This window comes from Chryseobacterium rhizosphaerae (genome assembly GCF_003385455.1).
Classification (GTDB): domain Bacteria; phylum Bacteroidota; class Bacteroidia; order Flavobacteriales; family Weeksellaceae; genus Chryseobacterium; species Chryseobacterium rhizosphaerae.
The window spans coordinates 1-230,686 of sequence record NZ_QNUF01000003.1; the positions used below are offsets into that span (position 1 = coordinate 1).

Here is a 230,686-nt window from a genome sequence, read left to right on the forward strand (position 1 = left end):
CCAATACTGTAATCTCTTTGAGTACGCTTTTCCTTTTTTAATTCTTGATCTTTCATAATATAAGTTGAGTAATTGTCAACTTATTTCAGGACGGGACAATTCAAACAAAAAAAGCAGAGATTAAGTCTCTGCTTTTTGCTGTCTTCTGTCTAAAATTTAAATTCTACTCTCGCAAACACAAAGCGTCCTCCGATACCATACTGAGAAACCTGTCTGGAATAGACAAACTGATTATCTGCCGTTAATGAGCTTATATTAGGGCTTTTGGAAGGAAGTATATTGAAGAGATTATTACTTCCAACGGTTGCTGAAATATTCTTATTAAAATCATACCCCACCGAAAGATCCGTTACAAAGCGGCTATTTAGTACAAAATGCTCCCCGCTTTCTGTGATGCCATCAAAATTGGCATCCACAACATCTGCATCTGTCACTTTACCGAAAAAAGAATTTCGAAGTACAAGGCTAAAGTCTGATAATTTCAGGGTGTTGGATAATGTTGCTTTTATCCGGGGTACAGCCTCTTCAAAATAGACTCTGTTCGGCTCAGAAAAATAATTATCTATCTGGCTTACTAATTTCGGGGATGCGTGGATATCTCCAATTCTTTTGGTTTGGTTCAGGTTAATGCCCAAATTATTTTCCAGGGAAACACCTGATGAAATTTTCGAAGTCTGAGAAACTGTAATATCTAGTCCTTTTGTCTGAGAATCCACAGCATTGGCAAAAAAATTAGCAGCGCTTGCTCTTGCCACGTCGAAAGCATCCTGAAGAACTGCCTGATCTGAACCTGGGGTAAAGCTACCATTAGGACGGAAGAAAAGGTCTGTAAGGACCACCCTGTTTTTTATTTTTATATAATATACATCCGCTGTGAATGCCAGGCTTAATGCCGGAATTCTCCATGTAATTCCCGTACTGTAGGATTGTGATGTTTCCTGCTTTAATTTTGGAATACCAAGAGCCTGTGCTGCCTCAGAATTATTCCTGAAAGTACCTACCTGTGTTGTTTTTCCTTGCTGAATCAATGTGGAAGTAGAACTATAATAAATCTGAGCTAAAGAAGGTTCTCTAAATCCTGTAGATACGGCACCTCTCCAATTGAAATTGGGTGCCAGTTTTACATTTGTTGCCAGCTTATAATTAAATGTAGATCCAAAGTCTGAATAGTTTTCATAGCGCAGAGCACCTTCCAGTAACCATCTGTCTGTTACTTCAAGCTCCACATCAGCGTAGGCCGCAACACTATTCCGACTTCCGGAAACAGCATTTTCAGGACTGAAACCAGGAAAAACCTGAGCTCCTGCCGGTCTTATATTTCCAAAAAAGTCTGTTACTTTTTCATTTTCAGGTGTATTGGCAGTAACCACATTCCCAAAAATATCATAAGAAGCATAAGAGTTTTCCTTTCCGGCGTTTACTTTGTAGTTTTCATATCTGTATTCTCCTCCAAACGCGAGGTTAAGGCCATGCAATACATTATATTTCTTCGAAAAATCAAGATTGACCGTATTCTGTGAAAACTCAGATCCTCCAGCTTCAAAACTTCTTGGAGAATGGTCTGTCAGAGAGGCATTAAAGGTATTCACAACACCAAAGCTAAAGGCATTTTTCCCAAATGTATTACTGAAATCTACGTTCCAGCCATTCCATTTTCCTTTAATTCCTGCTGCAAGGGAATAATCATTTACTGTCGCTTCAATCTGAGGCAGATATCCATTAGGAGTAACCGCATTGATGTTTCTTTCGTTATTTGGAAGACGATAAAAACCACCAGCATTTCCAATACGGTAGCTGTATCCCCCAAAAGAATAGACTTTCCAATCGTCATTAACCGGTATTTCAGAATTAAAGAAAAGCTGTACCGACTGTAATTTAGACTGCCCGGCTCTAAGACTGAAGTCTTTTCTTTCCAGTCCCCTGTAAGCAAGCTCCTGACTGGTAAAATCACCACCTAATAGCCCCTGAAGGTCAGAAATACTGTTTGCATTGGAAATCTGAGACTGAAAACCGGAGGAGAAATAATCTACTTTTGTTGCATATTGTTTAATGGTACTGATGATCTGCTGGGTATTGGACGTGTTTTTGATATTCTTATACAGCCCATCAATATTAACACCATCCTGCAAAGCTCTGTAATTGACAGCGTTGTAAGCATTGAAAATATCTCCTTCCCGAACACCTGCTCTGGAATAAGGATCGCGGTATTGTGCGGAGGTTGTAATATTAAAAAAACCGGCTTTTCCGATTTTTGCTCCGTAATTAAGATCCACAGAAATGGTCTGCCCGTCAACTCCTCCCGAAAAATTATTAGCAACAGGTGAAGCATATCCTCCTAAAAATACCTGTCCGGAAAGTCCCAATCTTTTTTTCAGCCCCAGGTTAACAACACCGGCAATGGCATCAGATCCATATTGAGCGGAAGCGCCATCCCTTAGCACCTCTATCTTATCTAAAGCAAAAGCAGGAATTGCATTAAGGTCGGTTCCTACAGAACCTCTTCCCGGAGTAAGTGTTACGTTAATCAAAGAAGACTGATATCGTCTTTTTCCGTTTAGCAACACCAAAACCTGATCCGGACCCAAACCTCTTAAAAGGGCAGGATCCACGAAATCAGTACCATCATTAACAGTATGTGAAGTAGATGAAAATGAGGGAACGATATAGTTTAAAGCCTGACTGATATTATTGACAGGACTTTGTTTTAGAATTTTTGAAATATTAATGATATCTACCGGAACCGGAGTATCAGTTAATGATCTTCCGGAACCTCGTGATCCCAGGATGACCACATCGTCTATTTTTTTGGACTGTACTGTATCAGACTGCGCGTAATAAAATGTTGTAATAAAGGCAGCTGAAGTGATAAGGATTTTTTTATTGAAATGATACATGTGTTTTATTTTTTTGTTGTGAGGATTTACTTTTAAGCACTACAAATCCTGTAACCTTAAATTTTAAGGTTAGCATAAATGTTTGAAATGTTAGTATTATTTTTTAGAAATGGAAAAGGCTAGCAACAACAACACATGCCCATATAGAAATGGCATGAGAAGATATCAGAGTAATGAAGCCCGTCTTCATGATCTGAGGAATAAAAATTGACATGTGTAATGAGATTTCCCGTGTCTTTAAACATTGATTTTAACTTTAAAACAAAAATTCAAGATGGGAGAAATGATAGAATGATAAACATTTTTTCCGGAAGATCCGGCTTATCGATTGCAGCACCTTGCTTGTTTTTGCAGGTTGCTATCCCATCTAGAGATTCTTGATAATTACCTGGCAAAGATATAATTATTTCAGAAATAAAAAAATATTTGACATAAAAAATTAATTTCCATCATTTTATCGTAACAAATTCTCCTTTTGAGCGTCTAACGGAATAGTAGTAAAAAACATTATGAAAAAAACTGTATTCGCTTTATCACTTGTAAGCTCGGTTTTAATTTTTTCTCAGGAAAAAAATAATAACCAGCCTAAAGAAAAACAAATTGACGGTGTAGTGATCACCAAAACTAAAAAAGCAGTTGAACAAAAAGCAGACCGTACTGTTTTTGATTTCTCTGAACAGCCTCAGCTCAACAACGGGAATGTATTGGAAGGGATTAAAAAACTTCCGGGACTTGTAGCCACAGACATCGCGGGAATGATGTATCAGGGAAAAATGCTGGATGTTTATCTTAACGGAAGACCTTTAAACATTACTTCTAATGAATTAAACTCATTTCTTGAAGGCATGCCTGCCAATTCTGTAGAGAAAATTGAGGTGATTACCCAACCAGGCGCAGAATTTCCGGCAACCTCCGGAGGAGCCATCATGAATATTGTTACGAATAAAAATGCCAATAAATACTTAACAGCTACTTATTCCGGGAATTATACGTTCACAAACTATGATAAGTATAGAAACAGGGTAACTAACTCAATTAACCTCAACGCCAGAAATAAACTCTTCGGATGGCAGCTTAATGTTGGCCAAAACTATCGTGAAAGTATGCTTAATACTCAGCAGGACAACCTTCTGTCTGGAAATACGGACCGATATGCACGTGGATATTTTGCAAAATCAGGGGTAACCTTTGAGCTTGGGCAGGACAGATTATTGCTTAACTACGACATTTACCACAATAATAATGATAACTATACTCTAAGTAATGGTCTTGCTGATCTCCTTGTCAGCCAGGATCCTGATGTTTATAAGGAAGCTAAATTTGATGCTTTTGATGCAGCACGTACCAACAGCCTGAGACAGGAAGCTGTGGTGACCTATCAAAAGCGTTTTGCAGACAAGTCCCAAAAGCTGGATTTTCAGTTTGGCTATACAAAGTCTGATACCAAGTTTTCTCAGGATAATTTCTTTCGGGAAGGTTTTTATACAGAAAATGGGAAACCTTTTACCTATGCAGGAGGCAATGATATTCTCAACAACAAATCGGATATGAGAATAGCCAACTTCAAAGTTGATTACTCACAACCCATTAAGCTTCTTGATGGTGGAAAGCTAAGTGCAGGAGGGTTATATGAAAGACAGGATTATGATACTAAAAGCTTTGGATTGACCAATTTAGAATATCAAAGACAAACCGCATCTACCTATTTAGAATTTCAGGCAAAACTGAAGAAGTTTGATTTTACATTAGGAGGACGTGCTGAAAACTATGATATTTCCGGAGTAACAAGATACATTAACAAAGATAAAAAACTTGTTCAGGATGATTTAATTCCTTTTAATAAGTTTAAGTTTTTCCCAAATGCCAGCATTCAGTATAGCATGATGAATCAGGTGTATGTTGCGGCAAACTATAACAGAAAAATCAGTTTACCGAGTATTTCTGCTCTTAACCCCAACAATACCACATTTGCAGGTCCCAATACCCAAATAACCGGTAACCCGAATCTTCAGCCGACCATTTTTGATAACTATGAGCTTAAGGTTTCTGCTTTTGATTATGCATTTATCGGCTATAGTGTAAGTTCGGCAAGCAACCAGGTTGCACAGATTATCAGAAAAGACGGTAAAAATCTGTACAATGAGCAGATTAATATTTCTAATATGAAAATCCACAATTTCAATGTAGGTCTTCCTATTCCTTTTATGATATTCAGCAAACCGATAAGTGAAATCATGAAGTTTAATTTTAATCCTGATAAAATCAACTTTATGTATCTGTATGCAGGATATCAGAAACATGACATTGAAAACCTCAACAATAAAGGGTTTTGGATTTTTAATGTGATGACTCAAATTATCCTTCCTAAGGAAATCAATATGAATGTTAATTACAGCTATTTAACACCCAAAGGAGGATATTTCTATTTTACAGCAGATAAACCGTTCAATAACTCCCTTAATATTACACTGACTAAAAAGTTTTTGGACAAGCGCCTTACGGTTTCCGTATTTGCTAATGATATTTTCAACAGCCAGGTGATGCAGGCTTATTCCAGCCCACCTGAGGGAGAAAGGGTTATGATACGATCTAAATATGATTCAAGAAACTTCGGTTTTTCAATCAATTATAAAATTCCTACCAGAAACAAACTGGCAAAAGAAGATCCCAATATCTTAAACCAAACTAAAAAAGAAGATACCGGTGTCATGCAGCAGGGACAATAAATAAATTTGTTAAAAATTAAAAGACAGTGATTATTTCACTGTCTTTTTTTTATCTACTTTTCGCTTTTTACGTGACACAACAGGTATCTGCAAGATTTGTGGAAATCTAAGTTTAGAATGAAGCCAATGGAAATGATATTTTATTGATCAATGAGCTAAGACCTATTCCTAAAAATCCAGTGTTTGAAACCTCCAATCCAATGTATCAATGAGTGTTAGCTGGTTCAGATTCACGGGAAGCCCGCTGATTATTTTCAGAACCTGAAGAGCCATCATACTTCCAACGATTCCCGGTAAAGCACCCAATACTCCAAGGCTGTCACAATCCGGCATATCTTCATCAAAAGGAGGTTCCGGAAACAGATCGCGCAGGTTTTTGCTTCCTTTATGATTGAATACCGCCAGCTGTCCTGAGAAGCCAAGAATACTTCCATAGACCAATGTTTTTTCCAGCTTTACACAGGTATCATTCACCAGATATCTTGTTGAGAAATTATCGGAACCATCTACTACTACATCATATTGAGACAGCACTTGTTCTGCATTTGAAGCATTAATTTTCTCGTTGATCCCCATAAACGCTACCTGATGATTGAGGTTTTTCACAAATATTTCTGCGCTTTTTACTTTAGGCATTCCCATATTATTTTCATTATGGATTACCTGCCGGTTTAGGTTATGAATCTCCAGATGATCAAAATCCATCACAGCTAAACTACCTACTCCAGCGGCAGCCAAGTATTGGATAATAGGACTTCCCAGACCTCCCGCTCCTATGACAAGAACTTTTGAAGCCATTATTTTCTTTTGTCCTTCCAGTCCTATTTCCTCAATAAAGATCTGACGGCTGTATCTCGCAAATGTATCTTCGTTTTTCATCGTTGGTCATTAACATATTTACCATTTAAACACCGCTATATATGGAATCCCAGTCTTTCATGACAGGATCATACCCTGATTTTCTAATCATATTCCTGATCTCCTCCATACTCCGTTCATCACTGGTTTCAAACTGTTCCAAAGATTCTTTGTCCACAGAATATCCTCCGGGATTGGTTTTGGATCCTGCACTCATCGCGGTAGCTCCCAGAGACACAATATTATTTCTGAAAACTTCATTTTCCCTGGTAGAGATTGAGATTTCAAGGTCTTCATTCCATATTCTGTAGGCACAGATCAGCTGAAGCAGATCTTTATCTTCCATTATAAAATTGGGTTCAATAATTCCCTCTGCGGGTCTCAGCCTGGGAAATGAAACTGAAAATTTACTTTTCCAGTACTGCTTCTGAAGATAATCTATGTGCAATGCATTGAAAAAACTGTCTACCCGCCAATCTTCCAGCCCTAGCAGAACTCCCAGTCCTATTTTATGAATACCTGACCTCCCTATTCTATCCGGGGTATCCAGACGAAAATCAAAATTGGATTTCTTTCCTTTCGGATGGTATTCTTTATATACTTCCTGATGATAAGTTTCCTGATATACCAATACCGAATGGACTCCCTCTTCATGCAAAAGTTTATATTCCTCTTCTGCTAAAGGCTGTACTTCGATGGAAATATTGGAAAAATGTGGTCTTAATAAACGGACCGCATTCTGAAAATAAGGAACCCCCACTATTTTATTAGCTTCTCCGCTTACCAGCAATATATGATTCACTTCCATAGACTTTAGTACCGAAGCCTCTACCATGAGTTCTGTATCGGATAGTGTTTTCCTCTTTAAGTTATTATCCAGACTGAAGCCGCAATAGGTACAGATATTCTGACATTCATTGCTGAGATACAGGGGTGCATATAACTGAATGGTTTTCCCAAAACGTTTTTGAGTTAGCGCCTGTGTCATTCTAGCCATCTGTTCCAATTCTGAAGCGGCAGCCGGAGAAAGCAGGTTCAGAAAGTCTTCAAGGGTTTTATTTTTTTTCTGAAGGCTGATTTGAACATCAGACAGACTTACTTTTTCAAGCTTATTCTTTACCTCATCCCATTGAAATTGTTCAAAAACATCTTTAAAGCTTTTCATATCATGATTTTATTCAAATAAAAAGGAAGTAAGAGGACTTGATGCTTCTGCATGATCGGCAATTGCTCCCAACCCGGATTCAAAGGCTCTTCTTCCGGCAATAACCCCTTCTTTAAATGCAACTGCCATATTAACCGGATTTCTTGCTACAGCAATAGCCGTGTTCACAAGAACGGCATCTGCCCCCATTTCCATTGCTTTTGCAGCATCAGAAGGTGCTCCTATTCCTGCATCTACAACAACGGGTACATTACTTTGGCTGATGATAATTTCTAAAAAATCTAATGTTCTTAACCCTTTATTGGTTCCGATAGGTGCTCCTAAGGGCATAACCACAGCTGTTCCGGCATCTTCAAGACGTTTACATAAAACGGGATCTGCATGGATATAAGGCATCACTATAAATCCCAGTTTTGCAAGCTCTTCCGTAGCGTACAAGGTTTCAATAGGATCAGGCAGCAAATATTTGGGATCAGGATGAATTTCCAGTTTCACCCAATTGGTCTCCAGTGCTTCTCTGGCTAATTGGGCTGCTAATACGGCCTCTTTTGCCGTTCTGGCCCCTGAAGTATTAGGAAGAAGATGAACATGGGTTTCTCTTAATGACTCAAGCAAATCGTCTTCTGCCGACTGCGCGTCAATTCTTTTCAATGCCATGGTCACCATATCTGTTCCTGAAGCGACAACAGATGATGTCATATCTCTAAGACGTCCGAATTTTCCTGTTCCTAAAAACAATCTTGATTCAAAGGTCCTGTCTGCTATTATCAATTTTTGATTATTCATATTCTCTATTTTTTTTCCCAAGAAGTACAGTCTTTATTTTAGACTTTTCTTTACTTGTCTAAAAGTTTCGTTACTGGCAATTGTATATCATTACCTTTTTTAATGTGTTAATAATAGATGGTTGTTTTGTAATCTCTCCTGAAACGGAAATCCCATAAATCCCGATTTGCTGTAGTGGTACAATATCTTCAAGGGTAACACTTCCAATGGCAAATATTTTAGGAATCTCTAAGGATCTTTCTTTCAGGTGATCAATGATCTTCTGATATCCTTCAAAGCCCAGAACGGGGCTCAGTTTTTCTTTGGTAGCTGTAAACCTTAATGGTCCTAAACCAATATAGTTACACGGCTCATGCATCCTTTGAAGAACATCAGCTATTGTATTTGCCGTCCCCCCGATTATTTTATGCTCTCCCAAAACCAGTCTTGCTTCTATAACAGATCCGTCATTCAATCCCAAATGAACACCATCTGCATCAATCTCCTTTGCTAGCTGCACATTATCATTAATAATAGAGACCGCCTCATATTCTGAACATAGCTGTTTTGCAATTTCACAAAGACCGGTCAATTCTCTTTCTGGAGCATTTTTCCATCGCACCTGTACCCATTTTACTCCATGGTCTAAAGCTTTCCTGATATTTAGCTCCTGCTCTTCTTTTGTATCTCCCTGTGATATGTATTGTAATTTTTCCATAGTTAGTAAGTATCCCGCTAAAGAGGGATCCGTTTTTTAATTATAAAAAGACTTTTTTCTGCATTTCATAAAAGCTTCTAATGGTTCTTCACGTTCCCAGATACCGCCAAGCAAAGCAGCTCCATCTGCACCGGCATCAAAAACTTTCTGAATATTCTCCACATCAATGCCTCCTAAAGCAATCAGTTTTACATGCTCATTATTCCGGGAGTTTATATCCTCCATAACAGTTGTATTTTCACCATATCCTTTTTTAGAAATACTTGGAAAGAATGGGCTTATGAAAGCATATTCCCATTCTTTTTCTAACCTGTTATATACTCTGATATCATGTACTGAGGTTGATATTGTATGCTCTTCCACCACAGGTTTGTATTTCTTTTCTTCCCGATCAGCTTCCCTATAATGAAACCGTGATATATTATGTTCTTTTCCAAGCTCATAATGCGTATGCAAAACCAATTGAGGATAAAAAGACTGATCAATATTGCTGATAAAAGCAGTCAATTCACTTTTGCTGATCCCAGGTTTTCTAATATGAAGTAAATCCAGACCTTCTTGAAACATCTGATTAATAATCTCAGCTTCATTGGGAAATTTCTGTTCAGGAGTAATCACAAGGATCATATATAAATTTCCTTCCCTTTTTCGATAAATTCCTGAGACTTGTCCAGCATTCCTTGTTCTGCGGATTCCCTGATTTCCTGAGTGATTTTCATAGAGCAGAATTTTGGTCCGCACATAGAACAGAAGTGGGCAATTTTTGCTCCTTCTGCAGGAAGAGTCTCATCATGATAAGCTCTTGCCGTATCCGGATCCAGCGAAAGATTAAACTGATCTTCCCATCTGAATTCAAACCTGGCTTTACTTAATGCATTATCCCTGTATTGTGATCCGGGATGTCCTTTTGCCAGATCTGCAGCATGCGCAGCCAGTTTATAAGTGATTACCCCATCTTTAACGTCTTTTTTATTCGGAAGACCTAAATGTTCTTTTGGAGTTACATAACAAAGCATGGCACATCCGAACCATCCAATCATTGCTGCTCCAATTCCTGAAGTAATATGATCATAACCCGGTGCGATATCTGTTGTCAAAGGGCCTAATGTATAAAATGGAGCTTCGTGGCATTCTTCCAGCTGTTTATCCATATTTTCTTTAATCATATGCATTGGAACGTGGCCGGGACCTTCAATCATTACCTGTACATTATGTTTCCATGCAATTTTTGTCAGCTCTCCCAAAGTTTCCAGTTCAGCAAATTGTGCGGCATCATTAGCATCCGCTATGGATCCGGGACGAAGACCATCCCCAAGAGAAAAAGCGACATCATACTTCTTCATGATCTCACAGATCTCTTCAAAATGGGTATATAAAAAGTTTTCTTTATGATGGAAAAGGCACCATTTAGCCATGATAGAACCTCCCCTGGACACAATTCCCGTTACTCTATTGACTGTCAAATGAATATACCTTAATAAAACTCCGGCATGAATGGTAAAATAAGAAACTCCCTGTTCTGCCTGCTCGATCAGAGTATCTTTAAAAACTTCCCATGTAAGATCTTCAGGCACTCCTTTTACTTTTTCCAATGCCTGATAAATAGGAACTGTACCGATAGGCACCGGGCTGTTTCTGATAATCCATTCTCTTGTTTCATGGATATTCTTTCCTGTGGAGAGGTCCATGATGGTATCAGCTCCCCATCGGCAGGCCCATACTGCTTTCTCTACCTCTTCATCGATGCTCGAAGAAACAGCACTGTTTCCTATATTCGCATTAATCTTTACCAAAAAATTCCTCCCAATGATCATGGGTTCGCTTTCCGGGTGATTGATATTATTGGGAATAATAGCTCTTCCTGCTGCAATTTCATCTCTTACAAATTCCGGAGTGATTTTACCTTTCGGAGTATTCGCGCCAAAACTGTTTCCCGTATGCTGAAAAGCCATCTCTTTTGAAACCGTTCCAAGCTGTTCAATACGTTGGTTCTCTCTAATCGCCACATACTCCATTTCAGCGGTGATGATTCCCTGTTTTGCATAATACAGCTGGGTAAGTTCCTTACCTTCCTGGGCAACTTTTGGTCTGTGATCATAAGAAAAACGCAATTCATCAAGACGTGGATCTGCTAAACGGGCTTTTCCATATTCAGATGATATTCCACTCAGGATGTTTACATCTTTTCTGTCTAAAATCCATTGTTCTCTTATTCTCGGAAGCCCTTTTTGAATATCAATTTCTGCATTGACATCCGTATAAGGACCTGAAGTATCGTAAACCGTTACAGGAGCATTGTCTTCAAAGCCTCCTTTCGTAAGCTTGGTAGGACTAAGTGCTATTTCACGCATTGCTACATTGATAGGATGTATTGTTCCTTCAACATAGATTTTCTTTGAGTTCGGAAATGGCGAACACGTAATTGAATGAGCCATAAATATTGGTATTAAATATGAAAATTAGCCGCCTTGAGTGGCAGTAATGATTAAAACTGAATCTTGATCTTTGAGAAATGTCTCTGCCCAGGCGGACAGTGGAATAATACGGTTGTTTACAGCTACAGCAATCCCTTTTTTCTTTCCGGGGAGTTCCATAGCCAGTAATGCTTCCAGATTATCGGGAAGTATATCAAATGTTTTTCGGGTGTGGTTGATTATAAGTTCCATTCCTAATAATTTAAATATACTTTAGGAATGGCCATTATTGTACAATAGAATGCACAGCAAAAGTCATCTGCTTTTCCCTACGCTGGTATAATCCAGATCAGGTTCAAAGGGTAAAGTCTCAGTCTGTTGGTCAACAGACACCCCTAAAGTCTGGGACGAAGGTAGGTATTTTTTCAGAACAGGCAAAATTGAATTTTCCTTAAACAAAAAACCACCTCAAAATTGAGATGGTCTATTTATCTGTACTAATTATTTTTAATAGTAAAGTTTTACATTTCCATTAGAGTCATACTGATTCACCCATTTTGATTCTCCAATTCCACTGTTATATAGTTTTACCTCTTTCTGAAAGTTATTTTTTGATAGTGAAAAATAAAAGTATTCTTCAAAAATCTGCAGCTTTTTAAAAGGATTGGGGGCTGTATCAAAATTACCGAACTCTACTGTATTTTCTATGTAAAAATCGACGTTATTATGCCTTTCTACTTCAACAGATTTTTTCAGATTTCCTATATTATCATAAGTAAATCTTTTAGCTATCGTCCAAATAAAGTCATCAGGGTCAGTCGGATCATAAGGCATGTTTGGAAAAGTTGTTAAAATTTCAATGAGTTTCCCAGATGAATCATAACTATAATTCAGATGTTTATCAAAATACGGATTATCTACTGAAGGAATAATAGATTTCATTATTCTTCCCTGATTGTCAACTTCAAATGTTCTTTTATTGATTGGGACAATATAGTCAGGACTACTGCTGAATGTAGAAATAGAAATTATATTCCCATTATAGGAAACACTGGTATAAATGTCTTTAGAAAAATGTGTAGGGTTATATCCTGTATTAGGATCAATAAATATAAAACCTCCCACTTTTTTAACAACCCTTCCCTGAGAATCATATTCAAAATAGATATTAGGGTCTGTCATATTTCCCACCCCATTAGGTGATAAAACCGGAAAGTTCCAGGATATTTTATTAGGGCGATCCACAGTTCTTTGCTGTGGATTTTCTGTCAATATTTCATCATTATTACTAGAACAAGATGCAAAAGCCATTAATATGGCAAAGCACAATAATTGAATTTTCATGTATTTTAGTTTTTTTTACTACTCACAAGCTCTCCAGATTGCATCATTTTGCGGAACAGGTGCTGTAATTTCGATCTTTTCTTTGGTTACCGGATGAATGAACTCCAATTTTCTTGCATGAAGATTAATTCCTCCGTCAGGATTGGAACGGGGTGCCCCATATTTAAGATCTCCTTTGATGGGAATTCCCGTTTTAGATAATTGGGCACGGATCTGATGATGTCTGCCTGTTTCCAGATCAATTTCAAGAAGTATATAATTATCAAGTGTTTTAATAACATGATAGGTTAAAATCGCTTCTTTAGCTCCTTCTGTCACTTTTGGAAAAACAATAGCTTTATTGTTTTTTTCATTTTTCTTTAAGTAATGAACCAGCCTCTGGCTTTGTGGAATCATTTCTTTTCCTACCACAGCCCAATACGTCTTTTTAACCTCACGGTTTTTGACCATTTGAGTCAGGCGGGAAAGTGCTTTGGAAGTTTTAGCATAGATTACCAAGCCTGAAGTAGGACGGTCTATACGATGAACCAAGCCGAGAAAAACATTCCCCGGCTTAGCATCTCTTATTTTTATAAAATTCTTTATAGATTCTAATAGTGATTCATCGCCGGTTTTATCTCCTTGTACAAGTTGACCGACTTTTTTGTTAACCACCAGAAGATGGTTATCTTCATATACAATCTGCTCCTTCATAATTCTTCAGTCTATCTTCTTCTATTGGACAGCGAAAGAATAATCCCCCCCAAAAGGCCAATGGTTTTAAGTGCTGAAAGTTTTGAATCTTCAGGTAGAAAGGCTCCGATAACACAAATTCCTGCCGCAGCATACATGGCATAGACAAAGTTTTTATTGGTAAGCAATGGAGCCTGGATAAAGAAACTGGCTCCTATCAGTACATAAAAAACTTTTCGGGAAAGCAGATGATTGATTTCCGGAGAAAAAAGATTAAACCAGCCTATAGCAAGACAAATAAGTGCTGCGATAGATAAGATTCCCTGGATAGATTGTTGTTGATTTTGCATAGATTAATAACTTTCGTTTTCGTTTGGAAATTCTACAGTCTTTACATCTTTCACGTATTGAGCAACAGCTCCCGTTATTTCAGTATAAAGATCAAGGTATCTTCTTAAGAATTTCGGGCTGAATCCTTTATTCATTCCCACCATATCATGATAGACCAAAACCTGTCCGTCACAGTCAGCTCCGGCACCAATTCCAATAGTAGGGATAGAAATACTTTCCGTTACTCTTTTGGCCAGATCAGCAGGAATTTTCTCTAAGACTACAGAAAAACATCCCAGTTCTTCCAAAAGCTGTGCATCAGCAATCAGTTTCTCTGCTTCTGCTTCATCTTTTGCTCTTACTTTATAGGTTCCGAATTTATAAATAGATTGTGGAGTTAATCCCAAATGTCCCATTACAGGAATTCCTGCGTTCACAATTTTCTTTATTGATTTAGAAATTTCTTTTCCCCCTTCAATTTTTACGGCATGGGCTCCTCCTTCCTTCATCATTCTTACTGCAGATTCCAATGCTTTTTCAGGGTTACTCTGATAAGTTCCGAAAGGCAGATCCGCAATGACCAACGCTCTATCAGTTCCTCTTACCACACTTTGAGCGTGATAAATCATCTGATCCAGAGTAATAGGTAATGTGGTTTCAAAACCAGCCATCACATTCGCTGCAGAATCTCCAATCAAAATAGCATCTACACCGCCAGCATCTACCATCTTTGCCGTGGTAAAGTCATAGGCTGTAAGCATTGTTATTTTTTCCTTGTCGAATTTCATTTTACGCAAGGTTTCAGTCGTAACTTTTTTAATTTCAGAGTGAACAGACATAATTTATCTATTTTTAAAAGTTAAAAAGTCGGCCTTCAGCCGACTTAAATTTTGTATGATTTTTATAAAACTACGTGACCGAGTTTCATGAGTTTGTCGTGATTTAAAATCTTGATATTTCTTCCGTCTACTTCAATCAGGCTATCCTGTTTGAATTCTGAGATCAGACGGATGGCACTTTCTGTAGCGGTACCAATAATATTGGCAATTTCTTCTCTTGTCAGGGAAATCTTAATAAAGCCTTCCGGATCTACTCCCAGCTTCTGCTCCAGAAGCAGCAGTATTTCAGCCAATCTTTCTCTTACGGTTTTCTGTGCAAGGAATGTAATGGTGTTAGAAGATTCTCCTAATTCGTATGAAATTTTTTGAAGCATGACAAAAGAAAGCTGTGGATCTACCTCTAAGAGATACATAAAGATATCTGCAGGTAGAAAAACACATTCAATATCTGTCATTGCTTCGGCTTTGGCTTGGAAGTTTTCTCCACAAAGCAAAGAACGATAGCCGATGATATCCCCTTCTTTGATAAATCTTAAAATCTGATCTTTTCCGAATGCTCCTGATTTTGATAATTTGGCCGCACCTTTTTCCAGAACGAATACTCCTTTTGGAGTTTCTCCATCCTCAAAAATAGTGTCATGTTTCTGAAAACTTAATTTCTTTTTGCCATTAATATATTTTTCAAAATCTGCGCTAGAAAGTCTTTCCTTAAATGATTTATCATTAAAAACTCTGGCGAACCTCTCTTCAATTGCTATCTGTTGTTCCTGCGGCATTTTATATGATATTTATCACAAAAATAGAACTTTTTAACACGATAAACAAAAAAAATTGTTATAATTTTGTAGTTCAATATTTTATGGTGGTGAGCGAGAACTGTTTTCATTGTGGTCAAGGTATAGAAAAAGAGAGAATTTTGTTTGATGAAAGGACTTTCTGTTGCAACGGATGTAAATCTGTTTACGAAATCCTGAATTCGAACAATTTAAGTAACTTTTACGAGCTTAATAAGGGTGCCGGAATTCGTCCCGGTGATGAAAACTCTACACAGTTCGATTACCTGGATACCCCTGAAATTTTCGATAAGGTCACCGACTTCTCTGAGGGAAACACCAGTCTTGTAACTTTCAAAATCCCTGTAATTCACTGTTCTTCATGTATATGGTTGCTGGAAAGCCTTCATACCTTAAATAAGTACATTAAGTATTCACAGGTTAATTTCACAAGAAAGACCCTACAGATCTCTTTTAATCATAAAGACTTACCATTAAGCGAGCTTGCCAATTTTTTAACTAATTTGGGATACAAGCCGGTCATCAGTCTTGAAACAGCCGAAAAAAATGTTGATCATCTCGACAAATCTCTTCTTGTAAAATTTGCTATCGCAGGTTTCGCATTTGGGAACGGAATGTTCCTTGCCTTTCCTGAATATGTAGGAGGTGAAGATTACTGGATGGAACATTATAAAGGTCTTTTCAGAGTACTGATGTTTTTACTCGCCTGCCCCGTTGTATTTTATTCCGCTTCGGATTACTATAAATCAGCATGGTATGGTTTAAAAAATAAAATCGTCAATATTGATGTTCCTATTGTATTGGGAATATTTGTTCTTTTCGGAAGGAGTATTTATGAGGTGGCTACCGACTACGGTCCGGGATATTTCGATACACTGTGCGGCCTTCTATTCTTTATGCTGATGGGTAAACTTTTCCAAAAAAGAACATACAGTGCCCTTTCGTACGACAGAGATTACAAATCTTTTTATCCTATTGCCGTAACGAAGGTTGACTTTGAAGGAAAACAGGACAACATTCTGCTTTCTGAAGTAAAAGTAGGAGACAGAATATTGGTTAGAAACCAGGAAATCATTCCGGTAGATGCCATTCTGATCAATGGTGAAGGAAATATAGACAACAGTTTTATTACCGGAGAAAGTGAAAGCATCAGCAAACAGCCGGGAGATAAGATTTTTGCCGGTGGAAAACAGGTAGGATCATCTCTGGAACTGGAAGTTATTAAAGATGTAGACCAGAGTTATCTGACACAGCTTTGGAATAAAGAAGCCTTTAAGAAGCATGAAACGGGGCTTGACACCCTGACCAACAATATCAGTAAATACTTCACATTCATTATTTTAGGTATCGCCGTCATTTCCGGAATTTATTGGTCATTTATTGATTTATCAAAAATGTTTCAGGTTATCTCAGCAATTCTGATTATCGCCTGCCCTTGTGCCCTCGCCCTGTCCGCACCGTTTACTTTCGGTCACATTATGAGGATTTTAGGTAGAAATAAATTCTATGTAAAAGATACATTAACAATTGAAAAAATTGCTAAACTGGATACCATTGTTTTTGACAAAACAGGAACAATTACCCATAGAAAAAAGTCTAATATCAAATATGACGGTTCTGAGATTGCTGAATTTGACTTACTAAATATCAAGACATTATTAAAGAACTCCAATCACCCTCTCTCAAAATCACTCTATGAATTCATAGAAGTCAATGATAATTATTTCCCTGTAGAAAACTTCAAAGAGATTTCAGGAAAAGGATATGAAGCAAGCATAAGAGGAAATCTTTATAAAATAGGTTCTGCACGTTATAATAACCAGGAACCAAAGAATCTTGAAACCGCTGTTTTCATTAGTAAAAATGATCAGTTTCTAGGAAAATTTATCTTCAAAAATGAATACCGCCCTAGGCTTAAAGATTTATTCAATAAATTAACCCACTACAAAATATTTATCCTTAGTGGCGATAACTCCTCAGAAGAAACTCAACTTCAGGAACTTATCCCCAACTACAAAGGAATGGCCTTTAATCAAAGTCCGGAAGATAAGCTGAATTATATTAAAAATCTTCAGGATCAGCATATGAAAGTAGCCATGCTGGGAGATGGATTAAATGATGCCGGTGCGCTGAAACAGAGCAATGTAGGTATTGCCATTGCAGATGATACCAACAGCTTTACCCCATCTTCAGATGTTATTATGAATGGTGAAAAAGTAGTCAGTCTTGACAATTACCTGAACGTATGTAAAGGCTCGATCACCATTGTGAAAATGACATTCATAATCAGTTTTCTGTACAATATAGTTGGTTTAAGTTACGCAGTTACAGGACATATGCACCCTCTTTTCGCTGCTATCATTATGCCGGCGAGCTCTATAACTGTGGTTACCTTCACTACACTTTCTACCTGGATTTTAGGTCGAAAATATTTTAAAAAACGCGCTTAAAAGCCCTTATTTAGACTGATTTTAAATTAGCTGAAATCGGCATTTCGTGATGAATGTCATTATTTTTCACTAAATTTGAACCCCGAAAATAGGTTAATTTTGTTGTCCAATGGATATTCTATATTTAATGATCGTTTGCAGTGTTTCCTTAGCTGCGATTTTCTTGGTCGTATTTATAGTGTATGCCCGGAAAGGACAGTTTGAAGATGATGAATCTCCGGCTGTCAGAATCCTTTTTGATGATGAAAGAATCGAAGAAAAAGATGAAACTGGCGACAAGAATAAAGACGAAAAAGAAATAGGAGAAAATAATAAAAATTGAGAAAAATAGTGAATAGTTGATATGGAAACACAAAAGTTTAGTTATGACAATAGTATTGTCCGTGCGTTCCTCTATGCGACCATCATCTTTGGTTTTATAGGGTTTACGTTTGGGCTTACGGCGGCATTAATGCTTTTCTACCCGGAATTACCTGAATTCTTATTCGGTACAGATGATACAACCATTAATAGTTTATCATCCGGTAATATCCAAGGGTTAATAAACACTCATGGGGCGTTTGGTTTTGGTAGAATCAGGATGTTGCACACCAATACCGTAATCTTCGCGTTCGTGTGTAATATTGTTTATGTTGGAGTATATTACTCTACGCAAAGATTATTAAAAACAAGAATGTATAGTGATACATTATCATGGTTACATTTCTGGACTTGGCAGTTTATGATCGTTGCTACGTTCATCACCTTCTTTATGGGGATCAATACTTCTAAAGAATATGCTGAACATGAATGGCCGATCGACATATTGATTGCTTTCTCATGGATCATTTTCGGGGTTAATATGATTCTTACTATTTCGAAAAGAAGAGTAAGACACTTGTATGTAGCAATTTGGTTCTATTTGGGTACCTGGGTTGCAGTAGCAATGCTTCATATTTTCAACAACCTTGAAGTTCCATTATCATTCACTGGCTGGAAGTCTTATTCTGCTTATGCAGGAGCAAAAGATGCCATCGTACAATGGTGGTATGGTCACAATGCGGTAGCATTCGTATTGACTACTCCGGTATTAGGTTTAATGTATTATTTCTTACCAAAAGCAGCAGACAGACCAGTTTTCTCATATAAACTGTCTATTATTCACTTCTGGTCATTAATTTTCGTATATATCTGGGCTGGTCCTCACCACCTTCAGTATACAGCACTTCCGGCATGGGCACAGGCAGTAGGAACAGGATTCTCTATCATGCTTATTGCACCGTCTTGGGGAGGAATGTTAAATGGTCTTCTTACCTTAAGAGGAGCTTGGGATAAAGTAAGAGAAAATCCTATCCTTAAGTTCTTCGTAGTAGCTGTTACTTGTTATGGTATGGCAACGTTTGAAGGACCGCTTTTAGCAACTAAAAACATCAACAAAATTGGTCACTTTACAGACTGGGTTATCGGTCACGTACACTTAGGAGCTCTTGGATGGAATGGTTTCATGGCATTCGGGGTTATCTATTATCTGGTACCAATTATGTGGAGAACAAAAATTTGGTCTGTAAAATTAGCTAACTGGCATTTCTGGTTAGGGACATTAGGAATTATTTTCTATGCAGTACCAATGTATATTTCTGGATTCACACAAGGATTAATGTGGAAACAGTTCAACCCGGACGGAACATTATTATGGAAAAACTGGTTGGATACTGTAACGGCTATTATCCCTTACTTTAAAATGAGATTCTTAGGAGGTCTATTCTATATTTCAGGAGCTATCCTAATGATCGTAAACGTAATTGCTACGGTAAGAAAAGGATCATTCCAGAAAGAAGTACCTGCAGAAGCTCCAGCTTTAGCAAATATTGGTAACAAACGTAAAGAAGGAGAAGGATTCCACCTTTGGTTGGAAAGAATGCCATTATTGTTAACCGTATTATCATTGTGTACAATTTCAATAGGAAGTATGGTGGAGATTATCCCTACCCTATCTCTTAAGAAAAGTGTTCCTACCATTTCAGCAGTAAAACCTTATTCTCCGCTTGAATTAGAGGGTAGAGATATTTATATTCGTGAAGGATGTAATGCATGTCACTCTCAGATGATCAGACCGTTCAGAGATGAGATTACCAGATTTAACGGTAAAAACGGACAGTACTCTAAAGCAGGGGAATTCATCTATGACAGACCATTCTTATGGGGTTCTAAGAGAACAGGACCGGATTTACATAGAGAAGGAGGTAAAAACCCAAGTTCTTGGCACTACAAACACATGTATAACCCAAGATCTACATCAGCAGGTTCTATCATGCCACGTTACCCTTGGTTGATCGCTACTAACCTAGACAGATCTAAAATGGTAGACAAAATGAAGCTAATGAAGAATACATTCGATGTACCTTATACAAAGGCTCAAATTGATTCTGCAGACCAGTGGGCGAATAACCAATCGGCAAAAATTGTAAAAGATATCTTCTCTGAAGCAAATGACTTGAAAGAGGCTTATGCTAAGAGACCTCAGGGAGAATTGGAGAAAAAAGAAATTGTTGCTCTTATTTCTTACCTACAGAGATTAGGAACTGATATCAAAACAACAGAAATCAAAACAGCAAGTAATAACTAAACATTAAAATGTTCATATGATTCCTCAGAACTTTAAAGATATATTATCCAATACAGAAAATGCTGGTTTCTACCAGACCCTGGCTCTAATTTTCTTTATGCTGTTCTTCGTTGCTTTGATAATCTATGTTTTTAGCAAGCCTAAAAAATATTACAAAGAAGAAGAAGAGGCACCACTTGGGGATGATGAAGATGACGATTTTAATTTAAAAAATTAAACTATTTTTTATGAAACAAAGAACACCTGTTGTCGTAAACATCTTGATAATAATTGGACTTTTAATAGTTTTTTATTATTTATTTGTACAGAGCTACGCATTCCTAGCTTCACCTTATTTCTGGGGAACTGTAGTGATCGCTGGTATCTTGGCATACATCCATAGTTCGATTGGAGATTTGATTGAAAACAACAAATTCAAAAAATTATCTCCGGAAGAAAAAGCAGCTTATTTAGCTGAAAAGAAAGTTCCTTTCTTAAGAAGAATGTATGATGCAGCTTTCAAAAAGCAATCTGAAACTGAAGAAAAGGATATCCTTATCGACCACGGTTTCGATGGAATTATGGAGTTGGACAACCAATTACCGAAATGGTGGGTAGGTTTATTCTATTTTGGGACTGCTTTTTGTATTGTATATATTGCCGCTTATTCATTTACAGATTTCGCTCACCCGTTAAGCGAATATGAAAAAGAATACAAAGAGCAATTGGCAAGCATTGAAGAATATCAAAAAACTCAGCCTCCTGTAACGATTGAAACAGCTAAATATTCAGCTGATAATATCGCAGAAGGTAAAGAATTATTCAAAACAAACTGTGCATCTTGTCATAAAGAAGACGGTAGTGGAGGTATCGGACCAAACCTTACTGATAACTACTGGATCAATCAACCAGAGAAGACTTTATTCAAGAACGTTTTCCATATGGACTGGAATGGTTCGCCTACTAACCCGGCGATGAGAGCATTCGGTAAAAACGGAGAAGTTTCAGGTGCCGAGATTGAGAAGATTGCAGCGTATGTATATCACATCAATCAAGAGCAACCACCAGTGACTCAGGCTCAGGGAGGAGCAGCTCCTCAAGGAACTGAAGCACATTGGGAAAAAGAATAATTTAAGAAATTAGAAACATATGAAAAAACATAATTTGTTATTAGCTAAAAAATAGTAACGAATTATGTTTTTTCTTTTTTAAACCTAGTACAATATGTCAGACATAGAAGAAATAGAAGCAAGAGGCGGACAGGGGCAAGTTCTGGACCCTGAAACTTACAGAGATTCTATCGGGACAATGGAGCAATCCGGGAAAAGGAGATGGGTGTTCCCAAGAAAACCTAAAGGGAAATACACCAACTATAGAAACCTTGTAAGCTACGCTTTACTCATTATTTATTTTTCACTGCCATTCATCAAGATCAATGGTAATCCATTGCTGTTATTTAATGTTATAGACAGAGAATTTTTCATCTTTGGACAACCTTTCTATCCACAGGACTTTTTTATCCTTACTTTAGGCGCCATCGCATCTTTAATCTTTATTATTGTTTTTACGATTGCATTCGGAAGAATTTTCTGCGGGTGGATATGCCCTCAGACAATTTTTATGGAATCTATCTTCCGTAAAATCGAATATCTGATTGAAGGAGACCGAAACAAGCAAATGAAACTGGACAGACAGGAGTGGAATAGTGAGAAAATCTGGAAAAGAAGCTTAAAATGGACGGTGTATATCATTATATCACTTATTATCACTCACTTTATGTTTATGTATATTGTGGGTTATGAAGAAGTACTTAGAATTGTCTCTGAAGGGCCGTTTGCCCATCCTACCAATTTCATAGTAATGATTCTCCTTACGGCTGCATTTTATTTTGTATTTGCATGGTTCAGAGAACAGGTTTGTACACTGGTTTGTCCTTATGGTAGACTTCAGGGGGTACTGATTGATAAAGATACGATCAACGTTTTCTACGATTTTAAAAGAGGGGAAAACAGATCAAAATGGAGAAAGGGTGAAGACAGAAAAGCTGCAGGTAAAGGAGATTGTATAGACTGTCACCAATGTGTAGTGGTATGTCCTACCGGAATTGACATCAGAGACGGGCAGCAGCTGGAATGTATCAACTGTACAGCGTGTATTGATGCCTGTGATGAAGTAATGGAAAAGGTAGGTCTTCCGAAAGGTCTTGTAAGATATGCTTCTGAAAATGAAATTGAGCAAGAGACTCAGTTTAAATTTACCGGAAGAATGAAAGGCTTCTCGATATTCCTATTCCTTTTGGTAGGATTCCTGGGATATCTTCTTTACAGCCGTGGCGAAATGGAAGCAAAATTCATTAAACCTGCAGGAAGTACATTCTTTGTAAGGGATGGAAAAATTACCAATACCTACAATTATACTTTCCTTAATAAAACAAACGATAAGAAAATTGTAACCATAAAGGTCATTAATCCTGCCCATGGTGAGATCATTTACAGTGCATCAAGTAAAATTCAGGTAGACAGAGATAAAATCTCTAAAGGAACCGTCAATATCAGCTTCCCTGAAGATGAGATGAAACTTTCTAAACAGAATATTACCATTGGTGTTTACGATATGAAAGGCAAGCTGATAGATTCCTATCAGACCTATTTTGAAGGACCTTTCAAACTACAATTTTAATTTTTACGAAACCTCAGGGATTCAAAGAGTATTAATCAGGGAGGTTTTTGAGTATCATAAAAGACAAATAAAAAAATCCGGAAAAAATGAAGAACTTTAGTTGGGGACATGGTGTTGTAATCGCATTATTTGCATTCATAGTTTTTATATTATCCATGTTATTTCTTTTCCCGAACGGGCAGAAGAATTCTGAAATGGTCACTGATAATTATTATGAAGAGGAACTACAGTACCAGGATGTAATTGATTCCAAGAAAAAGGCTGATAACCTGCAGGAAAAGCCTGTATACAGCCAGGATACCAATGGAATAAAAATCACTTTTCCAAAAGAATATGATAATTCTAATACAACGGCTAAATTTGTTTTAAACAGAACCGATGATCAGAATTTAGACATCAAAAAGTCTGTACAGCTTGATGCTGACCATACTTTCGTAATACCTGCACAGGTATTGAAAATGGGTAACTATACCTTAAGACTGAGCTGGACAAAAGATAAAACAGACTACAGAATGGATTATGATGTAATATGGAAATAGGACTTGTCATATCAGCTATTGCTTTAGGCTTTGCTTCCGGTTTTCACTGTATCGGAATGTGTGGCCCTATTGCCTTATCGATGGGACTCACAAAGAAGCAGGCCGCAAATTTCTATCTTCAAAATCTCACCTACCAATTCGGAAGGATATTTACCTATTCTTTATTAGGAGCTCTTCTTGGAATTATTGGACAGGGTTTTGAGATGGCGGGATTTCAGAAATACCTGACGATTACCGCAGGGGTTCTGCTCATTATTATGGCTGTATTTTCTTTTGGGGGAAAAGATTTTGCTTCAAAAATCCCTTTTCTTTCCAAATTTTTATATTCTGTAAAATCAAATTTAGGAAGACTGCTTCAAAAGGCAGATTACCGTTCCAGATTTACAACAGGTATTCTTAATGGCTTTCTTCCGTGTGGAATGGTCTATATGGCTTTAACAGCCAGCCTGGCAGGCGGAGGAATATGGCAGGGAGCCACATATATGGCTTTATTTGGTTTAGGAACCCTACCGTTCATGTTTGCTATTGTTTTAGCCGGAAATCTCATGAATCAAGCCTTTAGAATAAAAGTCTTAAAAGCTGTTCCTGTGATCATGATTATCCTGGGAGGATTATTCATTCTAAGAGGTCTGGAACTGGGAATACCTTACGTTTCCCCCAAAGCAGAAGCCATGACGATATCCAAAGATCCCAACGGAGCCGTAAACTGCCATTAAAAAGAAACTTAAAATAGAACCATGAAGAAAATGATTGTCTTATTTCTGATAAGCCTCTTTATGCTGGAATCCTGTAGTGTCAACTCTGAGATTATCTATCATCAGGATGCCTCCTCTACCTCTGCAACGGATATTGACACCAGAGAGTTTATGGCAGAAATGAAAGCAATGACTCCTGACTCCCTGAAACAGAATGAATTTGCAGAGATGGATAAGCTCCCCACTACCTGGACAAGCATCTATGAACTTGAGAAGCAGGAAGGGAAATTAAAAACAGCGAATCCGGACACCATCAGAATCATGAAAAAGATTTTCATGAAATCTAAAAAAGAAAACAATCAGCCTTCTGGCTTTGCCTTTAAAATGGAACATTTCACCCCTGAAGACTATCGGGCGCTGAAAAACTTTACCAAGGAGGAAAAGCTCCCTCTCGATCAGAATATTTTCAATAGCTGGGATGGAAAAACACTGACTATAGACACAGAAAATTTTAACCTTAAAAATATTGAAGAGGCCCTTCGTACCAAGACATCAAAAGAAGAATCCGAAAAAATGGAAGGCATGATGACGATGTTTTTTAAGAAAATAGGAACTTCTTTAAAATTTGAAAACAAAATAAAATCTATTACAGGAAAACATGAATGGCTGAAGCAGACCGATGATTATTCGGTAAGGATAGAATATGATCTGAAAACTTTATATGATACAGAAGCAAAGCTCAAAAATGCAGACCAAAAGATTGTTATCATAACAGAATAAATAGAGCCCACCAAATGAATTGGTGGGCTCTATTTTATTTAGTTTCTATATTGATTAGTTTATCACTTCAAATCTTGCGTATTCAGCAATTTTCTTAGGAAGTTTGATTCCTTCTGCAGTTTGATTGTTTTCAAGCAATGCAGCCATAATTCTTGGCAATGCCATTGCAGAGCCGTTTAAGGTGTGAACCAGCTGAGACTTACCATCTGCTTTGTAACGGCATTTCAGTCTGTTAGCCTGGAACGTTTCAAAGTTAGATACAGAACTTACTTCCAACCACATTTCCTGAGCGGCACTCCACACTTCAAAATCGTAGGTCATCGCAGAAGCAAAACCTGTATCACCACCGCAAAGTCTTAACACCCTGAAAGGAAGTTCAAGATCAGTAAGAATTTCTTTGATGTGTTCTACCATTTCTTCTAAAACAGCATAAGAATTTTCCGGTTTTTCAATTCTTACAATTTCTACTTTTTCGAATTGGTGAAGACGGTTCAGTCCTCTTACATGAGCTCCGTAGCTCCCCGCCTCTCTTCTGTAACACTGAGAAAAAGCCGTATTTTTAATAGGAAGATCTTTTTCATCAAGCAATACATCACGGTAAAGATTGGTTACCGGAACCTCTGCCGTTGGAATTAAATATAGTTTATCTTCATTGATATAGTACATTTGTCCTTCTTTATCAGGCAGCTGACCTGTTCCAAATCCGGATGCTTCATTTACTACGTGAGGGGGATTTACTTCTGTATATCCTTTATCAACATTTTTATCAAGGAAATACTGAACCAAAGCTCTCTGTAATCTGGCTCCTTTACCCAGATAAACAGGGAAACCGGCACCCGCAATTTTCACTCCCAATTCAAAATCAATCAGGTTATATTTTTTTGCCAGTTCCCAGTGAGGAATAGCTCCTTCGCCAAGGCCTTCCACTGTATGAGACTGGAAAATAATTTCGTTATCATCTGCAGAAGCTCCACTCTTTACCAATTCATTTGGTATATTGGGAAGTTGGTATAAAATCTCCAATAAAGCAGCTTCTTTTGCTTCTAACTGAATTTTCAATTCTGAACTCGACTCTTTGTACTGTGCTGTTTTAGATTTTGCCGATTCCGCCTCTTCTCTCTTTCCTTCCTTCATCAAAAGTCCGATTTCTTTGGAGATTTTGTTGATCTCGGAAAGCTGGGAATCTAATTCAAACTGGATTCTTTTTCTTTCTTCGTCAGCAGCGATAGCCTCGTCTACCAACTCAAGATTCTTGAATTGTCTTTTCTTAAGACCTTCTAAAACGCGCTCTTTATTGTCGCGTAAAAAATTGACTTGTAACATTTTATTGAGATGTTAAATATTAGAAAGTTAGCTTCAAATAAACTAACAATTGTACAAATTTAAAATTATTTTGTGATAGTAAAGGTATTTATCGAATTTGGTTGATCTGCTTCTTTGGAAAATTGCAGCACATCATTGTAATATACTTTAGATACCTGGAATAAAGTGGGTGTTTTACGATACTCGATTCTTAATCTGTCTGTGATAGTATCTGCGACATTATTCACAGTTCTTCTTAAGCCAAGCGTCATTACAGAATAGTAAGAATTGCCTGTTCCCGGATTATCCGGACTTACAGAATCCAGCCTTTTTCTTTTTGCCCCCGCAATATATTCCATATAAAATGTAGAATCAGCCCTCATTCTCAGCGGAATATTAACAGGAGAAATATCTCTGTCTCCTAAACTGTCGTTCACCGAATACCCGCTAAATGATCCTGGCTTTTTGCTATTCAACAAATCCTGCCCTGCACTATTAACCATATAAATATTCATGATCTGATCAATCCTTTGTAAAGATTCATCATCACTTTTACAACTTAAAAGTGCGAAAGCCATAACCAATATTCCAAAAACAAAATTTCTCATTCACAACAAAGATAAAATATTAATCTTTAGACTCCTTCTTTATTTCTCAAAATATTTCTGGTACCATAGTTCAAAAGTCACCAGCTGCCAGATTTTCACCCAGTCATATTCATTTTCCAAACGGTTCCACCATTCATCAATAACTTCTGTTTTGAAAAAATTTCTTTTTTTCAGGCTCTCAAGATTTTCAATAATAAAATTTCTGATTTTTTGTTCATTCTTAATAAAGTGGTTAAGAGGGAAAGAAAAACCTCTTTTTGACATATTCAAAACTTCGGAAGGAAGATATTTTTCTGCTGTTTTACGTAATAAAGGTTTATTTTGAATACCATTAAACCTGAAATGCTCCGGCAAAACCGCAACATAATCTATCAAGCGGTTACTGAGATAGGGATAACGAAATTCCACCCCATATTTCATGGCACTCAGATCGTCTCTGAAAACATGATGAGAAGAGAGAGAATATTTTATATCATACTCAAAATAACCTGAATAATTTTTTGATTCTGATAAATGATAACCTGCAAGGTCCGAATCAATATTTTTATAAATGTCTGATGTTATTATATTTTTCACCTCAAAAGGGGTCATACTGATCTGGCTCTGACGGAAAAAATCAAACATAAAATCCTGAGAAAAGTAGTTTTTAACCTTCCTGGAAAAAGGATCTTTCGTGAAAATAAAATGTCTGGTAAAATTAAAATTCCTCATCAAAAGCCATTTCTTAAGCTTCAATGTATGGGAATAACCTCCAAAAAGCTCATCTGCCCCATTTCCGCTCAACACTACTTTTATACCATTATCTTTCGCATATTTTGCAGCATTGATCAGCACTTCAAGGCTGCAGTAGGGTTCTTCAAAATGCTGTATATTTTCTTTCAACTGGTCTAAAACATCTTCATCGCTCACTTTTTCAACCTTATGCAGAACTCCAAAATGTTCGGCAGCCAGAGAAGCATTTTGTATCTCCTCTTCAGAAAAAGGATAGGAAATAGTGTACGTGTTGATCCTGGCATTAAAAGGTTTTGATTTAGCGGCAATTAGCGTAGAATCAATGCCACCACTCATCATGACCGCTACAGGAACATCCGCATACAGCTGTTCCGATATGCTTTCAGACAACAAATGATCTATTGTTTTTACAGCTTCTTCTTCAGAAATACCCTGCTCCGTCTTTAAAGGCAGCTTCCAAAATTTTTCAACGGTCAGTTTCTGATCTGTTAGACTAATGATCATCACAGAAGCAGGTTCTAAAGAAAAAATTCCTTTAAAACAGGTCTTGGGAGCTAATGTCGTCTGAAAAAGGAAGTTGGTATATACTCCATCCCAATTGATTTCAGGCGTTACCAGTTCATTCTTTAAAATGGCCTTTATTTCTGAAGCCCAAACTATACCCTGCTCACTTTGATGATAAAAAAGAGGTTTCATTCCTACTCTATCTCTAGCTACCATAAGTTTCTGTGTACTGAGATCCACAATGCAGAGAGCAAACATGCCATCCAGCTTTTCAAACATGCCCGTGCCCCATTCCTGATAAGACTTCAGCAGTACTTCAGTATCGGAAGATCCATCAAAGTGATACCCCAATATCTGAAGTTCTTCCCTGAGCTTTCTGAAGTTGTAAATCTCCCCATTGAAAGTAATTACAACCTGCTCATCTTCGGTAAGCATAGGCTGATGCCCTTTTTCAGAAAGATCAATAATAGAAAGTCTTCGAAATCCTAAAGCAATTTCTGACTTATCATCTTCCAGAATCGGAAACTGTTCTTTTATTTTCGGAGTGGAATCACTTCCGGAAAAAGAGGTTCCCTTTTTTTTGTCGGACAGCCAAAAGCCTTCATCATCCGGGCCCCGATGTTTAATGGCCTGATTCATCTCTAAAATATTTTTAGAGGAAATACTTTTATGAAATGAATAATAACCGCTGATTCCGCACATACTAAATCTTAATAGGGTTGTAAAAATAGGAAAATGACTTTATTTGCTGGCTACAAGGAGCTATTTCTTTATAAATTTTGCTTTTAAAAGATGGATATCTTCTTTTGAGATCATAAAATCACTCAGTTTAAATTCCGTAGAACGGTAAAACTTCCGGAATAACAGGAATGCAGAAGCTAAATAAGAAAATGTGGTCACAAAACATGCCCCCAAAATCCCCCATCTTGGGATGGCTATAAAAGAAAAAACAACTGTAATCACCAATCCCACAATTGCCTTTACATTCAGTATCTTAAGTTCCCTGATCCCTGAAAAATAATATCCGATCATATCACTTACCGCAATAGCAAAAATACCGGGAGATAAAAGAAGCATAATTTCTTTGGTATTCCTGAATTCTCTTCCGAAGATCATTTCGTAAACCTGAGCAGGAATAATAATGATTCCCAGAACAAAACCCAGCATAAGAATAAACGTCAGCTTAAGTGAAGATTTCGTCTTTTCTATAGATTCTTCCCTGCTTTTACTGTTAACAACATCGGAATATAAAACCACGGCAATACTTCTGGTAATCGTCCATATGGCTTCTGAAAAGGTAATCCCGATCGAAAAAATCCCTACACTTGCTATCCCCTCAAAATGTTCAAGGAAATAAAATGAAAGCCTGTAATTAAGAAACTGGACAAATGCACTCAATTGTGTTTTCCAGCCATATTCAAACATATTCCTTGAAACTTCTTTTGAAAAAGATATTTCCGAAATACTACATTTTCTGATAATTTGAAAAAAACTGGTGAAAAATAAAAGTCCCAGGCATCCAATCTGGGCAAGGAAATACACAGAAACATCTTTAATATTGAAAAGATAGATGAAAATTCCAATAAAGACAATATGCACCAGCTGTTGTAAGACTGTATAGATATTAAACTTTCTAATATTCTGGGTTCCAACAAATAAATTGATATTTGTGGATAGTAATGAAGAAAAAACGGAGATACCGATAAGGTAAGGGAGATAGCCACTCTGAATTGAGGCCAAACTAAAGGCAAGAGGAATTAATATACCTGTCACAAGAGACCATAGATAGGCATACAGCAAAACTTTTTCAATCTTAAACTTCGAAGCAAAATAAGAAGTACTGCTGCCTGAAAAGATACTGCTGAAAAAGCTTACTGCTGCAGCATTGGCAATGACAATAGAAATGGTTCCCTTTCCCTCACTTCCCCACATATTCGTGGAATAAATAACCAAACCGAAACTCAGGATCAGAATCAGAAAGCGCGAAATAAAGGTTTTAATAACAGTAAGCTTCATGATTATAATTTTTCGATAGCTCTTTTTACAAAATTAGCAAATGAATCACGAATAACTTCCCAATTGTATTTTTCCTTAAATTCTTTTCTGGCATTGAATGCATGGGCATCGTACAGCTCAGGATTCTTCACATACTTTATGATGATTTCTGCAATCTGCTCCGCATTCTGAGGGTCTACAAGGCTTCCAAACGAAAGACTTCGCATATGTTTCCGGATTCCCTTCAGATGGGAGTAAATAACGGGTTTTCCGGCTCCCATAAAATAAAACAACTTGATCGGTAGAGAGTGATCATTCTCAAAATTGATTTCCCTGAGATCAAAGCATATGTCAGCACCGGAAAATGCTTCCGTAAATTTCTCAAAAGAGGTTGGTTTTTTGATTTCAATCTCATCAAACGCATATTTTTTAAGCAGTGATGCAAAATACATCTCATCACTTTCCTGCCTTGTAGATCCTACAATAAGGATTTTAAGTCTAAGCCGGGGCTCCTTTTTTCTTACCCGATCAGCCGCTTTAAAGAAATTATCTATTCCCTTATCTTTTGAAATCATCCCTGTATAGCAAAGGGTAAGGGTACCAGGCTCAAGTTTTTTTATACTTTCCCGGATATACATTTCATCCGGATAATAAGGAAGAACCATCTGTTTTTTAAACCCAAACAAATAGCCCAAAGGAAATTTCTTTGTGGTTTCTCCAAAAATAAAATGGGTACTGAGGAAACCGGCATACAGCTGAATTAGAAAAAACTTTACCGCCTGAATGATCTTAACAGGAAACGGATAGACTTCAAGCATAGACATGGCAGGATACCATTCCGTGATATCATAAATACAGCTGATTTTATGGTCTTTTACAAACTTTCTGGAAGCAATTACTGCCAAAGGTTCTGAGCAGATAATACCATCCGGCTTAAAGGACTGACAAACATCCCGGAATATTTTTATTTTCGACTCTATGCTTTCTTCTAAAGCAGAATAAGACTCAATATCAATCCCATCAAGAAAGCCTCTATAATCTGCATATAAACTACATATTTTAACGGTATACCCTTCATCTCTGAGAGCTTTAGCCTGATGATAAAAAATCCTGTCATCATCGTAGCGGTGTGAGGTCGTTAAGAAAAGTACTTTTGGCATTAGCAATTACTGAGTCCCTGCAAAGATACATTAAAACAAAAAAGTGGAAATACATTCCACTTTCTGATTGATTACCGTGTTTCTTTAAACACTTATTTTATAGAAGCCGCCCAACTTTTTTCCAAAGGTAAAAGGAAGTGGCTTAAGAAGTCCAGATAGGTATTTTTAGAGAAATCAAAAACCTGGATATCCCCTGAAAGCTCTCCGCTTCTCAATTGGGATTTAAAATCCTGAAGTTTTAATGTCCTCACCTCTCCGTTGTCTACAAAACTGGCTTTCATTCTGTCGAAAAGTCCCAGTTGGTATTCTTCATCAATTTCTCTCATGATCTTGCCCAATGCATCAATACTGCATCCTGAAGCCATTTCTTTTTCTTCATCTACACAGATGATGATAAATTGATTTTTTTCAATTTTAAAAGAAGAAGAAAGTGCTTTTCCGTGAGCCGCCCATGTCGCAAGGAAGTCAAACAATTTTTCAGTAATTGCTTTTGCTTCTTTAGTTTCAAAAGGCCTTGAAGCCGGGTATATAATAACTCTGTAGTCGTTAGTTTCTACAATATTGGATTCTTCTATTTTCATATGTAAGTATTTATTTATTAATACCATATGCTATCTTCATCACCAGTTCTTCCTGTCAGAAAGTATCATGGAATGACGATTTCATATGTTATCAATTTAAAGTATCAAAATTAAGAAATATTCTTGAGTTGATCACAAATAAAAACTCAAGCTAAAGCCTGAGTTTTTATCTATATTGTATATAAAAGTCTTATAAATCCTCTGCTTCAGCAAGAAGTTCTACAATATCTTTTACGGCAACTTCTGTATTTTTATTAAAGTGTTTTACTCCATCAGTCATCATCGTATTACAGAAAGGGCATCCTGTAGCAATCACTTTAGGTTCAAAAGATAAGGCTTCTTCAGTTCTCTCGATATTGATATCTTTATTTCCTTTTTCAGGTTCCTTAAACATCTGTGCACCTCCGGCACCACAACAAAGACCATTCGTTTTGCAACGTTTCATTTCCACAAGTTCTGCATCCAGCTTTTCAAGCAATAATCTCGGTGCTTCATACTCGTCGTTGGCTCTTCCCAGGTAGCACGGATCATGAAAGGTAATTTTCTTTCCTTTAAATGCACCGCCTTCAATTTTTAATCTTCCCTCTTCCATTAATGTTTTAAGGAATTGGGTATGGTGAACCACATCAAAGTGTCCCCCAAGGCTTGGATATTCATTTTTAAGGGTATTGAAACAGTGCGGGCAAGCCGTTACTATTTTTTTTACCTCATATGCATTCAGTACTTCAATATTGGTAAGGGCCATCATCTGGAAAACAAATTCGTTTCCAGCTCTTTTTGCAGGATCTCCGGTACAGCTTTCTTCCTGTCCCAGCACCGCAAATTCAACTCCTATTTTATTTAATATTTTGCAAAATGCTTTTGTAATTTTTTTGGCGCGGTCATCGAAACTTCCAGCACATCCAACCCAAAATAAAACTTCCGGGGATCTTCCTTCGGCAGCAAATTCTGCCATTGTTTTAATTTGCATTTTCTTTTTGTTTAATTAATAAGTTAGCATAGTATTCCTTTGCCTTTTTCATAACCTCCACAGGGACTATAGAAACATATAAAGGATTGGCTTCGTCATAATTCAGATACTTCCAGGCATTTGATGTTGTTTTATCATTGAGGGCAAGGATCATACTTTGCTTACTCATTTCCAGGGTCGTATCATTGATAAATTGTGCCTTCATTCCTTGAGCTTCCATCATTCCCAGCACCATCTTCTTTTTATCTTCATCAAACTTTTCCTTTAAAAATGTCATTTTCATTTTCATCGGATAGCTGCTGAACGCATATTTTGTGTTATCTGTAGTGGTAAAAATATCAGAAACATTAAATCTGGTCTGATCCGTATCTACCATTTCTATTTCAAATTCATCATTCTTCTCAAACATTTTTTTGAAACCATCGATCATTGATTTTTTATCAATTTTTTCAAATATTGCCGGATGGGTCATATTCAGCATTCCATCATAATCTTTCTTTTGAAATAAAGATATGAAAGACCGTGAATCCTCAAGAATTTTCTTCTGATCCGCCGATTGAGCCAGTAGAAAACCTGAGCATAAGAACAGAAATATGAAGATTAGTTTTTTCATGATTTAATCATTTGCCCAGTTCAAACGGTCTGCCTGGTTATATTGCCAAGGAGCAGCATTATTTTCCACATTCGTCATCATCAGGTTTAGTTCCTGTGGTGCAGCAGACTGCTCCATTACCAGGAATCTTCTCATCTCAAAAATAATGGAAAGAGGATCTAATAATACAGGGCAGGCATCTGTACATGCATTACAGGTGGTACAAGCCCAAAGTTCTTCTTTTGTGATATAATCATTCAACAACTTTTTACCGTCGTCAACAAATTTTCCGTTTTTATCTATATTTTTTCCTACTTCTTCCAATCGGTCTCTTGTTTTCATCAGGATTAATCTTGGAGAAAGTTTTTTACCCGTAATATTAGCAGGGCAAACAGAAGTACAACGTCCACATTCTGTACAGGAATAGGCATTAAGCAATTGTACCTGATTGAGGTCAAATATATCTTCTGCACCAAATTTAGAAGGAGCAGCATCTGCCTCACCTTCAGCCGGAGCGGCATAAGGATCAGCGTTAGGGTCCATCATTAATTTGATTTCCTTAGTTACAGATTCAAGATTATTGAATTTTCCTTTTTTATCAAGATTGGCAAACCATGTGCTTGGGAACGCCAGAATAATGTGTAAATGTTTTGAATAGTAAAGATAGTTCATGAAGAAAAGAATTCCCACAAAATGGAACCACCATGCTGCTTTCTCTGTAAAGAAAAGAAAACCGTCACTAAAGCCACCTAAAACCGGTGCTAAAAAGGTAGAACTGATAGGGAAACTTCCATGCTCAGGAAGAAGGCCTCTCTGTTGCAAAACCCAATCTGCTCCGTTCATCTTAAAGAAAGCCATCATTAGGGCAAATTCTATAATAAGAATCCAGTTAGCATCTTGTTTTGGCCACCCGAAAAGCTCTTTCATAGTTAATCTTTTGACTCCATAAAAGTTTCTTCTGATAAAGAACACCACTACTCCGATCACTACAAGAAGTGCCAGAATCTCTAATGTCGCAGTAAAGAAATTATAAAATCCATGTCCGAAAACCGAAGCCAGGAAACGGTGGGTTCCGAATAATCCATCCACCACAATTTCTATAAGCTCGATATTAATAATAATAAAACCTACGTATACAAAAAGGTGCAATATCCCTGCAACAGGACGTTTTACCATCTTGCTCTGCCCCATAGCCACTCTTGCCATGGTAGTCCAGCGCTCAGATTTTCTGTCATTTCTGTTAATTTCATGCCCGAGCCTGATATTTCTGTAGATCTTCTGCAGGCTTTTAGCAAACAAGCCAAACCCAGCCACTAATAAAATCAGGAAAATAATGTTATCGATGTACTGCATAGGACGTATTAGTCTTTATTATTTTTACCGAAAACCGAGAAATTAATATATCTCTTAGGATTCGCTTTCATATCTTCAATCAATGAATTCAGATTCGAAGATGCTGAATTCAGATTATTATAAAGTTGTTCATCCTTCATTAGTTTGCCTAAACTTCCTTCTCCTTTATCTATACCGCCAATTACCTGATTCAGCTTACCTACAGTAGTATCCAAATTGGCAATGGTTGCATTTAATTGTTTGGTATCAATGCTTTGTGCTAAGTTTCCATATTTGTCTAAGGTTACTTTTCCACTCTGCATAGTAAGGCTTGCATCGTCCAATACTTTCTGAAGTTTAGGATCATTATGTCCTACCAGTGTATTGACACTTCCTGCTGTTGCCTGTAATGCTCCTACGGTTTTATTAAGATTGGTTAATAAAGCCTTGATTTCAGCTCTATTCTGAGCATCAAAGATCTGATTGGCATTGGTCATCAAAGAATCTACTCTATGTAATACCACCTGCAGCTGATCTTTAACCGGGCCTACCTGAGAAGAAAGACTTCCCATCATTCCCAATTTAAAAGCTCCTTTCAGGGTATCACCATCTTTTGCAGTAGCCCCTCCATACACAAGATTCACTCTCATTTCTTTACCGGACATTAATCCCGGTTCAAAAATTTCCAGCATTGAATTTTTTGAAAATTCGAACTTGTTATCAACCGTAATTTTGACAATAAAGCTGATTTTACCGTCTTTTGCTGTTTGAGGAATGATCTTATCTACCTGCCCTACTTTCAGACCGTTGATAGACACCGCTGAAGATTGCGCAAGGCCTTCCACATTGTCATATTTTGCGTAAAATATATTATCGGTAGTAAAAAGGCTTTTCCCTTTCATGAATTGAAACAACACCACAAAGCCTACGATAGCTAGAAGTGTGATCACACCAGCTTTTAATTCTTTACTGAACTTCACTTGCTAATTTTTTTCTAATAAGCAAATATAGTACATTTTAAATAAATCTTTTCGGTTATTGTTCTGCGTTAAATACAAAAAAAAGCGACAAAAAAATTTGTCGCTTTTATATTGTTGAAATTTAATTTCTTATTGTTGTTGATTTCCTACCTTATTCCAGATCTCAATTCTATAATCTTCGATTTCAGAATTATCCTGAAGACTCTTTAACCAAGCCTGTCCGAACATTCCTGCATTTCTCTGTGTAATAGATTCTGTGAACTGCTTAAGATCTCCAGGCTGTTTGTTTATTGTTTCTGATTTTTTGATCAGAACATATACTCCTGTTCCACCTTCAACCGGCTTAGAAAGCTGACCTTTCTTCACTCCAAATGCAGCACCTGCCACTTTAGGTTCCATAGCACCTGCTACTGAAGGGTTCAATAGATTCACCTGAGCTGATTGTTTTGAAGAAGCAAACAATGTAGCAATCTGATCTAAATTAGAAGCTTTAGCTCCTGCAATTTTATCAGAAATCTGTTTTGCAGCCAATTTATTTTTAACAATCACTTCAATCTGATCTCTTACAGATTCCGGATCAGCAAGACCAGCTTCCTGTTTTCCGTTCAGGTATACTACAATTTTGTCACCTGTTCCTTCTACAGTAAATAATTCTGTATCTCCTTTAGTTCTTTTCTTATCAAAAGCCCAAGTAAGGATCTCAGCGTCTTTATCAGTACCTAAGCCCTGAAGCTGACCTTCAAATCTTTTTGCTGCTTTTGGATTAGAGAACTGATAGTTATCTTTCTTAGCAATATTCACAAAATCGTTGAAAGATTTCCCTTGAATCTGCTGAATGAATTTTCTTGATTTCTTATCTGTTTCTGCTTCTGTAGTATCTGAAGCTTTAATTGCTTTCACTAAGTTAGCAACCTGATACCCCATTGATCCGGATTTTTTATCTTCAATATTGATGATATGATAACCGAACTGTGTTTCTACTACCCCTGTAGCTCCTTTAGGATTATTTGCAAGGTAAGTAAGGAATTCAGGAACGAAAGGAGTTTCTGGAGTTGTCCATCCTAAACTTCCTCCTTGTGCTGCAGAATTTGGATCGTTAGAAAGCTTAAGGAATTCTGTAAATTTAGCAGGAGTTGCTTTTACAATAGCTCCAATAGAGTCTGCCAATTTCTTAGCCTGCTCTTTAGATCTTGTTACTCCTTCTCCGGCAGGACTTCCTTTGAAAGCAATAAGGATATGTCTTGACAATGTAGAATCTGAAGTCTTTTTACCAACAAGTTTAGACACTACATAAAAATCCTGTTCTTTATACGGGCCAAAAGTTTGTCCTATTGCTGCCGTAGCAATCTGACTCTGTATTGTAGCCGGTAACTGAGCCGGTTTCATATACTGAGGATTGAAAGGCATATCAGAGTTTGCCATTACAAACATAGAATCGTTCTTTGTATTCTGGAAGTTTTCCGTACCTCCGCTGGCATCACTACCTGCTGAGTATAATTTTGTAATTTCTTTCAATGCTGCGGCATCATCTGCTGCACTAGGCTTAGATGGGAAATATACAATTCCAATATTTCTGCTAGGTTCAGCTTTGAACATTACAGGATGCTGCTTGATGTAATTAGCAAGATCTTCCGTCGTAACATTAATTTTAGTTTTCTGAAGATAAGCTGCATAGTCCACTTTCACAAAGTCGATATCTGCAAGCTGATCTCTCTGTTTCATCAATTCTTCAGCTTCTTTTTTACCTGTAGTAATACCTGCTGAAATATTGCTGAATACCTGTCTCGCCATCAGTCTGTATTCAATCGTCTTCTTTGTTTTCAACCATTGAGCATATCCCTGAGGGTTAGCACTTTGTAATGTTTCGATTTCTTTTTTAAGCTCTTGAGTCTTAAAGTTACCCTTCTCATCAAAAAACTGTTTATTCTGAGCAAACATCTGATCATACTGAATCTGGTTCCAGAAATAATCATCAGTCATTTCAAAGCCCAATTTCTCGAACTGCTGTTTGATAAGTTTAGATTGCACCAATAATTGCCAAGCCTGTTCTTCAAGACCGGTCTTTGGACCGCCTTGTTGTTCAGCTTGTTGCTGCAATACGAAAAGCTGATCGTTAAACTCTTCGCGGGTAATTTTTTCACCATTTACTTTTCCTAAAATGTCAGGATTTTTACCAAAAACCTTGTCAATACTGTCTGGGTTAACCAAAAACGCTAAAAGCGCTAAGGCTATTACTCCCATTAAAAGCCAAGGCTTACTCCTAATTTGTCCTAAAATTGCCATTTTATAAATTATAGTTTTTTATCAGTTTGCGAAAATACACATTTTTAAGAAATTACAGAAATAGAAGTGCTTTATTTTAATTTTTAATCATCAAGTTTATTCAAAAAAGGAAATTTTGACCATATTTTTTCGTAAAAAACAAATGGCATAAGTATTGTGCAACATAGAGTATTATAATATATCACCCGTTTTCAGGGCTTATTATAAAAAATCACTTTAACGATTAAAAACGAAAATGACAATTTGTCATTTGATTGAGTATGACAGAATTTGAAGATATTAGTTTAGAAGAAATGATCAGCGACGGATTTGATATCGTAACTGAGGAAATCAATCTTTCCGACTTTTCGGAAACTGATAAAAATTCCGAACAAAAAATATTCCCTATACTTCCTGTAAGAAATATGGTAATGTTCCCTAATGTGGTAATTCCTATTACTGCAGGGAGAAAAACCTCAATACAACTTCTTGAAGAAGCTCAGAAGAACGGAGATTTTATTGGAATCGTAAGCCAGAAGAATTCAGATCTGGAACAACCTACTGAAAAAGACATCTATCTTACCGGAACACTGGCCAAGATCATTAAGATTATAAAATTACCTGAAGGCAATATTACAGCTATTACTAAAGGTTTTCACAGATTTAAGATCAAAAAAATTGTTGATCTTAAGCCTTATTTTAAAGCTGAAATTTCAAAATTAAAAGATTCCAAGCCTAAAAATCAGGAGGAATATGAGGCATTGCTTGAAAACATTAAAGAGCTTGCTTTAAAAATCATTGAACTGGATCCTAACATTCCCAATGCAGCTAATTTTGCCATCAAAAACATCAATAATAATGATGATCTTTTGAATTTTATCTGCACCAACTCCAGTTTCCCTTCTGTGGAAAAGCAAAAGCTGCTGGAGGAAAAAAGCATGATGGAAAGAGCTAAGAAATGCTATGAAATGATGCACGAGGATTTCAGAAAGCTGGAATTAAGAAGCCAGATCCATCAGAAAACCTCCAAGGATCTTGACAAACAACAAAGAGAATATTTCCTGAACCAACAGATCAGAACGATCCAGGAAGAGTTGGGCGGCGGTCCTGAAAGTGATGTAGAAGATCTCATTGCTAAAGCCAAAACCAAAAAATGGAGCCAGGAAGTAGAAGACCATTTCCAGAAAGAGATTGGCAGACTACAGCGTCAGAATCCAAATTCTCCGGACTATAATGTTCAGAGAAATTATCTGGATTTCTTTACGGATCTTCCATGGGAAACTTACACCAAAGATATTTTTGATATTGCAAAAGCAGAGAAAGTATTGGATAAAGCTCATTTTGGATTGGAAGATATCAAGAAAAGAATCCTGGAGCATATGGCTGTTTTAAAATTAAAAAACAACATGAAATCTCCTATTCTCTTATTGGTAGGACCTCCGGGAGTAGGTAAGACCTCTTTAGGAAAATCTATTGCTGATGCTTTAGGAAGAAAATACGTAAGATTATCTTTAGGTGGCCTTCATGATGAAAGTGAAATCCGCGGACACAGAAAAACCTATATCGGAGCAATGGCAGGAAGAATTGTACAGTCTATTAAAAAGGCCGGTACTTCTAACCCTGTAATCGTTCTGGATGAGATTGATAAAATCGGACAGGGTCTTCATGGCGATCCCAGCTCAGCATTGCTGGAAGTTCTTGATCCCGAACAAAATAAATCTTTCTATGATAATTTTCTTGAAATGGGCTATGACCTATCCAAAGTCATGTTCATAGCAACAGCCAATTCATTGTCAACCATACAGAGTCCTCTTTTAGACAGAACAGAGATCATACAGATTGCAGGATATACACTGGAGGAGAAAATTGAAATTGCAAAGAGACACCTGATCAAGAAACAACAGGAGGAAAATGGATTGGACACCAAGTCATTTAAACTTGGAAACCCTGAGCTTAAGCACATTATAGAGGCACACACTTCAGAAAGCGGAGTAAGAAGTTTAGAGAAAAGAATTGCGTCCATCGCCAGATGGGTGGCATTACAGACAGCCCTGGTAAAAGATTATGACTCTAAAATTTCTGTTGAAAAAGTAGATGAAATCCTAGGCGTTCCAAGACCTAAAAGTCTATCTGAAATCACAGGAGTACCCGGTGTTGTTACAGGTTTAGCCTGGACGAGTGTAGGTGGAGATATTCTTTACATTGAAAGTATCCTGAGCAACGGAAAAGGAACGTTAACCATGACCGGAAATCTGGGAACCGTGATGAAAGAATCAGCAACCATTGCGCTGGAATATATTAAAGCAAGACATGACGAACTGGGAATACCACAGGAGGAACTGGATAAGAAAAACATCCACGTTCACGTTCCTGAAGGGGCAACTCCTAAGGATGGGCCATCAGCAGGTATTGCCATGCTGACTTCTATGGTTTCTTCTTTCAAAAATAAAAAGGTAAAACCTCACCTTGCGATGACAGGAGAAATTACACTAAGAGGAAAAGTTCTTCCTGTAGGGGGAATTAAAGAAAAACTTCTTGCTGCAACCAGAGCTGGAGTTAAAGATGTCATATTGTGTGATGCCAACAGAAAAGATGTAGAAGAGATCAAAAAGGACTATTTAAAAAACCTGAAAGTTCACTATGTCAGCAGAATGGAGGAGGTCATAGACATCGCTATTGAAAAATAATTCATTATAACATATCAACTTCTCAATAAAGAAACACGTTTCGGATATCCGGAACGTGTTTCTGTTTGATGTTAACCCGTATAAAATATGTTCAGTCTTCATTTTGATGGAATAAAATTTGCTGTGCTAAAAATAAAACTCAAGTTGATCCCTAAATAATTTCTCAATTCAGTGGGTTTTCTTATTTTTAATCCATACTGCATATTTTAAATTATGAATTTTCTTAGACTCCCTTTCCTTACCAAGCTTACATTGGTTGTAATTTCTATTATTGGCATTGGTTATCTGCTGGCATTAGGACAGAGTATTCTAGCTCCATTTTTCTTTGCATTCCTGATGGCTATGCTATTTTTGCCGGTAGCCACTTTCATGGAAAGAAAGCTCAGATTTCCAAGGTCTGTATCTACAATGACTTCCGTTTTTATGATGTTGGTCATTTTAAGTGGGGTGATATATTTTTTCAGCACCCAATTGTCTGACTTCAGTAAGGATCTTCCTCATCTCAGAGAACAGTTTACCACTTTATTTAATAATCTTCAGCATTGGGTTTCTAAAACATTCAATGTCAAAGTAGATGAACAGGTAGATTACATCAACCAAGGACTGAATAAACTTTTATCTTCTTCAGGGGCTATTTTAGGATTTACATTTGGAATATTTTCAACAGGATTCGGGTTTATTCTATTTTTCACATTGTTCTTCATCTTCATTTTAAATTACCGAAGACTTTTAAATAATTTTATTGTTACTGTTTTTAACGAAAGACATAAGAACAGTGTGCAGGAAGCGGTAACAGAGATTCGCGTGATGACCAAAAAATATATTTTCGGTCTTTTTCTTCAGGTTATTATTGTATCCACGCTTACCTCTATCGTTCTCACTATTTTAGGCGTGAAATATGCCATCCTTTTAGCGGTCCTAACAGGCCTGCTCAATGTTATTCCATATCTTGGAATTTTCATCTCTCTTGTCATATCCTGTTTTATTGCATTTGCTACCTCTACACCATCTACCTGTATTTATGTTATTATTGGCTATATTGGAGTACATGCTGTGGATGGAAATATTGTTCTGCCATTTGTAGTAGGTTCAAAAGTGAAAATCAACGCATTATTTTCTTTTATCGGAATTCTTTTAGGAGAACATCTTTGGGGAATAGCAGGAATGTTTCTGTGTATTCCAGCCATTGCAATCATTAAAATCATCTGTGAAAAAGTAGATGATTTAAAACCTTGGGGAAGACTGCTTGGGGAAGAACAAAAACCTAATAAAAAGAAGAAAAGCTATAAGATTTCCAAGAATATTACCCTCGAGGAAATGGATTAGGCATAGGTATCAAGCCACAAACAAAGAGCAGTACTTAAAACACACCAATATCAAAAAAGAAACACGAAAATTGTAATTTTTATTAAAAATGAATAAACAAATCTCATATTTGTTTTACATTTGATATAAAATTACCAATTATGAAAATCGTAAAATTCATTTTCTGTCTGTTGTTCGCACTTACTTTTATCAATGCGGGCTTAACCAAGTTTTTCCAGTATGCTCCCATGCCTAAAATGACGGATGAGCAGGTGAAAATATACGCTGCTTTCACTGAAATTGGCTGGCTAATGCCTTTGGTAGGCGTTGTAGAAATTGTTGGAGGGATATTATTTATTTTCCCAAAAACCAGAGCGTTGGGCGCAATTATCATATTACCTGTCATGGTAGGAATATTCCTTCAAAATGTATACAGAGATCCATCCCAAATGGGGATAGGCATGTCTATTGTTTTGCTTCTAATTAATCTTTGGGTAATTCTTGATAATAAAGAAAAGTACAGGAATTTAATCAGTTAAAATTAGATCGCAAGTGGCAGATAGCAAGCAGGAGATTACTATGTAGCGATACTCCAAAATTTATGTTGTTTAAAACAACAAATCATTAAAATTTTGCAGGCTGCAACCTGCTCCCTACTATCTGCCATTTATATTCTAAACAAATGCACTGAATCCCGTGATCGAACGTCCTACGATCAGAGAGTTTATTTCTTTTGTTCCTTCATAAGAATAAATAGCTTCTGCGTCGGCAACAAATCTTGCCACATCGTATTCCAGCAAGATTCCGTTTCCACCCATTACTTCTCTGGCCCTGGACACAATATCTCTTGTTCTAAGGGTACAGAAAACTTTAGCTAAAGAAGCATGTTCGTCTTTTAAAATCCCTTCATCCTGCATTTCAGACAATCTGAAAACCATTGTCTGCATCGCAGTAAGATTGGATAACATTTCCACTAAGTGCCCCTGAATCATCTGAAATGAAGCAATTGGTCTTCCAAACTGCTCCCTCTTTCGGGTATAATCCAAAGCACTTTCATAAGCACCCCTTGCACAGCCTGTAGCCATCCAGGCCACTCCTGCCCTGGTCATCCGAAGTACTTTTCCGGTATCTTTAAATGAGTTGGCATTCTGAAGTCTGTTTTCTTCAGTCACCACACAGTCTTTTAAAGTAATAAGGCCATTCTGAACAATTCTTAAGGCCATTTTCCCTTTGATTTTTTCTACGGAGAATCCGGGATTATCTTTTTCTACAATAAAGCCTTTTACTTCTCCGCTATCCAAATCTCTTGCCCAGATAATGATAATATCTGCAAAAGTTGCATTTCCAATCCATTTTTTCTGTCCGTTAAGAATCCAGCCCTCAGCTGTTTTTCTGCATGTCACGGTAAGACCTCCTGCAGCTCCAGATCCCACTTCGGGCTCTGTAAGTCCGAAAGCTCCTATCTTTTCAAATTTCTGCATTTGGGGAAGCCATTTCTGTTTTTGCTCTTCTGAACCGCAAATGTAAATAGAACCCATAGCCAGCCCGGACTGCACTCCAAAAAAGGTGGCAATTGATGCATCTACTCTAGCCATTTCCATAGCAATAACACCCTCCATCAAAAAAGGCATTCCCGGACAGCCGTATCCTTCATAGGTAACACCACAGATATTGAGTTTCTGAAATTTAGGAATCAGTTCAAAAGGAAATTCGTCTCTCAACCAATAATGGTTCACCAAAGGCTTCACTTCTTTTTCCATAAAAGCTCTTACTTTAAGCTGTATTTCTCGCTGCTCAGGAGTTAAGGTGTGGTAGATATCATAAAAATCACCGTCAATAGGTGGAAGCTCTTTCTTTTTCTTATCCGAATCCAGCATTTTCATAAGCCCTGTAAGCTGTTTATCATCCAGTTTTGAAAAATTTTGCATCAGTTTTGGTAAGTCCACTTTTTTAGAGATTGTACTCAATTGATCAAAATCTATAGACGTGAATAGCCCTATCGCGTTTCTTATTTTAGAAAAGGTATTTGACATAATGATTATTTGTGGGTTTGGTTTGTAAAAGATAAGCAAAAATTACTCCGAAAAAAAACAACACTCATTGGGTCAGTTTTACAAAACACTTAAATTCAACATATTACAACGGAATATTTTCTTTACAAGTCTTTTACTTCAGTTTTTCAAGCATTACAAAAGATCCTGCCCCAACTTTGACCTAAGCAAAACATTAAACCCCACACTATGAAAACTACTTACATTACACTATCGCTATCTGCAGTTCTTTTGTTAGGAATCTCTTCATGTAAAAAAGGAGAAGTAGCTTCTACAGAGCCTGAAGCCTATGCCAGTGCAGATTCAACAGCAACTATTGTATCAGACAGCATCTCATCAGTGGCTACGATGAAAGTAAAAGACAAGCAGTTCATCAAAACTGCGGATATTAATATGGAGGTAAAAGATGTTTATAATACAACCCTCTCTATCGAAAAATCAGTTCAGGATCTTGGTGGATTTGTAGTTAAGAGTAATCTTCAAAGTAATATCGTTTCGGAAAACACTTATAATACCTCTAATGAAGAAGCTATGCTGATTAAAAAATATCAGACAGAAAATACGATGCAGGTACGTGTTCCCACGGAAAAACTAGGCGAGCTTCTGACCTTGGTTAATAACAATAAACTATTCCTTAATTCCAGATCTGTTAACGCGGAAGATATCACTGCCAGCATTAAATATGCAGAAATGGAAGGTAAGAGAAACCAAAAAACATCTGAAAACATCGGCCAACTGAAAACAGATAAGGATAAAGTAAAGCTTGATGATGAAAACATGGCAGAGGGAAATATCCAAAAGCTGACCAGTATGGATACAACTGATAATCTGAAGTACAGTACCGTTGATATCTACATCAAAGAACCCAAATTACGCATTGCAGAAATCGCCATTACCAATACCAGCAGCATTGACAATAAATATAAATTCAATTTTATATACCAGGTGAAAGAAGGTTTTGTATATGGATTTTATCTGATTCAGAATATTATAGTAGCGCTTATCAATATTTGGCCTCTCTTACTCATTGCAGGTATAGGTATTTATTTTTTCAGAAAAAGAAAAACAGCAAAGCATGAGCAGTCAAAAATATCGGAATAAAAAAAACACCTAACCAATTGGTTATCATCATAATTTTAGATTTTACAACCTCCTTTTTTAAGGAGGTTTTTATTTTTTTCAAAAAAAACTGTAACGATTGCAGCACCACATTTACCTACTGTTTAAAGAATAAGAAATCAAAAAAAATTAATAATATGAAAAATTTAGTAAAACTTGGATTCGCAGCATTATTATCAATGAATACGATGACCGCAAAAGCACAGAAATCAACTCCCAGCAATGACAACAGCCTGCTATGGGAAGTATCCGGGAATGGTCTCTCCAAGCCTTCTTATATTACCGGAACTTTTCATATCTTATGCAGTAAAGATTTTGAAATAAAATCCAAGGTATTGAAAGCTCTTGAGAAATCTGACAATTTTGTCATGGAGATCAATTATACAGATCCTGCTGAAATAAAATCACTACAAAAAATGTATCAGACAGATAAAAAAATATCAGAACAGCTTTCTCCGAATGAAGCCAAAGAACTGAATACAATTCTGGCTGATTATGGGACGGATCTAAAAAGTATAGACTCCTCAAGTCCACAAGCACTTTATGCTCTACTTTCCACTAAAGCAATACCATGCCCCCAGACTGAAATAAAGCTCTATGAAATGGAACTTCTCCAGAAAGCAATAAAAGATAAAAAAACGATCAAAGGTCTTGAAAAGGTAGAGGATCAGTTGAAGAGCATTAATGAAGCTTATAATCTGAGAAGTACAATCACCCAACTAAAAATGGGTAAGGAATATGAAATCCTTTTTAAACAGATGATAAAAGCTTTTAAAAATGAAAATATACACTTACTTTATAGTCTTTTTAAGGATGAAAGATTTATGAATACCCAACAGGAAAATGCAATGCTCACCAACAGAAATCAAAACTGGGTAAAAGCAATGCCTGAAATAATGAAAAACCAAAGTTCTTTATTTGCCGTGGGTGGATCTCATCTTATGGGTGAAAATGGCATCATCCCTCTTCTGCAGTCAAAAGGTTATACTGTAAAGCCTGTATCAAGTTTATAATCATAACCAAACCATGAAACTATTGTGAGTAATCCAACTGAAACAGCTTTTTTAAAGCTTGTCAACCAGCACAAGGGTATTTTGTACAAAGCCTCACGGATCTACGCAGATTCCACTGAGGACCGGGAAGACCTGCAGCAGGAAATTCTTATCCAGCTATGGAAATCTTACCAAAACTTTAAAGGAAACAGTGAATTCTCAACATGGATGTACCGGGTCGCCATCAATACTTCCATTACTTATTTAAAAAAAGAAAAACAGAGAACCAATACCCATACAGACCCTTCTCATCATTTTGAAGTAGCGCAGGAAGACTACAACCCGGCAAAAGATAGGCAGCTGGAAATTTTTTACAGCGCCGTACAGGAACTCAATTCGTTGGAAAAAGCCGTCATATTTTATTTCATGGAGGGGATGTCTCATAAGGAAATCGGAAGCAATCTGGGACTCAGCGAAGGCAATGCCCGCGTAAAACTTAACAGAACAATGGAATAATGAAGACCATAACGTCCAAATTCCAGATACTATAGAAAAGCTAAAAGAAAGCAAACATCCTATTTCAAAAATCCAGAAAAACATGAAAAAGGAATTCCCAATGCAGGTGGTTGCCATCATCCTTATTGGTTTTTTCCCTCTTCAACTGGGATTCCCATCTTCGCAATACATCATCTACTATATATCTTATACGATGATGGTTGTTATATCCTCTTATTACCTTTATGGATTTTATAAGTTTTATAAACAAACTGAACTGTATACAGGCAATACTAAAAACAGCCTTTGGAAGATATACCATGAGCTGAGATTGAATATGGAAAGATACCAGTCTTTCGGGTTTTTGTTACTCCCTCATTTTCTTATCACCATTGGCCTGGAGATCTATAATCTTTTGGAAAAAAAGGGGAAAACCTTGTCTGAACTTACCAATTCCTATCAGCAAGCTTTGATAATAGCCGTATTATTGGGAACACTTTCTATTGTAGTAAGTATTGTTCTATGGACAAAATATATCTATGGACGCAATGCCAATCAGCTGGAAAATATCCTGAATGAAATGGATGAATAATATAAACCCAACCTTTTAATCAGTAAAAAAAACAAAGCCTCGGATCCTATCTGAGGCTTTGTTCTTTAAAAAAATGTTATTTATCATCTTCAAATTTATTTGAGGTTTTATTTTTCCTTAAATTTGCAGATCAGAAATAAAGTCTTATGAATTTTTAAAAATGTTTATTCTCTGAACTCTAATTCCCGAAAAATATGCTATCAAAAATAAATCCTATACAAACTAACAGCTGGAAAGCTCTTGACGAACATTTTGCAGGAAACGATTTTGACCTGAGAAGCCTTTTCCAGTATAATCCGAATCGTTTTTCAGAATTTTCTTTACAAAAGGACAATTATCTTTTTGATTATTCTAAAAACTTAATTGATTCGAGAACAAAAGAACTTCTGTTACAACTGGCCGAAGAATGCCAGTTGAAAGAAGCCATTTCAAAAATGTTCTCTGGTGATAAAATCAACGAGACAGAAGGAAGAGCAGTATTGCATACCGCGTTAAGAGATTTTTCTGACCGCGAAATTCTTGTAGACGGTGAAAATATCAAACCACAGATCAAAAGAGTTCTTGATCACATGAAAGCCTTCTCCGAAAAAATCATATCGGGAGAACACAAAGGTTTCAGTGGAAAAGAGATCACAGATGTCGTGAATATAGGTATTGGAGGTTCAGATTTAGGACCGGTCATGGTATGTTCTGCTTTAAAGCATTTTAAAACCAGACTGGATGTTCATTTTGTATCCAATGTAGATGGCAATCATATCGCAGAGGTAGTTAAGAAATTAAACCCTGAAACCACTTTATTCATCATTGCTTCCAAGACCTTTACGACCCAGGAAACAATGACGAATGCGAACTCAGCAAAAGACTGGTTCCTGAAAGCTGGAAAACAGGAAGATGTAGCAAAACACTTTGTAGCCTTATCTACCAACATTGAGGAAGTTAAAAAATTCGGAATTGCAGAAGAAAATATTTTTGAATTCTGGGATTGGGTAGGCGGAAGATATTCACTTTGGAGTGCTATCGGATTAAGCATTGTTCTTGCTGTAGGATATGAAAATTTCGAACAGCTGTTAAGAGGTGCTTTTGATACCGACCAACACTTCCAAACTGCAGACTTCTCCGAAAACGTTCCGGTTTTAATGGGACTTTTAGGAATCTGGTACCGTAATTTTTATGCGGCGACCAGCTACGCTATTCTGCCATACTCTCAGTATTTAGACAGGTTTGCAGCTTATCTTCAACAGGGAGACATGGAAAGCAATGGAAAATGCGTAGACAGAAACGGAGAATTTGTAGAATATGAAACCGGACCAATTATCTGGGGAGAACCGGGAACAAACGGACAGCATGCATTTTACCAACTGATCCACCAGGGTACCGAATTGATTCCGGCAGACTTTATAGCTTATGCAAAAAGCGCTAACGAGGTATCTGATCACCAGGAAAAATTGCTGGCTAACTTCTTCGCACAAACAGAAGCCCTTGCTTTTGGTAAAACTGAAGAAGAAGTAGAACAAGAGCTTATCAATGCCGGGAAATCCGATGAGGAAATAGACCGACTGTTGAACTTTAAGGTTTTCCATGGAAACACACCCACTAACTCAATGATATTCAAAGAGCTAACCCCATTTTCGCTAGGACAGCTTATTGCCATGTATGAGCATAAAATTTTTGTTCAGGGGGTGATCTGGAATATTTTCAGCTTCGATCAGTTTGGAGTGGAATTAGGTAAAGTGTTAGCTAATAAAATCCTTCCGGAACTGGAGAACAATGAGCCCATAGATTCACATGACAGCTCTACCAACGGATTGATTAATTATTATAAAGAAAATAAATAGTCTATAAAAAAGAAGATTCCAGAGAAATCATGTAGAGAAAGAAGAGGCTGGTGAATTTCAGGATATCATTGTATTCAATAAAATCTAAATAAAAGTAAAAAAAGTAAAAATGGCAGAAATTCTTGACGGACTTAAAGTATCCAAAGAAATAAAAGCAGAGATCAAGGTTGAAGTAGATAAGATCCTTGAAAGCAAAAGAAGAGCACCCCACTTAGTGGCAATTCTTGTTGGAAACAACGGGGCAAGCAAGGCTTATGTGAATGCTAAAGTAAAAGACTGTGAAGAAGTAGGATTTCAATCCAGCTTGGTTAAATTTCCAAGTACGGTTTCTGAATCTGAATTGCTGGAAAAAATTGACGAACTGAACAAATCTAAAGCAGTAGACGGATTTATCGTTCAGCTACCTTTACCAGATCAGGTGGATCAGGAAAAAATTATCAATGCAATCGACCCAAGAAAAGATGTGGATGGATTCCACCCTGAAAACTTTGGAAAGATGGCTTTGGAAATGGATACTTTCTTACCGGCTACCCCTTTTGGTATCTTAACTTTACTGGAGAGATACAACATTGAAACTAAAGGAAAAGACTGTGTAATTATCGGAAGAAGTAAAATTGTAGGAAGACCAATGAGTATTCTTATGGGAAGAAAAGATTTCCCTGGAAATTCTACGGTTACCCTTACCCACTCTTACACTAAAGATATTGAAGAATATACTAAAAAAGCAGACATTGTAATTACCGCTTTAGGAGATCCTCATTTCTTAAAAGGAGAAATGATCAAAGATGGTGCTGTGATTGTTGACGTAGGAATTACAAGAGTAGATGATGATTCTCCAAAAGGATATTATCTGGCAGGTGATGTAGATTTTGACAGCTGTGCAGCTAAAGCAAGCTGGATCACTCCGGTACCTGGAGGAGTAGGCCCTATGACAAGAGCAATGTTAATGAAAAACACCATCATTGCTTATAAAACTTCGGTCTATAACGACTAATTTTAAAAATGAACAAAGAAGAAGATATTTTATTAAAAGAAGGTAAAATGCTCCCTGTAATGGAGCATTTTTACACTTTACAGGGAGAAGGAGCCCATACGGGAAAAGCCGCCTATTTCATCAGATTGGGAGGTTGTGATGTAGGATGTCACTGGTGTGATGTAAAAGAAAGCTGGGATCCTGAGCTTCATCCTTTGATGAATGCTACAGAGATTGCTGAAACAGCAGCTAAACATTGTAAAACTGTTGTTCTGACAGGAGGAGAACCCCTTATGTGGAACTTAGAGATTCTTACCTCTAAATTAAAAGAATTAGGATGTACTATTCATATTGAAACTTCTGGAGCATATCCTATGAGTGGACATCTGGACTGGATCACTCTTTCCCCGAAGAAAACAGGATTACCAAAAGAAGAGATTTATCAAAAGGCTCATGAGCTTAAAGTCATCATTTTCAATAACAACGACTTTAAATTTGCTGAAGAACAGGCTGCAAAAGTTTCTGACAAGTGTAGGCTATACCTTCAAAGCGAATGGAGTAAGAGAAATGACATGTATCCAAAGATTACGGATTTCATTCTGGAACATCCGGAATGGCAGGCCTCTGTTCAGACCCATAAATACCTGAATATCCCATAAAAATACGTAAATTAGCTAGTCGTATTTTTTAAAAACTGATAGATGCAGAGAATTCGATACTCTAGATACCTGAAATCGATTATTATTTTGCTTGACCTAATGGTTATTGCATCTATCTTCATATTTTTTTTTATAAGCAGAAACGAAAGTTTAAAATACCATAAGGAAACCTGGTATCAAAATATTTTTTCTTTGATTTTGTTATTTTTGTTCTGGGTACTTTTAAGTGGTAGGACAAAAATTTACGATATTCCAAGAAATCTGACCTATACCCTTTTCCTTGAACGCCTTTTTATCCATTTCCTCTTTTTTATACTGGGAGTTCTGCTTATTGGAAAAGTAAGTAAAAATGTTTTTTTCAATTCTGATATTTACTGGCTTTCGTTTTACCTTTTGGCTTTTATTTTTCTGGCAAAATCTATCATTTATTTTACCATTAAGTATTTCCGTTCACTGGGGATCAATTATAGGAATGTAATGTTCCTGGGAAATAACGATTCTACGGGAATCCTTAAAAATATTTTTGAAGCCAGAAAAGATTATGGATACCGGATATTTGAATATGAATACTCAGATATAAATACGGATGAATTAGTTGGTTTTTGGAAAAAAAATGGGATACATACCCTATTTTTATCCACAGAAAACTCATTTAACGAAAATACGGAAACAAAAATTTTTAAGCTGGCAGAAGATCATAAGGTGCATATCTCGTTAATTCCGAGTATAACACAAAGTGATTTTTTCCTTTATGATCTCGGATATATTCAGACCCAACCCGTTCTTAACCAGGCAAGATATCCATTAGATTATTACTCTAATTTTCTGGTGAAAAGAACTTTTGATATTGTTTTTTCCATTATAATATTAGTTTTCATCTGCTCCTGGGCATTCCCTATTATTGCTGTTTTAATTAAAGCCAGCTCTAAAGGGCCGGTTTTCTTCCTGCAAAAGAGGTATGGCTTCCACGAAGAAGTCTTCAACTGTTTAAAGTTCAGAACCATGGTTCCCAATGATGAGTCTGCTACCAGTACGACCAGGGAAAATGATTCAAGAATTACGAAAGTCGGGAAGTTTCTGAGAAAAACCAGTATGGATGAACTTCCTCAGTTTATCAATGTACTGAAAGGAGAAATGTCTGTCGTAGGCCCACGCCCTCATATGCTGGCCGTAGATAATTATTATAAGCCGAAAATCGGAAGATATAGCTTAAGAAGTATGGTCAATCCTGGGATTACAGGTCTTGCACAGGTAAGCGGTTTGCGGGGTGATTTTGGAGATGTGGAAGTAGAAATGAAAAAGCGGGTTCTGGCAGATGCATTCTATGTAAGAAACTGGAGTTTCGTATTGGATATGGTTATTATTTTAAAAACAGTCTTATTGGTTATAGGTGGAGATAAAAACGCAAAATAAGGTGTAAAGCAATAGAAAAAAAATTCAATTTTAACACTTATCTGGGTTCCTGTCTTGGTATCAACCTTAGCCCAATTCAATAAAAAAGTCTAATTTAGCACTATGTTAAAAAAGTTTTTCACAGCAGTAGGGGAATACATGATTCTACTGGGAAAATCCCTACAGAAACCTCAGAAAATGAAGGTTTTCTGGAAGCTGTTCATGAGAGAAATTAATGATTTAGGGGTCAATTCTTTTGGCCTTGTTATCTTCACTTCTATATTCGTAGGGGCAGTAGTTGCCATTCAGATGTTCAACAATTTTGATGCATCTTCGTTTCCTATTCCTCCTTCATTTGTAGGATATGCCACAAAAGCAGTACTTGTTTTAGAGTTTGCTCCTACAATTATCAGTTTAATTCTGGCCGGTAAAGTAGGCTCTTATATTGCTTCCAGTATTGGAACAATGAGAGTTTCCGAGCAGATAGATGCATTAGACATTATGGGAGTTAACTCACCTAATTTTTTGATTTTTCCTAAAATTATTGCCTGTATGCTTTTTAACCCTCTTCTTATCGCCATCAGTATCGTATTTGGTATCGGCGGCGGATATATTGCAGGGATCTTAACAGGAAACTGGACAGAAAACGATTATATTGTAGGAATTCAAATGTATATGCCTAATCTCTTTATATATTATGCATTTAGCAAAACTATCGTTTTTGCTTTCATCATTGCTACCGTTCCTTCTTATTTCGGATATAATGTAAAAGGTGGGTCTCTGGAAGTTGGTAGAGCCAGCACACAGGCTGTGGTATGGACAATGGTATTCATTATCATTTCGGAATTAATTTTAACCCAATTAATATTAAGCTAATGATTGAGGTAAAAGATCTTAAGAAAAGTTTTGGAGATGTTGAAGTACTTAAGGGAATTTCAACTTCATTTGATAAAGGAAAGGTAAATCTGATCATTGGACAAAGTGGTTCCGGAAAAACGGTTTTTCTTAAAAGTCTATTGAATGTTTATATGCCGTCATCCGGAGAAATCTTATTCGACGGAAGGAATGTCAATACAATGACAAGAGACGAAAAACAACATCTTCGTTCAGAAATTGGAACGGTATTCCAGGGAAGTGCGCTATTTGATTCTTTAACTGTGGAAGAAAATATTATGTTCCCACTGGATATGTTTACCAATCTTACCTATAGAGAGAAAAAGAAAAGGGTTTTTGAGGTAATAGGCAGAGTTCACCTTGACAAAGCTGATAAAAAATATCCATCTGAAATCTCTGGGGGAATGCAGAAAAGGGTAGCCATTGCAAGAGCCATTGTAAACAATCCTAAATATTTATTCTGTGACGAACCCAATTCAGGGTTAGATCCATATACTTCCAAAATCATTGATGATCTTCTCTATGAAATCACCAAGGAATATAATACAACTACGATCATCAATACACACGATATGAACTCTGTAATGACGATTGGTGAGAAAATTGTATATCTGAGATTAGGAATCAAAGAGTGGGAAGGAAATAAAGATATCCTGATCACCGCGGGCAATAAAAATCTGATCGATTTCGTTTATTCTTCAGAACTGTTTAAAGAGCTGCGAGAATATTTGCTTGAAAATAATAAAACAATTGAAAATACAAATACAAAAATAGACAATAATGAAAAAGGCACTTAGTATAGCATTAATAGGGTTTTCAATGTGGGCTTCAGCACAGATCTCACTGGCAGGTAAAGCCAATTTAATATTTCCTACAGGTTCTCCTTCATGGTCAAACATCAAAGGAACTGTGAATGATGCTATTGAAGGAACAGGAAAAAATAATGTAGGTTTCAATGTAGGGCTTTCCCTAAAAGTAGGTCTTCCTACTTCATTATTTGTAATGCCTGAAATCTATTATACTCACTTCAAAAATGAGTTCACGACAGAGAATACAACTTTTGATGTAAAAAGCAACCGTATAGACGTTCCGGTTCTTTTAGGGTATAATCTTTTAGGAAATATGCTGGGCGTATTTGTAGGTCCGGTAGGGAGCTTCAATTTAAGCAAGGATAATACTTACAATGACTTCAAAGAAAATTCTAAAAACGATTTTACAGTAGGATACCAGTTTGGAGCACAGCTTGAAATTAAAAAGCTGATTGTCAATGCAAGATATGAAGGAGCATTCAGTAAGGATGAAAGAAACTTTATCAATAAGGTTTCAGGATCTGAGATCAGATATGACAACAGACCTAACTTATTTATGGTAGGTTTAGGGTATAAGTTTTAATCAACTATCGAAAATAACAACTTTAAATCCTCAAATTTTATATTTGAGGATTTTTATTTTGACTTTCTTCAAGCTCTGCCTGTCTTTTAGCAATCTCAGCAGCCTGTTTTTCAAGGTCTTCTTTATCCTTTTGTAACTGCTTGAATTCTTTTTTCTTTTGCTCTGCTTTTATAGCACTTCCTTTACTTACATAGCCTACCATTCCTCCAATAATTAATCCTATTCCTACTCCTGCCATCATCCCCATAATATGAGAAATTTTAATCTGCTCTACAGCAAAATCAGTAGTTAAATAAAAAAGTAAAGCGGAAACAGCTAACAGTATAAGTCCGGTAATTGATAAACTCTTCATAATATTGTGTTTGGGTGGTTAATTAAAAAAGCCTTATCAAATTTACTAAAAATTTAATAAGGCTTACTCAAGATTAAAATTCTATACGATTATATTTTCCCGCCAGCAGCCTTATAATATTCTAAAGCTTTAGGAAGGTCCTTATTAATATCTGAAATTCTGGTTTCCGGATTCGGGTGGGTAGACAGGAATTCCGGCTGTCTGTTTCCTGAAGATGCAGCTTCCATTCTATTCCAGAAAGGAATCGCAGCTCTAGGATCATATCCTGCCATAGACATCAGATAAAGTCCCATTTCATCGGCTTCAGACTCTTGTCCTCTTCCGTATTTCAATAAAGCAACCTGAGATCCGATAGGATATACCTTTTGAAAAACACCTGCCCATTGTGCATTTGAAATAGTTCCTCCTAAAATAGCTCCTCCGTATTGTGCTACCATTGCCTGAGAAATTCTTTCATTTCCGTGTCCTGCCAATGCATGGGAAACTTCATGTCCCATTACTACAGCAAGTCCGTTATCATCTTTCGTTACCGGCAAAATCCCTGTATAAACAGCTACTTTACCTCCTGGCATACACCATGCATTCAACTCACTACTCTGTAAAAGATTAAATTCCCAGTTGTAGCTGGAAAGATCTGCCGATCTTCCAATGCTCTGATAATATCTTTCTGCTGCGTTTTTAATTCTACTTCCAACATTTGCCACTCTCTTTGCATCTGCCGTACCGGTAATCACTTTACCTTTAGACAATGTCGTTCTGTATTCCTGCGCAGACATTGTTAAAATTTCCGAGTTGTTGGCCAACTGTAACGATGATCTCCCGGTAATCGGGTTCGTAGTACAGGCAACAGCCGACAGAGCAATAGCTCCTATTCCAAATAGATGTGTAACTTTCATAGTTTGAGTGTTAATAATTCAACCTTAACAATTTTTATTCCAAAACAGTATGAAAAAAATATATTTGCATACATTTTGCTATTTAAAATTAATAATTTAATTCGATCATGAAAAAGTTTATTTCTTTCTTATTTGCTTTTGGATTGTTGTTCTTTTTTCAGAACTGCGCTTCTCAAGGTTCAGTAGATCCAAAAACAGTAGAAACTTTAGTGGATTCACAGGAGTTTACATTCTATGCACAAAGGGCAAATCCTACAAACTATGATGTGATCAACGTGATGAATTCAATGCCGAATTCCACAGCTACAAGAGTACTGAATCTGAATGGGGATTACACGATTGATCTCAGTAAAAATAATATGGTTGTCGTTCTTCCTTATTTTGGAAGAGCATTTAGCCCTAATTACGGAAATCCCGATCAGAATAGCTACAGATTTACATCAAAAGATTTTACCGTAAATAAATCACAAACTAAAAAAGGAAAATGGATTCTCAAGATCAGGCCTAATGATGTAAGTAACGTTAGTGACATCAATATTGAGATCTTCAAAAATGGTAAAGCATTTGTTTCAATAGGAAGCAGTGACAGACAGCCTATTACCTATGATGGATATATTGGAAAAACTGAAATAAAAAAAGATAAGGAAAACTAATCCTTATTTTCTTTAGATTTAGATAGAAACATTTCAACAAATAATTTTGCTTCAGTGCTTGGGCTTGAAACCATCTCTGAAGCATTTTTTTTGTGCATCAAATAAGCTTCTTCCATGGATTCACTTTTTTTCATCAAGGCTAGAATATATTCCTGAACCCAATATTCAAACCTTTTTTCGGCCTGTAGAATTCGGATTTCTTCAAACCGACCACTTTTTTTCTTCAGCTCAATAAATTCAGTAATCGTATCATATATTTCTTTCAAGCCTTCATTATGTAAGGCAGATCCCAATAAAACCGGGATTTTCCATCCTTTTTCTTTAGGAGGAATAAAATCTAAAGCTCTTTTTAATTCTAATCTTGTGTTTTTGGCTTTCTGAAAATTATCCTGATCTACTTTATTGATAAAGATTAGATCTACCATTTCCATGATTCCACGTTTTATTCCCTGAAGTTCATCTCCGCCGCCGATAATTTTAAGAAATAAAAAAACATCTGTAATATCTGCAACCAATACTTCCGACTGTCCTACTCCAACAGTTTCAATGAGTATATAATCATAACCTGCAGCTTCGCAGATCATCATGGTTTCAAAAGTTGTATTGGCAACTCCTCCTAAGAACCCAGAACTTGGGGAGGGGCGAATGAAAGCATTTTCTTCCTTGGCAAGTTCTTCCATCCTGGTTTTATCTCCCAAAATACTTCCTTTATTGATAGAAGAGCTGGGATCAATGGCTAAAACAGCAACTTTTTGACCCTGGGCAATAGCCAGTCTTCCGAAATTTTCAATGAAAGTAGATTTCCCTGCACCGGGTACTCCTGTAACACCTACTCTGACAGATTTTCCTGTAAGGGGCATTATTTTTTTCAGAAGTTCTTCTGCCTGCATCCTGTGCTCTGCCTTTTTACTTTCAACCAATGTAATAGCTTTTGCAATCAGGCGCTTGTTTCCTGATTGTATTCCTTCTATTAAGTCTTCTGTAGAAAATTTCATTGGTTCAAAAATAATTAATTAAATGGGAATGACCAATAATTAATGGGGAATGATGAACCAGATATGGGTGACCATTTGAGCAAAATCTATTTCCTAATATGTTTTTAATTTTTATTTCTTCTAAATTAAAACTACAACGCCGTGTATCAATGGCTTAGAGAATTTGTTACATTTGTTATCTATCAAAATAAGAAACATGAAAAAACTCATCGCTGTAGCGTCATTTACTTTCATTTTATTGGTTTCCTGTACACCAAAAGCATCTACATCTGCTGTGGGATCTTCAACCTCAACGGCAGAACAAATTGCTCAGGGAAAAACAATTTTTGAAAATTCATGTGCAAAGTGTCATAAATTACCTGATCCTACCTCTCACAATCCTGTACAATGGGTAGGAATTATGAATTCTATGGCTCCAAAAGCAAAATTAAACGATGATCAGCACCAATGGGTTTATGATTATATCATTTCTATGAAAAAATAACACCAAATCCCAATAGCTTTATGAAAAAACTTATCTTAACCGGCATCGCAGCATCAGCATTTCTGGTATCCTGCGGACCAAAAAGTGTGGCTGTAACAGGGCCAAAGTATACCTCATCTGAGCAGTTGGCACAGGGAAAAACCATTTTTGAAAACTCCTGTGCAAAATGTCATAAGCTGCCAGAACCTACCAAGCATGACGACAAGGGATGGATCAACACTTTAAGCAGAATGGCTCCAAAGGCTAAACTGACTGATGACCAGCATCAAATGGTGTATGATTATCTGATTTCTGTAAATAAAAAATAAGCTTCCAATTGGAAGCTTATTTTTTTTATGAATTCTTTAAGCAAAGACTTATCTTACAATAAGCTTTTCAACCTGTACTTTATCTCCCTGTCGGATATGAACCATATAAACTCCTTTCTGCAAATCTTTTGTAGAAATTGCTTTTTTGGATGTCGATTCCCTGGAATCGAAGAACACTAATTTTCCGGACATATCAAACATTGTAATTTTAACTTGTTTGTTGGATTTATCTATGTTTCCTACAAAAAACTCATCATATGTAGGGTTAGGGAAAATAATGAATTTTTGGTCTGCTGTTTTAACATCCTGCGTCGATAAAGCAGAATTACACTCCTGAGGTACTGTTAAATCTTCCACCTGATCATTCGCTACAGATTTAACTCCTGCTGAAGCATTAACCCCTAAACCTCTTTTAGCAAATACATTCCAGATCATACATTTATCTGCACCGGCATTTTTAACAGCATCAGCCTGAAGAATAGCATCCCTTCCTTCAATAAAAGAAGGATTACAAGCCTGAAGTTTAATTGCGTCCATTACAATTTGTAATGCTCTGGCATTTCCTGAAGTCGGACTTGCCATCACATCACTATTATAGCCATATTTTTCAATATACTTCCATGTAAGATCCCATAGCATAGTTGTCCAGATAAATCCCATACCATGCGGAACAACTGCTGTATTTGTTTTTGCATAAGTATAGTTATTTACTGAAAAATCCGGAGAATATTTTGCAGGCCTGATACCTACTGCCGTTGTTGGTTGCCCATAAGGATATGTTCCCATTCCTCTAGCTAAAGAAAATGTATCTCCTGGTCTTGTTGTTATCATTAAAGCAAAATAATCTGACCATCCTTCACCCATTTGCTCTTTGGAAGCATCCTCATCAAGACATCCATATCCTTGCCCCGTTAATCTATTTGAAATCCCATGCCCGTATTCATGGGCAATAATACCGTTATCAAAACTGGAATGTTTAAAGCCATTAAAATCATATTTTAAAGTGACATTAATTGTTGTTCCGCCTGTAATCTGACTAGCAATATAGTCTCCTTCAGATTTCCCAATCATAATGGCTGGAATTGTAACTCCAGAGACAGTATTATCTCTCCCCATAGCCTGCATAGGATCACTATTAACGGGATCATAAATAATAGCTCCAATAGCTCCTGCATTCTGCATATTTTTGGTCTTAGTAGCGAAACTACAAGTCCCCCTTTTTGCAACGCCTATTTTTCCTATCATACTTCCTGCCGTTAATGTTGCGCACGCTTCATCCGGTGTAGCAAGAACTAAATTACCTGTTACAGGCTGTCCATTAAACAATTGTGTTCCAAAAGCTGCGCCTCCCGTCATTACTTTAGGTCTATTCACCATCGTCGCAGGTGAATTATATTTAAATCTATCGATCGGATCATCTACAGTTTGGGCTCTATTATAGAGATACATTTGCATTCTTGGAGCGAAAATATATGTCTGAGTGCCAATAACAGCTTCAGCGCCCGAATAAAAATTAGCATTGCTAAGTCCACTACCATCAAATGCTTCAGCATTAACAGCATCTCCTTGCAACCCTCCTTTACCAAAATTATTGGTCTGAAAATTTCTTGCAGTCTCTGTAAATCCGAATTTGTAGAAGATATCATGCATTTTGTTATTCATATAAAATAAATTCGTAATGGAGGCATCTCTATACGCAAACGGATTGTCATATCTTCCGTCTGCAAAAGGAAAATCAAAATTACGGGAGCTTCCTCCATCCGGTGAATAACCGGGAACATTAGCATTATCCTGATCCGAATAGGTATATACGTTATTTCCTCTTGTATTGGTGTAATTATTTGTTCCATCAGAATGCCATCCTTCAGGAGAAAGTGATAGATCCCAAGGATTGTTAACAATCGATCGGGAACCAAATGTAGGCGCTTCAATAGGTAGTGCAAAAATATTGTAAGATGCGTTCCCAGGTACAAGCAGATTAGTTGTTTTATTCTGATTATTCTCTTTGGAATTATCATCGATTATCTTTTCAGACTTATTGAATGTATGAGTATGGGAATCGCTTTCAAAATTGCAGCTTAATGTTGCATTACTTTTCTGGAAGATCTCACCATTGTTTGCATCAGCAATTACGTGCCACACATCAGGCGAGTTTTTATCTGCTACAAACATTTCTTTTGCAAGAATGCAAACTCCGTTTTTCTCAAAATATACATTGGGTAAATAGTCTACTCTAGAAATTTCACTTATTGCTAATTTCTGCCTAAGAAGGTCTTCCGGAAATTTCTCCTGAACTTTCTTCTGATTAGAAACTACAATATTTCTCTTAAATTCATTCTTTTCAGAGATAATTTTCCCTTCTTTAATAAGGACTTTTCCTAAGGCATTAAAGACCCTGAGCCCATCATAGGCTTGTTGTACATTGACAATATTTACACCAAGACTTTGAGATAAGTCTTCGTTTAAAATAATAACTCCCGTCTTATCATTGGCATTACTTCTTTGGGTAAGTGCTCCATTTTTTTTGTAATAATCCTGAATGATTGCCATAGAATTCTGTGCATTAATATGGCCAAAAGATAAGAAAGCTGCCATTGCAATCGGCATTAAAAATAGTTTTTTATTCATCTGATATGTTTTTTATAGAAGCAATTTATATATTATCCACATTAAAACACAGAAATAATTATTAAAATAAAAAAAGAAGACCTTTTTAGTCTTCTTTCCTCTTTTTTAGTTTTTTTATTTCACTTTTTTAGAGTATTCTATTTTGAATATCAACTTCAACTTTCTAAAGTCTAAATTCTTTAAATAAACTCATTTTTATAATTCTTCAATTCGTTTTTCAAGATACCTCTTTGTTTTTTGAAAGATTTATCCTGAAAATTCTTTTTAAAATCTGTTCCTGAAAATGTCCGAACCGGATTTCCACGTTCCACCTGCATCTGAAGAGACCAGGTTTCTTTCAGCTTTCTTTCCAGTTGTTGAATATAAACTTCCATTACCTTCTCTTTGAGTCTGATAACAGATCGTTTTTTATTCTCCAGCTGCGAACGCGAATCCTGTACAAACACGGTTTCTCTAGTAGGAATATGGGTGGCACGCACAGCAGTATTCACTTTGTTTACATTTTGTCCGCCGCTTCCCTGACTTCTCGCTGTTTGAAACCGGATATCTTTTTCATTGAAATCAATCATTTTTACATCTTCAAGTTCAAAGATTCCGATAAACCAATTGCTTCTTTTATTGAGTTTCCTGAATGTACTTTTTCCTATCCAGCAAACACTTCCCAGCCAGTTTTTTAAAAACAGGCTTAGGTCTTTTCCTTTTAAAAGCAGGGTCACAGACTTTAATGTCAGGTTTTCATCACCGTTTTCACGATGAATGATTTCGTATTCTATTGTATTTTGTTTTAATTCTTCAAGAAAGGTCTTTAGAACCTTGGCTACTACCCACTGGCACTCTAAAGGTCCTCTTCCTGAAGTTATTTGTATTAATTTTTCCATTGTTTACGTATTGAAAGCTGTTGGTTTACAGCTAACAGTCAAGCTCTCTCAACTGTTAACTACAAACCATAAGCTTAATTATCGGTCCATTCTCACGATTCTTGGTTGAAATGTCCCTAAAATATCTACCAGCCCGCTCTGTGCATTCATCACTTCATTGATATCTTTATAAGCCATTGGAGCTTCTTCAGCATTTCCCCCCATTAAAGTAACATTCTTCAGTTTCAGTTCCTTTTTAATATCATTTTGAGTGAAAAGACTTCTGCATGCCCCTCTGGAGTGCGCTCTTCCTGCCCCATGGGATGCAGAGTTCAGAGAATCCGGGTTTCCTTTTCCACGAACAATAAATCCTTTTGCCGTCATAGATCCGGGAATCATTCCCAGTTCATTTTCATTGGCTGGAGTAGCCCCTTTTCTGTGAACAATCACTTCTTTCCCATGATGAATTTCCTTCCAGGCAAAGTTGTGATGGTTCTCAATTCTGGCTTTTACTCTGCCCCCTACAGCTTTCACCAATCTTCGGTGGATATCATCATGACAGGCAGAGGCATAGTCTCCCGCAAGGTTCATAGCCGTCCAGTATTCCAATCCAAGATGGGTACTAAGGTCCAGCCATGCAAATTGCTGGGCTTCTTTTGGCAGTGGGCACTGTTCTACAGCCACTCTCGAATAATACTGGGCAATCTCTGCTCCCAGTCCTCTGGAGCCGCTATGAGAGAGAATTCCCAGATATCTTCCTTTCGGTAATCCGATCTGTTCATCCTCTTCAGTAATCTCTACTTCTCCAAATTCCACGAAATGATTTCCTCCACCTGAGGATCCCATTTGTTTAATGGCTTTGCCTTTTAATCTTCTAAGAATTGGAATATGATCAAAGGTATCTCTATCAAAGATTTCGTGATCTATATGGGATTTATGAGTTTCATACATCCCAAATTTCGTATGTTCCGCAAGAGCCTTTTCATATTTATCTCTTGCTCCGTTAAGATATGAAACCGGTGTATCCAAAATACTGAGGCTCATCCTACAGCCGATATCCATCCCAACTCCGTAAGGAATCACTGCATTTTCCACGGCAAGAACTCCCCCGATCGGAAGACCATAGCCACTGTGTGCATCGGGCATCAAAGCTCCCTGAACCGATACCGGTAGCTTTAAAGCAGTATACAGCTGATTTTTTGCTTCTTCCGAAATATTGCTCCCAAAGATCTGGAAAGAAGCACGCTGAGTATTCAGCATCCTTTTTTCTGTTTTTTTGGATGAAAGCAGGCTCTCTGCAATCTGCCCAAAAGTCAGATCCTTTTCAAAATTTTCCGGATGTACCAGTATTTCCTTTAAAAGAGATTTCACATGGTGGATATTTTTAGTTGCAAAATTTCTTTTCATGACTTCCAAAGCCACATTAACGCTTTGATTATTGGGGTAGCCCAGTTTTAATATATCTTTTCCTTTTAGTTTTAAATTTCCCATTGTTTTTGTTTTAAATAATAACAGGACCTATACGTCCATAAAGCTTTCTGCAATCTCTGTTGCAGACATTCTGCAGTTTATATATTTCCTGCTTTTGATAAGATGTAAGTCTTCTTTTTTCGTTCGCCATGAATTTGATTTACCATACATTGTTTTGTGAACAATTCCGGCAACGGTATGATCACTTAAATAAGATTCCAGTTCCGCGTATTCTTTTTCCAGTTCAAAGTCTACAGGTTTATAGTGGGTAATCATATTGACCTTTACACGTAAAATAAACCTCCATGGCTCAGTAAATTCGTAGTACACTTCATTGCATTTCCGATGGGGACAATATTCTTCGTATTTCAGAAAATATTGTCGCTCTTGAACAGTGAGTCCAAATTTTGGATCATTCCAAGACCAGGAAGAAATACGTTTCAGTTTTTGCTCTTTTTCTACATATATTCTTTTACCGAATTTTCTCTTTTTCTTAAGAAACTGACGGCTTTCGGAGTACATATAGGTATTGATTTTCTTTAGAATTCCTTCGAAAAACTCTCCGTCTTGGGATCTCATTACATCGTCCCTGACGACAAAAAACCTTACAAATCCCCTTTGATAAGGATTATCTAAAGGAATCCATGGGATATTTCTTTTTATATCCCTAAGCTCTTCACTACGTTTATACTTTTTTCTTATCTGCTTTATTACATCTTTTCTAATTGTTCTTTTCCTGCTTCTGACGCTTCTAAGGCGGGAAAGCAGAAGGTTATCATTTTCCATTTTAAGACACCAGATATCGATACAAGATCAATGATGATGAACTTGTAATACATCTGTTTTTTTTCAACTTAAATTTTAGTTGAATAATTTTACTATGATGAACAAGACGAAGTTTTAATCATAAAGATTCCTTCATTCTGTCCTTAATGACACTGAAAAGATTTCGGGGAAACGTGAGTTTGAAATATTGCGCAATAAAAAACCCGAAATCTCTACGACTTCGGGTTCTGATATTTCATTGTACTGTTATTCTATGAGTATACCAAACCACGAAGCCTTACCACCATAAGTGGCAATCCAACTGTAGAATTCTGTTTTGTTCTGAACATTGCTTCGTTGTTTTTTAATGGTTAGACTTGATTTTCAGCTGCAAATATAAAATTATTTTTTTAATCACCAATTCTTTTTAAATCTTATTTTTGTGAAAAAAAATTTATGTATAAACTTTTATTAGGCTTGCTTCCCTTGCTTTTTGTTGCATGTAAGAAGGAAAATCCTGTAAAAAAAGAAGAAGTAAAAACAACCGATACCGCCTGCAATTCGTCTCATTTTATGAAAAAGATTCTGGAGTTAGATGAAATGAAGACTCAGGCTAAATTTTTGGATTCAGTAACCCATGGAAAAAGCGGAATTGCTTTTTTGGTAGACAGTACAAGGGTGAAAAATGTCTGGGAATACTCTTTTTCTGCCGGTTATAATGGTCCTGACCGATTTGAAACCTATCATATTTTTTATGCTTCAAGTGACCAGTGTAATGCTCTAAAGATTGCAGAACCTGTGTCCGGTGAGACTCTTTCTATAGAGGAATGGAGAAAACGTAAAGATGAGCCTGTAGAAATGGAGTCCTCTTTAAAAAAAGGTCTCTACAGTTTACCTGTTGAGAGTCTTCCGCAAGTGGATATGAAGTTTTTGGAAACAGATTTTCTCATAGAAGGATCAGAGCAATACAGCTGCGGAAATCCCATGTTCAGATATTTTCCTTTAACTCGGTATAAAAATATTGAACTGGTTCTGGTTCCTATGGATTGTGGTGATTTTGACTACCGGTATTATCTTCTTACGGTATTGAATAACAAAATAATCGGAGAACTTTATGTGGAAGGACTTTGGTTTGATCCGGGAAAGGATGATAAAATCGAAGAATTCAGCAGCTATAAAATCAGTAAGGGTGGGAAGATTACTGTAACTACAGAACAAAAGCTTGACGGAAATCCTCAAAAAACAACGGATACTTATTATCAGATTATGGATGACGGTCATATCAATCCAATAAAAAAATAAAATAAAAAGGCTGTTTTCCATGTTGAGAAACAGCCTTTTGTTTATTCTTGATTTATCATTCAGATTTTTGCCAATAGTCTTTCTAAGATTTCCACGGCACATTTGGGAAGGTTTGTTCCCGGCCCAAAGATAAAGTCAGCTCCATTAGCATACAGGAACTCATAATCCTGTTGCGGAATTACTCCTCCTACCACAATGGTCACATCATCTGCTCCCAATTTTGACAACTCTTCTACAACCTGTGGTACCAATGTTTTGTGTCCTGCAGCCAGTGAAGATACTCCCAGGATATGGATATCGTTTTCAATGGCCTGTTTTGCCACTTCTTCCGGAGTCTGGAACAATGGCGCTACATCAACGTCAAATCCCATGTCTGCAAATGCCGTAGCCACCACTTTTGCTCCTCTGTCATGCCCGTCCTGCCCCATTTTGGCAACCATAATTCTCGGGCGGCGTCCTTCTTCTTCTTCAAACTTCTGAGTAAGATTAAGGGCTTTTTCAAAGTATTCATTTTTACCGGCGTTCATAGCATATACTCCAGAGATTGTTTTAATGTTTGCTTTATATCTTCCAAAGGTCTCTTCCATGGCATCACTCATTTCGCCAAGGGTAACTCTTCTTTTTGCGGCTTTGATACATAAAGCCAACAGGTTTCCTTTGCCTGTCTTAGCGCTTTCACGGATCTCATTTAAAACCTGTTCAACATCTTCAGCATTTCTTTCTGCTTTGATGGTATTCAATCTTTCGATCTGCTTTCTGCGAACTTCTGTATTATCAATATCCAGGATCTCTATTCCATCCTGTTTCAGTGAGGTTTTGAATGAGTTGACTCCAATAATAAATTCTTCCCCGCTATCAATCTTGGCTTGTTTTTTTGCGGCAGCTTCTTCAATTCTCATTTTAGGAATTCCGGCTTCAATAGCTTTGGTCATTCCTCCCTCCTGCTCTACCTCATCAATATACCTCATCGCTTCCTCTATCATCTGCTGAGTAAGGCTTTCTACAAGATTACTTCCTCCCATCGGATCTACCACATCACAAATTCCGCTTTCCTGCTGAAGGATGATCTGTGTATTTCTGGCAATTTTTGCGGAATAATCCGTAGGAAGAGCAATAGCCTCATCCAGTGCATTGGTATGCAGGGATTGCGTTCCGCCTAATGCTGAAGATAGTGCTTCAATAGCTGTTCTTGTAATATTGTTGAAGGGTTCCTGCTCCGTCAGAGACCATCCGGAAGTTTGCGAATGGGTTCTTAAGGCTAAAGATTTTGGATTCTGAGGATTAAACTGCTTTAAAAGAGTCGCCCAGATATATCTTGCAGCCCTCATTTTAGCAATTTCCATAAAATGATTCATCCCGATTGCCCAGAAAAATGACAGTCGTGGTGCAAAATCATCTACATTCATACCGGCCTTAATCCCTGTTCTTACATATTCTAGGCCATCTGCAAGCGTATAGGCCATCTCCAGAACCGGAGTAGCACCCGCTTCCTGCATATGGTATCCTGAGATGGATATCGAGTTAAATTTGGGTATATTTTGTGAGGTATATTCAAAGATATCTGCAATAATCTTCATAGAAGGTGCCGGTGGATAGATATAGGTATTTCTCACCATAAATTCTTTCAGGATATCATTCTGAATAGTTCCGGAAAGGAGTTCCTGTTTTACGCCCTGCTCTTCGGCAGCAACGATATAAAAAGACAGAATAGGGAGCACCGCTCCATTCATCGTCATGGAGACAGAGATCTGATCCAAAGGGATTTCATTGAAGAGTATTTTCATATCTTCCACAGAGTCTATGGCAACGCCTGCTTTTCCCACATCACCTACTACTCTTGCATGATCAGAATCATATCCCCTGTGGGTAGCAAGGTCAAAAGCAACCGATAGTCCTTTTTGCCCCGCTGCCAGGTTTCTTCTGTAAAATGCATTAGATTCTTCTGCTGTGGAAAATCCGGCATACTGTCGGACTGTCCATGGTTTCTGAACATACATCGTGGAATACGGGCCTCTCAGATAAGGTTCAATTCCCGGAGAAGTCTGTGTTAAAGATTCATCTTTTACATCTTTTTTTTCATAAGATGACTTAAGCTCTAATCCGTCTTTTTCAAAATTGTATATTTCTCTTTCCTGAGGTAATACATTAAAATCCGGCTTTTTCACAGAAATTGTCTTTCGCATTCCAATAATTTTTGTCTGCGTAAAGTTAATTTTTTTGAATGAAACACAAAACTTCTGTTAACATTCTATTTATCTAAAGCTTAGCCACAAAAAAGGCCGGGCAAATGCCCGGCCTTTATGATAGATATACGCTTTGCTTATTTTTTGATAAGCTTAGTATTGTACGTATTTTTCTCGTCTTTGATTGTTACTACATACATTCCTTTAACTAATGAAGCAACATTGATTCTACCTTCAATCTTACCTTCCTGAACCAATCTACCGTCTGCACTGTAGATTTTGTAATCTGCTTTACCTTTAAGGTTTTTCACTTCTACAAAAGTATCAGCAGGGTTAGGGTAGATAGACACTTCAGAAGTTTTTGTACTGTTTACTTCACCTACTGCCAGGTTCCCTGCAATTTTAACCGGGAAATCTTTAAATGAACCAACTGAATAGATTCCTCCACCTTCTAAATAAGATGGGCTACTACATGGTCCGCTAGCAGTAACAAAAGAGGTATTTGCCACTCTCATTCTTAAAGTTTTATCCCCTGAATAGGTGTCTCCAGGAACAGTAAATGTCATTGTTCCTGCGTGTAGTGAGTTAGCATCAGGAGTAGCACTATTAGATCCAATTTTCTCTGTACTTTCGAAAACACCATTCCTGTTGTAATCGATCCATACTTCTACGTTGTCAGGATAGTTATCATCTGCAATTTCGTTACCAATACCAATGTAAGACAATGTATATTGCGTTCCCTGAGTAAGGTTAATCATTTTGGTCGTATCTTCACTGAAATCTAAATAAGTTCTGAAGATACTCTTATAAGTTGCATCTAAGTAAGCCAAATTAGCTACGTTTAATTTAGCTAAACCACTGTTAAGTGCATAGTTGGCAAAACTATTTCCACCAGTACTCATTAAGCAATAATCTGCTCCTGTTCTTAATCCTTTAGTTTTGAAGGTATAATTATTTGAAAAAGCTCCAGGAACAGAGTTTACTACAGCAGCAACCTGTACTTCATAGTTAGTTTCATCTTCAAGAGCGCTTAACAATACTGAATTAGTAGGGCTCGTAGTATTGGTCCAGTTAGTAACTCCTGCTTTTCTATAATTAATAGAATAAGTAGCACCAGGAACACTATTCCAGCCTACAACAGCCGTGTTTTTCAATATATCCGCAGCAATCGCAGATACTCCTGTTGGCGCATCTGTAGTTGAAGTTGGTGCAGTACCAATAGCAACTTTTGGAGATACTGCATAGAATATATTTCCAATTGCAGAAATTTTTAATTTAATAGGACCTGTAACACCAGAAGGGATCTGGCCAGTATAACTTCCTGTATTAGGAGTAGAAGCTACAAGCTCTGTCCATGAAGATCCGTTTACAAGATCCGTTGTGTATTCTATTTTTACGTTAGCTACATTGTATGGTGCAGAGTTAGTATTCACTACATCCCATGAAATTGTATTAGCAGCATTATTGTATAGTACTGTAGCTTCAGTAAGACCTTTAAATTTGAAAGGGCCATCATCTTTAACATTAACCGTAGTTTCCGCCGATACTAACATTGGAGTAGCATTTTCGTCCCTAACAGTTACCGCATACTTAAGAGTTCTTGGAATATAAGAAACGGTTTCCCATTTTGTTTTATCTGTTAAATTTCCTGACATTACTATAGGAAGGCTTGGAAAATATCTTCTTCCACTGGCTGTTCCAAAATAAGATCTTGTCAATGCTCCCTGAGAATTATATCCCCAACCACTGTCACCGGATATTGAATGGTATGAATCAGCACTGTCATATTGTTCCCATGTATATTTAATAGGATCAGCATCTGTAGCTGCAGCATCCAGATAATACGCAGTACCTTTAGGAATATTATAAGCAGTAAGAGGTGAAATTACCGGAGCGGTATTGGTTGTTATATCCTGCCACACCCCGCATGTTGTCTTGCTATCCAGCTTGTTTAATACCTGGTTCACAGACGAATAATGAAAATAGGCATCAGTAAAGTTCTGTACATTATCTCCTGTAATTCCGGCATATCCCATTATGGTAGTACCACCACCTGGCTCTATGTTTACTCCCGATCCTTCTGAGTTGTGTGAAAATGTATGGTTTGCACCTAGCTGGTGTCCCATTTCATGAGCTGCATAATCTATATCAAAAGCATCTCCCGTTGGGTTTGCCATTTGAGTAAAAGCAGAACCTTTTGCTAAAGAGTTTGTATTTGCAGGATTAACACATGTAGATCCGATAGATCCAGCATTACCATTTCCCCCTGCTGCATTGAATACATGCCCCATATCATAGTTGGCATTTCCTACATCTAGAGTCAGCATCCTTTGTAATTGTAAATTCAATGAAGGATCATTTTGTGCTACTGGAGGTGTATAAAAATCTGTAGCAGGATTTGTGTAAATGATATTAGGAAGATCCTGAATAATTAACTTTATTCCAAAATCTTTCTGAAAAATACCATTTACGCGATTCATTGTAGCATTCATTTGCGCTACTGTATTAGCAGTTCCCCCATTTGGATCAAATTTTTGGGTGTATTCACCTGTAACTGCTAAAGCTAATCTGTAAGTTCTGAACTTTGTACTGGCTGGTCTGTTAGTATTTCCTGCATTAATATTAGACAGAGTATTTCTACCATAAGCTTCTAATGACTTTATATCTTTAAAATTCTTCTCATCTGTTGTACATTCGAAACCATGTTCTCCTTCCGTTCTCTTTGTTTTATAGAAAACACCATATACTTGCTTATCTGTAGTAATAGGCTCAATAAACTGGAATTTCCCATCTTTAATAATCATGGACTGCATTTCCCTTGGAGAAGTACTGAATCTTAAATATTTAGACGGATCGTCTACCCCAACTCCCATATAAGATCCTAGCTGATATCTGTCTGCCATAGATTTCTCCATTACAGGATCACTATATACAGCAAATCTTTCAATCTTCCCTTCTGCTGTAGGTAAAGAAACAATAACCGCCTGAGCTCCTTTTCCTGTTTCCACAGCATCCTTTAAAACGCTCCTAAGAGACTGTAAATCTAGTCTATAAGAATGTTGAACTTCTACTTCTTTTCTGATTTCGGACGTTCTTTGTGATGCAGGCGTCCACCTTTGTGCATTAAAGCTGGATAGCCCAGCCGCTAGTGCACAAACTAGTAAAATTCTTTTTTTCATAATTACTTAATTGAATAAAAATTAGTAAACTTTAAATATCCATGGTAAAAATACTAATTACAATCAAAGTAACCTCTAAAAAAATGGCTGATTTTTAATAAAATCAGCCATTTTTGTTATTTTTTTATTATTTATCTATTATTTCTTAATTCCCATCTCATACAAAGCAAACGATATGAGATCCGCATTTTCAGCAATCACTTGTTCTGTAGATCTTCCTGCGCCATGACCTGCATTTTTTTCTATTCTTAATAAAATAGGATTTTTACACGCCTGCTTATCCTGAAGTTCTGCTCCGAATTTGAATGAGTGAGCCGGAACTACCCTGTCATCGTGATCACTTGTAATAATCATTGTAGATGGGTAACACGTACCAGCTTTTACGTTGTGAACCGGAGAATATGATTTAAGATATTCAAACATCTCTTTATTATCTTCCGCTGTTCCATAGTCATAAGCCCAACCGGCACCGGCAGTAAATTTATTATATCTCAACATATCCAAAACGCCAACTCCCGGGAATGCTACTCTTGCTAAATCCGGACGGATAGTCATGGTAGCTCCTACCAATAATCCTCCGTTTGATCTTCCTGAAAGGGCCATGTATTCTTTTGAAGTATAGCCTTTACTTTGCAGGTATTCTCCGGCAGCAATAAAGTCTTCGAAAACGTTTCTTTTCTGCATTTTGGTTCCGGCATCATGCCATTTTTTTCCATATTCACCCCCACCACGGATATTTGGAACGGCATAAATACCACCATTTTCCATCCAGATGGCATTCACTACAGAGAAAGAGGGCTGTAAACTGATGTTGAAACCTCCATAAGAATATAAAATAGTAGGGTTTTTACCATCAAGCTTAGTTCCTTTTTTATAATTAATCATCATAGGAACCTTTGTACCATCCTTAGAAGTATAGAATACCTGTTCAGAGACATAATCTTCAGGATTAAATTTCACTTTCGGCTTCTGGTAAACTTCAGATTTACCCGAATCTACATTAAATTTATAGGTGGTTCCCGGTGTGATATAATTACTGAATGAATAATATACTTCTTTTTCCTTTTCTTTTCCTCCAAAACCGGAAATATTCCCTTTTCCAGGAAGTGTTATTTCTCTGATTAATTTTCCTGTCTTATCAAATTGTTTTACCTGATCAATGGCATCAATCATATACGTAGCAAAGAAATATCCTCCTCCCTGGGTAATCCCCAACACATTTTCAGTCTGAGGAATCACATCTTTCCAAGTTTCAGGAGCTGGATTTTTAATTGAGGTTTTCACAAGACGCATATTCGGAGCATCTTTATCTGTAGAAATAAAAAGATCATCTCCTTCTGTATCTACGATACTGGCATTAATATCAAATCCTTTTGTAATCTGTACAAAGTCTCCTCCATTCTTTAAATCTTTAATATACAATTCATTTCCATTGGTTGCATTGGCCGCAGAAATAATCAGAAATCGTTGATCTTCAGAAACATTTGCTCCCAGATATCTTCTTGGGGTTTTTTCGCCACCGAAAATCAGCTTATCTTCAGACTGCTTGGTTCCCAGTTTATGAAAATATACCTTATGCTTATCCGTCATTCCAGAAAGCACCGTTCCTTCTTTTGGTTTATCATAACTTGAATAATAGAAACCTTCGTCTCCCTGCCATGAAATACCGCTGAATTTCACATCTAATAAGGTTTCATCAATCTGCTTTTTTGTAATCGCGTCAATGATGATAATTTTGTTCCAGTCACTTCCTCCTTCCGAAATGGAATAAGCAGCTAAATTTCCTTTTTTATTAAATGAAAGCTGTGAAAGTGAAGTGGTACCTTTTTCTGAAAATTTATTAGGATCTAAAAATACTTCTGTTGCTTTGGTCTTATTGTCTGTTCTGTACAAAACAGACTGTGCCTGTAAACCATCGTTTTTAGAATAATATGTATAATCTCCTTCTTTGAAAGGGGCTGAAATTTTCTCATAATTCCAGATCTCTCTCAGCTGATCTTTAATTTTATCTCTGAATGGAATTTTTGAAAGATAATTCTGGCTGTAGGCTACTTCTTCATCCACCCATTTTTTAGTAGGCGCCGAATCATTTTCCAAATCTCTGAAAGGATCAGCTACAGCACTCCCAAAATAGGTATCAGTCTGGCTTCCTTTTAATGCTTTAGGATAATTCATTTTTTGAGAATAAAAAGATGCTGAAAACAGAACTCCAGCAGTTAATAATATAGGTTTAAAATTCATAGTGAACGGTTTTCTCAAAAATACGTAAAGTATGTGAAATAAAAAAAGCCCCGAAAACAGGGCTTTTAAATCTTTAATATATTAGTAATCACACTATTCTTTCGATCCGAAACTATCAAAATAGAAATCGGTCAGGTTGGTAACAATCTCATCCGGGCTACCGTTCCAGTAATATATTTTATTGTTTTCTTTAAGTTCATACAAACTGAACTCCTGATCAACACTCACCGTTTTATCTGCATTTTTAAAATCCTGAACAGACTGAGTAAGATATTTCTTCAAGTCTTCAGCTTTTACTTTCTGTGGATTTTCTGTAGGTTCCGGGGCTAATTTTGAAGGAACTTTAAAGCTTACGGCATAACTTACCTCTGCAATTTTTTGACCCTCCACATATTCATTCGGCACTACCTTCACACTTTTAACACTAAGTTTTCCTTTTCTGAAGTTTTCAAACATCACTCTGAAGTAATCTTCAGCTTCTTTTTTACAAGCTGAGGCTACTGTTTTTGGGAAAGCTGTCAGAAAGTTTTCGGCTGTCGTCTTAACTGTTTCTTCAGAAGTGTCTTTAAAGTTGACCTGATAAGCATCCTGACCTTCTACAGTAGGTCTTAGATAATCATTAAGCTTACCAATTGAAGCATCATCATTATTCACAAATGCTCCAAAAAACAATTCAAAAGCTTCTGCCGGTTTTTTTACTTCTGTCTGGGCCGTTGCATAATTACCCAGCATGGTAAGTACTAAAAATAAAATAATTTTGTAGTTTTTCATAGTTTATATTTTATGATATGTTGTTGATTTGGAAAAAATAAAGCCTCCAAAAAAATCGGAGGCTTTATTTTTATTTTTAAATATTTTAATAATTTTCTTCTTCTCCTTTCATCTTTTCTGCATTTTCTGCCATGATTACAGCATCTATCATTTCCGCGATATCTCCATTCATGTAGGCATCAAGATTATACATAGATTTATTGATTCTATGGTCTGTTACTCTTCCCTGAGGATAATTATATGTTTTGATTTTTGCAGAACGGTCTCCTGTAGAAACCATGGTTTTTCTCTGGGCAGCAATATCTCCCTGAACTTCCTGCAATTTGATATCATATAATTTGGCACGAAGCATTTCCATTGCCAATTCACGGTTAGCTAGCTGAGAACGGGCCTGCTGGCAAACCACTACAAGACCTGAAGGCTTGTGTGTAAGCTGAACTTTAGTTTCAACCTTGTTAACATTCTGACCTCCTGCTCCTCCTGAACGTGAAGTCTGCATTTCAATATCAGCCGGGTTAATCTCTACATCCACTTCTTCAGCTTCAGGTAAAACAGCAATGGTAATTGCAGAGGTATGAACCCTTCCCTGAGATTCTGTTTCCGGTACACGCTGCACACGGTGAACTCCTGATTCAAATTTCATAATCCCATAAACACCTTCACCTTCCACCTTCATAATCAATTCCTTGTATCCTTTCGCAGCTTCATTAGAATCTGTCACTTCATGTCTCCATCCTTTTGTTTTGAAGTACATGGAATACATTCTGTAGATATCTTCCACAAAAATAGCGGCTTCATCACCTCCGGTTCCGGCACGTAATTCCACAATAATGTTTTTGTCATCTGCAGGATCTTTAGGAATAAGCAATACTTTCAGCTCTTCTTCCAAACCTGGAATCTTAGCCTGAGCTTCTAATTTTTCTTCTTTTGCAAGATCTACCAAATCTCTATCCGAACCATCAGCAATGATCTCATCAGATTCTTCAATAGCGTCCAAAGCTCCTTTGTACTGATCATAAACCTTTACAATTTTGCCCAAATCACTATATTCTTTGTTTAAAGAAGAATATCTTTTTTGGTCTGAAATGACATCAGGCTGTATAATAAGGTCTGCAACCTCATTATATCTTTGTTTTATAGCTTCTAATTTTGGAATTAATGATTTAGACATTATAGAATTTTTGTGGGTGCAAAGATAAGGATTATTAATTCAAAATTAAAATTACAAATCAGCATAAATTTTTGAGCATTAGACTAAAAATCCAAAAGGTCAATTTATCAATTGTCTTATTCGCTTTTGGAATCATCCATTTCCGGCTTACTTCTTTTAGAAAGTTTTCTGTCTATTAAGTACAGTACAATTCCTACAGCTACAATTCCCAGCCCAATAAAACTTTCCTTAGGATTATGAATCAGGGTAAAATAAAGAATATAAATACTGAACAGTAAAAAAACCGTGGGAAAAATATAAAAAGCATTGGATTTAAATATTTTCCGGTCTTCTTTTTTAAGAAAAAAAACCGTAGAAATGGCCAGACTGGCAAATAACTGAAGAATGAATGCTGTATAGACGAAAATTTCCTTAAAACTTCCTGTTAAAATAATTACTGAAGCAATAACAGCATGGGCAAAAATAGCTCTTACCGGGATTCCTTTTTTGTTACCCGTGGAAAGAGGCTTCCACAGATAAGTATCCTTCGCAAAAGCCTGAGTAAGCCTCGAACCTACCCATAAATACCCACTAATGGTTGCAATCAGTTGTAAGGCAATAAAGATATTCACTATTTTTCCAAAGGTAGAGCCCAGCATATTAACTGCCGCTTCACCCATTACATCTTCTTTTCCTGCCAATTGATTCACTGAGGCATGTTTCAGCATAATGTAATTGACTAAAATATAGCTTACTGTCACAAAAACAGTCCCTATAATCAGAGATTTAGGAAGATTTTTCTGCACATCCTTTATTTCTCCCGCGATATAAGACGCTGAATTCCAGCCTGTATAAGAATAGGTAACAAATACCAGGGAAGTAGCAAAAGCAGGAAGCATGATTTCATTCTGCCAGCTGTCACTGAAATTAAGACTGTTTCCTATCTGGTCAGATTCCGAAAGTCCCACGCCCAAAATAACCAAAACGATAATAAAGGTGATCTTGATTAATGTAAAAAAATTATGAAACCTACTTGAAGCTTTTAAACTAAATGATAAGGCGGCAGCCACCAGAAAAATTGCAGCGATGGCAAAACCATTTCCAAATGTGTATTGAAATACTGAAAGATATTTTGACATGGCTAATGCCGCTAAAGCCACCGGAGAAGAGAAGCCGATAATCAAAGATATCCAACTGATAAGGTACCCAAATAACGGATGATAGGTTTCTTTGAGATAAATGAAATCTCCACCATTGCCTTTAAAATGGGATCCTAATTCAGCGTAGCAAAAAGCCCCGAATAATGCCAGAATCCCACCAATACCCCATAGCAGAAAGATGCTGTAGGTATTGGTAATATCAGATAACTGAAATCCCAGTGTTGTAAAAATTCCGGTTCCTATCATATTGGAAACCACAATGGCTGCAGCTGTTTTCCAGCCGATCTGATGTGAAGGAGTATTCATTAATGATTAAAAATTAAAATTAAGCCTTCCGAAGAAATAGCTACCTAATGTTCCCATTTGTACCGGAGCATATTTAAATACTCCATAATATGAATTTTCATAAATCTGACGATCCGGGAACACATCAAAGACATTATTAGCACCTACGGTAAAGTTGATGTTTTTTGTAATATCATACCCTACACTGACATCTGTAATCACTTTCGGTGAAAATTCCTGAACGCTTCCAAAAGGATATCCGTCTCTTATTACTTTACCAAAATAGGTATTTCTTACGAGAAAATTAAACTTTCCTATTCCATAATTCAATCCTAATGAGGCCTTTGTTTTGGGTGATAAAGTTTCTATAATATTGATCTGATCAGGCCCAAAAAACTCATTCTGAGGAGTTCCCAGGTTTTCAGGGAAATGAAAATCTGTAATTTTTGTTTCTGTATAATTTCCGGCAAGGTTCATATTCAGGTTTCCTCCACCCAATTTCCAGTCGTAGGAAATAACCAAATCCACGCCTTTGGTCTCCGTATCAATAGCATTGGCAAAAAACCTACCGCTTTCGACTTCTTTTCCCACCCCTACTACATCAGGATCTGATAATCTGGAATCTGTAATATTACTTGTAATGACAATTCTGTCTTTCACTTTAATGATATAACCATCTAAAGTAATGAATAGTCCTTTCGCCGGTTTTAAAGTAAATCCAAGGCTTCCGTTGACCGAGGTTTCCTGTTTTAACTTATCGAATCCAAGAACCTGTGCCGCTTTACTGTCGTTATTAAAAATTCCTTTAGTTACAATTGTGGACCCTGAAGTTGAAATATCTGCATAAGAATTGTTGAAATACTGCTGTTGCAGAGAAGGTGCTCTGAAACCCGTTCCTACAGCTGCTCTTACCGCATAATTTTTTAAAAACTCATATCGTACAGCGAGTTTTCCATTCAGGGTATTTCCAAAATCAGAATAGTTTTCAAATCTTGCCGCAGCATCAATATTCAGCTTTTTATCCAAATCATAAGATATATCAGCATATACCGCTGTAGAATGTCTGTCTTTTTTTAAGGTATTATCCGGTGAAAAGCCGATGAATGACTGCGATCCCCCTGCTCCTATCACTGTTGATCCCGTACCTGCTACATTTCCGTTGACATCATATTGGGTATAGGATGCAGGATCTCCGGATTTAATCTGATATTGTTCAAATCTGAATTCACCTCCAAATGCTATATTAAACCGGTTTATATTTTTAGAGACGTCAAGATTAAGGGTATTTTGCAGAAAACTGTGTGCCCCGGCATAAAATCGGGTCGGTGATTTTGCTCCTAAAGAAGCATTATTCGTATTGCTTACGTTATAATTGAAAGTATTGTTTCCAAACGTATTGCTTACATCAAAAAGCCAGTTGTTTACATTATATTTTGCTCCGACAGCATAAGAGATATCATATACCTGAGATCCCAGCTCCGCCTGAAATCCGTTGGGATAAAGTGATGAAACAACATTAAACGTTTCACTGGGAAGTCTTCTGAAGCCATATCCTTTTCCTTCTTTGATACTGAAACCACCAAATGAATAGAGTTTAAAATGATCATTAAAAGAATATTCTGAATTAAAAAACAGCTGCGCTTGTTTGATCTGTGCATCTCCGATCTGAAAGTTGAAATCGTCACGGGTTAAACCTCTTTTTCTAATTTCCTCATCATCTGCGGCTCTTGCCGCCTCCGGATCATCTGCGAAAGGATACGCAAAATTATTTCCGAAAATATCCAAATCATGATTTTGAGTCCTCGTTGTTTTCCCTCTGTGGCTTAGCTGTAATGAAAGATTGACATACCCTTCTTTTTTTCCTAATGAAGCCCCATAATTAACTCCTGCCTGGTAGGTGTCTCCATCATTCCTTCCGCTTAATCCGTAAGTAATACTTGCTGAAGCGCCTGCATTTTTTTTGAGTATAATATTGATTACTCCCGCAATGGCATCAGAACCATACTGAGCTGCCGCCCCATCTCTTAATACTTCAATTTTTTCAATAGCAATAACAGGAATTGTACTCAAATCTGTTCCCACAGAGCCATTTCCAACGGTATTCTGATAATTGACCAAAGAAGTGGTATGTCTTCTTTTTCCATTAACCAATACTAAGACCTGATCCGGGCCCATTCCTCTTAATGTTACAGGATCAATATGCTCGGTTCCGTCAGAAGCAGACTGTCTTACAGAATTAAATGAGGGAATAACATAGTTCAATAAATCCTGAACCGTTATTTGGGGGGATGCTTTCTGTATTTTTTCAATATTAATAACATCTACGGGAACCGGTGTTTCAAGTTTTGTCCTTTTAACATTACGATTTCCTACGATGATAATATCTTCAATTTGTTTTCCTTTTTCTTCCTGTTCCTGGGCAGCGATCCCAATGGTGCCAAGCAATAATACAGCTATGCTTATTTTTTTCATCTTTTGTTCCTGCAAAAATTATTATACATTCCGAGAATCAATCCTCAGACACACAAGACTTCAAGAAATGGAATTCATATAAGAATATTGACTTCAATTATCTCCCCCATCGGGTTGGAATTAGCACCTTTACACTTCTGGAATTGTGTAGGTTGCTAAGGTTTCTTTGGGCCAAATCCCTCCACCTTTCTTGATAAATCTACTGCAAAAGTAGACTATTTTTTTCAATATGCAAAAGCCGTTTTTATGATTTACAAACACAGCATAAAAAAGGCTTATGAAAAATTTCATAAGCCTCCCTAATAAAAGTAATTGTAATTGAAGTGAACTATTTTATGTAAAGGGAATACAGTGATTCTACATGAAGACTGCTTATCCTTTAATAATCTTTTTAGAAACGGTCTGTCCGTTTTTTAATTTTATTTCTACAATGTATAAACCGTCCGGAAGTCCTGTCATATTAACCTGATCATTTGAAAACCCGGCGTCCATCTTTTGTCCTACCGTATTCGTTATCATTATACTTTCAATCGAGGAATCTGCTTTAATGGTAAGAATTCCTTTTGTTGGATTGGGATACATCCCTATGCTGTTATGATTTAGTCTTACCTCCGAAGTAGCAAGTGCCGAGGTAGGTTTAATACATCTTACTGATGCTCCCTGCCCTCTGGGTGCCCCTGCTGAGGCATTAGCACTTATGGTCCCTACGTACAGATATTTCCCTCCAAGCCCGGATACATCCGAACTCCAGAAATACCCTCTCTTTCCTACAAAAGTAAAACCAGCGTCTGAAGAACTGCGATATCCTCCTGCAGGCAATTTCAGATGACTGCTGTAAGCGCTTGCGGGGGCCGTAACACTTTCAAGGCTAACAATACTTGCCCAGTCTGCCTGTGTTGGCATTCTCCAATTGGCACCTATTGCCTTGCATGGGTCTACACCCACTGTCTTTCCCAGCCCATCTATGTTCTTTGCGGTCCATTCATCATTAGCTTCAAGAGTAGACCACCACGCGGGTGTTCCTATGATGTACGAGCTCACCCCTGCTAAACCGTCCGGCCTGTTAGGAGTAGGAGCAGAAACTGTGGCGGAATTTCTTAGCTGATGGCCGTCATCCCATCTTCCCCACTGAAAGAGATCTCCATATGAAGCTTCATCATCCAGAGAAGAGGCTACTTTAGAGCTTCCCAGGTTCTGCTGCAGCCATATTTTTCCATCATTAGCTCTTACAGTCGTATAAGAAACTGTTTGGCCCTGGTAAGCAAATTTCACACATCCTACATCTCCAGGATTATTTCCAGGGTCTGCATTGGTACAATTTTGAGGATTTCCCTGCGCATATAAACCATTCAAAGCGATGAGTATCAGCATCATTCCCGCGCTTAGTTTTCTCATCACAAAATATAGATTTTCAAACATAATCAATATTATTTTTAATTATTCTAAATTTAATTTAATTTTGCGCAAAAGTAGCTTACCCGTTTAATTCAGAGTTATCATTTTCCAACTTTTAGTTATCCGATATAGGAGTTATATATGAACACCATCAAAAATAACACTGATTATGAGTAATTTAGAAGAAGAAAAGATATTATTTGCCTCAGATAATATTAGCATAGAATTTTGTTCCGAACGATATTCAAAAACGTCAATACTGGAAGCTGGATCGAGTTTTAACCTACTCTTTCTATTGGGTTCGGACATATATCTTGAAAAATCTGCCGGTCATCTTCCAATAGTATTCAGAAAAAATCAATACATTCTTTATTATTCATCAGAAGAAAACAGAGCAGAATTACGATCTGATAGTCAGGAAGCATTACAATATCTTCTGATCCGGATTGACTATCAGTATATTAATCACCTTATCAACCCCAAATCCAGTGAGGAAAGTGCTGATATATTGGAAAACATGATGAGAAACAGCTTCATCTATTTTCATAAAGAAACACCCCCCACCATGACTGTTGAAATGCATATGATCCTTAAAGAAATCATCGGCTCTTCAAAGAAAGGTATTATTCAGAAGTTATTTATTGAAGCCAAGCTCATCAAACTGCTTATTCTTGTATTCGAACAGTTCCACGAAAAAAACAGCGCACAATCAGCCCCAAAGGCCCCTGAAATGATCAAGAAATACATCGATGAAAATTACCACAGAAATATAAAGGCTGAGGAAATAGGAAAACTGATCGGGATTAATCAGAATATCATCCGGCAGGAATTTAAGAGTCAATATCATATGACCATTTCCCATTATATTTCTGAACTAAGAATGCTGAAGGCAAAAAAAATGATTACCAACAGTGATGTAATGATCAAAGAAATCGCTATTGAATGTGGGTATGAATATGTACAGAATTTCACCCGTGCTTTTAAAAAGAAATTTGGTGTTGCTCCTGAAAACCTGAGAAATAACAAATAGAAAAACCGCCTAAAAAATTAAGCGGTTTATATATGTTGTTTTGCTTTGATATTACTTTTTCAGAATTAAGGTGAAAAAGCAATGACAATCAATTAATGATGATGTCCGTGATCGTGAATGAAAGGTCCGTTACCTTTAGGTTGGTTGTAAAGAACCTCTACACCTTCCTGCTCATAAATATTCTTTCTTCTGATATCTTCAGGATCGAAAGCCTTTACTTTTCCAAAGTATTCTTTCAAACCTTCCGTAAGCCACATTGGAATGACTAATCCGAAGAACATAAAAATACACCAGAACCCTACTAAGAACATAGTAATGAAGAATACAGTCCATAGGAACTGGTAGAACGGCCAAAATGCTGATAAAATAGTTATCATTCTCTTTAGATTTTAGGCAAAAATAGAGCTTTTTTCTTTTTTACACAAAAGATATAGGCTCTATTTTATAATTTATTTTAATTTTAAACTAACTAGTGGGCAAGATTTGCGAAGAAATCGTTTCCCTTATCATCCGTAATAATGAATGCAGGGAAGTCTTTTACTTCAATTTTTCTTACGGCTTCCATTCCTAATTCCGGGAAATCCACAACATCTACAGATACAATATTATCCTTTGCAAGGATAGCTGCAGGCCCTCCGATAGATCCAAGATAGAATCCTCCGTATTTATTACATGCATCTGCAACATCTTTACTTCTGTTTCCTTTAGCCAGCATGATCATACTTCCGCCATGGCTTTGAAACTCGTCAACATATACATCCATTCTTCCTGCGGTAGTAGGTCCGAAACTTCCTGATGCCATTCCTTCCGGAGTCTTTGCAGGTCCTGCATAGTAAATCGGGTGGTTTTTGAAATACTCTGGCATGGGTTTACCACTATCTATCAGTTCTTTGATCTTAGCATGAGCAATATCTCTTGCTACGATAAGGGTACCATTTAATTTTAGTCTTGTTTTGATTGGATATTTTGAAAGATCAGCTAAAATATCCTGCATAGGCTTATTCAAATCAACTTCCACCGCTTCTTCCAAATGGGGAGGGGTAGCTGGTAAAAATCTCTTTGGATCCTGTTCCAATTGCTCAAGGAAAATTCCTTCTTTTGTAATTTTTCCTTTGATATTTCTATCTGCAGAACAAGAAACTCCCATTCCTACCGGACATGAAGCTGCGTGTCTTGGAAGCCTGATCACTCTTACATCATGGGTAAGATATTTTCCACCAAACTGTGCTCCAATAGCACTTTCCTGACATATTTTCTGAACTTTAGCCTCCCATTCAAGATCTCTGAACGCCTGTCCGGCTTCATTTCCTTCCGTCGGAAGATGATCATAATACTTAGCCGAAGCTTTCTTTACAGCAGCAAGGTTCGCTTCTGCAGAAGTTCCTCCAATGACTAAAGCAAGGTGATACGGAGGGCAGGCTGCCGTTCCAAGATCTGAAATTTTCTCTTTGATAAACTCTTCAAGAGATTTTTCGTTCAGTAAAGATTTTGTTTTTTGGTACAGGAATGTTTTATTGGCAGAACCTCCTCCTTTTGTTAAAAACAAGAACTCATAGTAATCTCCTTTTTTAGCATAAATATCAATCTGTGCCGGAAGGTTGGATCCTGAATTTTTCTCATCAAACATAGTTAATGGAACCACCTGAGAATATCTTAAGTTTCTTTTTTGGTAGGTATTGAAAATTCCTCGGCTTAAAAATTCACCGTCGTCTACTCCTGTGTATACATTTTCTCCTTTTTTACCCATTACAATTGCTGTTCCTGTATCCTGACAAGAAGGAAGAGCACCTTCTGCAGCTACTGCAGCGTTCTGTAGCAGGTTATAAGCAACAAATCGGTCATTGTCCGTAGCTTCAGGATCATCAATAATTCTTCTAAGACTCTCTAAGTGAGAAGAACGTAACATAAAAGAAACGTCAGCCATAGCTTCCTCAGCAAGTAATTCCAACCCTTTAGGATCTACAGTTAAGATTTCCCTGTCTCCTAATTTTTCAACTTTTACATAATCTGATGTAAGCTTTTTATACACCGTATCATCTTTCTGAATTGGATACGGATCCTGATATCTAAATTCCATTCAATTTTTTGTTTGCACAAAAATACGGCTACCGTAAAAAAATATGAGTAAAATCAGTCATTAAAATTGATATTTATAATGATTATAAATTGCGAAATTCTGGTGTTATCAGTAACTTTATAAAAATTTCAATCACAATGAATTACAGAATAGAAAAAGACACCATGGGCGAAGTGCAGGTACCTGCAGACAAATTTTGGGGAGCACAGACAGAGCGTTCCAGAAATAATTTTAAAATAGGTCCTGAGGGTTCAATGCCCCACGAAATCATTGAAGCATTTGCCTATTTGAAAAAAGCAGCAGCGTACGCCAACAGCGATTTGGGAGTTCTTGCTGCTGAAAAAAGGGATATGATTGCTAAGGTCTGTGATGAAATTCTGGAAGGAAAACTTAATGATCAATTCCCACTGGTTATTTGGCAAACCGGGTCGGGAACTCAGTCAAACATGAATGTCAACGAAGTTGTTTCCAACAGGGCGCATGTCAATAATGGAGGTACTTTAGGAGAGAAATCTGAAATCCACCCAAACGATGATGTCAATAAATCTCAATCATCCAATGATACCTATCCTACAGCGATGCATATTGCTGCTTATAAAAAAGTAGTAGAGGTAACGATACCTGCTGTAGAAAAATTAAAAAATACATTATCTGAAAAATCCAAAGCATTCAAGGATGTTGTAAAAATCGGAAGAACCCACCTGATGGATGCTACTCCACTTACCCTTGGACAGGAATTTTCAGGATATGTCGCTCAGTTGGAATTTGGCTTAAGAGCTTTAAAAAATACACTTCCTCACCTTTCTGAACTTGCACTTGGTGGAACAGCAGTAGGAACCGGGTTAAATACTCCAAACGGCTATGATGTAAAAGTAGCTGAACATATTGCAAAATTCACCAACCTACCTTTTATTACTGCAGAAAATAAATTTGAAGCTCTTGCTGCTCATGATGCTATTGTTGAAAGTCATGGTGCTTTAAAACAGCTTGCCGTATCGTTATTCAAAATTGCACAGGACATCAGGTTATTGGCCTCAGGACCAAGATCAGGAATTGGTGAAATTCACATTCCAGAAAATGAACCTGGATCATCTATCATGCCGGGGAAAGTAAACCCTACTCAAAATGAGGCGCTAACTATGGTTTGTGCTCAGGTTTTAGGAAATGATACCACCATTTCTTTTGCCGGAACTCAGGGAAATTATGAGCTTAATGTCTTTAAACCTGTTATGGCTTACAATTTCTTACAATCTGCCCAGTTGATTGCCGATGCATGTATTTCATTTAATGATCACTGTGCAGTTGGAATTGAGCCTAATCACGAGAGAATTAAAGAGCTTGTTGACAAGTCTTTAATGCTTGTAACAGCTCTTAATACTCATATTGGTTATGAAAATGCAGCTAAAATTGCAAAAACAGCCCATAAAAATGGGACCACGTTAAAAGAAGAAGCTGTAAATCTGGGGCTTTTAACTGCCGAACAGTTTGATGAATGGGTAAAACCTGAAGACATGGTAGGAAGCCTGAAATAGGATTACAAACATAATATATCAATAAAAGCCTTGGGATTCCCAGGGCTTTTTTAATGATGCAAAATACTGAATAACAATTTTTTATTAAATTCAGATTTGCGTATTATTTTTTCATAAATTAGTGATATAATTTCAAAACAAAAGCCATGAAAAACCTAAAGAAATTAAAGAGACAAAGCTTAAAGGAAGTATTAGGCGGAAATTCAGCATCAAACTGCCAGGGGAAATTTAAATATCCTGCTTATTATAATGGATATTCGGCATGTTGCGTTGCACAAACAGACTATCCATGTTCCCAGACTGTCATGTGCCAACTTCCTATCGGAATGTGTGATTGAGATTGTCATTTGATATCATCTCTGTAAGTAATTGATAAAAGGGCTGCCTCCGTAAAGAAGCAGCCTTTTTTCTTATATTATCCTGAAAATTCGTCAAGCATATTTCTGGTTGGAACAAAGAAGAGCGTACCCGTTACTGCTGTACTGAAGTCTAAAATCCGGTCATAATTTCCCGGAGGATCTCCAATAAACATATGGGTCAACATCTTTTTCGTAGTGGTAAAAGTACTTGCGTAAGAAATGAAATAGGTTCCAAATTCATTTTTAGAAGGGTTTCCGAAAGGCATATTATCTCTTACAATCTTAAGTTCTTCACCATTCTCTCCTTCTACATTCGCTAAAGCAATATGTGAGTTTGAAGGTTTTACTTCATCAGACATTTCAATATCATTTTCCTTTGATCTGCCGATTACCTTCTCCTGATCTTCTGTAGAAAGACTTTTCCAGGCATCCATATTATGAAGATATTTCTGAACAAAAAGATAGCTTCCTCCCTGATATTGAGAATCTTCATTTCCAATTTTCGCAAAATAATCACGGTCTTCTCCGTGTGGGTTTTCTGTTCCGTCTACAAAACCAAGAATAGACCTTGCATCCCAATATTTAAATCCATGAATTTCCAGAATACTTTCTGCTACGGAACTTAATAGTTTTGAGATTTCAATACCCATATCGAATATAACACTTTGATTGTCTGCTCTTAAATGAAAATGCAAATCTCCGGGAGTAGAAACAGCAGTATGCTTTATCCCTATTATCTCTTCGAAATTCGCAAGTTCCTTGGGCATAGGAGTAGGAAGACTTAGCTTTTTCCATGCTTCAAAACCAATTCCCATCACACAGCTTGCTCTGCTGCCCGGGAATCTGTTGAAAACAGAATTATTAAGATTTAAAACCAAAGCACATAGCTCCTGGAAAACATCTTTCAGCTGCGGAACATCATTAAGCTTCCACACCATGAATATGGTATTCGTGTTAGGGTAATCCGTAACATTTTGCGATTCTAAACTCATGTTTATTTTTTTGAATTAAGGTACGTAACAGAATGGTAATCTACAAGCCTGTTAGCATTTTTTAACCGATCAATTCTTTAGCCTGTGCTAAAGCAGCTTCTGTAATTTTACTTCCTGAAAGTAATTGTGCTATTTCGGTTAGCTTCTGATCATCAGTTAAAGGAATAATTGTAGATTGGGTTCTTCCTGAAATATCCTGTTTTACGACTTTATAATTATCGTTTCCTTTTGCAGCGACCTGTGCCAAATGAGAAATAACGATCAACTGCATATCTTTAGACATCTCTCTCATAAGGTTTCCGATTTCTTCAGCCACTTTCCCTGAAACTCCGGTATCTATTTCATCCAGAATAAGAGTGGGAAGATCATCACTTTCAGCAATAATTTTCTTTACGGCCAGCATAACCCTCGATCTTTCTCCACCGGAAATAGCCGTTTGAATAGGCCTTAACGGGAATCCCGAATTCGCCTGAAATAAAAGCTGAATATTTTCTTTTCCGAAAGCATTAAATTCAGGAATATCCAGAAGCTCTATATCTACTTTGGCTTTTTCAAGACCCAGTTTTTTAAGAAGCGTTTCTGCTTTTTTTACAAAAACAGGAACATTCTTTTTTCTGTTTTTTGAAAGTTTCTCGGAAAGAGTTTGAAGTATTTTTTCCTTATTAGAAATATTTTCTTCTGTTTCAATAATTTGTGCTTCCAATTCTGAAGCGCCTTTCTGATCTCCTGCCAGTTCATTCCTCACTTCTATCAGCTCATTTACATCTGAGACATTATGCTTTAGGAGTAAGGCATTGATTTTATTATTAAGCTCCGTGAGAAGTAATAAGTTCTCCGGGTTAATTTCTACTTTTTCAGATTCGTTTTCAAGCTCGGAAATAATATCTTTTATTTCTACAAAAGAAGTTTCCAGTCGCTGATCCAACTCAGCAAAGCTGGTTGAAATCTCGGAAATCCTGGAGAGTTTATTCTTCGCTTCATTAAAGAAAGATAAAATTCCGATTTCTTCCTGGTGGAATCTCGATAGGATCTGACCCAGGTTTTCAGAAATCATTCCTGCATTTTCCTGAATAGCAAGCTGATTCTGCATCTCTTCGTAATCTACTTCATCCAGCTTCAGTTCTTCCAGTTCATTAAGCAGAAAGTCTTTATAATCACTTTCTTTATTAGTCTCGGAAAGCTGTGTCTGAAGTTTTTTAAGCTGAAGTTTCAAGCTCTGGAAATCAGAAAATACCTGTTGGTATTCTTCAATGATCTGCTTATTTTCAGAAAGTCCATCAATTATTTTAAACTGATATTCTGAAGTAAAAAGATTGGAAGTTTCAAACTGGGAATGAATATCGATCAGCTGTGATGAAAATTCTTTAAGCACATCCAGGGTTACCGGAACATCATTAATGAATGCCCGTGATTTTCCCGAAGGCAGAATTTCCCTTCTGATAATAGTCTGAAGCTCATAATCAAGGTCGTTTTCTATAAAGAATTTTTTAAACTGATTATTCAGTGCAAATTCAGTTTCTACGACACTTTTTTCTTCTGCATTCGAAACCGATTTTATATCTGCCCTTTCTCCAAGAATAAGTCTCAGAGCTCCCAGAATAATAGATTTACCTGCTCCCGTTTCACCGGTGATTACCTGCAAACCGTTTTTCAATGACACTTCAAGGGTATCAATCAGGGCAAAGTTTTTAATATAAATTCTCGAAAGCATGGATGAAGGGCTGGTTACTTTAAGTAGTGCAAATATAGAATTTTAGAGTTCAGTATTCAATAGCTGAATGTTTGAATTCTTTTATTTCCACTTATTCCATTTATTATCAATATTTTTTGGAGAAAGAACAATCATGGTCTGTTTCAGATCATTAATATTGACAGGTCCATTATTCCCTGAATTAAAAATATTGAAGATCTCGTCACTTTTATTATCCATAAAGGTATTGAAGAAGTATGACTGCTGGAATGAATTTTCATACATTTTCAGCTGCATCAGGGCATCAAAAATCACTTTTTTGGCTCCTCCCTGGTCTTGGTTAAAGAGATTGTCCAATCCCGCTCTGTGATAGGTATAAATGACTGAACGCAATTGGCTCCAGTTAGGATTCAAAATTTCATTAACCAGTATTGTACGGCTTCTTGGTTCATTTACCGTATTCCATCCCTCATAATTTCTGTTCTGTGAATTCTGGGCAATCTGCTGGGCTTTTGAAAACCATTGCGAGCCACCCATAGACTGGAAGCTGTCGGCATCGTATCCTAAGATCAGATAGATATAAAAACTGATTACATCGGTAAGGTTCTTTCCGGAAAACTGTCTTTCATTAAATATAAGATTCTCATTTTCAATATATTCGAATGCAAATCTTTGATCCTGAAGGTTTAATAACGGAGATTCATAATTTGAGCTATAAACAGGGCGTACAGCCTGTACTACTATAGCACCTTTAAATCTGTTATCCGTTCTTTCAGAAATAACAATAGAGAAACCACATTTTATTTTTTCAAAATTCTGTAGTTTTTTCCCTGTCCAGCTGGTATTATTAATAAAGTCTTTGAGACTTTTTTCCAAAGCCTTATAAGCTTGCTGGTTACTTCCTCCCAATTGTTGGGAGTTTACCTGTACGGTTGCCAGCAATTCCTGAGAAAAGCTAATGCTGTATATAAAAAGCAGAAAAAATAAGCTTATAATTTTTTTCATTGTCTATTAAAAATTGAGAACGGAAATTTATTAAAATTATTTTAAAAGCTGAGCTTCCACAAAGTTGAGAATATCTTTGGCGACTTCATCTTTTGATTTAAGGTTAAATTCTGTCTTTTCCGTTTTGGTAAATATTTTAATTTTATTGGTATCGTTTTTAAAGCCTGCACCTTCATCGCGCAGAGAATTTAAAACAATCATATCAAGGTTTTTCTTTTCAAGCTTTCCTTTGGCATTCTCTTCTTCATTCTGTGTTTCGAGGGCAAATCCTACCAAGAACTGATGGGTTTTCTTTTCGCCCATCGTTTTTAAGATATCGGGATTCTTCACCAGCTCAATCGTTAGATTTTCATCATTCTTCTTGATCTTTTCTTTAGCCACTTCTTTTGGAGCATAATCTGCTACAGCAGCACTGGCAATTCCGATATCTATTGTATCATAAAACTCAAATACTTTGGCCAGCATTTCTTTAGCAGAAGTGACTTTGTGAAGTTCAACATTTTCATCATGAATCACCTGAGCACTAGGTCCTGAAATTAAAATTACTTTTGCTCCCCTTTTTGAAGCTTCTTCAGCTAAAGAGAAACCCATTTTTCCTGAAGAATGATTTCCTATAAATCTCACCGGGTCGATCGCCTCATATGTGGGACCAGCAGTAATCAATACTGTTTTTCCTTCAAGACTTTTTCCGTTAGTTTCAGTCTTAAAATAATTTTCAACTGCATTAAAAATGGTTTCAGGCTCCGCCATTCTTCCCTGTCCGATAAGTCCACTCGCCAATTCTCCGTTTTCTGCAGGAATTATTGTATGTCCGAAGCTTTCCGCAAGCTCTATATTTTTCTTTGTAGACGGATGGACATACATATCCAAATCCATCGCAGGAGCAATAAATACAGGGCATTTTGCAGACATATACGTGGCAATAACCAGATTATCGCACATCCCATGAATCATTTTAGATAGGGTATTGGCTGTACAGGGCGTTACAAGCATTACATCTGCCCAAAGTGCCAATTCTACATGACTGTTCCAGCTTCCGTTATCTCCATAAAAGTCTGAGTAAACAGGCTTTTTCGATAATGTAGACAAGCTTAATTTCGTTACAAAATGTTCAGCATCGGGAGTCATAATAACCTGTACTTCGGCACCTTTCTTTACAAAATCCCTTATCAGAAAATGAATTTTGTAAGCCGCAATCCCTCCGGAAACTGCGATAAGTATCTTTTTACCGGAAACACTCATTTAGTTCTAATTTTTTTTGAAACACTAAAATACTTATTTTTTCCCACAATCAGGGTTTAAAACAACAAAGGTCATAAAAGAACCGAGTTCCTTTATGACCTTTGTCTATAAAAATACAGATGATTATTTTCTTTCTTCTGTTTTTCTGAAATAAATATCTTCATTTAACCATTCTTCAATAGCGATTGAAGTTGGCTTCGGAAGTTTTTCGTAGTGTTTAGAGATTTCAATCTGCTCTCTGTTTTCGAAAACTTCTTCTAATGTAGAATTGTGAACAGCAAATTCATCTAATTTATTGTGAAGTTCCGTACGGATCTCCGCATTGATTTGCTCTGCTCTCTTTCCCATGATAACAATAGCTTCGTAGATTGAACCTACTTTATCTTCAATCTTATCTTTGTCGTAAGTAATAGTATTTACTTCGGCTTTTGTATCTTTTACACTCATTTTGAGAAAATTATTTTATTTATAAGGTGGCAAATTTACGAATTATCTTTTAATTTTGAAAGTCGCCGCTGGAGGAGGGGTATTAAGTGCCGCACTATCCCTCTGGATCTGCATTGCTTTCTTTTCATTACTGATCTGATCCTTGATTTGTTGATCTGTTTTATTCTTTTCAGCCAGTTTTGCTTCCTCTTTTTTCTGTTTTGCGTTCAAAGTGGCAATTCTAGCTTCCACCTGTTTTTTAACAACAACGAAATCTTTCTTTTCTTTTTCCAATTTCCCACGCAGATCTACTGCCGTTTTAGAATATTCCGTATTAGGCAATTCTTTTTCTACCACCTTCGTGTAGGCTAATGCACTTTCAATACGCTCATCTTTAAGTTCATAAACAGACTTTGCAGCTAATTCATAACGAGATTTCATGATATAATCATAAATTTTCGGACGAAGTTTTGTACTCGGAAAATCTTCCAACACATTTTCAAGTGCTACATACGCTGCTTTGTACTGGCCCATTTTGAAATACTGTCTTGCATTTTCATAGGCTTTAAACTCTAATTTATAAGTCAGCTCATCAATAAGCTGGCTGATATTTTTAGATCTTTCAGAATTTGGATAATTGGTAAGGAAATCCTGAAGTTCATTAATTGCTAATTCTGTACTGGACTGGTCAAGGTTATAATCCATTGATCCTTCATAGTAGCATAATGCAGACATATAAGCCGCTTCTTCTGCTCTGGGATCTTTTGGAAAGTTGACCGCAAAATTTTTAAATTGGTGCCCTGCCAGTTTATAACTTTTATCGTAATAATTTGCATAGGCTGTATTGAAACCTACGTTGGGAAAATCATCTGTTCCTGCTACCAGATTGGTAAGTCTGTCATAAAGAGCCAGTGCGTTTTTCCACTTTTTCTTAGCAAAGTTGTCATTCGCTGCTTTTAAGATAAAATCTTTATCAGCACTCTTCATTGCTTTTTCCTGACGGCTTGCACATGAAGCAACCACTGCTACAGCAAACAGCCCTAAAATATATTTTTTCATATAAAAAATTCAACAGTTTTCGGATTAGACAGCCGATTTACTAATTTGCAAAAATATAACTTTTTTGCCAATAGATTTTTTTTTATGAATATTTAACGTAATTTTAGTCTGCAGCGTATCCCAAAATTGCAAAAACACTCAATAAAAGATTCATTCTCACTTTCTTTTCAGCTTCTTTCGCATAGGTTTCCTCATTTTTACTTGGGACATACAGTTCATAGAAGTTTTTATTTCGGATCACAAATAATGTGGACCCTATAATCATGGTAAGAATATCTTCAGGTTTCGGGGTAAAAGTAAAAACTCCCGATGCTACTCCTTTTTTTATGACTTCATCCAGTTTTCTTACAAACAGCTGGTAGAAGTCTAGCAGCTCATCCTTCAGGTTTTCCGTATGACGAAGTTCCTGCGTAACAAAGCCATGAAAATAATTGTATTTGAAAAGCTGTGATACAATGTATTTGATCATTTCTCTCATCTGCATTTCCGGTTTTCCTTCTTTGATTGTATCTGCAAATTCTGAAAAATTCTCTCTGGTTTTCAGCACCCTATACTGGTAGAGATAAGACATCATCTTTTCTTTAGAACCAAAATAATAGGAAATCATTGCTACGTTGATATTTGCTTTTGAGCAGATATCTCTTACAGAAGTTCCCTCGTATCCTTTTTTTGCTATTAATTCTTCAGCAATGTCTAAAATGTGAATCTGTTTTTCTGTAAATTTTTTCTTCATGAAGTGCACTTTGAGTAAAGTTAAGAAATTTTTAACACATTTGTAAACGTTTGTTTAATAATTTTATATTAATTCTAAATAATAGTATTTTTGAGGATGGAATTTTTTGATTTTCATCATCATAAAAAAAACACCGGATATGGAATTTACAATGTAAATATTGGAGAAGTTCCATCAGATTCCCTTTATTCAACAGGAATTCACCCTAAAGACATTGACGTTAACAATATTGAAGAACAGCTCAGCTGGGTAAGAAATACAATATCGCAAAACGGCTTTGCTATTGGAGAGTGTGGTTTAGATTCTTTGGTGGCGATTCATCAGAAAATTCAGGAGGATGTCTTTTGGGAACAGATCAAAATAGCCAATGAGGTAAAAAAACCTGTCATTATTCACTGTGTCAGAAAATTTTATGAAGTCATTTCTTTTAAAAAAAAGGCTGAACAAGCTATGATTATCCATGGTTTTAACAAAAAACAAAAAATTGCAGACGATCTGCTGGCTCATAATTTTTACCTGAGTTTTGGAAAAGCTGTTTTGTATAATTTATCTTTGCAGAATGTTTTAAAGAACACACCATCAGACAAATTCTTTTTAGAAACGGACAATGAAGATTTTGGTATTGAAGAATTATATCTGAAAGTATCACAAATAAAGGGAATTTCTTTGGAACAGCTCAATGAACAAATTTTAGAAAATTTACACACTATAAAAAATGGATAAATACTGGCTCGAGAGAACTGAGCTTTTAGTTAAAGATGAAGGATTGGAAAAGCTGACTAAAGCAAATGTCCTGGTTGTAGGGCTGGGAGGAGTTGGCTCTTTTGCTGCGGAATTTCTTGCAAGAGCGGGAGTAGGAAGCATGACAATTGTAGACGGCGACACCGTAGACATCACAAACATCAACAGGCAGCTTCCGGCTTTGCATTCTACCATTGGAAAACATAAGGTAGAAGTAGTTGCAGAAAGACTTCTGGACATCAATCCCGAGATAAAATTAATTAAAATCAATGAGTTTCTGAATCCTGAAAGAATGGATGAAGTGCTTGATTCAGGTAAGTTTAATTATATCCTGGACTGTATTGACAGTGTGACCCCTAAATTATGCCTTATCCGGGCCGCTAAAAGAAAAAAAATAAAACTTGTAAGCTCTATGGGAGCCGGTGGAAAGACCGATCCCAGCAAGGTTATGGTAAGAGATATCAGTAAAACACAAAACTGTTTCCTGGCCAGACAAATAAGAAAGAGGCTTAAAAAAGAAAAAATTAATAAAGGATTTAGATGTGTTTTTTCCAACGAACTTCAAAATGAGGAAAGCCTTAAGATGACCGATGGAGCTAATTACAAAAGATCTTTCTATGGCACTATAAGCTATATTCCGGCAATTTTCGGCCTGTATGCAGCCTCTGAGGTCATCAATTATTTATTGAAACAAGATTAATGCAAAATTTTACCTACCCCAGAGCTGAAAAACTCAAAAAGAATATAGAGATCGCTTTACTTTTCGAAAAAGGTAAATGGAGAACCTGTGGAAATCTAAGAATAATCATCTTAAAAGATAAGCCTAATCTCCCGGTAGAAAGCGTCAAGTTCGGGGTTTCTGTTTCTAAAAGATATTTTAAAAAAGCGGTTCACAGAAACCGTTTGAAAAGACTTCTGAGAGAATGTTACCGTCTGAACAAAGGGTTATTTGAGACCGCATTCGGAGATAAAACCCTTGCTATGCTATTTTGGGTTTCCTCGGAAATGCCTCAAAAATATCAGGATGTAGAGGCCCAGTTTATCAAGCTCTGCGAAGCACAAAAAAAGCCATAACGGCAATATATACCATACCGATATCTGCTTATTCAATAAAATTTGTAAATGCTATTTTGGCATTCAGATTTATAGGGTAAGCAGATTTCTGTTTTTATCATCTTCTTTTTTGAAACCATACTTAAGGCATCTTCACCCACTTATCTTTATGAATTTAAGTTTTCATTAAGTGGGATACTTTTTGTAATTTTAAGGGAAACAATAAATCTGAAAATTAATATGTTAGACCATATTCCCTATTTTTCTTACATTCTCAGTGCTTTTATCGGCATTGGATTGGCTGCAGCTACAGGATTCCGAGTCTTTCTTCCCATGTTTTTTGTAAGCCTGGCTTCTTACTTCCATTGGATTCCTATGAGTGAAAATTTTGAATGGCTCTCCGGTCTGCCGGCACTCATTACCACCGGTATTGCTACTATAGCGGAGATTCTGGCCTATTATATTCCTTTTATAGATCATTTGCTGGATACGGTTTCTGTTCCAATGGCTGCCGTAGCCGGATCTGTATTATTTGCCAGTCAGTTTGCTGGCCTGGAAACATTTCCCCAGTGGGCGTTAGCTCTTATTGCAGGAGGGGGAACAGCCGCAACGATAAGTTCCGGTTTCGCAGGAATACGTGCTGCCTCTACAGCAACAACCGGAGGTCTGGGAAATCCCATCGTGGGAACTACTGAGACTGCAGGAGCAGGTGTGATGTCTATCCTGGCAATGGCCATGCCGGTCGTAGCAGCTATTTTAGCCGTCTTACTTATTATTCTGGTAATTGTCTTCGGACGGAAAGCCTGGAAGAAGTTACGGGGCCGTAAAGAGCCTCATGATACCTTATAAAAAATGTGCTGTCTCCCGGACAGCACATTTTTTTAGTTTTTACTTCTAAAATCTTTTATTTCCTTGATTTTAGATTCAAAATATCCTTTTTTATCCGGATTTTTCTTAATTAATATCTCGAATGCTTTTATCGCTTTAGTATATAGCTTTTGTTCAAAATAAAGGTTAGCCAATGTTTCTGTCATCAAATGGGAGATATCATCATTCTTCTCTTTAACGACATAAGAACTTTCTTCTTTTAACTGACTGATTTTAGGATTGTTTTCAATAAAGTTATCAATAACTTTTATCTTCTTTTCAGGTTTTTCTTTTTCAACCTCTTCCGGTCTGTCGATTTTCAGCCAGCTTTGCCATGTATTGATAAAACCGGGAACATTGCTGTCTACAACAGGCTGAACCGTTTTCTGTACCGGAACTTCCTGCACTGTTTCTTCTTTCATTGAATCTTCATTAGCTTCTCTCCTTCCTTCCGAAACCCTCAAACTTGAAATATCAGTCCCGAAGAATGACACATTCATCACCGGAGCTTCTTCTTTTGCCACCTGTGTATGAGCGCTATCTTCAGCATTTTCAGGGGCATCATCTTCCGGCAGTTCGGGAGCTTCTTCTATAGTCTGTACAACCTCTGTATCAGATACTTCCATTATATTTTCAGATTCTTCTACAGCTCTGACACTCTCACTTTTTCCCTCTGTCTCTGCCACCATTTCAGGAGTTTCATCCTGTAATGACGCTTCTATTTTAGGTTCGGAAATTTTTCCAGGTTTAGCAATTAAGGAATCCGGCATATTGGTTTCAAGGCTCATCGGCTTCCATCCAGACTGGATTTCCGGAACGGCTTCTTCTTCCTGTATAACTTCTATAGTATCTGGTACTTCTACAGGTTCAGAAATTTCCTCTTTTTCTTCTACCGGAGCTGTCTGTGAAGGCTCCTCTTTAGCAGGTTCTTCTTTTTCTGTGGACCAGAAATGGAAATTTTGAGTTTCTGCAAAACTTATTTCATGATCAGCAACGACTTCCGGTTCCTCTTTTTCTTCCAGAGGAACAACTTTAGCCTCTTTCATTTTTTTCTCAACCTCTTCAATCAGACGTCTCATTTCGTCTTCATGCTTGTTTACATTAGGTTGTGAAATTTCCGTGTTTTCTATTGTTTCGTCTTCATTTACCTGAATTTTGACATCCGGCATAAATGAATCTGTCCCATGGAAACTAATTTCGGCCTCAGGTTCATCAGCAATTTCTTCTTTATCAGAAACGGCATTGGCTTCTTCTACATTTTCCTCTACCTCCTCATGCTCCTGAACGGTTTTTTCCTCAATGGTAAGTTCCGGTGCTATGGCTTCTACTTCGTGGAAGCTTACTTCCTCTTCTTTCTCAACCTCCTCTTCTTCAGGTTCTGAAGAAATTTCATCTTCATTAATAATGGTTTCAGGCGTGAAAATTTCTCCTGTATTTTCTTCTTTTTCCTCCTCTTTTATATCTTCCGATACCGTTTGAAGTACGGGTTTCTGAGTAACCAACGTACCTGATTCTAGGGTAGATTCAAGATCAATCTTTTCCGTATGCTCTTCATCAAGAAAATTCTCTTCTCCTTCAAAAAGAATTCTGTTACGTTCACCGTTAACATAAATAGGCTCAATACTTTGTGAGGTTTCCAGGATACATGAAACACCTTCTTCCTGCTTCATTTCTTTTTCAGAAGACTCTTCTCTTTTGATAGGAAAGACTTTTTCTTTATTAAAAGAATATCGGGCAGATTTCTGAGCGTTTTCAGAAGCCTGTTTTTCTTCTGTAATTTCAGGTTTAGGACTTTGCTGAATCACTCCATTGATCAGCTGATAAAGAATTTTTTTATCTGTAGTGTACGCTGCTGTTAAGGAAAGCTCCTTCTGATAACTTTCTTTATCATAAAGATGTACCCCATATAAGTGGAGCGCCCTAATATTTTGAATATAGGGAAAAGCGTGAATCTCTTCTTTCAAAAGATGAAGATCTTCTGACTGAATATTTTTCGGATTTTTTATTAATTCTAAAACTCTTGGATTCATCTTACCAATTCGCTACAATGTCGTTAAATATCTTATTAATTATTCTTTCTGTAACAATTTTCACCTGAGATGCTTCGATCTCACTTTGTGATAAATTGCTATTAAAAGCAGCTTCATCTGTGTAGGTTCTGTCAAAACTGGAATCAGGATGTACTTTATTTTCATAATGTACTTTCACTGTGATTACAAGTCTGTTTTGAGCCTGTTGTATCACTCCACCAGAAGGATTTGTCTGGGTATTGGAACTAATGGTAGTAGGAGAAATACTGTAATCTGAAATTTCCCCTTCTATCAGAATATCAGGATTTTCTTTAGTCCCTTTCAATGTTGTTCTCTGCAGAAATCTATTTTGAATATCGGTAGAAAACTGTTGGGACAATGTAGGGTTTACAAGAGCCGCATTATTCGGAAACTCATTGATCTGAACGGTCTTTTCATCTGTCAGGGATGATCCTGTAAAGCTGTAGCATGAGTTTAGAACTCCCAGCAAAACGAAAAGTACCCCAACTAATATTGGTCTCTTCAGACTAATATTTTTAATCTTAATATTCATCTTTTATTTTATTTCATAGAATCCAATTCCTTTATACAGGATTAGTCTTCCAGATTATACTGTTTTATTTTTCTATACAAAGTTCTCTGTGAAATTCCCAATTCATCTGCCGCCCTGTTTCTACGTCCCTTATGCTTTTCCAACGCTTTAACAATCAGATCTTTTTCATTATTCTGAAGAGAAAGGGATTCCGGTTTATTTTCCTCCACTTCAATGTCTTCAATATCTTCATAGCTGTCATCCTGCGTTGAGATAATAGTTGGGTTCTGAACAGTCTGGGTATCATTATTATTCTCAAAATATAATAAAGATCCCTGGCTTACCTGCGGCTGGCTTTCCGGAGTATAGATTCTATTGATCAGGTTTTTCTCCTGATTACTCAAGTCACCTGCTCCTCTGTTCTTTATCAATTCCGAAGTTAGGGATTTTAAATCATTGATATCATTTCGCATATCAAAGAGAATTTTGTACATAATCTCCCTCTCACTTCCAAAATCATTTTGCTTGGGTGTATTTTGATTATTGACCACCATCGGAAGATGCGTTTCCATTGGAATATATTCTGCAAGCTTCTCGGCTGTGATATTTCTATTCCTCTCTACCACAGTCATCTGCTCCACAAGATTTCTTAACTGACGGATATTTCCCGGGAAAGAATAATTTTCAATATAATGAACGGCACTAGGTTCCAATTCAAGTTCCGGCATTCTGTACTTCTCGGCAAAATCTATTGCAAATTTTCTGAATAACAAATGAATATCTCCCTTTCGTTCTCTTAAAGGAGGCATATCTATCTGAACGGTATTCAAACGGTAATATAAGTCCTCACGGAATCTTCCGTCATGAATAGCCTTCATCATATTAACGTTGGTAGCGGCTACAATCCTTACGTTGGTCTTCTGAACCTGTGAAGAACCTACTTTCATAAATTCACCACTTTCCAGTACCCTTAAAAGACGAACCTGTGTTTGTAAGGGAAGCTCTCCCACCTCATCCAAAAATATAGTCCCGCCATCAGCTACTTCAAAATATCCTTTTCTTGTGGCGGTAGCCCCTGTAAAAGCTCCTTTTTCGTGTCCGAATAATTCAGAGTCTATAGTTCCTTCAGGAATAGCTCCACAGTTAACTACAATATAAGGTTGATGCTTTCGTCTCGATTCTGAATGGATGATTTTTGGAATAAATTCTTTTCCCACTCCACTTTCTCCAATCACCAAAACGGAAATATCCGTAGGTGCTACCTGGATAGACTTTTCTAAAGCCCGGTTAAGTGCCGGAAAATTTCCGATAATTCCAAAGCGGTTTTTTATGTTTTGTAACTCGTTGCTCATAAGTAAATGTTTGATTATTGATTTAATATAATCTACAGCTCTTCAATCTGCTTTCTGTAGATCTTGTTAAAATGATGAGTGTAGACATCTTTCATGGTCTTTCCTTCATCGTACGTTTGCAATGCCAACGTTTTTAAATCCAAATAATCTTTGTTTCTTATTTTCGAAACTTTACTTTTAAAGTATATATTCTCAGCAAAGTCGTATTCTTTGCTTTGTTGTTCAAAATTTTCCAGGGCTTTATCATACTTCCCCAGCTCAAAATAGGTTACGCCCAGCTGGTAATGATCAAACATTCCCTTTACATACCCTCTGGTGGCCAGCTGTCTTTCGATAATTCCGGCAGCCTTTTCTTTCTGTCCTAAAGCACTGTAAGACATAGCTTTTACTATGCTCAGGTTATAATCTCCGTTTTGAGATCTTCCCAAATCTTCAGGATAATATTTTTTTAGTGTTTCTAAATCCAGAATAGCACCACTATAGTCTCTTAAAAACTGAAATTTGCACCAGCCTCTGTATCCTAAATGCATTTTAGGGTCTAGGGCAACCGCCTTGTCAATTAACCCCTTCCATGTTACAAAATCTCCATTTTTAAGATATGGAACTGCCTTCTCCATATAGGCATTGGCAAAATCCGGGCACAACTCAATAGCTTTATCAAAGCCTTCCTGAGATGCTCTGTACCCTTGAAAATCGGAAGCCAGATTGTATAACTCACAAGCTTTTTTACAGTCCTCTCCCTCTATTGCGTTACAGTTAACCTGTGCAATAGTATTGGTATACACTATAAGTAACAAAAAGCTAAGGTAATACCTCTGAAACTTTTCCATTTTCAATTTTATAGGTTAAATACTGATAATAGTCTACTTTAGAACCATTGATTTCTTTTGGAATCCATCCATCTAATGATTGGGTAAACTGTAACAGCTTATTTTCCAATTCTACATCCAAGACTGTGTCTTTCAGATCCGGGCTCATATGCTGTAACCTGAACAATCCTGTCTTTCCTTCACAATTTACTAAAAATCTGACGGTAATAAAACCGTTACTCTTATTTTCAGAATAAATATTTTCTTTTTTCAGTTTTTCTACAATGGCAATCTTTTCTCCTTTGTAATCAAACCCTTTTGCACCGTGATAATACTGAAAGCTGAAGGGTTTATCTTTTCCGGCTCCGCATTTTTTTAAATCTGCGGCATCTAATTTCCTGTCAAATTCAATATCTCCAACCGTATTGGGATATTTACTCACCTTTTTCTCTGTCTGACACGATATCAGAATACAGGAAAACAAGGCTAGAAAACAGATTGCTTTTATCAAAACTTCAAATTATTCAACCATTCTCCCTAAAAGTGTGCCTTGCGTATTGCCATAAACAAAAACGTCCACAATGTCTCCTATTTTCTGCCCTTCAAGTTGGTCAAAAACACAAACGGCATTCTGGGAATTTCTACCCTTCCATTGGTTTTTGTTTTTCTTAGAGATTCCTTCAATCAGAATCTGATGTACTTTTCCTACATAAGATATCATTCTTTTTCTGGAAAGCTCTCCCTGTAGTGCAATAACCTCAGCTAAACGTCTTTGCTTCACATCAGCCGGAATATTGTCTTCCATCTTCTTGTGAGCTGGAGTTCCCGGTCTTTCTGAATAAGCAAACATATAGCCGTAGTCATATTCTACTTCTTTCATAAGACTTAAGGTATCCTGGTGATCTTCTTCCGTTTCATCACAGAAACCAACAATCATATCCTGTGAAAATGAAACATCAGGAACAATTTCTTTAGCCTTTCTGATCAGCTCTAAATACTCCTCACGGGTATGCTGTCTGTTCATGGCTTTAAGCATATTGTTACTTCCGCTTTGTACCGGAAGGTGTACATACCTGCAGATATTCTCGTGTTTAGCCATCATGTGGAATACATCCAAACTCATATCCTGAGGATTCGAAGTAGAGAATCTGATTCTCATTTCGGGCACCGCTTTCGCTACCAAATCAAGTAATTGCCCAAAGTTAATAGCTGTAGCTTTCTGCATCTCAGAAGCTTTAGCAAAATCTTTTTTAGGACCTCCTCCATACCATAAGTAAGAGTCTACATTTTGGCCGAGAAGGGTAATTTCTTTATAACCATTATTGCTAAGTTCTTTACATTCTTCGATAATAGAATGTGGATCACGGCTTCTTTCTCTTCCTCTTGTGAACGGAACCACGCAGAATGTACACATATTATCACAACCTCTGGTAATCGTTACATAAGCGGTTACACCGTTCCCACCCAAACGGACAGGATTAATATCGGCATAGGTTTCTTCTTTGGAGAGTATGACATTGATGGCATCTCTACCATCATCGGTTTCTTTTAAAAGGTTAGGGAGATCTCTATAAGCATCAGGTCCCACAACAAGATCAACCAGCTGCTCTTCTTCCAAAAATTTGGTTTTTAGCCTCTCAGCCATACATCCAAGAACTCCTACCGTCATATTCGGTCTTTCTTTCTTAAGATTTTTGAACTGAGAAAGACGCATTCTTACAGTCTGTTCTGCTTTTTCACGAATAGAACATGTATTAAGAAGAATAAGATCCGCTTCTTCCACCTTCATTGTTGTATTGTATCCCTGCTCATTAAGAATAGAAGCAACAATCTCAGAATCAGAAAAATTCATCTGACACCCGTAGCTTTCTAAAAATAATTTTTTAGAATTTTCAGGTTTTTCAGCCACTGCAAAAGCTTCCCCTTGCTTTGTTTCGTCTATATATTTTTCTTGCACAATAATCAATTTAAGGTTCGGAATTTAAATTTCAGGGCATAGATCCTGAAAACTTAAATCACAAACAGATAAGTTTGCAAAGATACAAAATATTGTGACAGAATGTCAGGAGATTCTGCTGAAGTATTATACCCTTTTTAAAACCTAGTTTTAAGAAATAAAAGTATAATCAAATCATTAAATTTCAAATATTTACACGGGTTCTTTTTAAAAACATACCAAGAACTTATTTTCTAATCTCCATGGTCAAAATGATCTGATGTAAAATTGATTTTAATTATTTTTTTAGAAACCACCGGTATTCCATCTTTAATCGCCGGCTTCCATTTCTTTTTTACTCTTTTGATGGCAAATTGCATATCATCAATAAACATTTCGCTATTTTTTACTTTGGGCAAGACATCAAGATTTTCAACTTTCCCATTCGTGTTCACATCAAAAACAAAAACGAACTGTCCGTTCACGGCATACTTCTTTAAATCGATATAAGCATGAATCATTTTTAAAAACTCCTGAGTAAAAGCAGCATCTCCGCCTGGAAATTCAGCATTCTGCGAACTGGTTACACTTCCATTCTGTGGTTTTGATTCTTGGGAATACCCCAAAAAGCTGAAAAGAAGGAAGAGGATTATAATATATTTTTTCATATTTATATATCTACAGATAAAGAAGTCAGGCTCATTCTCAATTTCATTTCAGATTTTACAGGCTGACCATTGCAGGTTGCAGGCATCCAGCTTTTCTTTATCCTCCTCACCACATACTGCATATCATCAAAGAAAACTTCACTATGAAGTACTTTAGGAGCTCCCGCAATATCAATCACTTTTCCTGTTTCATCAATTGTTAAGGTAAATGTAAAATCTCCTGTCAGGGTGTAGAAGTCAGAATTCAGATAGGTGTACATATACTTTCTCAGTATCTCTTTGTAGGCAGCTGCTCCTCCTTCATAAGCAGCAGGTTTAAAATCATTGCATTTAACAGCAACCTGCATAAAAGGCTCCTTAATATCTATTTTCAAAATATTTTTGTTGTTCTCTGTGATAAAAGAATCATCTCTGTCTTCAAGATCCTGGGCAAATGAAAAATTGGCAACACAAAGTGCAAGAAATAAAAATATCGTCTTCATTGTCTATATATAATAATAAACAAAGGTAAATATTTACATTCCTTATAAAAAAGAAAAACTTCACACAATCAGTATGAAGTTTTATGTTGATGTTAAGAAATCACAATGTAATTTCAGTTTACAGCAATCCTTTAATATGCTTATAATTGGATTTTACCGTTTCAAAAGCTTCTTCCATTTTTCCACCCAGCATCAACTGAGCCATTGATTTTGTCATGCCTATGACCTGATCAAATTCAATTTTAGGGGGCAGGGCCAGTGCATTAGGATTGGTGAATATATTCAGAAGGTAGGGACCGTTATACTCTAAACATTCCTTAATTGCATTTTCCACCTCTTCAGGATCATGAACATTTTTCCCCGGATATCCCATTGCCTGGGCCACCATAGCAAAATCAGGATTAATCATATCGGTCTCATTATCCGGCATTCCTCCCACTTCCATTTCCAGCTTTACCATTCCCAATGTTCTGTTATTAAAAACAATCAGCTTTATGGGAAGTTTATACTGAAAAATGGTTGCCATATCTCCTAAGAGCATTGATAATCCGCCATCTCCACACATGGCAATCACCTGTCTTTCCGGATGAGCTAAAGAAGCTCCAATAGCCATTGGCATTGCATTGGCCATCGATCCATGATTAAAAGAACCGAGCATTTTCCGTTCCCCAGTTCCTGTAATAAACCTTGCTCCCCAGACGCAACACATCCCGGTATCTACTGTGAAAATAGCATCCTTTTTAGCAAGCTGATCCAGGGTATATGCCACATATTCCGGCTGAATAGCATCTTTTTTCCCAAAATCTTTAACATACGTGAGCTGATTCTCTTTTACTTTTTCATAGAATGCCAGCTGTTCATTGAGAAAATGATCATCTGTTTTTTCCTTCAGCATGGGAAGAAGGGCTTTAATTGTTTCTTTCACATCTCCCGTCAGCCCCAATTCCAGCTTAGCTCTTCTTCCCAGTCTTTCTGGACTTTCATCAATCTGTATGATTTTATTTTTGACCGGCATAAACTTTTGGTACGGAAAATCTGTTCCCAGAAGTATAACGAGATCTGCTTCATGCATCGCATGGTAAGCCGACGGATATCCCAATAGTCCGGTAAGCCCTACTTCATTGGGATTATTTGGCTGAATGGCCATTTTCCCACGGAATGAATATCCCACCGGGGCTTTTAATAATTTTGATAATTCCACCACTTCTGCATTGGCTGCACCAGCTCCTATTCCACAGTATAGGACAACTTTTTTATTTTCATTCACCAGTTCTGCCAGGTGTTTCAGCTCATCATCTGAAGGCCTGATCACAGGGTGGGTTTTAAATAACTGAGCGGAAGTAGCCGCTTCCTCTGCATCCAGCTCAGAAACATCTCCCGGAAGGCCGATCACTGCTACTCCTTTTTTAGAAATAGCATGCTGAATAGCAGTCTGGAGTATTCTTTGCACCTGCTCGGGTCTCGTAATCATCTGATTATAATGACTGCAGTCATCAAACAGCTTTATCGTATTCGTTTCCTGGAAATAGTCCATGCCCATTTCCTCACTGGGGATAGTGGAAGCAATAACCAACATCGGAACATGGGAACGGTGTGCCTCATACACCCCATTGATCAGGTGAACATGTCCCGGACCACAGCTTCCTGCACATACAGCAAGGCCATCCAGCTCAGCCTCAGCAGCGGCGGCATAAGCTCCCACTTCTTCATGTCTCACATGAATCCATTGAATACTGCTTTTTTTTACGGCTACATTCAAATGGTTGAGACTGTCTCCGGTTACTGCATAAATTCTTTTCACATTGGCATTTTCGAGCATTTCTACAATCTGCTCTGCTATATTTTTAGCCATAATTGATTAGGTTTGGTGTTTATATGTAAGGAAAATACAGCCTTGAAAAATCTGTATCCCTATCAAATTTAACTAATTAAAATGAAACCTTCCCGGGATTTCAATGTTAAAAAAATGGTAATTTAATAATAAACCCATCCCTACAGAATGTAACTTCGCAACTAACCAAAAGATTTTTAAACCTGAATGACTACAGTCATGAAAATAAAAACGGCCATCCAAAGGACAGCCGTTGATGTATTATATGTTTGATTTAGATAACTACTTCAATCTGATTTCTCAATAAATCTTCGAATTCATCTCTTTTACGGATCAAATGCGCTTTTCCATCAAGGAATAAAACCTCAGCAGGCTTTAATCTTGAATTGAAGTTTGAACTCATTTCAAAACCGTACGCTCCGGCATTATGGAAAGCAAGGATATCACCTTCTCTCACCTCGTTCAGTTTTCTGTCCCATGCAAAAGTATCTGTTTCGCAGATGTTCCCTACTACGGTATAAATTCTTTCCGCTCCTTTTGGATTAGACAAGTTTTCAATTAAATGATAAGAATCGTAGAACATTGGACGGATCAAATGGTTAAAACCAGAGTTTACTCCTACAAAAACAGTAGCAGTCGTCTGCTTGATTACATTAGCTTTCACTAAAAGATAACCGCTTTTTCCAACTAAAAATTTTCCCGGTTCGAACCAAAGCTCAAATTTTCTTCCTGTTGTTTTAGCAAAGTCGGCTAACACTTTTTCTACTTTTTTACCTAATGTTTTAACGTCAGTTTCTTCTTCGCTATCCTGATAAGGAATTTTGAAACCACTACCCATATCAAGATACTTCAGGTTCGGGAAATGTTCTGAAAGCTCGAGCATAATATCTAAAGCCTGAAGGAAAACTTCCGGATCTTTAATCTCACTTCCCGTATGCATGTGAAGACCTTCCACATTAACGTTTGTACTCTTCATCACTCTTTCGATGTGGCGAAGCTGGTGAATTGAAATCCCGAATTTACTGTCGATATGACCTGTTGAAATTTTATAGTTTCCTCCGGCAAAAATATGCGGGTTAATTCTCACAAAAATAGGGTAAGAATTTCCATATTTATTCCCAAACTGCTCAAGAATAGAGATGTTATCAATGTTAATATGAACTCCAAAAGTCATTGCTTCTTCTATTTCCGCCAAGTCAACACAATTGGGAGTAAACAATATTTTTTCTTTCGTAAATCCTGCTTTTAATCCAAGTTTAACTTCATTAATAGATACACAATCCAAAGAAGCACCCAGCTTCTTGACATACTTAAGGATATTGATATTTGTCAATGCCTTCGCTGCATAGAAGAACTTAGTGTGTTTTAAAAAAGAAGATGTAAGTTTTTCGTATTGAATTTTGATGGATTCAGCATCGTAAACATACACTGGTGTACCAAACTCATTGGCAATCTTTAATAATTCTTTTGAATTCATAATTTCATTTTTAACATAAAAAAAGGCAGATTCTTCGAAAAAGAGTCCACCACATTAATTATTTTTTATGCAAGACAACTCTTTTAAATATTCCAAACCTTAGAGAACTTAATAGCTCCCTTTTTTCCAGTTTTTATTTGTTTAAAATTTTGCATTGCTTATTTTTATTTTTTGCAAAAATACTATTTATTTTTTACTTTTAAGAAAATTGATTTGAAAAGCACTTTCTTTCCGACGAAATCTGTAAAGTGCAAATTCTTCTATTATTTTGGTAATGGCAATGTTTCAAAATCGCCACGAAGCAGTGCCAGCTGTAACTCATTAATCAAATCACCCGCAGGTAAAGGAAGATCAATTTTCAGCTTAGCAAGCTTGCTTAAGGTTTGTATCTGCGTAAACAGTTCATAAAAACCAAATGATATCACCTTTCCGTTTTCAATGATTAAAAATAACTTTTCACCCAATTTTCTTCCGGACCCCAACCACAGTTCATTTCTTTTTCTGAAGTCTATTTTTTGTTTCAGAACGGCAGAGTCTTTATATTCAGGTAATGCTCCGAGAAACTGAACAGCCTTCGTTCCCTGGGTAAAAGATCTGAATTTTAAAATCGGTTTTTCAGTTTTATTAAGGTTGTTTTTTTCAACAACATATTTATTATTTCTGGAATAAAGCCCAAAAGGTAAGACTTCCTTCTTCTTAACATTCTTAGAATTCAGAATGAGCTTGGCAATAATATCCGTTCCTGTAAGTTCAAAATTGATCTGCCCTACGTTATTCTGAACCTGTTCCCATTTTTTAGATTTGGAATTGAAAACTTTTTTTGAAAATTTATTGATATCCTGAACATAATCTGAGAAAATAATCTTCCCGGCTTCATTCTGGAAATAAATAAATCCTTTTTCATTTGGCAGATCCTGGGTCAGCTCTTTGATCTTATTGATATAGGTTTTGGCATTGGACTCTTCATGTTGCTTTTGGATGATTTCGTTTTCGATATCTTTTGATACTAAAAGCCTGAAAAGTTCCAAGGTCGCTCTTGCATCGCCCTCAGCTCTGTGATGATTGGTCAAAGGAATCCCCAATGATTTCACTAATTTCCCTAACGAGTAACTTACCTCATCGGGAATGAGTTTTTTAGCCAGTGGAATGGTATCTAATGTATTGATTTTAAAATCATAGCCAAGCCTTTTAAAAGACTGGCGGAGCATCCGGTAATCGAAATCAATATTATGCCCAACCAGGGTGGTATTTTGAGTTATTTCTATAACTCTTTTGGCTATTTCATGAAATTTCGGTGCCGTTTTGACCATTTTGGGAGTAATACTGGTCAGTTTCTGTACAAAAGGTGTGATATCACTTTCGGGGTTTACAAGAGATATAAACTGGTCCGTAATTTTCTGACCATCATATCTGTAGATGGCAATATCTATAATGCATTCATTTCTATAACCTGCACCATTACTTTCTATATCTATAATCGAATACATTTATTTCCCGTTAACTGATATTTTAATTAAATTAATAATCCCGTGGTCCTGATATTTTCTTCGTCAATCAAGATAACCTGCTAAAGTAACGAAAAATATATCAAAAACATAACAGGCCATCTTTCTTTTCAACTATCTTCTTCGACCTCCGAGTCCAAACATTCCAAGAATAGCTTTTGCCCCTTCTCTCATTAAGGTTGTGGTAAAAGTTCTTCCTGCTTTGCTTTGCAGCACCTGTTCAAACATCCCCGGTTCTTCTTTTACAGGTTTTGTTCGTTGATTGGATGCAGGATTCTGGGCAGCCTGTTCCATTCTGTTCGTCAGCATTTCATAGGCGGACTCTCTGTCTACAGCCTCTTCATACTTGGCTACTAAAGCAGATTTCGATGTAAGCTCGGAAATTTCAGCGTCGCTCAGAACATCCATTCTTGATTCCGGAGAAATCAGGTAAGTATGTACCAATGGCGTAGGAATCCCTTTTTCGTCCAAAGCCGTTACAAATGCTTCTCCAATTCCTAAATTCTGAATCAGACTTGAAGCATTATAAAATTCCGTGGTCGGATAATTTTCAACTGCTTTTGTGATCTCTTTTTTATCTTTTGCGGTAAAACCTCTGAGTGCATGCTGTATTTTCAGTCCTAATTGTGACAATACATTTTCAGGAACATCACCAGGAATCTGTGTGATAAAATAAATTCCGACTCCTTTTGATCGGATCAGTTTCACCATGGTTTCAATCTGTGATAAAAGAGCTTTTGAGGCTTCATCAAAAATAAGGTGCGCTTCATCAATAAACAGCACTAATTTTGGTTTTCCACTATCCCCTTCTTCTGGGAATGTCATATATATTTCTGCAAAAAGCGAAAGCATGAACGTGGAGAACAACTGTGGTTTACTTTGTATTTCAGCCACTCTTAAAATATTCACGACCCCTTTTCCGTCTCTTGTTTCAAGTAAATCCTGAACATCAAAACTTAATTCCCCAAAAAAGCTGGAAGCTCCCTGCTGCTCCAACGCCACAATAGACCTGAGAATGGCACCTAAGGAAGCCGGGGCTATTGATCCGTAATTGGCGGCAAGCTCTGCCTTTCCCTGAGCATTATCCGTCACATACTGCAATACTTTCTTTAAGTCATTCAGATCAATTAACGGAAGACCTTTATCATCACAATATTTAAAAACAATAGACATAATACTCTGCTGAGTATCATTCAATTCTAATATTTTACTCAGAAGAACCGGTCCGAATTCTGTAACCGTAGCTCTCAGTTTCACTCCTTTACCTCCTGAAATGCTCATCAGCTCTACCGGAAACCCCTGAGGATTATAAGGCAGTTGTGTTTTAGCATATCTCTCTTCGATAATAGCATTCATCTGACCTGCTTCAGCTATTCCTGAAAAGTCACCTTTAATATCCAAAACAAGTGAGGGGATTCCTGCATGAGAAAGCTGTTCTGCAAAAACCTGCAGAGTTTTTGTTTTACCGGTTCCTGTGGCTCCGGCAATAAGACCATGACGGTTGATTGTTTTTAAGGGAATAGTCACATTAACTTCCGGAACAACTTCTCCGTCCAACATTCCCTTTCCCAGTATAATATGATCCCCTTTCGGAGTATATCTAGCATTTAATTCTTCTGTAAATTGTGTTTTGTCTGCCATCTGATCGCTTTTTAAACTTATAAATATAAAAGTTTTTGTAAAATATTTAATCATTAAGAAAATATTATACCATTAATTTTTGTTTTTACTTTCAGCAGATTAATGCTTATCTTACTTTTTAAAATGAACATCAGATGTATGTAAACAAAATCCTTTGCAGGAAGAACTTATTAATTCTCTTCTCTTTTTTATTCACAACCCTTTTTTCCCAACCTCGGAAACAACCTGTAGATCTATTGATAAAAGGTGATTTCACTCATCAAGCCTCTTCAGTGATTTTCCCTCCACTGTGGTCAGGGTTCCAAAGAGAGGCCATTTATTCTTATGATATGCAGAATAAGCATGTAGCCATAAGCTATATACAGCAAAGCACAAAAAAGAACAAGACTATACTCACGCTGTATATTTATCCCAGAAAATCAATTGACAACCAATCGCTTAGAGATGAGTTTTCTTCATATGAATATGCCCTTAATCAGAATTCCAATAAAGGTACAGATATAAAACCTTCATTTGGAAATGCTTCCAATGACCAGATAAAAGTAAATTATATTTATTCCATATTCAATCACTCAATGGGTGAACGCGATTTTTTCAAAGGGGTAAAGTATACTGATAAAATGTCTCTTCTTTCTATTTATGAATGTGGAGGATGGAATTTTAAGATCAGAATATCCAGTGATGATATGACCCAGGGTCAGCTGGCTGAATTAAAAGATAAAACTGAAGGATATTTTGGCCTCCTGGATATCGCTTCTAAAAAACCTCTGCCGATCGATCAGACACCGGACATCATTCTGTCTCCCGTTGTGAAGAGAGATTCTATGATGATGTACTCCACAATCGCTGCAGCTAAGGCTAAAATAGAATGGTTAGGGAACCACTCAGAAAAAAAAGAACTTCTGACAGGATTTAATGATATGAAAATTGATTCTGAGGTTTATGCCATTGAGAAAATGATAGCATTCTATAAAGCCCATGAAAAAGATTGGCCCCTGCACGAGGACACAAAAAAATATTTTACTCAAATGATCACCATAGCCGACAACCAAAAAATTAAAGATCATATTTATGATAAGTATAACAGATTGATTAATTATGAGGAAGGAGAGGCCAGAAAAGATGAGTATATCCAATTCAAAACGGATAAAAATATTTCAGAAAACACCAATGAAATTGTATACAAAATATATTATAAACTGGAATAGATAACAAGTCCGTTTAAACTTAACCATAAAAGCCATAAAAGATTTTTAAACACTTAAGCTATTTAAGTTATATACTTTGTGTATAAAAATTACGCAAAAGTTTTGTGGTTTTTGACTACGTCGAAATAATATTCATCGACTGAAAGGAGATAATCTTCGATTTGTGGTTGAGTAAAAAAGTTTAAATAGCTTTATATCTTAAGTTTTATTACAAGAACATGATAAAAAACAGCATTTAAAAATTAACATTCCCTAAGGCATTATTTTTGTTGAAAGGAAAGGGATCTAAGTATTTACCGTGTTATTGTATTGAAAGAAACTATTATTCAGATTTAACATTTCGTTTACAATTCATCTAATACTTTGTATCTTTAACTCATTAAAAAAATACCCAATGAAAATTGAACAAATATATACGGGCTGTCTGGCTCAGGGTGCCTATTATATTGTATCAGAAAATGAAGCTGCCATTATAGATCCGCTAAGAGAGGTAAAACCTTATCTGGATCGCTTGGAAAAAGACAATGTCACCTTAAAATATATTTTTGAAACCCACTTTCACGCTGATTTTGTTTCAGGTCATTTAGACTTAAGTGAAAAGACGGGTGCTCCAATTATTTACGGACCAACTGCTGCTCCTGAATTTGAAGCTATCATTGCGGAAGACAACCAAATTTTTGAAATTGGAAAAATAAAAATAAAAGTACTGCATACCCCAGGTCATACAATGGAAAGCAGCACCTACCTTTTGATTGACGAAAATGGTACTGAAACGGCAATTTTCACAGGAGACACTCTGTTTTTAGGTGATGTGGGAAGACCGGATCTTGCCCAAAAGGCAACCAGCCTCACTCAGGAAGATCTTGCCGGTATTTTATACGACAGCCTTCAAAGCAAAATTATGCCACTGGATGACAGCATCACTGTTTATCCTGCACACGGTGCCGGCTCTGCGTGTGGAAAAAACATGCAAAAGGAAACGGTAGATATTCTGGGAAATCAGAAAAGAACCAATTATGCACTGAACCAGCCCGATAAAGAATCTTTTATCAGGGAAGTTCTGGATGGGTTAACGGCTCCTCCAAAATATTTCGGGATGAATGTAGCCATGAACAAAGGCGGATATGAAAGTCTTGACGTTGTGATGGACAAAGGGTTAACGCCTGTTTCCGCAGAAGATTTTGAGGCTTTTGCAGAAGAAACCGGTGCTTTAATTCTAGATACCAGAAGTGCTGCAGAATTCCATAAAGGATTTATTCCAAACTCCATCAATATTGGAATAAAAGGTGACTTTGCTCCATGGGTAGGAACGCTTATCGTGGATGTAAAACATCCTCTGCTGTTGGTAACAGATACTGAAATGGAAGAAGAAGTGATTACCAGATTAAGCCGGGTAGGTTTTGATCATGTTGTAGGCTATTTAAAAGGAGGTTTTGAAGCCTGGAAAAAAGCAGGCAGAGAAATTGATGAAATCAAAAGAATTACTCCCACTGAATTTGCAGATCAGTTTACAGAAGAGGCTACCGTTATTGACGTCAGAAAACTGAGTGAATACTCAGCAGAGCATATTGACAATGCTTATAACAAACCATTAGACACCATCAGTGAATGGGCTCGTGGCATCGATGATTCAAAACATTTTTTCCTGCACTGTGCAGGTGGATACAGAAGCATGATTGCTGCCAGCATTCTTAATTCTCACGGGATCAGGAATTTCACAGAAATCGAAGGAGGTTTTAACGGAATCAAAAAGACAGAAAAATTTCCAACAACGGATTTTGTATGTCAGTCCAAAACATTATAAATTCATGAGAATTCAATTTTGGGGACTTATTTTCGCTTCAGCTTTTATCTTAGCTTCCTGCAAAACAACCAATCTTGCGGAGGCTCCAAAAGCCAATATTAAAGAAGTGGTAAACAGTTCGGAAGTAACATTGGTAGATGTAAGAATTCCTGAACAATATGCTGCAGGAACAGCTAAAGATGCCATCAATATTCCTCTGGCTGAAATTCAGAATAATATTGAAACATTAAAAGGCAAAAAAGTAGTGATATTCTGTAACAAAGGAATGCAGGCAGACCAGGCCATGGAAATTTTAAAGAAAAACGGCGTAGAAGCTTACGACGGAACATCCTGGAAAAATGTAAAAGCAATCCAGAACGAAACTGACAATAAATAATTTGAATAAGCTAAAAAACTATGTCACAAAAATTTCAGGAAATCATAAACTCCGAAAGACCGGTACTTATTGATTTTTTCGCAACCTGGTGTCAGCCTTGTAAGGTACAGTCTTCGGTGCTGAACACTGTAAAAGAGAATATCGGAGAAGGAGCCAGAATTATAAAAATAGATGTGGACCAATATCCGGCAATTGCATCACAATACGGAGTTCGGGGAGTCCCTACACTAGCCATTTTCAAAAATGGCGAGCTTTTATGGAAAGAAAGCGGAGTACATGATGTCAATACCCTGACGACTCTTCTTCAGCAATATATTTAACTAAGGCTAAGATTAAGGTTGAGCTTTTAATCATAAGGCTCAACCTCAATCTCAACTCTCTTACCATTGAATTGAGAAATCATCCCGGTCATTTAAAAACTGGAAGTGTTTTCTAAAATCGGCCAATTCATTCATATCCAATTCTGCAGATACCACATTCCCGTTTTTATGGGAAATTTCTTTGCCATCAGCAAAAAAGCAGTGCGAACTTTCCTGATAAAAGAGATTATTTCCGTCCGTTCCTATTCTGTTTAAACCAAAAACAAAAGACAGGTTTTCAATAGCTCTTGCTTTTAAAAGATGTTCCCAGGCCCCTACTCTTTTCTCCGGCCAATTAGCTACATATAAAATAGCGTCATAATCATCATTGTTTCTTGCAAAAACAGGAAAACGAAGATCATAACACACCTGAAGCAGAAATCTGATTCCTTTATAGCTGACAATAACCCGTTCTTTTCCGGGAGTATACACTTTATCTTCCCCTGAAAAGGAAAATAAATGTCTTTTATTATAAAACACAGTTTCTCCATCCGGCTGTACAAAATACATTCTATTATAAAAATGACCATTCTGCTCTACCGGAGCACTTCCGCAGAAAGCCGTATTCTTTTCTTTTGAAATAGTTTTTAAAAACTCCAGAGATTCTTCATTTCTATCCGAAACTTCAGAAGCATCCATACAAAAACCTGTTGAAAACATTTCGGGCAACATAAAAAGATCAGCTTCCTGATGCTGAAGCTCATGTTCTATAGCTTTAAAATTTCCGGTTTTATCTTTCCAGATGATATCTAAATTAAGTCCTACCACTTTCATCTTTAATGTACGTTTAAATTATTACAATCCGATTTATAAAAATACGGCTTTTATATTTACAAACGGATAAAGAGACCGTAGATCGTTTCTTCTTTACCCGCTACGGTCTCTTTCTTAAAACTTTTTATTAAAAGATTGAATTTCTTAATAATTCATAAAGTCTTCTGTTTTTACCAGATTGATGGTTTTCGGTTTCATTTTTGATGCTGATAATTTTTATTAATATCATTAAAAATTAGAAATTTATGAAGAAATTGGTTTTTATGGTGATGGTACTCTTTTTTGGAGTTGCTGCCAATGCTCAGGCTTGGACAGGAAAAGGAGACCAGAAAATTCAGTTGGGTTTAAGTGCCTGGGGATACGGAACAGGTATTACGGGGACTTATGATTATGGACTAAACAAAATGATATCAGTGGGAGCCGGTATCAATGGTTACTTCGACAATTACAAAGATAACGATAAAGACAACCGTGTTTTTGTTTTCGGAAGACTGAATTTTCACTTACAGGAAGCTTTGAATCTTCCTTCCAAATGGGATATCTACCCGGGAGTTGATCTGGGAGTGCTTGGAAAAGACTTCGGAATAGGAGCTCATATTGGGGCACGTTACTTTTTCACAGAAAAAATTGGCGTTTTTGCAGAGGTCGGTAATAATGGAAGTCTTGGAGTTTCGTTCAATTTATAACCAATCGTCTTTAAATATGACAAAGCTTCTCGTTTAGAGGGGCTTTTTTATTTGGCATAGTTTTGATAATTGTTACCTTTGCAAATTAAAATCTAAAATTTATTAATGGAAATAGCAATCAAACTCTTTCAGTTCATTCTGAGTATCTCTATACTGGTAGTTCTTCATGAGCTTGGGCACTTCTTACCGGCCATATGGTTTAAAACAAGAGCCGAAAAATTCTTCCTGTTTTTTGATCCTTACTTTTCAATTTTCTCAATGAAGAAAATCAATGGTCAATGGAAGTATAAATTCTTCTCAAAAAACCTGCCGGATACTGAAGTAACAGAGGTTAACGGAAAGAAGGAAGAAGTTCCTATCGATATATCAAAACTTCCAGACAGTGACTGGAGAAAACATCCTGAGCAGACCAAATACGGAATCGGATGGCTTCCTTTCGGAGGATATGTGAAAATTGCTGGAATGGTAGACGAAAGCATGGATACCGCACAGCTAAAAAAAGATCCGGAATCTTGGGAATTCAGAGCTAAACCAGCCTGGCAGAGACTGATCATTATGCTTGGTGGAGTTACTGTCAACTTTTTCCTTGCATGGATCATATTTTCAGCACTGGTTGGGAAAAATGGAGAAAATATTTTTGAAGCGGATAAAATTACAACCCCACTTCATTATACGGAAGCCGCAAAAAAAATGGGCTTTCAGGATGGGGATAAGATCTTAAAAGTAGACGGAAACGTTCAGAAAGATTTCAAAAAATTAGCACTTGATGTTTTATTGAGTGATGAAATAACTGTTTTAAGAGATGGAAAAGAGGTTACTTTCCCAACCAATGACGACGGAAAGGCTTTTGCATTCCAAGATCCTGAACCTAAAGCATTCTTAACTCCAAGAATGTCTCCTGTTGTGGATACTATTGTAACAAAATCTACTCTGGATGCAGGATTAAGAATCGGTGACAAAATACTTTCTATCAACGGAAAGCCACTTAATTATTATGATGAAGTAAAACCTTTGGTAGTTCCTAACGCCGGAAAAGTAGCAGATTTTCAAGTCTTGAGAAATAATCAGGTGGAAGATTTAAAAATCCCGGTATCGAAAGAAGGAACAATTGGAATCTTAGCATTCAAAGAAATTGAAAAATATTCTGTTCATAACGATTATAACTTCTTCGGATCAATCAAAAGGGGATTCACACTTACGATTGAGAGTTTAACGTACCAGATTAAGCAGTTCAAATTAATCTTCAATAAAAAGATCAAAGGATACAAGAAAGTAGGCGGACCCATCGCTATTGTAAAAAATATGCCTATAAATAAAGATGCTACAGGACATGTTTCCATTGACTGGTCAGCATTTTGGGGCTTTACAGCAATGTTCTCCGTATGGTTGGCATTCCTTAATCTTATTCCAATTCCGGGACTTGACGGAGGTCACGTTTTATTTACCTTATATGAGATCATTGTAGGAAAACCTGTTCCACAAAAAGTATTGGAAAATGCTCAAATGGTGGGGGTTATCTTCCTGTTAGGATTAATGGTACTGATATTCGGAAGCGACATTTTTAAAATGCTTACCGGAGGTTTATAATTTTTTTGAGAAAATTTATTAAAAATATTTGCAGGGTATAAATATTCGTCCTATATTTGCACCACTTAAAAACAAGGACATTCCTCCTTAGCTCAGTTGGTTAGAGCATCTGACTGTTAATCAGAGGGTCGCTGGTTCGAGCCCAGCAGGAGGAGCCAAAAAAAGACTTACATTTTGTAAGTCTTTTTTTATTTGCATATATTTTGCTTACTAGACATTGATATACTGTAATTATATAAACAATGCCTTACCTATCCCGGATCTATTTAAAAGATAACCACCCGCAAGACTTCCCTTTTAACCTTCCTTTTTTGAGTAAAGGCTTGGATCTAAGGCTTAAAAACAATGTTACTTTTTTCGTTGGAGAAAACGGAATCGGTAAATCAACACTGTTGGAAGCTATTGCGGAAAACTGCGATTTCAATGTGGCCGGAGGAAGCCGAAATCATCATTATAATTTCCATAAAACAGAATCCGGGTTATCAGAACACCTTGTGCTTTCCTGGAGTACCAAAACGACACAGGGATTCTTCATGAGAGCTGAGAGTTTTTTCAATTTTGCCACCTATATCGATGAAGTAGCTGAAGAAGACAGAAGGGTCTTGGAGGCCTATGGAGGCAAGTCTCTGCACCAGCAATCACATGGCGAGGCTTTCCTATCATTATTCCACAATCACTTTCAAAAAGGAATTTATATCCTTGACGAACCCGAGTCTGCTCTATCACCCCAGAGACAGCTTTCTTTGCTCTCCATCATCCACAAATTAGAAAAAGCAGGAAAAGCTCAGTTCATTATTTCAAGCCACTCACCTATCTTGATGAGCTACCCGAATGCTGAAATCTATTTATTAGATGACAAAATTCAACGTATCCCATACAAAGAAACGGAGCACTATCAGCTGACAAGGAATTTTTTGGAGCATCCGGAGCGGTATTTTAAACATTTATTCGAAGATATCTAAGATGAAATTAAAAATAAGTGAAATATTTCTTACTGAAATTCAACATATTTAGTTTAAAACCATCGATAATTGGGGATAAAACTTGACTGATATTAATATTCCTCTTATATTTGCATCACTTAAAAATAAGGAAAATTCCTCCTTAGCTCAGTTGGTTAGAGCATCTGACTGTTAATCAGAGGGTCGCTGGTTCGAGCCCAGCAGGAGGAGCAAAAAGACTTACAGAAATGTAAGTCTTTTTTGATTAATAAATCTTCTGTTTGCTGAAAACAGCAAACAATAAAGGTCTTCAGCTCATCATTTTCATCTTAGTATAAGTCGTAAATGTTGTGACTTTTCACATCAATTTAATCTCCTGATTCATTACATTTTAAGCGCTTAAAAATCATCTCTGAATCTTAATAATTGCTAGTATTATTTTCGTTACATTTGCAAACTTATAGGGAATAATAATTTTTTCTATTTTTTTCTATTTTTTTGAATAAACTGCATACTTTTTGTTTGTGATAATTGCTTGAAGAAACGAATGATGTTAAACAATAACCCTAAACACAATTTTTTATTTTTTTTCCTGCTTTTCACCAGCTTTTCGTTGGCTCAAAATAGAGTAAGCGGAAGAATTGTCGATGAAAAAAATAACAAAGAGCTTACTAAAGTTGATATCTTTATCAATAACAGTAAAATCCCGGCACTTACGACAACTTCCGGAAGCTTTGTTATTCAGTCTGACAGTTTAATCAGCACATTAAAATTCTCAAGAAAAAGCTATACGCCTGAAACCCTGGATGTAACTCCTGAAACCTCAGAAAATATCTTGGTACAGCTATCACAGGCACAGGTGAGTAACATCCAGGAGATTGTTATCAATACCGGAAAAACCAAATACAAAAGCAAAAAAGAAAATCCCGCCTATGCCATTATGCAGAAAGTCTGGGCACGCAAAAGAAATAATGGCTTAGAAAAGTTTGATACCTATTCATACAAGGAATATGAGAAAACTCAATTTGACCTTAATAATCTGGACAGCACGTTTATGAAGAAAAAAATCTTCAAAAAACTGGATTTCATTTTTGATTATGCTGATTCTACAGCAAGCGGCAGATTAGGTCTTCCCATCTTTATAAATGAAGCTGTTTATGAAAATTATGGTAAAAATAAGCCTGAAAAAGACAGCAAAAGAACACTTGTCGCCCAAAAGACTTCAGGGTTTCAAGATAATCAGGTAATCACCGTTTCGGCAAAAAACCTATATCGTGAAATCAACATCTATGACAATACCCTCAATTATTTCGATATAGGATTTCAAAGCCCGGTAGGATCAGATGGATTCAGCACCTATGACTACAGCCTGGTAGATACCATTGCCATTCATGGGGAAAAAGCTTTCCATATAAGATACCAGCCTAAAAGAAAGGATATACTGGCTTTCCAGGGAAATCTCTATATAGATACAGACACCTATGCTGTTATAGGAGCCACCTTAAAATCAACACAAAAAATAAACGTCAACTTTGTCAATAGTGTTTCTACCCAACTGGAATATGACAACCCTGACGAAACCACATTCCTCCCTAAAAAACTGGTTACAGAATTTGAGATAAGTCCTTTTTCCAAGAAAAAAGGATCTAAGAGTATTATCGCTAAAAGATCCGTAGATTATTCAAATTACGAATTCAATAAACCAATTGACCCAACCGTATTCAAGAGAAAAGAAGAGGAATACGAAGACGATTTTGTCAAAAAAGATGATGCTTATTGGACAAAAGCAAGACCTGACACATTATCCAAATCTGAACAGGGGGTGTACAACATGCTTGATCAGCTCCAGCAGACACCAAAATTTAACCATATGGTTAAATTATTTGAAACTCTCGGTTCCCGTCATTATAATGCCTTTAAGGGCGTAGATATTGGTCCTATTTTTTCAATCTACGGAAGAAATGAAGTGGAAGGAGACAGAATAAGACTGGGTGCAAGATCCTATTTCGGATTAAATGATACATGGAGAGTACAGTTTTATACAGCATATGGATTTAAAGATCAACAGATAAAATATGGTGTTGACGCCAGATATATGTTCAATAAGCTTAACAGGTTTATGATAGGAGCCGGAACCAGTAGAGATATTGCTCAGCTGGGAGGACAGCTGACCAGTGGAGACGGCATGACCGGTCCACAATCTACTTCTACATTCTTTGCAAGAGGTGAAAACAATTCCTTAAGCTCCGTCAATCAAACCAGAGTATTTGCAGCCATTGAACCTTGGAAAAACGTACAATTCAGAGTAGATGGGGTAATGCAAAGCATTAAATCTGCTAACCTGGAGCTGTTCAACCTTATGTACTATAAAGACGGAAACTTAAGAAAAACAGTAAATGACTCTCATGTTACCTTCAGCATAATAGCAAAACCGGGAGCAAAATTTTCCCAAACAGGGATTGACCGATATCAGGCCAAAAACCTTGCCCCAACCATTGTATTAAGATATACAAGGGGAATTGAAGGACTCTTCAATGCTGACTTTAATTATGACAAGCTTCAGTTCATGCTTTCCAAGCCATTCCTTATTGGAACCATCGGTAAAACAATTGTTAACTTTGAGGCCGGAAAAAACTTTAATACTGTTCCGCTGGCATTACAGAATATCATTCCCGCCAACCTTTCCTATGGGTTGGTACCTAATACCTTTTCACAGCTTAATTACTACGAATTCGTGGCCGATTCTTACGTCACCCTTAACCTTGAGCATCACTTCAACGGAAAAATACTTTCTTACATTCCATTGATCAAAAAATTAAAGCTTAGAGAGATTGCATTTATAAGAGGTGCCTATGGATCATTAAGCGACGAGTCTAAAGCAATTAACGTAGAAGGATTCAAATACTCAGCGCCCAATGAACATATTTACTTTGAATACGGATTTGGAATTGAGAATATTGGAATTGGAAATCTTAGAATTTTCAGAGTGGATTTCAACTGGCGAGGAAATTATCTTGACAGACCGGATATCTCAAAATTCGGTATTAAAGCAGGATTTCAGGTTGGATTTTAATATCATATAAATAATCCGCGGCTTCAGAGAAGCTGCGGATTATTTTTTCAATTTTACCTAACATTTATGATGCATTGGAAGGCATAAGGCAAAACACCCAAGGCATCTATTGATATTAACTAGTCAAAACATTCCGACAAGGTGCATGGCTCAGAAAGCATACAGTTGGCCTGCTGCCATGAGTTCCATCTGCACCAATCAAAACATGATTGAAATAAAGAAGGGCACGTTGCTGTCACTCCTCCGCTTATTTCCTTTAAACTTTTTTTAGTTAATTTTTTCAGATTTTTCATATCAATGCATATTAATGGTTATTAGTCATTTATATTGTCAACCTGTTAGCACTCACAAGGTTCTTCGTAAGTATTGGTTAAACAATGTACCTTCTGCCATGCGCTCCATCCACACCATACACTACAAGAACTTGTTATAGGCGGACATTTTTCTGCACCTCCCTGAATTAGTTTCAAATTCTTCTTTGTTAGTTTTTTTAGATTATTCATATCAATGTGATGGTTATCGCCATTAATTACATGAGCAAGATTGCTCTACATAGAATATACAACGAAATTTCTCTATCGGAGACAACCCACACCATACATCGCATGATCTGATTGGAGCCTGAGGACACGATCCCGCTCCACCATTAATTTCTTTAAGGTTCTTCTTTGTTAATTTTCTTAGATTTTTCATGTTAATTAGTTTTTAATTTTTGCCTACTCTATACGCTTTTCGGCTTCCGCAATTAACTTATTGTATGACACTTAACAAATATATAAATATTTCACAAGCAATAGAATATTAATGAAAATATTTTTATTTCTTCCGTAAACAAATGGCTCAGGCCTCTTTTTCAGGATAAAAAAGACAAAAAAAAGCCTCAGCAAATGAATGCTGAGGCTTAATTTTTTATAAAACGCTTAACTTATTATGCGTTTGCTTCTACAGATACGAAAGATCTGTTGTTTGCTTTCTTTCTGAAAACTACTTTACCATCTATTAATGCAAACAAAGTGTGATCTTTACCGATTCCCACGTTATCACCTGGGTGGTGCTGAGTACCTCTTTGTCTAACAATAATATTTCCGGCAATAGCTGCTTGTCCTCCGAAAATCTTCACACCTAATCTTTTAGAGTGAGACTCTCTACCGTTCTTGGAACTACCGACTCCTTTCTTGTGTGCCATTTTATTATTGGATTATTTATTAAGTGCTTTAAATTGATCGATATTCTTAATGATAGCAGCATCTACTTCTTCATGAGTAAGAATATTCTTTTCTAATTCAACTTTAACTGCTTTTCCTAAAGTAATTAAAGTTTCTCTGTTCTCTTTAGACTGAGACAAGTTGTTTTTCTTTAAGTGATAGTTCAACTCGTGATCTTCACCAAAGTTAACAGTTGCATGGTCAGAAAGAACCTCTGCTTTCACAGTTTCTTTTTTAGCAGCTTTTTTTGCTCCTCCTTCAAAACCAGTAATACCAGTGATTACGATTTGAGTTAAAGATTGTCTGTGACCATTTTTCACTTTGTAACCTTTTCTTCTTTTCTTTTTGAAAACGATTACTTTATCAGCTTTTACGTGATCTAGGATCTCTGCTTCTACAGTGATTCCGTTTACAGCTGGGGCGCCTACAGTGATTGCTCCGTTTACAGTAAGAAGAACTTTATCGAAAGAAACTTTTCCTCCTTTATCTCCTTTTAAACGGTTTACAAACAACTTCTGGTCTTGCTCAACTTTGTATTGAAGCCCTGCTATTTCTACAATTGCAAACATTGTTTATAAAATTTTTAGTTATTTCGAGGTGCAAATATACAAATAAAAATCTAAACCCCTTACAATCAAAGCAATGTTTTTTTTGTAAATAATCTATTCACTATGTTTTGAATAATTTTTTGTAATAAAGTATTCATATGTAAAAGATAATTTTATATCTTCGTTTTACCAAACTAATATTTTTATGAAAAAAAACCTTAATTTCTGCTTAATAGCAGGATTTATTGCTGCGTTTTCATTAACATCATGCAGCGATGACAAAATGGAAGAAACGGTTTCACCGGACCAAGCTTCAAGTGCAAAAATTGATCAGCCGGGCGATCTTGAAAAGATCTGTTATTATGTGGACAATAACTGGAACTCCACTGCAGTATTGAAAACATCTTTACAAAATTCTACTGACACCAACTTCATGAATGCCCAAATGACTAAGATTGCAAGTCTTTGGGGAAGAAGTAACCCCACTCTACGATTTGTAGACGATCCATCCAATTACAATTCTACGTACAATGCCATTTCCTATTCCACAGGAAAAATTTATTATGGCTATGCAATCTATTACGATGCAAAATCAAAAGGCGGAGATATCGTTAATGCCATGATTCTTGCACATGAATACGGACACCAGCTTCAGTACATCTTTGGACTCCCTTCTGTTAGTGAAAACACAGCAAGACCCAATGAATTGGAAGCTGACGGTTTTGCCGGGTATTATTTGAGAAGACCTAACGGTTACAACAAAACCAATTTTACAGAAATTGCATCAGCCTATGAGTTTGCACAAAGCATAGGTGATTATCAGACCAACAGTCCTGGACATCATGGAACACCTGCCCAGAGAAGATCTGCGGTACGTTTAGGTTTCCTTTTAGGACAATACGACCTTAATGCAGCTAATTTCGACTATAATTTCTTCTATTATTATCAGGGAGTTTTAAACGGCACTTACAAAATGGCTAAAAACACAGTTAATCCTGAAATTGACGCTTATATGAGTCAGTATATTGATGAGCTGAAAAAAATTCAGACAGGAGAAATTTCTGCTGAAGAGTTTAAAAATCTTAAATAACACAAACATTCATTTTTATCATATTTAAGAAAGGAGGCAGCATATTCTGCCTCTTTTTTATTGACTTGAAAAATAGCGTAAGTTTATTTACTTTTGACTCCACATCCTACAACAATGAACAGAGACCTTTATATTGATTTTGCCAAAGGACTGGCAACTCTTTCTATTATATTTATCCATACCGCTTTCTGGTCTGGCCAATTTTATATTCCGGCAGAAGTACGGGTATTTTCTCTTGTCTTTGATGTAGCGCTTTTTTACGCATTAAGCGGGATTACTTCAGGAGCGAATATTGAAAAAACATTGTACAGGCTGCTGAAACTACAGATCACCTATATGATTTTTGTAACATTCCTTTTCTTTATGGATTATTTCTTTAAAGTTTTTGGGCTCAGTTTCTTTTCTTTGGAATGGCTTCAGCATTTTTATTCAACATTTGGTTCAAAATATGCCACTACAAGCATTTCCGCAACACCCCAGTGGCAGAATCTCGGGAACTGGTATCTTCACCAATATACCAATGCCGATACCTTTCCGGTAGTAATGGGAAGTTTCTGGTATCTCAAGGTTTACTATATCCTGACTGTTTTTGGCGTTTTAATTTTAAGGTTTTTCCCAAAACATATCAATTGGTTTATAGGGATTTGTGTTGCTTTAACCATATTATTCCATATTTTCCCTGAATATTATCCTACGGGCCAGGTTGGCTATGTAGCCTTCTATCTGGCTGTATTTTTAGTAGGCAACAGAATGCGTGGAAAAAAAATTCCGGGAAAACTAATTCCCGTTTTATATCTTCTTGTTGCCGGTAGCTTATTGTGGATGTTCTGGTATTACGGAGGTGAGATTTTTTACAAAATAAATAAAAACAAATTCCCTCCCAAAATACCTTATATCATATGGACGCTGTTTTCCCTTGTCACCTTATTTGCTCTTTATAACAGATTAAAGATCACAAAAGAAAATTTCATTACCTACATTGGTAAAAATGCTATTTTCTTCTATTTCGCGCAGGGAATCAGCTCATCCCTGGTTTATTTCCTGGTAGTTCCTTTACAAGAAAACATGCCTTGGTGGGTACTGATGTTGCTTATCTATTTTATCAATATTATATTAGCCTTTATTATTTCTGCGGGATTAAAAAAGGTAGATACTTCAGGGTGGAATATTTTGGAATTCCTAAGGAGAAAGACCGCATCTTAGCATTTTAGAGGTTAATTTGAAATAAAATAATCATTCTTACCTCAATTTGTCTTAATTTTACAAAAATTTATAACATGTTTAAGTTGAAACTTCCTACCGATCCCAGGTGGGCAAATATTGCGGAAGGAAACATTGAAGAAATTTTGACCGATCATGCATGGTGTGAGCAAAAAGCAGCTACCAACGCCATTACACTGATCACAATGCTTCCGGAATATCCCGAAATGGTTACAGAGCTTCTGGCTATTGCCCAGGAAGAACTGGATCATTTTAATCAGGTTCATGAAATCATTAAAAAAAGAGGCTACACCTTCGGGAGAGCCAGAAAAGATGATTATGTCAACCAATTAGCAAAATTTATTGTTCAAGGATCCAGAGACGAGCTCATTATAGATAAATTGCTTTTTGCAGCAATGATTGAAGCCAGGAGTTGTGAAAGATTTAAAGTACTCACAGAAAACATTAAAGATGAAGAACTTAAAGTTTTCTATAGAGAGCTCATGATATCTGAAGCCAACCATTATACTTCATTTATTGGCTTTGCAAGACAGCTTGGAGATCCGGAAACAGTAAACAGACGCTGGGAAGAATGGCTGGAATATGAAGCCGACATCATTAAATCCTATGGAAATAAAGAAACCATCCACGGGTAAAATTTAAAAAATAATAGAGTAAAGACGATACATTGAAGAAACCTAGCTTTGAAAATATTGCTAACATTTTTCTGAAAAACTTTTTTCAGGGATTAGTTATTATTGGCCCTATTGGGCTTACTATTTTTGTGATCTGGTATGTGGTGAGTGCTATTGACAATCTTGTTCCGTCGCTCGCCAAACAAATCCCGGGGCTTGTTTTTGTTTCAATTATATTATTTACGGCTATTCTGGGCTATTTAGGAAATAAATTCGTGGTAGGAAGGTTCTTCTTTGACACCATGGACAGTTTACTGGAGAAAACTCCAGGTGTAAAACACATTTACACCCCCACAAAAGATGTCATGTCTTCATTTGTGGGCGACAAGAAAAAATTCAACGATCCTGTGTGGGTGAAAACCAACGAAAATCCTGAAATATGGAGAATTGGCTTTCTAACCCAAAAAGAAATGTCAGACGTTGATAAGCATAACTATGTTGCAGTATATCTTCCCCACTCGTATGCTATTTCGGGCTGGGTAATTGTGACTGAGGAAAAAAACATCAAACCTGTAGTAGGAATGAATGCAGCTTCAGCAATGAAGTTTGCAGTAAGTGGCGGTGTAGCCGGGTTTAATTCTGCAGATGACACCAATATATTTAAAGCAGCTGAATAGCATTTACTTACTAATCAAAACTTCTCGCTCTTTTTTTAAATCAAGTAAAAAAAGATCTATCATTTCTTTTTTAACATGTGCCATTACCACCACCTTTCTCCATTGTGGCTTTAAATAATTATCTGCCACAAGATAATATTTTTCTGCAATGCCTTCAGATATTTCATTAGCATCAATCGTAATAATATTCATGTCAGGATTTCTATAATATTTAATTCCCATCTCATTCAGAGCATTGCATAGATAATCTGCACGATCTATCAACTCCTGTATGATACGCGACCAACCTTCAGACCCATGGGTCATCAGTATCATCCACATGGAGATTGCATTAGCACCCGAACGGCTTCCACAAAGAGTAAAATCAGATCCATATACATAAGATGCTTCCGGCGTCTGTACATATTCAATTAATGATTTTCTACATAAAAAAACACCCGTCCCATAAGGAGACTGCAACATCTTATGTCCATCAATAGTAATCGAGCTGATCTCAGGATTTTCAAAACTCAAGTCTTTCTTTTGTGAAGAAAAGGGATAGATAAACCCTCCAAAGGCTGCATCAACATGCACAAAGTAATGTTTAAAATATTGCTTCACCAATTTCAGGACAGGTTCCGGAGAATCTACACTGCCAAATATAGTAGTCCCCATTGAAAGATGTATAATTAAGTATCGAATTCCTTTATTATAAGCTTCTTCCAGCTTCTTATTAAGATCATCTAACAAAATTTCTCTGGTATCATGCTCTACCTTCACAGTAATTGGATGAATACCCAACAAATTAGATCCTTTATAAACTGAATAATGGGCATCTTCCGAGAATATAACACCTATTTCTTTCGCTTTGGCATTCTCGTTTTGCATAAAATAGTTTCGATACATCCATTGTGCCTGAATATTTGCCTCTGTACCTCCAGGAGCCACATATCCATCATAACCAGATTCTTCAGCACCCAAAATCTCAACGGCACAAATCCTGAGAAGATCTATTTCAAGTTGCTGCGTACCGGAAAAATATTTTTCTCCTTCACTATAAGTATGACAACCAATATGATTGGGGTTATTTACTAAAACCGAAAGAAACGCAGCTTCTTTTAAGAATGGAAAATTATAAAATTGCCCCTGATCCAGATAAGTTCCCGGAAGACCAAGAATAAGTTCGGTATTATAGTTTAAATTTTTATTTAATGCATCAAAAACTCTTTCCCTAATAGTTGTTGCTTGAAGCTTTGCCCAATACATATTTCCTTGTTTTTAAAATTAAGTGAAACTACTCTATTCACTGGATTAGAATAATTTCTCCAAAACTACAATTTTTTTTAAATGAATGAAAATTGTTTACGAATTAGCTTATTTAGATAATAAATATCTAAATAATTCAACATATAATTGAAATTCAATTTAAATCAAAAACTAAAAAAATATTTCAGTTCACCTTGAAAAAGCATAAAAACAAAACCGGAATTTCTTCCGGTTTTTTTATTATCCGGATAATCGTCCATTTTTCACATAAACAAATGAAAATGTTCAACTTAAAAGAAACAAAGTACTATGCTTTTCGTTTTATTTTTCAGAAATTCAGAATTAAATTACTTTATTTTTTTCAAATCATGAATGTTTTTGATTTACATTTGCACCTATCTAAAAATAGATTGCGAAAAGTAATTAAACACCAACTGAAAAATCCGTTATTCCGAAATGAAGAAAATTGCTGTCGTGGGCGCTGGTATTTCCGGCTTAAGCATGGCGAATTACTTAGAAAAGCACAATATTGATTATCATATTTATGAAAGAAGGAAAAAAGAAGATTTAGCAGGTCACGGATTCCTACTCCCACAAGAGGGAATTGAATATCTTTCACAGATTATAGACCCCAAACTCCTTTTCAACCATGGAAATTTTCTAAAAAAATACATACAATACTCTCACAAAGGAAAAATTCTTGCCGAAAAAGATCTTAATGATGTTTTTGTGATTTCCAGACATGCATTAATCAATATTTTAACTCAAAATATTTCTCCTGACAAAATAACGTATGAAAAAACGTTAACTTATGACGAAAAAGGAAAACTCCAACTTCCTGACGGCACTGATATCGATTCAGACATTGCTATTATTAGTGATGGTTCCAGAAGTCGCATCAGAAGGGAGATTTTTAAGAATGAAAAATTGAGGCTTGTAAGAGAAAACGAAATTGTCAACATCATTCAAAACGAAAAAATAGCAGCCTGCATTGAAAACAACTTTATGAAATTCCACCTGGAAGAGGGCGGACTGACATTCGGAATCCTCAAACTTTCCGCAGATTCTATTCTATGGTATTCACAATTTGACAGTGAAAAATACAAGATCAGTGAAGAATGCTCCATAGGCAGTCTTAAAAAATACATGACTGAACTTTTTAAGGACTGGAGCCCTTTAGTCTCATCTATTATCAAAGAATCCAGTTATAAAAACGCCCATTTATGGCAAGTATATGAATTGGAGGAACTTAATCCTTTTTATCAGGATAATGTTGTCTTTATCGGAGATGCCGCACACCCACTCATCCCGTTTACAAGCCAAGGAGTTACCTCAGCACTAAAGGACTCGTTCACTTTGACTAAACACTTAATTGAGGAAGAAAACACAGGTGAGGCCTTCCAAAAATATGAAGCAGAAAGAAAGCCGGAAATTGAAGTCCATATTGCCAACGGAAGGGCTTTACTTAATCAGTTTTTACTTCCGCTAGACCAACATTCTAAAAACATTTTACCAATCTCTTATAAATAAAAATATGTTCACCAATAACGATATCAATTTTGAAGCTCTGAAAAGAAAAGCCTACAACGGAAGATGGGCAACCCTGGAAGATGGAATTATTCCTTTGACCGCAGCGGATCCGGATTTCAGAACAGCTCCTGAAATTGAACAGGGTATCATTGAATACATTAAAGATGGCTATCTGAGCTATGGCCCTTTTTCCGGCCTTCCGGAGTTTAAAAAGAATGTAGCAGAGCATTTCAATACAGAGAAATTTGGAAATTTCACGCCCGAAAACGTGCTTGCCGTCAACAGCGCAGCTCAGGGGATGTTTTTAATTGCCTCCTATGTTCTGAAACCGGGAGAAGAAGCTATTATCCTGGATCCTGTAGATTTTCTATTTAAAAAATCCGTGGAAGCAGTGGGTGGAAAGGCTGTATTGTGCCCTGTAGATACCGTAACCGGAGCTATTGATTTTGAAAAAATGACATCACTGATTACCCCAAAAACCAAACTTATCAGTATATGCAATCCCCATAACCCACTCGGAAAGGTATATTCCAAAGAGACGCTAAAAAAGATTTCTGAAATTGCTTCTGCTCATAACCTATGGGTGATGAGTGATGAGATATGGAGCGATATCGTCTATGACCACAAAGATTTTCACACCTATTCATCCGTCTCAGAAGAAGCAAAGAAAAAAAGTTTTACAGTATATGGATTTTCAAAATCATTTGGTATTGCAGGGCTCAGAATTGGGGCTGTTTTATGCAATGATCAGGATGTCTTTGAAGATTTTGTAGAAAAATCAAATTTCAACTCAACCATAGAAGGAGTTTCTACATTATCACAGATTGCAGCAAGTGTAGCGCTGGAAAAAGCCAAGCCCTGGTACAGGGAATTTTTGACACATTTACAGAATAACAGGGATCTTGCTTTCCAAATATTGAGCAGCTCTGAGGTTCTGCAACCTCATCTACCCGAAGCTACTTTTGTTTTATTTCCCCAAATTAAAAACGGAATGTCCAGCGATGAATTTGCCAAACATGTTCTCGATCAAGGTAAAGTAGCTATTGTACCGGGTTCAGAAAGATGGTTCGGAAAAGGAGCAGAAGGACATATCAGGATCTGTTTCTCTACTTCACAAGAAATCCTGGAAGAAGGACTGAATAGAATAATAAAAAGCTTTTAATATTAAAAATATTCATCAAAAATTAATAATAAGTTATTTTTTTTCTAAAACCAATACAGAATTCAATAAATTTAAAATATTCATAACGAATATTCAATTTTAATACTGATTTAAAAATAAAAATTAATAATTTTGAGACAATCACCAACCAAAGTCTCAAATATGAAAATAAAATACATCAGCGTCATTTTTCTTAGTGCTTCTTCATTATCTTATGCTCAGCAAGTACATGATACTATTGCCAAGGAGTCAAAAATAGAGGAAGTTGCCATTACCGGAAGTCGGAATAAAAAAAGAACGGTCATCAACACGCCTGTTCCCATAGACGTCATTGACATTAAGCAGGTAAGCCAGGCAACAGGTCAGGTAGAAGTCAACCAGCTGCTGCAGTTTGCCGCACCTTCTTTTAATTCCAATAAACAATCCGGATCGGATGGCGCTGATGCGGTAGACCCTGCTACTTTAAGAGGGTTGGGCCCTGATCAAACCCTGTTATTACTCAATGGAAAAAGATACCATCAGTCTTCGCTAATCAATCTTTTCGGAACCAAAGGAAGAGGAAATACAGGATATGATATGAACACCATTCCGATCGGGGCTATTAAAAGAGTAGAAGTTCTGCGTGACGGAGCTTCTGCACAATATGGTTCTGATGCTATAGCAGGGGTTATCAATGTAATTCTTAATGATCGCGATAAAGGTTTTGAAGGGAATGCTTTTTACGGAATGAACCTCTTTAAAAGCCCTGGAAATAATGATGTAGTCTCAGACCATAAAATTGATGGGACCACCTTCAATTTTAATGGAAACTTAGGAACAAAAATAGGCTCAAAAGGAGGCTTCGGAAATTTCACTGCAGAATTTATCAATAAAGATTATGCCATAAGAAATGCAAATCCGGATATTTACAACGACCCTCAGCCCGCTCCAAGACAACGCTTTGGAGATGCGAAAGCTCAAAATATATACTTTTTTGGAAATATCGAATTGCCATTATCTGATGGCTTGAAGTTCTATTCTCGTCAAGGGTTTTCTCATAGAAATACAAAAGCCTATGCATGGACAAGAACGGCGGACGATGACAAAAATATCCCTGCCATTTATCCAAATGGATTCAATCCTATTGAAGATACAAGCATCACGGATTTCACGTTTGATAATGGATTGAAATTCAACATCGAAAATTGGGACATAGACTTTTATAATGCATTTGGGAATAACAGATTTACTTATCAAATCGATCAAACTCTTAATGCAACTCTAGGTGCAAAATCTCCCACTAGCTTTAATGCAGGAGGACACTCTCTTTTGCAAAACACAACAGGTTTTAACGCCGTTAGACAATTTAAAGTTCTGAAGGGACTTAATATAGCGTTCGGATCTGAATTCAGATATGAAAAATTTGATATTATAAAAGGTGAAGAGGCTTCCTACGCAATGTATGATATCAACGGAAATGTAGTTACAGCAGATACCCCTCAAAATTTATGGGTAACAGTTCCTGGCTCCAGTCCTGTACGTTACCGGCCAGGAGGTTCACAAGGATTTCCCGGCTATTCTATTGATTTAGGTAAAAACAGAAACAATTTTGCTGCCTATCTTGATACCGAGCTTGATGTAACGGATAAATGGATGATCAGTGTAGCAGGAAGATTTGAGAATTACAGTGATTTTGGAAGTACATTAAATGGTAAATTTGCCACTCGTTATGCCATCACCCCACAATTTGCTTTTCGTGGATCCGTTTCTACAGGCTTTAGAGCTCCTTCTTTAGCACAGAAATACTACAGCCAACAGTTTACCAACTTTCAGGGTGGACAGTTGGTCACCATACAACTGGCTTCCAATGATAGTGATCTGGCCAATAAACTGGGAATTGATCAACTTAAGCAGGAAACTTCTGTAAATGGAAGCGCAGGATTTACATTCAATACCGGAAAATTTACGGCAACCGTGGATGGATACTATATCAGTGTAAAAAACAGAATCGTTTTGACCGGTTATTTTCCCAGAGCAGAACTTCCGACAGAACTTCAACAACAATATCCTTTTATAGACCAGGTTCAATTCTTTTCTAATGCTATAGATACCAGAACTAAAGGTATTGATGTCATATTAAGCTACAGTGAAAATCTGGGGCCAGGAAAACTGACAGCTACTTTAGCCGGAAATTATAATGATATGGAGATTACCCAGGTGAATACTTCTGAACAACTGAAAGGCAAAGAAGACACTTATTTAAGTCCCAGAGAAAGAGCTTTCATTCTTGCTTCTGCACCGAAAACAAAAGTTAATTTAAACCTCAACTATAAAATCAGCAAATTCAATGTTAATCTTCAGATGGTAAGATTTGATAAGGTAACCCTAATCGGCTATGATGATTCGGAACAGGTATACAACCCTAAAGTAACCACTGATTTATCGTTCGGTTATGAATTCTCTAACAGCATCAATCTGACTTTAGGAAGCAAAAATGTATTTAACAGATATCCTACATTACAATCTGCTCACGTAACAAGCGGAAATACTGAAGCCGGAGGAATTTTTGATCCTGTGCAAATGGGATTTGCCGGAAGACAGGTTTTTGCCCGACTTAATTTTAAGTTTTAACAGCGGTTAAAAGTAAGGAGATGGTAAGTTAGTGAATAGCGTATAGCCACATACTTGCAACAGCTCCTCACTCATAAGTTCACCTAAAACATTCAGAACTTTCTGCTTCCGACATACAAACAAACAAAACTCCTGAAACAGCTTCAGGAGTTTTTGTTTTATTTTTTTGAAATTTTATAGAGCTTTCCACTGTCTGTCACTCCGTACAGATTACCATCCATTCCATCCAAAACATCCCTGAACCGTTCTTTCTGATCTGCCAGAAGACGTTCTTCACCTACCACTTTATTATCTTTCATTACTATTCTGTTGATGTGTTCTCCACTCAGACATCCTATAAATAAATTTCCTTTCCATTCTTCAATATTTCCTGTATAAAAAGTGATACCACTGGGAGAAATCACAGGGTCCCAATAATAAACCGGCTGTTCCGTACCTTCTCTCTGTGTAATTCCTTCCCCAACTTTTTGCCCGGAATACTCAATCCCATAAGTTACATCTCCCCAGCCATAATTTTTACCGGGCTGTATAAGGTTTATTTCATCTCCACCACGCGGCCCCATTTCAACATCCCATAATGTTCCGTTCGGATCAATGGCCATTCCCTGTGGATTTCTGATACCATACGCGTAAATTTCAGGTTTGTAGCCCTGTTTACCTATAAACGGATTTCCGGGAGCCGGTTTTCCATCTTTGGTAATTTTTAATATTTTCCCCAAATAATTATCTGTTTTTTGAGCATAAACCCTTGTCTCCCTATCTGACCTTTCACCCGTACTTACAAATAAAAATCCATCTTTATCGAATGCCAGTCTGCTTCCATAATGCTTATCCCCATCATAAGAAGGCTCTGCTCTGAAAATCACCTTAACATCAGAAACCGTTTTTAGATCTCCGGACAGCCTGCCTTTTGCTACAGAGGTAAGATTTCCCTTTCCAAACGGTTCTGAAAAACTGAAATAAATGATATTATTGGTTTTAAAATCCGGATCAAGAGCAACATCCAGCATTCCTCCCTGCCCTTTTGAATCTACTTTCGGAAATCCTTCTACTTTAGAAACCTGCTTCCCGTCTCGTGAAACGACATTCATATAGCCTCTCTTATCTGTAATGAGAAATTTTCCGTCCGGCAGATTGATAATGCCCCATGGTCTTCCAAGGTCTTTATTTACCATTTCAACATGATAAGGAGTTGTTGTTTTTATGGCTTTAATCCTCGTCTGTCCTTTAAATGCAGGTTTATAGTCCGAATTAGGACTTTCCGTTTCTACACTGCCATCTGTTCCTACCTGCTGAGCATTCACATTAGCCTTCTTACACGAAGACAAAATAAAAAAAACACTAAGCAGTGGGATATAAAATTGATTGATTTTCATGATATTATGGATTAATTAATGAGAATGAATGGAAAAATAATGCCATAAAATTTGCACAGTAAAATTTTTATTCTACATTTGTAGAACAAATTACAACATTGTAGAATGAAAGAAATAAAACTAACTGATTCAGAAAAAGCTCTTATGGAAATTCTTTGGGAAAAAAAGAAGATTTTCATGAAAGATATTTTAGATTCTTATCCTGAACCCAAACCGGCTGCAACCACTGTTGCCACACTGCTGAAAAGAATGCAGAATAAAGATTTGGTAGGGTATACACTCTATGGAAATTCCCGTGAATACTATCCAAAAGTAGAGAAAGGGGAATATTTCAAGGAAGAAATGACTTCCATGATTGACCGTTTTTTCAACAGCTCGGTGACGCAGTTTGCCTCTTTTTTTACTTCTAATGCCAAACTTAGCCAAAAACAGCTGAAAGAACTTCGTGAAATAATAGATCAACAGATAAAAGACTAGAAAAATGATTGCTATAGTTCTAAAAATAATGATTTGCTCATCCCTATTGATCGCAATCTATTACTTGTTTTTGGAAAAAGAAAAAATGTACGGATTCAACAGGTTTTATTTACTGTTCTCCCTAGCGTTTTCTTATACAGTCCCTTTTATTTCAATTACAACAGCGCTTCCAAAACCAGAAAAAACAGCTTCGCTGACGTTTGAAGAAACGGCACAGCAGATCATTCTGACACCATCCGGGGAAAGCTCTTTTGACGGGATGACTATCGCATGGATCCTTTATGGAGTCATCACTGCTTTTCTACTGGTCAGAAGTATTCTGGCTATCCGGGCCATAAAAAAAATAAAAGGAAAAAGAATCACGTATTTGAATTATCATATTGTATCTACTGAAAAAAGGATTTCTCCATTCAGCTTCTGGAATACTATTTATTTAGGAGAAAACTATATCACCGGCAATATCATTGATTCAAGAATCTTTTTGCATGAAAAGAGTCATATCGATCAGAAACACAGTATTGACATTGCATGTATGGAAATAGTAAAAATATTCACCTGGTTTAATCCGGTTCTTTTCCTCTATAAAAAAGCAATGCTTACCAACCATGAATTTCTAGCAGATGAGGCTGTTTTAAAAAATAATTTCAACGTTAAAAGCTATCAGGCTTTAATTTTAGATGAAATTATCAGCAGTCAAAATCCAGCATTGACCCATTCTTTTAATTTTAACAACACCAAAAAACGTTTTATTATGATGACCACTAAAAAATCTAAACTGATTCTATTTAAAAAAGCTGCAAGTATACCTGTTTTTATGGCCGCTTTTATGGCATTCACATCAAAAACCTATGCCAATAATCCTAGCGGGGCAAATACAGAGACCCAACAGCTACACCCCTCAAAAAATGTCCTGCCACAGCATATAGATAAAGCCATATATTCTTCTGATGAAGGTGTTAAAAATGAGAAACCACTTCCAGTAACAGAACTTCAAAAGGAAAGTTTCAAAACCAAAGCAGACACCTTATCACCCAAAAAGAAAACTGTAGCAGAAAGCAACGAGGATAAAAACACACTAACCGAGAAAACTTCAAATTCCAATGATCATAATGTAGAGCCGCAATACCCTGGAGGACATCAGGCCCTTCGCGCAAAAGTAGTCAACACTATGGATATAAGTAAAATGGAAACGTTAAAAGGAGTCATTAAGTCAGTTGCTTATATTTACATTGATGAAAATGGAAAAACCACCAAAGTAACCACTTCAGGCGATAATGAAATGTTTAACAATGAGCTTTTTAAAGCTGTCACCACCATAGGTAATGAAGTAACCTGGACGCCCGGCACACAAAATGGAAAAGCCATAGCAGCAGTAGTGAAACTCCCTGCCACGCTCTCTTTTTCAAAACCATAACATACAAGCGCTATATATTTAGCGCTTTTTTTTGGGAAATACTTAAGGAGAGACAAGCTGGTCAGAAACTCAGAAAGCATCTTTTGTTCATAAGCATACTCTCAAATAAGAAAAGAAACGAAAGATCACCAATAAGTTAAAATTTTACAATCAAGACATTCGTCTTCAAAACTTTATCCTGTCTAATAATTTCTTTCGTATTTTTGTTGTATACATTCTTTTCTATGGATTTTAAGCTTCAATCAGAATATAAACCTACCGGAGATCAGCCACAGGCTATCGAAAAACTTACCGAGGGAATCAATATCGGTGAGAAATACCAAACTCTCCTTGGGGTAACGGGCTCAGGAAAAACCTTTACAGTAGCCAATCTGGTACAAAATGTACAAAGACCTACTTTAGTACTGGCTCACAATAAAACGCTGGCCGCCCAGCTTTTCATGGAATTTAAAGAATTCTTTCCCGAAAATGCTGTTGAATATTTTGTAAGTTACTATGATTATTATCAGCCGGAAGCATATATTGCTACTACGGGAACGTATATTGAAAAAGACCTGAGTATTAATGAGGAAGTTGAAAAATTACGTCTTTCTGCTACCGCCAGCCTGCTTTCCGGGAGAAGAGATGTTTTGATTGTAGCATCCGTTTCCTGTATTTACGGTATTGGAAATCCCACAGAATTTCACAAATCATTAATTTCCATAGCAATTGGTGAAAAAGTAACCCGAACTGCCCTTTTACATTCTTTGGTAAGTGCATTATATGCCAGAACCTTAAATGAATTCCAAAGAGGAACATTCCGCGTGAAAGGCGATGTCATAGATGTCTTTCCTGCTTATGCCGACAATGCACTTAGAATACAGTTCTTTGGTGATGAAATTGAAAAAATCCAGAGTTTTGATCCTGTAACCGGAAATGTAGATTCCAATTTTGAACAGATTCAGATCTATCCTGCCAACCTTTTTGTGACTTCTAAAGAAACATTAAACGGAGCGATCAAGGATATCCAGGATGATATGGTAAAACAGGTAGACTTTTTCAGTTCTATCGGAAAACCTTTGGAAGCTAAGAGACTACAGGAAAGAACCGAACTGGATCTTGAAATGATTAAAGAACTTGGCTATTGCTCAGGAATCGAAAATTACTCAAGATATCTGGACGGCAGGCTTCCGGGAACAAGACCTTTCTGCCTGATTGATTATTTTCCAAAAGACTTTTTAATGGTTATTGATGAAAGCCACGTTACTGTACCACAGGTTCATGCCATGTATGGAGGTGACCGCAGCAGAAAAGAATCATTAGTAGAATACGGCTTCAGATTACCTGCAGCAATGGATAACAGGCCGTTGAAGTTTGAGGAATTTGAAGCGATACAAAATCAGGTGGTTTATGTTTCTGCGACTCCTGCAGACTATGAATTAGAAAAAACCGGAGGAGCCTATATTGAACAGATCATCCGTCCCACAGGACTTCTTGACCCTATTATTGAAGTAAGACCCAGCCTCAATCAGATTGATGATTTAATGGAAGAAATCCAGAAAAGAGCTGATGCTGATGAAAGAGTACTGGTGACAACGCTCACCAAGAAAATGGCAGAGGAACTTACTAAATACTTTGTAAAATTTGGAATCAGAACAAGATATATCCACTCTGACGTTGAGACCCTGGAGCGTATCCAGATTATGCAGGATCTGCGTTTAGGCCTTTTTGATGTTTTGATTGGTGTCAATCTATTGAGAGAAGGTTTAGATCTACCCGAGGTTTCATTGGTCGCTATTCTTGATGCCGACAAAGAAGGGATGTTGAGAAGCCGAAGATCAATGATACAAACGGTAGGACGTGCCGCAAGAAATATTAATGGAAAAGCCATTATGTATGCTGACAAAATCACCAAATCCATGCAGGCTACTTTGGATGAAACCGAATACCGCCGCGCAAAACAGATGCAGTATAATGACGACCATGGACTTAAGCCAACAGCCTTAAACAAAAAAATATCTGAAAATCTTGTAGGAAGAAGCAAAGACTTCCCAGACGAAAAATATACCCAGAAAGAAATTCTGCAGAAAGTAGCCGAAGTAAAAGCCAGCTATGCAGGGGAAGATATAGAAAAAATGATCGGTCAGAAACAAAAAGAAATGGAAGCAGCAGCTAAAAACCTTGACTTTATCAAGGCAGCCAAATTGAGGGATGAGATCGCAGCTTTAAAAAGCTAATTAGCCTGAATCGGACAATATTTATATAAAAACTTACGGCGGCATCAGAGATGCCGCCGTAAGTTTATCTTATGATCTGCGTGTATTATCTTCCATTTCTCACCGCTGCCCTGATTGGAATCAAAAGATCCGTCAATCCATTCAGTTTGATTTCATAAACGGTTGAGAGCTGCATTCCCAGTTTTCCTTTAGGCATTCCGGTCCTGTTAAACCATTCAAGATAGCTTATCGGAAGATCAGCGAGAATGGTCCCCTCATATTTCCCGAAAGGCATTTTTACTACACAGATTTCTTTTAGTATTTCTGAATTTACTCCTTCCAAATTTTCACTTATTAAATTAATTTATTCTCTTTTATTCCCTGATCAGGTATTTCCAGATCCGGAGGTGTATCTTCGTCCGAAAATTCATTTCTATATACCTGAACCAGAAGTAAGGTAAGCGAAATCAGAATGGGTCCAAAAATAAGCCCCATAAAGCCAAAAAGATTCATTCCCATAATAATTCCAAATACGGTATTTAAAGGATGAATGTTTTCCAGTTTTTTCAAAAGGGTAAAGCGAAGAAGGTTATCTGTAAGCCCTACCACTACTACGCAGTAAATAGCCAACCCAAGTCCCTGTGCTGTATTTCCTTCAGCAATCATAAAGATACAGACCGGAACATACACTATAGCGGTTCCCACTACGGGAATTACTGAGGCAGCGGCTGTCAGGGCAAAAAGCAAGACAGCACCCGGTGCACCAAATATAAGGTATCCAATCAGCGAAACGATCCCCTGCCCTATAGCCACTACAGGAATACCAATAGCATTGGCCATAATCAGCTTGCGCATTTTCTCGCCTATTAAAGATATATTAGCTCTTTTTAAAGGGGCTGAAGAGGTAAGAATTTTTTCAAATAATCTGGGCTTCTCCAACATGAAGTACAGGATAAAATACATGGACATTACTACTGTCAGGGTATTAAACGTCCCGCTAAGTGCAGAAGTTGAAACTTTTCCAACAGAATTCTTCAGCTTGTTCATATTATCCTGGCTAAGAATATCAAAGTTGGTTTTTGAGTAAATATATGAGTGTATTTTATCTAAAAACACATTGAATTTAGCCATATAAGCCTGTGCATTTCCCAATTTATCTATAATCAGGTCTGCAATAAAATAGATGGGTAAAATCAGAATAATAAGACTGGCAAACATCAATGCAAATGCGGCAAGTGAAGGCTTCCATTTTTTCTCTTCCTGTAGGTAAAAGTTATATTTTCTGCAAACGACATAAATCGTAATAGCACCTAAAACAGAAGGTATAAATAATGCAAGATTGAAACAGATCAAGCCTGCCAGCACCACAATGATCACCAGTAAGAAGACCTGCTTTATAGCAACACCGCTTATTTGTTTGTCTTTATTTATCATTAATTACTCCTGTTTTTATTGCTGCTTATACATGATTTGTCTCGGTTTTCCAAGGAATGCACAATACGCAGAGTACATCACAACCATCATAAATGGAGCCGTCAAAATAATTCCAATTCCACAAAGAAGAATCCCTGCAAAAGAAATAATCCCCCCTAAAAGTGTTACCAATAGGAAAACAGCATAATTCTCTTTTGCGATATTGAAAGACTTTCCTAATGCTTCAGTAGCTGATGCATTCTCAAATAATAAAATTGGATATCCTAGTAAAAGAAACGGATAAACAAAAATAAGCGGAAAGAAACATAATGCTGCTGCAACAGAAGAAATAATTCCTGACAGAATACTGTAAATCAATATATTTACAAAATTCTGGCGATATCCTATAAACAGATCTGAAAACTCAATCTGGCTTTTAGTGTTGAATTTATTAACAATGTAGATTAACCCCACATATAAAGGAGCTAATAAAATACCAAAAATACCGGAGAATGTCATATACATCGGAAGGCCGGGAGCATTCCAGTAACTGAAGTCACCTCCTGAACTTCTCATTTCTTCCATCATGGACGCAGAATTAAATCCTGTAAGTGTTTGTATGATGTATCCTCCGACAAGATAAATTATCATCGCGACAATTCCATAGCCGAAAACACCCTTATACATTTCAAATGCATGTGAAATTATTGATCCTGTATCCCTATTCGGTACAGAGCCTTGTTGATCAAATTCGTTAAATTCAGACATAGTTTAATATTTTAATGGTTTTTACCAAATTTAACTTTTTTTGATAAAAAAACCACATTAAACTCTATTGAAATTTACTTTTGCTCAGAAAAAGCTGTTTTATAAAGAGAATAAATCATTGCATTCCAAAAAGGAAAAGTAAAAAGACCTCCTACAAAAAACAAAGTGAATCCGATGTATTTGAAAAGGACAGCCACTATAGCACATACGAATATTTCAAGAAAATACATTCTCAGTGCTTTAAGATTTAAAGAAATCGCCTCAAAAATCCTTTTATCGGTAAAGAACATTATCGGGGCTACAAACAGCGTAATAAGCACCCAGATGATTCCCAAAATAATGGTCTGAAAAGTATAGGCAAATACAAAGAACCAAAAAATATAATATCCTATATATTTAAAAAAATTAATGCCGTTATATCCAACAAGCAAATCCTTTAATTCCGGTTTTTCATTAAGATCAAGCTTTCTGTAAATCTGATAAAACCCTAGATTCAGGGGATAGAGAAAAATAGTAGTTCCTATGATAGCCCACGAAAATTTTTGAAATCCATCATTGGACATCATTTTTGCCAACTGTGCGGAATATATCTCCATTCCGTCTTTTGCATACTTCGCAGCCTCTGCATATTGGCTTAGAATAGCATATCTTGAATCAAAGAAAAAAAGTACCGAAAGGAAAATCCCAAAATAAAAGATCGAAAACATCAGCTGAAATAAAAGAGTTTTATTCCAATAAAAAAAAGCCTGCTTCAATATAAAATCTAGTCCCGGTTTCTGAGGATATTTATTCTGCATCATAAAAATTTTATGCAAAAGTAAACATCAATAAGTATTTTTGCCGAATGTTTTCAGTGAATCATCAAAAATTTCTAGAAATGGATGAGCTTTCTCTTCAGAAAGTTCCTTATTTTTTCGTTATCGACTTCCTGTCTCAGAATGTCGAAATATATAAAGAAGACGAAATAGAAAAATCAGGCTTACTTATTGATTTTCAACATTTTTCAACTATAAAAAATAAACAGGAATTACCCAAGAAAATTGAATGGAAATCATTTCCTGAAACACAGGAAAGCTTTAAAATAGGCTTTGAAAAAGTTCAAAAAAATATTCGTCTGGGAAATTCTTATTTGGTAAATTACACCAGAAAAACTAAAATCCAGACCAATTTAAGCCTAAAAGAAATTTTTTATCAGTCAAATGCAAAGTATAAAGTTTTTTATAAAGATTTTTTTGTATTTTTTTCTCCAGAAACTTTTGTCAAGATTATCGATGGTAAAATTTTGACCTTTCCCATGAAAGGCACTATTGATGCTTCTGTAGAAAACGCCGCAGAAATTTTAAAGAATGATAAAAAGGAGAAGGCAGAACACTATACTGTGGTGGATCTTCTCCGTAATGATCTGAGCATGGTGGCAGATGATGTGAAGGTAGATCAGTTTCAGCATATTGATTTTATTAAAACTCAGCAGAAAGACCTGTACGCCATGAGTTCTGAAATTTCAGGAACCTTAAAACCTGAATTTAATGGAAAGCTGGGAAGTGTAATGCAAAAATTGCTTCCTGCAGGATCAATTCTGGGTGCTCCAAAACCCAAAACCCTGGAAATCATTCTGGAAGCAGAAGGATATGACAGAGGATATTATACGGGAGTTTGCGGCTGGTTTGACGGCGAAAATGTTGACAGTTGTGTGATGATACGCTTTATTGAAAAAGAAGGAGAGCAACTTTACTTCAAAAGCGGAGGCGGTATCACACACATGAGTAAATTAGAAGACGAATATCAGGAAATGAAAAACAAAATTTATGTCCCAATTCATTGAAAGTATTAAAGTAGAAGATCAGGAAATTTTTCTATCGGACCTACATCAAAAGCGTGTTAATCAAACTTTTTCCCACTTTGGGAAAGAAGACTCTATTGACCTGGTCAAAATTTACAAAAATCTCCATCATGATGAAGACGGCTTATTTAAGCTCAGGGTTTCTTATGATCTGGATAAAAGAGTCCGGACTCAGATGATTCCGTATGCGATTCCTGAAATACATGATTTTCAGCTGGTAGAAAACAACAGCTTCGATTATTCTTTTAAGTTTGAAGACCGGAAAGAGCTTGATAAAATGAAGATGAAATCTAAAGCTGAGGAAATCATTATCATTAAAAACAACCATATCACCGATACTTCTTTTTCCAATCTTTTATTTTTAAAAGGTAAGGAATGGTTTACCCCAAGCACCTACCTTTTAAACGGGGTACAAAGACAACATCTTTTAAAGCAGAAAAAAATCAAAGAAGCGGAAATCACTCTACAAAATATAAAGCAATTCACGCATTTCCAAATCATTAATGCTTTAAATGATTTCGATGATATGTTTATTTATCCTATTGACAGAATTATGAATCTGCCGGGAAATGAAGAATACCTGGATCTTTAATTTTATTTAAGAAAACTAAAATAGTCCTTTAATACATCTGCACTGTTTTTCCCGTGGGTATTTACTTCCAGGATTTTTGGCTGTGCATCCGGCTTAAAAAAATTCTCCAGCACACGGTCTAATGTCAGCTCATCTTCCACTCTGATATATGAGAATCCAAAATGTTTAGCTAAATATTCTGCATTTTTACGGTGCTTAGTCGCGATAAACTCATCCAAAGTATTGGGGTTGGCATTTCCCGGACCCGGAATAATTTTAAAGATATTTCCTTCCCCGTTATTAAAGATCATAATTCTTACAAACGGTGGAATATATTGATTCCAAAGACCATTGATATCATAGAAGAACCCTAAATCTCCGGTAATCAACAATGTAGGATTCTCATTTTTGATTGCAAAACCCATTGCTGTAGAGGTAGACCCGTCAATACCACTGGTCCCCCTGTTGCAATACATTTTCCTCTTACCAAAATCAAACAGCTGAGCATATCTGATGGCTGAAGAATTACTGAAATGAATATTATAATTCTCAGGAATTGACTGTGAAGCTTTATTGAAAAAGTAAAAATCAGAAAATCCAACAGTATTTAAAAACTGCTGATGTTTTGCATCTTTTTTATCTCTCAGCACATCCCATAGGTTGAAGTAAGGTCTTGGTTCCAGATTAATGAAATTGAGCAATTTTGAAAAGAAAACTTCAGGCTTAACTTCAATTTTTTCTGTCAGTGAGAAATAGGTGTCGGGCTGCCACACTTCATCCAGATGCCAATGCTGCTTTGGACGGGCACTTCTCAAAAACTGTTTTACTTTTTTAGAAACTACATTTTGTCCCACAGTAATCAATAGATCCGGAGCATAAGTCTTATAATCCTCTTCTGTAAAGTTAAAGATCAGGCGGTCAATATGTCTGAAGAATTTTTCATGATGCAAATTCGAATTGGCTTCACTTAAAACCACTACCGAATGGTTTTTCACCAGCTGAGTCAATTGGTTTTCCAATTCAGGACTATAATCCCTGGTACCAACCAGCAACATGATCCTTTGAGAGGTATGCCATCCGGCAATCAGATGGGAAGGAATTTCATATTCTTTACGTCTGATTGTTTTTTCAACAGAAGGAAAAGCCGGAAGTTCTGAAACCAACTCATATAAAGGCTCTTCTAAAGGTATATTGATATGGACCGGACCTTGCTTTTCAAAACAAAGCTCGATGGCTTTTTTAATAATATCGAAATTAATATCTTCTGCATTTTCCTTGCTGTCTTCCAAAAGCTGGAAATCACCGTAAGAATGCTGGTGAAAAACATCTTTCTGCCTGATTGTCTGTCCATCGAAAATATCAATAAAATCCGTTGGCCGGTCAGCAGTTAACACCAAAAGGGGAATATTCTGATAAAAAGCTTCTGTAACTGCCGGGTAATAATTGACTACTGCAGAACCGCTGGTACAGGTAATTGCTACCGGCTTTTTCTCACTCTTAGCCATCCCCATTGCTACAAATGCAGCACTCCTTTCATCTACAATACTGAAACAGTTGAAAACGTCCACTTCTGAAAAGTGAATTGCTAAGGGAGCATTTCGTGATCCCGGTGAGATGACAATGTCTGAAATTCCATACTGCTGAAGAAGATGTGCAAGTATCTGAATGCTTCTCTTAGAAGAATATTTTTTCATACAGCAAATTTAACTTATAAAAAATGATTTTAAAATCATTTAATTTAAAAAAAATGTAATTTTGCTGTTCGTAAATTTCTAAAAATGGATAAAATACCTAGTGTAGACCTGCGTGATTTCCTTTCGGGCAACCCGGAACGCAAACAGAAATTTGTAAATGAAATCGGAAAAGCTTATGAAGAAATTGGTTTTGTTGCCTTAAAAGGCCACTTTCTTGATGACAACCTGGTAGATGAATTGTATGGAGAGGTAAAAAACTTTTTTGAACAACCAGTGGAAACGAAACACAAGTATGAGATTCCAGGAATTGGTGGCCAAAGAGGGTATGTAGGATTCGGTAAAGAGACTGCTAAAGGTTTCAAAAGAGGAGACTTAAAAGAATTTTGGCATTTCGGACAATACCTGTCTGATGATTCAAAATACAAAACAGAGTATCCTGACAATGTCATCGTTGATGAACTTCCAAAATTCAATGAAGTAGGTAAAGAAGCATTCCAAATGCTTGAAAAAACAGGCCAGTATGTGCTAAGAGCTTTAGCAATTCACCTTGGTCTGGATGAATTTTATTTTGATGATAAAATTGCAGAAGGAAATTCTATTTTAAGACCTATTCATTATCCACCAATCACTGAAGAACCGGATGATGCAGTAAGAGCAGCAGCACACGGAGACATCAACCTTATTACGCTTTTAATGGGCGCTCAGGGTAAAGGTCTTCAGGTTCAGAACCACAACGGAGAATGGATTGATGCTATTGCAGAGCCAGATGAGCTGATGATCAATGTTGGAGATATGCTTTCAAGACATACCAACAACAAATTGAAGTCTACTATTCACAGAGTAGTAAATCCTCCAAGAGAATTATGGAGTACTTCAAGATATTCAATTCCTTTCTTTATGCACCCAATCAGTGCCATGTCTTTAAATGCACTTGAAAACTGCGTAGATGAAAACAATCCAAAATTGTATGAAGATACAACAGCGGGGGAATTTTTACATGAAAGACTGATCGAGCTGGGCTTGATTAAGAAATAATACTATAATAGTCAATAATTGATCTGTTTTTAATGTTATCTTTTGTATAACAGCAGATTAATTATTGACTGTTTTTTTTATGCTACTGCCTATTTTTCCTGTAAACAATTCTCAATGCTTAATCCGTCCAACTATTTTTTATTTTTTTATATACCTCATCGATATTAGTTAAAAATATTTTATATAAATTTACATTACTATCAAATTTTTAATTAAAACAGTATGAAAAATTTAAAAAAACTAAGAAAAGACCAATTGAAAAGCATTTCTGGAGCAGGAATCAAACTTCCAGAGCCTGAATTTTGTATGTATTACTGCAACGGCACCGTTATCTGTGCAGGATGTAGTGATGATTTCAAATGTCCGGATAATTCAATGTAAAATTGAAATTCAAAAACATTTATAAGATCCACCACTCTTTCCAGAGTGGTTTTTTATTTCCCGCACCTCCTTAACTAAGCCCTATAAACCTGTGAATTAAATCTTTAACAATTTATCTATTAAGTCTGATTTGATGAAAAATAATTCCAGCACTGCTGAATTATCAGTATTTTAACTATCTTTAGTTACTTCAAACTAAAATAATATGAAAAATCTAAAAAAACTGAGTAAAAACAAACTGAAAGCTATTTCCGGAGGAATAAGCTATCCTTTTCCCGGAGACTGCTTTTATGTATGTAGCGACGGAATAACGTATAAGGAATTGTGTAGGGCCGAATTTATCTGTCCGGACGGTGAACAACCTGTTATCTATTAATAACAACTTCTTCCCCATAAAACCGTTCCTACTGGGAGCGGTTTTTTTGATACTAAAATTAATCAAACAACCGCAACTGCTGATCTCTGGTTCCTGTAAAGTTTGCCGTAGAGAGTTTGGGAAACTCCTTTCCTTCAAAAAACTTCTTCCTTCCAATTTTAAAGGTGTTATGAATCATCTCAGCAATATTTCCTTCGCCCCGCTGTCTTTCAAAATATCTTTTATCTCCCAGCTTTCCCCCGCGCATAGAACGGATCAAATTCAGAACTTTTTGGGCTCTATCCGGAAAATGAGCCTCAATCCAGTTGACAAAAACAGGTTCCACAGTATCATTTAAGCGGACCAGGGTATATCCGAATCCCGATGCACCCGCATCAGCAATTGATTTCAATATAGATAAAGGCTCATCACTGTTTAATCCGGGAATAATAGGAGCTACCATTACATGTACCGGGATTTTATGCTCTGAAAGAACTTCTATTGCTTTCAATTTATTAGGGGCAGAGCTCGTTCTGGGTTCCATTTTTCGTCTAAGCTCTTCATTGATTGTGGGAATACTTAATGAAACAGATACAAGGTTCTGCTCTGCCATGGGCTCTAAAATATCCAGATCTCTCAATACCAATGCATTTTTTGTCAGAATATTGACAGGATGTCTGTAGTCAAGACAAATTTGCAATAGTTTTCGGGTAATTTCAAATTGCCTTTCAGCAGGCTGGTAACAGTCTGTATTTCCGGACAGCAGAATCGGGGCAGCCTGGTATCCCCGTTTCTGGAAAAATTTTTCCAGTAATTCCGGAGCATTCTTCTTTACCATGATTTTTCTTTCAAAATCAATCCCCGCACTGTATCCCCAATACTCATGAGTAGGCCTTGCAAAACAGTAAGAACAACCATGCTCACAACCCTGATAAGGATTCATGGAATATTCCATAGGCAGATCCTCACTTTTAACCTGATTCACAATAGTTTTGGGAAAAACCTCCGTAAAAGAGGTCTTTACTGATTCGAAATCTTCCTCTTCAGGCTCATAGGTATACCTGTCGAAACGGTTGATAACGTTTCGCTGCGCACCCTGACCTTTTTTGAAATTTTCGTTTTGCATTCTGATGTAAAATTAGAATGGAATTTTTATAAAATAATGAGTTTTAACACTAAAGTTTTCCACAAAGAAAATCCAACACTTTCAAAAGCGTTGGATTTAAACATAATTAAATATATTATTTTACTACTTCAGCGCGAATAATTCTACTCCATGATTTTCATCTTCCTGGTTTTTTTCATCAAAGTGTCTGTGATAATCTGAATAACTATCACTATATTTTTTATCCTTTTTCGTTAATATTTTTTTAATGCTTATAAAGCTTAATACTGCCAAAAGACCAACTCCTCCTGCCAGCAAAACTCCAACCTCTTTTTTCATATTTTCTTTGATTTATTGCTGTTACCATTGCAAAAAGTGTACCTATTTGAATTTTTCGAATTATAAATTTTGTTAACATTAAACTTTATTTTTAAGGAAATTATAATTCATTATTTTTCTTATATTTAGAAATGTAATGGTTTAATTATTGCACTAATTAATAAAAATATTATTATGGAAAATCCTGAGAACTTCGACAGAATGACCACCTTAAGCCAAGTAATGAAAATACTTTCTGAAAGGGGAATACAGAGGGAATTCAGAATGAATGAAAATTGTGAAATGAAGTTTGAAAATTCTGATAAAATCTATCAGCCATCTGAATTAACCATCTTAAAAACATACCGTTTCGAGGGAGACAGTAACCCTGATGACAACGCCGTCCTTTATGTCCTAAAAGACAGTAGCGGAAACCGGGGAATGATCATTGATTCTTATGGAGCAGACAGCAATTATCCGGGAGAAGAATTTGACAAGTTTTTGAGAGATATTCCTGTTCTGGAAAGTGACGAATTTAATTTCTAAAGCCTATCGCTCCAAATATTGTTTTTTAAACCATTACCGCTATTTTGATTAAAAATAATTTTATTCCATCCTTGGGAATTCAGCTTTTATCATAGTGATATCGTAATGGTTTAAAAAATTATTCCGTTGCAGAACTATCCTTCTTTTTAAAGACATTATGTAAGAAGCCTTTCTTTTTCTCACTTTGTGGTTTAGGATCCGGCTGTTTATCTTTGGAATCTTTGATTTTCTTTTTTATTTCTTTAACAGACTGCTTCACTTCCTTCACCGAAGAAACGGCATTCTTGACCGTTTTTTCCGTTTTTTCAACATTTTTACCTATCAGTGTTTTTTTCAAGCCCAGCTCAATCCCTTTCCAAAAGAGATTAAAAAACGACTTCGTAGGATCCCTTTCTACATTTTCTACCGTCACCGCTTCAGGGAAGCTTCCTGAATCAGACTTTAAGAAAACATTTGCCACAGCTGTCAGAAAGCCTTTCTTTTCATGATTATTTTTGTTCAGAACAGCAATCTTCAGATCTTTATGCTTTAGATTGAATGTACCGTGTAATCCGGCAGGGTTTCCCTTAAAGCTAAAGAGCATTTCCTGGATGACTCCAGCCGTGGCTGTCACATGAAGATAAGGCCTTATAAACGGATTGATCCCACTTGCAGGAAGATTGGCCGTCCTACCTGATATTGTAAAAGCATCATTTTGATCTGCAACATCAAAGTTCCAGTTTACAGAAAGCGGTGCCAGATTCATAAATGAACAGTTGATTTTAATATCAACTTTGGTAGGCTTTCCTTTTGCTTTGGCAGAGTTCAGGTTTTTCACATTCATATTAAAATGACTGAATATCAGTTTCCCGGGGCCCATACTTTCGGGAGTATCTTCCTCATATACCAAAGCGGAGTTCTTCAGATCCAGATTGGCAATATTCATCGGAATTTTAATGCTCCGCAGCATCTTTGAATATAAAGCTTTTACCTTAGGATCATCTTTTGGAATTTTACTTCTGAAAATATTGGCATCAGCAGACTGAATGGTCACATGGGATGCATTGATAAATTTCTGATGGGAGAAAAGATCCCAACTGCCTTCAGCATCTACCTGTCCTGCTTTTAAATCATAAAGATCTCTTTCTACAGGAATCATTTTGATAAACTGGGCTCTCGAAATGAGAGGTTTCATCGCAAAATTATTAACCTGGATTTTATTCTTATTTAATTTCAAAAGCCCGAGACTGATATGGTAGAACTGCGTTTTATATGCCAAATTGCGCGTTGTCAGAAAATAGTCTTTAACATTCAAAGAAAGTCCCTGATTATTAGGCTTAGGAGCGATTTCAATACCATTCACCGTTGCATTCAGATCATTAAAAGCCAGTGGCTGTTTTCCTTTATCATAAATAATATTGGAATTTTTCAAGGAAACTTTCCTTAGAATGACCGAATGAATAATTCCTGGATGGGGACTTTTAGGCTTTGCAGGATTATGCCCTCCCCTGATCGTTCCATTTACATTTTCTACCAGAGCATCTTTCAGGTCCAGCGCCAGTTTTCTGTCAATAAACTCAAGTTTGTTAATATTAAATGCAATATGCCGGATTGTTCCATCCATTATTGCCCGTTCACTCCCAGAAACTGCCGGGGTTAAAGTAACATTTCTGATTTCTCCACTTGTTGGCTTTAAGGCCACACTTTCTATTTTAATGTTCTGATGATCAGAATACACAATATCTTTTCCTGAAAATGTAAAATCCTTATATCCGAGAGGGATAACCTTTTCTGACGTTTCTTTACTGAATTTCAGCTGATTGATTTTCAAATTAAGATTTCCGGCAGACAGAAGATTATTTCCATCCGGCTTATTCACCTTAACCACTGCATTAGTAAGTTTTATATTTTCTAAATCAACTTCAAAATTTGATTTCTTCTCCGTTTTCTTAGCTTTTACACCTGTATTATACACTGTAAGAACAGGATTTTGGAAATCAGCATTGGCTAGAGAAACCTTATTTTTATTTAAAGCTATATCTTTAAAATCCATCCTGGGAATGGTAAATTCAAACAGGTTTGTTTTCCCGGGATAAAACTTTTTGAACTGATCAAAAGACAAAAGTGGAATCAGTTTAAAGTCTTTTATTGACATCTGACCGTCTGTGGTATTAATAGAATCAATGGTAATGGCATATACTTCGCCTGGCCGAAGAAAGAATTTCTGCCCTTTAATACTATAACGGTCAAAAACCACAGGCAGTTTTCGCTCTACAGACTCTTCTGTCATCTGTAGGTTTTCTACAAACAGATTCAGATGCTGTACAGACAAGAATTTTTGTTTGGTAGGTTTGAAAATCGCTATAGTCCCGTCATTGATTCTGATATTTTCAAATAAAAACGGATTTCTTTTTTTACCTGTTTTTTGTTCAACAGGCTTCGCAAGGACCACATTCAGATTGGGTTTTGCCAACAGTAAATCTGTGGAACTTATCTTTTTATTTAAAATGGCATCGTAAATGCCAAAACGACTTATTTTTAAAGTATCAATAGTTCCCTGCAATCCTATAACATTAGTATTTTGTGGATTTTTACTATTTACAGAAATAGCGGTAGCTAAAATATTTCCTGTACTAAGATCTACATCAAGTGTTTTATAAGATACTTTATACTCTGTATTCTTTTTAATATAATCCGGAAGCTGGGTCTTAAGCCATAAGTTCAATCCGAAATTCGCAGCAAGAAGAATTCCTGCCAAAATTCCAAGACTAATTAATAACTTTTTAATCCATCTTTTCATATTGTGATTTTAGTTTAGCTTAAAGATAAGATTTATTGATATATCTTCTCTCTTTTTAAGAGTTCTATTGTTCAGAATAAGATCACACTTATCTATAGAGTAAGGGGAAAGACAAAATTGATATTAAAAACCTTACCGGCAGAACCGATAAGGTTTTTTAGTGGTTTATATTCCCAGTTCAATTACATACCCTTCGTGTCCCCTTATATTTATAAAGTTACCTCCTTCAAATCCCAGGTACTGCCCTTTTATACCGGTAAGTTTTCCGGTAAATTCCGGTTTTTTATCCAAGGTAAAAGAAGTCACTTTCTCCGGTTTTTCAAAAGGATAATCAAATCTCCAGAGATTTTCGCCTTCACTATAGAATTTTTGAAAATCTTCAGGGAAATATTCTTTAATTTTCTCTCTGAAATCAGCAAGATCTATCTCATCTTCAAAATCATCCTGAAGCATTTTTCGCCAGTTGGTTTTGTCCGCCAGATGATCTTTTAAGGCAACCTCTATCATTCCCGCTTCATAACGGTTTTCTGTTCTTGCAATAGGTAAAGCAAAAGTAGCTCCCTGGTCAATCCATCTTGTCGGAATCTGTGTATTTCTTGTCACCCCTACTTTTACATCTCCGGTATAGGCAAGATATACGGTATGCGGCTGAAGCTGAATTTCTTTTTCAACTTCCAGATCGCGTTCCGCGACTCCCAAATGTGCCGTAGAAAGTTCAGGCCGGATAATGGTATCACTTGCATAAGGACTTTCAAAAAAACAATTTTTGCAGAATCCCATTCTATAAATCGCTTTATCCTTCCCACAGTTCACACATTGGAATCCGATATGTTTGATGCTTAATTCCTTTCCAAACAACTCATTCATATGGATCAGATCCCCTGAAAGATTGAGATAGTATTGGATTGGTTTTGCATCATAGCTTGTCATTTTTAAAATTTGCCCTTGAAACTGCATATTATATTTTATAGTTTATATTACTTTTTTAAGTAAATTTAATGATTATATTTTTCAAAAAGTAAAATTTATATTTTTGCGCTATAAAAAACCACAGATGATTTATCTTGTAACAGGAGGAAGCGGGTTTATCGGTTCTCATTTAATTGAACGATTATTAAGAAATGGACATTCTGTCATAAACATTGACAATTTTGATGATTTCTACAGTTATCATGTAAAAATCAAAAATACTTTAGAGTCTATAGGTATAATTTCTGATTTTGAGTTCTCTGACAAAGAGACAGATATTCAACGTTTAATCAACCTCTCTCATTCTGACAAATATTCCCTTTACCATCAGGACATTAGAGACAAAAAAGGACTCGAAAATATCTTTAAAAATCATCAAATAGACATGGTGATCCATCTGGCAGCACTTGCCGGCGTTCGCCCTTCCATTGAAAGGCCTCTGGAGTATGAGGAAGTCAATGTCAGAGGAAGTATGAACCTTTGGGAGCTATGTAAAGATTTCAATATCAAAAAATTTATTTGTGCATCCTCTTCAAGTGTTTACGGCAATAATGATAAAATTCCGTTTGCAGAAACAGACAATGTAGACAATCCTATATCACCTTACGCCGCCACAAAGAAATGTGGAGAAATTTTAGGCCATGTTTACCATGACCTTTATCAGATTGATATGATTCAGCTTAGGTTTTTTACTGTTTACGGACCAAGACAGAGACCGGACCTTGCCATACACAAGTTTACAAAACTTATTGTAGAGGGTCAGGAAATTCCTTTTTATGGGGACGGAAATACAGCGAGAGATTATACATATATTGACGATATTATTGACGGGATTACAAAGTCTGTTCTTTATCTGGAAAACCACTCTGATATCTATGAGATCATTAACCTGGGAGAAAACCAGGTAGTCACTTTATCTGAGATGGTGGCCACCATAGAAGAAGCATTGGGAATGACTGCCATGAAAAAAAATCTGCCAATGCAGCCGGGAGATGTCACAAAAACAAATGCAGATATTACCAAAGCAAGGGCTTTAATAGATTATCAGCCAAGCACAGACTTCCAAAATGGCATAAAAAAATTTGTGGAATGGTTTTTGAGAAAACGACATTAGTAAATTGCTGACATCACTGTAAGACGGTTTATGACAGGCAATCATCAAAAAAAATTATAAAAAGAATTGAAAATCAAGTATAAAAAAGCTTATTATATAACCTATTTTTATACTTTTGCAAAAAATTAGAAAATTATGTACTGGACATTAGAATTAGCCTCCTATCTAAGTGACGCACCTTGGCCAATGACAAAAGCAGAGCTTATTGACTATGCAATCAGAACTGGTGCACCTATGGAAGTAGTAGAAAACCTTCAGGCCATTGAGGACGAAGGAGAAATTTATGAATCTATCGAGGAAGTCTGGAGTGACTATCCTACGGATGAAGATTTCCTTTGGAACGAGGACGAATATTAATAAAGCGATAAGCTTTAGGCTGTGTGCTTAGAGCTTTTTTGCCCTTTTTATATAGTAACACGATAAGCGTGTCATTTAAAACGCTTAAGGCATCTTGTATTAAGCATAAAGCAAAAAATTTATGAGTTTTTTAAACAAAGTTCTTAAAGGGTTTTTGGGAGACAAAAAAGCGCAGGACCTAAAAGAAGTAAAAAAAGTTGTAACAAAAATCAAAGCTGTAGAACCTAATATCCAACAATTAACGGATGACGGGTTGAGACAAAAAACTGCTGAGTTTAAAGAGAATATAAAATCTGCAACCAGTAAAATTACAGCTCAAATAGAACAGATAAAAGAGCAGATAAAGAACTCAACAAATGTTGACGAGAAAGAAGCTCTTTTCTCAAAAATTGAGTCTTTAAAGAAAGAATCATACGAAATTGAAGAGAAAGTTCTTGCTCAGATCCTTCCGGAAGCTTTTGCATTGGTAAAAGAAACGGCAAGAAGATGGGCTCAGAATGGAGAAATCCGTGTAACAGCCAATGACTGGGATAGAGAATTAGCTGCCATGGGGAAAGATTTCGTAGAAATTCAGGGAGACACAGCTGTTTGGAAAAACTCATGGGATGCTGCCGGAACTCCAGTAGTTTGGGATATGGTCCACTATGATGTTCAGTTTATCGGAGGAATTATTCTTCACGGAGGTAAGATTGCCGAAATGGCGACCGGTGAAGGTAAAACTTTGGTAGGAACATTACCTATTTATTTAAATTCACTTCCTGAAAGAGGGGTTCACGTGGTAACTGTGAATGACTATCTTGCGAAAAGAGACTCCGCTTGGATGGGTCCTCTTTATCAGTTCCATGGAATGTCTATCGACTGTATAGACAACCACCAGCCGAACTCAGACGGAAGAAGAAAAGCATACAACTCAGATATTACCTATGGAACCAATAATGAATTCGGTTTCGATTATCTGAGAGATAATATGGTGGCTTCACCTTCAGAATTGGTACAAAGAGAACTTAACTTTGCTATCGTGGATGAGGTAGACTCTGTATTGGTAGATGATGCAAGAACACCATTGATTATTTCCGGACCTGTTCCACAAGGAGACAGACAGGAATTTGATGTTTTGAAGCCATCTATTGACAGAATTGTTGAAGTTCAAAAGAAAACGGTTTCTGCTATTTTTAATGAAGCAAAAAAATTAATTGCAGCAGGAAACACCAAAGAAGGAGGATTCAAATTGCTTCAGGCTTACAGAGGTCTTCCTAAAAACAGACAATTAATCAAATTCTTATCGGAAAGCGGGAACAGAGCATTGCTTCAAAAAGTGGAAGCACAGTATATGCAGGATAACAACCGTGACATGCCGATCGTAGATAAAGATCTTTACTTCGTTATTGAAGAGAAGAACAATCAGGTTGACCTTACAGACAAAGGTGTTGAATACATGTCTCAAGGGAACTCTGATACCAACTTCTTCGTGCTTCCTGACATCGGGACTGAAATTGCTGAAGTAGAAGCTAAAAACTTATCTAAAGAAGAAGAGTTTGAAGCAAAAGAAAGACTTTTCTCTGACTTTGCTGAGAAATCAGAACGTGTACACACGATGAGCCAGCTATTGAAAGCCTATACATTATTTGAAAAAGATGATGAATATGTGGTGATTGATGGAGAGGTAAAAATCGTTGACGAGCAGACAGGTCGTATCATGGAAGGACGTCGTTATTCAGACGGTCTTCACCAGGCCATTGAAGCAAAGGAAAATGTAAAAATTGAGGCAGCAACTCAAACTTTTGCAACCATTACACTTCAAAACTATTTCCGTATGTACAACAAACTTACGGGAATGACAGGTACTGCAGAAACAGAGGCGGGAGAGCTTTGGGAAATCTACAAATTAGATGTTGTGGTAATTCCTACCAACCGTCCTATCTTAAGAAATGACAAACAGGATTTAGTTTTCAAAACTAACAGAGAAAAATATAACGCTGTCATTGAAGAAATTGAAAAATTAACGGCAGCAAGAAGACCAGTACTGGTAGGTACAACTTCTGTTGAAATTTCTCAGTTACTTTCAAAAGCACTTCAGCTAAGAAAAATTCCACACCAGGTACTGAACGCGAAACTTCACAAAAAAGAAGCAGAGATCGTTGCAGGAGCAGGACAGCCGGGCGTTGTAACTATTGCAACCAACATGGCAGGTCGTGGTACGGATATCAAGCTTTCTAAAGAAGTAAAAGAAGCCGGAGGTTTAGCAATTATCGGTACTGAAAGACACGATTCAAGACGTGTTGACAGACAGTTAAGAGGTAGAGCAGGACGTCAGGGAGATCCTGGAAGCTCTCAGTTCTATGTATCTCTTGAAGATAACTTGATGCGTTTATTCGGATCAGAAAGAATTGCTAAAATGATGGACAGAATGGGTCATAAAGATGGTGAAGTCATTCAGCATTCTATGATCAGTAAATCTATCGAAAGAGCTCAGAAAAAAGTAGAAGAGAATAACTTCGGAACAAGAAAGAGACTTCTAGAATATGATGACGTAATGAACAAGCAGCGTGACGTAATCTATAAGAGAAGAAAGAATGCTCTATTCGGAGATCACTTGAAATATGACATCACCAATATGATTTTCGATGTTGCCAATTCTATCGTTACGAAAGGAAAAGCAAACGGAAGTTATAAAGATTTTGAATATGAAATTATCAAAACTTTCACTATGGAATCTCCTGTTTCTGAAAGCGAATTTGGTAACAAAAACATTCAGGATTTAACGAATATCTTATTCAAAGCTGCTCAGGAAGATTATCAGATGAAACTGAACCTATTGAAAGAAAAATCATTCCCTATTATTGAGAATGTATATCAAAATCAAGGTTCAATGTTTAAAATGATTCAGGTGCCTTTCACAGACGGTCATAAAACAATGACTATTGTAGCTGATCTTAAAGAAGCTTATGATACTCAGTGTGAGAGTCTGGTTACTGATTTTGAGAAGAACATTACCCTGTCTCTTATTGATGAAAACTGGAAACTTCACCTTCGTGAGATGGATGACTTAAGAAGATCTTCACAAGGAGCTGTTTACGAGCAGAAAGATCCACTTGTCATTTATAAGCAGGAGTCTTTCCACTTATTCAGTGAGATGATCGACAAATTAAACAAAGAAATTATTTCGTTCTTATACAAAGGAGAAATTCCAGCGTAAGAAATAATTCAGAATATTATAAAAAATCCGCTTCAGCATTGCCTGGAGCGGATTTTTTTTATGTGGATATCATAATTTTATGACAAATATCAATCATTTAATTTATTTAGAACAGTTAAAAATAATATATTTGCAAAAAATTTGACTTTCATGAAAAATGTACTGATCTGTGCTTCTATGCTAGGCTCAATGCTGGCTTTTTCTCAGAAAAAGGACTCTGCTGCCACCAAAAGCATTGATGAAGTTATCATCAACACGTATGTGAAAAAAGATAGTGAATATTCAAACAAAATGCCTTTAAAAGCTATTGAAAACCCACAAGTCTATTCCAGTGTTGATAAAATCATTTTAGAAAATCAAGGAATTTATACCGTAGATGATGCCTTCAAAAATATTACAGGTTTACAAACGATGTGGACATCTAACGGAAGAGCGGGCGATGGTGGGGCTTATGTAAGTTTAAGAGGTTTTGTATCTGCCAACTCTTTAAGAAATGGTGTTTTAGGAGCAGTAACCGGAACTATAGATGCCATTAATTTAGAAAAAATTGAAGTCTTAAAAGGCCCTTCTGGAACATTATTCGGAAGCTTACTGACCAGTTACGGAGGAGTAATCAATAGGGTTACCAAAAAGCCTTATGAAACTTTCGGAGGAAACATTAATTTATCCGGAGGAAGTTATGACACTTATAGAGCTGCAGTAGACATTAATACGCCTCTTACACAAGATAAAAAACTATTGTTCCGGTTAAATTCTGCATATACCAATGAAGGAACATTCCAGACAGAGGGTTTCAGAAGAAACTTAGCAATAGCTCCCAGCTTAAGCTATAAACCAACAGATCGTCTAAGTATCAATCTGGATATGGAACTCTTTCAGATGAAAAATATGAGTGACCAGACCTTTTTCTTCTACTCAGGGGATTATCTAAAAAAGGTTAGCAATATTAAAGATCTTAATCTTGACTACAAAAATTCATACTTAGGAAAAGACCTTACCAATACCGGAAGAAGCATCAATTTCTTCGGACAGGTTAATTATAAAATATCAAATTCCATTACCTCTACTACTAATTTCAGTTCATCTTCCAGTTATTCTAACGGATTTATGCCCTATTTATATTTTATGGGAACAGATCCAAATATGATGTATAGAAGTGACCAATCAACAAGAGACAGTAAAAAAAGATCAATTAATTTCCAACAAAACTTCAACGGCGATTTCCGTATCGGAAACCTAAGAAACAGAGTGGTGGTTGGTTTTGATTATTTAAGGGTGAATAACAATCAAAATTTCTACGATATCAACGGTTTCGACAAAGGGCCAGACGGAACATCCGTTCCTGTTCCTTTGCATCAGCCTGGTTTTAATTATACCAATTTTAACGGTTCTACACTGCAGGAAAAATATAATGCTATAGCAGGAAATGAAACGCCTTATATTATAAAAGGAATACAGGAAAACTACGCTGTTTATATTTCCAATGTTCTTAATATCACAAATAATCTTAATGTCTTAATGGCATTACGTGTTGATAGTTTCAACAATCATCCAGGGATTATAGGATCTGCAAATTCAAAAGAAACTGAGCAATTTAAACAGACATTCTTTTCTCCTAAACTGGGAATTGTATATGAAGTAATTAAAGATAAAGTTTCCCTTTTTGGAAACTATCAGAATAGTTTTAAAAACCTGACTTTTTACACAGATGCAAACAAAGTCATAAGAACTCCAGATCCAGAACAAGCCAATCAAGTAGAAGGAGGAATCAAAACCAACCTTTTTAATGGAAAAGTATCTTCTACTTTCAGCTATTACAACATCAAAGTAAAAGATGTTCTTAGAAATATACCTTCTGAAGGGAATGCCAATGCACAAATACAGGACGGTACTATTGTAAGCAGAGGGGTGGAGCTTGAGATCAATGCTTACCTGGTAAAAGGTTTTACAGCCATAGCTGGATTTAGCTATAATGATTCAAAATATACGAAAGCTGATGAATCTGTTTTAGATTTAAGACCTAATACTTCCGGCTCTCCTTATTTGGCTAATTTATATGCTAGCTACCAATTCCTTGATGGAAGACTTAAAGGCCTAGGTTTTGGTGTAGGCGGAAATTATGCGAGTGAAAATAAGATTTACAATGCAAAAGACGGTGTATTCTCATTACCTTCTTATGTTGTTTTGAATGCCAACGCATATTACGATGCTAAAAAATTCAGAATAGGAGTGAAAGTAGACAACTTTACCAACCAACATTACTGGATTGGATATACAACAGCAAATCCACAAAGACTAATCAATGCAGTAGGAACTGTTACTTATAAATTCTAATTCATAATTATTTTTCAAAGCACTGAGCTTTATCAACAATGAAAAAATTAACTATAGGAGCCGCTCTGTTAACAACAATATTAACTTTCGCGCAGGAAAAAAAAGACACCATCAAATCCAACGATATTGAAGAAGTAGTTGTTAACGGAAGATATTACCAGAAATACAAACTCAACGAGGTTTCTGGTTCATTGAGAATCCAGACTCCGATCCTTGAGCTTCCACAGAATGTACAATCGATAAGCTCACAGGTTCTTGCCGATCAGCTTACATTAAATATGTCTGAGGGCATTGTTCGTAATGTGAGTGGTGCAAGAAAAGTAGAACACTGGGATAATGTGTATTCCAATGTTTTTATGAGAGGAGCAAGTATTTCCACTTTTATGAACGGAATGAACGTTTCTTCTACATGGGGACCTATTAACCCTGATGCCTCTATTATTGACAGAATAGAGTTTGTAAAAGGACCTGCCGGATTTATGGGTTCTATGGGAGATCCTGCCGGATTTTATAATGTGGTAACCAAAAAACCAACCGGGAAATTTGCCAATAGTGTACGTTTCACTACCGGAAGTTATAACCTTTTCAGAGGTGAAGCAGATCTGGATGGAGTTCTTGTAAAAGACGGTGTTTTAGATTACCGTATCAATTTAATGGGAAGTTCTAACAATTCGTGGGTTGAAAATGATAAAACAAGCAAAATTATTATTGCTCCGTCTATTACTTTCAGACCAACAAAGAGCACTACATTTACTGCACAGTACAATTATCAGTATTTAAAATTCAATCAGCCGGGAGCTTATCTAATGTCTAATGACGGATATGCCTCACTGAATGTACACACCAATTTTAATGATCCTAACTTCAAGAAGACTGAAGTAAAAGATCAGAGTTTATTCTTAAGTTTAGATCAAAAGCTTTTCAAAGACTGGGTTTGGAGTACACAATATGCTTACATGGATCTTACATATGACGGAGGTTCATGGTGGGGAACTTTTGATCCGAATAATAAAAATGTATTAAACAGAACATTAAGCAACTGGCAAGCTAAAGGAAAAAATCACATTTTCCAGACCTATGTAAGAGGAACTCTTAATACTGGGAATATTGTTCATAAAATCATTGCAGGGTTTGATTATGGTGACAGAAAATACAAGGCAGACTTTTCATCTTTTGCAGGTGGACCATTCCCGATTGATATTTATAATGTTCAGTATGGTGTAGATCCTTCAAAACTTCCTTCTTCTGACTTTTACACATTAAACCCATCTGCTCCTTTTTATGATGATGAAGGCGTAAAATATACTTCATATTATGCTCAGGATCAAATTGAAATGTTTAACAATAAGCTAAGAATAACATTAGCAGGAAGATATACAAGTGGTACCACTTATGCCGGATATCCATATTATTCTCCGGAAAATATTGTTCCAAGAAATCAAGCAGGAGAATTCACACCGAGAGTCGGAATTAGCTATTCTATCCTAAGCGATTTCTCTGCGTATGGAATCTATGATAAAACTTTTGTTCCACAATCTGCAGTAGGAATTAATAATACTCAGATCACAGATCCTTTCAGAGGACAAAATATTGAGTTCGGATTGAAAAAAGACTGGTTCGGTGGAAAATGGAACTCTACTTTTGCCGTTTACGAAATCAGAAGACAAAATATTCTTGTTGCAGGACCTAAAGAACAAAATGGAGGAAATCCTTTCCAGGTTGCTACAGGTGAACAAAGAGCAAGAGGTTTTGAAACAGATATCAAAGGAGAAATCATCAAAGGGTTGAACATTGTTATCAACTATGCTTATACTGATGCAAAAACCATCAAAGACACAGATCCTACAAGAATTGGAATTCAGTCTCCGGGAAATGCGAAAAATGTACAAAATACTTGGGTAAGCTACAGGTTTGAAAATGGCCTTATGAAAGGATTCGGAATTTCAGCTGGTTATCAGTATCAGGGAGGAAGACAATCCTGGTTTGGGGTAGGTGCAACAAAAGATCAAAGCCTTCCGGATTATTTTGATACCAACTTCGGGGTTTCGTATGTTGCCAAAAAATTCGATGTCAATCTAATATTGAATAATGTCCTTAACAAAAAACTTTACAGTGGATACAGAGGAGATGCCGGCGAATATGCTTGGATCTACAATGCTCCTCGTAACTGGAGATTATCAATAGGATATAAATTTTAAAAAAATCAAAGGTTAGCCCCTCACGGGGTTAACTTTTTGCTATGAGAAAAAAGCATCACAATAAAAAGAAAGCTTCTTCAAAAAAATGGTCCGCAAAACTGCATTTGTGGTTTGGCTTGTCCGTTGGTATCATTGTATTCATAGTCTCTCTTTCGGGGACTTTATATGTTTTTAAGGACGAAATACACAATAGCTTACGCAAAGAAGCCATTGATCTCAAAAAAGAGGATATCGGAAAAAAGCCATTGCCTATTACTCTGCTTCGTGAAAAAGTATCGCTGGAGCTTAATGAAAAGTATCCTGTCAGTGCTGTAGAAATTCCTTTGGATAAAACCAAGTCCTATCAGTTTGAATACTATGAAAAAAGTAAGAAAGGATGGAACTATTTTCAGCAGGTACTCATCAACAAGCAGGTCTATGTGAATCAGTATACCGGAGAAATCCTTGCCGTCTACAATGAAAAATATGATGTATTCAGTATCTTGAAGTATATCCACTGGGGACTTTTGCTGAATTCAGAATGGGGGCCGTACACCGTAGGAATCCCAACTGTTCTTTTTATTATTATGCTGATCACTGGAATCATTTTATGGTGGCCAAAAAATAAAAATGCCAGAAAAGGGCGTTTTTGGTTCAATTGGGAAAATGTAAAAAATTGGAAACGTAAAAACTATGACCTCCATAATATCCTGGGATTCTATGCATCATTTATCGCACTTTTATTAAGCGTTACAGGACTTTATTTTGCATATCCCTATGTAAAAAACACGTTTACGTTTGCATTATCCGGTTCCTGGGAACTTCCTAAGGAAAAAGAAAGAAAATCTCCGGACTCTCTGATGGCGAAGAATGAAGCTATTTTTGATCTGGCTGCAGCTCAGACAGAAAAATTATATGCAAAATCATCCAGCTTCAGAATTAATCTAAACGGAAAAAATAAAAAAGGAAAAGAACTGAAAAATCTTCCGGTAACCGTATACGGACTTGACGGAAGATACAGTGAAAGAAATATCCTGACATTTGACAAATATTCAGGAAAACTACTAGCCAACAAACCTCATCACAAACTCAATACCGCCGAGAAATATTCTAACGCCAATTATGATATCCATACCGGATCTTATTTCGGGATCATTGGAAAAATCATTTGGTTTATCGCGGGTCTCATCTGTACATCACTTCCTGTAACCGGATTTCTGGTCTGGTGGGGGAAAAGAAAGAAAAAAGGAAAAAAAATATAATGAAAAAAGTGCTTTTATCAGCTGCCTGCTTAGGAACGACAACCGTTTTTGCTCAGGTTAAAGATAGTTTACAGACCAAGAATGTGGATGAGGTCGTAATGACCGCTTCAAGGAAGAAGGAGAACATTAAAGAAGTTCCCAGCTCTATCACTGTTGTTGCAGAAAAGCAGATACAGTCTCAGCTGACCGTCAATTCAGATATCACAAGTATCCTTCAGTATACCGTTCCAAGTTTAGGAACGAATTCCGGTCAGACTTCCAACACAGGCCAGACCTTAAGAGGGCGTCAGGTATTGGTATTAATCGACGGGATTCCACAGTCTACTCCACTTCGGAACGGGGCAAGGGATTTAAGAGTAATTGATCCTTCAGCTATTGAAAGAATTGAAGTGATAAAAGGGGCATCCTCCATTTATGGGAACGGTGCAGACGGTGGTATAATCAACTATATTACGAAAAGAAGTAAAACTGATAAGAAGATTTCCGGGATTTCTCAGATTGGTATTACAGAGCAGTCTTATGGAGGAACGTTAGGCGTAAGAGCCAGCCAGCTTTTAACCGGAAAGGTCAGTAAATTTGACTATACCTTATCACTGGCCTATGAAAGAACGGGTTATATGAAAGATGGAGACGGTGTCATGCTAAGTCCAACTTACAGTACCGCAAAAATGGACAACTATAACGGAATGCTGAAGCTAGGTTATGATATCAATGACAATCAGAGAATTGAAGCATCCTATATTGGCTATTCATCAAGATCAAATCTTAATTTAGGATTAAAGACAGGTGTTTACGGAATTGAACCTACTATTGGACAAGGAGAAGGGAAAAGCCTGGAAACAACACCTCAGGGGACACCAAAGAACCACAATATCAGACTAAGTTATGATAACAAAAACTTATTTGCCGGAACAGCCTTAAATATTAATCTTTATTACCAGGATTTTAAAACAGTTTACGGATATAGCGATACGTTTTTTAATGGAGGGCAATCCAATGTTATTTCCAAAAAAGCAGGAGCCAGATTTAATTTTGATACACAGCTTTGGAATACTCAAAATTCTCAGGGAGAAATTATCTATGGAGCTGATATTTTAAATGATCAAACGGTACAAAAACTGGAAGACGGACGCTTCTGGACTCCCAATATGAGTATGACCAATATTGCGCCTTTCCTGTTGGTAAAAATTGATCTGCTTAAAAAGCTAACCATTAAAGGAGGGCTTCGCTATGAAAACATCAAGGTCAATGTAGATGATTTCAACACCCTTTCTGTTATTAAAAACGATGGAACATTTACCAAAAGTATTCCTGTAAACGGAGGAAAACTAAGCTATAATGCCTTAGTGGGAAATATAGGTCTCCGCTATAATATTGAACCTTATATCAATCTTTTCGGAAGCTTTTCACAGGCCTACTCTATCAATGAGCTGGGAAGAATTCTAAGAACCTCAACTTCTGAGACGATTCAAAACCTTGAAACAAAACCCATCATTGTTAATAATTACGAACTGGGAGCAACAGGACAGCTTTCCAGCTGGCTTAACTATGAGCTGACTTCCTACGTAAGTACATCAAAGCTGGGAGCAACCTTTGTACAGAGTGCAGACAGAGCTTTAACCATAAAAAGAGCTCCTGAAGTAATTTATGGAGTGGAAGGATTTCTGCATTTTACACCTGTCAAATGGCTTCAGTTCGGAGGAAGCTATAGCTGGATGGAAGGTATTACTTCTCCGGATGACAATGGAGATTATTCTGCAAAAATCAACAACAGCAGAATTTCAGCACCTAAAGTACTGGCTTATGCTCAGGTAAAGCCTATCCAGACATTATCTGTCGGGGTAGATATGCTTCATTCATTCAGACAGAACAGATTTGATCCTAATGCAAAAACAGGTTTATATGCTTATGGGGAAGGATATGTTCCGGACTACACTGTTTTTAACCTAAAAGCAAGCTACGAGGTAAACAACAACTGGAAGGTATCTTTAGGGGTTGAAAATATTCTCAACAGAGTTTACCAACCGTCAATTGCCTGGTGGGCTGCCAGAGACAGTGATTTCACCAACTCTCTGGGAGCAAGGGGAACTTTCATGATTGAATATAAATTTTAATTAAACTAAATAAAACTAAAACTTATCTTTGCGTTAGTTTTCAATTACGATATGAATAAAAAGCATCATCATAAAAAAAAACCGGGATTCTTTAAAAAATGGTCTGCAAAACTGCACCTGTGGTTCGGGCTGGGAATAGGATTTCTGATTTTTATTATCTCCATTACCGGGGCATTGTATGTCTTTAAAGATGAAGTAGAAAACTTTACACGTAAAGATGTCATTTACCATCAGGAACAAAATATTGAGCAGAAGCAGGTTCTTCCCATTAGAATAATGGAAAAATCCGTTGCAGAGCAGGTAAAAGAAAAATATCCTGTCCACTGGGTCAATATTCCTATCGACAAAAAACTGTCGTATGTCTTCTACTGGTATGAACACAATACGGACGCCTGGAATTATTTTGATGAATTTCCTGTCTATAAAGCTGCCTATGTCAATCCCTATACCGGAAAAGTGCTGAGGGTGTATGACGAGAAAAACGGCTTTTTCAATATTGTAAAAATGATTCACTGGAGCTACCTTTTAAAACAGGACTGGGGAACTTATGTAGTAGGAATACCGGTAATCATTTTCATCATTATGCTGATCAGCGGGATTATTCTGTGGTGGCCAAAAAACAAAGCAGCAAGAAAACAACGTTTTGCATTCAAGTGGAAGAATATCAAGAGCTGGAAAAGAAAGAACTACGATCTTCATAATGTCTTAGGATTTTATGCTTCCATCTTTGCTTTAATTTTCTCTATAACGGGATTGTTTTATGCCTTCTTTGTGGTTCAGGCTATGATCTATGTACTATTCTCCGGGGGAGAAACCAAATACCCGGATTTTTCACACATCAAGACAAAGGCTCCCATTGAGCTCAGAACGGAAGGAACTCTGGATAAAATCATCAATACAGTGAAACAGAAGTATCCGGATTCTTATGGATTTGCGATAGATCTTGGCCACGAACATATGGATGACCACGAGCATCCTAACTTTGAAGTCTATGTAAAGCACCTTAGCTATTCTTATCACAAAAGCAGCAGCCTGATCTTCGATGAAAACTCAGGAGAATTGCTTCATACCCATGATCAGAAAGACAAAAATTTCGGTGAAAAGGTAGTGGGATCCAATTATGATATCCACGTGGGATCCATTTTAGGGCTTCCTACCAAGATTATTGCCTTTATTGTCAGTCTTATCTGCGCATCACTTCCGGTAACAGGATTTATGATCTGGTGGGGACGGAAAAAGAAAAAACCGTTAAAAACAGCCTAAAATTTTAAATAAAATGCAGTTCTTAATCCATTAATACAATCTTTTTTATAATTTTAGCCCCTAGAATTTAATAATAGAATGTCATTAATAGATTTATCAAAACAAGTTGCTCTGGGAGTTGATATTGGCGGAACCAATACCAAATTTGGAATAGTCAATCATCGTGGAGAAGTTCTGGACAAAGGAAACCTTAGAACCGATGCCTATGACAGAGTGGAAGATTTTATCGATGCTTTATATGAACACGTTTATCCTTTAATGGAAAAACATGGTACTGAAAAAAATTTCGACGGAATCGGAGTAGGTGCACCCAATGCAAACTATTACAAAGGAACTATAGAACTGGCTCCTAACCTGCCCTGGAAAGGTGTCATTCCTTTTGCAGAGCTGATGACGGCTAAGTTTAATTTGCCTTGTACCGTGACCAATGATGCAAATGCAGCAGCTTTAGGGGAAATGCTTTTCGGAGCAGCAAGGGGAATGAAAGACTTTATCATGATCACTCTGGGAACAGGGGTAGGAAGCGGGATCATTGCCAATGGAAGCCTGATCTATGGACATGATGGCTTTGCCGGAGAATTGGGCCATACCATTGTAAAACCGGGAGGAAGAAAACACTGGAGTACAGGGTCTGAAGGAAGTCTGGAAGCTTATGCCTCTGCAACAGGGATTACAATCACAGCAAAAAAGATGAGAGCAGAATTCGCAGAGTCTATGCTGAACCAATATCCTGAAGAGGAAATCAATTCTAAAACAGTGTATGAATGTGCATTAAAAGAAGACCCGATTGCTATTGAAGTTTTCAGATATACAGGACAAAAACTGGGTGAAGCATTAGCTAATTTTGTAATGTTTTCTTCACCACAGGCAATCCTTTTATTCGGAGGGGTCATCAAGGCAGGAGACTTTATCTTAAAGCCTGCAAAACTGCATATGGAAAGAAACCTTCTTCCAATCTTTAGAAATAAAGTAAAATTAGTATTCAGTGAGCTGGACGAAGCAGATGCAGCCATCTTGGGGGCAAGTGCTTTGGTTTGGGAAAAATAACTGAAAAGCTATTTTAAATAATATCAAGCATCCTTTTTAGGGTGCTTTTTCTTTTTCAGAAATATAGATGACGCTGATTCCTACAGATGATTGAGGTTTATTTTTTATGATACTCGTTGGGATCAATTGGGGTTTAAAATCATTTGCCATATCTATCATTGTAATTTGAGTTTAAGATGCTCAAATGAAAAACTTTTTCATAATTTTGATTTGCCTTTTTAACGCCCTTCATGGGTAAAGAAAAGAATATGTAAACGATATAATTACCCTAACAATGGATAAAAATAATTTAGAACAGATCATCTTTGGTGGCGGATGTTTCTGGTGTGTAGAAAGCTGCTTCAATATGCTGAAGGGTGTTGAGTCTGCTATTTCAGGATACTCCGGTGGACACAAAGAAAACCCGACTTATGAAGAAGTATGTACCGGAACAACTGATCATGCCGAAGTAGTACAGATCACTTACGATCCTGCTATTATTTCTTATGAACAACTGATGGATGTATTCTTTTTCCTTCACGACCCTACCCAACTGAACCGTCAGGGAAATGACATCGGAACGCAATACCGTTCAGTAATCTTCTATAAGGATGATGCTGAAAAACAGAGTGCTGAAAAAGCATTAAAGACCTCTGAAGAATCAGGAAGATGGTCAGGAACCTATGTGACTGAATTGGCTCCTTTCGAAAAATTCTGGCCGGCAGAACAATACCATCAGGGATATTACAATGTCAACCCTAATCAGCCTTACTGCAGCGCTGTGGTAGGTCCTAAAATACAGAAATTTAAAAAGCATTTCGGCGAATTGGGAATGCTGAATATCGAGTAAATAAAACAGAGCGAAGAGAAATCTTCGTTTTTTTTTTGATAAAATAAAACGCTTGTAAAAACTATTCCTGTACTTCTATAGAATCTTTATGCTCACCTGCATATTTATAGATGATGAAAGGTGTAGATTTTCTCAACTCTCTCCCGTTATCAGGATCTATACCATCTTCAGTAAAAAACTCAACTTCATTATTGTATTTGGAATACCAGGTTTTCCCTAGCGCATTAAATTCCGTTAGCGTATCCTTTCTGGTGATTTTTTTAAAGTACTGGAATTTATGTTCATTCATCGCCACGATATCAAGCCCTGGCCTGATATAGCTGCTGTCTGTACCCATATACCTTTCCCCATCCCAATACATATACTTTTTCTCAATACCCGGTTTTACAGGGCTTATAAATGAAAGTCCCACGGTCTTATTATTGGAAAAAACAACATTTCCCGTAACCAGGCATAGCAGTAAAGCAATCTCCATAATCCCCAATCCATTCTGTTTGATATACTCAGGCACTTTAAAATGCTGTTCATTGGTAATATTAATGACCAACTTAGAAATTTGTTCTGATATAGATTCTTCATCTTCATCCACCTTAATCTTGATCATCGTTTTATTAGCCTTTTCATCTTCTTTCGTGAAAGTCCGGGAGAAGTCTACAAAATCCTTATATCCAAGGTATTGACTTAGCTTATCAAGCTTAAAGGGTTCTATGTTTATCTTATCCTTAATTTCTGTCACATAGGCATCATAATACCTTACAAGAGTTTTATCTGTAATCGTAAAATACAGGGTTTCCTCCAGGTGTACGCTTAAAAAAAGAGCTATTCCACTTTTCGTTTCCTTCCCCGAATCCTCCTCTCCCTGCTTGAATACCTCATGAATTAGTAGTTTTATTTTGGACATATATAGTTTTTATCAGTCTTTACAAAATAGGTGATTTCCTCTCGTCCCACATTACGGATTTCCGTAACCCCTTCCTGTCCATTTCCTGTCTATCGATGTCTGTGTTTTGTCTAACACCTGCTCCTCTTCTTGTCGCATCTTTGCTTCAGAAAATCAGTGATAAACAAAACATTACAAAAACAAATTTACAAAACTGATTTCAAAATCACCAGATAAAACGGAGGAAAACTCCGGGTTGGGAAGCAGATGTTTCTCCTCCGTTTTTGAAGGTTCACTTCCCAAAAAATTAAGAAGCGCTTCGAAATTTTAAACGTGTACAGCCTGAGATACATACATCTCAGGAGGAAGAAAACAATTTCAACTTCAAAAATTTTACGGAAATGATCCAGATTATATTAATGCTATTCGGTTTAGCATTCCCAAATAATAACGCAAATACAGTAACTAGTGATAACGACGGAACAGTACTAATGTCAATAACAGAAGACCCAATTACTGACGGCGGCGGAAACGGAAATGGCCACGGAAACGGTGGAAGTACAGGAGGAAATACGGGACAAACCCCACCACCTTTTTCACAACCCTAATTATAGAAAGAGTAGATTGTTTAAATCTGCTCTTTTTCTTATTTTGCAGGAAAAAACAAAGTAACCAAACACATGAAGAAGTACTATTTATTTATTTTACTAATTCTGCTTTTTTCCTGTAGAAAAACACATTTAGATAAACAAACTCCAACAACAGCAGATGCATACTACAGTAAGGCAAAAGAAATCTATGCTAATTCTGATTCTGCTTTTTATTATTTTAACCTAGCTAAAAATTTTTATTTAGATATAAATGATTCATCCGGAGTAAGCAAATCTTTAGTAAACATGGCTATTATACAAAATAATAAAGGTGATTACTATGGAAGTATAGAAACTTCTCTTGAAGCAAATAAGTTTTTAAAAAAAACAAAAGATAGCATTGTGAGAAGTACCTTAGCTTCTAACTATAACAGTATGGGAACTTGTTCATCGTACCTTTATGACTTTGGTAATTCTTTAAAGTATTATACTCAAGCTTTAAAATATGTGAATGTTCCAAAAAACAAGTATATATATTATAACAATCTCGGTGATGTTTTAATCACACTAGGAAAATATAAAGAAGCAATCAAAAACATAAAACTTGCATTACCAACAACTGATAGCTTAAATTACGCAATGGTCATCAATAACTTAGCAAGAGCAAAATATTATGATGATAAAAACTACAATCCCCTTACTGAATTTAATAGAGCATTGGAAATAAGAAAAAGAAATAATAGCAGCATAGATGAGAATTCAAGCTATGCCACATTAGCCAATTATTATTTTTATTCCGACAAAAAGAAGGCGTTGTATTATGCTCAGCAAATGTTGAATACTTCTAAAAAAAATAAGAGTTTCGAGGATCAGCTCCAGGCACTACAAAAAATAATAAATCTAACTCCTAATAATCATTTGGTCTATTTTGAAGAGTTCCAAAAATTAAATGATAGTGTACAAATCGCAAGAAATAAAGCGAAAAATCAATTTGCAACAATAAGGTATGATGTAGAAAAAAAGAACACAGAAAATCAAACATTAAAACTCCAGCAAGCTGAAAAAGAGGTTCAGCTTCTCTATCGAAATATTGGCATAGGTGCTTTGTCTCTATCTTTAATCGGGGGTCTATTTTGGTACAGAAGAAGGAGAAAAAGACTTCAGCAGGAGAAAGAACTTGAGGTCAAAAATACACAGCTAAAAATGTCTAAAAAAGTTCATGATGTCGTTGCCAATGGGATCTACCAGGTGATGACAAAAATTGAAAACCAGGAAGTTTTCGACAAAGAGGAAGCACTGGACGAACTGGAATTCGTGTATGAAAAATCCAGGGATATATCTTATGACAAAACAGACATCCATGAAACCCTGGAATTTGATCAAAAAATATCAGCTCTTGTGGGTTCATTTAAAAATAATGAGGTAGAAACATATCTTGTCGGAAATGACAAAAGCATTTGGAACGGATTGAAGGACTCGTCAAGAAATGAAGTCTACCAAATCATTCGTGAATTGCTTGTCAATATGAAAAAACACAGTAGGGCAAGCAGAGTTGTTTTTAAATTTGAGCGAATTAACAACAAAATCCAAATTCAGTATACAGACAATGGAATAGGAATATCCGAAGGCTTAGTCCGTAAAAATGGACTTACAAATACGGATTCCCGTATTGAAACCATCCATGGAGAAATTATTTTTGACACTAAAACCGAAAAAGGATTGAAAATTAGTATTTCGTTTCCTGTTTCTTAAAAAATCTAAAAAGAATGTTCAAAAAAATTTTAATTGCCGAAGACCACGAAAGTATTAATCTCTCTGTACAAAAAACATTAGAAGAGCTCAACATCCCGAATGTTGACTATGTATATTACTGTGATGATGCCTTAGCTAAAATTCAAAAGGCTATCCGTGAAAACAACCCTTACGATTTATTAATTACCGATCTTTATTATGAAGAAGATCATCATCTCCAGAAAATCAAAGACGGAAAAGAACTGATCCTGAAAATTAAAGAAATACAGCCTTCCCTAAAGGTAATTGTATTCTCTGCTGAGCACAAATCCGGGGTAATCGACTCTCTCTTCAATGAGTGTAAAGTCAACGGATATGTCCGGAAAGCCAGAAATGACTCTAAAGAACTCAAAAAGTCGATTGCTTCCGTCTACATTAATGAGAACTATTTATCTCTTGATCTGAAACAGGATATAAAAAAGCTCAACAGTTATGAATTTTCTGCATATGACATTACTCTGGTCACCTTACTTTCAAAAGGAGTCCTGCAGAAAAATATTCCCAATTATCTACAGGAAAATGACATAAAACCTTACAGCCTGAGCAGTGTAGAGAAGAAATTAAACGGTCTGAAAGAAGATCTTGAAGTCACCAGCAATGAGCACCTTGTGGCTTTTTGTAAGGACATAGGAATTATTTAATAACCATATCAATTAAGTCCCTTTTAATAAAAACCTTTCAATTTTGAGAGGTTTTTTGTTTTACGGATTCCCGTAAGGATTGAAAACTAAAGGGTTATATTTTTGGAGTATTAAAACAGAATATAATTATGGGAACGTTTATCATCTCGAAAAGAAAAAATAATGAATATCAATTCAATCTGAAAGCCGGAAACGGAGAAATTATTTTAACCAGTGAAGGATATGTCCAGAAAGCATCATGTCATAAAGGAATAGAGTCTGTTAAAATTAACTCTCAGGAAGATTCCAGGTATGACAGGCGAATAGCTGTAAATACTAAAGATTACTTCGTTCTTAAAGCCCGGAATGGAGAAATTATCGGCAAGAGCCAATTTTACAGTTCAAAACTTGCAATGGAAAATGGAATTGCTTCTGTAAAAAATAATGCTCCTGAAGCTGAAATTATTGACGAAACTATTTAAAAAAAATAAAACAATGGACCTTAAAATTAAACTGGACCAGCTCCATCAGAAAGTAATTGGTCTGAAAGAACAGATCGGAACGGAAGAAGCTACAAAAAATGCCTTTGTAATGCCTTTTATACAGATTTTGGGCTATGATATTTTCAACCCTACAGAGGTAGTTCCGGAATACATCTGTGATATCGGAACAAAGAAAGGAGAAAAGGTAGATTATGTAATCAAAAATAATGAGGAACCCATCTTCATTATTGAATGTAAACATTGGAAAGAAAGTGCAGATGTCCATAATTCTCAGCTCCACAGGTATTATCATGTTTCCAAAACAAGATTTGGAGTTCTTACCAACGGTATTATCTATAATTTCTATACCGATCTTGAAAAGCCTAATGTGATGGATGAAAAACCATTTTTCACAATAAACATTGAGGATTTAAAAGACAGCTCCATCAAAATCCTGGAAAGCTTTACCAAGAAAGACTATAATCTGGAAAGCATCCTGGATTCTGCAGAGGCATTAAAATATATTAAAGCCATCAGAAGAGAATTTGAAAAAGAAATTGAAAATCCTTCTGATGAAATGGTGCGCCTTCTGGTCAACCGTTTTTTCGAAAAACCACTAACGGCCAACAGAATGATTTCTTTCAAAGAATATGCAAAAAAGGCCTTATCTACTTCCATTAATGAATCTATAAGCTTTAGACTGAAGTCCGCATTAAGCATCAATGAACAAATTGAAAAACGAGATGAAAATGTAAATGTTCCCACATCTATCGACGAAAATAACGACTCTAAAATTATCACAACAGAAGAAGAGCTTGAGGGATTTCAAATCGTAAAAGCTATTCTGAGAGAAAAGATATCTTCTTCCCGAATTGCTTACAGAGACACCTTGTCCTATTTTGGAATTTTGCTGGATGACAACAATAGAAAACCGATCTGCAGGCTACACTTTAATACCTCAAATAAGTATATAGAAATTTTTCACAATGGTAAAGATGCAGGTGAAAAAGCTCTACTGAATAATCTTGATGAAATCTATAACTACCGAAATGAACTCCATAAAACCTTAGAAAATTACAACTAAACCCATGAAAACATTCATCTCCATATTACTTTCTTGTTTGTTGGGGTTTGTTTCTGATTCTTTTTCGTCATCCCAACCAGAAAAGGATGACTATAATGCAAGAAGGTGCACCGGCTCCTCTACCTGTTCTGCCTGTTCCAATTGCTCCGGATGCGCCCATTGTAAAAGCGGTGGGACATGCGGGGTGTGCAAAGGTAACTTTTCAGGTAAAAGCAAGCCCTCTGTATCTTCAAAAAGAGAGGAAACAAAAAATAATCCCAAGAAAGCTCCAAAGGTCTTTATTGAAGACAACCATCTTAATTTCAATTCCAATAAAACAATCATTGCCACCCGATCTGTTTCCATTTTTGAAAAGCCTTCTTTCCATTCGAAAGTGATAGAAACCGTTTCAAAAAAAATACCATTGATCACTCTTTCAAAAAATGGCCCATGGTATAAGGTAAAAGTACAGAAATCCGGAAAAACAGGATATGTGAACAGTGCTCATATTCAATAACCAAAAATAAAATATCACATGAATTTAAAACAATTTTTAAACGAAGAACAGGATCCGAAAGCTGTAGAAAAGCTTTTGGAAAAGATAACCAGCCTTCTTACATCACAAGAATTTGTAGAATACATTGCTGTTCAGAAAAAACCGGCAATGAACTTTTCTCCGGATTGTATTGCTCTTACGAACAGGAGAATTATTTTCTGTAGACCTAAAAACTTCGGCCTATCAATGGACTTTCAGGATTATAATTGGGTAGATGTTGCAGACTGTCATATAAAAGAAGGAATTCTAGGTGCTACATTTATCATAAAAACAATAAAGAGTTATTCTAACATGATGGATTATCTTCCAAAAGCACAGGCCAGGAAACTCTATCAGTATGCACAGGAAATAGAAGAGCAGATGAGAGGAGTAAGAAGAGAAAAAGATCTGGAAACCATAAGAGGCTTCAGCAGGTGGGGTTACCGTGAACAATGCGACTCCAATTATTGCACAGCCACAACAATTCCAGCAGCATACACCCCATCTTATTGAAAGTGAAGATCCTTTTGCCCTTTTACAAAAGCTTAAAGGACTCATGGAAAATGGGATTATTTCTCCCGAAGAATTTGAAGAAAAAAAGAACGAAGTCTTATCAAGAGTTTAAAATTATGAAATCAAAATTTACAGCCGCTATTCTCGCTTTATTTTTAGGAGGCCTTGGCATACACAGATTTTATTTAGGACAAAATACACTAGGTATTTTATATCTTGTATTTTGTTGGACCTTTATTCCGGCATTGATTGCCTTGTTTGATTTTTTTATTTTCATTTTTATGTCTGAAGACAGTTTCAATTACAAATACAACCTCCGGACAGGATTTTAAAATTAAAAAAATGAAACCATTCTTTATCCTATGTGCGATAAGTTGTTTCATTGCTATTTTCAGGCTTCCTATTGAATATTATACTTTCTTACGCATCTTTATTTCCATTGGCGCCTTGATTGTTATTTACAATGCTCTCCGTTTTAAACACTATTATGTAAGCATATTATTTTTAGGAATTCTTACTCTTTTCAACCCTATTTTTCCAATCTACCTCTACAAAAAAAGCATATGGATTCCCCTGGATGTCATCACAGGAGTTTTATTTCTGCTGCTTGATTTTATAGAAAAGACCGAACAAAAAAATGAAGAGAAAAAAGAACATGAAAAAACACAAGTACAACAGACTTTGCCTAAAATGAACACACGAGACATCATCATCAACCCTAAAAAAAATAAACAAGACTAATCATCATGGAAAATATTCAAATTACTGAAAATCTTAAAGCACACTTTCTAAGGCTCTATCAAATGGCCATTTGTGATGACGATTTCAGTCCCCTGGAGCTAAAAATGCTTTATAAATCTGCTGAAGAAAGAGGAATTTCATCTAAAAATCTGGATGAAATTCTAATGAATCCCATCAACCTAAAGTCATTAACTCCACAAACTATTGAAGAAAAAATAGACTATCTATATGACCTCACAGTAATGGTTTGGGCAGATGGCATCGTTTCTCCCAATGAGTATTCAGCAATGGAAAAATATGTTCTCATGTTTGGTTTTTTAGAAGAAAATGTAAAAGCCATTGTTGATTATCTTATTGAAGCCGTAAAGCTTGGAAAAAGCAAAACAGATATTTTATTTGAATTAAAAAACTGAATGAAATGACTACTACTATCAAAAATTTATTTAAATTAAAATCTACCCAGGTAGAAAGTCTGCAGGAGCAAGTCCCAAAAACAGAAGTAAAACACAATGAAGAATCTGCTGAAGAAAGTAGAAAAAGAACTTATCACGAATCTGGATATAGGGATAGTTCCCGAAATAATGGAAATCATACCACTTTAATCATTTGCCTTGATGCCGTTTATTCAAAATTTCAAAATGAAGAAAAAGAGCTTGTTGAAAAACAACAGAAACTGAAAGAATCTTACATAAACGAACAGAAAAACAGAGAGACTGAAATAAAAGCGTTAACTGTTTCATTAGAAAATAAAGAGGATTTACTAAAGATAAAACACGATGAAGTAGAAGAATTCCAAAGAAAAAATGAGGTTTTAAAAGCTGAAATTAATGATCTCCCAAGAAATCCCGAAAAGCATAATGTAAAAGCGACTCGGGGAGCTTCAACAAAATTCTGGATTGGATTTATTCTTTTAATTCCTATCAGCCTATATCTGTTCACCTTCTATATTTCAACTTCCTATTCCGCATTCTTCAGAAATTTTGATCCCAATAGCACTATTATTCGAAACGTATTAGATGCACAAGCTCTCAGTAAAGCTTGGAACGATGGTCCGCTGGAAGGTGCTTTTATAACCCTTATTCCATTTGTTTTCCTAGGCTTAGGGTTTCTGATTCACATGTTTGGGGAAAATAAAAGTTGGATAAACTATGTAAAATTAGGCTTATTATTCATTGTTACTTTTATTTTCGATGCCATCTTAGCTTATGAAATTGAATCTAAATTATACTTGCTAAACAAGACTTTTGAGTCTCCTGACTTCAATCTTTCCATTGCCTTTACCAAGAACCAGTTTTGGGGGATTATATTCGCTGGATTCATTGTCTATATCATCTGGGGATTGGTTTTTGACTTTGTTATGAAAGAACATAGGGAAAAAGATAAGATCAAAAATGAACAGGAGATCAGACAAAAAAATGTCCTTTTCAATTTGGAGAAAATCAATGCTTTAAAAAAGGAAATTGAAGATATCAAGAATTTGATTGGAAACATTAAAGAAAACATGATCAAAGCTAAAGGGAGAATTGAAGAATTACAGAATATTATTGACGGAGTTATTATCCCTACCAAAGATTATAAATTATATGCTTCTGAATATGTACAGGGTTGGGTTACTTTCATTGGTGAAAAAATAGCAGTCTCAAAATCAGAAAAACAAACCATGATAGACAGTTGTATTGAAACCTATACTACAAATCTGGAAATGGTAGGTGCCAATAGCGAAAATCAAAATTCAGTTTATTTATCTGTTCTATAAATCACATCCTATGAGAAAAATATTTTATTTATTAATGATTATTTCCATGGTTTCCTGCCATAAAAATCCAGAAAAAACCAATGACAGCAAGGAAGACTCTATAAAAGCAGATCCCAATAATATAAATATAAGCATTCTTATTGACCTTTCAGACAGAATTGATCCGGAAACCAACCCCAATACCACCATGCAGTATTCACAACGGGATCTTGAATATATTAAGGCAATCAGCCAAGGTTTTTTAAACCATATCAAAAGTAAAAAAGTTATTCAACTTAACGACCAGATGCAGGTTTTCTTCAATCCTGAGCCTTCAGATCCTAAAATGAATGAATTGACAAAAGAACTAAAAGTTTCCTTTGATAAAAATACATCTAAAGAAAATATAGAGCTGATTAATAAAAAATATTCTACACTTCCTGCAAATATTTATCAATCAGCAATTAAAGACAAAGCTTTTGTAGGCTCTGATATTTGGGAGTTCTTTAAAAATAAAATAAATGATTATTGTATTAAAGATGATCACAGGAATATCTTATTCATCCTTACTGATGGTTATATGTACCATGAAGACTCCCAATTCTCAGAAAAATCCAAAACATCTTATTTGACATCTAAACTGATCAAATCACAGCATCTTACAACTTCCGATTATAAATCTATCATGAAAAACAATCAGTATGGTTTTGTGAAGGCAAATGATAATCTGAAAAATTTAGAAGTGATCGTTCTCGGAATTAATCCCGAAAAAGGAAACCCTTTCGAAGAAAGCGTAATCAAGGAATATTGGGAAAATTGGTTCAAGGAAATGAAAATCAAAAATTATCAGATAAAATCTGCCGATCTCCCTTCTAATCTGGAACCTATTATTTTAAAAGCAATAACGGGTAAAAACTAAAACCCATAACTAAAAAAGGTATCTCATTTCTGAGATACCTTTCTTTTATTTTCTAATCATTTCCGTATGTGGAATATCATCTTCAAGATATTTCTTACCTGTATCCACAAACCCGAATTCAGCATAAAATCTTAACAGGTAATCCTGTGCTGAGATTTTGATTTCAGAGGTATGAAAACGGTTTTCTATGGTTTCCACAGCATATTTTATCAGCAGTTTCCCAAGGCTCTTTCCTCTAGCCTGTTCTGTTGTTAAAACCCTTCCAAACGAAGTCTCATCGTACTTGATTCCTTTATCAAAAACACGACAGTATGCAAGAACCTGCCCTTCTTCTTCGGCCCAGATATGCACTGCTTTCTGATCATAGTTATCCAGATCAGGATAAGGGCAGTTCTGTTCAATTACAAAAACATCTATACGTGCCTTTAGTACTGAATACAACTCAGGAACCGTAAACTCTTCAAAAGTTTTAATTTTCCAGACTATATTACTCATCGAAACTTACGTGGTTATTAATTAAAAATTCATTTGTTGTTTGGATGAAATTCAGAATTTCATCACAGCCTGATTTCTTTTCGGCAGAAGTCACATAAATTTCCGGTAAATCTTCCCATGTTTTATGCAGCTCATTTTTATAGTTTTCTACATTCTGAACAGCTATATTGGGTTTCAGCTTATCAACCTTTGTGAAAACAATTGAAAAAGGAACTCCGCTTTCTCCGCACCATTGAATAAATTCCAAATCAATCTTTTGAGGACTGTGTCTGGAGTCTACCAATACAAAAAGATTAACAAGATTTCTTCTGTTTAAAATATAATTGGTAATCAGCTTTTCAAAATCTTTTCGCTGAACTTTTGAAACTTTGGCATATCCATACCCTGGTAAATCCGTAAGATACCAGTTTTCATTCACAAGAAAATGATTGATCAGCTGGGTTTTTCCCGGAGTCTGTGAAGTTTTAGCCAAATCTTTATGATTCATCATGGCATTGATCAATGAGGATTTTCCTACATTAGATCTTCCGATAAAAGCATATTCCGGAATATTCGGTTCAGGGCATTCCTGCCATTTTCCACTACTCTTTACAAAATCTGCTGTCTTAATAATCATTTTGAATATATTTTAGAAAAATAAACCATTAAGAAAAGCTCCTAATGGTCATTTATGTATTTAAACTTTATCTTTTACCCAGCTATAGAGAATTTCATTGAATTCATCTGGTTTTTCCATCATCGCAGCGTGCCCGCACTGATCTATCCAAAACAAATCTGAATTGGGGATAAACTTGTGCATATCCTGGGCCACTTCCGGAGGGGTTACATTATCCTGTTTTCCCCAGATCAGACAGGTTGGTGTCAATATCTTGGGAAGATCATTCAACATATTATGCTTGATGGCACTTCTGGCCAGCATAACGGTCTTTATTCCTTTCATTCTGTCATTGACTACCCCAAATACCTCATCTACAAGGTCTTCAGTGGCAATTTTAGGATCATAAAAAACTTCTTCCGTTTTTTTTCTGATATAAGATCGGTCATTCTTTCTGGGAAAACTATCCCCGAATGTCCTTTCATACAATCCTGAACTTCCTGTCAGAACAAGGTTTTTTACCAGATCCGGTCTTGCCAATGTTAAGATAAGCCCTACGTGACCTCCCATTGAGTTTCCTACAATAGTAACTGGTCCCGAAATATGACTTTCTATAAACTTGATAATATATTTTGCTATGGTGGTAAGATTCGTATTGAGTACCGGTAGATCGTAGATAGGCAATTGAGGTACGTATACCTTAAATCCTCTGTCCGAAAAAAAATCTACCATTTTATCGAAATTACTCAAACCACCCATTAACCCGTGCAACAGCACCAATGGATGTCCTTCTCCCGCCTCTACATAGGAATATTTCTTTTCTTTTTTTGTACTAAATATCATAAAACGCTTTAATGAAGCCCTGCAAAAATACAAATTAAACCTCAAAAATATTTTGATTATCCTAATTTAAGATAAAAATAATATAATATTCCCCTTTTTAACTTTTTTTTTCTAAACCTCTTTACTATGGCCTGAATAGCACATTTAGCAACCTGTTACAGATCAAGTATTTATACAATCGAAATTCAATCTTTAATAAAACTTATTAACATTGAGTCAAAAAGTGGGAAAAAGTGGGAAATTTTGGAAATTATTATATAAATTTGTCCCAAATGAAAAGTTTCATTGGAACATATGAGTGTAAAATTGACGACAAAGGCCGCCTAAAAGTTCCTTCATCTTTAATCAAACAGATGGAAAACTTCGACGACAAGGCGTTTGTAGTCAAAAGATCTGTGTTCCAACCTTGTCTGGAAGTCTACCCTATGAATGCATGGGATAAGCTGATGGGCAAAATTAATAAACTGAACAGATTCATAAAAAAGAATGCTGATTTCATACGAATGTTTACAGCAGGCGTAAAAACAGTAGAGTTGGATAATGCCGGGAGATTACAGATTTCAAAAGACCTGACACATTTCGCAAATCTTCAGAAAGATATTGTGATCACCAGTGCCGGAGAACTTTTTGAAATTTGGGATAAAGAGGCTTATGAAAAGGTAATTGCCACCAACGAAACTGATTTTGCAAGCCTTGCTGAAGATGTAATGGGCTCTTTCGATGAAGAATAACTGTGATGGTTATTAGTATATTTTAATAAAACACAATTAAGCATGTATCATAACCCCGTTTTGTTGAAGCAGAGTGTAGATGATTTGGTGACGAATCCTGACGGAATCTATGTAGACTGCACCTTTGGAGGAGGTGGCCACTCAAGGGAAATCCTAAGCAGACTTTCTGAAAAAGGAAAACTGTTTAGTTTTGATCAGGATCTGGATGCACTTAAAAATACAATTGATGACCCAAGATTTACATTAGTTAATCAGAATTTCAGATTTCTGGAAAACTCTTTATTAATGTATGGAGCTCCTCAGGTAGATGGTGTTTTGGCAGACTTAGGTGTTTCATCACATCAGTTTGATGAAGCAGACAGAGGTTTTTCTACCAGAAGTAATGCTCCTTTGGACATGAGGATGAATGTTATGCAGAATCTGGATGCCAAAAGAGTGATCAATGAATATGAAGAAGCAGAACTTGCCGATCTTTTTTACCATTACGGAGAATTAAGAGAAGCCAGAAAACTGGCAAGAGAAATCGTTCATCACAGAAAAACAAAAACCATAGAAACCACAGAGGATCTGAAAAAGCTTTTCAGCTATATTCCTCCTCATAAGGTCAATAAATTCTATGCACAGCTTTTTCAGGCGATAAGAATTGAAGTCAACCAGGAGCTGGAAGTTTTAAAAGAAATGCTGGTTCAGGCTTACAATGTTTTAAAACCGGAAGGAAGATTAGTTGTTATTTCTTACCATTCTTTAGAAGACCGTCTGGTAAAAAGATTCCTGAAAAACGGAATGTTTGAAGGAGAACCGACAAGAGATATCTACGGAAATTATAAAAAGGCATTTGAATTGATCAAGAGTAAAGCTATTATCCCCGATGACAAGGAGATTGAAGAAAACTCAAGAGCAAGAAGTGCAAAAATGAGAACAGGAATAAAAGTATAAAAATACAGCGTGAATGGTTAGTGGTCAGTTTTCATAAAATAAACATTCAACCATTAACAAACAAAGTGGATTCACTGCGAAGCAAATTGACATAAAATAATTTGGCAAAAAGAACAACAAATCGCCCTCAGAAGAAGCTCACCTTTATAGATATTATAAAAGGAAACTTCCTCAACCGTGATGAAATAAAAATACATTACCGGTATTTCTTATTGTTGTTTGTGCTGATGATGGCCATGATTTACAGTAACCATCTCGTCAACAAGAAAATTAGGATTGTCAATGCTTTAAAAGAAGAAACAGAAGAATATAAATCGAGAAACGCTTACGCCCAGAGTAAGCTAATCAAAGTAAAAATGGAATCAGAACTGGGGAAAGAAGTGGCAAGGGACTCATTAATGACCCTCGAAAATCATCCTCATAAATTGCTAATAAAACTGGACAGTACAGATGCAAAAGCAAAATGAATACGACAATAAACGTAAAAAAACGTTAAGATGGGGCTACCTCTTCGCAGTGGTAGCTTTGTGCGTGTTTGTAATGTTCTTGGCAAGGATTGTAATCCTTCAAAACACTAATGTTCAGGAAATTAAAGACGATTACATTAATAAAAACTACCGTGAGGCTACTTTAAAAGCGGCCCGCGGAAATCTATTTGCCTCCGACGGCTCTATCCTCGCTACAACCGTAATGCGCTACGATATCTATCTTGACTTCAAAACGATGAAAGATACCATCTACAGCAACAATATCGGGGCACTCACAGATTCTTTAAGCAAAATGTTCGGAAAGTCCAGAGGAGAATTCAGACAGAAGTTTGACGAACAGAAGAAAAAGAAAAACCAATATTATACCTTAGTAAAGGGGCTTGATTTTGATCAGTATGACAGAATCAGAAATTTCCCGATATTCAAAAGAGGTAAAAATAAAGGAGGTTTTATCGTTGACAGGAACTACAAAAGAGAACTTGCTACCTCAGAAATAGGCTCAGGAACGATTGGTATGGATAACGGAGAACTTAAATCCGGACTTGAAGGAGCCTTCTCAAAATACTTAACCGGAACGGACGGAAAAAGACTGGAGCAAAGAATTAATTCTTCTCAATGGAAACCTATTGACTTCTGGAAAGTTCAGGAGCCTGTGGACGGAGAAGATGTTTACACCACTTTAGATCTTAGAATTCAGGACATTGCACACTCTGCACTGGAGAAACAGCTGATTAATTTTGAGGCTAAACACGGCACCGTAATCGTCATGGAAGTAGAAACAGGAAAAGTACGTGCCCTTGTCAACCTAAGAAGAACAGAATCAGGAGAGTATGAAGATTCTTACAACTATGCTCTGAAAGACAATATCGAACCGGGTTCTACCTTTAAAACCATTTCACTTCTGGCTGCAATGGATGACGGTTTTATCGATGAAAATACAACGGTAAACGTAGGAAACGGAGTCTGGACTTATGCAAAACAAAGAATTTCAGACGGACATGGTGGAGGGACTTATGACATCAGTGATGTTTTAGCCAAATCCAGTAACGTAGGAACCTCAAAACTGATTACAAAATACTATGCTGAAAAGCCTCAGATTTTCCTTGATCATTTAAAACGTTGGAAATTATTCGACAAAATGGACATTGAACTTCCGGGAATCACAAAACCGAAGATCGTAACTCCACAAAATAAAAGATGGAATGCCGCAACACTGGCTTCTATTTCTTACGGATACTCTTCAAACATCAATCTGCTGCAGCTAACCACTTTCTATAACGGGGTTGCCAATGGCGGTAAAATGCTTAAGCCTTTATTCATCGACAAAATTATGAAAGATGGAAAGGTAATGTATAATGCAAAACCCGAAGTAATGGTCAATAAAATGGCTTCAGAAAAAGCTATTAAAATGATGACCAATGCGTTAACCAAAGCGGTAGAAAAAGGAACAGGAAGAAGTATCTTCACCCCGAACCTTAAAATGGCAGGAAAAACAGGAACCGCAAGATTTGAATATTGGCTTCCGGGACCTATGAAATACAGGGCCTCATTCGCGGGATTCTATCCTGCAGATGCACCCAAATATACATGTTATGTAATGGTAAGTGAGCCCAACACCTCAATAGGATTTTACGGGGGACCTGTAGCGGCACCGGTATTTAAGGAAATTGCAGGAAAAACATTCCTGAAGACCCCTCAAAATATTGAAAAAGAAATGCTGGTGGACAAAAAGGTGAACCTTAATAAAATGGTGGAACCTAATGTAAAAGTAGCCGTAAATGATAAGCAAATGCCCAATGTAGTTGGATTAATTGGTAAAAATATAATCCCGCAATTGGAGAATTTAGGATACCGTGTCGATTATAAAGGTGTGGGAAGAATAAAAGAACAATTCCCATTAGAAGGCACAACCATCAGTAAGAACCAGAGAATTTATTTGTCTCTGCAAAATTAAATAGAAACAGAGTCCCCTAGGGACGATTTAATAAAAGATAGGAAAAGTCCTATTGATAAAAAATGACAGTAACAGAATTAGTAAACAGAATTCCAGTAATAGAAATCCACGGTGACAACAACCGTGAGGTGAAAGAATTGGTATTTGACAGCAGAAAGATTACAGAAAACGCTCTTTATATAGCAATAAGGGGAACCGTTGTGGATGGTCACTCATTCATTGCATCCGCCATTGAAAAAGGAGCAACTACAATCGTCTGCGAAGAGTTTCCTGAAGTATTGGCAGAAAATGTCACTTACATACAAGTAAAAGACGCATCCAAAGCTTTAGGTCATTTGGCTTCTAATTTCTATGGAAACCCATCTCAGAAACTGAAACTGATAGGTGTTACAGGAACCAATGGGAAAACCTCTGTTTCCACCCTTCTTTTTGATGTTTTCAAAAACCTGGGTTATGATGCTGCTTTACTGTCAACTGTTGAGATCAGAATTGGAGAAGAAATCATTCCGGCAACCCACACGACTCCGGATGTGATTACGATTAATAAAATTTTAGCCGATGCTGTTGAAAAAGGATGTGAATTTGCCTTTATGGAGGTAAGCTCTCACGGAATCGCTCAAAACAGAATTGAAGGATTACACTTCAAAGTGGCAGGCTTTACTAATCTTACCCATGATCATTTAGATTACCATAAAACGTTCGAAGAGTATTTAAAAACGAAAAAAAGATTCTTTGATCAATTAGAAGATACCGCTGTTGCCATCACTAATATAGATGATAAGAACGGCCCTGTTATGCTTCAGAACACAAAGGCACAAAAGAAGTCTTATGCTTTGAAAACAATGGCAGACTATCATGGAAAACTCTTAGAAGTTGATTTCAACGGAATGCTGCTGAACTTTAACGGAAAAGAATTCTGGACTACGCTGACCGGAAAATTCAATGTTTACAATCTACTGCTTGTCTTTGGAATCGCAGAAGAACTTGGTTTTAATCAGGATGAGATCCTTCAGGCGATCAGTACATTAAAAAGAGTTTCCGGAAGATTTGAAACATTCAAATCAGATGGAGGGATTTTCTTTATCGTAGATTATGCTCACACCCCGGATGCATTGGAAAATATTCTGGACAGCATTAACGATATCAGAACAAAAAATGAAAGATTAATCACTGTTTTTGGCTGTGGTGGTGATAGAGATCACTCCAAAAGACCTGAAATGGGAAATATTGCCACTAAAAAATCAACACTGGCTATCATCACCTCAGACAATCCGAGGACTGAAGAGCCGGGGCAGATTATAAAAGAAATTGAAGCAGGCGTTGAATCTCAAAACTTCAGCAAATACACTTCAATTCCCGACAGAAGGGAAGCTATAAAAATGGCTATAAAGTTTGCAGAACCTAAAGATATTATTCTAGTTGCCGGAAAAGGCCACGAAAATTATCAGGAGATAAATGGTGTAAAACATCATTTTGATGACAAAGAAGTAATTAATGAGCTTTGGAAATTAATGAGTAAATAAATTGAAGATTGAATTTATTTAAATAAAAAAGAAACATGCTATACTATCTATACGAATATTTAACCAACCATGGAATCCATGTTCCGGGATTAGGAATGTTGAAATACATCTCCTTCCGTGCCGGAATGGCTGTACTTTTGTCTCTTATCATTGCTCTTGTTTATGGAAAAAGGGTTATCAACTACCTGAGAACAAAACAGATGGGAGAACTGGTACGTGACCTTGGATTAGATGGCCAGAAACAAAAAGAGGGAACTCCTACAATGGGAGGTCTTATCATCATTTTGGCAACCATTATTCCGGTATTACTGTTTACGAGAATTACCAATGTTTATATTGTTCTGTTATTGGTTTCAATGTTCTGGATGGGAGCCATTGGTTTCCTGGATGATTATTTAAAGAAGATCAAGAAAAATAAAGATGGACTGAGTGGTAAATTCAAAATCGTAGGCCAGGTTGGATTAGGATTAATTGTGGGTGTTACCATGTATTTTCACCCTGACATTACCGTTAAAAGAAAATACGCTGATGCAAAGGTGGTCAACAGAAACAATGTAGAGCAAAACTTTATGCCTACTGAAAAAATTACTGTTTCCACCGTACCTTTTGCAAAAAACAACGAGTTCGATTACAGCGGAATTTTGTTTTGGATGAATGATAAAGATGCCCACGAATGGGCATGGGTTGTCTTTATACCTATCGTTATTTTCATTGTAACAGCCGTTTCAAACGGAGCCAACATCACCGATGGAATAGATGGCCTCGCAGCAGGAACAAGTGTCGTCATACTCCTCACGCTGGCACTCTTTGCCTACCTTTCCGGGAACATCATCTTTGCAGACTATCTCAATATCATGTTCCTCCCGAATATGGGGGAAACCACCATTTTTGCCGTCGCTATGGTAGGAGCGGTTATCGGATTTTTCTGGTACAATACTTACCCTGCACAGGTCTTTATGGGAGATACCGGAAGCTTAATGCTGGGCGGAGTTATTGCCGTTTTAGCTATTATTTTAAGAAAAGAATTACTGATTCCTGTGTTATGCGGAATCTTCTTAATTGAAAACCTGTCTGTTATGCTTCAGGTAGTCGTTTTCAAGTACAGAAAGAAAAAATACGGGCTGGAATATGCCCAAAACAATAGATTATTCAAAATGTCACCGTTACACCACCACTATCAGAAAGATGGCTTCCACGAAAGTAAAATCGTGAACAGAATGATCATCATCGGTGTAATACTGGCTATTGTGTGTCTGATCACCTTAAAAATGAGATAAATATTGTTAAGCGTAGAAAGTATTAATCTTAAAAAACCAGATTACGTTAATACATTTTTACATTTTACATCTTACAAAAAAAGAATATGAAAATAGTTGTTTTAGGAGGAGGAGAAAGCGGATGCGGAGCTGCATATTTGGCTAAAAAGAAAGGTTTGGAAGTATTTCTTTCAGACAAAGGAGTCATTAAAGATAATTACAAGCAGTTTCTTACCGAAAATGAAATTGAATTTGAAGAAGGAACGCACGATGAAGAAAGAATTCTCAATGCAGACTGGATCGTAAAAAGCCCGGGAATTCCTAAAAAGGCTGAGATTATCTATAAAATTCATGAGAAAGGAATAAGACTTTCTTCTGAAATTGAATTTGCTTCTGAATTTACAGATGCAAAAATCATTGCTATTACCGGAAGCAACGGAAAAACAACAACAACCTCTCTGATCTACTATATCCTGAAAAATGACGGATTAAACGTAGGACTGGGAGGAAATATCGGGTACAGTTTTGCAAAACAGGTAGCCGATGAAAATTATGAATATTATGTACTGGAAGTAAGCTCTTTCCAGTTGGATGATATCCAGAACTTCAGACCTTATATTTCTTTATTGCTCAACTTATCCCAGGATCACCTGGATCAGTATAACTACAATTATGAAGAATATGCATTAGCAAAATTCAGAATTGCTGAAAATCAGGAAAATGACAATTTCTTCATCTATAACAAGGATGATGAAATGAGCAAAAACCTTCTTGAAAAGCTTGAAATAAAAGCCAAAATGATTCCTTTCTCAACAAAGGAAAAATTATCTGAAGGGGGTTTCATCAATGATGACAGCATTGTCGTAAAAGTAAAAGATGATTTCTCAATGAAAATTGAAGAATTATCGCTGATGGGAAACCATAATGTTGCCAACAGCTTAGCAGCATCAATAGCTGGTAAAATACTGGAAATCAACAATGAAAGCATAAGAAACTCATTAATGACATTCCAGGCAGTAGAACACAGACTGGAGTTTGTTTCTGAAATTGATGGCGTTAAATACATCAATGACAGTAAAGCGACCAACGTTAATGCTACATATTACGCTTTGGAAAGTATGAAAACCCCAACCGTATGGATTGTAGGGGGATTAGATAAAGGAAATGACTATACCGAAATTGAGGATTTAGTTAAGAAAAAAGTAAAAGCAATTGTTTGCTTAGGAATTGACAATAAGAAGATTATAGATTTCTTTAAAGATAAAAAAGAATTTATTTATGATACTTCAAGCATGGAAAAAGCAGTGGAAATATCAAAATCACTGGCGAAAAAAGGCGATACCGTCCTATTATCTCCATGCTGTGCAAGCTTTGATTTATTCAAAAGCTATGAAGACAGAGGAAACCAGTTTAAAGAGCAGGTATTAAAAGCCAATGGCCATTAGCCAAAAGCCAATAGCATTAAATATGGACGAACAGAACACAGAAAGCAGATTTGAATTTCTAAAGGGCGATAAAGTACTTTGGATGGTCATTCTTGTGATCTCCATTTTCTCTATTTTCCCGGTATACTCTGCTAGTTCAAACCTGGAATACATCGTTAATAACGGGACCACTACCGGTCACGTTATCAAACATATGTTCTTTGTAGTCTTAGGATTAGGAATCATGAGATTGGTAGGAACCGTAAAATATGAATACATCGGAAAGCTCAGCAGTATTTTACTCGGTCTGATGATCGTTTTATTGGTGGTTACCATGTTTACCGGTCAGACCATTGACGGGGCCAGCGCCTCAAGATGGCTGAAAATCCCCGGAACACCCATCTCATTCCAGCCATCATCATTTGCCTTTTTAATGCTGATTATCTATTTGTGCCGGTATTTAACAAAAAAAATAACAAGAGAAAGACTTCCGATAGAAAATATCATGTATATTTTCGGGCCTATTCTTCTTGTTTTTGTACTTGTTGCGAAAGATAACGGATCTACAGCATTAATGATCTTAATGGTTTCTGTCGTTGTTTTGGTCATCGGACAGCTTCACTGGAAGTATATTGCAGGCTTTATTTCAGCTTCGTTTATTGCTATAGTGCTGTTTCTGTTGATTGCTTTAAACACCAATATGATTGGAGGAAACCGTGTTCACACATGGATGAGCCGTGTAGAAACCTTTACTTCAAGCAAGGCAAAATCTGCAGATACCGATGATGAAAGTGTAAAAGCAAAAAATTATCAGGTAATGCAGGCAAAGGCAGCCATCGTACACGGTGGAATTACCGGAATGGGACCTGGAAAAAGCGCATTAAAGCAAATGCTTCCTCAGTCTGCTTCCGATTTTATCTTTGCCGTCATTGTAGAAGAATATGGTGTCATCGGGGCCGCTTTCCTCATCAGCCTTTATCTCATCATGATGATAAGGATTGTAATGATAGCCAGCAAGATGCCGGCCTTCTTCGGATCGTTGCTGGTCCTCAGTCTCGGGGTAATGATTTTTATACAGCTCGCCGTAAATATTGCCGTAGCAGTGAATCTGATCCCGGTAACAGGACAGCCTCTGCCACTAATAAGCTACGGAGGAACGTCAATGCTCGTTACCTATTTGCAGTTAGGAATTATCCTCAATATAAGCTCGAGAATACAGATTTATGATGAAGAAGGAATGGGCAAAAAACAAAGCATAGCAGAAATAAACGATATCGCATAAACCAAGAGTCCCAAAGGGATTATTTAATAAAAAATCGGACGAAGTCCTATTCAATATGAACAAAAAATTAAAAATAGTATTATCAGGCGGAGGAACAGGAGGACATATCTTCCCGGCTATCGCTATTGCTGATGAAATCAAAAAAAGATTTCCTGATGCAGAATTTTTGTTCATTGGAGCCAACGGAAAAATGGAAATGGAAAAGGTTCCTCAGGCTGGCTACAAAATAGAAGGAATTGATATCGCCGGAATCGACAGAGGAAACCTGTTATCCAATTTGGGACTGCCTTTCAAAATTCTGAAAAGCTTATCCAGATCCAAGAAAATCATCAAAGCCTTTGCTCCTGATTTTGCAGTGGGAACCGGAGGTTTTGCTAGCGGCCCTGCCCTTTATGAAGCGAGTAAAATGGGAATTCCCATCTTCATACAGGAACAGAATGCCCATGCAGGAGTGACCAATAAGATTTTAAGTAAGAAAGCCAAAGCTGTCTTTACAGCCTATCCAAAAGTAGAAGGTTTTCCGGCAGAAAAAATAAAATTTCTGGGTAATCCGATCCGCTCGGCTATTATTTCAGGAATGCAGGAAACAGCTCAGGCAAAAGAGAAAATGGGATTGAATCCGGACAAACTTACCATTCTGTCTGTAGGAGGTTCTTTAGGATCCAGAACATTAAATAATGCCTGGAAGTCTCATTTAAATGAAATCGTAAACAAAGATTATCAGCTGGTCTGGCAGACAGGTAAGCTTGATTATAAAGATATTATAGAGGAAACAAAAGACGTTGATACCAGAAATATTCAGATCCTTGAATTCATCAAAGACATGGAGCTGGCCTATTCTGCAGCAGACATTATTGTTTCCAGAGCCGGAGCGATCGCCATATCAGAACTGGCGGTAGCACAAAAACCGGTACTGTTGGTTCCTTTCCCTTTTGCAGCGGAAGACCATCAAACCAAAAATGCCATGAATCTGGTTGAAAAAAATGCGGCCAGAATGGTAAAAGACTCTGAAATGCAGGAAAAATTCTGGAATGTTTTATCAGAGATCTGCGAAAATGAAAGTGTAAGAAAAGAAATGTCCGACAATCTGAAATATTTTGCCAAGCCTAATGCCGCAAAAGAGATTGTAGATGAAATATTTAATAAACTGTAAAAAGTAGGAAAAGTACATTATAGTTTGTACCTGCTACATTAAGACAAAAAATGAAGAAATTAGAAACATATCAAAACTTTTACTTCGTTGGAATCGGAGGTATTGGAATGAGTGCATTAGCCCGTTATTTCCATGCATCCGGTAAAAAGGTATGGGGATATGATAAAACCAATACCAAACTTACTCAAAACCTGATGAATGAAGGCATTGATATTGTTTTTGAAGACCTTATTGATGAAAGGATAACTTCCCTTCACAAAGAAGACACGTTGGTCATCTATACTCCGGCTATTAAGACGCTTGGGATTCTGGATTATTTCAACCAAAATCAGTTTGAAGTATTGAAACGGGCTAAAGTTTTGGGATTGATTACAGAAAATACAGATTGTATCGCAGTAGCAGGGACACACGGAAAGACGACAACGTCTACCCTTGTGGCGCATTTGTGCAAAGAGGCAGATCTGCCTTTCTCATGCTTTTTGGGAGGTATTTCTGAAAATTTCAAGTCCAACTTCCTGTACAATGGTTCCACTTATTCTGTGGTAGAAGCTGATGAATACGACAGAAGCTTCCTGAACCTGTCTCCGGACTGGGCCGTAGTAACGTCCACCGATGCTGACCATTTGGATATTTATGGTGATAAAAGCCATATTGAAGAAGGCTTCAGACAGTTTGCAGCATTGGTTCCCGAAGATAAAAAACTCTTTGTAAGAAAAGGGATAGAAATAGGCAGAGGACATCAGACTTATGCTGTAAATGAACCTGCTGATTATTATTCGGACAACCTGCGTATGGATCATGATAAAATCTATTTTGATTTTCATACCCCAACGGAAACAGTAAAAGATTTTGTCTGGGAAATCCCGGGAATCCATAATGTGGAAAATGCTACCGTAGCATTGGCTATTCTTCACAATTTGGGCGCAGATTTTGATACGCTGAAAAAGGCTATCGCTAATTTTAAGGGAATTAAAAGAAGATATACCAAACATTTTTATCAAAACGGCAAAATTTATATTGATGATTATGCCCACCACCCTACAGAAACAAATGCTGTAATAAGCTCTATCAGAACATTTTACCCTGATAAAAAGCTATTGGTTGTCTTCCAGCCGCACCTGTTCAGCAGAACAAGAGATTTTGCAGACGGATTTGCGGAAAGCCTGAGCCAGGCAGATGAATTGATTTTGCTGGATATTTATCCCGCAAGAGAACTTCAGGAAAACTTTGAAGGTGTCACGTCAAGCTGGCTGCTGGAAAAAGTACATTTAGAGAATAAAGAAGTATCGGCTTTATCCGCTGCTTTTGAAAAAATAAAAGAAAAGGATTTTGATATCCTTCTTACAGTGGGGGCAGGAAATATTGATACCCTGTATGACCCTATCTGTGAGTGGTTAAACTCTGTACAAAGTACGATGTAAAAAGTACAGGTATAGAATTATTGATAAAGAGATTAGTAAATAAAATACGTAAGTACATTGTACTTTTTACACTGTACAGGAAATATGAAAAATAAATACAGAATATTAAAAATTGTTGTCACCGTAATCATCCTTGGGTTGTTACTGAGTTTCTCATTGAAGAGATTCGGTAATCAACAGATTAGTGACAATAAAATTTCTGTAAAAATGAGCGAAAGAACTCCGGTTTACTTTGTTGATGAAAAAGATATCCGGGAGATTGTAAAAAAAGAAAATCCATCGGGAAAAGTAGGTGAACTCAATATTCCTTCACTGGAAAAAAAGATCAATGCTCTGCCCGCTGTTGACAGCGCCAATGTATATCTGAACTTAAATGGTAAGCTTAACCTGGATATCAAGCAGAGGGTTCCTGTCTTCAGGCTAAATAAAGATGGAAAAGACTTTTATGTAGATGAAAAAGGGATAGAGTTTCCTATTTCAAAAACCTATTCTCACCCCTGCATGCTGGTAACCGGTAATATTCAGCCGGATGAATATGAAAAACTGGCAGAGCTGGTTGAAAAAATTGATAAAGATGATTTCAGTAAAAAGTATTTTATTGGAATTTCAAAATATAAAGACAGCTATAATCTCCTGACAAGCGAAGGAAATTATAGAGTGGAAATCGGAGATTTAGATAATATAGATTTTAAAGTAAGAGGATTTAAAACGTTTGTGGAAAAATACCTGGTCTATCAGGACCCTCAAAAATACAGTATGATTTCTGTAAAATACCAGAACCAGATTGTGACCACTTTAAATCCTTATTTTAAAGAAAACGACAGTCTTCTGAAAGCAGGAAAACTTGAACTGGCAAAAGCGCCGTCGCTAACAGCTATCGCTAAGAAAACGGACGCTAAACCCAAAATAGCTGAACCAAAAAAAACGAACTCATCAAAACCAAAGGAAAACACAAAACCCAAAACACAGGCAAAAGAAAAGACAAAAACAGTAAAAAGAACACAGGCTCCGGTACAGTCCAAGCCTAAGCCCAAATCAAAGGTGAAAATAGAATAAAAGTCCTCAAAGGACATTTTAACACAAAATAGGAGATATCCTATAATGGAAAAAAGTAGAAAAAATCAAATCGATATAAAAATGGAAAATCAAGAGTATTCAGTAGGTCTGGACATCGGAACAACAAAGATTGTTGCGATTGTCGGAAGACGGAATGCACATGGGAAAATAGAAGTTCTCGGTGTAGGAAAAGCTAAAAGTCTTGGTGTTCATAAAGGAATTGTGAATAATATTTCACAAACCATTAATTCAATCAAGGCTGCAGTATCCGAAGCACAATCCAGTGCAGGAGTTCCTATCCGTAAAGTAACGGTAGGTATTGCAGGAAAACACATACGTTCTCTGCAGCACTCAGATTATATTATGCGTGAACATCCGGATAAATTTATTACAGATGATGACATTGAAGCATTAAAAGATCAGGTCAAGAAACTGGTAATGCTTCCTGGAGAAGAAATAATCCATGTACTTCCTCAAGAATATAAAGTGGATTCCGAAGGTGAAATTCAGGAGCCTGTCGGAATGCACGGAAAACGTTTAGAAGCTAACTTCCATGTTGTAGTAGGACAGATGGGAAGCATCCGAAATATTGCAAGATGCGTCCGTGAAGCCGGGCTGGAAATGGAAGCTCTTACTTTGGAGCCATTAGCATCGTCAGAAGCTGTTCTTACCAAAGAAGAAAAAGAAGCTGGTGTAGCTATCGTTGACATTGGTGGTGGTACTACCGATATTGCTATTTTTAAAGATAATATTATTCGTCATACGTGTGTGATTCCATATGGAGGTGGAATTATTACAGAAGATATCAAAGAAGGCTGCTCAATTATCGAGAAACATGCAGAACAACTGAAAGTAAAATTTGGTTCGGCTGTTCCCGAATTGGAAAAAGACAGTACTTTTGTAACAATTCCCGGACTTCACGGAAGACCGGATAAAGAAATTTCTTTAAAAACCTTAGCACAGATTATCAATGCGAGGGTAGAAGAAGTTTTGGAAATGGTAAACACAGAGCTGAAGGCTTACGGTGCTTTTGAACAAAAGAAAAAGCTGATTGCCGGAATTGTTCTTACAGGTGGGGGTTCAAATTTGAAACACCTTCGTCAGCTGGCCAATTATACCACAGGTTTCGACAGTAGAATCGGTTTTGCGAATGAATATATTGCGAACGATAAAAATCAGTATCTGAAAGGCCCTGAATTTGCTACTTCTATCGGGTTATTGATGGAGAGTTTAAAGATCAGAGACAAAAAACAGACGGCTGATGAAATGGAAGAAGTTGCCCATGAACAGCCTCAGGCTGAAAAAACGGCTCCACAGGCAGAAACTGTTCAACAGGTTCAGCCTCAGGCAGCCATCGTTCAGGAGCAACCTGTAGCCAACGAACAGAGAGAAAACAGAAGAGCAAAACTGACTTTTGGGCAGTCGCTTATGGAAAAAGTAAAAAAATTCTTTGAAGAAGTAGAATAAGTTATCAATGATAGATGATCAATGATAAATGATTTATCAGCCATCACTCATCATTCATCAATTGTAAAAAAAATAGTTATGGAAAATATAGGTACACAAGGATTTTCATTTGATTTACCAAAAGGAAATTCATCGATCATAAAAGTAATCGGTGTAGGTGGCGGAGGAAACAACGCCCTGAAACACATGTACGAAAAAGGGATTCACGGAGTAGACTTCGTGGTCTGTAATACGGATGCTCAAACTCTAGATAATAACCCTGTTGCCAATAAAGTTCAGTTAGGAACTACCATTACAGAAGGTCTTGGAGCTGGTGCCGACCCCGAAGTGGGAGAAAAATCTGCAATAGAAAGTATTGAAGATATTAAGGCGGCTATGGGACAGAACACTAAAATGGTGTTTATTACTGCCGGAATGGGTGGTGGTACAGGTACCGGAGCGGCTCCTGTCATAGCTAAAGTAGCAAAAGACATGGGGATTCTTACAGTGGGTATCGTTACTGTTCCTTTTAGCTTTGAAGGAAAAAGAAGATTGGATCAGGCCGAAAACGGTCTTGACAAATTAAAGAATAATGTTGACTCATTAATTGTGATCAACAATGATAAACTAAGACAGCAGTTCGGAAACCTTGGATTCAAACAGGGATTCTCAAAAGCGGATGAAGTTTTAGCCAATGCTGCAAAAGGAATGGCGGAAGTTATTACCGGTTATTTCGATGTAAACATTGACTTTAGAGATGCTAAATCTGTGCTTCAGAACTCCGGTACGGCGCTGATGTCTACAGGTACGGCTTCAGGTGAAAATAAAGCTGAAGAAGCAGTAAGAAAAGCTCTTGATTCTCCGTTATTAAATGACAATAAGATTACAGGTGCTAAAAATGTATTATTGCTGATCAGAAGTGGTGCAGAAGAAGTAACCATGGATGAAATCGGTATCATTATGGACCACATCCAGAAAGAAGCCGGAAATACGGCTGATATCATCTTTGGAGTGGGTGCTGATGAAGAATTAGGAGATGCTGTAAGTGTTCTTGTAATCGCTACAGGGTTTTCTAATGACAACAAAAAATTTGCAGGCCCTACAGAAAAGATCAGAATCAGTCTGAATGATAATTATGATGCTCCAAAGTCTTCTCCTTTCAAAACCAGAGAAGAAAGAGAAACGGCTCCTGAGGCATCACATGATTTTAGCAGAAAAAATCTTTTTAGATTAGATGACGAAGACCACGATACTCCACAGTTCGGGGCTACATCTATCGAAAAAAAAATGATTATTGAAGAAGAGGAGATTAAAACGGAAATAAAATTCGCTGACAGACAAGAAGATACTCTGAACACTCCTGAGCAAAACTGGAGAAATGAAGAAGAAAATGACCAGGACGGTTTCAGCTTATTTTCAATTGATGAAGAGAATGAAGATCCTAACGATTTGGAGATCCAGTCTTTCTCTTTTGATTTTGAAAATAAAAAAGAGGAACCTCAGTCTGGAAGTACGTTTAACAATTCTTTCTCTGAGGAAAAACCTGTAGAATTCAATTTCTTTGTCAATGAATCCAGCAGAAACGAGCCAAAGACAGACTTTGGACAGCCTAAAGCGGAGTTTAATGCTCCTACCAGTGCTGTAGCTGAACCTGCACAAAAGATCGAAACCTTCTTCCAGAAACAGGAAGAAATAAAGGCGGAAACAAAGACAGAAATTGAAACTCCAAAATCTGAAGAATCAGAATTCACTTTCGTCAATAAAGCTGTGGATCAGGAAAGAATTTTTGAAAGAAGAAATAAATTAAAAGAATTCAATTCCCGTTACCAAAGTTTTGACAGCACAAGTGAATTTGAGTCTATTCCTGCTTTCAAGAGAAAAAATATTTCAATTGACGGAACGAATGCATCAGACCAGAACATCAACACCTATCTGTCTGATAACAACGGGTCTATGCAAATCAAGGAAAACAGGTTTTTAAATAAAGACGTAGATTAATGCTAATGGCAACTGGCTGCTAGCCATATCCAAAAGCTAATAGCCAATTGCCAAAAGCCAAAAGCATATCAACATGAGTTTAGAAAATATAATTAGCGAAGCTATAAAAACAGCTATGAGAGAAAAAGACAGAGTTGCTTTAGACTCTCTCCGTGCTGTAAAATCTCAAATTCTTCTTCTGAAAACGGAAGCCAGAGGGGCTGAAGTTTCTGCAGAACAGGAAATTGCGATCCTTCAGAGAATGATCAAACAGCGTAAAGATTCTTTTGAACAGTTTACTGCTCAGGGCAGACAAGATCTGGCAGAAGTAGAAGATGCACAGATGAAAGTCATTGAGAAATTTTTACCAAAACAACTTTCTCCTGAAGAATTAGAAACAGAAATTAAAACTATTATTTCTGAAACCGGAGCCGAATCTATTAAGGATTTAGGAAAGGTAATGGGAGCTGCTTCAAAAGCATTAGCCGGAAAATCTGACGGAAAAAGTATTTCCGAGATGGTTAAAAAGCTTCTTTCATAACAGAATTCCGGGTACGGATTTTGGGTATATCCCGGAGTCTGGCAAGTGAATTCTCACAACTATAGGATATTCAACCTTTGCATATCGATTTGATTAAAGAATCCCGGAACTCTACAGTCCCGGGATTCATTTTTTGGATATTAAAAGTTTATTATTCAGCTCAATTTAAACTGAAAAAAAGAAGATTTAACTGCGATTTATACCGAGTTAAATAAATTCTTAGCCTGAGGGAAAGCCGTAATTGTTTTTTTCATGGTCGTTTGTTTTTTCAGAATCATTTCAAATTTAATAAAAATATTTTATTATTCCTATTTTAAATTCATATTTTTTCAAATATTGTTGAAATATTAATATTACATTAATTTTATATGACTAATCCAGCGATAGTTATTATATATTGATCAAACGTAAAGAATTGTTTAACTTTGTAGCGATAAAAAACAAAATATATGTATCCAACAGATTTAGTAATGCCTATGAAGGCTGAACTTACAGATAAAGGTTTCCAGGATTTAACTTCTCCTTCTCAGGTAGAAGAAGCGTTAAAGCAGTCAGGAACTACATTATTAGTAATCAATTCAGTATGTGGATGTGCTGCAGGAGCAGCAAGACCTGGTGTAGTATATTCTTTAACAGGAGATAAAAAGCCAGACCACTTAACAACTGTTTTTGCAGGATTTGATACTGAAGCTGTAGTAGAAGCAAGAAAACACCTTGCTCCATTCCCACCAAGCTCTCCTTGTGTTGCTCTTTTTAAAGATGGAGAATTAGTTCATATGCTGGAAAGACACCACATTGAAGGGAACCCTGCAGGGGCTATTGCCGCTAACCTTCAGGCTGCTTATGATGAGTATTGCTAAGAAACCAATAAGCTAAAAAGCAAACCGTTACACATTTTGTAACGGTTTTTTTATTTAACATCATAAAAAATTCTCTAAAAAATCAAATATTATTATATTTGTTGGAATGGCAACCAAGGCACTTTTCAATACTGTAGTTAACTGGTTTATCCGTCAAAGGATAGATCAGATACAAAATTTTATGGATCATCCCATTGAGACCCAGAAGGGCATATTGTTCTCTCAGCTGTTTCATGCAGAAGATACAGAATATGGTAAACTACATGGATTCAATTCCATTTCGAGTTATCAGGACTTTAAAAATAAGGTTCCGATTGTCACCTACGAAGACTTTGAACCTTATATTGAAAGAGCAAGACAGGGATATAAAGACGTAAGCTGGCCAGGCCTTATTAAACATTTTGCCAAGTCCTCAGGAACCACCAACGCCAAGAGTAAATTTATTCCTATTTCAGCAGAAAGTCTTGAGTACTGCCACATGAAAGCAGGAAAAGACATGGTCTCTATTTACGCAAACAATCATCCTGAAAATCAGCTTTTCACCAATAAGAATCTCCGTTTGGGGGGAAGCTCCGAGCTCTATGCAGATTTTAATACCAAGTTTGGAGATCTCTCTGCCATTCTTATTGATAATCTTCCTTTTTGGGTTGAAATCACAACGACTCCCAGTAAGAAAGTTTCTCTGATGTCTGAGTGGGAAAGTAAATTAAAAGCCATTACTTCGGAAGTGAAGAATGAAGATGTAGGAAGCATCCTTGGAGTACCCAGCTGGATGATGGTTCTCCTGCAGAGGGTATTGAAGGAAACAGAGGTTGGCAGCATCTCAGAGCTGTGGCCTAATTTAGAGGTGTTTTTTCACGGTGGAATAAGTTTTAAGCCCTATCGGGAGCAATACCGCAATATCATCGGAAAAAACATCAATTACTACGAAATATACAATGCTTCGGAAGGCTTCTTTGGTATCCAGGACAGATCAGACAGCGATGAAATGCTTCTTATGCTTGATTATGGCATTTTTTACGAGTTTATTCCAATGGACCAGTTCCATTTTTCCAATCCGAAAGTGGTGAACCTTGAAGATGTTGAAATTGGTAAAAACTACGCCATGGTGATTACAACCAATGGTGGATTATGGAGGTATTTGATTGGTGATACGGTAGTCTTCACCTCGATTAATCCTTTCAGAATAAAAATAACGGGAAGAACAAAACATTATATCAATGCATTCGGTGAAGAACTGATGATTACGAATGTAGAATCTGCCCTCTCCAGAGCATGCGAAGCTACTGGCGCTCAGGTTACAGACTTTACCGGAGCCCCTGTTTTCATGAAAGAGAATGAAAGCGGAGCCCATGAATGGATCTTTGAGTTCAGCCATCACCCCAATAACCTGGATCAGTTTATAGATGCTTTTGATCAACATCTTAAAACCATCAATTCGGATTACGAAGCTAAAAGATATAACAATATAACACTGAAAAGACCGGTGGTTCACATTGCCAAGCACAACTTATTCTATCATTGGCTGGAATCTAAAGGAAAGCTTGGAGGTCAGAATAAAGTACCAAGACTGAGCAATGACAGAGAATATATAGATCCGTTACTGGAACTGAATAAGTAGAATTTTTTCAGAACGGGACACAACATAAAAAAAACCGCAGTGAACTGCGGTTTTTTTTATTTACTTAAATCTTCTTTTACTTTTTTGGCAGCGTCTTCTACTTTTGAAGCTCCTTTTTTGGCGGCCTCTTTAGCATCTTTTCCTGCTTCCTGTACTCCACTTTTAATATCCTTTCCTACCTTGTTAAGGTCCTGTTTGGTTTTATCAGCTGTGGCATCAATCTTATCTTTCGCTTTCTGGGCAGCGTTATCAATCTTATTTCCGGCCTCATCTACCTTTGTTTTAATGTCTTCTTTTGTTTTGTTGACTTTTGAACTATCAACAATGTCAGAAGGTGTTTCTGTAGTGGTAGTTGTGGTGGTGGTCATTGATCCGTCAGAATTTTCTACCTGTTCCGTTTTTGTCGTCGATTTTGTGCAAGCCATGGCGAATACTGAGATCACCAATGCTGCTAAGATGTTTTTTTTCATATTGTATACTTTAAATGATGTTTTTTATTCTGTTTTGGTTTTGGTATCGGCTGCAGAGGGGGCTTCTGAAACCTTTTGCTTCTTTTCAGCATCTGTTTTCTTCTTCTCTTCCTCCAGTTTCTTTTTGGCTTCCTTATCAAGCTCTTCTTTAAGTTTCTTTTCTTCTTCCTGAAGCTTTTTAACCTGTTTTACGGAGTCCAGATACTGCGGAGAAGACATTCTTATCTTTCTGGCAATATCTACTGAAACAGCACCCGTTGAAAATGAATCTACGGCTGTAGTATCATACTGTATTTTAACTTCCTGTTCGGCTCCAAAACCCCCAGATTCTTTTTTAGAACACGCTATGAACAAAATGACCAAAATAAAAGCCGCAAAAAGTAAATTTTTCATGGAACTAATTTAGTAGAAATTCTGCAATTACAGGATAGTGATCCGATAATTTCACAGAATGATCTACCTTATAGCTTAAAGGAATGATTGATTTTGAAGTAAAGATATAATCTATTCGCAACGGTACTTTATAGTCATGAAAACTACTTGCACTTCCTTTTCCTGCAACCAAAAAGGCATCCTGAAGATCTTTTCCCAAATTATAATACTCATAAGAGTTGGGAACAGAGTTAAAATCTCCTGCTAAAATAACAGGATAAGGAGAAAGGTCTATTATCTTTCTTATTTTCTTCACCTGGTCCTCATGGGCCTGAAAAGTAGGAATCATATGGGAAAGAAGAGCAGAGATGTTACCTGCCCCAAAGGCATCCAGCTTCGTAAACATAGATTTATGAAGGCGGAACGGCTCCAGGTATACATTGACAATTCTTACAATTTTTCCGTTGATATCTATATCTGCATAGAAAGAATTACCTCTTGCTTTTTCTTCAATAATTTCGGCCTGTCTTACAATCTTATGTTTTGTTTTAAGAATAACTGAAGGGTATTTTACAAGATCCTGTCTTAATGCACGGTTGGTGTCTTTTTCCTGTACCAGGATAATATCGGCATTTTGTTCTTTAATATAATCCTTTATCTTATCCCATCCGTAATCCCCATATTTTACATTAAAGGTCAGAACTTTGATATCTCTTATTGTCTTTACATTCTCTACTTTCGGAGAGTAATTAACCCATCTTCTTATTGGATTGTAAAACAGAAAGATCCCCAAAGCAAAGGCTACTGCTACTTTTTGCTTTTTAAAAATCCATACCACCGTAAGAATAAGATATGCGAACATCAGATATGGGAAACCCAGAGAAAGAAGATTAAGGTTCCCAAAAATATTTGGAGGAACCCATGCATTTCCCAATGTGCAGAGCAATAAAACAGCAATAACAATATGTATAAATAGCAGTATCTGATTCGACTTCATGAAAAAACGGTCTTGGTACGTGTTTTTTTAAGCAAAAACCCTACCAAGCACCTATATTTTAACTTTTTTTATGATTATTTACTGCCTGAAGAAAACTCAGAAATGACAGGATAATGATCTGAAAAACTGACAGAACGGTCTACCACATAGGAAACAGCCTTCACGGATGGAGAAGAAAAAATGTAATCAATTCTTATAGGAAATTTATAATCGTGGAAACTGGTGGCGCTTCCTTTTCCGGCACTCAGAAATGCATCTTCAAGTCCTGATGATAAATGATAATATTCATAAGAATTGGGAACCGAATTAAAATCTCCAGCCAGGATAACGGGATATGGAGAACTTTCAACAGCATTTTTAATAAGCTCAATCTGCTTTTGGTGAATTTTAAAAGTAGGAATAAGTCTTTTTACAATATCTTTCATCTTTTGCTCATTGGCATCAGAATTCCCGTTAAGGGTTACCATCTCTCTTTCAAACTTAAAAGGATGAAGATAAACATCAATAAACCGGTATACTTTTCCTTTTATCTCGATATCAGCCTGCACAGCCGGTGGGATTTCACTTTTTTCAGGAAAATCCAGCTCTTTAGTATTCAAGACTTTATGTTGAGTAAGGATTGTTCCCACTCCGGAAAAATTCACTCTCTTATACTCTTCAAGGTACGGAAAGTCACCACCTCTGCCTTCCTGTAAGAGTATCACATCAGCTTCCTGAGATTTTAAATACTTTCCGATCTCCTCTTTCCCCATAATTCCCCCTTTCACATTAAAGGAAACTATTTTAATAGCTGCCTTCTCTTTTTTATCAGAAGAAAAATTAATGATTCTTTTGACTGGATTAATAAAAATCAATCCTACCAGCATGAACACAAAGGCTCTCTTCTTCCAGCTGAATATCCAAAAAACAGTCATCAGAATATAAACAATCATCAGAATAGGAAATCCTAATGAAAGCAAATTAAACCATGGAAATATCCTAGGCGGAACATATGCATTCAGTAAAGAACCCAGTAAAAGGAACAGAATTCCCAGGTGCAGAATCAGGATGATAAGTCGAAAAATTTTCACAAAGCAGCTTTAGTTAAATCTGTATAAATGTTTTCTCCAGCTTCTCGCCAGCAGCCACCCTACCAAAGCACCTCCAACGTGAGCTAAATGGGCAATACCTCCTCCATTTCCTGAAACACCCAGATATACCGAAACGATAATAACAATCGGCATTAGGTATTTAACTTTCATAGGAACAGGAATAAACATCATCATAATCTTTGAATCAGGATATAAAGTGGCAAAAGCAGCTACAACTCCAAAAATTGCACCAGAAGCCCCCACCATAGGAGTGGCTACAATACCTTTCAGGCTTCCCAATAATTCTTTTTGTCTGGCAATAGTATCTACACCTCCTGCAAATTCAACACTGGCACCGGACAAATATGAATTCACATTGAAACCCAACTGCTGCAATTCACCGGAAATCTGTTGAACTTCTACAAAATTCCATAAATTAAAGAGGAAAAAAGCCCCAAGGCCACTCAAAAAGTATAGTATCAAATATTTTTTATCTCCTAATGTCTGCTCCAGAATAGGACCGAAGCTATACAGGGTGAACATATTAAACAAAATGTGCATAATACTTCCGTGCATAAACATATGGGTAATGATCTGCCATGAATGGAAAAAAGGAGAAAACGGATAAAAACCGGCAAGATAGCCAATCACCTGATTTCCCATAAAGTACGTTACAGCATATACTATCACATTAATAATGATAAGATTTCTTGTAATCGGTGGTATATTGTTAAACATCTTTTTTAAAATTTGTTTTTAAAATCATTAAACGGAACTTCATAGAAACATCTTTTTCCGTCCGGTAAAAACTCAGGGAATCCTAATGCGGTAAAATCTTTGATGAGCTGTTCTGCATCTTTTTTATAAAGGAAGTCGAATCTTGACTTCGAGTGCATTTTAGCCCATTGGTTTTGATAATACTGCATGAATTCTTCTTCTGTCTTATATTCCAGGATCTCAAAAAGGTTCTCCAGAAACTTCATAGCCTGTGTTTCTTTCAGCCCTTCGGGAAGTGAATCTATTCTCAGTACACTTTCATGAGCAATTTTCATGTCAAACCCGAGTTCCGGAAGATATTTTTTGATAGAATTATATTTATTCTTTTCTATTTCGTTCATGTGGTACTCCAGAGAAAACAGGAGGGCATGACTGTTGGTATTGGATTTCTTTGATGTTGATTTATTATTATTTTCAGAAACCACAAGCCTGTGCATTCTTCCAAGATCCAGCATCAGAGTCATATCACCTTTATTGAAAACCCAGTATCCGTTCGGGAGCCTCATCAGATCTTCATCGAAATCTTCATCTTCAAATAAATTGATTTTGGAAGGTTCTGCCGTGATATTCTGGCTGTACATTTCTGTAAGATTCTGAATCTCCTCCGGAAGCACTATATTTTTCTCCTCCAAAAACGGATTATAGTCTTTATCAACAATAATTTCAGGCATTTTTATCACTCCGCCGCCACCGTTCCCTTTACTGGGAATAGGCTTATTCATCATTTCGTCTAAATCCGGATCTCTGTCAAAATCAAGACTTGGAGAAACATTATAAATCCCTAAAGATCTTTTTATCGTGGAACGAAGTAAAGCAAAAATAAGATGCTCATCTTCAAACTTCACCTCGGTTTTCTGTGGATGGATATTAACATCTATTTTTTCAGGATCAAGCTCCAGATAAAGGAAAAATGAAGGTACATATCCCGGTAAAAGCAATCCTTCAAAAGCTTCCTGAACGGCCTTATTGAAGTAAGGGCTTTTGAAATACCTTCCATTCACAAAAAGGAACTGTTCTCCTCTGTTTTTCTTGGCGCCTTCCGGTTTCGCTACAAATCCGTGAAGCTTACACCAGATAATATCTTCTTTGATAGGAATCAGCTGGGGCTGCAGTTTTCTTCCGAAAATATCTACAATACGCTGCATCTGGCTTCCCTTTCTGAGTTTGAAAACCGGTTCATCATCATGGAATAATGAGAATTCCAAGCCTTCATGTGCCAATGCAACACGTTGAAATTCATCGATTACGTGTCTGAATTCAATATTATTATTTTTCAGAAATTTTCTTCTGGCAGGAACGTTGTAGAATAGATTTTTTACCAGAAAATTCGATCCGTCTGCCGTTTGTATCGGGTCCTGAAATTGGAAAACGCCACCTTCAAGGTAAATATTGGTTCCAATGGATGCGTTTTTCTGTTTTGTTCTTAGCTCAACCTGAGAAACCGCGGCAATAGAAGCCAATGCTTCCCCCCGAAATCCTTTTGTAGCGATCTTAAAGATATCTTCCGTTCCCCTGATTTTGGATGTGGCATGTCTTTCAAACGCCATTCTGGCATCTGTTTCAGACATTCCTTTTCCGTCATCCACTACTTGTATCAGGTTCTTCCCGGCATCCCTGAGAATCAGTTCGACCTTTGAAGCATCTGCATCAATAGCGTTCTCCAAAAGCTCCTTCACAATGGATGCAGGCCTCTGCACCACTTCTCCTGCTGCAATCTGATTAGCTACATGATCCGGTAAAAGTTGAATAATATCTGACATAAAAAAACGTAAATCAACTTACAAAAATAGACAATGAAATTGGGAATTAAAACATTAAAAGAGGGAATTAATATTTAATTATCAACATTTCAACAATGCAGCATTTTAAAGACTGAGCCTCAAACCATTCACTACAGCGGTTTTTTGAATAGAACAATCCCCTATTGTTTTTACACAAATAGAGGATTGATTCACAGCTAGTTTATACAAAAAAAATTAATAGTGATATTTATTTATCATTCCACATTCAGTCTTCAAAAGCGAGCTTTCTTTTCTTTTCTCTTCCTGGAATCCCGTGGATCTTCTCATACAGATAAGCCAGAAGGTTGGGTTTTTTATAAATCCTGTTATATCTGTACTTGGTATTAAAATGTCTTACATGAATTTTATATGCATCATATCCGATCACGATTAAAAGACACAGGCTGATAACATAAAACACCCTGAATTCCAGATAATAATAGGTAAGTCCCGAGAATACCGCTCCCAATACATAGGCAATCATAATACTCAAGAGTAATTTTGCCCTTCCGATCAGCTCCCCGTTTTTTCTGTATTTTTTTTGAGTAAACATAGAAACCAGGATTCCCAGGTCGGTAGTTGTTCCGGTAAGGTGGGTTGTTTTTACTGAAAAGTTTGAGATACTGGCCGTCAAACCATTTTGAAGCCCTGTAGCAAAAAGCATCAATGCCACCAGATATTCTGTTTCTTCCAGTGTTTTCTGATAATAAAACTGTCCGTATACACCTACGAAGAGAAGACATATAATCTCCAATACAATAGGCATGGAATGGGCAAAATACTTACTTTTTTTATTGAAATTGATGACAATAAAATTGGATAGAAAGCTTCCGAAGAAGAACAAAAAGATCCATCCGGCTACGACTCCAACCTGCGCCCAGTTTGCCTTACTGATTTCTGCTGCCAGCACAGCGTAATGTCCCGTTACATTCGATGTAAAAGAGAGAAATATTAATAGGGATGCTATATTTATAGTACCTGCTGTAAATGCAGTCAGCGTCCCCAATCTGATATTATCCCCCAGTGTCCTGCTGTTACTATAATTTCTTAACATTTTTTTATTTTTTTAGTTTGTGTTTATTTTAGACCTCTACAAAGATCTCTGCAAGCCTTCCTCTTTCCGGAAGCCTTTCTCTAACCTCAACGGCAATTTCATGAGACTTCAGGTCTTTGCAATTCTTGATATAAGGAATAAGATCAAACTTTCCTTTACCCTTGCTCTTAATAGACGAAGAATAATAAGCTTCTTCTATATTCTCTGCGTTCACGTACTGATTGAATGTTCTCTGAAAGCTTCCTGTAAAAACATCACAAATGATTTTATTGACCAGATGAGGATATTTATTCTTCACGATCCCATAAGCATCGCAAAATTCTGCCGGCCTGATCTTATTGAAAATAGATGTCTTGGTATTGAATAAAAGATCTCTGATAGAATCCCCGGAATCATATCCTGATGTAAGCAGGATATCATATTGGTTTTGATCTTCCGAGGCTTCTTTCTCTTTCAGCACTTTTTTCAATATGTTTAATGACTCAAGAGAGTAATCCGTTGCAATTAAAATTGTTTTAGTCATGTTCTTTATTATTTTGTTTTGTGTTTATCTTTTTTGATGATACAAAACTAGAACGACCAAATTAGAAGACCTTTGGAACGGAATTAAAATGTGATTAAAGAGATTAAAATGAGATTAGAAAATTGTTAAGAGAAATTAATGTGGGGAAAAAATAAAACAGCAATCTTACATAAATAAGTGATATTCAACCTATTATTTAACCAACCTGTATACTTTGAATAATTTTAGGGATTAAGCGCCCTCCTGCTGTGTGCTGTAGAAATTAGGGAAACGTATCTGAACCGTAGTTCCCTGATTTTCGTGCGAGCTTACAATCAATTCACCGTGATGCATTCTTACGATATTTCTCGCCAATGGAAGCCCAATTCCATAGCCTTCATAATTGTTGGTATTGGAAGCCCTGAAGAACGGATCGTAGATTTTATTCATTTCTACCTCCGGAATCCCGATTCCATTATCCTTTACAATGATATAGACATCTGTATCCGTGGCTCCTAAGGAGACTTTTACCTGCTGGAAATTAGAATATTTACAGCCATTACTGATGATATTGGCCACTGCAAGATGCAGCAACTGCTCATTCCCCTGTACTTTCAGTTTTTTAGGATTATCAGGGAGCATACTGATATCGAGATAGATATTATTCCTGGAATCTATTCTTCTTAGCGTTTCAATCACATCCCACAGCAGCTGGTCAATTCTTACCTTATCCATTTTCTGGATCTTGCCATCAAACCCGGTTTGGGCGATCATTAATAAAGCTTTGATCTTTTTATCCAGTTTTTCGGCTTCATCCAGGATAATTTCCAGCGTTTCTTTATATTCTTCTGCTGATCTGTTGATGGAAAGAGCTACATCCGCCTCTCCCATAATGGAAGTAAGTGGAGTTCTCAGTTCATGGGAGACATTGCCAATCAGATGGTTCTGGGTCTCAAAAGAGGTCTCAATGCGGTTGAGCATATCATTGAAGGTATCTACCAGTTCATTCAGTTCCTTATTGTCCGGTTGAGACTCCAATCTTAAATGAAGGTTTTCAGAGCTTATTTCTTTTACTTTTCCTGTAATTTTTAAGATCGGTCTGAACAATGTCTTAGATAAGTAAAAAGAGAAGATCATACTGAAGAATAAAGAAAGCACAATACAGGTAAGCAGTGTTCTTTTTAAAAAACCAAGATAATAGACTACATAATGGTTCTTGGCAGAAGCAATAGCGATATAGTCTTTATCGTCATATCTGAAAGTCTGCCCGATATAATAGAATTCCTTATCATTATAATTAGCCTCCCCCTGCTTGATAATATTTTTAAAAAAATAAGATGGAATATGAACTTCCTGGGATATCTTCTTGAAATTGGAATCTGTAGGGACAGCAAAAACATAATCCTTTTCCATAGGAAGCTCTTCATCATTCAGGCTACTCAGGACATAATTCTCCGGAAGGTCTAGATGGTCTTTGCTTTTTTCTATCTGTACAATGGTTGCTGTACGGATCTTCAGCAGCTCATAAAATCTCTGATGTGAAAAATTAACGATCGAAAAATAAACCAAGCCACTGAAAAGCAATATAATGACAGTAAAAACCAACATTAAAAGCACCATTGTTTTGGTCTGATTTGTGATCACTTTATTAAACATTCACTAAGATTTTTTCAGGACGTACCCCATTCCTATTACTGTATGAATCAACTTATTATCATCCTGGCTGTCCAGTTTCTTCCTTAAATAATTGACATAGACATCTACCACATTGGTTCCCAGCTCATAATTAACACCCCATACCGCATCCAGAATTTCCGCTCTTGAGATCACCTTTTCGGGATTCGTAAGGAAATAGAGTAATAATTTATACTCAGTAGAGGTAAGCGTAATTTCCTCCCCTCCACGGGTCACTTTTTTTGTATAGTCGTTCACGATAAGATCAGAAAACTGAAAAACATGCTCACTATCCGGTTCCGGCTCAACCGTCTCCTGCGGTCCGTTGTTATTGCTTCTTCTTAACAGAGATTTCACACGGGCTACCAACTCAATGAATTTAAACGGCTTTACCAGATAATCATCTCCTCCGCTTTCTAACCCCAGCACAATATTTTCAGAAGTCCCCAATGCCGTTAAAAACAGAATAGGAACGCTCTGATTGGTTTTCCGGATCTCCTTACAGACATCCAGCCCATTCATTTCCGGAAGCATAATATCTAAAATCACCAAATCGAAATCATTTGCCTGAACCAGCTGTACTCCGGTACGCCCGTCAAAAGCGACAGAAATTTCATATCCGTTTTCCTGAAGTCCCTTTTTAATAAAAGACACCACACTGGTTTCGTCTTCGATAAGAATAATTTTTTTCATAAATGAAATAACGAGTTTTACAAAAATAGGCAAATTTTGGGATGAACAAAATTGCTCTTCTGTCCTCAATAATAATTTTAAATGAATTGAGCTTCTTCCTTATCCAACCTATATAGAATAATACTACCTTTGCTTTTCATATAATGACGAAAAATAATTCCAGGTTAAATTGAATACAGCATGAATGACTTTTTAATAGGTATCGGTAAGCGATTAAAGGATATTAGAAAAAAGAATAATTTAACCATTAATGAACTGGCATTCAAAGCCAATGTAAGCAATGGTCTTGTTTCCAGAATCGAGAACGGCAGAACAATACCTTCTCTTCCGGTGTTACTTGACCTCATCCAGTCTTTGGAAATTGATGCAAGCTATTTCTTTGAAGGGGTAGAGAAAAAATCCCATGCAAAATTCATTTACGTGCCGAAAGAAAGCCAGCAGCTCATAGAAAAAGAAGTGGAAGCTGAAGGTTTTAAATACATGCATATCTTCAGTAAAAGTCTTCATTCTTTAGGCTTTGAAGCGGTATTGCTGACTCTTGAACCTAATTCTAAAAGAGAAAAGGTGATCACAGATGCCTGGGAGTTCAAATTCGTCCTGAAAGGAGAAGTAAAATATGTTATTGATAATGAAGAAATCATTTTAAAAGAAGGTGATTCTTTATATTTTAACGGAAAGTTTCCACATGTACCCGTAAGCATCAGCAATGAAAGCTGCGTAATGCTGGTTCTTTATTTTTATACTGCATAGATTTTCACAACTTCATATAGCACAAAACCTTATCTTCTGTTTCTGATATTGTAAAGAAGTGAAGGTGGAAATGCTTTCTCTTTACATCCCATCCTCCATTTTCTTCCGAGGTTATATAAGCTTGTACCCTAACCCATTCTCCGTTTTGTTCTTTCAACTTCTAAAGTTGACAAGCAAAAGTTTACTATTTGTAAACTTTTAGTTTTCTTATTTTGGATAAAATGAACGTAATGTTAATCAAAAACGCCCTTCCCACACTCCATTAAAAAATTAAATAAAAACATCAAAACAGCCTCATAAATACCTTAAAATAAACAATTTAATATAAAAATTAAATCAAAATATTCTTTTATACAAATATTTTTAAGGTAAAATAGAAGTAACAAACAGCCTTGATTTATTAAACAATACTTAATATCAAATATTTATATATATTAAAATTATTAGCGTGATTTGCATAAAAAATTTAATATATGTAAAAATGAGAACAAATTTAGAGAAATTACTAACCCTTGCTTTTGTCTGTATCGTCACTTCTGTTTCAGCACAAAAGCAGCTTATTATAGGAACTGTTCTTGATAACAACCAGCCCCTTCCCGGCGCCACTGTTAAAATAAAAGGTTTATCTAAAAATATAACGACTGATATTGATGGAAAATTTACGATCAATGATATTAAAGAAGGTCAGTACAGTTTACAAATTACGTACATAGGATATGAAACAGCAGATATCATTATTACACTAAAGCCTGATCAAACTGTAGATTTAGGAACTGTTATACTTTCTCAGCCCCGAAAAAATATTGATGAAGTTGTGGTTACCGGCACTTTGAAAAATACGGAAGCAAGAGCTTTAAATCTTCAGAAAAATGCCATCAATATCACCAATGTCATTGCATCAGACGGAATTGGAAAACTTCCGGATAGAAATGCTGCAGAAACCGTACAGCGCGTACAGGGAGTCTCTATTGAAAGAGACCAGGGAGAGGGAAGATTTGTTTCATTAAGAGGACTTCCTCCCTTCTGGGCTTCCACGACCATCAACGGAAACAGGCTTCCCACCGCAGAGGAAGAAACAACCTCCAGAGCTACGGCATTTGACTTTTTCCCCACAGAGCTGATCTCTTATGTACATGTCAATAAGTCATTTACTCCGGATATGGAAGCAGATGGAATTGGCGGGGGTGTTAATTTCATTACCAAAACTCCTCCCATGAAAACAGAGTTTAAAGCAACATTGGGAAGCGGTTATAATGCCAAAGCGGATAAAGGAGTTTATAATATCGGCCTTTTGTATGGCGGAAGAACAAAGGATAAAAAATTCGGATACTTATTCAATTTTGCCCATTTCATCAGAAACTGGTCTACTGACAATTTTGAAGCGAGAAGAAGTGGTGACGAAGGGGTCTTCAGAATGGAGCTTCGCGATTACAACGGAGTAAGGAAGACAACCGGAATTAATGCTGCCTTTGAATATGTTCTTTCCCCAAAAAATACCATCTACGTAAAAGGAATGTACGGAACCTTGTCTGATGATGAAACACATTATAAACACAGGGTTCGCTTTGACAAATTCAGCAGTACCAATAATACGGCAAGAGTAGAACTTCAGAATATCCACAACTTACTGATCACAGAGCTTACCTCTGTATCATTAGGGGGAATTCATAATTTAAATAAAGGAAAAATCGACTGGGATCTTTCTTATTACGACAATCAGTTCAAGTATGGGAATATCCCTGACAAGCAGAACAATTCTTATTATGTCATCAAGTATACCCAATCCGGAGTAGGAATCAATCCTGATTATATTTCTGATCATGGGAATGGTCCAAGAGCCTACTGGAAAGCCGATGGTGGAAAATTGGATTACAAAAATCCTGATGCCTTATTTGGTTTCTACAGCGATCCTAATTTTAAAATGGATGCTTCACAAATGAAATTTACAGACCTTGAATTTTACAAAGTCTTTGTTCAGGAAAAAGACAAGATTGTTGCAGCCTTTAACCATGAGATTAATGCTTCTGATAAACTGACCCTGAAATATGGTTTTAAGTACAGGGATAAAGAACGTAATGCAAGGTTTTCAGATATTTTTTATACCTGGAACGGCGGAGCAGCTCCTCTTTTATCAGATTATTCTCAATTCATTACTTCACAACCGAACGGAACCAAGTATCTCAGTGAAATGAATGCACACATCGGAAACACTTTCGGTCCGGTACTTTCTACCTCAGGAATGAATCAGTTCTGGTTTGACAATCAAAAAAACCTGAAAATCAACACCGCTGATTCCGAGGCTTTAGAATATAATAAAGCGTTAGGAAGAAACTTTGATGTTCTGGAGAAACATGCCGATGCATTTGGAATGGCAACCTATAAAGTGAATGATAAGATTACCGTTTTAGGAGGAATAAGATTTTCCAACACCAATACCAAGGTAAAGGGCTATAGCGTGATCGATGATGTACTGACCCCTGTTGAAAATACTAAAAATTACCTGGCAGTTCTTCCCATGATCCACGTAAAGTATACATTAAACGATAAAACGAATCTTCGTTTTGCTGCCACAAGAACTTTCTCCAGACCTAACTTCGGAGACCTTACGCCGGGAGGAACGTATAGTGAAGCAGATAATGAATTCAAGGGAGGAAATCCCAACCTTAATCCAACATATTCATTAAACTTTGACCTGATGGGAGAATATTATTTCTCCAATGTAGGGATCCTGAGCGGTGGTGTTTTCTATAAATCCATTACAGATCCTATTTTCCAGGATTCATTCATTGGAAATTATAACGGGATCAATGGTGTCCAGTTTACAGCTCCAAACAATGGAAATGCTGCATGGCTGGGAGGTATTGAACTTGGGATCAACAAGAGGTTTGATTTCCTTCCGGGCTTCCTTCAGTATTTTGGAGCCCAGGTGAATGCAACTTTTATGACCTCAGAAATGGAGAAGCCAAGCGGAAGAAAGGTAAAACTTCCTTATCAGGCCAAAGAACTCTATAACGTACAACTCTTCTTTGAGAAAAAAGGCTTCAATGCAAGGCTTGCTTATAATTATAAAGGAAAGTACGCTGTAGAATATGCTGAAGACGATACTAATGACTCTTATTATGGTAAATACAGCAGCCTGGACTTCGGAGGTTCTTACCAGTTTACTAAACATCTGAGTCTGTATGCGGATATCAATAACATCCTCAATAAACCTCTGATCTATCATTTCGGACAAAATGAAGACCGTCCTGAACAGGTGGAATATTATGGGGTAAGATGTAACCTTGGAATAAAACTGAACTTCTAAACCCAAATAATGGCCAGAACAATCAATCCTAAAACACTGGTAACACTGAAAGCTGCTTTTGCCGCTTTTGGTGTTTACTTCTGCATGTACGGTTTCAGAAAACCTTTTACCGTAGCCTCTTTCGAAGGACTATCCTACTTCGGAGTAGATTATAAGATCCTGATCATCATTGCACAGGCTGTAGGGTATTTCATTTCGAAATTTATTGGAATTAAATTCATTTCCGAATTAAAACCGGTGAAAAGACTGCGCTATTTATTTTCCTTTATTGCCATCGCAGAATTATCATTATTAGGGTTCGCAGTCATTCCTGCTCCCTATAATATCCTTTTCATGTTTCTCAATGGTATTCCGCTGGGAATGATCTGGGGTATTGTTTTTTCCTATATAGAAGGCCGTAAAACAACTGAAATTATCGGATTATTTCTGTGCTCAAGCTTTGTGGTTTCTTCAGGGTTTACAAAGTCTGTAGGAAAGTTTTTGATGGATACTTTTGCTATTTCAGAATTCTGGATGCCTTTTTCTGCCGGGCTGATTTTTATTGTCCCTTTACTTATTTCAGGAATTCTTCTGGAAAAAATTCCGAAACCTACTGAAGAAGATATTCAGCTTAAAAGTAAAAGAAAACCTCTTAACGGAAACGAAAGGAAAGAGCTTATCCGTCAGTTTTTCATCCCTGTTGTCTGCATAATTTTTCTTTATATCTGTTTAACGGTCCTAAGGGATTTCAGAGATAATTTTAACCGCGAGATCTGGGACGGTCTTCACTTTACATTTGACAGTTCTGTATTTACATTGACGGAAATCCCCATTGCCATCATGGTTCTTTTGATTTTAAGCTGCATGGTAAAGGTTAAAAACAACAAAAAGGCTTTTGCTTATTATCACTATATCCTCTTTGCCGGAATTTTAACGGTGGGGCTTTCCACCTATCTCTTCCAGCAGAATTCACTATCTCCGTTTTTATGGATGACAATCTCCGGATTTGGAATGTATATCTGCTATATTCCTTTTAATGGAATTTATTTTGACAGAATGATTGCCGCATTTGATATTAAAGGCAATGTAGGCTTTCTGATCTATATGGTAGATTCCTTTGGGTATTTGGGAAGCGTTCTGATCTTACTCTATAAGAATTTCGGTTCTGCACAGACTTCATGGCTCAGCTTTTATATCAGTCTGAATTATATCATTACGGTCAGCGTTTTAATTCTCTCTGTTATTGCTTTTTTGGCTTTTAAAAAAAAGGCAAAACCCAATTCTAATTCTAATCAATACATCAATTTCGATACTTCGAAAATCTTATAAATTATAGTAAAATGAAAACAAAATTTGATTTACTCATTGTGGGAGGCGGAATCTTAGGAACACTCCATGCCTATCATGCCCTGAAGAAAAATCTGAAAGTAGCTTTACTGGAAAGAAATACACTGCCTCAAGGGGCAACGGTAAGAAACTTTGGACAGGTAGTACCGTCCGGAATGGATCTTAAATGGCAGAATTTCGGGAGAGAAAGCCTTGCTATATATAATGAACTTCATGCTCAGGCAGACCTTACTATCAGGCAAAATGGCTCTGTATACATTGCTTCTGATGCTGAAGAGCTTCAGCTTATTGAAGAACTCTATGAAATCAACAGAAACAATGATTATGAATCTGTTTTATTATCTAAAAATGACTGCATCAAGAAGTTTGATGGGCTCCGCTCGGATTATTGCAAAGGAGGATTATTCTTTCCCCAGGAGCTTTCTGTAGATTCTGCAGATATGATTGTAAAACTTCATAAGCTTTTACAGGAAAAAATGGGTCTGGAGATCTTCTACAACACTACGGTGATTGAAACCGGTGAAGATGATCGGAAATGCACTGCTGTAACAGCTGAAGGAACAGAATTTTCTGCTTCCCGGATTATCATCTGCGGGGGACATGAATTTAAAACATTATACCCTAAAGTATTCAATGAAAGCGACCTGGAAGTAAGCAAACTGCAGATGCTGCAAACCAAACCCCAGGGAATTTATTCTCTTCAGGGAAATATTCTTACCGGACTTTCCGTCAGAAGATATGAATCATTCAGTGAATGTCCTTCTTTCCAAAAAATCAAATCATTGGAAGATCCTCATTCATTTGAGAAGAAATATGGTGTTCATATTCTCTTTAAGCAGGCTCTTGACGGTTCCATCATTCTTGGAGACTCTCATGAATATGCAGATGCTAAAAATGCGGATGACCTTGGATATGATCTCAATATGGAAATTGATGAATTCATGATCCATGAAGCAAAAAAAATAATTGACCTTCCTACGTACGAAATTCAGAGAAGATGGTTTGGAGTGTATTCCCAGTGCAAGACGAAAGATATTTTCGAACACAGCCCCTCTCCGAATATCCATATTGTGACGGGTATCGGAGGAAAAGGAATGACGGGAAGCGGAGGGTTCTCCAAGTTTAATATAGAAAAAATTTACGCATAAAAATTCAATGAAAAATATAGAATTACTGGTTCTGGATATGGCCGGAACAACAATTGATGAGGACAATGTAGTGTATAAAACCTTAACAGAGGCTGTCAACAGCCACGGTTACTCTGTGAGCCTGGAAAAAGTTCTTAGAAGCTGCGCCGGAATGGAAAAGCTGGAGGCCATTACAAGTCTGCTGAAGGAAATTAATGGTAACGAAGAAGATGCCACTGTTATTTTTGAGAATTTTTCCGAAAAATTAAAGGAGGCTTACCGTAATCTTGATGTAAAACCCATCAACGGTACAGAAAATTTTCTTCTTACTATGAAAGCCCAAAACAAAAAAGTGGTTCTCAATACAGGATACACCTCTGAAATTGCCCACCAGCTTTTAGACAAATTACAGTGGAAAGAAAATATACATTTTGATGCTCTGATCACCGCTGACGATGTTTCAGAAAGCAGACCCAGCCCGGAGATGATCAATCTGGCTATGAAAAAATTCAATATCATGGAGCCCGAAAAGGTCCTAAAGGCCGGAGATTCCGTGATTGATATTGAAGAAGGAAAAAATGCAGGATGCGGACTGACTATCGCAGTGCTTTCCGGTGCTCAAAACAGAACAGAGCTGGAGAAAGCAAAACCTGATTATATTCTAAATACAATTTCTGAAGCTGAACATATTCTTTAACAACTTCTTTTTCAACTTTATTTACAAATGGCACAACTCTTTTGTGTCGTTTGTTTTTTAATAAGTAAGTACATCACCCGTCAAAAATTCTCTGAATTTCCAACATCCCTCCAGAGAAAGGGAATTTAATTCCTTCGATTGATTATTTGTAAAAGTATATGATTTTCTTCTTATGTAGACTTTCAACTTCTGTGAACTATTTACTTATCAATTAATTAATTTTCTGTTTACATATGTTTACAAATAGTAAACTAATTTTACAATAGTTAAAAATAAATTACTATTTGTAAACTTTTTATTTAAAACCCTTACCCCATGAAAACAAAACTATTCTCAATGGCTGTTGTTGTGAGCTGCTTCCTTGGAGCTCAGACCAAAAAAGTTCTTTTTATCGGTATCGACGGATGTCGTGCAGACGTCATGATGTCTGCCAGTACTCCTAACATCAAGAACCTTATCAATCAGTCTATTTATTCTCTTGACGGACTTTGCGCTGCCACTACATGGAGCGGAAACGGATGGAGTACAATGCTTACGGGTGTTTGGCACACCAAACACAATGTGCAGGATAATAATTTTACCAGTCCCAATTATGTAAATTATCCTGACTTTTTGACAAGAGCAGAAAGCCATAACCCTAATTTAAGAACAATTTCCCTGGCACATTGGGCACCCATCAATGACAAAATTATTCAGAATGCAGATGTAAAATCTAACCTGGCAACAGATCTTGCTGTGAAAAATGCGGCGGTCAATGCTCTCCAAAATGACAATCCTGATATTCTGTTTGTAGATTTTGATGATGTAGACCATGCAGGGCATTCTTACGGCTTTTCTTCAGCTGTTCCCCAATATGTATCTTCTATTCAGACAACAGATTCATATATCGGCGAGATAGTGAATGCTATGAAAAACAGAGCCGGTTATCAAAACGAAGATTGGCTGGTTGTTTTAACAACGGATCACGGAGCGGTAGACAGCTCGCATGGCGGAGGGAACCTTTCTGAGAGAAATATTTTTACCGTGTATTCTAATCCAGGATTTACTCCTCAGCAGATCAGTAAAACGGTTTTAGAATCCAATAAAACGTTCAATCAGCTTAGCTTTCCGGCAGGAACTTATGCCAAACCAACCAACCAGAATCCATTCAACTTTGGTGCAAACCAGGATTTTACCATTGAGTTTTGGGTGAAACCCAATGCGGCCTATTCCAGTGATCCTGTCATGATCGGGAATAAAAACTGGGCTAGCGGAAAAAATAAAGGGCTTGTGATTTCAGGATATTCCGGACAGACGTTTAAAATGAATATCGGTGACGGAACAAACAGAATTGACCTGGTAGGAGGAAAAGTGGAAACCAATAAGTGGAAGCATATTGCAGCCAGCTTCGATAGAGACGGCCTTGTCACTTTATATGAAGATGGTGTTCCGGTCACTTTTGCCAAGATGAATACCATCGGAAATATTGATTCCGGTCTTCCATTAACATTAAACCAGGACGGAACCAATACCTATGGAATCAATCTTCCTGCATCCTATAAAGACCTCAGAATCTGGAAATCCGCTCTTCCGAACGATGTGATCGTTAACTGGGCCAATCAGGACATTACCCCTTCACATCCTTATTATTCTCAGCTGCTGGCCAACTGGAAGTGTGATCATGTTTCAGGAAATACCATCACCGATTCAAGTCCCAATGCGAATCATATGAGCATTACAGGATCTCCTGCTTATAATGCCAACACCTCAGGCAGTTTTAAGATCTATGATTACACCGCAACAACAAGAGAAACAGATCATTTTCCAACGGTACTGAACTGGATGTGTATTCCGGTACAATCCACATGGGGAATTGACGGGATAAACAGAATCCCGGTTTGTTCAAACGATGTTTTAGCCAATAAAGAAATAAAGAAAAACACTAATGATTTTGCCCTTTACCCCAATCCTGCATCAGCAAGTATAACCATCCGATATCCATCTGAAAATAAAGAATCTAAGGTAGAAATCATTGATTCTAAAGGGACACTTGTTTCAACTTTTCATTTGAAATCTTCCAATGGATATTACAATGAAAAAATAAATATTGAAACCCTTCCAACCGGAATATACTTCATTAAATTTAGTGAAGGGAAAAACTCAGTGACAAAGACTTTCATTAAGAAATAAACAGTAAAGCAATTAGATTTAATTTTTTGATATTAGAACTCGGATAGAAATATCCTTGTTCTAATATTTTTTTTATAATCCGTTTTTGAGATCTAATTCCATCTGTACATCCACACGGTCATATCCCGCATTGGTAACCGGCATATGTTTAAATCCAAGTTTTTCGTAGAGTTTTATAGCTGGAACCAGAATTGAATTGGTTTCCAGAAATACCTTCTCTGCCTTTAATTCTTTAGCTTTTTCTATTAAAGTATTTCCCAGCAGATATCCAATTTTTTTTCCTTGCGCTTTCGGGCTCACTGCCATTTTTGAAAGTTCAAAAATAAGGGGTTCATCGCTGTTCTTTACTAATGCACATGTTCCCACCGCCTCTCCATTAAGCAGAGCAAAAGCAATATGTCCTCCTTTATCTAGGATATGTTCTTCAGGGTGATCCAGCAGTTTATAGTCACCGGATTCCATCACAAAGAAATTCCTGATCCATTCTTCGTTTAAAGCTCTGAAAGCTTCTTTATATTGAGGTTCATAGGCTATAATTTGTACTTCATTATTGATATCATTCATCTCTATAGGGTTTATTAAATTTTATTTTTTATCATTTTACCAAGCTTCTCCAGGTCACTTTCTACACGGTCTGTCCATTCCAGGGCATAATTCAGCCTCATACAATTCTGATACTGGTTATATTGTGAAAACATTCTACCGGGAGCAAAATTTATTTTCTGACTTAATGCTTCATCATAAAGATCTTCCGTGCAGATTCTTTGATCTAGTTCCAGCCACAGCATAAAACCGCCTTTCGGTTCAGAAATTTTGGTATTATCCGGAAAATACTGAGTAACAGACTTTTGGATCTGAAGGTAATTGGCATACAGCTTTTTCCTGAACATTCTCAAATGATGGTCGTACCGTCCATGTTCAAGGAAATCAGCAATAACATCTGAAAATAAAGACGGACTGGAAACTGTCTGAACCAGCTTCTGACGGATAATCTTATCTTTAAATTTCCCTGCCGCTACCCAGCCCACACGATATCCCGGAGCCAGCGTTTTAGAAACAGATCCTACCCACATCACAATTCCGGCCTCATCATAGAATTTACAGGGCTTCGGTCTTCCGGCTCCAAAGTAAATGTTTCCATAAACATCATCTTCCACCAAAGGAACATTATATTCGGTAAGCATCCTTACCAGCTCTTTCTTGTTCTCATCAGGCATCTGAAATCCCAGCGGATTATTATAATTAACGACAAAGCAGCATGCCGAAATCTTTGGCAGCACTTTTTTTAAAGCATCAAGATCCACTCCGGTAATAGGATGGGTAGGAATTTCCACCGCTTTTAGTCCCAGCAGGTGAATCGCCTGCAGTATTCCAAAATATACAGGACTTTCAATGGCTACGGAATCCCCTGGCTGGGTAACTGCCATCAGGCAGTTATATACTCCATTCATTGCTCCGGAGGTAATGACAAGGTCATCTTCTGTAATCTTCCCTTCCATCACCATGGCCCATTTCGCTATTTCGCGGCGCAAATTTTCACTTCCCTGTACCGGCTCATAGTTGGTCCCGCTATCACTGCTCTTCTTCATTACATTGATCATACACTTCTTCATTTTAGCTACAGGAAGAAGGCTTTTCCCGGGAATACCCAATGCAAACTGAGTAACATCTGTTCCGGCAATGGTTCCGAATACCTTGCCGATAAGATCTTCCGGTGTTTTTTGTCCTTGTGAAACTTTTATTTTTGCAACAGAAGGTAATGCCAGCTTTCGCTGGGAGGTCTGGCTTACATAATAGCCGTATTTGGGGCGTGATTCCACCAGAGACCTGCTCTCAAGCTCCATATACGCCTGTTTTACAGTATTTAAGCTAACGTTATGTAACTTTTGGGCACTTCTTAACGATGGCAGCCTGTCTCCAAACTGCAAGGTTTCAGTTTTAATCTGCTCAGTGACAGCATTGGCTATTTTTAGATACAAAACATCTTTAGACATGGTGAGGGTTTTACGTAAAAATACAATTTTATCTATGCTTTACTAAAAATCCAGCCAGCTAATCATACTTTTGATGCTGCTTTTTAGCTGTTCCGGATTTCGAAAGTTGGGCGTAGTATTCTTTTTAAAATAAGCTTCAACTTTTAAAGAAAATTTTTTCTTCTCTGCCTCAGTAGCCCCCTTTTTATCATAGATTTTAAAGATAATTTCTCCTTTCAGATTCATAATAAGGCTGGCAAATGAAACAATTTCATCCCCCTTTTTTGCCAGGAAAAACGGAACTCCAAAATCCGGACTTATCTTTGAGGTGTTCTGGGTCTGCAGAAATATGTTTTTCAGCGCCAACATATCTGAAATATAAACTTCAGCATATTGAAGCTGCTCGTGATGTTGAACGGTTGTTTCCATAATATCATGATTTAATAAAACAAAATTATGCAGGATTTAACTTTGGATACAGATACAGAAGAATGCAATATTATGGGTACAGATATTCTTTAAATTCTGAAAATGCAAATATTTTTATCCGCCATCTATCCGAAATGCTCTATTTTTGCAAAAAAAATTAGACAATTTGAGTTTTTTCGGAATTAATATAAAGATAATAAGACAAGCTAAAGGACTGAGCCAAAAGGCTTTCGCCGATTTATTTGATTTAAACAGAGGGGTAATAAGTTCTTATGAAGAAGGCCGTGCTGAGCCTAAAATAGAAACGATACTGAAAGTAGCCACCCTTTTTAACCTTAGTGTAGATGAGCTTCTTACTGAAGCCGTACAGGTACATCAATTACCTAATGTTTCAGACATCAATCAGCTGATGCTTTTCCCGGAATCAGCGATGCAGAATATGAAAGAAACAAAAGCATTACCGGAAAGCAATTCCGAAAACACAACGGTTGTGCAAAAAATATTAGCATCAGTAGATTGGGTGTATGAATTTACGGCTGAAAATCAGGTACTCCCACCTTACCAGTATGGAGATATTTTATTCCTGAATAAAGCACATCTGAAAAGTGATTTGAACAGCCGCTTATTAGTGTACACCAACGGCCGCTTGCAGTATACCTCTGAAAGCAGTCAATCTATTAAGGGAAAACAAGAGCTTTATAAGATTGTGGGTTATGTTTCCACTGCTGAAAAGAATATTTTTGAGAGTATTTTTGAGAGACTGGAAAAGCTGGAAAGGAACATACCGCAATTATGAGGAGGAAATGGAGCTGAATCATGAATTAAAAATTATGAAAGCACTCTTCTATATACTAGTTTTACTTTTCTTCTATTCTTGTGGAGAAGCAGATTGTAATCAAGTAAAAAAAGCATACTATCCTGATGAGTATTATATTTTCGTTACCCAATCAAAAGTAGATCTTACATGGATAAAACTGGAAGGCTATGTTCCGGAAACCAGTAAGAGAACAAGCGTTATGGTTCACAACAACTGGGGTATTGGAGAGGATGAAATAGATTACGGAGACGTTATACTAAAAAGAAAGGGAGCATTGCCACTTACCATCTATAAAAAAAATACGATCATCACTCATGATTGGTATTGCAGAGGAAAACCCTATCAATAATACAATAAAAAACCCTCCGTAATATATTACAGAGGGTTTTAGTACCCCGGGCGGGACTTGAACCCGCACGTTCTTACGAACACAGGATTTTAAGTCCTGCGTGTCTACCAGTTCCACCACCAGGGCAGGTGTGGAGCGAAAAAAAAGATTCAAACCTGAAGTTCCAATCTTTTCAACGGCTGTAGACAACCTATTGAGTATTTCGCATTGTGCGGATGAAGGGACTCGAACCCCCACGCCTCACGGCACCAGATCCTAAGTCTGGCGTGGCTACCAATTACACCACATCCGCTGGTTGCATTGCTCTGTTTTCACAGATACAATCTCTATTTCTTACAAATATAAGACTTTTAATTACATAACAGTCTCTATAAAAACAAAAAACCCTCCGTCGCAAAGTACAGAGGGTTTTGTACCCCGGGCGGGACTTGAACCCGCACGTTCTTACGAACACAGGATTTTAAGTCCTGCGTGTCTACCAGTTCCACCACCAGGGCAGGTGTGGAGCGAAAAACGGGATTCGAACCCGCGACCCCAACCTTGGCAAGGTTGTGCTCTACCAGCTGAGCTATTTTCGCATAGTGCGGATGAAGGGACTCGAACCCCCACGCCTCACGGCACCAGATCCTAAGTCTGGCGTGGCTACCAATTACACCACATCCGCTGGTTTTTTTTGTATTGTAAGTTTTAAAGAGCTTGCTTCGTTTTTGTGAGTGCAAATATAGGACAATTTCCTTTACCTCCAAACTTTTCCGGAAAAAAAAATATTTTTTTTACATTTTTTTTTCCCGGCGGCTATTATTACGATTCATTTTCTTATTTTTACATCGTTAATATTTACGATATGGAATTACAAGGAACGGTAAAGAAACTTTTTGATGCTCAAACATTTGCGAGCGGATTTCAAAAAAGAGAAATGGTTATTTTAACTCAAGAACAGTATCCACAGCCGATAAACATAGAATTTTTGTCTGATAAAATTAGTTTATTAGATAACCTTAAAGAAGGAGAAAACGTAAAGGTAGGAATCAACATCAGAGGTAGAGAATGGGTTTCTCCTCAAGGTGAGACTAAATACTTCAACTCTATTACAGGATGGAAAATAGAAAAAGTTTTTGATAATGGAGCAGAGCCTACTCAGGCTATGTCTCAGCAGTCAGCTTCTCCTGTTTCTAACGAGAATCCGTTTGCTGGAGATGACGATGATGATTTACCTTTTTAATTAAAAAATAAAGATCAACTATAAATCCTGCTTTTTAAGTGGGATTTTTTTTCTACAATGGTTCGATTAGACGAAAATGAGATTTCATTTCCTGACCCTGAAACATACGACGGTCAGGATGGGTTAATTGCCTTTGGAGGTGACCTTTCTGTGGAACGGATATGGTTTGCTTACCAATTGGGGATTTTCCCATGGTATAATCCCGGAGAGGAAATTCTATGGTGGAGCCCTGATCCGAGGTTTGTTTTATTTCCTGATGAGATAAAAGTATCTAAGTCTATGCAGAAGATATTGAACAGAAATGTTTTTACGTTTTCAGAGAACCGGGATTTCAGGGGAGTTATTAAAAACTGTCAGCAAACCAGCCGAAAAGGACAGGACGGAACCTGGCTTTCTAACGAACTGATGGAATCTTTTATTAAGCTTCATGAATATGGACTCGCCAAAAGCATAGAAGTCTGGCAGGATGGAGAGCTTGTAGGTGGATTTTACGGCTTACAGATCGGCAATTTATTTTGTGGTGAAAGCATGTTTGCCAAGGTAAGCAATGCCTCAAAAGCAGGATTCATTCACTTTGCCCAAAGCAATAAAAATACGATTGAATTAATTGATTGTCAGACTCATACATACCACCTGGAAAGCTTGGGAGCCCGTATGATTTCTAAAAAAGAATTTTTAAAAATTTTACACGAAAATAATGAACGCAGATAAAGAAAAATGGATTCTTCTGGTTGTCCTGAGTATTATTTGGGGATCGTCATTTATTCTGATAAAAAAATCACTGGAACACTTTAATCCGTTTCAGGTAGGATCATTAAGAGTTCTTATTGCAGGTATCATCCTGCTCCCTATTGCCATTTCCAATTATAAACTTTTCCCGAAAAAGCATATCAAATGGCTTATTCTTGCTGCTTTTACAGGAAATTTTATTCCTATGTTCCTCTTTCCCATTGCAGAAACAGAAGTAAGCAGTAGTATTGCGGGAATTATCAATTCCATGATGCCTATCTTCGTTATTATTGTGGGTGCGCTGATATGGAAGTTTGAAACCACCAAAAAACAGATCCTGGGAACGTTGATAAGCTTCACGGGAGTTTGTATTCTGGCTTTTGGAGGTGGTGACAGCGGAGAATTAAAAATGATTCCTATTCTGCTGTTATTACTGGCCACTTTATGCTATGCCGTCAGTACGACCACCGTAAAATCAAAGCTTATGGAAGTCTCTTCCACCGTCTTATCAGCATTTGTTTTCTCATTTGTTTTATTTTTTCCTTCCATTATTGCTTTAACCAGCACGGGATTCTTTTCTGAATTCACTTTTTCAAAGGACAATATGCTAGGTTTATTGTTTGTCAGCCTTTTATCTGTTTTCGGAACCGGGCTGGCCATGATGATGAACTACCGACTACTGAAGGTCTCTACTCCCCTTTTTGCTTCTACAGTTACCTTAGTAATGCCTATTGTTGCTATTATCTGGGGAATTATAGATGGGGAACAACTGACTTATATGCAGTTTATAGGAGCCGGGGTAATCATTGCCGGATTGATATTCCTAAGAACTAATGCTAAAAAGTAATTTGTAGTATTTGATCTGTATACTGACGCAGAAGCCAAGGCTGGATTGGATGGAAATCTATCAACACTCCTTACAACAAACCTATTTAAGAATACAGCCACTCATAAAAAAATCCCGCATTGCTGCAGGATTTCTGTTTATATTAAAGATTAAATGTAAATTATTCTGAACCGGATATTCCCGATTCTTTCTGTTTAATTCTTCTTAACCTTGCTGGCTTTCACCTTTTTCACTTCATCTTTAATGAATGGGTACTTCTTCTGCATATCCTTTGCCAGACTTGGGTCCAGGTCTAATGCTTTCTGAAGGGAATCCATCCCTTTATCCTTTTCTTTCAGATTGAAAAAGCAATTGCTTAACTGATAAAATAATTCAGCCCTGTAGTGCTTCTTAATAGCAGCATTCAATACAGTAACCGCTTCTTCATATTCACCCAAAAGCATTAATACTTCTGAATATGCATACCAGTTGTAAAATCTGGAAGGTTCGTCCGCTACTAATTTTTTAAGACAGGAAAGGCTTTCTTCAAATTTCCCTGAATCGATGAATAAAAAGGCTAACCTTTTTTGATAATCAAGGTTATTTTCATTCAATTGGGTTGCTTCTTTGGCAAAATGCAGTGCTTCTGACATTCCTCCCATCTCTTCATACAGGTAAGACTGCTCCATCATCGCAAGATAAAACTGAGGGTCTTCTCTTAATGACTTCTGGAATGAATTTAATGCTAAAATTGGCTGTTTTAAAGCTTTATGGCACAATCCGATTTTATAGAAGGTAAATGCTTTCGTATATTCCAATTCAAGCATTTCCTCATACACTTCAATTGATTTCTGGTATTGGCCCAACGCTTCATAACATGCGGCTTTATTCGCATATACTCCCACAGAACTCGAATTGATTGCCAATAAGTAATCATAGCCTTTGATGGCCTCTTCGAAGTTCTTTCTGTTGAAATAGAATTGTCCATACTCAAACCATGCGGTTTCCGAATAGGAAAACTCATCTAAATATTCATTAAGAAAGGCAATAGCCTCCTCACTCTTATTCAAATCACTGAAGCATACCATACAGTTTTCTAATGCATATTCATCAGAAGGATCTTCTTTTAATGCTTTCCGGTAATGTTTAAGAGCGTTAAAAGGATCTCCAAGATTCACATATTCATCTGCAATAAAATTGTGAAGGAAGTTTTCTTCTTCCCCCAGCTCAAGTGCCCGTTTACAAATTTCAATGGATTTTCTAGGATTTCCTAAGTTCGAATAATACTTGGCATAGCAAACCAAAAAGTCTGTATGCTCCATAGAGGAACCTTTCAGCTCATTGATAAGCTCTTTTGCCGTATTATATTCTTCCCACTCCAATAGAATTTCAAGTTTTTTAATCTTGATATCTAAAGAATTAGGATGAAGCTTCAGACCAAAATTGACCGCCATATCAGCGTAATTAAAATCTCCCAGCTCCAAATAATACACAATAATGTCTTCTAACTCTTCTGTGTCAAAGTAGAATTCATCATTATTTTCCATCATTTCCTCGAACTTCTTTACAAGTTCATTTCCAAAATACTCTTCCAATAGTGTCCTCTTTGTCGGTCCAATGCCTGAATGTACTTACAGACCTCGGCAAACTTATTAATTAATGATACATCTGAAACTGATATTCAAATATTTATGCAAAGTTGCAACTTTTTTTTGAATTTTCCATTTCGTAATTTCTATCATAAAAATAGTAAAAAAAGAAAACAGATAAAAGGATTGTGGATAAAAAACTCAAATTGTTATTAAATTCTTATTACCAGTCTCTTTCCATTTTCAATTTCCTTATTCCATACCGATTCAATATATTCTAAATCAACGTTTTCCGTTTCTATTTTAATTTTTCCTTCTGCAGCAGCCTGAAACATTCCCGGAATTATTTCTGAAAATAAAAGTTTCGATTCTTCTTTTGTCCAGCTTCCCAGTCCTGATCCTGAAATATGGATGTCTGTTCCTCTTAAAATCTGTGAAGATAACTGAATATGGTCTCCACTCATTCCTCCTACAGAAACCAATTTCGTCTTATGAGAAAATGTACCGTCACCTTTAAGAGCGGCCAGGATCATTTCTACGGAATGCCCCCAAATATAATCCAAGATGACATCAACAGGTGTTTCACCGTGGATCTCTTTAATTTTCTGTTTAAAGTTTTCATCTGTAAGCTTTAGGGAAATAGCTTCATCTGCCCCCAACTCAAGCAGAGATTGTAATGCGGTTTCATTTCTTCCGGTAACGATCACTTTCCCTGCTCCGTACAGCTTCGCAATCTGAACGGCTATTCTTCCCGTAATTCCGGTTGCACCATTGATTAATACGGTGTCTCCTTGCTGCATTCCCGCTTTACATTGTAAACCCATTGCTGAGCCCATTACCGCATTGGGTAACGCTGCAGCTACAGAAAAATCCAGATTCTCAGGAATTGGCACCATCAATTGGCGGTCTGCCAAAACTTTTTCTGCCACACTTCCATTTTTACTGAAAAAATAAACCTTAGTTCCGTTGTCAAGATAACCTACACCATCAGAACCAATAATTTTAGGCTGTTGCACCTCGTTATCTGTAGAATAATGAGTGCCTCCGGCTCTGGCCCTATCCAGATTTTTTATAGAGGCAGCCTTCACCGAAACTAACACTTCATTTTCTTTTATGATCTCCGGTTCGGGAAAATCTGCGTATTGAGGAATGCTTCCTTTTTCAAATACTACTGCTGCTTTCATTATTTTAAATTTTATACAAATTTATTTCTGAAGAAAGCCTGAGAGCAATAACATTTGTTATCAGATTGAGATAATTAGGCAGAAAGCCGAAAGTAATGGCTGTCCTAAAACAATCATTGAAAATAGTCTTCAGAGAGGTTTATTTTTCAGGATTTTGCTTTTTATCCTGCTGAGATGAACTGTTGTAACACCAAGATATGAAGCAATATAATGCTGGGGTACTCTTTTGATGATCTCGGGCTTTTCTTTAATCAGATTAAGATAACGCTGCTGCGGGGTGTCTTTAATAAATGAAAAGAAGTGCTTCATATAATCAAACATCCTCTCAAATAAAGCATCCATCAACAGAGTCCTAAGTTCAGGGCATTCATACACCTCTTCCAAAAAAGCATCCACATCAGGCTTTCCAATTTTATATAAGATACAGGGCTCTATTGTTTCAAAAGAGACCATACTTGGAAGCCCTTTTTTAAAACTCTCAAGAGAAGAAAACATGGTATTTTCAAGAAAAAACTGAAAGGTCACATCTTTCCCATCATTATTATACCACGCTCTGACAACACCTTTTTCAAGATAGTACGCATTATAGGAAACTTCATTTTCTTGTAATAACAACGTTTTGGCCGGAACTTCGATCCTTTCAAAAGTGTTCAGAAACTTCCGCCATTTTTCTTTGGGGAAAGGAAATCTGTCTTTTATATGCTCAAACATGGGATACAAAAAAAAGAACGGAGCTAGATAGCATCCGTTCTTTAGGTTTTATTTAAATTAAAGTTTTGATCTTAGCAATGATATCATCTCCTAATTTATCGGCTTCCTCCTGAGATTTAGCTTCCGTATAAATTCTGATAATCGGCTCTGTATTGGATTTTCTAAGGTGAACCCAATTGTTTTCAAAGTCTATTTTAACACCATCCACTGTAGAAACTTCTTCATTTTTATATTCCAGCTCCATTTTGTTTAAAATATCATCTACATTGATCTCCGGTGTAAGTTCTATTTTCTTTTTACCCATAAAATAGCTTGGATATCCTGCTCTCAATTCAGATACCGTTTTATTTTCTTTTGCCAAATGAGTTAAGAATAAGGCTACCCCCACTAAAGAATCTCTTCCGTAGTGCAGTTCAGGGTAAATAATACCACCGTTCCCTTCTCCTCCGATCACTGCATTTTTCTCTTTCATTAAAGTAACTACATTCACTTCTCCTACAGCACTTGCAAAGTATTCTGAATCATGGGTATGAGCAACGTCTCTCAAAGCACGGCTAGATGAAAGGTTAGAAATAGCGGCCCCTTTTTTATGTTTCAACAGGTAATCCGCCACAGCCACCAATGTATACTCTTCGCCAAACATTTCCCCTTTTTCATCAATTAAGGCCAGTCTGTCTACATCCGGATCTACAACAACTCCCAGGTCTGCCTTTTCTTTAATCACCAGCTCGCAGATATCTCCCAAATGTTCTTTTAAAGGCTCTGGATTGTGTGGAAAATATCCTGTAGGTTCACAATACAGCTTAACAGTCTCGCATCCAAGCTTATCTAACAACATAGGAATAGCGATCCCTCCTGTAGAGTTTACCGCATCCAGAACCACTTTAAATTTTTTAGCTTTAATTGCCTCTACATCTACCATTGGAAGATCCAGGATCTGCTGAATATGAATATCAAAAGCATCATCTCTTGTTTCATAATTTCCCAGATCATCTACCTCCGCATAATTGAAGTCTTCACTTTCTGCTAAAGCCAGTACATCTGCACCGTTTTCTCCACTGATGAATTCTCCTTTTTCATTCAATAATTTCAGTGCATTCCATTGTTTCGGATTGTGAGAAGCGGTAAGGATAATCCCTCCGTCAGCTTTCAATTCCGGCACCATGATCTCTACCGTAGGTGTTGTAGAAAGACCTAAATCTACCACATTGATACCCAGCCCCTGTAAAGTCGCAGTAACCAGAGAAGAAACCATCTGACCGGATATTCTGGCATCTCTACCAATCACGAGGGTTAAATCTTTTTTATTTTTATTATTCTGAAGCCAGGTTCCGAAAGCCGAAGCAAATTTTACCACATCTAGTGGAGTCAGGTTATCATTTACTCTTCCTCCTATGGTTCCACGAATTCCTGAAATAGATTTAATTAACGACATTATATTTTGATTGTTTGATTGTTTTCTTTCTATATTTTTCTACGCAAAGATACTTAAAAGACTTTTGAACTTATAAAACAGGAATCTTTTTTTGAATTTTATCATACGTATTTTTTACAACTTTCGGAGGGGCAAAACGATACCCTATATATAACAAACCATAGAGGTTATTATTTTCCACAGTCTGGTTATTTTTCTGATCGTAGGCATAGGCACTAAAGTTCATTTTTCCGCCGAATAGAAAGCGATCTGTATTATATCCTACATGCAGCCCACCTCCCATCCTAATGGTTACATACTGCGCATTAACCCGTGATTTATCGCCCAGGTTTTCATAATAACTTGAGAATTTTCCACCCAGACCTAATGCTAAATAGGGAGCAATATGCACTTTCTTTCCAATCACCCAATTGTAGAAATATCCCATATTGGCTCCAATTTTATATTGGGTTTCTTTGCTCTTCTGCCCTTCTATTATATTGGTGAAAATGCTAAGGTCGTAGTCTAAGAAAGGGACCCAGCTGCCACTGCTTTTCTTCTGCCACTCCCCTTGGGTATAGATACTTTTGGCCGAGAAATTTTCATTAAGAACATATGCGGTAGATCCTCCAAAGCTTTGTACCCTAAAATCCGGAAATTGGATGTACGGATCTTTTCCTTCCTGCCAGCCGGGAAGAAAATCTTTCATGTTTTCCAGATAAAATCCTTTTACATTTTTATAATAGAGGGTCTGAATAAATTTTTGGGAAATAACCGCAAGCTAAAGTCTGTATAAGAGCTCTTTCCTTTCAGTTCATCATCGTTATTGCCTGAAATAAAATGTGGCGAAAAAGACAGCGTAGCACTTATTATTTTATAGTCAACCGAGAAGGAAGTCCTTGTTTTGTTGTTGATTGAAAACGTCATTTGGTTTCCATTTTTCCCTTCTCCCTGCGAAAAAATATAACTTTCAATATTGGTATCAATATTGGCACGGATCATCACCTGATCTGTATAGGATCTAATATTCGTGGTATCACTTTGTGCTCTTCCATAGAACACAAAGAAAGAAAGTAAGAAAACAAAGATTGCTTTTGAAAGCCCCAAACTGAATTATTTAAATTAAAAAAATGAATTTACTACATTTTTTTTAATTAATTATTTAATTCAATATTAAGAACAGCCGCAATCTTTATCGCAGTTTGTTCTTTTAGAACTGAATTTTTTGGGTGCAAAATTCTTTCTGAGTATCTTAAATAAGGAGTAACAGGCGAATGCTACTATTATAAAGATAATGACGTATTGAAAAATTAATGATGAATCCATTACTTTAAAATCTGATAAGCTATCATCGACACAAAATATGCCAAACCTGTCATCATAGCTACCTGAAAGCCGGTCCATTTCCAGCTTTTGGTTTCTCTGTAGACTACTGCAAGTGTAGAGACACACTGCATTGCAAATGCATAAAATAAAAGTACTGAAACTCCTGTAGCAAAGCTAAAGACTTTTTCTCCGTTTGGCTTTACATCCCGTCTCATTTTGTCAATTACTTTTACCTCTGGAGCATCATCTTCAAGACTGTATAGTGTAGACATTGTCCCCACAAAAACCTCTCTGGCAACAAAGCTGGTAAGAATTCCAACTCCCATTTTCCAGTCATATCCAAGAGGAGCAATGACAGGCTCTATTCCTTTACCCATTTTAGCCAGGTAAGAATGATCAAGCTCTACATTGGTGGCCACCAATTCGTTAGGCTGTTGTTTGGGTCCGAAATAGCTTAAAAACCAGATGATGATACTTACAATAAAAATAATTTTACCGGCTCCGGTAATAAAGTCCCACACTTTTCCTAACACCATCTTAAGATCATATCCGAAAAGCGGTTTCTTATAAGTGGGTAAATCCATGACCAAATAGGTTTTACCTTTATTTTTAATAAATCCTTTAAGAATAGCTGCAGAGAATAATGCTACCAGAAAGCCCAGAAGATACATTCCCATCAGCACCAATGCCTTATATTTTATCCCCAAAAATGTTCCTTCAGAAATAATGAGCCCGATAATAATACTGTATACCGGAAGCCTTGCAGAGCACGTCATAAAAGGGGTTACCAGGATCGTCAGTAATCTTTCTTTAACATTTTCAATATTCCTTGTAGAAATCACGGCAGGAATTGCACATGCCGTTCCCGAAACAAGGGGAACAATACTTTTACCGTTCAGTCCGAATGGGCGGAGAAGTCTGTCCATCAGGAATACCACTCTTGCCATATACCCAGAATCTTCCAGCAGGTAAAGGA

Annotated in this window: 208 protein-coding genes, 7 tRNA genes, 1 pseudogene and 3 riboswitches (1 of these 219 cut by a window edge); of the genes and pseudogenes, 111 read left to right on the forward strand and 105 right to left on the reverse strand. The window is 36.7% G+C overall.

Annotation, left to right across the window (positions count from 1 at the left end):
* Nucleotides 1-149 precede the first annotated feature (149 nt).
* Entirely contained in the window at nucleotides 150-2,894 is a 2,745-nt protein-coding gene (locus tag DRF57_RS02980; RefSeq protein WP_115916849.1) for a TonB-dependent receptor plug domain-containing protein, read from the reverse strand.
* 291 nt (nucleotides 2,895-3,185) lie between these two features.
* A riboswitch (SAM-I-IV-variant riboswitch) is annotated at nucleotides 3,186-3,283 on the reverse strand.
* A gap of 120 nt (nucleotides 3,284-3,403) precedes the next feature.
* Between DRF57_RS02980 and DRF57_RS02985 the strand changes: the two genes are divergently transcribed.
* A complete protein-coding gene (locus tag DRF57_RS02985; protein WP_115916851.1) occupies nucleotides 3,404-5,620 on the forward strand; it encodes an outer membrane beta-barrel family protein in 2,217 nt (738 codons plus the stop codon).
* 168 nt (nucleotides 5,621-5,788) lie between these two features.
* Here DRF57_RS02985 and DRF57_RS02990 read toward each other — a convergent pair whose 3' ends face one another.
* From DRF57_RS02990 to DRF57_RS03045, 12 genes are all read right to left on the reverse strand, one after another.
* Entirely contained in the window at nucleotides 5,789-6,499 is a 711-nt protein-coding gene (locus tag DRF57_RS02990) for a HesA/MoeB/ThiF family protein (RefSeq protein ID WP_047491689.1), read from the reverse strand.
* A 25-nt stretch (nucleotides 6,500-6,524) separates the two neighbouring features.
* Nucleotides 6,525-7,643, reverse strand: coding sequence for a 2-iminoacetate synthase ThiH (thiH, locus tag DRF57_RS02995; protein ID WP_115916853.1), 1,119 nt, complete (start codon nucleotides 7,641-7,643; stop codon nucleotides 6,525-6,527).
* A gap of 9 nt (nucleotides 7,644-7,652) precedes the next feature.
* Complete coding sequence (locus DRF57_RS03000) at nucleotides 7,653-8,429, reverse strand: thiazole synthase (protein WP_115916855.1); 777 nt, start codon at nucleotides 8,427-8,429, stop codon at nucleotides 7,653-7,655.
* A gap of 70 nt (nucleotides 8,430-8,499) precedes the next feature.
* Nucleotides 8,500-9,126, reverse strand: coding sequence for a thiamine phosphate synthase (locus DRF57_RS03005; RefSeq protein WP_115916857.1), 627 nt, complete (start codon nucleotides 9,124-9,126; stop codon nucleotides 8,500-8,502).
* Nucleotides 9,127-9,162: 36 nt separating this feature from the next.
* Nucleotides 9,163-9,753 carry a thiamine phosphate synthase gene (locus DRF57_RS03010; protein ID WP_115916859.1) on the reverse strand — a complete coding sequence of 197 codons (591 nt, stop codon included), beginning with the start codon at nucleotides 9,751-9,753 and terminating at the stop codon, nucleotides 9,163-9,165.
* Nucleotides 9,750-11,561: a phosphomethylpyrimidine synthase ThiC gene (gene thiC, locus DRF57_RS03015; protein WP_084087042.1), complete on the reverse strand. Its 1,812-nt coding sequence runs from the start codon at nucleotides 11,559-11,561 to the stop codon at nucleotides 9,750-9,752. Before thiC ends, DRF57_RS03010 begins: the two co-directional genes overlap by 4 nt.
* Nucleotides 11,562-11,585: 24 nt before the next feature.
* A complete protein-coding gene (gene thiS / locus DRF57_RS03020; protein ID WP_047491705.1) occupies nucleotides 11,586-11,792 on the reverse strand; it encodes a sulfur carrier protein ThiS in 207 nt (68 codons plus the stop codon).
* A 57-nt stretch (nucleotides 11,793-11,849) separates the two neighbouring features.
* A riboswitch (TPP riboswitch) is annotated at nucleotides 11,850-11,947 on the reverse strand.
* 100 nt (nucleotides 11,948-12,047) lie between these two features.
* Complete coding sequence (locus tag DRF57_RS03025; protein ID WP_123863271.1) at nucleotides 12,048-12,884, reverse strand: hypothetical protein; 837 nt, start codon at nucleotides 12,882-12,884, stop codon at nucleotides 12,048-12,050.
* An 18-nt stretch (nucleotides 12,885-12,902) separates the two neighbouring features.
* Nucleotides 12,903-13,580: an RluA family pseudouridine synthase gene (locus DRF57_RS03030; protein WP_047491712.1), complete on the reverse strand. Its 678-nt coding sequence runs from the start codon at nucleotides 13,578-13,580 to the stop codon at nucleotides 12,903-12,905.
* Nucleotides 13,581-13,588: 8 nt separating this feature from the next.
* Nucleotides 13,589-13,906 carry a hypothetical protein gene (locus DRF57_RS03035; protein ID WP_047491714.1) on the reverse strand — a complete coding sequence of 106 codons (318 nt, stop codon included), beginning with the start codon at nucleotides 13,904-13,906 and terminating at the stop codon, nucleotides 13,589-13,591.
* 3 nt (nucleotides 13,907-13,909) lie between these two features.
* The gene (panB, locus tag DRF57_RS03040) at nucleotides 13,910-14,725 is read right to left on the reverse strand and encodes a 3-methyl-2-oxobutanoate hydroxymethyltransferase (protein ID WP_047491717.1); all 816 of its coding nucleotides are present in this window, start codon (nucleotides 14,723-14,725) and stop codon (nucleotides 13,910-13,912) included.
* Between the two features lie 62 nt (nucleotides 14,726-14,787).
* On the reverse strand, nucleotides 14,788-15,501 hold the full coding sequence (locus DRF57_RS03045) for a Crp/Fnr family transcriptional regulator (RefSeq protein ID WP_034692595.1): 714 nt from the start codon (nucleotides 15,499-15,501) through the stop codon (nucleotides 14,788-14,790).
* Nucleotides 15,502-15,590: 89 nt separating this feature from the next.
* Between DRF57_RS03045 and DRF57_RS03050 the strand changes: the two genes are divergently transcribed.
* The 9 genes from DRF57_RS03050 to DRF57_RS03090 all read left to right on the forward strand — a co-directional run bounded on the left by DRF57_RS03050 (nucleotide 15,591) and on the right by DRF57_RS03090 (nucleotide 25,246).
* Nucleotides 15,591-17,969, forward strand: coding sequence for a heavy metal translocating P-type ATPase (locus DRF57_RS03050; RefSeq protein WP_047491972.1), 2,379 nt, complete (start codon nucleotides 15,591-15,593; stop codon nucleotides 17,967-17,969).
* A gap of 109 nt (nucleotides 17,970-18,078) precedes the next feature.
* Nucleotides 18,079-18,291 carry a cbb3-type cytochrome oxidase assembly protein CcoS gene (ccoS, locus tag DRF57_RS03055; RefSeq protein WP_047491719.1) on the forward strand — a complete coding sequence of 71 codons (213 nt, stop codon included), beginning with the start codon at nucleotides 18,079-18,081 and terminating at the stop codon, nucleotides 18,289-18,291.
* A 21-nt stretch (nucleotides 18,292-18,312) separates the two neighbouring features.
* Nucleotides 18,313-20,574, forward strand: coding sequence for a cytochrome-c oxidase, cbb3-type subunit I (gene ccoN, locus DRF57_RS03060; RefSeq protein ID WP_047491722.1), 2,262 nt, complete (start codon nucleotides 18,313-18,315; stop codon nucleotides 20,572-20,574).
* A gap of 16 nt (nucleotides 20,575-20,590) precedes the next feature.
* Nucleotides 20,591-20,791, forward strand: coding sequence for a cbb3-type cytochrome oxidase subunit 3 (locus tag DRF57_RS03065; protein ID WP_027373015.1), 201 nt, complete (start codon nucleotides 20,591-20,593; stop codon nucleotides 20,789-20,791).
* Between the two features lie 10 nt (nucleotides 20,792-20,801).
* Nucleotides 20,802-21,683: a cbb3-type cytochrome c oxidase N-terminal domain-containing protein gene (locus DRF57_RS03070; protein ID WP_047491724.1), complete on the forward strand. Its 882-nt coding sequence runs from the start codon at nucleotides 20,802-20,804 to the stop codon at nucleotides 21,681-21,683.
* A gap of 94 nt (nucleotides 21,684-21,777) precedes the next feature.
* Nucleotides 21,778-23,232, forward strand: a complete 1,455-nt coding sequence (gene ccoG, locus DRF57_RS03075; RefSeq protein WP_047491727.1) for a cytochrome c oxidase accessory protein CcoG — start codon at nucleotides 21,778-21,780, stop codon at nucleotides 23,230-23,232.
* A gap of 86 nt (nucleotides 23,233-23,318) precedes the next feature.
* Nucleotides 23,319-23,771: a FixH family protein gene (locus tag DRF57_RS03080; protein ID WP_084087038.1), complete on the forward strand. Its 453-nt coding sequence runs from the start codon at nucleotides 23,319-23,321 to the stop codon at nucleotides 23,769-23,771.
* Nucleotides 23,762-24,487 (forward strand): sulfite exporter TauE/SafE family protein, encoded by a 726-nt coding sequence (locus DRF57_RS03085; protein WP_115916863.1) that lies wholly within the window; start codon nucleotides 23,762-23,764, stop codon nucleotides 24,485-24,487. The genes DRF57_RS03080 and DRF57_RS03085 overlap by 10 nt, the downstream gene beginning before the upstream one ends.
* A 21-nt stretch (nucleotides 24,488-24,508) precedes the next feature.
* Nucleotides 24,509-25,246 (forward strand): hypothetical protein, encoded by a 738-nt coding sequence (locus tag DRF57_RS03090; protein WP_115916865.1) that lies wholly within the window; start codon nucleotides 24,509-24,511, stop codon nucleotides 25,244-25,246.
* A gap of 54 nt (nucleotides 25,247-25,300) precedes the next feature.
* Here DRF57_RS03090 and serS read toward each other — a convergent pair whose 3' ends face one another.
* From serS to DRF57_RS03145, 11 genes are all read right to left on the reverse strand, one after another.
* Nucleotides 25,301-26,569, reverse strand: a complete 1,269-nt coding sequence (gene serS / locus DRF57_RS03095; RefSeq protein WP_047491738.1) for a serine--tRNA ligase — start codon at nucleotides 26,567-26,569, stop codon at nucleotides 25,301-25,303.
* Between the two features lie 65 nt (nucleotides 26,570-26,634).
* Complete coding sequence (locus DRF57_RS03100; protein ID WP_047491741.1) at nucleotides 26,635-27,156, reverse strand: hypothetical protein; 522 nt, start codon at nucleotides 27,154-27,156, stop codon at nucleotides 26,635-26,637.
* 39 nt (nucleotides 27,157-27,195) lie between these two features.
* Nucleotides 27,196-29,094 (reverse strand): asparagine synthase (glutamine-hydrolyzing), encoded by a 1,899-nt coding sequence (gene asnB, locus DRF57_RS03105; RefSeq protein WP_047491743.1) that lies wholly within the window; start codon nucleotides 29,092-29,094, stop codon nucleotides 27,196-27,198.
* A 60-nt stretch (nucleotides 29,095-29,154) separates the two neighbouring features.
* Nucleotides 29,155-30,408, reverse strand: a complete 1,254-nt coding sequence (locus DRF57_RS03110) for a lipopolysaccharide biosynthesis protein (RefSeq protein ID WP_115916867.1) — start codon at nucleotides 30,406-30,408, stop codon at nucleotides 29,155-29,157.
* Nucleotides 30,409-30,410: 2 nt separating this feature from the next.
* Nucleotides 30,411-31,547 (reverse strand): glycosyltransferase, encoded by a 1,137-nt coding sequence (locus DRF57_RS03115; RefSeq protein WP_115916869.1) that lies wholly within the window; start codon nucleotides 31,545-31,547, stop codon nucleotides 30,411-30,413.
* Between the two features lie 92 nt (nucleotides 31,548-31,639).
* Nucleotides 31,640-32,128, reverse strand: coding sequence for a hypothetical protein (locus tag DRF57_RS03120; RefSeq protein WP_115916871.1), 489 nt, complete (start codon nucleotides 32,126-32,128; stop codon nucleotides 31,640-31,642).
* Nucleotides 32,129-32,318: 190 nt separating this feature from the next.
* Nucleotides 32,319-33,098 carry a (Fe-S)-binding protein gene (locus DRF57_RS03125; RefSeq protein WP_047491756.1) on the reverse strand — a complete coding sequence of 260 codons (780 nt, stop codon included), beginning with the start codon at nucleotides 33,096-33,098 and terminating at the stop codon, nucleotides 32,319-32,321.
* The gene (locus DRF57_RS03130) at nucleotides 33,088-33,711 is read right to left on the reverse strand and encodes a hypothetical protein (protein WP_115916873.1); all 624 of its coding nucleotides are present in this window, start codon (nucleotides 33,709-33,711) and stop codon (nucleotides 33,088-33,090) included. Before DRF57_RS03130 ends, DRF57_RS03125 begins: the two co-directional genes overlap by 11 nt.
* Before the next feature lie 3 nt (nucleotides 33,712-33,714).
* Nucleotides 33,715-35,043 (reverse strand): (Fe-S)-binding protein, encoded by a 1,329-nt coding sequence (locus DRF57_RS03135; RefSeq protein WP_047491763.1) that lies wholly within the window; start codon nucleotides 35,041-35,043, stop codon nucleotides 33,715-33,717.
* Between the two features lie 8 nt (nucleotides 35,044-35,051).
* Complete coding sequence (locus DRF57_RS03140) at nucleotides 35,052-36,002, reverse strand: MlaD family protein (protein ID WP_047491766.1); 951 nt, start codon at nucleotides 36,000-36,002, stop codon at nucleotides 35,052-35,054.
* A gap of 129 nt (nucleotides 36,003-36,131) precedes the next feature.
* The gene (locus DRF57_RS03145) at nucleotides 36,132-38,285 is read right to left on the reverse strand and encodes a peptidylprolyl isomerase (RefSeq protein WP_115916875.1); all 2,154 of its coding nucleotides are present in this window, start codon (nucleotides 38,283-38,285) and stop codon (nucleotides 36,132-36,134) included.
* A gap of 260 nt (nucleotides 38,286-38,545) precedes the next feature.
* On the opposite strand from DRF57_RS03145, the gene lon reads away from it, so the two are divergent.
* The 3 genes from lon (at nucleotide 38,546) to DRF57_RS03160 (ending at nucleotide 42,795) form a co-directional block, all read left to right on the forward strand.
* On the forward strand, nucleotides 38,546-40,951 hold the full coding sequence (gene lon / locus DRF57_RS03150; protein WP_115916877.1) for an endopeptidase La: 2,406 nt from the start codon (nucleotides 38,546-38,548) through the stop codon (nucleotides 40,949-40,951).
* Nucleotides 40,952-41,164: 213 nt separating this feature from the next.
* On the forward strand, nucleotides 41,165-42,277 hold the full coding sequence (locus tag DRF57_RS03155) for an AI-2E family transporter (RefSeq protein ID WP_047491773.1): 1,113 nt from the start codon (nucleotides 41,165-41,167) through the stop codon (nucleotides 42,275-42,277).
* Nucleotides 42,278-42,417: 140 nt separating this feature from the next.
* Nucleotides 42,418-42,795 (forward strand): MauE/DoxX family redox-associated membrane protein, encoded by a 378-nt coding sequence (locus tag DRF57_RS03160; RefSeq protein ID WP_084087022.1) that lies wholly within the window; start codon nucleotides 42,418-42,420, stop codon nucleotides 42,793-42,795.
* 135 nt (nucleotides 42,796-42,930) lie between these two features.
* Here the strand turns inward: DRF57_RS03160 and DRF57_RS03165 are convergent, their stop codons facing one another.
* Entirely contained in the window at nucleotides 42,931-44,289 is a 1,359-nt protein-coding gene (locus DRF57_RS03165; protein ID WP_115916879.1) for an acyl-CoA dehydrogenase family protein, read from the reverse strand.
* Between the two features lie 207 nt (nucleotides 44,290-44,496).
* Between DRF57_RS03165 and DRF57_RS03170 the strand changes: the two genes are divergently transcribed.
* From DRF57_RS03170 to DRF57_RS03220, 11 genes are all read left to right on the forward strand, one after another.
* A complete protein-coding gene (locus DRF57_RS03170; RefSeq protein ID WP_115916881.1) occupies nucleotides 44,497-45,408 on the forward strand; it encodes a DUF4349 domain-containing protein in 912 nt (303 codons plus the stop codon).
* A gap of 155 nt (nucleotides 45,409-45,563) precedes the next feature.
* The gene (locus DRF57_RS03175; RefSeq protein WP_115916884.1) at nucleotides 45,564-46,439 is read left to right on the forward strand and encodes a TraB/GumN family protein; all 876 of its coding nucleotides are present in this window, start codon (nucleotides 45,564-45,566) and stop codon (nucleotides 46,437-46,439) included.
* Nucleotides 46,440-46,463: 24 nt separating this feature from the next.
* Nucleotides 46,464-46,934 (forward strand): RNA polymerase sigma factor, encoded by a 471-nt coding sequence (locus DRF57_RS03180; RefSeq protein WP_115916886.1) that lies wholly within the window; start codon nucleotides 46,464-46,466, stop codon nucleotides 46,932-46,934.
* Nucleotides 46,935-47,016: 82 nt separating this feature from the next.
* Nucleotides 47,017-47,505, forward strand: coding sequence for a hypothetical protein (locus DRF57_RS03185; RefSeq protein ID WP_115916888.1), 489 nt, complete (start codon nucleotides 47,017-47,019; stop codon nucleotides 47,503-47,505).
* A 194-nt stretch (nucleotides 47,506-47,699) separates the two neighbouring features.
* Nucleotides 47,700-49,340 (forward strand): glucose-6-phosphate isomerase, encoded by a 1,641-nt coding sequence (pgi, locus tag DRF57_RS03190; protein WP_115916890.1) that lies wholly within the window; start codon nucleotides 47,700-47,702, stop codon nucleotides 49,338-49,340.
* 109 nt (nucleotides 49,341-49,449) lie between these two features.
* Nucleotides 49,450-50,334, forward strand: a complete 885-nt coding sequence (locus DRF57_RS03195; protein WP_047491792.1) for a bifunctional 5,10-methylenetetrahydrofolate dehydrogenase/5,10-methenyltetrahydrofolate cyclohydrolase — start codon at nucleotides 49,450-49,452, stop codon at nucleotides 50,332-50,334.
* A gap of 8 nt (nucleotides 50,335-50,342) precedes the next feature.
* Nucleotides 50,343-50,972: a 7-carboxy-7-deazaguanine synthase QueE gene (locus DRF57_RS03200; protein ID WP_047491795.1), complete on the forward strand. Its 630-nt coding sequence runs from the start codon at nucleotides 50,343-50,345 to the stop codon at nucleotides 50,970-50,972.
* A gap of 99 nt (nucleotides 50,973-51,071) precedes the next feature.
* Nucleotides 51,072-52,385 (forward strand): exopolysaccharide biosynthesis polyprenyl glycosylphosphotransferase, encoded by a 1,314-nt coding sequence (locus tag DRF57_RS03205; protein ID WP_228450346.1) that lies wholly within the window; start codon nucleotides 51,072-51,074, stop codon nucleotides 52,383-52,385.
* 102 nt (nucleotides 52,386-52,487) lie between these two features.
* On the forward strand, nucleotides 52,488-53,240 hold the full coding sequence (locus tag DRF57_RS03210) for an MlaE family ABC transporter permease (protein ID WP_047491802.1): 753 nt from the start codon (nucleotides 52,488-52,490) through the stop codon (nucleotides 53,238-53,240).
* The gene (locus tag DRF57_RS03215) at nucleotides 53,240-54,055 is read left to right on the forward strand and encodes an ABC transporter ATP-binding protein (protein WP_047491805.1); all 816 of its coding nucleotides are present in this window, start codon (nucleotides 53,240-53,242) and stop codon (nucleotides 54,053-54,055) included. The genes DRF57_RS03210 and DRF57_RS03215 overlap by 1 nt, the downstream gene beginning before the upstream one ends.
* The gene (locus DRF57_RS03220) at nucleotides 54,039-54,650 is read left to right on the forward strand and encodes an outer membrane beta-barrel protein (protein ID WP_052188686.1); all 612 of its coding nucleotides are present in this window, start codon (nucleotides 54,039-54,041) and stop codon (nucleotides 54,648-54,650) included. The genes DRF57_RS03215 and DRF57_RS03220 overlap by 17 nt, the downstream gene beginning before the upstream one ends.
* 37 nt (nucleotides 54,651-54,687) lie before the next feature.
* Here the strand turns inward: DRF57_RS03220 and DRF57_RS03225 are convergent, their stop codons facing one another.
* Both DRF57_RS03225 and DRF57_RS03230 read right to left on the reverse strand, forming a co-directional pair.
* The gene (locus tag DRF57_RS03225) at nucleotides 54,688-55,002 is read right to left on the reverse strand and encodes a hypothetical protein (RefSeq protein ID WP_047491808.1); all 315 of its coding nucleotides are present in this window, start codon (nucleotides 55,000-55,002) and stop codon (nucleotides 54,688-54,690) included.
* Nucleotides 55,003-55,091: 89 nt separating this feature from the next.
* Nucleotides 55,092-55,898 (reverse strand): M48 family metallopeptidase, encoded by an 807-nt coding sequence (locus DRF57_RS03230; protein WP_084087004.1) that lies wholly within the window; start codon nucleotides 55,896-55,898, stop codon nucleotides 55,092-55,094.
* 107 nt (nucleotides 55,899-56,005) lie between these two features.
* Between DRF57_RS03230 and DRF57_RS03235 the strand changes: the two genes are divergently transcribed.
* On the forward strand, nucleotides 56,006-56,551 hold the full coding sequence (locus DRF57_RS03235; RefSeq protein ID WP_115916894.1) for a DUF4251 domain-containing protein: 546 nt from the start codon (nucleotides 56,006-56,008) through the stop codon (nucleotides 56,549-56,551).
* On the opposite strand, the gene meaB is transcribed toward DRF57_RS03235, so the two are convergent.
* On the reverse strand, nucleotides 56,548-57,546 hold the full coding sequence (gene meaB / locus DRF57_RS03240; protein WP_047491817.1) for a methylmalonyl Co-A mutase-associated GTPase MeaB: 999 nt from the start codon (nucleotides 57,544-57,546) through the stop codon (nucleotides 56,548-56,550). The two genes, DRF57_RS03235 and meaB, sit on opposite strands and share 4 nt — an antisense overlap.
* Nucleotides 57,547-57,742: 196 nt before the next feature.
* On the opposite strand from meaB, the gene DRF57_RS03245 reads away from it, so the two are divergent.
* Both DRF57_RS03245 and DRF57_RS03250 read left to right on the forward strand, forming a co-directional pair.
* The gene (locus tag DRF57_RS03245) at nucleotides 57,743-58,030 is read left to right on the forward strand and encodes a c-type cytochrome (protein WP_115916896.1); all 288 of its coding nucleotides are present in this window, start codon (nucleotides 57,743-57,745) and stop codon (nucleotides 58,028-58,030) included.
* Nucleotides 58,031-58,050: 20 nt separating this feature from the next.
* Nucleotides 58,051-58,338 (forward strand): c-type cytochrome, encoded by a 288-nt coding sequence (locus DRF57_RS03250; protein WP_047491822.1) that lies wholly within the window; start codon nucleotides 58,051-58,053, stop codon nucleotides 58,336-58,338.
* Between the two features lie 48 nt (nucleotides 58,339-58,386).
* On the opposite strand, the gene DRF57_RS03255 is transcribed toward DRF57_RS03250, so the two are convergent.
* From DRF57_RS03255 to DRF57_RS03270, 4 genes are all read right to left on the reverse strand, one after another.
* Entirely contained in the window at nucleotides 58,387-60,966 is a 2,580-nt protein-coding gene (locus DRF57_RS03255) for a T9SS-dependent M36 family metallopeptidase (RefSeq protein WP_047491825.1), read from the reverse strand.
* A 179-nt stretch (nucleotides 60,967-61,145) separates the two neighbouring features.
* Nucleotides 61,146-61,844 (reverse strand): peptide chain release factor H, encoded by a 699-nt coding sequence (prfH, locus tag DRF57_RS03260; RefSeq protein ID WP_047491828.1) that lies wholly within the window; start codon nucleotides 61,842-61,844, stop codon nucleotides 61,146-61,148.
* 78 nt (nucleotides 61,845-61,922) lie between these two features.
* Nucleotides 61,923-63,314: an RtcB family protein gene (locus DRF57_RS03265; RefSeq protein WP_084086995.1), complete on the reverse strand. Its 1,392-nt coding sequence runs from the start codon at nucleotides 63,312-63,314 to the stop codon at nucleotides 61,923-61,925.
* A 27-nt stretch (nucleotides 63,315-63,341) separates the two neighbouring features.
* Nucleotides 63,342-64,079 carry a hypothetical protein gene (locus DRF57_RS03270; protein ID WP_115916898.1) on the reverse strand — a complete coding sequence of 246 codons (738 nt, stop codon included), beginning with the start codon at nucleotides 64,077-64,079 and terminating at the stop codon, nucleotides 63,342-63,344.
* A 435-nt stretch (nucleotides 64,080-64,514) separates the two neighbouring features.
* Here DRF57_RS03270 and DRF57_RS03275 point away from each other — a divergent pair, with 435 nt between their 5' ends.
* On the forward strand, nucleotides 64,515-65,360 hold the full coding sequence (locus tag DRF57_RS03275; RefSeq protein ID WP_115916901.1) for a hypothetical protein: 846 nt from the start codon (nucleotides 64,515-64,517) through the stop codon (nucleotides 65,358-65,360).
* A 59-nt stretch (nucleotides 65,361-65,419) separates the two neighbouring features.
* Here DRF57_RS03275 and scpA read toward each other — a convergent pair whose 3' ends face one another.
* The 8 genes from scpA to DRF57_RS03315 form a co-directional block, all read right to left on the reverse strand.
* Nucleotides 65,420-67,543: a methylmalonyl-CoA mutase gene (gene scpA / locus DRF57_RS03280; RefSeq protein WP_115916903.1), complete on the reverse strand. Its 2,124-nt coding sequence runs from the start codon at nucleotides 67,541-67,543 to the stop codon at nucleotides 65,420-65,422.
* A gap of 137 nt (nucleotides 67,544-67,680) precedes the next feature.
* The gene (locus DRF57_RS03285; RefSeq protein WP_115916905.1) at nucleotides 67,681-70,722 is read right to left on the reverse strand and encodes a reprolysin-like metallopeptidase; all 3,042 of its coding nucleotides are present in this window, start codon (nucleotides 70,720-70,722) and stop codon (nucleotides 67,681-67,683) included.
* Nucleotides 70,723-70,860: 138 nt separating this feature from the next.
* Entirely contained in the window at nucleotides 70,861-72,963 is a 2,103-nt protein-coding gene (locus tag DRF57_RS03290; RefSeq protein ID WP_115916907.1) for a prolyl oligopeptidase family serine peptidase, read from the reverse strand.
* Nucleotides 72,964-73,056: 93 nt separating this feature from the next.
* Entirely contained in the window at nucleotides 73,057-73,734 is a 678-nt protein-coding gene (locus DRF57_RS03295; RefSeq protein WP_084086985.1) for a hypothetical protein, read from the reverse strand.
* Between the two features lie 85 nt (nucleotides 73,735-73,819).
* Entirely contained in the window at nucleotides 73,820-74,905 is a 1,086-nt protein-coding gene (gene prfA, locus DRF57_RS03300) for a peptide chain release factor 1 (protein ID WP_047491851.1), read from the reverse strand.
* Between the two features lie 116 nt (nucleotides 74,906-75,021).
* Nucleotides 75,022-76,350, reverse strand: a complete 1,329-nt coding sequence (locus DRF57_RS03305; RefSeq protein WP_115916909.1) for an APC family permease — start codon at nucleotides 76,348-76,350, stop codon at nucleotides 75,022-75,024.
* Nucleotides 76,351-76,356: 6 nt separating this feature from the next.
* A complete protein-coding gene (locus DRF57_RS03310; RefSeq protein WP_115916911.1) occupies nucleotides 76,357-78,801 on the reverse strand; it encodes a TonB-dependent receptor plug domain-containing protein in 2,445 nt (814 codons plus the stop codon).
* A gap of 94 nt (nucleotides 78,802-78,895) precedes the next feature.
* A riboswitch (SAM riboswitch) is annotated at nucleotides 78,896-79,001 on the reverse strand.
* 172 nt (nucleotides 79,002-79,173) lie between these two features.
* Entirely contained in the window at nucleotides 79,174-80,196 is a 1,023-nt protein-coding gene (locus tag DRF57_RS03315; RefSeq protein WP_167449340.1) for a T9SS type A sorting domain-containing protein, read from the reverse strand.
* A gap of 169 nt (nucleotides 80,197-80,365) precedes the next feature.
* Here DRF57_RS03315 and DRF57_RS03320 point away from each other — a divergent pair, with 169 nt between their 5' ends.
* Complete coding sequence (locus tag DRF57_RS03320) at nucleotides 80,366-81,226, forward strand: AraC family transcriptional regulator (RefSeq protein WP_115916915.1); 861 nt, start codon at nucleotides 80,366-80,368, stop codon at nucleotides 81,224-81,226.
* A gap of 92 nt (nucleotides 81,227-81,318) precedes the next feature.
* Here DRF57_RS03320 and DRF57_RS03325 read toward each other — a convergent pair whose 3' ends face one another.
* Nucleotides 81,319-81,603 (reverse strand): hypothetical protein, encoded by a 285-nt coding sequence (locus tag DRF57_RS03325; protein WP_174772367.1) that lies wholly within the window; start codon nucleotides 81,601-81,603, stop codon nucleotides 81,319-81,321.
* 92 nt (nucleotides 81,604-81,695) lie between these two features.
* Nucleotides 81,696-83,303, reverse strand: coding sequence for a fumarate hydratase (locus tag DRF57_RS03330; RefSeq protein ID WP_047491865.1), 1,608 nt, complete (start codon nucleotides 83,301-83,303; stop codon nucleotides 81,696-81,698).
* Between the two features lie 137 nt (nucleotides 83,304-83,440).
* Here DRF57_RS03330 and fumC point away from each other — a divergent pair, with 137 nt between their 5' ends.
* A complete protein-coding gene (gene fumC, locus DRF57_RS03335; RefSeq protein WP_115916917.1) occupies nucleotides 83,441-84,835 on the forward strand; it encodes a class II fumarate hydratase in 1,395 nt (464 codons plus the stop codon).
* Nucleotides 84,836-84,981: 146 nt separating this feature from the next.
* On the forward strand, nucleotides 84,982-85,173 hold the full coding sequence (locus tag DRF57_RS23520; protein WP_123863272.1) for a bacteriocin-like protein: 192 nt from the start codon (nucleotides 84,982-84,984) through the stop codon (nucleotides 85,171-85,173).
* A 77-nt stretch (nucleotides 85,174-85,250) separates the two neighbouring features.
* Here DRF57_RS23520 and DRF57_RS03340 read toward each other — a convergent pair whose 3' ends face one another.
* The 7 genes from DRF57_RS03340 to DRF57_RS03370 all read right to left on the reverse strand — a co-directional run bounded on the left by DRF57_RS03340 (nucleotide 85,251) and on the right by DRF57_RS03370 (nucleotide 92,341).
* Nucleotides 85,251-86,186 (reverse strand): Dyp-type peroxidase, encoded by a 936-nt coding sequence (locus DRF57_RS03340; protein WP_115916919.1) that lies wholly within the window; start codon nucleotides 86,184-86,186, stop codon nucleotides 85,251-85,253.
* A 61-nt stretch (nucleotides 86,187-86,247) separates the two neighbouring features.
* The gene (locus tag DRF57_RS03345) at nucleotides 86,248-87,897 is read right to left on the reverse strand and encodes a DNA repair protein RecN (RefSeq protein WP_047491874.1); all 1,650 of its coding nucleotides are present in this window, start codon (nucleotides 87,895-87,897) and stop codon (nucleotides 86,248-86,250) included.
* Nucleotides 87,898-87,978: 81 nt separating this feature from the next.
* Nucleotides 87,979-88,881, reverse strand: a complete 903-nt coding sequence (gene porD / locus DRF57_RS03350; RefSeq protein ID WP_047491877.1) for a type IX secretion system protein PorD — start codon at nucleotides 88,879-88,881, stop codon at nucleotides 87,979-87,981.
* A gap of 36 nt (nucleotides 88,882-88,917) precedes the next feature.
* Nucleotides 88,918-90,123, reverse strand: coding sequence for a bifunctional phosphopantothenoylcysteine decarboxylase/phosphopantothenate--cysteine ligase CoaBC (gene coaBC, locus DRF57_RS03355; RefSeq protein WP_115916921.1), 1,206 nt, complete (start codon nucleotides 90,121-90,123; stop codon nucleotides 88,918-88,920).
* Between the two features lie 123 nt (nucleotides 90,124-90,246).
* Nucleotides 90,247-90,570, reverse strand: a complete 324-nt coding sequence (locus tag DRF57_RS03360) for a DNA-directed RNA polymerase subunit omega (protein ID WP_027378789.1) — start codon at nucleotides 90,568-90,570, stop codon at nucleotides 90,247-90,249.
* Between the two features lie 42 nt (nucleotides 90,571-90,612).
* On the reverse strand, nucleotides 90,613-91,608 hold the full coding sequence (locus DRF57_RS03365; protein ID WP_047491885.1) for an outer membrane protein assembly factor BamD: 996 nt from the start codon (nucleotides 91,606-91,608) through the stop codon (nucleotides 90,613-90,615).
* A gap of 103 nt (nucleotides 91,609-91,711) precedes the next feature.
* Nucleotides 91,712-92,341, reverse strand: coding sequence for a TetR/AcrR family transcriptional regulator (locus tag DRF57_RS03370; RefSeq protein ID WP_047491889.1), 630 nt, complete (start codon nucleotides 92,339-92,341; stop codon nucleotides 91,712-91,714).
* Nucleotides 92,342-92,437: 96 nt separating this feature from the next.
* Here DRF57_RS03370 and DRF57_RS03375 point away from each other — a divergent pair, with 96 nt between their 5' ends.
* The 4 genes from DRF57_RS03375 to DRF57_RS03390 all read left to right on the forward strand — a co-directional run bounded on the left by DRF57_RS03375 (nucleotide 92,438) and on the right by DRF57_RS03390 (nucleotide 94,984).
* Nucleotides 92,438-93,064, forward strand: a complete 627-nt coding sequence (locus DRF57_RS03375; protein WP_115916923.1) for a TatD family hydrolase — start codon at nucleotides 92,438-92,440, stop codon at nucleotides 93,062-93,064.
* A complete protein-coding gene (locus DRF57_RS03380) occupies nucleotides 93,057-93,782 on the forward strand; it encodes a tRNA threonylcarbamoyladenosine dehydratase (RefSeq protein WP_047491896.1) in 726 nt (241 codons plus the stop codon). The genes DRF57_RS03375 and DRF57_RS03380 overlap by 8 nt, the downstream gene beginning before the upstream one ends.
* Entirely contained in the window at nucleotides 93,782-94,156 is a 375-nt protein-coding gene (gene rnpA, locus DRF57_RS03385) for a ribonuclease P protein component (protein WP_047491900.1), read from the forward strand. The genes DRF57_RS03380 and rnpA overlap by 1 nt, the downstream gene beginning before the upstream one ends.
* Before the next feature lie 219 nt (nucleotides 94,157-94,375).
* Nucleotides 94,376-94,984 carry a DUF4126 domain-containing protein gene (locus DRF57_RS03390; protein ID WP_115916925.1) on the forward strand — a complete coding sequence of 203 codons (609 nt, stop codon included), beginning with the start codon at nucleotides 94,376-94,378 and terminating at the stop codon, nucleotides 94,982-94,984.
* Nucleotides 94,985-95,016: 32 nt separating this feature from the next.
* Here DRF57_RS03390 and DRF57_RS03395 read toward each other — a convergent pair whose 3' ends face one another.
* From DRF57_RS03395 to DRF57_RS03450, 12 genes are all read right to left on the reverse strand, one after another.
* Complete coding sequence (locus tag DRF57_RS03395; RefSeq protein WP_115916927.1) at nucleotides 95,017-97,032, reverse strand: tetratricopeptide repeat protein; 2,016 nt, start codon at nucleotides 97,030-97,032, stop codon at nucleotides 95,017-95,019.
* Nucleotide 97,033: 1 nt separating this feature from the next.
* Nucleotides 97,034-97,585: an LptE family protein gene (locus DRF57_RS03400; protein ID WP_047491908.1), complete on the reverse strand. Its 552-nt coding sequence runs from the start codon at nucleotides 97,583-97,585 to the stop codon at nucleotides 97,034-97,036.
* A 41-nt stretch (nucleotides 97,586-97,626) separates the two neighbouring features.
* Nucleotides 97,627-98,916 carry a sigma-54 interaction domain-containing protein gene (locus DRF57_RS03405; protein WP_047491911.1) on the reverse strand — a complete coding sequence of 430 codons (1,290 nt, stop codon included), beginning with the start codon at nucleotides 98,914-98,916 and terminating at the stop codon, nucleotides 97,627-97,629.
* 32 nt (nucleotides 98,917-98,948) lie between these two features.
* The gene (locus DRF57_RS03410; protein ID WP_115916930.1) at nucleotides 98,949-99,746 is read right to left on the reverse strand and encodes a tetratricopeptide repeat protein; all 798 of its coding nucleotides are present in this window, start codon (nucleotides 99,744-99,746) and stop codon (nucleotides 98,949-98,951) included.
* A complete protein-coding gene (locus DRF57_RS03415) occupies nucleotides 99,718-100,167 on the reverse strand; it encodes a hypothetical protein (protein WP_047491917.1) in 450 nt (149 codons plus the stop codon). The genes DRF57_RS03410 and DRF57_RS03415 overlap by 29 nt, the downstream gene beginning before the upstream one ends.
* A 78-nt stretch (nucleotides 100,168-100,245) precedes the next feature.
* The gene (miaB, locus tag DRF57_RS03420; protein ID WP_115917074.1) at nucleotides 100,246-101,682 is read right to left on the reverse strand and encodes a tRNA (N6-isopentenyl adenosine(37)-C2)-methylthiotransferase MiaB; all 1,437 of its coding nucleotides are present in this window, start codon (nucleotides 101,680-101,682) and stop codon (nucleotides 100,246-100,248) included.
* Between the two features lie 233 nt (nucleotides 101,683-101,915).
* Nucleotides 101,916-102,329: an energy transducer TonB gene (locus DRF57_RS03425; RefSeq protein WP_084086962.1), complete on the reverse strand. Its 414-nt coding sequence runs from the start codon at nucleotides 102,327-102,329 to the stop codon at nucleotides 101,916-101,918.
* Between the two features lie 2 nt (nucleotides 102,330-102,331).
* A complete protein-coding gene (locus DRF57_RS03430; protein WP_115916932.1) occupies nucleotides 102,332-102,811 on the reverse strand; it encodes an energy transducer TonB in 480 nt (159 codons plus the stop codon).
* Between the two features lie 118 nt (nucleotides 102,812-102,929).
* Nucleotides 102,930-104,663, reverse strand: a complete 1,734-nt coding sequence (locus tag DRF57_RS03435; protein WP_084086960.1) for a thiamine pyrophosphate-dependent enzyme — start codon at nucleotides 104,661-104,663, stop codon at nucleotides 102,930-102,932.
* 253 nt (nucleotides 104,664-104,916) lie between these two features.
* Nucleotides 104,917-106,119, reverse strand: coding sequence for a diaminopimelate decarboxylase (lysA, locus tag DRF57_RS03440; protein WP_174772368.1), 1,203 nt, complete (start codon nucleotides 106,117-106,119; stop codon nucleotides 104,917-104,919).
* 263 nt (nucleotides 106,120-106,382) lie between these two features.
* Nucleotides 106,383-107,606 (reverse strand): 3'-5' exonuclease, encoded by a 1,224-nt coding sequence (locus DRF57_RS03445; protein WP_084086959.1) that lies wholly within the window; start codon nucleotides 107,604-107,606, stop codon nucleotides 106,383-106,385.
* 132 nt (nucleotides 107,607-107,738) lie between these two features.
* Nucleotides 107,739-109,265 carry a helicase HerA-like domain-containing protein gene (locus tag DRF57_RS03450; protein WP_047491993.1) on the reverse strand — a complete coding sequence of 509 codons (1,527 nt, stop codon included), beginning with the start codon at nucleotides 109,263-109,265 and terminating at the stop codon, nucleotides 107,739-107,741.
* A gap of 329 nt (nucleotides 109,266-109,594) precedes the next feature.
* On the opposite strand from DRF57_RS03450, the gene DRF57_RS03455 reads away from it, so the two are divergent.
* The 4 genes from DRF57_RS03455 (at nucleotide 109,595) to DRF57_RS03470 (ending at nucleotide 112,973) form a co-directional block, all read left to right on the forward strand.
* Nucleotides 109,595-110,473 carry a hypothetical protein gene (locus DRF57_RS03455; RefSeq protein WP_123863273.1) on the forward strand — a complete coding sequence of 293 codons (879 nt, stop codon included), beginning with the start codon at nucleotides 109,595-109,597 and terminating at the stop codon, nucleotides 110,471-110,473.
* Nucleotides 110,474-110,867: 394 nt separating this feature from the next.
* Complete coding sequence (locus DRF57_RS03460) at nucleotides 110,868-112,277, forward strand: MBL fold metallo-hydrolase (protein WP_047491935.1); 1,410 nt, start codon at nucleotides 110,868-110,870, stop codon at nucleotides 112,275-112,277.
* A 4-nt stretch (nucleotides 112,278-112,281) separates the two neighbouring features.
* Nucleotides 112,282-112,653, forward strand: a complete 372-nt coding sequence (locus DRF57_RS03465) for a rhodanese-like domain-containing protein (RefSeq protein WP_115916939.1) — start codon at nucleotides 112,282-112,284, stop codon at nucleotides 112,651-112,653.
* A gap of 20 nt (nucleotides 112,654-112,673) precedes the next feature.
* The gene (locus tag DRF57_RS03470) at nucleotides 112,674-112,973 is read left to right on the forward strand and encodes a thioredoxin family protein (RefSeq protein WP_047491938.1); all 300 of its coding nucleotides are present in this window, start codon (nucleotides 112,674-112,676) and stop codon (nucleotides 112,971-112,973) included.
* Nucleotides 112,974-113,033: 60 nt separating this feature from the next.
* On the opposite strand, the gene DRF57_RS03475 is transcribed toward DRF57_RS03470, so the two are convergent.
* Nucleotides 113,034-113,786: a nitrilase-related carbon-nitrogen hydrolase gene (locus DRF57_RS03475; RefSeq protein WP_084086955.1), complete on the reverse strand. Its 753-nt coding sequence runs from the start codon at nucleotides 113,784-113,786 to the stop codon at nucleotides 113,034-113,036.
* Nucleotides 113,787-114,031: 245 nt separating this feature from the next.
* On the opposite strand from DRF57_RS03475, the gene DRF57_RS03480 reads away from it, so the two are divergent.
* The 6 genes from DRF57_RS03480 to DRF57_RS03505 all read left to right on the forward strand — a co-directional run bounded on the left by DRF57_RS03480 (nucleotide 114,032) and on the right by DRF57_RS03505 (nucleotide 120,073).
* A complete protein-coding gene (locus tag DRF57_RS03480) occupies nucleotides 114,032-114,472 on the forward strand; it encodes a DUF6646 family protein (protein ID WP_047491944.1) in 441 nt (146 codons plus the stop codon).
* A 105-nt stretch (nucleotides 114,473-114,577) separates the two neighbouring features.
* The gene (rseP, locus tag DRF57_RS03485) at nucleotides 114,578-116,059 is read left to right on the forward strand and encodes an RIP metalloprotease RseP (RefSeq protein WP_047491947.1); all 1,482 of its coding nucleotides are present in this window, start codon (nucleotides 114,578-114,580) and stop codon (nucleotides 116,057-116,059) included.
* A gap of 81 nt (nucleotides 116,060-116,140) precedes the next feature.
* A tRNA-Asn gene (locus DRF57_RS03490) sits at nucleotides 116,141-116,217 on the forward strand.
* A gap of 84 nt (nucleotides 116,218-116,301) precedes the next feature.
* Nucleotides 116,302-117,021, forward strand: coding sequence for an AAA family ATPase (locus tag DRF57_RS03495; RefSeq protein ID WP_115916941.1), 720 nt, complete (start codon nucleotides 116,302-116,304; stop codon nucleotides 117,019-117,021).
* Between the two features lie 136 nt (nucleotides 117,022-117,157).
* Nucleotides 117,158-117,231 (forward strand) — tRNA-Asn (locus tag DRF57_RS03500).
* A 316-nt stretch (nucleotides 117,232-117,547) separates the two neighbouring features.
* Complete coding sequence (locus DRF57_RS03505) at nucleotides 117,548-120,073, forward strand: DUF5686 family protein (RefSeq protein ID WP_228406246.1); 2,526 nt, start codon at nucleotides 117,548-117,550, stop codon at nucleotides 120,071-120,073.
* Between the two features lie 119 nt (nucleotides 120,074-120,192).
* Here DRF57_RS03505 and DRF57_RS24250 read toward each other — a convergent pair whose 3' ends face one another.
* The 4 genes from DRF57_RS24250 to rplU form a co-directional block, all read right to left on the reverse strand.
* A complete protein-coding gene (locus tag DRF57_RS24250; RefSeq protein WP_115916945.1) occupies nucleotides 120,193-120,366 on the reverse strand; it encodes a bacteriocin-like protein in 174 nt (57 codons plus the stop codon).
* A 232-nt stretch (nucleotides 120,367-120,598) separates the two neighbouring features.
* A complete protein-coding gene (locus tag DRF57_RS23570; protein ID WP_157969872.1) occupies nucleotides 120,599-120,766 on the reverse strand; it encodes a bacteriocin-like protein in 168 nt (55 codons plus the stop codon).
* 235 nt (nucleotides 120,767-121,001) lie between these two features.
* Nucleotides 121,002-121,259 carry a 50S ribosomal protein L27 gene (rpmA, locus tag DRF57_RS03515; protein WP_047489604.1) on the reverse strand — a complete coding sequence of 86 codons (258 nt, stop codon included), beginning with the start codon at nucleotides 121,257-121,259 and terminating at the stop codon, nucleotides 121,002-121,004.
* 12 nt (nucleotides 121,260-121,271) lie between these two features.
* Complete coding sequence (gene rplU / locus DRF57_RS03520) at nucleotides 121,272-121,847, reverse strand: 50S ribosomal protein L21 (RefSeq protein WP_081989034.1); 576 nt, start codon at nucleotides 121,845-121,847, stop codon at nucleotides 121,272-121,274.
* A gap of 184 nt (nucleotides 121,848-122,031) precedes the next feature.
* On the opposite strand from rplU, the gene DRF57_RS03525 reads away from it, so the two are divergent.
* From DRF57_RS03525 to DRF57_RS03540, 4 genes are all read left to right on the forward strand, one after another.
* Nucleotides 122,032-122,916: a neutral zinc metallopeptidase gene (locus tag DRF57_RS03525; protein ID WP_115916947.1), complete on the forward strand. Its 885-nt coding sequence runs from the start codon at nucleotides 122,032-122,034 to the stop codon at nucleotides 122,914-122,916.
* 114 nt (nucleotides 122,917-123,030) lie between these two features.
* Nucleotides 123,031-124,119, forward strand: a complete 1,089-nt coding sequence (locus tag DRF57_RS03530) for an acyltransferase family protein (RefSeq protein ID WP_115916949.1) — start codon at nucleotides 123,031-123,033, stop codon at nucleotides 124,117-124,119.
* A 74-nt stretch (nucleotides 124,120-124,193) separates the two neighbouring features.
* Nucleotides 124,194-124,772, forward strand: a complete 579-nt coding sequence (gene miaE / locus DRF57_RS03535; protein ID WP_047489616.1) for a tRNA-(ms[2]io[6]A)-hydroxylase — start codon at nucleotides 124,194-124,196, stop codon at nucleotides 124,770-124,772.
* Nucleotides 124,773-124,804: 32 nt separating this feature from the next.
* Nucleotides 124,805-125,428, forward strand: a complete 624-nt coding sequence (locus DRF57_RS03540; protein WP_047489618.1) for a DUF502 domain-containing protein — start codon at nucleotides 124,805-124,807, stop codon at nucleotides 125,426-125,428.
* A gap of 3 nt (nucleotides 125,429-125,431) precedes the next feature.
* Here DRF57_RS03540 and DRF57_RS03545 read toward each other — a convergent pair whose 3' ends face one another.
* The gene (locus tag DRF57_RS03545; protein WP_115916951.1) at nucleotides 125,432-126,673 is read right to left on the reverse strand and encodes an aminotransferase class I/II-fold pyridoxal phosphate-dependent enzyme; all 1,242 of its coding nucleotides are present in this window, start codon (nucleotides 126,671-126,673) and stop codon (nucleotides 125,432-125,434) included.
* Between the two features lie 456 nt (nucleotides 126,674-127,129).
* Between DRF57_RS03545 and DRF57_RS03550 the strand changes: the two genes are divergently transcribed.
* From DRF57_RS03550 to DRF57_RS03560, 3 genes are all read left to right on the forward strand, one after another.
* Complete coding sequence (locus DRF57_RS03550) at nucleotides 127,130-128,203, forward strand: FAD-dependent oxidoreductase (protein WP_047489624.1); 1,074 nt, start codon at nucleotides 127,130-127,132, stop codon at nucleotides 128,201-128,203.
* A gap of 4 nt (nucleotides 128,204-128,207) precedes the next feature.
* A complete protein-coding gene (locus DRF57_RS03555) occupies nucleotides 128,208-129,365 on the forward strand; it encodes a pyridoxal phosphate-dependent aminotransferase (protein WP_115916953.1) in 1,158 nt (385 codons plus the stop codon).
* Between the two features lie 162 nt (nucleotides 129,366-129,527).
* Nucleotides 129,528-131,975, forward strand: a complete 2,448-nt coding sequence (locus DRF57_RS03560; RefSeq protein ID WP_047489629.1) for a TonB-dependent receptor plug domain-containing protein — start codon at nucleotides 129,528-129,530, stop codon at nucleotides 131,973-131,975.
* Nucleotides 131,976-132,133: 158 nt separating this feature from the next.
* Here DRF57_RS03560 and DRF57_RS03565 read toward each other — a convergent pair whose 3' ends face one another.
* Nucleotides 132,134-133,351, reverse strand: coding sequence for a PQQ-dependent sugar dehydrogenase (locus DRF57_RS03565; RefSeq protein WP_115916955.1), 1,218 nt, complete (start codon nucleotides 133,349-133,351; stop codon nucleotides 132,134-132,136).
* Nucleotides 133,352-133,456: 105 nt separating this feature from the next.
* Between DRF57_RS03565 and DRF57_RS03570 the strand changes: the two genes are divergently transcribed.
* From DRF57_RS03570 to uvrB, 3 genes are all read left to right on the forward strand, one after another.
* Nucleotides 133,457-133,828, forward strand: a complete 372-nt coding sequence (locus DRF57_RS03570; protein ID WP_047489637.1) for a BlaI/MecI/CopY family transcriptional regulator — start codon at nucleotides 133,457-133,459, stop codon at nucleotides 133,826-133,828.
* Nucleotides 133,829-133,832: 4 nt separating this feature from the next.
* Nucleotides 133,833-135,242, forward strand: a complete 1,410-nt coding sequence (locus tag DRF57_RS03575; protein ID WP_115916957.1) for a M56 family metallopeptidase — start codon at nucleotides 133,833-133,835, stop codon at nucleotides 135,240-135,242.
* A 224-nt stretch (nucleotides 135,243-135,466) separates the two neighbouring features.
* Nucleotides 135,467-137,458, forward strand: coding sequence for an excinuclease ABC subunit UvrB (uvrB, locus tag DRF57_RS03580; RefSeq protein WP_047489643.1), 1,992 nt, complete (start codon nucleotides 135,467-135,469; stop codon nucleotides 137,456-137,458).
* An 85-nt stretch (nucleotides 137,459-137,543) separates the two neighbouring features.
* On the opposite strand, the gene DRF57_RS03585 is transcribed toward uvrB, so the two are convergent.
* The 4 genes from DRF57_RS03585 to DRF57_RS03600 all read right to left on the reverse strand — a co-directional run bounded on the left by DRF57_RS03585 (nucleotide 137,544) and on the right by DRF57_RS03600 (nucleotide 140,418).
* Nucleotides 137,544-137,780 carry a DUF3820 family protein gene (locus DRF57_RS03585; RefSeq protein ID WP_047489644.1) on the reverse strand — a complete coding sequence of 79 codons (237 nt, stop codon included), beginning with the start codon at nucleotides 137,778-137,780 and terminating at the stop codon, nucleotides 137,544-137,546.
* A gap of 11 nt (nucleotides 137,781-137,791) precedes the next feature.
* Nucleotides 137,792-138,871, reverse strand: coding sequence for an AI-2E family transporter (locus DRF57_RS03590; protein WP_047489645.1), 1,080 nt, complete (start codon nucleotides 138,869-138,871; stop codon nucleotides 137,792-137,794).
* Nucleotides 138,872-138,886: 15 nt separating this feature from the next.
* Nucleotides 138,887-139,618 carry a hypothetical protein gene (locus DRF57_RS03595; RefSeq protein ID WP_047489646.1) on the reverse strand — a complete coding sequence of 244 codons (732 nt, stop codon included), beginning with the start codon at nucleotides 139,616-139,618 and terminating at the stop codon, nucleotides 138,887-138,889.
* Between the two features lie 74 nt (nucleotides 139,619-139,692).
* On the reverse strand, nucleotides 139,693-140,418 hold the full coding sequence (locus tag DRF57_RS03600; protein ID WP_047489649.1) for a hypothetical protein: 726 nt from the start codon (nucleotides 140,416-140,418) through the stop codon (nucleotides 139,693-139,695).
* 44 nt (nucleotides 140,419-140,462) lie between these two features.
* Between DRF57_RS03600 and DRF57_RS03605 the strand changes: the two genes are divergently transcribed.
* The gene (locus tag DRF57_RS03605) at nucleotides 140,463-141,440 is read left to right on the forward strand and encodes an aminodeoxychorismate synthase component I (protein WP_115916959.1); all 978 of its coding nucleotides are present in this window, start codon (nucleotides 140,463-140,465) and stop codon (nucleotides 141,438-141,440) included.
* Nucleotides 141,424-142,050, forward strand: coding sequence for an aminotransferase class IV (locus tag DRF57_RS03610; protein ID WP_047489653.1), 627 nt, complete (start codon nucleotides 141,424-141,426; stop codon nucleotides 142,048-142,050). Before DRF57_RS03605 ends, DRF57_RS03610 begins: the two co-directional genes overlap by 17 nt.
* Before the next feature lie 2 nt (nucleotides 142,051-142,052).
* Here DRF57_RS03610 and menD read toward each other — a convergent pair whose 3' ends face one another.
* Complete coding sequence (gene menD, locus DRF57_RS03615; protein ID WP_047489656.1) at nucleotides 142,053-143,723, reverse strand: 2-succinyl-5-enolpyruvyl-6-hydroxy-3-cyclohexene-1-carboxylic-acid synthase; 1,671 nt, start codon at nucleotides 143,721-143,723, stop codon at nucleotides 142,053-142,055.
* An 84-nt stretch (nucleotides 143,724-143,807) separates the two neighbouring features.
* Here menD and DRF57_RS03620 point away from each other — a divergent pair, with 84 nt between their 5' ends.
* From DRF57_RS03620 to DRF57_RS03625, 3 genes are all read left to right on the forward strand, one after another.
* Complete coding sequence (locus tag DRF57_RS03620) at nucleotides 143,808-144,758, forward strand: isopenicillin N synthase family dioxygenase (RefSeq protein ID WP_047489661.1); 951 nt, start codon at nucleotides 143,808-143,810, stop codon at nucleotides 144,756-144,758.
* Nucleotides 144,759-144,980: 222 nt separating this feature from the next.
* On the forward strand, nucleotides 144,981-145,139 hold the full coding sequence (locus tag DRF57_RS23880) for a bacteriocin-like protein (RefSeq protein WP_167449341.1): 159 nt from the start codon (nucleotides 144,981-144,983) through the stop codon (nucleotides 145,137-145,139).
* A gap of 205 nt (nucleotides 145,140-145,344) precedes the next feature.
* The gene (locus DRF57_RS03625; RefSeq protein WP_115916961.1) at nucleotides 145,345-145,515 is read left to right on the forward strand and encodes a bacteriocin-like protein; all 171 of its coding nucleotides are present in this window, start codon (nucleotides 145,345-145,347) and stop codon (nucleotides 145,513-145,515) included.
* Nucleotides 145,516-145,573: 58 nt separating this feature from the next.
* Here DRF57_RS03625 and DRF57_RS03630 read toward each other — a convergent pair whose 3' ends face one another.
* Entirely contained in the window at nucleotides 145,574-146,620 is a 1,047-nt protein-coding gene (locus tag DRF57_RS03630) for a PA0069 family radical SAM protein (RefSeq protein ID WP_115916963.1), read from the reverse strand.
* A gap of 123 nt (nucleotides 146,621-146,743) precedes the next feature.
* Nucleotides 146,744-146,938 (reverse strand): hypothetical protein, encoded by a 195-nt coding sequence (locus tag DRF57_RS03635; RefSeq protein ID WP_047489666.1) that lies wholly within the window; start codon nucleotides 146,936-146,938, stop codon nucleotides 146,744-146,746.
* 174 nt (nucleotides 146,939-147,112) lie between these two features.
* Between DRF57_RS03635 and DRF57_RS03640 the strand changes: the two genes are divergently transcribed.
* Complete coding sequence (locus DRF57_RS03640; protein WP_047489668.1) at nucleotides 147,113-147,463, forward strand: hypothetical protein; 351 nt, start codon at nucleotides 147,113-147,115, stop codon at nucleotides 147,461-147,463.
* 118 nt (nucleotides 147,464-147,581) lie between these two features.
* On the opposite strand, the gene DRF57_RS03645 is transcribed toward DRF57_RS03640, so the two are convergent.
* Nucleotides 147,582-150,242 (reverse strand): AsmA family protein, encoded by a 2,661-nt coding sequence (locus tag DRF57_RS03645; RefSeq protein ID WP_115916965.1) that lies wholly within the window; start codon nucleotides 150,240-150,242, stop codon nucleotides 147,582-147,584.
* 165 nt (nucleotides 150,243-150,407) lie between these two features.
* On the reverse strand, nucleotides 150,408-151,199 hold the full coding sequence (locus DRF57_RS03650; RefSeq protein WP_047489679.1) for a DUF2797 domain-containing protein: 792 nt from the start codon (nucleotides 151,197-151,199) through the stop codon (nucleotides 150,408-150,410).
* A 97-nt stretch (nucleotides 151,200-151,296) separates the two neighbouring features.
* Here DRF57_RS03650 and DRF57_RS03655 point away from each other — a divergent pair, with 97 nt between their 5' ends.
* The 10 genes from DRF57_RS03655 (at nucleotide 151,297) to msrA (ending at nucleotide 166,904) form a co-directional block, all read left to right on the forward strand.
* Nucleotides 151,297-152,325, forward strand: a complete 1,029-nt coding sequence (locus DRF57_RS03655) for a GDP-mannose 4,6-dehydratase (RefSeq protein WP_115916967.1) — start codon at nucleotides 151,297-151,299, stop codon at nucleotides 152,323-152,325.
* Nucleotides 152,326-152,460: 135 nt separating this feature from the next.
* Nucleotides 152,461-152,682, forward strand: a complete 222-nt coding sequence (locus DRF57_RS03660; RefSeq protein ID WP_002662059.1) for a DUF2795 domain-containing protein — start codon at nucleotides 152,461-152,463, stop codon at nucleotides 152,680-152,682.
* A 121-nt stretch (nucleotides 152,683-152,803) separates the two neighbouring features.
* Nucleotides 152,804-155,878 (forward strand): preprotein translocase subunit SecA, encoded by a 3,075-nt coding sequence (gene secA, locus DRF57_RS03665; RefSeq protein WP_115916969.1) that lies wholly within the window; start codon nucleotides 152,804-152,806, stop codon nucleotides 155,876-155,878.
* Between the two features lie 150 nt (nucleotides 155,879-156,028).
* A complete protein-coding gene (locus DRF57_RS03670) occupies nucleotides 156,029-158,212 on the forward strand; it encodes a TonB-dependent siderophore receptor (protein WP_115916971.1) in 2,184 nt (727 codons plus the stop codon).
* A gap of 38 nt (nucleotides 158,213-158,250) precedes the next feature.
* The gene (locus DRF57_RS03675) at nucleotides 158,251-160,410 is read left to right on the forward strand and encodes a TonB-dependent siderophore receptor (RefSeq protein ID WP_115916973.1); all 2,160 of its coding nucleotides are present in this window, start codon (nucleotides 158,251-158,253) and stop codon (nucleotides 160,408-160,410) included.
* 41 nt (nucleotides 160,411-160,451) lie between these two features.
* Nucleotides 160,452-161,651: a PepSY-associated TM helix domain-containing protein gene (locus DRF57_RS03680; RefSeq protein ID WP_115916975.1), complete on the forward strand. Its 1,200-nt coding sequence runs from the start codon at nucleotides 160,452-160,454 to the stop codon at nucleotides 161,649-161,651.
* On the forward strand, nucleotides 161,651-163,765 hold the full coding sequence (locus DRF57_RS03685; protein WP_047490036.1) for a TonB-dependent receptor: 2,115 nt from the start codon (nucleotides 161,651-161,653) through the stop codon (nucleotides 163,763-163,765). Before DRF57_RS03680 ends, DRF57_RS03685 begins: the two co-directional genes overlap by 1 nt.
* 51 nt (nucleotides 163,766-163,816) lie before the next feature.
* The gene (locus DRF57_RS03690) at nucleotides 163,817-165,028 is read left to right on the forward strand and encodes a PepSY-associated TM helix domain-containing protein (protein WP_047489697.1); all 1,212 of its coding nucleotides are present in this window, start codon (nucleotides 163,817-163,819) and stop codon (nucleotides 165,026-165,028) included.
* A 78-nt stretch (nucleotides 165,029-165,106) separates the two neighbouring features.
* A complete protein-coding gene (locus DRF57_RS03695; protein WP_047489704.1) occupies nucleotides 165,107-166,075 on the forward strand; it encodes an ROK family protein in 969 nt (322 codons plus the stop codon).
* Between the two features lie 274 nt (nucleotides 166,076-166,349).
* Nucleotides 166,350-166,904, forward strand: a complete 555-nt coding sequence (gene msrA, locus DRF57_RS03700; protein WP_115916977.1) for a peptide-methionine (S)-S-oxide reductase MsrA — start codon at nucleotides 166,350-166,352, stop codon at nucleotides 166,902-166,904.
* Between the two features lie 61 nt (nucleotides 166,905-166,965).
* On the opposite strand, the gene DRF57_RS03705 is transcribed toward msrA, so the two are convergent.
* Complete coding sequence (locus tag DRF57_RS03705) at nucleotides 166,966-167,805, reverse strand: hypothetical protein (RefSeq protein ID WP_047489708.1); 840 nt, start codon at nucleotides 167,803-167,805, stop codon at nucleotides 166,966-166,968.
* 380 nt (nucleotides 167,806-168,185) lie between these two features.
* Between DRF57_RS03705 and DRF57_RS03710 the strand changes: the two genes are divergently transcribed.
* The 13 genes from DRF57_RS03710 to DRF57_RS03765 all read left to right on the forward strand — a co-directional run bounded on the left by DRF57_RS03710 (nucleotide 168,186) and on the right by DRF57_RS03765 (nucleotide 176,773).
* Complete coding sequence (locus DRF57_RS03710) at nucleotides 168,186-168,392, forward strand: hypothetical protein (protein ID WP_115916979.1); 207 nt, start codon at nucleotides 168,186-168,188, stop codon at nucleotides 168,390-168,392.
* 72 nt (nucleotides 168,393-168,464) lie between these two features.
* On the forward strand, nucleotides 168,465-170,126 hold the full coding sequence (locus tag DRF57_RS03715) for a tetratricopeptide repeat-containing sensor histidine kinase (RefSeq protein ID WP_115916981.1): 1,662 nt from the start codon (nucleotides 168,465-168,467) through the stop codon (nucleotides 170,124-170,126).
* Between the two features lie 14 nt (nucleotides 170,127-170,140).
* A complete protein-coding gene (locus DRF57_RS03720; RefSeq protein WP_047489711.1) occupies nucleotides 170,141-170,806 on the forward strand; it encodes a response regulator in 666 nt (221 codons plus the stop codon).
* A 128-nt stretch (nucleotides 170,807-170,934) separates the two neighbouring features.
* Nucleotides 170,935-171,267 carry a YegP family protein gene (locus DRF57_RS03725; RefSeq protein ID WP_047489715.1) on the forward strand — a complete coding sequence of 111 codons (333 nt, stop codon included), beginning with the start codon at nucleotides 170,935-170,937 and terminating at the stop codon, nucleotides 171,265-171,267.
* A gap of 13 nt (nucleotides 171,268-171,280) precedes the next feature.
* On the forward strand, nucleotides 171,281-172,351 hold the full coding sequence (locus tag DRF57_RS03730) for a type I restriction endonuclease (protein ID WP_115917076.1): 1,071 nt from the start codon (nucleotides 171,281-171,283) through the stop codon (nucleotides 172,349-172,351).
* Between the two features lie 4 nt (nucleotides 172,352-172,355).
* Entirely contained in the window at nucleotides 172,356-172,847 is a 492-nt protein-coding gene (locus tag DRF57_RS23525) for an SH3 domain-containing protein (RefSeq protein WP_123863274.1), read from the forward strand.
* Between the two features lie 18 nt (nucleotides 172,848-172,865).
* Nucleotides 172,866-173,378, forward strand: a complete 513-nt coding sequence (locus DRF57_RS03740; protein WP_228450340.1) for a PH domain-containing protein — start codon at nucleotides 172,866-172,868, stop codon at nucleotides 173,376-173,378.
* Nucleotides 173,379-173,421: 43 nt separating this feature from the next.
* Nucleotides 173,422-173,490 carry a hypothetical protein gene (locus tag DRF57_RS24070; protein ID WP_241508011.1) on the forward strand — a complete coding sequence of 23 codons (69 nt, stop codon included), beginning with the start codon at nucleotides 173,422-173,424 and terminating at the stop codon, nucleotides 173,488-173,490.
* A gap of 4 nt (nucleotides 173,491-173,494) precedes the next feature.
* Nucleotides 173,495-173,710, forward strand: coding sequence for a TM2 domain-containing protein (locus DRF57_RS03745; protein ID WP_081989038.1), 216 nt, complete (start codon nucleotides 173,495-173,497; stop codon nucleotides 173,708-173,710).
* 10 nt (nucleotides 173,711-173,720) lie between these two features.
* Nucleotides 173,721-174,119, forward strand: coding sequence for a DUF6804 family protein (locus DRF57_RS03750; protein ID WP_047490045.1), 399 nt, complete (start codon nucleotides 173,721-173,723; stop codon nucleotides 174,117-174,119).
* A 5-nt stretch (nucleotides 174,120-174,124) separates the two neighbouring features.
* On the forward strand, nucleotides 174,125-174,532 hold the full coding sequence (locus DRF57_RS03755; RefSeq protein WP_047489724.1) for a hypothetical protein: 408 nt from the start codon (nucleotides 174,125-174,127) through the stop codon (nucleotides 174,530-174,532).
* A gap of 5 nt (nucleotides 174,533-174,537) precedes the next feature.
* Nucleotides 174,538-175,875, forward strand: a complete 1,338-nt coding sequence (locus tag DRF57_RS03760) for a beta-carotene 15,15'-monooxygenase (protein WP_115916985.1) — start codon at nucleotides 174,538-174,540, stop codon at nucleotides 175,873-175,875.
* A gap of 10 nt (nucleotides 175,876-175,885) precedes the next feature.
* Nucleotides 175,886-176,773: a hypothetical protein gene (locus tag DRF57_RS03765; RefSeq protein ID WP_115916987.1), complete on the forward strand. Its 888-nt coding sequence runs from the start codon at nucleotides 175,886-175,888 to the stop codon at nucleotides 176,771-176,773.
* Between the two features lie 45 nt (nucleotides 176,774-176,818).
* Here the strand turns inward: DRF57_RS03765 and DRF57_RS03770 are convergent, their stop codons facing one another.
* From DRF57_RS03770 to DRF57_RS03780, 3 genes are read right to left on the reverse strand one after another with little or no spacing between them, the layout of a single operon-like run.
* Nucleotides 176,819-177,268, reverse strand: a complete 450-nt coding sequence (locus DRF57_RS03770; protein ID WP_047489729.1) for a GNAT family N-acetyltransferase — start codon at nucleotides 177,266-177,268, stop codon at nucleotides 176,819-176,821.
* Nucleotides 177,261-177,884, reverse strand: coding sequence for a ribosome biogenesis GTP-binding protein YihA/YsxC (yihA, locus tag DRF57_RS03775; protein ID WP_115916989.1), 624 nt, complete (start codon nucleotides 177,882-177,884; stop codon nucleotides 177,261-177,263). Before yihA ends, DRF57_RS03770 begins: the two co-directional genes overlap by 8 nt.
* A gap of 60 nt (nucleotides 177,885-177,944) precedes the next feature.
* Nucleotides 177,945-178,706 carry an alpha/beta fold hydrolase gene (locus DRF57_RS03780; protein WP_047489737.1) on the reverse strand — a complete coding sequence of 254 codons (762 nt, stop codon included), beginning with the start codon at nucleotides 178,704-178,706 and terminating at the stop codon, nucleotides 177,945-177,947.
* 272 nt (nucleotides 178,707-178,978) lie between these two features.
* On the opposite strand from DRF57_RS03780, the gene mraZ reads away from it, so the two are divergent.
* The 16 genes from mraZ to DRF57_RS03860 all read left to right on the forward strand — a co-directional run bounded on the left by mraZ (nucleotide 178,979) and on the right by DRF57_RS03860 (nucleotide 198,375).
* Nucleotides 178,979-179,437, forward strand: a complete 459-nt coding sequence (mraZ, locus tag DRF57_RS03785; RefSeq protein WP_047489740.1) for a division/cell wall cluster transcriptional repressor MraZ — start codon at nucleotides 178,979-178,981, stop codon at nucleotides 179,435-179,437.
* Nucleotides 179,438-179,479: 42 nt separating this feature from the next.
* A complete protein-coding gene (gene rsmH / locus DRF57_RS03790) occupies nucleotides 179,480-180,373 on the forward strand; it encodes a 16S rRNA (cytosine(1402)-N(4))-methyltransferase RsmH (RefSeq protein ID WP_047489743.1) in 894 nt (297 codons plus the stop codon).
* Nucleotides 180,374-180,474: 101 nt separating this feature from the next.
* The gene (locus tag DRF57_RS03795) at nucleotides 180,475-180,840 is read left to right on the forward strand and encodes an FtsL-like putative cell division protein (protein ID WP_047489745.1); all 366 of its coding nucleotides are present in this window, start codon (nucleotides 180,475-180,477) and stop codon (nucleotides 180,838-180,840) included.
* The gene (locus DRF57_RS03800; protein WP_047489747.1) at nucleotides 180,824-182,815 is read left to right on the forward strand and encodes a penicillin-binding transpeptidase domain-containing protein; all 1,992 of its coding nucleotides are present in this window, start codon (nucleotides 180,824-180,826) and stop codon (nucleotides 182,813-182,815) included. Before DRF57_RS03795 ends, DRF57_RS03800 begins: the two co-directional genes overlap by 17 nt.
* Nucleotides 182,816-182,877: 62 nt before the next feature.
* Nucleotides 182,878-184,338 carry a UDP-N-acetylmuramoyl-L-alanyl-D-glutamate--2,6-diaminopimelate ligase gene (locus tag DRF57_RS03805; RefSeq protein ID WP_047489749.1) on the forward strand — a complete coding sequence of 487 codons (1,461 nt, stop codon included), beginning with the start codon at nucleotides 182,878-182,880 and terminating at the stop codon, nucleotides 184,336-184,338.
* A gap of 35 nt (nucleotides 184,339-184,373) precedes the next feature.
* Nucleotides 184,374-185,615 carry a phospho-N-acetylmuramoyl-pentapeptide-transferase gene (gene mraY / locus DRF57_RS03810; protein WP_047489752.1) on the forward strand — a complete coding sequence of 414 codons (1,242 nt, stop codon included), beginning with the start codon at nucleotides 184,374-184,376 and terminating at the stop codon, nucleotides 185,613-185,615.
* Nucleotides 185,616-185,701: 86 nt separating this feature from the next.
* Nucleotides 185,702-187,039, forward strand: coding sequence for a UDP-N-acetylmuramoyl-L-alanine--D-glutamate ligase (gene murD / locus DRF57_RS03815; RefSeq protein WP_047489756.1), 1,338 nt, complete (start codon nucleotides 185,702-185,704; stop codon nucleotides 187,037-187,039).
* Nucleotides 187,040-187,061: 22 nt separating this feature from the next.
* Entirely contained in the window at nucleotides 187,062-188,300 is a 1,239-nt protein-coding gene (locus DRF57_RS03820; RefSeq protein WP_084087150.1) for an FtsW/RodA/SpoVE family cell cycle protein, read from the forward strand.
* 55 nt (nucleotides 188,301-188,355) lie between these two features.
* Nucleotides 188,356-189,453 (forward strand): undecaprenyldiphospho-muramoylpentapeptide beta-N-acetylglucosaminyltransferase, encoded by a 1,098-nt coding sequence (murG, locus tag DRF57_RS03825; RefSeq protein WP_047489759.1) that lies wholly within the window; start codon nucleotides 188,356-188,358, stop codon nucleotides 189,451-189,453.
* Between the two features lie 50 nt (nucleotides 189,454-189,503).
* Nucleotides 189,504-190,874: a UDP-N-acetylmuramate--L-alanine ligase gene (gene murC / locus DRF57_RS03830; protein ID WP_047489761.1), complete on the forward strand. Its 1,371-nt coding sequence runs from the start codon at nucleotides 189,504-189,506 to the stop codon at nucleotides 190,872-190,874.
* Between the two features lie 84 nt (nucleotides 190,875-190,958).
* Nucleotides 190,959-191,930 carry a cell division protein FtsQ/DivIB gene (locus tag DRF57_RS03835; protein ID WP_115916991.1) on the forward strand — a complete coding sequence of 324 codons (972 nt, stop codon included), beginning with the start codon at nucleotides 190,959-190,961 and terminating at the stop codon, nucleotides 191,928-191,930.
* Between the two features lie 81 nt (nucleotides 191,931-192,011).
* Nucleotides 192,012-193,397: a cell division protein FtsA gene (gene ftsA, locus DRF57_RS03840; protein WP_084087146.1), complete on the forward strand. Its 1,386-nt coding sequence runs from the start codon at nucleotides 192,012-192,014 to the stop codon at nucleotides 193,395-193,397.
* Between the two features lie 78 nt (nucleotides 193,398-193,475).
* Entirely contained in the window at nucleotides 193,476-195,374 is a 1,899-nt protein-coding gene (gene ftsZ / locus DRF57_RS03845; protein ID WP_084087144.1) for a cell division protein FtsZ, read from the forward strand.
* A 73-nt stretch (nucleotides 195,375-195,447) separates the two neighbouring features.
* Nucleotides 195,448-195,894 (forward strand): GatB/YqeY domain-containing protein, encoded by a 447-nt coding sequence (locus tag DRF57_RS03850; protein ID WP_084086924.1) that lies wholly within the window; start codon nucleotides 195,448-195,450, stop codon nucleotides 195,892-195,894.
* A 449-nt stretch (nucleotides 195,895-196,343) separates the two neighbouring features.
* The gene (locus tag DRF57_RS03855; RefSeq protein ID WP_047489771.1) at nucleotides 196,344-196,754 is read left to right on the forward strand and encodes a BrxA/BrxB family bacilliredoxin; all 411 of its coding nucleotides are present in this window, start codon (nucleotides 196,344-196,346) and stop codon (nucleotides 196,752-196,754) included.
* A 106-nt stretch (nucleotides 196,755-196,860) separates the two neighbouring features.
* Nucleotides 196,861-198,375 carry a GH3 auxin-responsive promoter family protein gene (locus DRF57_RS03860; protein WP_084086923.1) on the forward strand — a complete coding sequence of 505 codons (1,515 nt, stop codon included), beginning with the start codon at nucleotides 196,861-196,863 and terminating at the stop codon, nucleotides 198,373-198,375.
* Nucleotides 198,376-198,431: 56 nt separating this feature from the next.
* Here DRF57_RS03860 and DRF57_RS03865 read toward each other — a convergent pair whose 3' ends face one another.
* The 10 genes from DRF57_RS03865 to DRF57_RS03910 all read right to left on the reverse strand — a co-directional run bounded on the left by DRF57_RS03865 (nucleotide 198,432) and on the right by DRF57_RS03910 (nucleotide 207,765).
* The gene (locus tag DRF57_RS03865) at nucleotides 198,432-198,845 is read right to left on the reverse strand and encodes a hypothetical protein (protein WP_084086922.1); all 414 of its coding nucleotides are present in this window, start codon (nucleotides 198,843-198,845) and stop codon (nucleotides 198,432-198,434) included.
* A 24-nt stretch (nucleotides 198,846-198,869) separates the two neighbouring features.
* Nucleotides 198,870-199,238, reverse strand: a complete 369-nt coding sequence (locus tag DRF57_RS03870) for a hypothetical protein (RefSeq protein ID WP_115916993.1) — start codon at nucleotides 199,236-199,238, stop codon at nucleotides 198,870-198,872.
* A gap of 4 nt (nucleotides 199,239-199,242) precedes the next feature.
* Nucleotides 199,243-200,214, reverse strand: coding sequence for an endonuclease/exonuclease/phosphatase family protein (locus tag DRF57_RS03875; protein WP_047489784.1), 972 nt, complete (start codon nucleotides 200,212-200,214; stop codon nucleotides 199,243-199,245).
* Between the two features lie 74 nt (nucleotides 200,215-200,288).
* Nucleotides 200,289-201,284 (reverse strand): endonuclease/exonuclease/phosphatase family protein, encoded by a 996-nt coding sequence (locus DRF57_RS03880; RefSeq protein ID WP_228450344.1) that lies wholly within the window; start codon nucleotides 201,282-201,284, stop codon nucleotides 200,289-200,291.
* Between the two features lie 9 nt (nucleotides 201,285-201,293).
* Complete coding sequence (locus DRF57_RS03885) at nucleotides 201,294-202,022, reverse strand: rhomboid family intramembrane serine protease (protein WP_115916995.1); 729 nt, start codon at nucleotides 202,020-202,022, stop codon at nucleotides 201,294-201,296.
* A gap of 5 nt (nucleotides 202,023-202,027) precedes the next feature.
* Nucleotides 202,028-203,821, reverse strand: coding sequence for a DNA mismatch repair endonuclease MutL (mutL, locus tag DRF57_RS03890; protein WP_047489792.1), 1,794 nt, complete (start codon nucleotides 203,819-203,821; stop codon nucleotides 202,028-202,030).
* Nucleotides 203,822-204,068: 247 nt separating this feature from the next.
* Nucleotides 204,069-204,896 (reverse strand): YoaK family protein, encoded by an 828-nt coding sequence (locus DRF57_RS03895; RefSeq protein ID WP_084086918.1) that lies wholly within the window; start codon nucleotides 204,894-204,896, stop codon nucleotides 204,069-204,071.
* A gap of 28 nt (nucleotides 204,897-204,924) precedes the next feature.
* Complete coding sequence (locus tag DRF57_RS03900) at nucleotides 204,925-205,419, reverse strand: hypothetical protein (protein WP_115916997.1); 495 nt, start codon at nucleotides 205,417-205,419, stop codon at nucleotides 204,925-204,927.
* Nucleotides 205,420-205,650: 231 nt separating this feature from the next.
* The gene (locus DRF57_RS03905; RefSeq protein WP_115916999.1) at nucleotides 205,651-207,054 is read right to left on the reverse strand and encodes a sensor histidine kinase; all 1,404 of its coding nucleotides are present in this window, start codon (nucleotides 207,052-207,054) and stop codon (nucleotides 205,651-205,653) included.
* Between the two features lie 3 nt (nucleotides 207,055-207,057).
* Nucleotides 207,058-207,765: a response regulator transcription factor gene (locus DRF57_RS03910; RefSeq protein ID WP_047489805.1), complete on the reverse strand. Its 708-nt coding sequence runs from the start codon at nucleotides 207,763-207,765 to the stop codon at nucleotides 207,058-207,060.
* A 180-nt stretch (nucleotides 207,766-207,945) separates the two neighbouring features.
* Between DRF57_RS03910 and DRF57_RS03915 the strand changes: the two genes are divergently transcribed.
* The 6 genes from DRF57_RS03915 to DRF57_RS03940 all read left to right on the forward strand — a co-directional run bounded on the left by DRF57_RS03915 (nucleotide 207,946) and on the right by DRF57_RS03940 (nucleotide 217,141).
* A complete protein-coding gene (locus DRF57_RS03915; RefSeq protein WP_047489807.1) occupies nucleotides 207,946-208,515 on the forward strand; it encodes a helix-turn-helix domain-containing protein in 570 nt (189 codons plus the stop codon).
* A gap of 481 nt (nucleotides 208,516-208,996) precedes the next feature.
* Nucleotides 208,997-211,822 (forward strand): TonB-dependent receptor, encoded by a 2,826-nt coding sequence (locus DRF57_RS03920; RefSeq protein ID WP_047489810.1) that lies wholly within the window; start codon nucleotides 208,997-208,999, stop codon nucleotides 211,820-211,822.
* Nucleotides 211,823-211,831: 9 nt separating this feature from the next.
* The gene (locus DRF57_RS03925; protein ID WP_052188634.1) at nucleotides 211,832-213,130 is read left to right on the forward strand and encodes a DUF5690 family protein; all 1,299 of its coding nucleotides are present in this window, start codon (nucleotides 211,832-211,834) and stop codon (nucleotides 213,128-213,130) included.
* Between the two features lie 11 nt (nucleotides 213,131-213,141).
* Nucleotides 213,142-214,296, forward strand: coding sequence for a TIGR03364 family FAD-dependent oxidoreductase (locus DRF57_RS03930; protein WP_047489813.1), 1,155 nt, complete (start codon nucleotides 213,142-213,144; stop codon nucleotides 214,294-214,296).
* Nucleotides 214,297-214,303: 7 nt separating this feature from the next.
* Nucleotides 214,304-214,972, forward strand: coding sequence for an HAD-IA family hydrolase (locus DRF57_RS03935; RefSeq protein ID WP_047489816.1), 669 nt, complete (start codon nucleotides 214,304-214,306; stop codon nucleotides 214,970-214,972).
* A 315-nt stretch (nucleotides 214,973-215,287) separates the two neighbouring features.
* Nucleotides 215,288-217,141, forward strand: a complete 1,854-nt coding sequence (locus DRF57_RS03940) for an alkaline phosphatase family protein (RefSeq protein ID WP_047489819.1) — start codon at nucleotides 215,288-215,290, stop codon at nucleotides 217,139-217,141.
* Between the two features lie 72 nt (nucleotides 217,142-217,213).
* Here the strand turns inward: DRF57_RS03940 and DRF57_RS03945 are convergent, their stop codons facing one another.
* From DRF57_RS03945 to DRF57_RS03955, 3 genes are read right to left on the reverse strand one after another with little or no spacing between them, the layout of a single operon-like run.
* Nucleotides 217,214-217,705 (reverse strand): GNAT family N-acetyltransferase, encoded by a 492-nt coding sequence (locus DRF57_RS03945; protein ID WP_047489821.1) that lies wholly within the window; start codon nucleotides 217,703-217,705, stop codon nucleotides 217,214-217,216.
* Between the two features lie 14 nt (nucleotides 217,706-217,719).
* Nucleotides 217,720-219,135: an aminotransferase-like domain-containing protein gene (locus DRF57_RS03950; protein ID WP_047489824.1), complete on the reverse strand. Its 1,416-nt coding sequence runs from the start codon at nucleotides 219,133-219,135 to the stop codon at nucleotides 217,720-217,722.
* A 42-nt stretch (nucleotides 219,136-219,177) separates the two neighbouring features.
* Nucleotides 219,178-219,543: a hypothetical protein gene (locus tag DRF57_RS03955; protein ID WP_047489827.1), complete on the reverse strand. Its 366-nt coding sequence runs from the start codon at nucleotides 219,541-219,543 to the stop codon at nucleotides 219,178-219,180.
* 166 nt (nucleotides 219,544-219,709) lie between these two features.
* Here DRF57_RS03955 and DRF57_RS03960 point away from each other — a divergent pair, with 166 nt between their 5' ends.
* A complete protein-coding gene (locus DRF57_RS03960; protein ID WP_081989043.1) occupies nucleotides 219,710-220,339 on the forward strand; it encodes a helix-turn-helix domain-containing protein in 630 nt (209 codons plus the stop codon).
* A gap of 34 nt (nucleotides 220,340-220,373) precedes the next feature.
* Nucleotides 220,374-220,709: a hypothetical protein gene (locus DRF57_RS03965; protein WP_123863275.1), complete on the forward strand. Its 336-nt coding sequence runs from the start codon at nucleotides 220,374-220,376 to the stop codon at nucleotides 220,707-220,709.
* A gap of 42 nt (nucleotides 220,710-220,751) precedes the next feature.
* Here DRF57_RS03965 and DRF57_RS03970 read toward each other — a convergent pair.
* The 5 genes from DRF57_RS03970 to DRF57_RS03990 all read right to left on the reverse strand — a co-directional run bounded on the left by DRF57_RS03970 (nucleotide 220,752) and on the right by DRF57_RS03990 (nucleotide 221,373).
* Nucleotides 220,752-220,835 (reverse strand) — tRNA-Leu (locus DRF57_RS03970).
* Between the two features lie 84 nt (nucleotides 220,836-220,919).
* Nucleotides 220,920-221,001 (reverse strand) — tRNA-Leu (locus DRF57_RS03975).
* Between the two features lie 121 nt (nucleotides 221,002-221,122).
* Nucleotides 221,123-221,206: transfer RNA gene (locus DRF57_RS03980), tRNA-Leu, on the reverse strand.
* Nucleotides 221,207-221,211: 5 nt separating this feature from the next.
* A tRNA-Gly gene (locus DRF57_RS03985) sits at nucleotides 221,212-221,287 on the reverse strand.
* Between the two features lie 4 nt (nucleotides 221,288-221,291).
* Nucleotides 221,292-221,373 (reverse strand) — tRNA-Leu (locus DRF57_RS03990).
* A gap of 180 nt (nucleotides 221,374-221,553) precedes the next feature.
* Here DRF57_RS03990 and DRF57_RS03995 point away from each other — a divergent pair.
* From DRF57_RS03995 to DRF57_RS04005, 3 genes are read left to right on the forward strand one after another with little or no spacing between them, the layout of a single operon-like run.
* Complete coding sequence (locus DRF57_RS03995) at nucleotides 221,554-221,931, forward strand: DUF3127 domain-containing protein (RefSeq protein WP_047490065.1); 378 nt, start codon at nucleotides 221,554-221,556, stop codon at nucleotides 221,929-221,931.
* Between the two features lie 57 nt (nucleotides 221,932-221,988).
* Nucleotides 221,989-222,642, forward strand: a complete 654-nt coding sequence (aat, locus tag DRF57_RS04000; protein ID WP_115917001.1) for a leucyl/phenylalanyl-tRNA--protein transferase — start codon at nucleotides 221,989-221,991, stop codon at nucleotides 222,640-222,642.
* Nucleotides 222,629-223,507 (forward strand): DMT family transporter, encoded by an 879-nt coding sequence (locus DRF57_RS04005; protein ID WP_047489836.1) that lies wholly within the window; start codon nucleotides 222,629-222,631, stop codon nucleotides 223,505-223,507. Before aat ends, DRF57_RS04005 begins: the two co-directional genes overlap by 14 nt.
* Before the next feature lie 194 nt (nucleotides 223,508-223,701).
* Here the strand turns inward: DRF57_RS04005 and DRF57_RS04010 are convergent, their stop codons facing one another.
* The 6 genes and pseudogenes from DRF57_RS04010 to feoB form a co-directional block, all read right to left on the reverse strand.
* Complete coding sequence (locus DRF57_RS04010; protein WP_047489838.1) at nucleotides 223,702-225,081, reverse strand: tetratricopeptide repeat protein; 1,380 nt, start codon at nucleotides 225,079-225,081, stop codon at nucleotides 223,702-223,704.
* A 206-nt stretch (nucleotides 225,082-225,287) separates the two neighbouring features.
* A complete protein-coding gene (locus DRF57_RS04015; protein WP_115917003.1) occupies nucleotides 225,288-226,259 on the reverse strand; it encodes a quinone oxidoreductase family protein in 972 nt (323 codons plus the stop codon).
* A gap of 129 nt (nucleotides 226,260-226,388) precedes the next feature.
* Nucleotides 226,389-226,970, reverse strand: a complete 582-nt coding sequence (locus DRF57_RS04020; RefSeq protein WP_047489841.1) for a Crp/Fnr family transcriptional regulator — start codon at nucleotides 226,968-226,970, stop codon at nucleotides 226,389-226,391.
* Nucleotides 226,971-227,022: 52 nt separating this feature from the next.
* Entirely contained in the window at nucleotides 227,023-228,405 is a 1,383-nt protein-coding gene (gene glmM / locus DRF57_RS04025) for a phosphoglucosamine mutase (protein ID WP_084086910.1), read from the reverse strand.
* Nucleotides 228,406-228,475: 70 nt separating this feature from the next.
* Nucleotides 228,476-229,386, reverse strand: a pseudogene (locus DRF57_RS04030) (DUF4421 family protein).
* Between the two features lie 323 nt (nucleotides 229,387-229,709).
* Nucleotides 229,710-230,686: the 3' portion of a ferrous iron transport protein B gene (feoB, locus tag DRF57_RS04040; protein WP_047489850.1), read on the reverse strand. 1,057 nt of this gene lie beyond the right edge of the window; only the last 977 of its 2,034 coding nucleotides appear in the window; the start codon falls outside the window, past its right edge; its stop codon occupies nucleotides 229,710-229,712.

What these genes read in the sequence shown, in the direction of transcription:
- DRF57_RS03870 (WP_115916993.1), bottom strand. Translation starts at nt 199,238, where the DNA reads ATGAAAAATTTACTTTTTGCGGCTTTTATTTTGGTCATTTTGTTCATA.
- DRF57_RS03205 (WP_228450346.1), top strand. Translation starts at nt 51,072, where the DNA reads ATGGTTATTGCATCTATCTTCATATTTTTTTTTATAAGCAGAAACGAA.
- DRF57_RS03655 (WP_115916967.1), top strand. Translation starts at nt 151,297, where the DNA reads ATGATTTATCTTGTAACAGGAGGAAGCGGGTTTATCGGTTCTCATTTA.
- DRF57_RS03745 (WP_081989038.1), top strand. Translation starts at nt 173,495, where the DNA reads ATGAAATCAAAATTTACAGCCGCTATTCTCGCTTTATTTTTAGGAGGC.
- DRF57_RS03345 (WP_047491874.1), bottom strand. Translation starts at nt 87,897, where the DNA reads ATGCTTTCGAGAATTTATATTAAAAACTTTGCCCTGATTGATACCCTT.
- DRF57_RS03820 (WP_084087150.1), top strand. Translation starts at nt 187,062, where the DNA reads ATGGACGAACAGAACACAGAAAGCAGATTTGAATTTCTAAAGGGCGAT.
- ccoS (WP_047491719.1), top strand. Translation starts at nt 18,079, where the DNA reads ATGGATATTCTATATTTAATGATCGTTTGCAGTGTTTCCTTAGCTGCG.
- DRF57_RS03290 (WP_115916907.1), bottom strand. Translation starts at nt 72,963, where the DNA reads ATGAATTTTAAACCTATATTATTAACTGCTGGAGTTCTGTTTTCAGCA.
- DRF57_RS03865 (WP_084086922.1), bottom strand. Translation starts at nt 198,845, where the DNA reads ATGAAAAAAAACATCTTAGCAGCATTGGTGATCTCAGTATTCGCCATG.
- DRF57_RS03010 (WP_115916859.1), bottom strand. Translation starts at nt 9,753, where the DNA reads ATGATCCTTGTGATTACTCCTGAACAGAAATTTCCCAATGAAGCTGAG.
- yihA (WP_115916989.1), bottom strand. Translation starts at nt 177,884, where the DNA reads ATGATTATTAAGACAGCAGATTTTGTAAAGAGTAGTGGAAAATGGCAG.
- DRF57_RS03480 (WP_047491944.1), top strand. Translation starts at nt 114,032, where the DNA reads ATGAAGAAATTGGTTTTTATGGTGATGGTACTCTTTTTTGGAGTTGCT.
- DRF57_RS03760 (WP_115916985.1), top strand. Translation starts at nt 174,538, where the DNA reads ATGACTACTACTATCAAAAATTTATTTAAATTAAAATCTACCCAGGTA.
- DRF57_RS03245 (WP_115916896.1), top strand. Translation starts at nt 57,743, where the DNA reads ATGAAAAAACTCATCGCTGTAGCGTCATTTACTTTCATTTTATTGGTT.
- DRF57_RS03120 (WP_115916871.1), bottom strand. Translation starts at nt 32,128, where the DNA reads ATGAAAATAGAAGAATCCAATATTGTAGAAACTAACGACTACAGAGTT.
- prfH (WP_047491828.1), bottom strand. Translation starts at nt 61,844, where the DNA reads ATGGAAAAATTAATACAAATAACTTCAGGAAGAGGACCTTTAGAGTGC.
- DRF57_RS23570 (WP_157969872.1), bottom strand. Translation starts at nt 120,766, where the DNA reads ATGAAAAATCTAAGAAAATTAACAAAGAAGAACCTTAAAGAAATTAAT.
- DRF57_RS03410 (WP_115916930.1), bottom strand. Translation starts at nt 99,746, where the DNA reads ATGGAAAAGTTTCAGAGGTATTACCTTAGCTTTTTGTTACTTATAGTG.
- ccoN (WP_047491722.1), top strand. Translation starts at nt 18,313, where the DNA reads ATGGAAACACAAAAGTTTAGTTATGACAATAGTATTGTCCGTGCGTTC.
- DRF57_RS03215 (WP_047491805.1), top strand. Translation starts at nt 53,240, where the DNA reads ATGATTGAGGTAAAAGATCTTAAGAAAAGTTTTGGAGATGTTGAAGTA.
- DRF57_RS03380 (WP_047491896.1), top strand. Translation starts at nt 93,057, where the DNA reads ATGGATAAATACTGGCTCGAGAGAACTGAGCTTTTAGTTAAAGATGAA.
- DRF57_RS03045 (WP_034692595.1), bottom strand. Translation starts at nt 15,501, where the DNA reads ATGCCGCAGGAACAACAGATAGCAATTGAAGAGAGGTTCGCCAGAGTT.
- DRF57_RS03400 (WP_047491908.1), bottom strand. Translation starts at nt 97,585, where the DNA reads ATGAATATTAAGATTAAAAATATTAGTCTGAAGAGACCAATATTAGTT.
- DRF57_RS03630 (WP_115916963.1), bottom strand. Translation starts at nt 146,620, where the DNA reads ATGCAAAACGAAAATTTCAAAAAAGGTCAGGGTGCGCAGCGAAACGTT.
- DRF57_RS03100 (WP_047491741.1), bottom strand. Translation starts at nt 27,156, where the DNA reads ATGAGAAATTTTGTTTTTGGAATATTGGTTATGGCTTTCGCACTTTTA.
- DRF57_RS04005 (WP_047489836.1), top strand. Translation starts at nt 222,629, where the DNA reads ATGAACGCAGATAAAGAAAAATGGATTCTTCTGGTTGTCCTGAGTATT.
- DRF57_RS03925 (WP_052188634.1), top strand. Translation starts at nt 211,832, where the DNA reads ATGGCCAGAACAATCAATCCTAAAACACTGGTAACACTGAAAGCTGCT.
- DRF57_RS03570 (WP_047489637.1), top strand. Translation starts at nt 133,457, where the DNA reads ATGAAAGAAATAAAACTAACTGATTCAGAAAAAGCTCTTATGGAAATT.
- DRF57_RS03940 (WP_047489819.1), top strand. Translation starts at nt 215,288, where the DNA reads ATGAAAACAAAACTATTCTCAATGGCTGTTGTTGTGAGCTGCTTCCTT.
- DRF57_RS03195 (WP_047491792.1), top strand. Translation starts at nt 49,450, where the DNA reads ATGGCAGAAATTCTTGACGGACTTAAAGTATCCAAAGAAATAAAAGCA.
- DRF57_RS03675 (WP_115916973.1), top strand. Translation starts at nt 158,251, where the DNA reads ATGAAAAAATTAACTATAGGAGCCGCTCTGTTAACAACAATATTAACT.
- DRF57_RS24250 (WP_115916945.1), bottom strand. Translation starts at nt 120,366, where the DNA reads ATGAAAAATCTGAAAAAATTAACTAAAAAAAGTTTAAAGGAAATAAGC.
- DRF57_RS03295 (WP_084086985.1), bottom strand. Translation starts at nt 73,734, where the DNA reads ATGAAAAACTACAAAATTATTTTATTTTTAGTACTTACCATGCTGGGT.
- DRF57_RS03945 (WP_047489821.1), bottom strand. Translation starts at nt 217,705, where the DNA reads ATGAATGATATCAATAATGAAGTACAAATTATAGCCTATGAACCTCAA.
- DRF57_RS03395 (WP_115916927.1), bottom strand. Translation starts at nt 97,032, where the DNA reads ATGAATCCAAGAGTTTTAGAATTAATAAAAAATCCGAAAAATATTCAG.
- DRF57_RS03110 (WP_115916867.1), bottom strand. Translation starts at nt 30,408, where the DNA reads ATGAAGCTTACTGTTATTAAAACCTTTATTTCGCGCTTTCTGATTCTG.
- rplU (WP_081989034.1), bottom strand. Translation starts at nt 121,847, where the DNA reads ATGTTTGCAATTGTAGAAATAGCAGGGCTTCAATACAAAGTTGAGCAA.
- rsmH (WP_047489743.1), top strand. Translation starts at nt 179,480, where the DNA reads ATGTATCATAACCCCGTTTTGTTGAAGCAGAGTGTAGATGATTTGGTG.
- DRF57_RS03430 (WP_115916932.1), bottom strand. Translation starts at nt 102,811, where the DNA reads ATGAAGACGATATTTTTATTTCTTGCACTTTGTGTTGCCAATTTTTCA.
- DRF57_RS03270 (WP_115916898.1), bottom strand. Translation starts at nt 64,079, where the DNA reads ATGGAAAATGATAACCTTCTGCTTTCCCGCCTTAGAAGCGTCAGAAGC.
- DRF57_RS03565 (WP_115916955.1), bottom strand. Translation starts at nt 133,351, where the DNA reads ATGAAAATCAATCAATTTTATATCCCACTGCTTAGTGTTTTTTTTATT.
- DRF57_RS03660 (WP_002662059.1), top strand. Translation starts at nt 152,461, where the DNA reads ATGTACTGGACATTAGAATTAGCCTCCTATCTAAGTGACGCACCTTGG.
- DRF57_RS03285 (WP_115916905.1), bottom strand. Translation starts at nt 70,722, where the DNA reads ATGAAAAAAAGAATTTTACTAGTTTGTGCACTAGCGGCTGGGCTATCC.
- murC (WP_047489761.1), top strand. Translation starts at nt 189,504, where the DNA reads ATGAAGAAATTAGAAACATATCAAAACTTTTACTTCGTTGGAATCGGA.
- prfA (WP_047491851.1), bottom strand. Translation starts at nt 74,905, where the DNA reads ATGTCTAAATCATTAATTCCAAAATTAGAAGCTATAAAACAAAGATAT.
- DRF57_RS03640 (WP_047489668.1), top strand. Translation starts at nt 147,113, where the DNA reads ATGGAAAATCCTGAGAACTTCGACAGAATGACCACCTTAAGCCAAGTA.
- DRF57_RS03560 (WP_047489629.1), top strand. Translation starts at nt 129,528, where the DNA reads ATGAAAATAAAATACATCAGCGTCATTTTTCTTAGTGCTTCTTCATTA.
- DRF57_RS03165 (WP_115916879.1), bottom strand. Translation starts at nt 44,289, where the DNA reads ATGTCAAATACCTTTTCTAAAATAAGAAACGCGATAGGGCTATTCACG.
- DRF57_RS03080 (WP_084087038.1), top strand. Translation starts at nt 23,319, where the DNA reads ATGAAGAACTTTAGTTGGGGACATGGTGTTGTAATCGCATTATTTGCA.
- DRF57_RS03065 (WP_027373015.1), top strand. Translation starts at nt 20,591, where the DNA reads ATGATTCCTCAGAACTTTAAAGATATATTATCCAATACAGAAAATGCT.
- DRF57_RS03625 (WP_115916961.1), top strand. Translation starts at nt 145,345, where the DNA reads ATGAAAAATCTAAAAAAACTGAGTAAAAACAAACTGAAAGCTATTTCC.
- DRF57_RS03730 (WP_115917076.1), top strand. Translation starts at nt 171,281, where the DNA reads ATGGACCTTAAAATTAAACTGGACCAGCTCCATCAGAAAGTAATTGGT.
- DRF57_RS03225 (WP_047491808.1), bottom strand. Translation starts at nt 55,002, where the DNA reads ATGAAGAGTTTATCAATTACCGGACTTATACTGTTAGCTGTTTCCGCT.
- DRF57_RS03235 (WP_115916894.1), top strand. Translation starts at nt 56,006, where the DNA reads ATGAAAAAGTTTATTTCTTTCTTATTTGCTTTTGGATTGTTGTTCTTT.
- DRF57_RS03935 (WP_047489816.1), top strand. Translation starts at nt 214,304, where the DNA reads ATGAAAAATATAGAATTACTGGTTCTGGATATGGCCGGAACAACAATT.
- ccoG (WP_047491727.1), top strand. Translation starts at nt 21,778, where the DNA reads ATGTCAGACATAGAAGAAATAGAAGCAAGAGGCGGACAGGGGCAAGTT.
- DRF57_RS03185 (WP_115916888.1), top strand. Translation starts at nt 47,017, where the DNA reads ATGAAAAAGGAATTCCCAATGCAGGTGGTTGCCATCATCCTTATTGGT.
- DRF57_RS03495 (WP_115916941.1), top strand. Translation starts at nt 116,302, where the DNA reads ATGCCTTACCTATCCCGGATCTATTTAAAAGATAACCACCCGCAAGAC.
- DRF57_RS03635 (WP_047489666.1), bottom strand. Translation starts at nt 146,938, where the DNA reads ATGAAAAAAGAGGTTGGAGTTTTGCTGGCAGGAGGAGTTGGTCTTTTG.
- DRF57_RS03755 (WP_047489724.1), top strand. Translation starts at nt 174,125, where the DNA reads ATGGAAAATATTCAAATTACTGAAAATCTTAAAGCACACTTTCTAAGG.
- asnB (WP_047491743.1), bottom strand. Translation starts at nt 29,094, where the DNA reads ATGTGCGGAATCAGCGGTTATTATTCATTTCATAAAAGTATTTCCTCT.
- DRF57_RS03475 (WP_084086955.1), bottom strand. Translation starts at nt 113,786, where the DNA reads ATGAAAGTGGTAGGACTTAATTTAGATATCATCTGGAAAGATAAAACC.
- DRF57_RS03220 (WP_052188686.1), top strand. Translation starts at nt 54,039, where the DNA reads ATGAAAAAGGCACTTAGTATAGCATTAATAGGGTTTTCAATGTGGGCT.
- DRF57_RS03320 (WP_115916915.1), top strand. Translation starts at nt 80,366, where the DNA reads ATGAGTAATTTAGAAGAAGAAAAGATATTATTTGCCTCAGATAATATT.
- DRF57_RS03900 (WP_115916997.1), bottom strand. Translation starts at nt 205,419, where the DNA reads ATGACTAAAACAATTTTAATTGCAACGGATTACTCTCTTGAGTCATTA.
- DRF57_RS03715 (WP_115916981.1), top strand. Translation starts at nt 168,465, where the DNA reads ATGAAGAAGTACTATTTATTTATTTTACTAATTCTGCTTTTTTCCTGT.
- DRF57_RS03465 (WP_115916939.1), top strand. Translation starts at nt 112,282, where the DNA reads ATGAGAATTCAATTTTGGGGACTTATTTTCGCTTCAGCTTTTATCTTA.
- aat (WP_115917001.1), top strand. Translation starts at nt 221,989, where the DNA reads ATGGTTCGATTAGACGAAAATGAGATTTCATTTCCTGACCCTGAAACA.
- lon (WP_115916877.1), top strand. Translation starts at nt 38,546, where the DNA reads ATGACAGAATTTGAAGATATTAGTTTAGAAGAAATGATCAGCGACGGA.
- DRF57_RS03885 (WP_115916995.1), bottom strand. Translation starts at nt 202,022, where the DNA reads ATGTTTAACAATATACCACCGATTACAAGAAATCTTATCATTATTAAT.
- mraY (WP_047489752.1), top strand. Translation starts at nt 184,374, where the DNA reads ATGCTATACTATCTATACGAATATTTAACCAACCATGGAATCCATGTT.
- DRF57_RS03530 (WP_115916949.1), top strand. Translation starts at nt 123,031, where the DNA reads ATGAACAGAGACCTTTATATTGATTTTGCCAAAGGACTGGCAACTCTT.
- DRF57_RS03130 (WP_115916873.1), bottom strand. Translation starts at nt 33,711, where the DNA reads ATGAAAAAACTAATCTTCATATTTCTGTTCTTATGCTCAGGTTTTCTA.
- DRF57_RS03705 (WP_047489708.1), bottom strand. Translation starts at nt 167,805, where the DNA reads ATGTCCAAAATAAAACTACTAATTCATGAGGTATTCAAGCAGGGAGAG.
- DRF57_RS03670 (WP_115916971.1), top strand. Translation starts at nt 156,029, where the DNA reads ATGAAAAATGTACTGATCTGTGCTTCTATGCTAGGCTCAATGCTGGCT.
- DRF57_RS03600 (WP_047489649.1), bottom strand. Translation starts at nt 140,418, where the DNA reads ATGATGCAGAATAAATATCCTCAGAAACCGGGACTAGATTTTATATTG.
- DRF57_RS23525 (WP_123863274.1), top strand. Translation starts at nt 172,356, where the DNA reads ATGAAAACATTCATCTCCATATTACTTTCTTGTTTGTTGGGGTTTGTT.
- DRF57_RS03155 (WP_047491773.1), top strand. Translation starts at nt 41,165, where the DNA reads ATGAATTTTCTTAGACTCCCTTTCCTTACCAAGCTTACATTGGTTGTA.
- DRF57_RS03835 (WP_115916991.1), top strand. Translation starts at nt 190,959, where the DNA reads ATGAAAAATAAATACAGAATATTAAAAATTGTTGTCACCGTAATCATC.
- secA (WP_115916969.1), top strand. Translation starts at nt 152,804, where the DNA reads ATGAGTTTTTTAAACAAAGTTCTTAAAGGGTTTTTGGGAGACAAAAAA.
- DRF57_RS03740 (WP_228450340.1), top strand. Translation starts at nt 172,866, where the DNA reads ATGAATTTAAAACAATTTTTAAACGAAGAACAGGATCCGAAAGCTGTA.
- ftsA (WP_084087146.1), top strand. Translation starts at nt 192,012, where the DNA reads ATGGAAAATCAAGAGTATTCAGTAGGTCTGGACATCGGAACAACAAAG.
- DRF57_RS03680 (WP_115916975.1), top strand. Translation starts at nt 160,452, where the DNA reads ATGAGAAAAAAGCATCACAATAAAAAGAAAGCTTCTTCAAAAAAATGG.
- meaB (WP_047491817.1), bottom strand. Translation starts at nt 57,546, where the DNA reads ATGAAATTTTCTACAGAAGACTTAATAGAAGGAATACAATCAGGAAAC.
- DRF57_RS03325 (WP_174772367.1), bottom strand. Translation starts at nt 81,603, where the DNA reads ATGATAACTATTTTATCAGCATTTTGGCCGTTCTACCAGTTCCTATGG.
- DRF57_RS03305 (WP_115916909.1), bottom strand. Translation starts at nt 76,350, where the DNA reads ATGAATACTCCTTCACATCAGATCGGCTGGAAAACAGCTGCAGCCATT.
- glmM (WP_084086910.1), bottom strand. Translation starts at nt 228,405, where the DNA reads ATGTCGTTAATTAAATCTATTTCAGGAATTCGTGGAACCATAGGAGGA.
- msrA (WP_115916977.1), top strand. Translation starts at nt 166,350, where the DNA reads ATGGATAAAAATAATTTAGAACAGATCATCTTTGGTGGCGGATGTTTC.
- DRF57_RS03910 (WP_047489805.1), bottom strand. Translation starts at nt 207,765, where the DNA reads ATGAAAAAAATTATTCTTATCGAAGACGAAACCAGTGTGGTGTCTTTT.
- DRF57_RS04015 (WP_115917003.1), bottom strand. Translation starts at nt 226,259, where the DNA reads ATGAAAGCAGCAGTAGTATTTGAAAAAGGAAGCATTCCTCAATACGCA.
- DRF57_RS03750 (WP_047490045.1), top strand. Translation starts at nt 173,721, where the DNA reads ATGAAACCATTCTTTATCCTATGTGCGATAAGTTGTTTCATTGCTATT.
- miaE (WP_047489616.1), top strand. Translation starts at nt 124,194, where the DNA reads ATGTTTAAGTTGAAACTTCCTACCGATCCCAGGTGGGCAAATATTGCG.
- rpmA (WP_047489604.1), bottom strand. Translation starts at nt 121,259, where the DNA reads ATGGCACACAAGAAAGGAGTCGGTAGTTCCAAGAACGGTAGAGAGTCT.
- DRF57_RS03330 (WP_047491865.1), bottom strand. Translation starts at nt 83,303, where the DNA reads ATGGAATTTAGATATCAGGATCCGTATCCAATTCAGAAAGATGATACG.
- DRF57_RS03455 (WP_123863273.1), top strand. Translation starts at nt 109,595, where the DNA reads ATGCAGAATAAGCATGTAGCCATAAGCTATATACAGCAAAGCACAAAA.
- DRF57_RS03315 (WP_167449340.1), bottom strand. Translation starts at nt 80,196, where the DNA reads ATGAGAAAACTAAGCGCGGGAATGATGCTGATACTCATCGCTTTGAAT.
- DRF57_RS03445 (WP_084086959.1), bottom strand. Translation starts at nt 107,606, where the DNA reads ATGTATTCGATTATAGATATAGAAAGTAATGGTGCAGGTTATAGAAAT.
- DRF57_RS03210 (WP_047491802.1), top strand. Translation starts at nt 52,488, where the DNA reads ATGTTAAAAAAGTTTTTCACAGCAGTAGGGGAATACATGATTCTACTG.
- menD (WP_047489656.1), bottom strand. Translation starts at nt 143,723, where the DNA reads ATGAAAAAATATTCTTCTAAGAGAAGCATTCAGATACTTGCACATCTT.
- DRF57_RS03850 (WP_084086924.1), top strand. Translation starts at nt 195,448, where the DNA reads ATGAGTTTAGAAAATATAATTAGCGAAGCTATAAAAACAGCTATGAGA.
- DRF57_RS03460 (WP_047491935.1), top strand. Translation starts at nt 110,868, where the DNA reads ATGAAAATTGAACAAATATATACGGGCTGTCTGGCTCAGGGTGCCTAT.
- DRF57_RS03965 (WP_123863275.1), top strand. Translation starts at nt 220,374, where the DNA reads ATGAAAGCACTCTTCTATATACTAGTTTTACTTTTCTTCTATTCTTGT.
- DRF57_RS03780 (WP_047489737.1), bottom strand. Translation starts at nt 178,706, where the DNA reads ATGATATTTAGTACAAAAAAAGAAAAGAAATATTCCTATGTAGAGGCG.
- DRF57_RS03005 (WP_115916857.1), bottom strand. Translation starts at nt 9,126, where the DNA reads ATGGAAAAATTACAATACATATCACAGGGAGATACAAAAGAAGAGCAG.
- thiC (WP_084087042.1), bottom strand. Translation starts at nt 11,561, where the DNA reads ATGGCTCATTCAATTACGTGTTCGCCATTTCCGAACTCAAAGAAAATC.
- DRF57_RS04020 (WP_047489841.1), bottom strand. Translation starts at nt 226,970, where the DNA reads ATGTTTGAGCATATAAAAGACAGATTTCCTTTCCCCAAAGAAAAATGG.
- DRF57_RS03550 (WP_047489624.1), top strand. Translation starts at nt 127,130, where the DNA reads ATGAAGAAAATTGCTGTCGTGGGCGCTGGTATTTCCGGCTTAAGCATG.
- DRF57_RS03035 (WP_047491714.1), bottom strand. Translation starts at nt 13,906, where the DNA reads ATGCAAAATCAACAACAATCTATCCAGGGAATCTTATCTATCGCAGCA.
- DRF57_RS03000 (WP_115916855.1), bottom strand. Translation starts at nt 8,429, where the DNA reads ATGAATAATCAAAAATTGATAATAGCAGACAGGACCTTTGAATCAAGA.
- DRF57_RS03115 (WP_115916869.1), bottom strand. Translation starts at nt 31,547, where the DNA reads ATGCCAAAAGTACTTTTCTTAACGACCTCACACCGCTACGATGATGAC.
- DRF57_RS03695 (WP_047489704.1), top strand. Translation starts at nt 165,107, where the DNA reads ATGTCATTAATAGATTTATCAAAACAAGTTGCTCTGGGAGTTGATATT.
- DRF57_RS03470 (WP_047491938.1), top strand. Translation starts at nt 112,674, where the DNA reads ATGTCACAAAAATTTCAGGAAATCATAAACTCCGAAAGACCGGTACTT.
- DRF57_RS03720 (WP_047489711.1), top strand. Translation starts at nt 170,141, where the DNA reads ATGTTCAAAAAAATTTTAATTGCCGAAGACCACGAAAGTATTAATCTC.
- DRF57_RS03855 (WP_047489771.1), top strand. Translation starts at nt 196,344, where the DNA reads ATGTATCCAACAGATTTAGTAATGCCTATGAAGGCTGAACTTACAGAT.
- DRF57_RS03610 (WP_047489653.1), top strand. Translation starts at nt 141,424, where the DNA reads ATGTCCCAATTCATTGAAAGTATTAAAGTAGAAGATCAGGAAATTTTT.
- DRF57_RS03250 (WP_047491822.1), top strand. Translation starts at nt 58,051, where the DNA reads ATGAAAAAACTTATCTTAACCGGCATCGCAGCATCAGCATTTCTGGTA.
- DRF57_RS03390 (WP_115916925.1), top strand. Translation starts at nt 94,376, where the DNA reads ATGTTAGACCATATTCCCTATTTTTCTTACATTCTCAGTGCTTTTATC.
- DRF57_RS03765 (WP_115916987.1), top strand. Translation starts at nt 175,886, where the DNA reads ATGAGAAAAATATTTTATTTATTAATGATTATTTCCATGGTTTCCTGC.
- mutL (WP_047489792.1), bottom strand. Translation starts at nt 203,821, where the DNA reads ATGTCAGATATTATTCAACTTTTACCGGATCATGTAGCTAATCAGATT.
- DRF57_RS03620 (WP_047489661.1), top strand. Translation starts at nt 143,808, where the DNA reads ATGGATAAAATACCTAGTGTAGACCTGCGTGATTTCCTTTCGGGCAAC.
- DRF57_RS03265 (WP_084086995.1), bottom strand. Translation starts at nt 63,314, where the DNA reads ATGGGAAATTTAAAACTAAAAGGAAAAGATATATTAAAACTGGGCTAC.
- DRF57_RS03070 (WP_047491724.1), top strand. Translation starts at nt 20,802, where the DNA reads ATGAAACAAAGAACACCTGTTGTCGTAAACATCTTGATAATAATTGGA.
- DRF57_RS03365 (WP_047491885.1), bottom strand. Translation starts at nt 91,608, where the DNA reads ATGAAAAAATATATTTTAGGGCTGTTTGCTGTAGCAGTGGTTGCTTCA.
- DRF57_RS03525 (WP_115916947.1), top strand. Translation starts at nt 122,032, where the DNA reads ATGAAAAAAAACCTTAATTTCTGCTTAATAGCAGGATTTATTGCTGCG.
- DRF57_RS03125 (WP_047491756.1), bottom strand. Translation starts at nt 33,098, where the DNA reads ATGCAAATTAAAACAATGGCAGAATTTGCTGCCGAAGGAAGATCCCCG.
- DRF57_RS03085 (WP_115916863.1), top strand. Translation starts at nt 23,762, where the DNA reads ATGGAAATAGGACTTGTCATATCAGCTATTGCTTTAGGCTTTGCTTCC.
- DRF57_RS03175 (WP_115916884.1), top strand. Translation starts at nt 45,564, where the DNA reads ATGAAAAATTTAGTAAAACTTGGATTCGCAGCATTATTATCAATGAAT.
- DRF57_RS03450 (WP_047491993.1), bottom strand. Translation starts at nt 109,265, where the DNA reads ATGGCAGACAAAACACAATTTACAGAAGAATTAAATGCTAGATATACT.
- DRF57_RS03895 (WP_084086918.1), bottom strand. Translation starts at nt 204,896, where the DNA reads ATGTTAAGAAATTATAGTAACAGCAGGACACTGGGGGATAATATCAGA.
- rseP (WP_047491947.1), top strand. Translation starts at nt 114,578, where the DNA reads ATGGAAATAGCAATCAAACTCTTTCAGTTCATTCTGAGTATCTCTATA.
- lysA (WP_174772368.1), bottom strand. Translation starts at nt 106,119, where the DNA reads ATGAATTCAAAAGAATTATTAAAGATTGCCAATGAGTTTGGTACACCA.
- DRF57_RS03435 (WP_084086960.1), bottom strand. Translation starts at nt 104,663, where the DNA reads ATGGCTAAAAATATAGCAGAGCAGATTGTAGAAATGCTCGAAAATGCC.
- DRF57_RS03995 (WP_047490065.1), top strand. Translation starts at nt 221,554, where the DNA reads ATGGAATTACAAGGAACGGTAAAGAAACTTTTTGATGCTCAAACATTT.
- DRF57_RS03875 (WP_047489784.1), bottom strand. Translation starts at nt 200,214, where the DNA reads ATGAAGTCGAATCAGATACTGCTATTTATACATATTGTTATTGCTGTT.
- DRF57_RS03425 (WP_084086962.1), bottom strand. Translation starts at nt 102,329, where the DNA reads ATGAAAAAATATATTATAATCCTCTTCCTTCTTTTCAGCTTTTTGGGG.
- DRF57_RS23880 (WP_167449341.1), top strand. Translation starts at nt 144,981, where the DNA reads ATGAAAAATTTAAAAAAACTAAGAAAAGACCAATTGAAAAGCATTTCT.
- DRF57_RS03375 (WP_115916923.1), top strand. Translation starts at nt 92,438, where the DNA reads ATGGAATTTTTTGATTTTCATCATCATAAAAAAAACACCGGATATGGA.
- DRF57_RS03505 (WP_228406246.1), top strand. Translation starts at nt 117,548, where the DNA reads ATGATGTTAAACAATAACCCTAAACACAATTTTTTATTTTTTTTCCTG.
- DRF57_RS03370 (WP_047491889.1), bottom strand. Translation starts at nt 92,341, where the DNA reads ATGAAGAAAAAATTTACAGAAAAACAGATTCACATTTTAGACATTGCT.
- coaBC (WP_115916921.1), bottom strand. Translation starts at nt 90,123, where the DNA reads ATGAGTGTTTCCGGTAAAAAGATACTTATCGCAGTTTCCGGAGGGATT.
- DRF57_RS03950 (WP_047489824.1), bottom strand. Translation starts at nt 219,135, where the DNA reads ATGTCTAAAGATGTTTTGTATCTAAAAATAGCCAATGCTGTCACTGAG.
- pgi (WP_115916890.1), top strand. Translation starts at nt 47,700, where the DNA reads ATGCTATCAAAAATAAATCCTATACAAACTAACAGCTGGAAAGCTCTT.
- DRF57_RS03160 (WP_084087022.1), top strand. Translation starts at nt 42,418, where the DNA reads ATGAAAATCGTAAAATTCATTTTCTGTCTGTTGTTCGCACTTACTTTT.
- DRF57_RS02985 (WP_115916851.1), top strand. Translation starts at nt 3,404, where the DNA reads ATGAAAAAAACTGTATTCGCTTTATCACTTGTAAGCTCGGTTTTAATT.
- DRF57_RS03255 (WP_047491825.1), bottom strand. Translation starts at nt 60,966, where the DNA reads ATGAATAAAAAACTATTTTTAATGCCGATTGCAATGGCAGCTTTCTTA.
- DRF57_RS03575 (WP_115916957.1), top strand. Translation starts at nt 133,833, where the DNA reads ATGATTGCTATAGTTCTAAAAATAATGATTTGCTCATCCCTATTGATC.
- thiS (WP_047491705.1), bottom strand. Translation starts at nt 11,792, where the DNA reads ATGGAACTTATAATCAACCACACCCGAAAAACATTTGATATACTTCCC.
- panB (WP_047491717.1), bottom strand. Translation starts at nt 14,725, where the DNA reads ATGTCTGTTCACTCTGAAATTAAAAAAGTTACGACTGAAACCTTGCGT.
- DRF57_RS03800 (WP_047489747.1), top strand. Translation starts at nt 180,824, where the DNA reads ATGCAAAAGCAAAATGAATACGACAATAAACGTAAAAAAACGTTAAGA.
- murG (WP_047489759.1), top strand. Translation starts at nt 188,356, where the DNA reads ATGAACAAAAAATTAAAAATAGTATTATCAGGCGGAGGAACAGGAGGA.
- DRF57_RS23520 (WP_123863272.1), top strand. Translation starts at nt 84,982, where the DNA reads ATGAAAAACCTAAAGAAATTAAAGAGACAAAGCTTAAAGGAAGTATTA.
- DRF57_RS02990 (WP_047491689.1), bottom strand. Translation starts at nt 6,499, where the DNA reads ATGAAAAACGAAGATACATTTGCGAGATACAGCCGTCAGATCTTTATT.
- DRF57_RS03145 (WP_115916875.1), bottom strand. Translation starts at nt 38,285, where the DNA reads ATGGCAATTTTAGGACAAATTAGGAGTAAGCCTTGGCTTTTAATGGGA.
- DRF57_RS03360 (WP_027378789.1), bottom strand. Translation starts at nt 90,570, where the DNA reads ATGAGTGTAAAAGATACAAAAGCCGAAGTAAATACTATTACTTACGAC.
- DRF57_RS03545 (WP_115916951.1), bottom strand. Translation starts at nt 126,673, where the DNA reads ATGTATTGGGCAAAGCTTCAAGCAACAACTATTAGGGAAAGAGTTTTT.
- uvrB (WP_047489643.1), top strand. Translation starts at nt 135,467, where the DNA reads ATGGATTTTAAGCTTCAATCAGAATATAAACCTACCGGAGATCAGCCA.
- rnpA (WP_047491900.1), top strand. Translation starts at nt 93,782, where the DNA reads ATGCAAAATTTTACCTACCCCAGAGCTGAAAAACTCAAAAAGAATATA.
- DRF57_RS03645 (WP_115916965.1), bottom strand. Translation starts at nt 150,242, where the DNA reads ATGAAAAGATGGATTAAAAAGTTATTAATTAGTCTTGGAATTTTGGCA.
- DRF57_RS03170 (WP_115916881.1), top strand. Translation starts at nt 44,497, where the DNA reads ATGAAAACTACTTACATTACACTATCGCTATCTGCAGTTCTTTTGTTA.
- DRF57_RS03025 (WP_123863271.1), bottom strand. Translation starts at nt 12,884, where the DNA reads ATGAAAATTCAATTATTGTGCTTTGCCATATTAATGGCTTTTGCATCT.
- DRF57_RS03605 (WP_115916959.1), top strand. Translation starts at nt 140,463, where the DNA reads ATGTTTTCAGTGAATCATCAAAAATTTCTAGAAATGGATGAGCTTTCT.
- DRF57_RS03090 (WP_115916865.1), top strand. Translation starts at nt 24,509, where the DNA reads ATGAAGAAAATGATTGTCTTATTTCTGATAAGCCTCTTTATGCTGGAA.
- DRF57_RS03930 (WP_047489813.1), top strand. Translation starts at nt 213,142, where the DNA reads ATGAAAACAAAATTTGATTTACTCATTGTGGGAGGCGGAATCTTAGGA.
- DRF57_RS03685 (WP_047490036.1), top strand. Translation starts at nt 161,651, where the DNA reads ATGAAAAAAGTGCTTTTATCAGCTGCCTGCTTAGGAACGACAACCGTT.
- DRF57_RS03690 (WP_047489697.1), top strand. Translation starts at nt 163,817, where the DNA reads ATGAATAAAAAGCATCATCATAAAAAAAAACCGGGATTCTTTAAAAAA.
- mraZ (WP_047489740.1), top strand. Translation starts at nt 178,979, where the DNA reads ATGAAAAGTTTCATTGGAACATATGAGTGTAAAATTGACGACAAAGGC.
- DRF57_RS03405 (WP_047491911.1), bottom strand. Translation starts at nt 98,916, where the DNA reads ATGAGCAACGAGTTACAAAACATAAAAAACCGCTTTGGAATTATCGGA.
- DRF57_RS03135 (WP_047491763.1), bottom strand. Translation starts at nt 35,043, where the DNA reads ATGCAGTACATCGATAACATTATTTTCCTGATTTTATTAGTGGCTGGG.
- DRF57_RS03200 (WP_047491795.1), top strand. Translation starts at nt 50,343, where the DNA reads ATGAACAAAGAAGAAGATATTTTATTAAAAGAAGGTAAAATGCTCCCT.
- thiH (WP_115916853.1), bottom strand. Translation starts at nt 7,643, where the DNA reads ATGAAAAGCTTTAAAGATGTTTTTGAACAATTTCAATGGGATGAGGTA.
- scpA (WP_115916903.1), bottom strand. Translation starts at nt 67,543, where the DNA reads ATGCGAAAGACAATTTCTGTGAAAAAGCCGGATTTTAATGTATTACCT.
- DRF57_RS03275 (WP_115916901.1), top strand. Translation starts at nt 64,515, where the DNA reads ATGTATAAACTTTTATTAGGCTTGCTTCCCTTGCTTTTTGTTGCATGT.
- DRF57_RS03595 (WP_047489646.1), bottom strand. Translation starts at nt 139,618, where the DNA reads ATGTCTGAATTTAACGAATTTGATCAACAAGGCTCTGTACCGAATAGG.
- DRF57_RS03860 (WP_084086923.1), top strand. Translation starts at nt 196,861, where the DNA reads ATGGCAACCAAGGCACTTTTCAATACTGTAGTTAACTGGTTTATCCGT.
- porD (WP_047491877.1), bottom strand. Translation starts at nt 88,881, where the DNA reads ATGAAAAAAATTATAAGCTTATTTTTTCTGCTTTTTATATACAGCATT.
- DRF57_RS03310 (WP_115916911.1), bottom strand. Translation starts at nt 78,801, where the DNA reads ATGAAAAAAATAAGCATAGCTGTATTATTGCTTGGCACCATTGGGATC.
- DRF57_RS03955 (WP_047489827.1), bottom strand. Translation starts at nt 219,543, where the DNA reads ATGGAAACAACCGTTCAACATCACGAGCAGCTTCAATATGCTGAAGTT.
- DRF57_RS03915 (WP_047489807.1), top strand. Translation starts at nt 207,946, where the DNA reads ATGAATGACTTTTTAATAGGTATCGGTAAGCGATTAAAGGATATTAGA.
- serS (WP_047491738.1), bottom strand. Translation starts at nt 26,569, where the DNA reads ATGTTACAAGTCAATTTTTTACGCGACAATAAAGAGCGCGTTTTAGAA.
- DRF57_RS03725 (WP_047489715.1), top strand. Translation starts at nt 170,935, where the DNA reads ATGGGAACGTTTATCATCTCGAAAAGAAAAAATAATGAATATCAATTC.
- ftsZ (WP_084087144.1), top strand. Translation starts at nt 193,476, where the DNA reads ATGGAAAATATAGGTACACAAGGATTTTCATTTGATTTACCAAAAGGA.
- DRF57_RS03920 (WP_047489810.1), top strand. Translation starts at nt 208,997, where the DNA reads ATGAGAACAAATTTAGAGAAATTACTAACCCTTGCTTTTGTCTGTATC.
- fumC (WP_115916917.1), top strand. Translation starts at nt 83,441, where the DNA reads ATGAATTACAGAATAGAAAAAGACACCATGGGCGAAGTGCAGGTACCT.
- DRF57_RS03555 (WP_115916953.1), top strand. Translation starts at nt 128,208, where the DNA reads ATGTTCACCAATAACGATATCAATTTTGAAGCTCTGAAAAGAAAAGCC.
- DRF57_RS02980 (WP_115916849.1), bottom strand. Translation starts at nt 2,894, where the DNA reads ATGTATCATTTCAATAAAAAAATCCTTATCACTTCAGCTGCCTTTATT.
- DRF57_RS03805 (WP_047489749.1), top strand. Translation starts at nt 182,878, where the DNA reads ATGACAGTAACAGAATTAGTAAACAGAATTCCAGTAATAGAAATCCAC.
- DRF57_RS03590 (WP_047489645.1), bottom strand. Translation starts at nt 138,871, where the DNA reads ATGATAAATAAAGACAAACAAATAAGCGGTGTTGCTATAAAGCAGGTC.
- DRF57_RS03650 (WP_047489679.1), bottom strand. Translation starts at nt 151,199, where the DNA reads ATGCAGTTTCAAGGGCAAATTTTAAAAATGACAAGCTATGATGCAAAA.
- DRF57_RS03230 (WP_084087004.1), bottom strand. Translation starts at nt 55,898, where the DNA reads ATGAAAGTTACACATCTATTTGGAATAGGAGCTATTGCTCTGTCGGCT.
- DRF57_RS03770 (WP_047489729.1), bottom strand. Translation starts at nt 177,268, where the DNA reads ATGAGTAATATAGTCTGGAAAATTAAAACTTTTGAAGAGTTTACGGTT.
- murD (WP_047489756.1), top strand. Translation starts at nt 185,702, where the DNA reads ATGAAAATAGTTGTTTTAGGAGGAGGAGAAAGCGGATGCGGAGCTGCA.
- DRF57_RS03340 (WP_115916919.1), bottom strand. Translation starts at nt 86,186, where the DNA reads ATGAGTTTAGAATCGCAAAATGTTACGGATTACCCTAACACGAATACC.
- DRF57_RS03905 (WP_115916999.1), bottom strand. Translation starts at nt 207,054, where the DNA reads ATGTTTAATAAAGTGATCACAAATCAGACCAAAACAATGGTGCTTTTA.
- DRF57_RS03710 (WP_115916979.1), top strand. Translation starts at nt 168,186, where the DNA reads ATGATCCAGATTATATTAATGCTATTCGGTTTAGCATTCCCAAATAAT.